The 228,559-nt window shown below is 61.0% G+C and carries 200 protein-coding genes, 3 tRNA genes, 1 other RNA gene and 2 pseudogenes (1 of these 206 cut by a window edge); 101 read left to right on the top strand and 105 right to left on the bottom strand.

Annotated elements, in window-relative coordinates; all coding sequences use genetic code 11:
• The first annotated feature begins 399 nt into the window (after positions 1-399).
• Positions 400-2,670, top strand: coding sequence for a bifunctional 23S rRNA (guanine(2069)-N(7))-methyltransferase RlmK/23S rRNA (guanine(2445)-N(2))-methyltransferase RlmL (rlmKL, locus tag J3P97_RS18145; protein ID WP_434672450.1), 2,271 nt, complete (start codon positions 400-402; stop codon positions 2,668-2,670).
• A 142-nt stretch (positions 2,671-2,812) separates the two neighbouring features.
• The gene (locus J3P97_RS18140) at positions 2,813-5,197 is read left to right on the top strand and encodes a sensor domain-containing diguanylate cyclase (protein ID WP_434672449.1); all 2,385 of its coding nucleotides are present in this window, start codon (positions 2,813-2,815) and stop codon (positions 5,195-5,197) included.
• 44 nt (positions 5,198-5,241) lie between these two features.
• Here the strand turns inward: J3P97_RS18140 and dacB are convergent, their stop codons facing one another.
• Positions 5,242-6,708 (bottom strand): D-alanyl-D-alanine carboxypeptidase/D-alanyl-D-alanine endopeptidase, encoded by a 1,467-nt coding sequence (gene dacB / locus J3P97_RS18135; RefSeq protein ID WP_434672448.1) that lies wholly within the window; start codon positions 6,706-6,708, stop codon positions 5,242-5,244.
• A gap of 234 nt (positions 6,709-6,942) precedes the next feature.
• On the opposite strand from dacB, the gene J3P97_RS18130 reads away from it, so the two are divergent.
• The gene (locus J3P97_RS18130; RefSeq protein ID WP_434572947.1) at positions 6,943-7,284 is read left to right on the top strand and encodes a YggL family protein; all 342 of its coding nucleotides are present in this window, start codon (positions 6,943-6,945) and stop codon (positions 7,282-7,284) included.
• Positions 7,285-7,449: 165 nt separating this feature from the next.
• Here the strand turns inward: J3P97_RS18130 and J3P97_RS18125 are convergent, their stop codons facing one another.
• Positions 7,450-8,640 carry a benzoate/H(+) symporter BenE family transporter gene (locus J3P97_RS18125; RefSeq protein ID WP_434572949.1) on the bottom strand — a complete coding sequence of 397 codons (1,191 nt, stop codon included), beginning with the start codon at positions 8,638-8,640 and terminating at the stop codon, positions 7,450-7,452.
• Between the two features lie 242 nt (positions 8,641-8,882).
• Here J3P97_RS18125 and J3P97_RS18120 point away from each other — a divergent pair, with 242 nt between their 5' ends.
• Positions 8,883-9,647 carry a GntR family transcriptional regulator gene (locus J3P97_RS18120; RefSeq protein ID WP_305499918.1) on the top strand — a complete coding sequence of 255 codons (765 nt, stop codon included), beginning with the start codon at positions 8,883-8,885 and terminating at the stop codon, positions 9,645-9,647.
• 184 nt (positions 9,648-9,831) lie between these two features.
• Here J3P97_RS18120 and guaD read toward each other — a convergent pair whose 3' ends face one another.
• The 4 genes from guaD to xdhA form a co-directional block, all read right to left on the bottom strand.
• Positions 9,832-11,136 carry a guanine deaminase gene (guaD, locus tag J3P97_RS18115; protein WP_434672447.1) on the bottom strand — a complete coding sequence of 435 codons (1,305 nt, stop codon included), beginning with the start codon at positions 11,134-11,136 and terminating at the stop codon, positions 9,832-9,834.
• A gap of 20 nt (positions 11,137-11,156) precedes the next feature.
• Positions 11,157-11,993 carry a xanthine dehydrogenase accessory protein XdhC gene (xdhC, locus tag J3P97_RS18110; RefSeq protein WP_434672446.1) on the bottom strand — a complete coding sequence of 279 codons (837 nt, stop codon included), beginning with the start codon at positions 11,991-11,993 and terminating at the stop codon, positions 11,157-11,159.
• A gap of 122 nt (positions 11,994-12,115) precedes the next feature.
• On the bottom strand, positions 12,116-14,515 hold the full coding sequence (gene xdhB / locus J3P97_RS18105) for a xanthine dehydrogenase molybdopterin binding subunit (protein WP_434672445.1): 2,400 nt from the start codon (positions 14,513-14,515) through the stop codon (positions 12,116-12,118).
• Positions 14,508-15,962: a xanthine dehydrogenase small subunit gene (gene xdhA / locus J3P97_RS18100; protein ID WP_434572957.1), complete on the bottom strand. Its 1,455-nt coding sequence runs from the start codon at positions 15,960-15,962 to the stop codon at positions 14,508-14,510. The genes xdhB and xdhA overlap by 8 nt, the downstream gene beginning before the upstream one ends.
• Positions 15,963-16,302: 340 nt before the next feature.
• Between xdhA and J3P97_RS18095 the strand changes: the two genes are divergently transcribed.
• From J3P97_RS18095 to ffs, 6 genes are all read left to right on the top strand, one after another.
• Positions 16,303-16,962, top strand: coding sequence for a GntR family transcriptional regulator (locus J3P97_RS18095; protein ID WP_305499923.1), 660 nt, complete (start codon positions 16,303-16,305; stop codon positions 16,960-16,962).
• Position 16,963: 1 nt separating this feature from the next.
• Complete coding sequence (smc, locus tag J3P97_RS18090; protein WP_434672444.1) at positions 16,964-20,452, top strand: chromosome segregation protein SMC; 3,489 nt, start codon at positions 16,964-16,966, stop codon at positions 20,450-20,452.
• A gap of 257 nt (positions 20,453-20,709) precedes the next feature.
• Complete coding sequence (zipA, locus tag J3P97_RS18085; protein WP_434572960.1) at positions 20,710-21,561, top strand: cell division protein ZipA; 852 nt, start codon at positions 20,710-20,712, stop codon at positions 21,559-21,561.
• Positions 21,562-21,710: 149 nt separating this feature from the next.
• Complete coding sequence (ligA, locus tag J3P97_RS18080; protein ID WP_434672443.1) at positions 21,711-24,068, top strand: NAD-dependent DNA ligase LigA; 2,358 nt, start codon at positions 21,711-21,713, stop codon at positions 24,066-24,068.
• Positions 24,069-24,295: 227 nt separating this feature from the next.
• A complete protein-coding gene (locus J3P97_RS18075; RefSeq protein ID WP_434672442.1) occupies positions 24,296-25,456 on the top strand; it encodes a zinc-binding metallopeptidase family protein in 1,161 nt (386 codons plus the stop codon).
• 268 nt (positions 25,457-25,724) lie between these two features.
• Positions 25,725-25,821, top strand: an RNA gene (ffs, locus tag J3P97_RS18070) — signal recognition particle sRNA small type.
• Between the two features lie 183 nt (positions 25,822-26,004).
• Here ffs and J3P97_RS18065 read toward each other — a convergent pair.
• Positions 26,005-26,319 carry a helix-turn-helix domain-containing protein gene (locus tag J3P97_RS18065; protein ID WP_434601337.1) on the bottom strand — a complete coding sequence of 105 codons (315 nt, stop codon included), beginning with the start codon at positions 26,317-26,319 and terminating at the stop codon, positions 26,005-26,007.
• Between the two features lie 337 nt (positions 26,320-26,656).
• Between J3P97_RS18065 and J3P97_RS18060 the strand changes: the two genes are divergently transcribed.
• Positions 26,657-28,393: a putative bifunctional diguanylate cyclase/phosphodiesterase gene (locus J3P97_RS18060; protein ID WP_434672441.1), complete on the top strand. Its 1,737-nt coding sequence runs from the start codon at positions 26,657-26,659 to the stop codon at positions 28,391-28,393.
• Here the strand turns inward: J3P97_RS18060 and J3P97_RS18055 are convergent.
• On the bottom strand, positions 28,351-29,112 hold the full coding sequence (locus J3P97_RS18055; RefSeq protein WP_434672440.1) for a substrate-binding periplasmic protein: 762 nt from the start codon (positions 29,110-29,112) through the stop codon (positions 28,351-28,353). The genes J3P97_RS18060 and J3P97_RS18055 overlap by 43 nt on opposite strands.
• A gap of 142 nt (positions 29,113-29,254) precedes the next feature.
• Here J3P97_RS18055 and dnaX point away from each other — a divergent pair, with 142 nt between their 5' ends.
• The 4 genes from dnaX to recR all read left to right on the top strand — a co-directional run bounded on the left by dnaX (position 29,255) and on the right by recR (position 33,707).
• The gene (gene dnaX / locus J3P97_RS18050) at positions 29,255-31,336 is read left to right on the top strand and encodes a DNA polymerase III subunit gamma/tau (protein WP_434672439.1); all 2,082 of its coding nucleotides are present in this window, start codon (positions 29,255-29,257) and stop codon (positions 31,334-31,336) included.
• A gap of 62 nt (positions 31,337-31,398) precedes the next feature.
• The gene (locus tag J3P97_RS18045) at positions 31,399-31,737 is read left to right on the top strand and encodes a YbaB/EbfC family nucleoid-associated protein (RefSeq protein ID WP_003183512.1); all 339 of its coding nucleotides are present in this window, start codon (positions 31,399-31,401) and stop codon (positions 31,735-31,737) included.
• 272 nt (positions 31,738-32,009) lie between these two features.
• On the top strand, positions 32,010-33,038 hold the full coding sequence (locus J3P97_RS18040) for an NADP-dependent oxidoreductase (protein WP_434572976.1): 1,029 nt from the start codon (positions 32,010-32,012) through the stop codon (positions 33,036-33,038).
• A 66-nt stretch (positions 33,039-33,104) separates the two neighbouring features.
• Positions 33,105-33,707, top strand: a complete 603-nt coding sequence (gene recR / locus J3P97_RS18035; protein ID WP_305499942.1) for a recombination mediator RecR — start codon at positions 33,105-33,107, stop codon at positions 33,705-33,707.
• 143 nt (positions 33,708-33,850) lie between these two features.
• Here recR and J3P97_RS18030 read toward each other — a convergent pair whose 3' ends face one another.
• The 18 genes from J3P97_RS18030 to ccoN (J3P97_RS17945) all read right to left on the bottom strand — a co-directional run bounded on the left by J3P97_RS18030 (position 33,851) and on the right by ccoN (J3P97_RS17945) (position 50,411).
• A complete protein-coding gene (locus J3P97_RS18030; RefSeq protein WP_434572978.1) occupies positions 33,851-34,399 on the bottom strand; it encodes an adenine phosphoribosyltransferase in 549 nt (182 codons plus the stop codon).
• A 76-nt stretch (positions 34,400-34,475) separates the two neighbouring features.
• Positions 34,476-35,210: a fumarate/nitrate reduction transcriptional regulator Fnr gene (gene fnr, locus J3P97_RS18025; protein ID WP_305499946.1), complete on the bottom strand. Its 735-nt coding sequence runs from the start codon at positions 35,208-35,210 to the stop codon at positions 34,476-34,478.
• A gap of 94 nt (positions 35,211-35,304) precedes the next feature.
• Positions 35,305-36,687: an oxygen-independent coproporphyrinogen III oxidase gene (gene hemN / locus J3P97_RS18020; RefSeq protein ID WP_434672438.1), complete on the bottom strand. Its 1,383-nt coding sequence runs from the start codon at positions 36,685-36,687 to the stop codon at positions 35,305-35,307.
• Between the two features lie 280 nt (positions 36,688-36,967).
• Positions 36,968-37,651 (bottom strand): sulfite exporter TauE/SafE family protein, encoded by a 684-nt coding sequence (locus J3P97_RS18015; RefSeq protein WP_434572982.1) that lies wholly within the window; start codon positions 37,649-37,651, stop codon positions 36,968-36,970.
• The gene (ccoS, locus tag J3P97_RS18010; RefSeq protein ID WP_434572984.1) at positions 37,644-37,862 is read right to left on the bottom strand and encodes a cbb3-type cytochrome oxidase assembly protein CcoS; all 219 of its coding nucleotides are present in this window, start codon (positions 37,860-37,862) and stop codon (positions 37,644-37,646) included. Before ccoS ends, J3P97_RS18015 begins: the two co-directional genes overlap by 8 nt.
• Before the next feature lie 24 nt (positions 37,863-37,886).
• Positions 37,887-40,337 (bottom strand): heavy metal translocating P-type ATPase, encoded by a 2,451-nt coding sequence (locus J3P97_RS18005; RefSeq protein ID WP_434672437.1) that lies wholly within the window; start codon positions 40,335-40,337, stop codon positions 37,887-37,889.
• Positions 40,338-40,498: 161 nt separating this feature from the next.
• The gene (locus J3P97_RS18000) at positions 40,499-41,038 is read right to left on the bottom strand and encodes a FixH family protein (protein WP_434672436.1); all 540 of its coding nucleotides are present in this window, start codon (positions 41,036-41,038) and stop codon (positions 40,499-40,501) included.
• A gap of 11 nt (positions 41,039-41,049) precedes the next feature.
• Entirely contained in the window at positions 41,050-42,465 is a 1,416-nt protein-coding gene (gene ccoG / locus J3P97_RS17995) for a cytochrome c oxidase accessory protein CcoG (RefSeq protein WP_434601329.1), read from the bottom strand.
• Positions 42,466-42,694: 229 nt separating this feature from the next.
• On the bottom strand, positions 42,695-43,105 hold the full coding sequence (locus J3P97_RS17990; RefSeq protein WP_434672435.1) for a type II toxin-antitoxin system VapC family toxin: 411 nt from the start codon (positions 43,103-43,105) through the stop codon (positions 42,695-42,697).
• Positions 43,106-43,375: a type II toxin-antitoxin system Phd/YefM family antitoxin gene (locus J3P97_RS17985; protein ID WP_434672434.1), complete on the bottom strand. Its 270-nt coding sequence runs from the start codon at positions 43,373-43,375 to the stop codon at positions 43,106-43,108.
• A gap of 133 nt (positions 43,376-43,508) precedes the next feature.
• Positions 43,509-44,492: a cytochrome-c oxidase, cbb3-type subunit III gene (gene ccoP, locus J3P97_RS17980; protein ID WP_434601327.1), complete on the bottom strand. Its 984-nt coding sequence runs from the start codon at positions 44,490-44,492 to the stop codon at positions 43,509-43,511.
• On the bottom strand, positions 44,489-44,674 hold the full coding sequence (locus J3P97_RS17975) for a CcoQ/FixQ family Cbb3-type cytochrome c oxidase assembly chaperone (RefSeq protein ID WP_003175465.1): 186 nt from the start codon (positions 44,672-44,674) through the stop codon (positions 44,489-44,491). Before J3P97_RS17975 ends, ccoP (J3P97_RS17980) begins: the two co-directional genes overlap by 4 nt.
• A 5-nt stretch (positions 44,675-44,679) precedes the next feature.
• Positions 44,680-45,288 (bottom strand): cytochrome-c oxidase, cbb3-type subunit II, encoded by a 609-nt coding sequence (gene ccoO, locus J3P97_RS17970; RefSeq protein ID WP_305499959.1) that lies wholly within the window; start codon positions 45,286-45,288, stop codon positions 44,680-44,682.
• The gene (gene ccoN / locus J3P97_RS17965; protein WP_186636610.1) at positions 45,288-46,730 is read right to left on the bottom strand and encodes a cytochrome-c oxidase, cbb3-type subunit I; all 1,443 of its coding nucleotides are present in this window, start codon (positions 46,728-46,730) and stop codon (positions 45,288-45,290) included. Before ccoN (J3P97_RS17965) ends, ccoO (J3P97_RS17970) begins: the two co-directional genes overlap by 1 nt.
• Positions 46,731-47,211: 481 nt before the next feature.
• Positions 47,212-48,165 (bottom strand): cytochrome-c oxidase, cbb3-type subunit III, encoded by a 954-nt coding sequence (ccoP, locus tag J3P97_RS17960; RefSeq protein WP_434672433.1) that lies wholly within the window; start codon positions 48,163-48,165, stop codon positions 47,212-47,214.
• On the bottom strand, positions 48,162-48,362 hold the full coding sequence (locus J3P97_RS17955; RefSeq protein ID WP_434672432.1) for a cbb3-type cytochrome oxidase subunit 3: 201 nt from the start codon (positions 48,360-48,362) through the stop codon (positions 48,162-48,164). The genes ccoP (J3P97_RS17960) and J3P97_RS17955 overlap by 4 nt, the downstream gene beginning before the upstream one ends.
• Before the next feature lie 5 nt (positions 48,363-48,367).
• On the bottom strand, positions 48,368-48,976 hold the full coding sequence (gene ccoO, locus J3P97_RS17950; protein WP_434656714.1) for a cytochrome-c oxidase, cbb3-type subunit II: 609 nt from the start codon (positions 48,974-48,976) through the stop codon (positions 48,368-48,370).
• 10 nt (positions 48,977-48,986) lie between these two features.
• Complete coding sequence (ccoN, locus tag J3P97_RS17945) at positions 48,987-50,411, bottom strand: cytochrome-c oxidase, cbb3-type subunit I (RefSeq protein ID WP_305499963.1); 1,425 nt, start codon at positions 50,409-50,411, stop codon at positions 48,987-48,989.
• A 94-nt stretch (positions 50,412-50,505) separates the two neighbouring features.
• On the opposite strand from ccoN (J3P97_RS17945), the gene J3P97_RS17940 reads away from it, so the two are divergent.
• Positions 50,506-51,198: an alpha/beta family hydrolase gene (locus J3P97_RS17940; protein ID WP_434672431.1), complete on the top strand. Its 693-nt coding sequence runs from the start codon at positions 50,506-50,508 to the stop codon at positions 51,196-51,198.
• A gap of 160 nt (positions 51,199-51,358) precedes the next feature.
• Here J3P97_RS17940 and J3P97_RS17935 read toward each other — a convergent pair whose 3' ends face one another.
• Together J3P97_RS17935 and J3P97_RS17930 are read right to left on the bottom strand one after the other, a co-directional pair.
• Positions 51,359-52,924: a methyl-accepting chemotaxis protein gene (locus J3P97_RS17935; protein ID WP_434573002.1), complete on the bottom strand. Its 1,566-nt coding sequence runs from the start codon at positions 52,922-52,924 to the stop codon at positions 51,359-51,361.
• Between the two features lie 76 nt (positions 52,925-53,000).
• Positions 53,001-53,789 carry a lysostaphin resistance A-like protein gene (locus J3P97_RS17930; RefSeq protein WP_434672430.1) on the bottom strand — a complete coding sequence of 263 codons (789 nt, stop codon included), beginning with the start codon at positions 53,787-53,789 and terminating at the stop codon, positions 53,001-53,003.
• A gap of 234 nt (positions 53,790-54,023) precedes the next feature.
• Between J3P97_RS17930 and J3P97_RS17925 the strand changes: the two genes are divergently transcribed.
• Positions 54,024-56,138, top strand: coding sequence for a fibronectin type III domain-containing protein (locus J3P97_RS17925; RefSeq protein ID WP_434672429.1), 2,115 nt, complete (start codon positions 54,024-54,026; stop codon positions 56,136-56,138).
• Between the two features lie 184 nt (positions 56,139-56,322).
• Here J3P97_RS17925 and acnA read toward each other — a convergent pair whose 3' ends face one another.
• Positions 56,323-59,064: an aconitate hydratase AcnA gene (acnA, locus tag J3P97_RS17920; protein WP_434672428.1), complete on the bottom strand. Its 2,742-nt coding sequence runs from the start codon at positions 59,062-59,064 to the stop codon at positions 56,323-56,325.
• Positions 59,065-59,236: 172 nt separating this feature from the next.
• Between acnA and rlmM the strand changes: the two genes are divergently transcribed.
• Positions 59,237-60,310: a 23S rRNA (cytidine(2498)-2'-O)-methyltransferase RlmM gene (rlmM, locus tag J3P97_RS17915; protein ID WP_434573009.1), complete on the top strand. Its 1,074-nt coding sequence runs from the start codon at positions 59,237-59,239 to the stop codon at positions 60,308-60,310.
• A gap of 198 nt (positions 60,311-60,508) precedes the next feature.
• Positions 60,509-60,760: a sulfurtransferase TusA gene (gene tusA, locus J3P97_RS17910; protein WP_305499973.1), complete on the top strand. Its 252-nt coding sequence runs from the start codon at positions 60,509-60,511 to the stop codon at positions 60,758-60,760.
• Here tusA and J3P97_RS17905 read toward each other — a convergent pair.
• Positions 60,757-62,160, bottom strand: coding sequence for an MATE family efflux transporter (locus tag J3P97_RS17905; RefSeq protein WP_434672427.1), 1,404 nt, complete (start codon positions 62,158-62,160; stop codon positions 60,757-60,759). The two genes, tusA and J3P97_RS17905, sit on opposite strands and share 4 nt — an antisense overlap.
• Positions 62,161-62,444: 284 nt before the next feature.
• On the opposite strand from J3P97_RS17905, the gene pdxB reads away from it, so the two are divergent.
• Positions 62,445-63,587 carry a 4-phosphoerythronate dehydrogenase PdxB gene (pdxB, locus tag J3P97_RS17900; protein WP_434672426.1) on the top strand — a complete coding sequence of 381 codons (1,143 nt, stop codon included), beginning with the start codon at positions 62,445-62,447 and terminating at the stop codon, positions 63,585-63,587.
• 165 nt (positions 63,588-63,752) lie between these two features.
• On the opposite strand, the gene J3P97_RS17895 is transcribed toward pdxB, so the two are convergent.
• Positions 63,753-63,932 (bottom strand): PA1571 family protein, encoded by a 180-nt coding sequence (locus J3P97_RS17895; RefSeq protein ID WP_123341965.1) that lies wholly within the window; start codon positions 63,930-63,932, stop codon positions 63,753-63,755.
• Between the two features lie 249 nt (positions 63,933-64,181).
• On the opposite strand from J3P97_RS17895, the gene J3P97_RS17890 reads away from it, so the two are divergent.
• Positions 64,182-65,957 carry an ABC transporter transmembrane domain-containing protein gene (locus tag J3P97_RS17890; RefSeq protein ID WP_434672425.1) on the top strand — a complete coding sequence of 592 codons (1,776 nt, stop codon included), beginning with the start codon at positions 64,182-64,184 and terminating at the stop codon, positions 65,955-65,957.
• Positions 65,958-66,022: 65 nt separating this feature from the next.
• Positions 66,023-67,039, top strand: a complete 1,017-nt coding sequence (locus J3P97_RS17885; RefSeq protein WP_434672424.1) for a Fic family protein — start codon at positions 66,023-66,025, stop codon at positions 67,037-67,039.
• A gap of 129 nt (positions 67,040-67,168) precedes the next feature.
• Here J3P97_RS17885 and J3P97_RS17880 read toward each other — a convergent pair whose 3' ends face one another.
• Entirely contained in the window at positions 67,169-69,097 is a 1,929-nt protein-coding gene (locus tag J3P97_RS17880) for a transglycosylase SLT domain-containing protein (protein WP_434573016.1), read from the bottom strand.
• A gap of 213 nt (positions 69,098-69,310) precedes the next feature.
• On the opposite strand from J3P97_RS17880, the gene J3P97_RS17875 reads away from it, so the two are divergent.
• A complete protein-coding gene (locus J3P97_RS17875; RefSeq protein WP_434672423.1) occupies positions 69,311-71,230 on the top strand; it encodes an ATP-binding cassette domain-containing protein in 1,920 nt (639 codons plus the stop codon).
• Positions 71,231-71,398: 168 nt separating this feature from the next.
• Here J3P97_RS17875 and J3P97_RS17870 read toward each other — a convergent pair whose 3' ends face one another.
• Positions 71,399-71,839, bottom strand: a complete 441-nt coding sequence (locus tag J3P97_RS17870) for a universal stress protein (RefSeq protein WP_305499988.1) — start codon at positions 71,837-71,839, stop codon at positions 71,399-71,401.
• Positions 71,840-71,941: 102 nt separating this feature from the next.
• Here J3P97_RS17870 and J3P97_RS17865 point away from each other — a divergent pair, with 102 nt between their 5' ends.
• The 7 genes from J3P97_RS17865 to J3P97_RS17835 all read left to right on the top strand — a co-directional run bounded on the left by J3P97_RS17865 (position 71,942) and on the right by J3P97_RS17835 (position 80,363).
• Entirely contained in the window at positions 71,942-72,379 is a 438-nt protein-coding gene (locus J3P97_RS17865; RefSeq protein WP_305499990.1) for a hypothetical protein, read from the top strand.
• A 484-nt stretch (positions 72,380-72,863) separates the two neighbouring features.
• Positions 72,864-75,011 (top strand): fatty acid oxidation complex subunit alpha FadB, encoded by a 2,148-nt coding sequence (gene fadB, locus J3P97_RS17860; RefSeq protein ID WP_434573018.1) that lies wholly within the window; start codon positions 72,864-72,866, stop codon positions 75,009-75,011.
• Positions 75,012-75,041: 30 nt separating this feature from the next.
• Entirely contained in the window at positions 75,042-76,217 is a 1,176-nt protein-coding gene (gene fadA / locus J3P97_RS17855; protein ID WP_305499994.1) for an acetyl-CoA C-acyltransferase FadA, read from the top strand.
• A gap of 109 nt (positions 76,218-76,326) precedes the next feature.
• Positions 76,327-76,563, top strand: a complete 237-nt coding sequence (locus J3P97_RS17850) for a DUF1653 domain-containing protein (protein WP_072389007.1) — start codon at positions 76,327-76,329, stop codon at positions 76,561-76,563.
• A gap of 115 nt (positions 76,564-76,678) precedes the next feature.
• On the top strand, positions 76,679-79,291 hold the full coding sequence (gene topA, locus J3P97_RS17845) for a type I DNA topoisomerase (RefSeq protein ID WP_434672422.1): 2,613 nt from the start codon (positions 76,679-76,681) through the stop codon (positions 79,289-79,291).
• A gap of 208 nt (positions 79,292-79,499) precedes the next feature.
• The gene (locus J3P97_RS17840) at positions 79,500-80,024 is read left to right on the top strand and encodes a DUF6586 family protein (protein WP_305499996.1); all 525 of its coding nucleotides are present in this window, start codon (positions 79,500-79,502) and stop codon (positions 80,022-80,024) included.
• A gap of 105 nt (positions 80,025-80,129) precedes the next feature.
• Positions 80,130-80,363, top strand: a complete 234-nt coding sequence (locus J3P97_RS17835; RefSeq protein WP_003183419.1) for a hypothetical protein — start codon at positions 80,130-80,132, stop codon at positions 80,361-80,363.
• 72 nt (positions 80,364-80,435) lie between these two features.
• On the opposite strand, the gene sulA is transcribed toward J3P97_RS17835, so the two are convergent.
• Positions 80,436-80,909, bottom strand: a complete 474-nt coding sequence (sulA, locus tag J3P97_RS17830; protein WP_434573025.1) for an SOS-induced cell division inhibitor SulA — start codon at positions 80,907-80,909, stop codon at positions 80,436-80,438.
• Between the two features lie 10 nt (positions 80,910-80,919).
• Positions 80,920-81,528 carry a transcriptional repressor LexA gene (lexA, locus tag J3P97_RS17825; RefSeq protein WP_434573027.1) on the bottom strand — a complete coding sequence of 203 codons (609 nt, stop codon included), beginning with the start codon at positions 81,526-81,528 and terminating at the stop codon, positions 80,920-80,922.
• Positions 81,529-81,769: 241 nt separating this feature from the next.
• Between lexA and J3P97_RS17820 the strand changes: the two genes are divergently transcribed.
• The 4 genes from J3P97_RS17820 (at position 81,770) to J3P97_RS17805 (ending at position 87,817) form a co-directional block, all read left to right on the top strand.
• Positions 81,770-82,477 (top strand): TetR/AcrR family transcriptional regulator, encoded by a 708-nt coding sequence (locus J3P97_RS17820; RefSeq protein WP_181286907.1) that lies wholly within the window; start codon positions 81,770-81,772, stop codon positions 82,475-82,477.
• Between the two features lie 171 nt (positions 82,478-82,648).
• The gene (nagZ, locus tag J3P97_RS17815; RefSeq protein ID WP_434672421.1) at positions 82,649-83,659 is read left to right on the top strand and encodes a beta-N-acetylhexosaminidase; all 1,011 of its coding nucleotides are present in this window, start codon (positions 82,649-82,651) and stop codon (positions 83,657-83,659) included.
• Positions 83,660-83,669: 10 nt separating this feature from the next.
• A complete protein-coding gene (locus J3P97_RS17810; protein ID WP_434672420.1) occupies positions 83,670-84,410 on the top strand; it encodes an S-methyl-5'-thioinosine phosphorylase in 741 nt (246 codons plus the stop codon).
• A gap of 113 nt (positions 84,411-84,523) precedes the next feature.
• Positions 84,524-87,817 carry an SNF2-related protein gene (locus tag J3P97_RS17805; RefSeq protein WP_434672419.1) on the top strand — a complete coding sequence of 1,098 codons (3,294 nt, stop codon included), beginning with the start codon at positions 84,524-84,526 and terminating at the stop codon, positions 87,815-87,817.
• A gap of 260 nt (positions 87,818-88,077) precedes the next feature.
• Here the strand turns inward: J3P97_RS17805 and J3P97_RS17800 are convergent, their stop codons facing one another.
• From J3P97_RS17800 to mfd, 3 genes are read right to left on the bottom strand one after another with little or no spacing between them, the layout of a single operon-like run.
• Complete coding sequence (locus J3P97_RS17800; protein WP_434672418.1) at positions 88,078-90,771, bottom strand: DEAD/DEAH box helicase; 2,694 nt, start codon at positions 90,769-90,771, stop codon at positions 88,078-88,080.
• 11 nt (positions 90,772-90,782) lie between these two features.
• A complete protein-coding gene (locus J3P97_RS17795) occupies positions 90,783-91,349 on the bottom strand; it encodes a CsiV family protein (RefSeq protein ID WP_434601303.1) in 567 nt (188 codons plus the stop codon).
• A 10-nt stretch (positions 91,350-91,359) separates the two neighbouring features.
• Positions 91,360-94,809, bottom strand: a complete 3,450-nt coding sequence (mfd, locus tag J3P97_RS17790; protein ID WP_434672417.1) for a transcription-repair coupling factor — start codon at positions 94,807-94,809, stop codon at positions 91,360-91,362.
• Positions 94,810-94,977: 168 nt separating this feature from the next.
• Here mfd and J3P97_RS17785 point away from each other — a divergent pair, with 168 nt between their 5' ends.
• A complete protein-coding gene (locus tag J3P97_RS17785; RefSeq protein WP_305500011.1) occupies positions 94,978-96,441 on the top strand; it encodes a glyceraldehyde-3-phosphate dehydrogenase in 1,464 nt (487 codons plus the stop codon).
• A 175-nt stretch (positions 96,442-96,616) separates the two neighbouring features.
• Here the strand turns inward: J3P97_RS17785 and J3P97_RS17780 are convergent, their stop codons facing one another.
• Positions 96,617-97,915 carry an MFS transporter gene (locus J3P97_RS17780; protein ID WP_434672416.1) on the bottom strand — a complete coding sequence of 433 codons (1,299 nt, stop codon included), beginning with the start codon at positions 97,913-97,915 and terminating at the stop codon, positions 96,617-96,619.
• 142 nt (positions 97,916-98,057) lie between these two features.
• On the opposite strand from J3P97_RS17780, the gene J3P97_RS17775 reads away from it, so the two are divergent.
• Entirely contained in the window at positions 98,058-99,044 is a 987-nt protein-coding gene (locus tag J3P97_RS17775; RefSeq protein WP_434672415.1) for an FAD:protein FMN transferase, read from the top strand.
• Between the two features lie 367 nt (positions 99,045-99,411).
• On the top strand, positions 99,412-100,806 hold the full coding sequence (gene sthA, locus J3P97_RS17770; RefSeq protein ID WP_245142796.1) for a Si-specific NAD(P)(+) transhydrogenase: 1,395 nt from the start codon (positions 99,412-99,414) through the stop codon (positions 100,804-100,806).
• Between the two features lie 42 nt (positions 100,807-100,848).
• Here sthA and J3P97_RS17765 read toward each other — a convergent pair whose 3' ends face one another.
• A complete protein-coding gene (locus tag J3P97_RS17765; RefSeq protein ID WP_003199672.1) occupies positions 100,849-101,571 on the bottom strand; it encodes a glycerophosphodiester phosphodiesterase in 723 nt (240 codons plus the stop codon).
• A gap of 2 nt (positions 101,572-101,573) precedes the next feature.
• Entirely contained in the window at positions 101,574-102,164 is a 591-nt protein-coding gene (locus J3P97_RS17760; RefSeq protein ID WP_305500019.1) for a PilZ domain-containing protein, read from the bottom strand.
• A gap of 94 nt (positions 102,165-102,258) precedes the next feature.
• Here J3P97_RS17760 and J3P97_RS17755 point away from each other — a divergent pair, with 94 nt between their 5' ends.
• The 3 genes from J3P97_RS17755 (at position 102,259) to J3P97_RS17745 (ending at position 105,507) form a co-directional block, all read left to right on the top strand.
• Positions 102,259-103,509 carry a lipoprotein-releasing ABC transporter permease subunit gene (locus tag J3P97_RS17755; protein WP_305500020.1) on the top strand — a complete coding sequence of 417 codons (1,251 nt, stop codon included), beginning with the start codon at positions 102,259-102,261 and terminating at the stop codon, positions 103,507-103,509.
• Positions 103,510-103,516: 7 nt separating this feature from the next.
• A complete protein-coding gene (gene lolD / locus J3P97_RS17750; protein ID WP_162843734.1) occupies positions 103,517-104,200 on the top strand; it encodes a lipoprotein-releasing ABC transporter ATP-binding protein LolD in 684 nt (227 codons plus the stop codon).
• Between the two features lie 62 nt (positions 104,201-104,262).
• A complete protein-coding gene (locus J3P97_RS17745; protein ID WP_434672414.1) occupies positions 104,263-105,507 on the top strand; it encodes a lipoprotein-releasing ABC transporter permease subunit in 1,245 nt (414 codons plus the stop codon).
• 160 nt (positions 105,508-105,667) lie between these two features.
• On the opposite strand, the gene J3P97_RS17740 is transcribed toward J3P97_RS17745, so the two are convergent.
• Both J3P97_RS17740 and J3P97_RS17735 read right to left on the bottom strand, forming a co-directional pair.
• Positions 105,668-107,020: a heavy metal sensor histidine kinase gene (locus J3P97_RS17740; RefSeq protein ID WP_434672413.1), complete on the bottom strand. Its 1,353-nt coding sequence runs from the start codon at positions 107,018-107,020 to the stop codon at positions 105,668-105,670.
• A complete protein-coding gene (locus J3P97_RS17735) occupies positions 107,017-107,697 on the bottom strand; it encodes a heavy metal response regulator transcription factor (RefSeq protein WP_434573049.1) in 681 nt (226 codons plus the stop codon). Before J3P97_RS17735 ends, J3P97_RS17740 begins: the two co-directional genes overlap by 4 nt.
• 168 nt (positions 107,698-107,865) lie before the next feature.
• On the opposite strand from J3P97_RS17735, the gene queF reads away from it, so the two are divergent.
• Positions 107,866-108,696, top strand: coding sequence for an NADPH-dependent 7-cyano-7-deazaguanine reductase QueF (queF, locus tag J3P97_RS17730; protein WP_434672412.1), 831 nt, complete (start codon positions 107,866-107,868; stop codon positions 108,694-108,696).
• A 213-nt stretch (positions 108,697-108,909) separates the two neighbouring features.
• Here the strand turns inward: queF and J3P97_RS17725 are convergent, their stop codons facing one another.
• Positions 108,910-109,176 carry a DUF4404 family protein gene (locus J3P97_RS17725; RefSeq protein ID WP_434573051.1) on the bottom strand — a complete coding sequence of 89 codons (267 nt, stop codon included), beginning with the start codon at positions 109,174-109,176 and terminating at the stop codon, positions 108,910-108,912.
• Positions 109,177-109,285: 109 nt separating this feature from the next.
• Positions 109,286-109,906, bottom strand: coding sequence for an HAD family phosphatase (locus J3P97_RS17720; RefSeq protein ID WP_434601294.1), 621 nt, complete (start codon positions 109,904-109,906; stop codon positions 109,286-109,288).
• Between the two features lie 201 nt (positions 109,907-110,107).
• Here J3P97_RS17720 and J3P97_RS17715 point away from each other — a divergent pair, with 201 nt between their 5' ends.
• The 3 genes from J3P97_RS17715 (at position 110,108) to rssC (ending at position 112,807) form a co-directional block, all read left to right on the top strand.
• Entirely contained in the window at positions 110,108-110,797 is a 690-nt protein-coding gene (locus J3P97_RS17715; RefSeq protein ID WP_434629786.1) for an MlaA family lipoprotein, read from the top strand.
• 346 nt (positions 110,798-111,143) lie between these two features.
• On the top strand, positions 111,144-112,325 hold the full coding sequence (gene rssB / locus J3P97_RS17710) for a two-component system response regulator RssB (protein ID WP_434573055.1): 1,182 nt from the start codon (positions 111,144-111,146) through the stop codon (positions 112,323-112,325).
• A complete protein-coding gene (gene rssC, locus J3P97_RS17705) occupies positions 112,325-112,807 on the top strand; it encodes an anti-sigma factor antagonist RssC (protein ID WP_305500035.1) in 483 nt (160 codons plus the stop codon). Before rssB ends, rssC begins: the two co-directional genes overlap by 1 nt.
• A 199-nt stretch (positions 112,808-113,006) precedes the next feature.
• On the opposite strand, the gene tal is transcribed toward rssC, so the two are convergent.
• Together tal and dusA are read right to left on the bottom strand one after the other, a co-directional pair.
• Positions 113,007-113,933, bottom strand: coding sequence for a transaldolase (gene tal / locus J3P97_RS17700; protein ID WP_305500037.1), 927 nt, complete (start codon positions 113,931-113,933; stop codon positions 113,007-113,009).
• 178 nt (positions 113,934-114,111) lie between these two features.
• Complete coding sequence (gene dusA / locus J3P97_RS17695) at positions 114,112-115,098, bottom strand: tRNA dihydrouridine(20/20a) synthase DusA (RefSeq protein ID WP_434672411.1); 987 nt, start codon at positions 115,096-115,098, stop codon at positions 114,112-114,114.
• A gap of 176 nt (positions 115,099-115,274) precedes the next feature.
• On the opposite strand from dusA, the gene J3P97_RS17690 reads away from it, so the two are divergent.
• Positions 115,275-115,550 (top strand): BrnT family toxin, encoded by a 276-nt coding sequence (locus J3P97_RS17690; RefSeq protein ID WP_434672410.1) that lies wholly within the window; start codon positions 115,275-115,277, stop codon positions 115,548-115,550.
• The gene (locus J3P97_RS17685; protein ID WP_434601291.1) at positions 115,528-115,836 is read left to right on the top strand and encodes a BrnA antitoxin family protein; all 309 of its coding nucleotides are present in this window, start codon (positions 115,528-115,530) and stop codon (positions 115,834-115,836) included. The genes J3P97_RS17690 and J3P97_RS17685 overlap by 23 nt, the downstream gene beginning before the upstream one ends.
• Before the next feature lie 1,056 nt (positions 115,837-116,892).
• On the opposite strand, the gene J3P97_RS17680 is transcribed toward J3P97_RS17685, so the two are convergent.
• The 3 genes from J3P97_RS17680 to J3P97_RS17670 all read right to left on the bottom strand — a co-directional run bounded on the left by J3P97_RS17680 (position 116,893) and on the right by J3P97_RS17670 (position 119,512).
• A complete protein-coding gene (locus J3P97_RS17680) occupies positions 116,893-117,942 on the bottom strand; it encodes an AAA family ATPase (protein WP_434672409.1) in 1,050 nt (349 codons plus the stop codon).
• Between the two features lie 800 nt (positions 117,943-118,742).
• Positions 118,743-119,342, bottom strand: coding sequence for a putative adenosine monophosphate-protein transferase Fic (locus tag J3P97_RS17675; protein WP_434672408.1), 600 nt, complete (start codon positions 119,340-119,342; stop codon positions 118,743-118,745).
• A complete protein-coding gene (locus J3P97_RS17670) occupies positions 119,342-119,512 on the bottom strand; it encodes a YhfG family protein (protein ID WP_434672407.1) in 171 nt (56 codons plus the stop codon). The genes J3P97_RS17675 and J3P97_RS17670 overlap by 1 nt, the downstream gene beginning before the upstream one ends.
• A 169-nt stretch (positions 119,513-119,681) precedes the next feature.
• Here J3P97_RS17670 and J3P97_RS17665 point away from each other — a divergent pair, with 169 nt between their 5' ends.
• Together J3P97_RS17665 and J3P97_RS17660 are read left to right on the top strand one after the other, a co-directional pair.
• Positions 119,682-120,902 (top strand): putative DNA modification/repair radical SAM protein, encoded by a 1,221-nt coding sequence (locus J3P97_RS17665; RefSeq protein WP_434573140.1) that lies wholly within the window; start codon positions 119,682-119,684, stop codon positions 120,900-120,902.
• On the top strand, positions 120,899-121,750 hold the full coding sequence (locus J3P97_RS17660; RefSeq protein WP_434672406.1) for a TIGR03915 family putative DNA repair protein: 852 nt from the start codon (positions 120,899-120,901) through the stop codon (positions 121,748-121,750). The genes J3P97_RS17665 and J3P97_RS17660 overlap by 4 nt, the downstream gene beginning before the upstream one ends.
• 38 nt (positions 121,751-121,788) lie before the next feature.
• Here the strand turns inward: J3P97_RS17660 and J3P97_RS17655 are convergent, their stop codons facing one another.
• The 3 genes from J3P97_RS17655 to J3P97_RS17645 all read right to left on the bottom strand — a co-directional run bounded on the left by J3P97_RS17655 (position 121,789) and on the right by J3P97_RS17645 (position 123,508).
• Entirely contained in the window at positions 121,789-122,154 is a 366-nt protein-coding gene (locus J3P97_RS17655; RefSeq protein WP_434672405.1) for a BrnA antitoxin family protein, read from the bottom strand.
• Positions 122,151-122,438 carry a BrnT family toxin gene (locus J3P97_RS17650; RefSeq protein ID WP_434674569.1) on the bottom strand — a complete coding sequence of 96 codons (288 nt, stop codon included), beginning with the start codon at positions 122,436-122,438 and terminating at the stop codon, positions 122,151-122,153. The genes J3P97_RS17655 and J3P97_RS17650 overlap by 4 nt, the downstream gene beginning before the upstream one ends.
• A gap of 158 nt (positions 122,439-122,596) precedes the next feature.
• Positions 122,597-123,508: an AraC family transcriptional regulator N-terminal domain-containing protein gene (locus J3P97_RS17645; RefSeq protein ID WP_434672404.1), complete on the bottom strand. Its 912-nt coding sequence runs from the start codon at positions 123,506-123,508 to the stop codon at positions 122,597-122,599.
• Positions 123,509-123,688: 180 nt separating this feature from the next.
• Here J3P97_RS17645 and J3P97_RS17640 point away from each other — a divergent pair, with 180 nt between their 5' ends.
• Entirely contained in the window at positions 123,689-124,738 is a 1,050-nt protein-coding gene (locus J3P97_RS17640) for an NAD(P)-dependent alcohol dehydrogenase (protein WP_434672403.1), read from the top strand.
• An 18-nt stretch (positions 124,739-124,756) separates the two neighbouring features.
• Here J3P97_RS17640 and J3P97_RS17635 read toward each other — a convergent pair whose 3' ends face one another.
• Positions 124,757-124,900, bottom strand: a complete 144-nt coding sequence (locus J3P97_RS17635) for a hypothetical protein (protein ID WP_434672402.1) — start codon at positions 124,898-124,900, stop codon at positions 124,757-124,759.
• Between J3P97_RS17635 and J3P97_RS17630 the strand changes: the two genes are divergently transcribed.
• Both J3P97_RS17630 and J3P97_RS17625 read left to right on the top strand, forming a co-directional pair.
• Complete coding sequence (locus J3P97_RS17630) at positions 124,899-126,131, top strand: MFS transporter (protein ID WP_434672401.1); 1,233 nt, start codon at positions 124,899-124,901, stop codon at positions 126,129-126,131. The two genes, J3P97_RS17635 and J3P97_RS17630, sit on opposite strands and share 2 nt — an antisense overlap.
• A 160-nt stretch (positions 126,132-126,291) precedes the next feature.
• Positions 126,292-126,567, top strand: a complete 276-nt coding sequence (locus J3P97_RS17625) for a hypothetical protein (protein WP_434601283.1) — start codon at positions 126,292-126,294, stop codon at positions 126,565-126,567.
• Between the two features lie 47 nt (positions 126,568-126,614).
• Here J3P97_RS17625 and J3P97_RS17620 read toward each other — a convergent pair whose 3' ends face one another.
• The 5 genes and pseudogenes from J3P97_RS17620 to chrA all read right to left on the bottom strand — a co-directional run bounded on the left by J3P97_RS17620 (position 126,615) and on the right by chrA (position 130,439).
• Positions 126,615-127,091 carry a hypothetical protein gene (locus J3P97_RS17620; RefSeq protein ID WP_434672400.1) on the bottom strand — a complete coding sequence of 159 codons (477 nt, stop codon included), beginning with the start codon at positions 127,089-127,091 and terminating at the stop codon, positions 126,615-126,617.
• A 149-nt stretch (positions 127,092-127,240) separates the two neighbouring features.
• Positions 127,241-127,528: a helix-turn-helix domain-containing protein gene (locus tag J3P97_RS17615; protein WP_434601281.1), complete on the bottom strand. Its 288-nt coding sequence runs from the start codon at positions 127,526-127,528 to the stop codon at positions 127,241-127,243.
• A 2-nt stretch (positions 127,529-127,530) separates the two neighbouring features.
• Positions 127,531-127,677, bottom strand: a pseudogene (locus tag J3P97_RS17610) (type II toxin-antitoxin system RelE/ParE family toxin); the annotation flags it as partial.
• Between the two features lie 96 nt (positions 127,678-127,773).
• Positions 127,774-128,925: a mechanosensitive ion channel family protein gene (locus tag J3P97_RS17605; protein WP_434672399.1), complete on the bottom strand. Its 1,152-nt coding sequence runs from the start codon at positions 128,923-128,925 to the stop codon at positions 127,774-127,776.
• Between the two features lie 155 nt (positions 128,926-129,080).
• Entirely contained in the window at positions 129,081-130,439 is a 1,359-nt protein-coding gene (chrA, locus tag J3P97_RS17600; RefSeq protein WP_434672398.1) for a chromate efflux transporter, read from the bottom strand.
• 262 nt (positions 130,440-130,701) lie between these two features.
• Here chrA and J3P97_RS17595 point away from each other — a divergent pair, with 262 nt between their 5' ends.
• The 5 genes from J3P97_RS17595 to J3P97_RS17575 all read left to right on the top strand — a co-directional run bounded on the left by J3P97_RS17595 (position 130,702) and on the right by J3P97_RS17575 (position 138,493).
• The gene (locus tag J3P97_RS17595; RefSeq protein ID WP_434672397.1) at positions 130,702-132,273 is read left to right on the top strand and encodes a diguanylate cyclase; all 1,572 of its coding nucleotides are present in this window, start codon (positions 130,702-130,704) and stop codon (positions 132,271-132,273) included.
• Between the two features lie 199 nt (positions 132,274-132,472).
• Entirely contained in the window at positions 132,473-135,049 is a 2,577-nt protein-coding gene (locus J3P97_RS17590) for a bifunctional diguanylate cyclase/phosphodiesterase (RefSeq protein ID WP_434672396.1), read from the top strand.
• 70 nt (positions 135,050-135,119) lie between these two features.
• Positions 135,120-135,914, top strand: coding sequence for an exodeoxyribonuclease III (xth, locus tag J3P97_RS17585; RefSeq protein WP_434601276.1), 795 nt, complete (start codon positions 135,120-135,122; stop codon positions 135,912-135,914).
• 99 nt (positions 135,915-136,013) lie between these two features.
• Positions 136,014-136,841 (top strand): arylamine N-acetyltransferase family protein, encoded by an 828-nt coding sequence (locus J3P97_RS17580; protein ID WP_434672395.1) that lies wholly within the window; start codon positions 136,014-136,016, stop codon positions 136,839-136,841.
• Between the two features lie 131 nt (positions 136,842-136,972).
• Positions 136,973-138,493: a nucleobase:cation symporter-2 family protein gene (locus tag J3P97_RS17575; protein ID WP_434672394.1), complete on the top strand. Its 1,521-nt coding sequence runs from the start codon at positions 136,973-136,975 to the stop codon at positions 138,491-138,493.
• Between the two features lie 76 nt (positions 138,494-138,569).
• Here the strand turns inward: J3P97_RS17575 and J3P97_RS17570 are convergent, their stop codons facing one another.
• On the bottom strand, positions 138,570-138,938 hold the full coding sequence (locus tag J3P97_RS17570; protein WP_434601273.1) for a hypothetical protein: 369 nt from the start codon (positions 138,936-138,938) through the stop codon (positions 138,570-138,572).
• A gap of 248 nt (positions 138,939-139,186) precedes the next feature.
• On the opposite strand from J3P97_RS17570, the gene J3P97_RS17565 reads away from it, so the two are divergent.
• Positions 139,187-140,005 carry a shikimate 5-dehydrogenase gene (locus J3P97_RS17565; RefSeq protein ID WP_434672393.1) on the top strand — a complete coding sequence of 273 codons (819 nt, stop codon included), beginning with the start codon at positions 139,187-139,189 and terminating at the stop codon, positions 140,003-140,005.
• On the opposite strand, the gene J3P97_RS17560 is transcribed toward J3P97_RS17565, so the two are convergent.
• Positions 140,006-140,656, bottom strand: a complete 651-nt coding sequence (locus J3P97_RS17560) for a YceH family protein (RefSeq protein ID WP_434573171.1) — start codon at positions 140,654-140,656, stop codon at positions 140,006-140,008.
• 130 nt (positions 140,657-140,786) lie between these two features.
• Here J3P97_RS17560 and J3P97_RS17555 point away from each other — a divergent pair, with 130 nt between their 5' ends.
• On the top strand, positions 140,787-141,296 hold the full coding sequence (locus J3P97_RS17555; protein WP_434573173.1) for a DUF1993 domain-containing protein: 510 nt from the start codon (positions 140,787-140,789) through the stop codon (positions 141,294-141,296).
• 176 nt (positions 141,297-141,472) lie between these two features.
• Here the strand turns inward: J3P97_RS17555 and sstT are convergent, their stop codons facing one another.
• Entirely contained in the window at positions 141,473-142,705 is a 1,233-nt protein-coding gene (gene sstT, locus J3P97_RS17550) for a serine/threonine transporter SstT (RefSeq protein WP_434601272.1), read from the bottom strand.
• Between sstT and J3P97_RS17545 the strand changes: the two genes are divergently transcribed.
• Together J3P97_RS17545 and J3P97_RS17540 are read left to right on the top strand one after the other, a co-directional pair.
• Positions 142,704-142,841 carry a hypothetical protein gene (locus tag J3P97_RS17545; RefSeq protein WP_434629941.1) on the top strand — a complete coding sequence of 46 codons (138 nt, stop codon included), beginning with the start codon at positions 142,704-142,706 and terminating at the stop codon, positions 142,839-142,841. The two genes, sstT and J3P97_RS17545, sit on opposite strands and share 2 nt — an antisense overlap.
• A gap of 144 nt (positions 142,842-142,985) precedes the next feature.
• Positions 142,986-144,146: an MFS transporter gene (locus J3P97_RS17540; protein WP_434672392.1), complete on the top strand. Its 1,161-nt coding sequence runs from the start codon at positions 142,986-142,988 to the stop codon at positions 144,144-144,146.
• Here the strand turns inward: J3P97_RS17540 and nhaR are convergent.
• Positions 144,143-145,039 (bottom strand): transcriptional activator NhaR, encoded by an 897-nt coding sequence (gene nhaR, locus J3P97_RS17535; RefSeq protein ID WP_434629942.1) that lies wholly within the window; start codon positions 145,037-145,039, stop codon positions 144,143-144,145. The genes J3P97_RS17540 and nhaR overlap by 4 nt on opposite strands.
• Before the next feature lie 136 nt (positions 145,040-145,175).
• Here nhaR and J3P97_RS17530 point away from each other — a divergent pair, with 136 nt between their 5' ends.
• The 4 genes from J3P97_RS17530 to J3P97_RS17515 all read left to right on the top strand — a co-directional run bounded on the left by J3P97_RS17530 (position 145,176) and on the right by J3P97_RS17515 (position 147,654).
• Positions 145,176-145,439, top strand: a complete 264-nt coding sequence (locus tag J3P97_RS17530; protein ID WP_305500071.1) for a hypothetical protein — start codon at positions 145,176-145,178, stop codon at positions 145,437-145,439.
• A 28-nt stretch (positions 145,440-145,467) separates the two neighbouring features.
• On the top strand, positions 145,468-146,217 hold the full coding sequence (locus J3P97_RS17525; protein WP_434573180.1) for a TerC family protein: 750 nt from the start codon (positions 145,468-145,470) through the stop codon (positions 146,215-146,217).
• Positions 146,218-146,672: 455 nt separating this feature from the next.
• Positions 146,673-147,350 carry a peptidase C39 family protein gene (locus J3P97_RS17520; protein ID WP_434672391.1) on the top strand — a complete coding sequence of 226 codons (678 nt, stop codon included), beginning with the start codon at positions 146,673-146,675 and terminating at the stop codon, positions 147,348-147,350.
• Positions 147,351-147,450: 100 nt separating this feature from the next.
• Entirely contained in the window at positions 147,451-147,654 is a 204-nt protein-coding gene (locus J3P97_RS17515) for a DUF6021 family protein (RefSeq protein ID WP_305500075.1), read from the top strand.
• A 48-nt stretch (positions 147,655-147,702) separates the two neighbouring features.
• Here J3P97_RS17515 and pbpG read toward each other — a convergent pair whose 3' ends face one another.
• Positions 147,703-148,641, bottom strand: coding sequence for a D-alanyl-D-alanine endopeptidase (gene pbpG / locus J3P97_RS17510; RefSeq protein ID WP_434573184.1), 939 nt, complete (start codon positions 148,639-148,641; stop codon positions 147,703-147,705).
• Between the two features lie 348 nt (positions 148,642-148,989).
• The gene (gene folD / locus J3P97_RS17505) at positions 148,990-149,844 is read right to left on the bottom strand and encodes a bifunctional methylenetetrahydrofolate dehydrogenase/methenyltetrahydrofolate cyclohydrolase FolD (RefSeq protein WP_039589132.1); all 855 of its coding nucleotides are present in this window, start codon (positions 149,842-149,844) and stop codon (positions 148,990-148,992) included.
• A 281-nt stretch (positions 149,845-150,125) separates the two neighbouring features.
• On the opposite strand from folD, the gene J3P97_RS17500 reads away from it, so the two are divergent.
• The 11 genes from J3P97_RS17500 (at position 150,126) to J3P97_RS17450 (ending at position 160,740) form a co-directional block, all read left to right on the top strand.
• A tRNA-Arg gene (locus J3P97_RS17500) sits at positions 150,126-150,202 on the top strand.
• A gap of 41 nt (positions 150,203-150,243) precedes the next feature.
• Positions 150,244-150,319, top strand: a tRNA-His gene (locus J3P97_RS17495).
• A 58-nt stretch (positions 150,320-150,377) separates the two neighbouring features.
• Positions 150,378-150,462, top strand: a tRNA-Leu gene (locus J3P97_RS17490).
• A gap of 418 nt (positions 150,463-150,880) precedes the next feature.
• Positions 150,881-152,191: a trigger factor gene (gene tig / locus J3P97_RS17485; RefSeq protein ID WP_420764630.1), complete on the top strand. Its 1,311-nt coding sequence runs from the start codon at positions 150,881-150,883 to the stop codon at positions 152,189-152,191.
• Between the two features lie 92 nt (positions 152,192-152,283).
• Positions 152,284-152,919 carry an ATP-dependent Clp endopeptidase proteolytic subunit ClpP gene (gene clpP / locus J3P97_RS17480; protein ID WP_030140021.1) on the top strand — a complete coding sequence of 212 codons (636 nt, stop codon included), beginning with the start codon at positions 152,284-152,286 and terminating at the stop codon, positions 152,917-152,919.
• Positions 152,920-153,031: 112 nt separating this feature from the next.
• The gene (clpX, locus tag J3P97_RS17475) at positions 153,032-154,315 is read left to right on the top strand and encodes an ATP-dependent Clp protease ATP-binding subunit ClpX (RefSeq protein ID WP_024778305.1); all 1,284 of its coding nucleotides are present in this window, start codon (positions 153,032-153,034) and stop codon (positions 154,313-154,315) included.
• Positions 154,316-154,476: 161 nt separating this feature from the next.
• Entirely contained in the window at positions 154,477-156,873 is a 2,397-nt protein-coding gene (gene lon / locus J3P97_RS17470; RefSeq protein WP_434672390.1) for an endopeptidase La, read from the top strand.
• Positions 156,874-157,021: 148 nt separating this feature from the next.
• Positions 157,022-157,294: an HU family DNA-binding protein gene (locus J3P97_RS17465; RefSeq protein WP_008077714.1), complete on the top strand. Its 273-nt coding sequence runs from the start codon at positions 157,022-157,024 to the stop codon at positions 157,292-157,294.
• A gap of 223 nt (positions 157,295-157,517) precedes the next feature.
• Positions 157,518-159,389 (top strand): SurA N-terminal domain-containing protein, encoded by a 1,872-nt coding sequence (locus J3P97_RS17460; RefSeq protein ID WP_434672389.1) that lies wholly within the window; start codon positions 157,518-157,520, stop codon positions 159,387-159,389.
• Positions 159,390-159,607: 218 nt separating this feature from the next.
• Entirely contained in the window at positions 159,608-160,483 is an 876-nt protein-coding gene (locus J3P97_RS17455) for a DUF2242 domain-containing protein (protein ID WP_434672388.1), read from the top strand.
• A gap of 113 nt (positions 160,484-160,596) precedes the next feature.
• Positions 160,597-160,740 (top strand): hypothetical protein, encoded by a 144-nt coding sequence (locus J3P97_RS17450; protein ID WP_434573193.1) that lies wholly within the window; start codon positions 160,597-160,599, stop codon positions 160,738-160,740.
• 37 nt (positions 160,741-160,777) lie between these two features.
• On the opposite strand, the gene J3P97_RS17445 is transcribed toward J3P97_RS17450, so the two are convergent.
• On the bottom strand, positions 160,778-161,812 hold the full coding sequence (locus tag J3P97_RS17445) for an AraC family transcriptional regulator (protein WP_434672387.1): 1,035 nt from the start codon (positions 161,810-161,812) through the stop codon (positions 160,778-160,780).
• Positions 161,813-161,814: 2 nt separating this feature from the next.
• Positions 161,815-162,945, bottom strand: coding sequence for a carbon-nitrogen hydrolase family protein (locus J3P97_RS17440; protein ID WP_434672386.1), 1,131 nt, complete (start codon positions 162,943-162,945; stop codon positions 161,815-161,817).
• A gap of 260 nt (positions 162,946-163,205) precedes the next feature.
• Here J3P97_RS17440 and J3P97_RS17435 point away from each other — a divergent pair, with 260 nt between their 5' ends.
• The 3 genes from J3P97_RS17435 (at position 163,206) to J3P97_RS17425 (ending at position 167,104) form a co-directional block, all read left to right on the top strand.
• Entirely contained in the window at positions 163,206-165,245 is a 2,040-nt protein-coding gene (locus tag J3P97_RS17435) for an FAD-dependent oxidoreductase (protein ID WP_434601262.1), read from the top strand.
• A gap of 135 nt (positions 165,246-165,380) precedes the next feature.
• A complete protein-coding gene (locus J3P97_RS17430; RefSeq protein ID WP_434573200.1) occupies positions 165,381-166,289 on the top strand; it encodes a 1-aminocyclopropane-1-carboxylate deaminase/D-cysteine desulfhydrase in 909 nt (302 codons plus the stop codon).
• A gap of 518 nt (positions 166,290-166,807) precedes the next feature.
• A complete protein-coding gene (locus J3P97_RS17425) occupies positions 166,808-167,104 on the top strand; it encodes a T-complex 10 C-terminal domain-containing protein (RefSeq protein ID WP_434601261.1) in 297 nt (98 codons plus the stop codon).
• A gap of 92 nt (positions 167,105-167,196) precedes the next feature.
• On the opposite strand, the gene J3P97_RS17420 is transcribed toward J3P97_RS17425, so the two are convergent.
• Positions 167,197-168,588: a type VI secretion system Vgr family protein gene (locus J3P97_RS17420; RefSeq protein ID WP_434672385.1), complete on the bottom strand. Its 1,392-nt coding sequence runs from the start codon at positions 168,586-168,588 to the stop codon at positions 167,197-167,199.
• A gap of 219 nt (positions 168,589-168,807) precedes the next feature.
• Here J3P97_RS17420 and J3P97_RS17415 point away from each other — a divergent pair, with 219 nt between their 5' ends.
• Positions 168,808-169,512, top strand: a complete 705-nt coding sequence (locus tag J3P97_RS17415) for a YebC/PmpR family DNA-binding transcriptional regulator (protein ID WP_305500095.1) — start codon at positions 168,808-168,810, stop codon at positions 169,510-169,512.
• A gap of 5 nt (positions 169,513-169,517) precedes the next feature.
• On the opposite strand, the gene J3P97_RS17410 is transcribed toward J3P97_RS17415, so the two are convergent.
• From J3P97_RS17410 to J3P97_RS17375, 8 genes are all read right to left on the bottom strand, one after another.
• Positions 169,518-170,861, bottom strand: a complete 1,344-nt coding sequence (locus J3P97_RS17410) for a leucine-rich repeat-containing protein kinase family protein (RefSeq protein WP_434672384.1) — start codon at positions 170,859-170,861, stop codon at positions 169,518-169,520.
• 258 nt (positions 170,862-171,119) lie between these two features.
• Positions 171,120-172,181, bottom strand: a complete 1,062-nt coding sequence (locus tag J3P97_RS17405; RefSeq protein ID WP_434672383.1) for an ABC transporter substrate-binding protein — start codon at positions 172,179-172,181, stop codon at positions 171,120-171,122.
• Positions 172,182-172,199: 18 nt separating this feature from the next.
• Entirely contained in the window at positions 172,200-173,315 is a 1,116-nt protein-coding gene (locus J3P97_RS17400) for an NAD(P)/FAD-dependent oxidoreductase (RefSeq protein ID WP_434672382.1), read from the bottom strand.
• Positions 173,312-174,667, bottom strand: coding sequence for an FAD-dependent oxidoreductase (locus J3P97_RS17395; protein ID WP_434672381.1), 1,356 nt, complete (start codon positions 174,665-174,667; stop codon positions 173,312-173,314). Before J3P97_RS17395 ends, J3P97_RS17400 begins: the two co-directional genes overlap by 4 nt.
• 148 nt (positions 174,668-174,815) lie before the next feature.
• A complete protein-coding gene (locus tag J3P97_RS17390) occupies positions 174,816-175,106 on the bottom strand; it encodes a (2Fe-2S)-binding protein (protein WP_434573212.1) in 291 nt (96 codons plus the stop codon).
• 7 nt (positions 175,107-175,113) lie between these two features.
• Positions 175,114-175,908 carry an ABC transporter permease gene (locus J3P97_RS17385; protein ID WP_434573214.1) on the bottom strand — a complete coding sequence of 265 codons (795 nt, stop codon included), beginning with the start codon at positions 175,906-175,908 and terminating at the stop codon, positions 175,114-175,116.
• Positions 175,909-175,914: 6 nt separating this feature from the next.
• Positions 175,915-176,784, bottom strand: coding sequence for an ABC transporter permease (locus J3P97_RS17380; protein ID WP_434672380.1), 870 nt, complete (start codon positions 176,782-176,784; stop codon positions 175,915-175,917).
• Positions 176,781-177,806 (bottom strand): ABC transporter ATP-binding protein, encoded by a 1,026-nt coding sequence (locus tag J3P97_RS17375; protein WP_434672379.1) that lies wholly within the window; start codon positions 177,804-177,806, stop codon positions 176,781-176,783. Before J3P97_RS17375 ends, J3P97_RS17380 begins: the two co-directional genes overlap by 4 nt.
• A gap of 245 nt (positions 177,807-178,051) precedes the next feature.
• Here J3P97_RS17375 and J3P97_RS17370 point away from each other — a divergent pair, with 245 nt between their 5' ends.
• The gene (locus J3P97_RS17370) at positions 178,052-178,888 is read left to right on the top strand and encodes an IclR family transcriptional regulator (protein ID WP_434672378.1); all 837 of its coding nucleotides are present in this window, start codon (positions 178,052-178,054) and stop codon (positions 178,886-178,888) included.
• Between the two features lie 152 nt (positions 178,889-179,040).
• On the opposite strand, the gene J3P97_RS17365 is transcribed toward J3P97_RS17370, so the two are convergent.
• Positions 179,041-179,793 carry an anti-sigma factor family protein gene (locus J3P97_RS17365; RefSeq protein WP_434672377.1) on the bottom strand — a complete coding sequence of 251 codons (753 nt, stop codon included), beginning with the start codon at positions 179,791-179,793 and terminating at the stop codon, positions 179,041-179,043.
• Positions 179,790-180,296, bottom strand: coding sequence for a sigma-70 family RNA polymerase sigma factor (locus tag J3P97_RS17360; protein ID WP_434573222.1), 507 nt, complete (start codon positions 180,294-180,296; stop codon positions 179,790-179,792). Before J3P97_RS17360 ends, J3P97_RS17365 begins: the two co-directional genes overlap by 4 nt.
• A 167-nt stretch (positions 180,297-180,463) precedes the next feature.
• On the opposite strand from J3P97_RS17360, the gene J3P97_RS17355 reads away from it, so the two are divergent.
• Positions 180,464-181,546: a catalase family peroxidase gene (locus tag J3P97_RS17355; RefSeq protein WP_434672376.1), complete on the top strand. Its 1,083-nt coding sequence runs from the start codon at positions 180,464-180,466 to the stop codon at positions 181,544-181,546.
• Positions 181,543-182,079, top strand: a complete 537-nt coding sequence (locus J3P97_RS17350; RefSeq protein ID WP_434672375.1) for a cytochrome b — start codon at positions 181,543-181,545, stop codon at positions 182,077-182,079. Before J3P97_RS17355 ends, J3P97_RS17350 begins: the two co-directional genes overlap by 4 nt.
• A 163-nt stretch (positions 182,080-182,242) precedes the next feature.
• On the opposite strand, the gene J3P97_RS17345 is transcribed toward J3P97_RS17350, so the two are convergent.
• Together J3P97_RS17345 and J3P97_RS17340 are read right to left on the bottom strand one after the other, a co-directional pair.
• A complete protein-coding gene (locus J3P97_RS17345) occupies positions 182,243-183,394 on the bottom strand; it encodes a M14 family metallopeptidase (protein WP_434672374.1) in 1,152 nt (383 codons plus the stop codon).
• A 487-nt stretch (positions 183,395-183,881) separates the two neighbouring features.
• Entirely contained in the window at positions 183,882-184,223 is a 342-nt protein-coding gene (locus tag J3P97_RS17340; RefSeq protein WP_434672373.1) for a DUF6124 family protein, read from the bottom strand.
• A 129-nt stretch (positions 184,224-184,352) separates the two neighbouring features.
• Between J3P97_RS17340 and J3P97_RS17335 the strand changes: the two genes are divergently transcribed.
• On the top strand, positions 184,353-185,000 hold the full coding sequence (locus tag J3P97_RS17335; protein ID WP_434672372.1) for a LexA family protein: 648 nt from the start codon (positions 184,353-184,355) through the stop codon (positions 184,998-185,000).
• Positions 185,001-185,030: 30 nt separating this feature from the next.
• On the opposite strand, the gene J3P97_RS17330 is transcribed toward J3P97_RS17335, so the two are convergent.
• The 4 genes from J3P97_RS17330 to J3P97_RS17315 are packed head-to-tail and all read right to left on the bottom strand — an operon-like array spanning position 185,031 to position 190,591.
• On the bottom strand, positions 185,031-186,980 hold the full coding sequence (locus tag J3P97_RS17330; RefSeq protein WP_434672371.1) for an acetyl/propionyl/methylcrotonyl-CoA carboxylase subunit alpha: 1,950 nt from the start codon (positions 186,978-186,980) through the stop codon (positions 185,031-185,033).
• Positions 186,977-187,795 (bottom strand): gamma-carboxygeranoyl-CoA hydratase, encoded by an 819-nt coding sequence (locus J3P97_RS17325; RefSeq protein WP_434672370.1) that lies wholly within the window; start codon positions 187,793-187,795, stop codon positions 186,977-186,979. The genes J3P97_RS17330 and J3P97_RS17325 overlap by 4 nt, the downstream gene beginning before the upstream one ends.
• Positions 187,796-187,808: 13 nt before the next feature.
• Positions 187,809-189,416, bottom strand: a complete 1,608-nt coding sequence (locus tag J3P97_RS17320) for a carboxyl transferase domain-containing protein (RefSeq protein ID WP_434672369.1) — start codon at positions 189,414-189,416, stop codon at positions 187,809-187,811.
• 11 nt (positions 189,417-189,427) lie between these two features.
• Positions 189,428-190,591, bottom strand: coding sequence for an isovaleryl-CoA dehydrogenase (locus tag J3P97_RS17315; protein WP_434573237.1), 1,164 nt, complete (start codon positions 190,589-190,591; stop codon positions 189,428-189,430).
• Between the two features lie 202 nt (positions 190,592-190,793).
• Between J3P97_RS17315 and J3P97_RS17310 the strand changes: the two genes are divergently transcribed.
• Positions 190,794-192,503, top strand: coding sequence for an AMP-binding protein (locus tag J3P97_RS17310; RefSeq protein ID WP_434672368.1), 1,710 nt, complete (start codon positions 190,794-190,796; stop codon positions 192,501-192,503).
• Between the two features lie 631 nt (positions 192,504-193,134).
• Here J3P97_RS17310 and J3P97_RS17305 read toward each other — a convergent pair.
• The 3 genes from J3P97_RS17305 to J3P97_RS17295 form a co-directional block, all read right to left on the bottom strand.
• Entirely contained in the window at positions 193,135-194,034 is a 900-nt protein-coding gene (locus tag J3P97_RS17305) for a hydroxymethylglutaryl-CoA lyase (protein WP_434672367.1), read from the bottom strand.
• A 154-nt stretch (positions 194,035-194,188) separates the two neighbouring features.
• Complete coding sequence (locus J3P97_RS17300) at positions 194,189-194,590, bottom strand: MerR family transcriptional regulator (RefSeq protein ID WP_434672366.1); 402 nt, start codon at positions 194,588-194,590, stop codon at positions 194,189-194,191.
• Between the two features lie 182 nt (positions 194,591-194,772).
• Positions 194,773-195,702: a LysR family transcriptional regulator gene (locus J3P97_RS17295; protein ID WP_434573242.1), complete on the bottom strand. Its 930-nt coding sequence runs from the start codon at positions 195,700-195,702 to the stop codon at positions 194,773-194,775.
• A gap of 178 nt (positions 195,703-195,880) precedes the next feature.
• Between J3P97_RS17295 and J3P97_RS17290 the strand changes: the two genes are divergently transcribed.
• Positions 195,881-197,110, top strand: a complete 1,230-nt coding sequence (locus tag J3P97_RS17290) for an acyl-CoA dehydrogenase (RefSeq protein ID WP_434601242.1) — start codon at positions 195,881-195,883, stop codon at positions 197,108-197,110.
• Positions 197,111-197,251: 141 nt separating this feature from the next.
• On the opposite strand, the gene J3P97_RS17285 is transcribed toward J3P97_RS17290, so the two are convergent.
• The 4 genes from J3P97_RS17285 to J3P97_RS17270 all read right to left on the bottom strand — a co-directional run bounded on the left by J3P97_RS17285 (position 197,252) and on the right by J3P97_RS17270 (position 201,244).
• Positions 197,252-198,121, bottom strand: a complete 870-nt coding sequence (locus tag J3P97_RS17285; RefSeq protein ID WP_434601241.1) for an isocitrate lyase/PEP mutase family protein — start codon at positions 198,119-198,121, stop codon at positions 197,252-197,254.
• A gap of 152 nt (positions 198,122-198,273) precedes the next feature.
• Positions 198,274-199,308, bottom strand: a complete 1,035-nt coding sequence (gene astA, locus J3P97_RS17280; RefSeq protein WP_434573247.1) for an arginine N-succinyltransferase — start codon at positions 199,306-199,308, stop codon at positions 198,274-198,276.
• 61 nt (positions 199,309-199,369) lie between these two features.
• Positions 199,370-200,386: an arginine N-succinyltransferase gene (locus tag J3P97_RS17275; protein ID WP_434672365.1), complete on the bottom strand. Its 1,017-nt coding sequence runs from the start codon at positions 200,384-200,386 to the stop codon at positions 199,370-199,372.
• Between the two features lie 105 nt (positions 200,387-200,491).
• The gene (locus tag J3P97_RS17270) at positions 200,492-201,244 is read right to left on the bottom strand and encodes an N-formylglutamate amidohydrolase (RefSeq protein WP_434672364.1); all 753 of its coding nucleotides are present in this window, start codon (positions 201,242-201,244) and stop codon (positions 200,492-200,494) included.
• A gap of 436 nt (positions 201,245-201,680) precedes the next feature.
• Here J3P97_RS17270 and J3P97_RS17265 point away from each other — a divergent pair, with 436 nt between their 5' ends.
• Both J3P97_RS17265 and cobF read left to right on the top strand, forming a co-directional pair.
• Complete coding sequence (locus J3P97_RS17265) at positions 201,681-202,259, top strand: histidine phosphatase family protein (RefSeq protein WP_434672363.1); 579 nt, start codon at positions 201,681-201,683, stop codon at positions 202,257-202,259.
• Entirely contained in the window at positions 202,256-203,011 is a 756-nt protein-coding gene (cobF, locus tag J3P97_RS17260; RefSeq protein ID WP_434672362.1) for a precorrin-6A synthase (deacetylating), read from the top strand. The genes J3P97_RS17265 and cobF overlap by 4 nt, the downstream gene beginning before the upstream one ends.
• 144 nt (positions 203,012-203,155) lie before the next feature.
• On the opposite strand, the gene ftrA is transcribed toward cobF, so the two are convergent.
• Positions 203,156-204,115, bottom strand: coding sequence for a transcriptional regulator FtrA (ftrA, locus tag J3P97_RS17255; RefSeq protein WP_434672361.1), 960 nt, complete (start codon positions 204,113-204,115; stop codon positions 203,156-203,158).
• Positions 204,116-204,217: 102 nt separating this feature from the next.
• Between ftrA and J3P97_RS17250 the strand changes: the two genes are divergently transcribed.
• The 4 genes from J3P97_RS17250 to J3P97_RS17235 all read left to right on the top strand — a co-directional run bounded on the left by J3P97_RS17250 (position 204,218) and on the right by J3P97_RS17235 (position 207,651).
• Complete coding sequence (locus J3P97_RS17250) at positions 204,218-204,652, top strand: rhodanese-like domain-containing protein (protein ID WP_434672360.1); 435 nt, start codon at positions 204,218-204,220, stop codon at positions 204,650-204,652.
• Positions 204,653-204,874: 222 nt separating this feature from the next.
• On the top strand, positions 204,875-205,654 hold the full coding sequence (locus tag J3P97_RS17245) for an ABC transporter substrate-binding protein (protein WP_434601234.1): 780 nt from the start codon (positions 204,875-204,877) through the stop codon (positions 205,652-205,654).
• A gap of 103 nt (positions 205,655-205,757) precedes the next feature.
• Complete coding sequence (locus J3P97_RS17240; protein WP_434672359.1) at positions 205,758-206,870, top strand: succinylglutamate desuccinylase/aspartoacylase family protein; 1,113 nt, start codon at positions 205,758-205,760, stop codon at positions 206,868-206,870.
• A 64-nt stretch (positions 206,871-206,934) separates the two neighbouring features.
• Positions 206,935-207,651, top strand: a complete 717-nt coding sequence (locus J3P97_RS17235) for an alpha/beta hydrolase (RefSeq protein ID WP_434672358.1) — start codon at positions 206,935-206,937, stop codon at positions 207,649-207,651.
• Between the two features lie 77 nt (positions 207,652-207,728).
• On the opposite strand, the gene J3P97_RS17230 is transcribed toward J3P97_RS17235, so the two are convergent.
• Entirely contained in the window at positions 207,729-208,319 is a 591-nt protein-coding gene (locus J3P97_RS17230; RefSeq protein ID WP_434672357.1) for a hypothetical protein, read from the bottom strand.
• Between the two features lie 56 nt (positions 208,320-208,375).
• Positions 208,376-209,320 (bottom strand): LysR family transcriptional regulator, encoded by a 945-nt coding sequence (locus J3P97_RS17225; protein WP_434672356.1) that lies wholly within the window; start codon positions 209,318-209,320, stop codon positions 208,376-208,378.
• 133 nt (positions 209,321-209,453) lie between these two features.
• Between J3P97_RS17225 and J3P97_RS17220 the strand changes: the two genes are divergently transcribed.
• The gene (locus tag J3P97_RS17220; RefSeq protein WP_434672355.1) at positions 209,454-210,056 is read left to right on the top strand and encodes an NADPH-dependent F420 reductase; all 603 of its coding nucleotides are present in this window, start codon (positions 209,454-209,456) and stop codon (positions 210,054-210,056) included.
• A gap of 12 nt (positions 210,057-210,068) precedes the next feature.
• Here the strand turns inward: J3P97_RS17220 and J3P97_RS17215 are convergent, their stop codons facing one another.
• The gene (locus J3P97_RS17215; protein ID WP_434672354.1) at positions 210,069-211,004 is read right to left on the bottom strand and encodes a LysR family transcriptional regulator; all 936 of its coding nucleotides are present in this window, start codon (positions 211,002-211,004) and stop codon (positions 210,069-210,071) included.
• 109 nt (positions 211,005-211,113) lie between these two features.
• Between J3P97_RS17215 and J3P97_RS17210 the strand changes: the two genes are divergently transcribed.
• Both J3P97_RS17210 and J3P97_RS17205 read left to right on the top strand, forming a co-directional pair.
• Entirely contained in the window at positions 211,114-211,611 is a 498-nt protein-coding gene (locus J3P97_RS17210) for a DMT family transporter (protein ID WP_434573269.1), read from the top strand.
• Between the two features lies 1 nt (position 211,612).
• Positions 211,613-212,065, top strand: coding sequence for a DMT family transporter (locus J3P97_RS17205; protein WP_434573271.1), 453 nt, complete (start codon positions 211,613-211,615; stop codon positions 212,063-212,065).
• Positions 212,066-212,070: 5 nt separating this feature from the next.
• Here the strand turns inward: J3P97_RS17205 and J3P97_RS17200 are convergent, their stop codons facing one another.
• A complete protein-coding gene (locus J3P97_RS17200; RefSeq protein ID WP_305500172.1) occupies positions 212,071-212,349 on the bottom strand; it encodes a hypothetical protein in 279 nt (92 codons plus the stop codon).
• 154 nt (positions 212,350-212,503) lie between these two features.
• Between J3P97_RS17200 and selD the strand changes: the two genes are divergently transcribed.
• A complete protein-coding gene (gene selD, locus J3P97_RS17195) occupies positions 212,504-213,538 on the top strand; it encodes a selenide, water dikinase SelD (RefSeq protein ID WP_434601229.1) in 1,035 nt (344 codons plus the stop codon).
• Positions 213,538-214,640: pseudogene (gene mnmH, locus J3P97_RS17190) on the top strand (tRNA 2-selenouridine(34) synthase MnmH). Before selD ends, mnmH begins: the two are co-directional and overlap by 1 nt.
• A 667-nt stretch (positions 214,641-215,307) precedes the next feature.
• On the opposite strand, the gene J3P97_RS17185 reads toward mnmH, so the two are convergent.
• Positions 215,308-215,979: a histidine phosphatase family protein gene (locus J3P97_RS17185; protein ID WP_434573276.1), complete on the bottom strand. Its 672-nt coding sequence runs from the start codon at positions 215,977-215,979 to the stop codon at positions 215,308-215,310.
• 342 nt (positions 215,980-216,321) lie between these two features.
• Between J3P97_RS17185 and J3P97_RS17180 the strand changes: the two genes are divergently transcribed.
• The 3 genes from J3P97_RS17180 (at position 216,322) to J3P97_RS17170 (ending at position 219,429) form a co-directional block, all read left to right on the top strand.
• The gene (locus tag J3P97_RS17180; protein WP_434672353.1) at positions 216,322-217,020 is read left to right on the top strand and encodes a glutathione binding-like protein; all 699 of its coding nucleotides are present in this window, start codon (positions 216,322-216,324) and stop codon (positions 217,018-217,020) included.
• Positions 217,021-217,172: 152 nt separating this feature from the next.
• Entirely contained in the window at positions 217,173-218,147 is a 975-nt protein-coding gene (gene hemB / locus J3P97_RS17175; protein ID WP_434601227.1) for a porphobilinogen synthase, read from the top strand.
• 187 nt (positions 218,148-218,334) lie between these two features.
• Complete coding sequence (locus J3P97_RS17170; RefSeq protein WP_434672352.1) at positions 218,335-219,429, top strand: DUF1615 domain-containing protein; 1,095 nt, start codon at positions 218,335-218,337, stop codon at positions 219,427-219,429.
• Positions 219,430-219,514: 85 nt separating this feature from the next.
• Here the strand turns inward: J3P97_RS17170 and J3P97_RS17165 are convergent, their stop codons facing one another.
• On the bottom strand, positions 219,515-219,949 hold the full coding sequence (locus tag J3P97_RS17165; RefSeq protein WP_434672351.1) for a phage infection protein: 435 nt from the start codon (positions 219,947-219,949) through the stop codon (positions 219,515-219,517).
• A gap of 195 nt (positions 219,950-220,144) precedes the next feature.
• Here J3P97_RS17165 and J3P97_RS17160 point away from each other — a divergent pair, with 195 nt between their 5' ends.
• The gene (locus J3P97_RS17160) at positions 220,145-220,774 is read left to right on the top strand and encodes a glutathione S-transferase family protein (RefSeq protein ID WP_434672350.1); all 630 of its coding nucleotides are present in this window, start codon (positions 220,145-220,147) and stop codon (positions 220,772-220,774) included.
• 1 nt (position 220,775) lies between these two features.
• Here the strand turns inward: J3P97_RS17160 and J3P97_RS17155 are convergent, their stop codons facing one another.
• From J3P97_RS17155 to J3P97_RS17135, 5 genes are all read right to left on the bottom strand, one after another.
• Positions 220,776-221,312 (bottom strand): PqiC family protein, encoded by a 537-nt coding sequence (locus J3P97_RS17155; RefSeq protein WP_434573287.1) that lies wholly within the window; start codon positions 221,310-221,312, stop codon positions 220,776-220,778.
• Positions 221,313-221,329: 17 nt separating this feature from the next.
• A complete protein-coding gene (locus J3P97_RS17150; RefSeq protein WP_305500189.1) occupies positions 221,330-222,985 on the bottom strand; it encodes an intermembrane transport protein PqiB in 1,656 nt (551 codons plus the stop codon).
• On the bottom strand, positions 222,966-223,625 hold the full coding sequence (locus J3P97_RS17145) for a paraquat-inducible protein A (protein ID WP_305500190.1): 660 nt from the start codon (positions 223,623-223,625) through the stop codon (positions 222,966-222,968). Before J3P97_RS17145 ends, J3P97_RS17150 begins: the two co-directional genes overlap by 20 nt.
• Positions 223,622-224,218, bottom strand: coding sequence for a paraquat-inducible protein A (locus J3P97_RS17140; protein ID WP_434573292.1), 597 nt, complete (start codon positions 224,216-224,218; stop codon positions 223,622-223,624). The genes J3P97_RS17145 and J3P97_RS17140 overlap by 4 nt, the downstream gene beginning before the upstream one ends.
• Positions 224,219-224,288: 70 nt before the next feature.
• On the bottom strand, positions 224,289-224,729 hold the full coding sequence (locus tag J3P97_RS17135; RefSeq protein WP_305500192.1) for a CBS domain-containing protein: 441 nt from the start codon (positions 224,727-224,729) through the stop codon (positions 224,289-224,291).
• A 228-nt stretch (positions 224,730-224,957) separates the two neighbouring features.
• Between J3P97_RS17135 and J3P97_RS17130 the strand changes: the two genes are divergently transcribed.
• Positions 224,958-227,321 carry a DNA polymerase II gene (locus J3P97_RS17130; protein WP_434672349.1) on the top strand — a complete coding sequence of 788 codons (2,364 nt, stop codon included), beginning with the start codon at positions 224,958-224,960 and terminating at the stop codon, positions 227,319-227,321.
• A 175-nt stretch (positions 227,322-227,496) separates the two neighbouring features.
• Here J3P97_RS17130 and J3P97_RS17125 read toward each other — a convergent pair whose 3' ends face one another.
• Entirely contained in the window at positions 227,497-228,318 is an 822-nt protein-coding gene (locus J3P97_RS17125; RefSeq protein WP_305500194.1) for an aldo/keto reductase, read from the bottom strand.
• 111 nt (positions 228,319-228,429) lie between these two features.
• Positions 228,430-228,559 carry the final stretch of an aldose epimerase family protein gene (locus tag J3P97_RS17120; RefSeq protein ID WP_434672348.1) on the bottom strand. The gene runs 1,019 nt beyond the window's last position, so only the last 130 of its 1,149 coding nucleotides appear in the window; the start codon falls outside the window, past its right edge; the stop codon is at positions 228,430-228,432.

Raw genomic sequence — 228,559 nt, 5'->3', positions numbered from 1 at the left:
CTGTGGTGAGTTCTAACCAAAGCGTCACATGGATGGAATGATCGTTTTGTCATAAGCACGTAACAAGAAAGATGTTAGTGCGATAAGTAACAGCATGTTCGGCGCCCGCTTTTGCGTCAGACCCCTGTATGATCAGCCCTGCGCCGAAGGGCGGTCGCCGATGTCGAATGAGAATGTCCCCCCGTTGCACTCGGGTACTATTCGACGAAAGGGACAACTTTTCACAATTTGTTGCACAGAATTTTCTATCTGTCCTCGCATCTAAGCTCTTTGAACCTGAGCGGCGAGTACGGAACGGCACACGTTCGTGCCACGCGGGTGCTCTTGAGAAAAGCACCTGATTGAACCCGGCCCGGCAATGCGTTGCCCGGCCCACTTAGCCAAAGGCTCTGGAATCCCATGTCCGATCGTTTCGAACTCTTCCTCACTTGCCCCAAGGGCCTCGAAGGCCTGCTTCTCGAGGAAGCCGTCGGGCTTGGCCTTGAAGAGGCGCGCGAGCACACCTCGGCCGTTCGCGGCATCGCCGACATGGAAACGGCTTATCGCCTGTGCCTGTGGTCGCGCCTGGCGAACCGCGTATTGCTGGTGCTCAAGCGCTTCGCGATGAAGGACGCTGAAGACCTGTACCACGGCGTGCTGGACGTCGACTGGCAAGACCACATGCTCGCCGATGGTACCTTGGCGGTCGAGTTCAGCGGTCACGGCTCGGGCATCGACAACACGCATTTCGGCGCCTTGAAGGTCAAGGATGCCATTGTCGACAAGCTGCGCACGCCGTCGGGCGAGCGGCCATCCATCGACAAGCTCAACCCGGACCTGCGCATCCACCTGCGCCTGGACCGTGGCGAAGCGATCCTGTCCCTCGACCTTTCGGGCCATAGCCTGCACCAACGTGGCTATCGCTTGCAGCAGGGCGCCGCCCCGCTGAAGGAAAACCTCGCCGCCGCCATCCTGATTCGCGCCGGTTGGCCACGCATTGCCGCCGAAGGCGGGGCACTGGCGGATCCGATGTGCGGCGTCGGCACGTTCCTGGTGGAAGCCGGAATGATCGCGGCCGACATGGCGCCGAACCTGCGTCGCCAGCAATGGGGCTTTACCGCCTGGCTCGGCCACGTGCCGGCGTTATGGAAAAAACTCCACGAAGAAGCCAGCGAGCGCGCCGCCGCCGGGCTGGCCAAGCCACCGTTGTGGATTCGCGGCTACGAAGCTGACCCACGGCTGATCCAGCCGGGCCGCAACAACGTCGAACGTGCGGGCCTGAGCGAGTGGATCAAGATCTATCAGGGCGAAGTCGCCACCTTCGAGCCGCGCCCGGACCAGAACCAGAAGGGCCTGGTGATCTGCAACCCGCCGTACGGCGAGCGTTTGGGCGACGAAGCCAGCCTGCTCTATCTGTATCAGAATCTCGGTGAACGCCTGCGCCAGGCCTGCCTGAACTGGGAGGCCGCGGTGTTCACTGGCGCGCCGGACCTGGGCAAGCGCATGGGTATTCGCAGCCACAAGCAGTATTCGTTCTGGAACGGCGCCTTGCCGTGCAAGTTGCTACTGATCAAGGTGCTTCCGGATCAGTTCGTCACTGGCGAGCGTCGCACCCCGGAACAACGTCAGGCCGAGCGTGAACAGGCTGTTTACGATCAAACCCCTGAAGTACCGCAAGAGCGCCAGTACAACAAGAACGGCAACCCGATCAAACCGGCCCCGGCGCCAGCCCCTGTGGTCGAGCAGGCGCGGTTGAGCGAAGGCGGGCAGATGTTCGCCAATCGCCTGCAGAAAAATCTCAAGCTGCTGAGCAAGTGGGCCAAGCGTGAAGGCGTCGACTGCTACCGGGTCTATGATGCCGACATGCCGGAATATTCCATGGCCATCGACCTGTACCACGATTGGGTGCACGTCCAGGAATACGTCGCGCCGAAGTCCATCGACCCGGAGAAGGCCTCGGCCCGGTTGTTCGATGCGCTGGCGGCCATTCCCCAAGCCTTGAATGTCGACAAGAGCCGCGTCGTCATCAAGCGCCGCGAGCGCCAGAGCGGCACCAAGCAGTACGAGCGCCAGAGCGCCCAGGGCAAGTTCACCGAGGTCAACGAGGGCGGCGTGAAGCTGCTGGTCAACCTCACCGACTACCTCGACACCGGGTTGTTCCTCGATCACCGGCCAATGCGCTTGCGGATCCAGAAAGAGGCCGCTGGCAAGCGTTTCCTCAACCTGTTCTGCTACACCGCGACCGCCAGCGTCCATGCCGCCAAGGGCGGGGCGCGCAGCACCACCAGCGTCGATTTGTCGAAAACCTATCTGGACTGGGCGCGGCGCAACCTGTCGCTCAATGGTTTTTCCGACAAGAACCGCTTGGAGCAGGGCGATGTCATGGCCTGGCTTGAAGCCAGTCGCGACGAGTACGACCTGATCTTCATCGATCCACCGACGTTCTCCAACTCCAAGCGCATGGAAGGCGTGTTCGACGTGCAGCGCGACCACGTCCAGCTGTTGGATCTGGCCATGGCGCGCCTGGCGCCGGGTGGCGTGCTGTATTTTTCCAACAACTTCCGCAAGTTCCAGCTCGAAGACAACTTGGGCGAGCGTTACGCCGTGGAGGAAATCACCGCCGGGACCATCGACCCGGATTTTGCCCGAAACAGCAAGATTCACCGCGCCTGGAAAATCATGGCGCGCTGACCGGCGGTCGATTGGATCCATGCAGGCCTTGAAATTCAAGGCTTGCAGGCGTTTTTGGGACTGGCAAAAGTAATGGCAAATAGCTATAACTTAGTGTGTGACCGGGGCTGGACCAATGCCTGGTCCTTTCTGAGTCATGTTTATGGCATTACATCAGGTGCGTCCCAGGATCCTGGGCTTTATCAGCGAAGATGTTTCAGCATGGCTAGTGGCTTGCGTCGTCCTGATGGCAGGCCTGCTGCTGACCGGTTTGTTGGCCTGGGGCACGTTGAAGCAGTTCAACCAGCAATTGCGCCAGCGCTTCGAATTGCTCGCCGAAGAACGCTATAGCCGCCTCGACGAGCGTTTCCAGGACCAGGAGCAACGTCTCGACAGTCTGAGGCGGTTCTTTGCCAACTCCGCGGGAGTGTCTGGCGCCGAATTCCATGGCTATACCGAAGCCCTCCTGCGGCGTACCCGGGCCTTTGCCTGGGCGCCACGGGTGCTGCGGGGTGAGCGCCAGGCATTCGAGCAACAGGCACGAGCCGAAGTATCCACTACCTTTACCGTTCGTGAACGAGACGAGGCCGGACTCCTGCGCCAGGCCCCTGAGCGGAATGAATACGCGCCGCTGCTGTATATCCAGAGCCAGCCATCCTATGGCGCGCCGCTGGGCCTGGATCTGCTTTCGCATCCACTGCGCCGTGCCACGCTGGAACGGGCGCGCCAGCGTAACGCCCTGGTAGTTTCCGAGCCCATTGATCTGATCGGGAGCGATCCGGCCTTTGCCCGAGGTGTCATGCTGGCGGCGCCCGTTCTCAAGCCTCTGGCCAGCGAGCCGTTCGGCTACGTGGTGGCGGCCATCAGCATGCGCCAGTTGGTCGCCGATGGGCTGCCGGAGGCGGAGGATGACAGTCTAACGATGCGTGTGATTGATTCCGCCCACGATACCCCTTGGGAAGTCCTGTTCGAAACATCCAACCGACCGGGTAAAAGCGAGCTGTCGGCGGTCCGGATGTTGCGCCTGGCCGATCATGACTTCCGCGTGGAGTTGCGGCCCAGTCTCGCGTTCCTGTCGAACAATCATTCCAGCGTCGTGAGTGTCACGGTGTTGGGCGGGCTGCTCAGCCTGATGCTCAGCGTCTTGCTGTATACGTTGGTCAGCCAGCGACAGCGGGCCTTGGCGCTGGTGGAGCAGCGCACCCTGGAACTGCACGCCCGGGAATCGGAACTGCGCGGCACCCACGGCCAATTGAAGGGCGTGCTCGACGCCGCGACGCAAGTCGCGATCATCGCCACCGACCTGCGCGGTGTCATCACCACCTTCAATGCCGGCGCCGAGCAGATGCTCGGCTACCGCAGTTGCGATGTCCTGCAGAGCATGACCCTGGAAAGTCTTCACGTTCCGCGTGAGCTGCAGCATCGGGCCGCACAGCTGGCCGTGCGTTTCGGCAAGCCAATCCCGACGTGCCATGCGATGCTGCTCGAAGGCGGCGAGCAGGGCGGCCAACAGGCTCGGGAGTGGACCCTGGTGCGCCGCGACGGCAGCCACCTGACGGTCAACATGCTGGCCACGCCCGTGCTCGACGACCAAGGGTTGTGGGTCGGGCACCTGGCAATCTGCATCGACGTCACCGAACGCAAGCGCGTCCACGAAGCCTTGGCCGCACGGGACCTGCTGTTGAAAAAACTCAGCGCCCATGTCCCCGGTGGCATCTACCAGTTCAAGATGGACTTTACCGGTGAGTTCAGCGTGATCTATGCCAGCGACGGCATCCGCGACATCTACGAACTGGAGCCTGACGTGCTGGTACGGCACGCCGAAGCGGTGTTTTCGCGCATCCATCCGCTGGACAGCGCGCGGGTGCGTGCTTCGATCCGCATCTCGGCGGATACATTGAGCCCGTGGCGCGAAGAGTACCGGGTGCAACTGCCGCAGCGCGGTCTGCGCTGGGTACGCGGAGAGGCCACGCCCGAGCAATTGCCTGGCGGCGGTGTGTTGTGGCACGGCTATGTCTCGGACATCTCCGACCTCAAGCGCGTGGAAGAAGAACTGCGGGCACTGTCGATCACCGACGCCTTGACCGGCATTCGCAACCGACGCTATTTCCAGGAGCGCCTGACTTCGGAGATGGCCCGGGTTGAACGGGGCTCTGGCGAGCTGGCGGTCATCATGCTCGACATCGATCACTTCAAGCGCATCAACGACCAGCATGGCCATGCGGTGGGTGATCGGGTGTTGCAGGCGGTCTGCCAGCGCATCACCCAACGGTTGCGCCGCACCGACGTATTCTGCCGGTTGGGCGGCGAAGAGTTCGTGGTGCTCTGCCCGGATACGGACAATGAAAGTGCCTACACCCTGGCGTTGGGGTTATGGGACGGCCTGCGGGGTTCGCCGATCGACGACATCGGCACCATCACCGCCAGTTTTGGCATCGCCAGCTGGCGCGTCGGCGAAGGTGCCGACGCGCTACTGTTGCGCGCCGACTCAGGTGTGTACGCGGCGAAGCAGGCCGGGCGGGATCGGGTCGAGGTGCAGTTGGGATAGCCAACTTCACCCCAAGACCCATCCGGCCTTGTGTTGGGGCTGGCTCAGAGCACCGACGCCGTCTGCGGCAGTTTCGGCTGGCGATACAAGTCCAGCAGCACCTGGTCCAGCACGGAGGAGGCGCCCCATGGCTTCGGATCGTTGAGGATCGCCACGACCGCCCAGGTATTGCCATTGATGTCCCGGCTGTAGCCGGCAATGGCGCGGACTGTGTTCAACGTACCAGTCTTGACGTGCGCTTCGCCGGCCATGGCGGTGGTCTTGAGGCGTTTGCGCATGGTGCCGTCCGTGCCGGCGATGGGCATCGAGCTGATGAACTCCGCCGCATACGGGCTGCGCCATGCCGCCTGCAGCATCGCCGCCATTTCCCGGGCGCTGACCCGTTCGGCGCGGGACAGGCCGGAGCCGTTTTCCATCACCAGGTGCGGCGCGGTGATGCCTTTCTTGGCCAGCCACTGGCGCACCACCCGCTGCGCAGCCTTGGCATCGTCGCCGTCGGCCTCGTTGCGAAACTCCGCGCCCAGGCTCAGGAACAGCTGCTGGGCCATGGTGTTGTTACTGTATTTGTTGATGTCGCGGATAATCTCCGCCAGGTCCGGCGAGAACGCCCGGGCCAGCAGTTTGGCGTTCTTCGGCGTCGCGGCCAGGCGGTCGTTGCCCTGGATGCTGCCGCCCAGCTCCTTCCAGATCGCTCGCACGGCGCCAGCGGTGTAGGTGGCATGGTCGAGCAGCGACAGGTAGGTCTGGGAGCTGCAACCCTCGCCGAGTTGGCCGCTGACGGTCACGGTCATGCTGCCGTCCGCCTGGGCCACCGGGTTGTAGCGCACGCCACCGGTGCATTGCTTGGAGTTGGCGGCCTTGACCACGTTCTCGATGCGGATGCTGGCGATGGGCGGTTCGACCGATATCAGCACCCGGCCAGCGTCATTGCGGGCCACGAAGCGCAGCGCCTTGAGGTTGACCAGCAGCGAATCGGGCTTGACCAGGAAGGGTTTGTTTTCGTCATTGCCGTCGTCGTTGAACTCGGGCAATTGCGGCTGGATGAAGAAGCTGCGGTCCAGCACCAGGTCGCCGGTAATCTGCTGCACGCCGTTGGCCCGCAGGTCACGCATCAGCAGCCAGAGCTTTTCCATGTTCAGCTTGGGATCGCCGCCGCCCTTGAGGTACAGGTTGCCGTTGAGAATGCCCCCGCTGAGGGTGCCGTCGGTGTAGAACTCGGTTTTCCACTGATGGTTCGGCCCGAGCATTTCCAGGGCTGCGTAGGTCGTTACCAGCTTCATGGTGGACGCCGGGTTCACCGAGACATCGGCGTTATACAGCGTCGGGGTGCCGGGGCCGTTGAGCGGTACCATCACCAGGGACAGGGCGTTGTCTTGCAGTTTGCTGTTTTTCAGGGCCTTTTGCACATTCGGCGACAGGGCGGTGTTGATGGTGGCGGCTTGGGTGGTGACAGGCAGGGCCAAAGGAAGAAGAAGGCTGGCCAGAAGCAATGGGCGCAAAGATTTGATCATGTGAAATAAAACCCTACAGGCGAGGGGGAAAAGAACGAGGACATGAAAATGAACGCCCTCAACGGTCATGAAAGTGTCGGCATTATGCCCCAAGGCGCAACGGCTTGTGCCGTGCCCAAGCCCAGCGAAGCGGTATTTTTTTACCGGCGGTAGGCGGACTTGCCCGATCAGTCGGGCAATCGACGCACCAAACTGGTAAAGTGCCGGCCGTTATTACTTATGAGGATTGTTCCAATGGCGACTAACCGTTCCCAGCGTCTGCGCAAAAAGCTGTGCGTGGATGAATTTCAAGAGCTGGGTTTCGAACTGAACCTGGATTTCAAAGAAGATCTGGCCGATGAGGCTATTGACGCTTTCCTCGACGCTTTCCTGAAAGAAGCCATGGAAGCCAATGGCCTGGGCTATGTCGGCGGTGACGACTATGGTCTGGTCTGCCTGCAGAAGCGTGGCTCGGTGACCGAAGAGCAGCGCGCTGCCGTTGAAGCCTGGCTCAAGGCCCGTCCTGAGCTGACCAGTGTTGAAGTCAGCCCGCTGATGGATGTCTGGTATCCGGAAAAGCCTATCAACAAGGCTTGATGGTCTGAAAAAACCGGCAACCCGTTTGGGTGCCGGTTTTTTTGTGCCTGTCGGTTGGGTAATTATTGTCCTTCAGGCCGCTTTCGCGAGCAGGCTCGCTCCCACCGGGGATGTGTGAACACCGACCCAATGTGGGAGCGAGCCTGCTCGCGAAGCTTTCAAGATTCAGGCACTCCGCCAGTTCAGGATGAGCAAAGTCACCACCCCCGCGACAATCCCCCAGAACGCCGAGCCGATGGAAAACAGCGTCAACCCCGACGCCGTGACCATGAAGGTAATCAACGCCGCTTCCCGTTCCTTCGCTTCGCTCATGGCGATGCTCAGGCCGTTGATGATCGAGCCGAACAGCGCCAATGCCGCAATGGACAGCACCAACTCCTTGGGCAGCGCAGCGAACAGCGCCGCCAGCGTTGCGCCGAAAACCCCGGCAAAGCCGTAGAAAATCCCGCACCAGACGGCCGCCGTGTAGCGCTTGTCGCGATCTTCATGGGCATGTGGCCCGGTGCAGATCGCCGCGCTGATGGCGGCGAGGTTGATACCATGGGAACCGAATGGGGCCAGCAACAGCGACGCAACGCCGGTGCTGGTGATCAATGGCGAGGCCGGTACGTTGTAGCCGTCGGCGCGCAGCACGGCGATGCCAGGCATGTTCTGCGAGGTCATCGCCACCACGAACAGCGGGATACCGATGCTGATGGTGGCCCCCAGGGAAAATTCTGGCGTGGTCCAGACCGGTGTCGCCACTTCCAGGGCGAAACTGGTGAAATCCAGAAGCCCGAGCAAGCCCGACAAGGCAGTGCCGACCAGCAGCGCGGCCAATACCGCATAACGCGGGGACAGACGCTTGACGATCAGGTAGGTGAAGAACATCCCCAGCACCAGGCCGGTGCGATGTTGCGCGGCGACAAATATTTCGCTGCCGATCTTGAACAGAATCCCCGCCAGCAGCGCGGCCGCCAGCGAAGCCGGAATGCGTTTGACCAGGCGCTCGAAGCTGCCGGTCAGGCCACAGATCGTCACCAGCACCGCACAGGTGATGTACGCGCCGATGGCTTCGCCATAACTCACGCCGCCCAGGCTGGTGATCAGCAAGGCTGCGCCGGGTGTTGACCAGGCGATGGTGATTGGCGTGCGGTAGCGCAGCGACAAGCCGATGGAGCACACCGCCATGCCGATGGAGATGGCCCAGATCCATGATGAAATCTGCCCGCTGGTCAGCCCCGCCGCCTGCCCGGCCTGGAACATCAGTACCAGTGAGCTGGTGTAGCCGGTCATCATGGCGATGAAACCGGCGACGATGGCCGAGGGCGAGGTATCGGCCAGGGGGCGAAGTGGCGCGGTGCTGATTTCGGTCATGGTGAGCGGTTGTCCTTGTTGTAGATTGGCTGGACTGGCGGAGCCACGGATTGCCGGATCAAGCCTAAACTCAACGCAGTTGTCGATTGCAATACAGCCATGCCCGCAAAGAGCCGTACAGTCGTGTTGCCATCAGAGGTTGTGTACAATCGCCGTGTTTATTACGCGATACTTGCCAGCGACCCGCTGTGCCGTATTACAGTCACGGTTAAATCGCCGCAGTTCTCCCGACTCGAGTGCCCATGAACGAACAGTTGCAACCCCTCAAGAAACAACCGCGAGCAGGCAAAGCCGGCCGCAGCGGAACCCAGGACGATATTGTCTACGCGCACATTTTCGAGGCCATCCTCGAACAGCGTCTGGCGCCTGGCACGAAGTTGAGCGAAGAGGCGCTTGGGGAGATTTTCGGGGTGAGTCGCACCATCATTCGTCGCGCGCTGTCGCGCCTGGCTCATGAAGGCGTGGTGCTGCTGCGCCCGAATCGCGGTGCGGTGGTCGCCAGCCCGAGTGTCGAAGAGGCACGCCAGGTATTCTTTGCCCGGCGCATGGTGGAGAAGGCAATCACTGAGCTGGCGGTACAGCACGCCAGCGCCGAACAGCTTGCCGAGCTGCGGCAAATGGTCAGCGACGAGCGCGACAGTTTTTCCCGGGGGGACCGTGGCGCCGGTATCCGGTTGTCGGGCGAGTTCCACCTCAAGCTGGCCGAGGCGGCAAAAAACGCGCCGCTGATCAGCTTCCAGCGCAGCCTGGTATCACAGACTTCGTTGATCATCGCCCAGTACGAAAGCGGTAACCGTTCCCACTGTTCCTATGACGAACACACCCAGCTGATCGACGCCATCGAGGCCCGTGACGCAGCCCTGGCGGTGAACCTGATGATGCATCACATGGATCACATCGACAGCAAGCTCAACCTCGACGAAGAAAGTGCTTCGGATGACTTGCATGCGGTGTTTTCGCATTTGTTGCAGAGCAAGAAGCCGGGGCGGTCGACAGCCAAGCTCTGATTGAGTTGAGTCAGCGATGCCGAGGCGCGCCCTTCGCGAGCAGGCTCGCTCCCACAGTGGATTTGTGTTGGTCACACTGATCCTGGACTGTCTCCAGAAAGTTGGACACCAATCTGGCTTCTGGGGTCAGGCAACCCTGTGGGAGCGAGCCTGCTCGCGAAAGCGGTCTGGCAGGCGCTGAAAGTTAGCGCTGGTGCACCAGCCGGCCTGCCGCATAAGTCTGCGCCACCGTCCGGTCATCCCCCAGGGTCATCAGTACGAACAACCGCTCGGCCATGTCCTTGGCCTGCTTCAGGCGATAGCTCAACAGCGGCGTGGCGTTGTAGTCCAGCACCAGGAAGTCCGCGTCCGTGCCCGGCTGCAACGTGCCGATCCGGTCTTCCAGGCGCAAGGCGCGGGCGCCGCCAAGGGTGGCCAGGTACAGCGATTTGAACGGGCTCAGTCGCGCACCTTGCAACTGCATGACCTTGTAGGCTTCGTTCAGGGTTTGCAGCAGCGAAAAACTGGTTCCACCGCCCACGTCGGTGCCAAGGCCCACATTGACTTTGTGCTTCTCGGCCATCGGCAGGTTGAACAGGCCGCTGCCCAGGAACAGGTTCGAGGTCGGGCAGAACGCGATGGCCGAACCGGTTTGTGCCAGGCGTGCGCATTCTTCGTCGCACAGATGCACGCCATGGGCGAACACCGAGCGCTCGCCGAGCAATTGGTAGTGGTCGTAGACGTCCAGGTAGCCTTTGCGCTCGGGGAACAGCTCCTTGACCCATTGCACTTCCTGCAGGTTCTCGCTGATGTGCGTCTGCATGTACAGGTCCGGGTATTCGCCGAGTAACTGGCCAGCCAGGGTCAGTTGCTCCGGCGTGCTGGTCGGCGCGAAGCGCGGGGTCACGGCGTAATGCAAGCGACCCTTGCCATGCCAGCGTTCGATCAGCGCCTTGCTCTCGGTGTAGCTGGATTCGGCTGTGTCGACCAGGTAGTCCGGCGCGTTGCGGTCCATCATGACCTTGCCGGCGATCATCCGCAGGTCGAGTTTCTCGGCTACCTCAAAAAATGCATTCACCGATTGCGGGTGCACACTGCCGAATACCAGGGCTGTGGTGGTGCCGTTGCGCAGCAGTTCCTTGACGAAAATGTCCGCCACCGCCTCGGCGTGGGCCGGGTCGGCGAACTGGCTTTCGCAGGGGAACGTGTAGGTATTGAGCCAATCCAGCAACTGCTCGCCATAGGCGCCCACCATGCCGGTCTGCGGCAGGTGAATATGGGTGTCGATGAAGCCGGGAGTGATCAAGGCGTCCTGGTAGTGCGTGATCTCGATATCCGCCGGAAGGGTCGGCAACAAATCGCTGGCGTGGCCGATAGCGCTGATCAGGCCATTTTCCACTACCAGCAGGCCATCCTCGAAATACTCATAGGACGCCTCGATACCGACTTCGGCCGGATCGGCGAGGCTGTGGAGCAGGGCGGCGCGGTAGGCTTTGCGTGTCAGGGGCATGGGAATTCTCGATAACAGGGTTAACGCTGGTTGCGGCGCGAAACCGGCAGCAACCTGGCGATGGGTTCGGCGCGGGAGGTGTGCTGGCCGAAATCCGCGTTATAGGTGGCGATGATTTCGCCGGCGATGGAGATGGCGATTTCAACGGGCAGCTTGCCTTTGACTTCGCCGATGCCCATCGGGCAGCGCATACGCTGCAGGGCGCCACTGTCGAAGCCGCGATCACGCAGGCGATGTTCGAACTTGACGCGTTTGGTCTTCGAGCCGATCAGGCCGAAGTAGGCAAAGTCGTTGCGCTTGAGGATCGCGGCGCTCAGTTCCAGATCGAGCTGGTGATTGTGAGTCATGACGATGCAGTAGCTGCCGGCGGGCAGCTCATCGACTTCGTCCAGCGGGTCTTCAGTCACGATTTTCTGTACGCCGTGGGGCAACTGCTCAGGAAATTCCGCTTCCCGCGAGTCGATCCAGCGCACCCGGCAAGGCAGGCTCGCCAGCAGCGGCACCAGGGCGCGGCCGACATGACCGGCACCGAACACGGCAATCTGCGCCTGGACCTGGCCCATGGGTTCGAACAGCAACACGGTAACGCCACCGCAGCACTGGCCCAGGCTGGCACCGAGACTGAAGCGCTCTAGATGGGTGTCCTGCTGGCCGCTGGCAAGCATCTGCCGGGCAATCTCCATCGCCTTGTATTCCAGATGACCGCCGCCAATGGTGTCGAATGTCTGGCGGGCGCTGATGACCATCTTCGAGCCGGCATTGCGTGGGGTGGAGCCGAGCTCCTCGATGATCGTCACCAGCACGCAGGGTTCGCCGCGGGTTTGCAGGTCGGCGAGGGCGCTGATCCAGTTGTACATATTCACCTCGACATCTGTGTTGTCTGTCAGGCCGCTTTCGCGAGCAGGCTCGCTCCCACAGGGGATTTGTGAACATCGACCCAATGTGGGAGCGAGCCTGCTCGCGAAGGCCGCGCCGCGGTCTAAAGCGGAGCCAGCTCAGCCTCGGCTGCCGCGGGCTTCACAGCCTTTGACTGGCGCATCTGCTCACATCCCCACAACACCCGCTCCGGCGTCGCCGGCGCGTCGATTTTCGGTTGCTGCCGATAATCCCCCAGGCTTGCCACGGCGTCCTTGATGGCGCACCACGCGGCGATGCCGAGCATGAACGGCGGCTCGCCCACGGCCTTGGAATGGAAGACCGTGTCTTCGGGGTTCTTGCGGTTTTCCACCAGTCGCACCCGCAGGTCCAACGGCATGTCGGCCACGGCCGGGATCTTGTAGCTGGCCGGGCCATTGGTCATCAGCTTGCCCTTGTCGTTCCACACCAGTTCTTCCATGGTCAGCCAGCCCATGCCCTGGATGAAACCGCCCTCGACCTGGCCGATGTCGATGGCCGGGTTCAGCGAGGCGCCAACGTCGTGGAGGATGTCGGTGCGCAGCATCTTGTATTCGCCGGTGAGGGTGTCGACGATCACCTCGGCACACGCGGCGCCGAAGGCGTAGTAATAGAACGGCCGGCCACGGGCCTGGCTGCGGTCGTAGTAGATTTTCGGGGTCTTGTAGAACCCGGTGCTCGACAGCGAGACCTGGGCGAAGTAGGCCTGTTGTACCAGCGCCTCGAAGGTCAGGATGTGATCGCGCACCCGCACGTGACCGTTATGGAATTCCACGTCTTCTTCGCTGACCTTGTATTGCCGCGCGGCGAATTCCACCAGGCGTTGCTTGATGATTTCGGCGGCATTCTGCGCGGCCTTGCCGTTCAGGTCGGCGCCGCTGGACGCGGCGGTGGGCGAGGTGTTCGGGACCTTGTCGGTATTGGTCGCGGTGATCTGCACGCGGTCCATTTCCACCTGGAACACCTCGGCCACCACTTGGGCGACTTTGGTATTGAGCCCCTGGCCCATTTCCGTGCCGCCGTGGTTCAGGTGGATGCTGCCGTCGGTGTAGACGTGGATCAGAGCCCCGGCCTGGTTGAGGAAACTGGCGGTGAAGGAAATGCCGAACTTCACCGGCGTCAGCGCCAGGCCCTTCTTGAGGATCGGGCTGCCTGCGTTGTAGCGGCGGATCGCTTCGCGGCGCTCGGCGTACTGGCTGCTTTCTTCCAGTTCAGCGGTCATTTCCTCGAGCATGTTGTGCTCGACGGTCTGGTAGTAGTGCGTGACGTTGCGCTCGGTCTTGCCGTAGTAGTTGGCCTTGCGCACCGCCAGCGGGTCGAGCCCCAGGTGCCGGGCGATGGCATCCATCACTTCTTCGATGGCGACCATGCCTTGGGGCCCGCCGAAACCACGGTAAGCGGTGTTCGACGCGGTGTTGGTCTTGCAGCGATGGCCGTTGATGGTCGCATCGCCCAGGTAGTAGGCATTGTCGGCGTGGAACATCGCCCGGTCGACAATCGAGGCCGACAGGTCCGGCGAGCAACCGCAGTTGCCGGCCAGTTCCAAGGCGATGCCATGCAGGCGCCCGGTGTCGTCGAAGCCAACGTCGTATTCGATATAGAAAGGATGGCGCTTGCCGGTCATCAGCATGTCCTCCACCCGGGGCAGGCGCATCTTGGTCGGCTGGCCGGTGAGGTGCGCGATGACGGCGCACAGGCAGGCCGGGCTGGCGGCCTGGGTTTCCTTGCCGCCAAAGCCGCCGCCCATGCGGCGCATGTCCACCACGACCTTGTTCATCGACACGCCCAACACTTCGGCCACCAACTTCTGCACTTCGGTGGGGTTCTGGGTCGAGCAGTAGACGATCATGCCGCCGTCTTCGGTGGGCATCACCGAGGAAATCTGGGTCTCCAGGTAAAAGTGTTCCTGGCCGCCGATGTGCAGCGAGCCTTGGATGCGATGTTCGGCGGTGGCCAGCGCCGTGGCCGAATCGCCGCGCTGGTGGGTGTGACTGTCGAGCACGAAGTGCCGCTTGCGCAGCGCCTCGACCACATCCAGCACCGGTTCGAGGTCTTCATATTCAATGATCGCGGCCATGGCTGCCTGGCGTGCGGTCTCCAGATCCCTGGCCGCCACGGCGAGTACCGGTTGGCCGACGAACTGTACGTCATCGATCGCCAGCAGCGGGTCGCCGGGCAACAACGGCCCAATGTCCTTCAGGCCGGGTATGTCCTGATGGGTAATGGCGATGCGCACCCCTTCGAAGGCGTAGCAGGGCGTGGTGTCGATACGCAGGATTCGCGCATGGGCGCGATCCGACAGCCGGGCATAGACGTGCAACTGGTTGGGAAATTCCAGCCGGTCATCGATGTACTGGGCTTCGCCGGACACGTGTTTTGCGGCGCTGTCGTGCTTGACGCTGCGGCCCACGCCCGTGGTCAGGTCACGAGCGAACAGCTCGGCCAGTTCGGCCTGGGTCTTCTCTACGGCGTGATGGTTAGACATAAGCGGTCACCCGAGTCTCGATGTGCGGCGTTTGCAGCTCGATGAAGTATTTGCGCAGCAGGTTGCGGGCGCTGAGCAGACGGTATTCCTTGCTGGCACGGAAGTCCGACAGCGGCGTGAAATCCTCGGCCAGGGCCGCGCAGGCGCGTTCGACGGTACTGTCGTTCCACGGCGCGCCGATCAGTGCGGCTTCACAGTGCCTGGCACGCTTGGGTGTTGCGGCCATGCCGCCGAAGGCGACACGCGCGTCCTCCACCAGACCGTTTTCAAGACGCAGGTTGAACGCCGCGCACACTGCGGAAATGTCATCGTCCAGGCGCTTGGAAACCTTGTAGGCGCGGAACGTCTTTTCGGCGCTGGCTCGGGGCACGATGATCTTTTCGATGAATTCGCTTTCCTGGCGGGCAGTTACCCGGTAGTCGATGAAATAGTCTTCCAGGGCCAGGGTGCGGCGGGTCTGGCCCTTGCACAGCACGATCTGCGCGCCGAGGGCGATCAGCAGGGGCGGGGAGTCGCCGATGGGCGAGGCGTTGCCGATGTTGCCGCCCAATGTGCCCTGGTTGCGGATTTGTAGCGAGGCGAAACGCTGCAGCAATTCGCCGAAGTCCGGGTATTCGGTTTTCAGTGCCTCGTAGCAATCGGAAAGCGCGGTGGCGGCGCCGATCTCCAAACGGTCCTCAAAACGCTCGATGCGCTTGAGTTCGGCGACGTTACCGACGTAGATCATCACTGGCAGGGTGCGGTGAAACTGCGTGACCTCCAGCGCCAAATCGGTGCCGCCAGCCAGTAGCCGCGCCTGCGGATAGGCGTCGTAGAGGTCGGCCAGATCGGCCACGGTCAGCGGCACCAGGCAACGCTTGTCACCGCTGTTGAGCTCGCCGGTTTCGGTCGGGGCGATGGCTTTCAGGCGGGCGATGGTCTGGGCTTCGCGGGCGTCGAACTGGTCCGGTTGTTTGCCGCAGCATGCCTGGTCGGCCGCCGCCAGGATCGGCCGGTAGCCGGTGCAGCGGCACAGGTTGCCGGCCAAGGCTTCGTGGGCCTTGTGGGCGTCGGGTTGTTCGCTGTTCTTTTGCAGGGCGAACAGTGACATGACGAAGCCCGGGGTGCAGAAACCGCATTGCGAGCCGTGGCAGTCGACCATCGCCTGCTGGACGCTGTGCAACTGGCCATTGTGCTTGAGGTCTTCGACGCTGATCAGTTGCTTGCCGTGCAGCGACGAGACGAAGGTCAGGCACGAATTGAGGCTGCGGTAGCGGATGCGCTCGCTACCGTTCGCGTCCGTTTCCAGTTCGCCCACCACCACGGTGCATGCGCCACAGTCGCCGCTGGCGCAGCCTTCCTTGGTGCCGGGTTTGCCAACATGCTCGCGCAGATAGTTGAGCACGGTCAGGTTCGGGTCCAGGGCGTGCTCGCTACGGAGTTCCTGGTTGAGTAAAAACTGGATCACGGAAGGCCTCGCAGATTCATTATTGTTGTATCGACGTGGGCTGAATTTAGCAGTTCTGACTTTTCGGTCAACGATTTTCTGACTTAAAGGTCAAGAAAAGCTGTTTTGTCGATACTCAACGTATTCAGTATGGTCCCTCTGTGGGAGCGAGCCTGCTCGCGAAGGCGCCGGTTCAGTTGAAGCATTCGCCGGCTGCTACGGCGCTTTCGCGAGCAGGCTCGCTCCTACAGGTTTTTTTTGCTTATATCGTGCCAAAAACCCGGTGCAGGCCCTGCGCCATGACGTATCGAGTGCGCTACACTGCGCCGCTTGTGCAGATCGAAGAGTTTGAAGGACAACCATGACGTTCAAGGCCCCGGACAGCCTCGCCGAGCAAATCGCCCATTACCTCGCCGAACGCATCATTCGCGGCGAAATGAAACCGGGAGAGCGCATCCAGGAGCAAAAGGTCACGCTGGCGCTCAATGTCAGTCGCGGCTCGGTCCGCGAGGCTTTGCTGATCCTCGAGCGGCGTCATCTGATCGCTATCCTGCCGCGCCGTGGCGCCCACGTCACCGAGCTTACCGAGCACAAGGTGCGCAGCCTGTGCGCCTTGATGAGCGAGCTCTACATCCTGCTGGGCAACGCGGTGGCTCATGGCTGGAAGGAACAGGCCGACATGGCCCCGTTCGTGGCGATCCAGCAACGCCTCCAGCAAGCTTACGAGCGCCAGGACATCCGCACTTTCGTCGATGAAAGCTTCAGCGTGATGCGCGCGGCCTATCCGTTTGCCGACAATCCGTATCTGCAAGAGACCGTCGAGAACCTGCAACCGGCGATGAGTCGCGCCTACTTCCTGGCACTTGAACAGCGCAAGGCTGAAATGAGCGAATTCCTCGACCTGTTCCAGCGCCTGCTTGTTGCGGTGCTGGCCCGCGATCTGCCGCAGATCCGCATCGTGCTGACGGCCTATGCCCAGCGCAGTTGCGATCTGGTGGTTTCGGCCCTGACGGCGGCCTGACGTGCGGCTCAAGTGCATCAAGCTGGCGGGGTTCAAATCCTTCGTCGACCCGACCACGGTGAACTTCCCCAGTAACATGGCGGCGGTGGTCGGGCCCAATGGCTGCGGCAAGTCGAACATCATCGACGCCGTGCGCTGGGTGATGGGCGAAAGCTCGGCCAAGAATCTGCGCGGCGAATCGATGACCGACGTCATCTTCAACGGCTCCACCAGTCGCAAGCCGGTGAGCCAGGCCAGTATCGAACTGGTGTTCGATAACTCCGACGGCACGTTGATCGGTGAATACGCGGCCTACGCGGAAATCTCCATTCGTCGCAAAGTGACCCGCGACAGCCAGAACAGCTATTTCCTCAACGGCACCAAATGCCGTCGCCGCGACATCACTGACATCTTCCTCGGCACCGGCCTGGGCCCGCGCAGCTACTCGATCATCGAGCAGGGCATGATCTCCAAGCTGATCGAGGCCAAGCCGGAAGACCTGCGTAATTTCATCGAGGAAGCCGCCGGCATCTCCAAGTACAAGGAGCGGCGCCGCGAAACCGAAAACCGCATCCGCCGTACCCACGAGAACCTTGCGCGCCTGACCGACCTGCGCGAGGAGCTCGAACGTCAGCTCGAACGACTGCATCGCCAGGCCGAGGCCGCCAAGAAGTATCAGGAATACAAGGGCGAGGAGCGCCAGCTCAAGGCCCAGCTTTCAGCGTTGCGCTGGCAGGCGTTGAACGAACAGGTCGGCCAGCGAGAGGCGATCATCGGCAACCAGGAAGTCAGTTTCGAAGCACTGGTGGCCGAGCAGCGCAATGCCGATGCCGCCATCGAGCGCCTGCGCGACGGGCACCACGAACTGTCCGAGCGCTTCAATCTGGTGCAGGGACGCTTCTATTCGGTGGGTGGCGACATTGCCCGGGTCGAACAGAGTATCCAGCACGGCCAGCAGCGTTTGCGCCAGTTGCAGGACGATTTGAAGGAAGCCGAGCGCGCGCGCCTGGAAACCGAATCCCACCTGGGCCACGACCGCACCTTGTTGCTGACCCTTGGTGAAGAGCTTGACCGTCTTGTGCCGGAACAGGAAATCACCAGCGCCGCCGCCGAAGAGGCCGCGGCAGCCCTGGAAGAAGCCGAGCTGACCATGCACGGCTGGCAGGAGCAGTGGGACAGTTTCAACCTGACTTCCGCCGAACCGCGGCGCCAGGCCGAGGTGCAGCAGTCGCGCATCCAGCAGCTCGAAACCAGCATGGAGCGTTTGGCTGAACGGCAACGGCGCCTGGCCGAAGAGCGGGCGTTGCTCGCTGCGGATCCCGAAGATGCTGCGATCCTCGACCTGAGCGAGCAGCTCGCCACCAGCGAAGCGACCCTGGAAGATTTGCAGGCCAGCGAAGACGCCCAGGTCGAGCGGCTGGAACAACTGCGCCAAGCCTTGCAACTGGCCTTGCAGAACCAGCAGCAGGCCCAGGGCGAACTGCAGCGCCTCAACGGTCGCCTGGCCTCGCTGGAAGCCTTGCAACAGGCCGCGCTGGACCCCGGCACCGGCACGGCCGAGTGGTTGCGCGACCAGCATCTGGCCGAACGCCCGCGTCTGGCCGAGGGGTTGAAAGTCGACGCGGGCTGGGAGCTGGCGGTGGAAACCGTGCTGGGCGCCGACCTGCAAGCGGTGCTGGTGGACGATTTCGCCGGCTTCGATCTCTCGGGGTTTGCCCAAGGCGATTTGCGCCTGCTCAGTCCGGCTGGCGATGGCGTGCGGATCCCTGGAAGCCTGCTGGACAAAGTCGAGGCCAAGGTTGACTTGTCGCCCTGGTTGGGTCAGGTCAAACCCGTGGATAGCCTGGAGCAGGCCCTGGCCTTGCGTGGTCAGTTGGCCGCCGGCGAGAGCCTGATCAGTCGTGACGGGTATTGGCTCGGCCGGCATTTCCTGCGGGTGCGCCGGGCCGGCGAGGCCGAAAGCGGCATGCTCGCCCGTGGCCAGGAAATCCAGCGTCTGGTCGCCGAGCGCGAAGAGCGCGAGGCCAGCGTCGAAGCCCTGGAAACCGAATTGCAGAACCTGCGGGCGCAACAGCGCCAGCAGGAAAACGGTCGCGAACACCTGCGCCGGTTGTTGCAGGACGAGGCGCGCCAGCAGGGCGAACTCAAGGCGCAGCTGTCCGCCGGCAAGGCCAAGGTTGAACAACTGGCCCTGCGGCGCACCCGTCTCGATGAAGAAATCGCCGAGTTGGGCGAGCAGCGAGCGCTGGAGTACGAACAGATCGGCGAGGCGCGCCTGCAACTGCAGGAAGCCCTCGACGCCATGGCGCTGGACACCGAACAACGCGAATTGCTCCTGGCCCAGCGCGACAGCCTGCGCGAACGCCTCGATCGGGTGCGCCAGGAAGCGCGCCAACACAAGGATCATGCCCATCAGTTGGCAGTGCGCCTGGGCTCGCTCCAGGCCCAGTACGATTCCACGCGCCAGGCGTTGGAACGTTTGGAAATGCAATCCGAACGCCTCACCGAAAAGCGCGAACAGCTGAGCCTCAACCTGGAGGAGGGCGAGGCGCCGCTGGAGGAGCTGCGGCTGAAACTCGAGGAATTGCTCGACAAACGCATGAGCGTCGACGAAGAACTCAAGACCGCGCAGATCGCGCTGGAGGACGCCGACCGCGAACTGCGCGACGCGGAGAAGCGCCGCAGCCAGGCCGAGCAGCAATCCCAGCTGATTCGCGGCCAGATGGAGCAGCAGCGCATGGAATGGCAGGCCCTGACGGTCCGCCGCAAAGCCTTGCAGGACCAGTTGCTGGAGGACGGCTACGACCTCAACGGAGTGCTCGCCACCCTCGTGGCAGGTGCCAACGAGAAAGAGGCCGAGGAAGAACTCGAACGCATTGCCGCGCGCATCCAGCGCTTGGGCGCGATCAACCTGGCCGCCATCGACGAGTATCAGCAGCAGTCCGAGCGCAAGCGCTACCTCGACGCCCAGAACGATGACCTGGTGGAGGCGCTGGAGACCTTGGAAAACGTCATTCGCAAGATCGACAAGGAAACCCGCAATCGCTTCAAGGATACCTTTGATCAGATCAACGGCGGTTTGCAGGCACTTTTCCCGAAAGTTTTCGGCGGCGGCAGTGCCTATTTGGAACTGACGGGCGAAGATCTACTCGATACTGGGGTGACAATCATGGCGCGTCCTCCCGGCAAGAAGAACAGCACCATTCATTTACTTTCCGGCGGCGAAAAGGCCCTGACCGCATTGGCCCTGGTTTTTGCCATTTTCAAGTTGAATCCGGCGCCGTTCTGCATGCTCGACGAAGTCGATGCGCCACTGGACGACGCCAACGTGGGCCGTTACGCACGTCTGGTAAAGGAAATGTCTGAAACGGTGCAGTTCATCTACATCACCCATAACAAAATCGCCATGGAAATGGCCGATCAGTTGATGGGCGTCACCATGCATGAGCCGGGTTGCTCGCGACTGGTGGCGGTGGATGTGGAAGAGGCCATGGCCATGGTTGATGCGTAAAGCATGTCTGTAGGCGCTTTGCGTAGGGCGTTGTAGGCCTTTTTACCCTTTTGGCTTGTCACTCAATTCACAGATTGGGCATAAGCCAATGCGACAGACGGTGTAAAGTTGTCTTTGGTCGTGCTAGTTTAATGTCAATTTTTCGTGTGCGTGGGCAAAACGCCATTCAGAACATAGAGTTGGCGCCACGTTTTAAAGCGGTTTGCAAATAGCTAAGCCCCTTATTTATCAGCATTTTTATAGAGGCACGGGATTACATGGAAATCGGTCTGCGCGAGTGGCTGATCGTCATCGGCATCATTGTCATTGCCGGTATTCTTTTCGACGGCTGGCGTCGCATGCGCGGCGGCAAGGGGAAACTCAAGTTTCGCCTGGATCGCAGCCTGTCGAACCTGCCGGATGAAGATGACAGTGCCGAACTGCTGGGCCCGCCCCGGGTGCTGGATACCCACAAGGAGCCGCAGCTGGACGAACACGACCTGCCGTCCATGAGCGCGCCGGCGCGCGAGCCACGTGAGTCGGGCTCCAAGCGCGGTAAGCGCAACAGCGAGCCGTCCCAGGGCGACCTGAACCTGAACCTGGATCTTGATGGCGGTCCAGGCTTCAGCAGCCGCGACGGTGATTTCCCGGACGAGAGCAAGGCCTCCGGTTCCAACGGTGACAAGGACCAGGCCCAGGCTGAAGAAGTGCTGGTGATCAGTGTGATCTGCCGCGATCCAGCCGGCTTCAAGGGCCCGGCGCTGCTGCAGAACATCCTCGAAAGTGGCCTGCGTTTCGGCGAAATGGATATTTTCCATCGCCACGAAAGCATGGCAGGCAATGGCGAGGTGCTGTTTTCCATGGCCAACGCTGTCAAGCCAGGCGTGTTCGATCTGGACGACATCGATCATTTCAGTACCCCGGCGGTGAGCTTCTTCCTCGGGCTGCCAGGCCCGCGCCATCCAAAACAGGCTTTTGATGTGATGGTGGCCGCGGCTCGCAAGCTGGCCCAGGAACTCAACGGTGAATTGAAGGATGACCAGCGCAGCGTACTGACCGCCCAGACCATCGAGCATTACCGCCAGCGCATCGTCGAGTTCGAGCGCCGGGCATTGACCCAGAAACGCTGAAGTCGCCAGAGTCTTTATGGCTAGGGCTTTTTGTGGCGAGGGAGCTTGCTGTGGCGAGGGAGCTTGCTCCCGCTGGAGGGCGAAGCCCTCCCAGAAAGTCTTGAAAAATGAGCAGCCCAGGCTGCTCTTTTGCTTTATGAGAGAACACCATGAACGCCGTCGAAACCCGCATCCTGGAGCTGCGCTCCGAGCTGGACCAGCATAACTATCGCTACCACGTCCTTGACGAACCCACCATCCCGGACGCCGAGTACGATCGCCTGTTCCACGAACTCAAGGCCCTGGAAGAGCAGCATCCGGAGCTGGTGACCAGCGACTCCCCGACCCAGCGGGTCGGCAGCGTGGCGCTGTCGGCGTTCAGCCAGGTGCGTCATGAAATCCCGATGCTCAGCCTGGGCAATGCCTTCGATGAAAACACCATGCGTGAGTTCGACCGCCGGGTGACGGAAGGTCTGGACTTGCCCACGGGCGATTTGCTCGGCGCTGGCGCGGCGGTGGAGTACAGCTGCGAACCGAAACTCGATGGTCTGGCCGTCAGCCTGCTGTATCAGGACGGCATGCTGGTGCGCGGCGCGACGCGCGGTGACGGAACCACGGGCGAGGACATCAGTGTCAACGTGCGCACCGTGCGCAATATTCCTCTCAAGCTGCAGGGCAGCGGCTGGCCACCGGTATTGGAGGTGCGTGGCGAGGTGTACATGTCCAAGGCCGGTTTCGAGCGGCTCAACGCTACGCAACTGGAGGCGGGCGGCAAGACTTTCGCCAACCCGCGCAACGCCGCGGCGGGCAGCTTGCGCCAGCTGGATTCGAGGATCACCGCCAACCGTCCCCTGGAGTTCTGCTGCTATGGTATCGGCCAGGTGACCTCGGACATCGCCGATACCCACATCGGCAACCTCAAGCAGCTCAAGGCCTGGGGCATGCCCGTCAGCCGCGAGCTGAAGCTGGCCCACGGCATCGACGAATGCCTGGACTACTATCGCGACATCGGTGAGCGGCGCAATTCGCTGCCCTACGAAATCGACGGCGTGGTGTTCAAGGTCAACAGCATCGCTTCGCAGCGCGAGCTGGGTTTCCGGGCACGGGAGCCGCGCTGGGCCATCGCGCATAAATTCCCCGCCAGCGAAGAACTCACCGAGTTGCTGGACGTGGAGTTCCAGGTCGGCCGCACCGGCGCCGTCACCCCCGTGGCGCGGCTCAAGCCGGTCAAGGTGGCTGGCGTGACCGTGGCCAACGCCACGCTGCACAACATGGACGAAGTGGCGCGGCTGGGCTTGATGATCGGCGATACGGTGATCATTCGCCGCGCCGGCGACGTCATTCCGCAGGTGGTGCAGGTCGTCACCGAGCGTCGTCCGGACAACGCCCGGGCGGTGCAGGTGCCTGAACAGTGTCCGGTCTGCGGTTCCCATGTCGAGCGCACGCAACTGATCAAACGCAGCAAGGGCCGCGAAACCGTCAGCGAAGGCGCGGTGTACCGCTGCGTCGGTCGGCTGGCCTGCGGCGCGCAACTCAAGCAGGCGATCATCCACTTTGTCTCGCGCCGGGCGATGGACATCGAAGGCCTGGGTGAAAAAAGCGTCGAGCAGTTGGTGGATGAAGGTCTGGTGGGCTCGCCAGCCGATCTCTACGCGCTGACGTTCGAGCAAGTGGTCGATCTGGAAGGTTTCGCCGAGTTGTCGAGCAGGAACCTGCTGGCGGCTATCGTCGACAGCAAGAAGCCGAGCCTGGCGCGCTTCATCTATGCCCTCGGCATTCCAGACGTGGGCGAGGAAACCGCCAAGGTCCTGGCCCGCTCCCTCGGTTCGCTGGAGCGCGTGCAGGCGGCCTTGCCCCAAGTGCTGACGTACTTGCCGGATGTCGGCTTGGAAGTCGCTCATGAGATCCACAGCTTTTTTGAGGATCCGCACAATCGCCAGGTGATCAAGGACCTGTTGCGCCATGGCCTGGAGATTCAGGACCAGGGCGAACTCGGCGCCGAGTTTTCCGCCAGCACCACCCTGGGCGGCTTCCTCGACAAGCTGCACATCCCTTCGGTCGGACCGGGCGGGGCGCAAAAACTGGCGGACAAATTCGGCTCCCTCGAAGCGGTCATGAATGCCGACTGGCTGGACATGCGCCAGGCATTGCCGGAAAAGCAGGCCAACGCCGTGCGGGAGTACTTCGCCAACGCCGCCAACCGCGAGCTGGCCGTGGCCGCAGAGCAGCAACTGCGGGATTTCGGCATGCACTGGCAGAGCGAGAAAAAAGTCGTCGAGGGTTTGCCTGAAGCGGGGCATACCTGGGTGCTGACCGGCTCGCTGGAATTGATGAGTCGCGACGTCGCCAAGGACAAGCTGGAAAGCCTCGGCGCCAAGGTGGCCGGTTCCGTGTCGGCAAAGACCCATTGCGTGGTGGCCGGGCCGGGCGCCGGTTCGAAGTTGGCCAAGGCCAATGAGCTGGGGCTCAAGGTTCTCGACGAACAAGCCTTCGTCGCTTTCTTGAAGGGGCATGGCATCACAGTGTGAGTGGGCAGCCCGCTCTTGTGGCGAGGGAGCTTGCTCCCGCTGGGTGGCGCAGCCGCCCCAACCGGAACGACGCACCCTCCAGGTGGAGCGCATCAGCCGGTTTACGACGGCTGCGCCGCCGAGCGGGAGCAAGCTCCCTCGCCACGGGTTGTGGTCCATGGCCAGAACGTGGGAACGATCATGCACGCAGGGTGATCTAGTCTTGCAGGCTCCAGGGAGAGATCGCCATGTACCGCTTCTTCGAACAACTGAGCTCACGCATCGCTGCGCCGTTCCTGGGCGACCGATCACGCAACAGCAAGATCTGGCCGTGTCGCTGCGGCCAGTCATTATTCTTTCGCAACAGCCAATGCCTGGCCTGCCTGGCGGCGCTGGGCTATCAGCCGGAGCAGAGCCGCCTGTCGTCCCTGCAACCCGGCACGCAACCGGATACCTGGACCCTGGATGTCGATCCGCAGGCGGGACTGTTTCGTCGCTGCGCCAATCTCGATACCCCGGCGTCGTGTAACTGGCTGCTGCCTGCCAACGCGCAAGACACGCTGTGCATCGCTTGCAGCCTGAACCGCACGATTCCCGACCTGTCGGTCCCGGAAAATCCCGAGCGCTGGCGCAAGGTCGAAACCGCCAAGCGTCGACTGGTAGCGCAACTGATCACCCTCGGTTTGCCGGTCCTTCCGAAGACCGTCGACGAGAATATTGGCCTGGCCTTCGATTTCATCGGCGTCGACCTCGACGGCAAGCCGCCTATGACCGGGCACGCCAGTGGGCTCATCACCCTCGATATCAAAGAGGCCGACGATGCTCACCGCGAACACGTGCGTCAGCAGATGCGCGAGCCATATCGCACCTTGCTCGGGCACTTTCGCCATGAGGTGGGTCATTACTACTGGGATCGCCTTATTGCCGACAGCCATTGGCTGGAACCTTTCCGCGAGCTGTTCGGCGACGAGCGCGCCAGTTATTCCGAAGCCCTGGAGCGGCACTACCAGCAAGGCGCGCCGGTGGATTGGCAGTCCCGTTACGTCAGCGCCTACGCCACCATGCATCCGTGGGAGGACTGGGCCGAAACCTGGGCTCATTACCTGCACATGATGGACGCGGTGGATACGGCGCTGGGCTTTGGCATGAGCGCGCGGGAAATGGATTTCGACTACCAGCCATTTCCCCCCGAAACCCTGTTCGACCCCGAGCACACCGGCGGCGCGGCGTTCCTGTCATTCGTCAACGCCTGGATCGAACTGGCCGGCATGCTCAACGAACTCTCGCGCAGCATGGGCCAGCCGGATTTCTACCCGTTCGTCGTGCCGGCGGCGGTGATCACCAAGCTGCATTTCATCCATCTGGTGATCCAGGAGGAGGGTGGCCGGGCGGATGAGGTGCTGTTGTAGTCTGTGGAAGGAGGCTGCCCCTATCTCGAATGTACCGACGCCTTCGCGAGCAGGCTCGCTCCCACCTTGGATACCTTATCTGTTCTGTGGGAGCGAGCCTGCTCGCGAAAGCGTCCGGCCCGCCTGCATCCGGGTTGATGTGTGCAGATCAGCCGAAGCAAGTGCTTGAGCTTAATCAGTTTTTAATCCCGCACGAACGGTTGTAACTTCTTGTCAGATAGGTACAATGGCGCGGCTCGCCGTCAGGCGGGCGTCGTTATGGTGACCCCATCGGTCCCCCCGCAACGATTACCCGTGAACCTGGTCAGATCCGGAAGGAAGCAGCCACAGCGGGAACATTGTGTGCCGGGGTGTGGCTGGTGGGGTTGCCTCCATAACGCCTCAGGCCTTCGTTCGCAAGGTTTGCCGAATACTACCTAGCCTTTTCTGTTGATCCATATAGATCGTCGCGGTCGGCTGTCCCACGCTTTGGTCTGCTCGACGATCGAATGAAAAAAGGAGCCAATCCGTCGAAAAACGACAGGTTGGGCTCCTTTTTCATATCCACCTCAAGACTTGCCCAGCGCCTGCTCAACCGCGGCAATCAGCTTCCCGAGATCCTTCGAAGTGGCTTTGTGAATGACATTGAACAGGTATGCCCGCTGTTCATCTTCCTCGCCCATGTCGGCAAAAAAAGCCTTGGGCTGTACGTCCAGCGCGTTGGCCAGCAGGAACAAGGCTTCGACGCTGGGCGTGTAGGTGCCGGTCTCGAAGCGGCTGATGGTTTTGGGGTCAAAACCGGTCTTTTCGCCAAGTTCAGCCTGAGTGAGCCCCGCTACTTTGCGGTAGCGTCTGATGGCCGAGCCCAGACTTGAAATTTGCATCGCTTAATTCCCATTCAGAATCAAGAACTTAACGATAGATTTTCGCATTAGGCAACCGCGCGTTCCATCACCTTGCTTTGCAAAATGTGATGCGTTTCGTAGAATCAGCCTTTGGCATGGGGATTTGGTGACCTGCTTCAGAAGCCGGGTGTGCGAAAAGACCGGGGCTCGCGCTTCTTTGCAGCGACACAAGGCGGGGCCTGGAGCATGCAGGTCGCACCGCCAGCGTCCGTGCTCCAGCTTTCTCAAGGTATTTGAGCCTAGTTGATTTTCGCCCGTCCGGGGGGCGGTGCAACCGCGCGCGACAAACGAGCCTGACTCATGGATGACTGCTTCGATGGATAAGAAGTACCGCAGGGCTGTTGACGCCGCCGCGATCTTTTCCGAAACCGATTTGAGCGGGCGCATCACCTACGTCAACGATCAATTCTGCGCCCTGTTTGGCTACCGGCGCGATGAGCTGCTGGGATCCAACCACCGGTTGCTCAACTCGGGGCAGCACCCCAGCGATTTTTTCACTGCGATGTGGCGCACCATCGCCCTGGGTAATGTCTGGAAAGGTGAAATCTGCAATCGGGCCAAGGACGGCACGCTGCATTGGGTTGATACCACCCTGGTACCGGTAGCCGACGAAACGAGCGGGCACATCGAGCGCTACCTGGCGATTCGCTTCGATGTCAGCGAAAAGCGCCGGTTGTTGCACTCGTTGCAATGGCGTGTCGGGCACGACGTGCTGACCGGGTTGCCCAATCGCACCTACCTGTCCGAGCTGCTGGACCAGGCCCTGGACTTTTCGCGGGGGGAAAGTCTGCCCCTGGCGGTGTGCATGCTCGATCTGGATGGCTTCAAGGCCGTCAACGACGGTTATGGCCATGCCAGCGGTGACCGATTGCTGGTGGAAGTGGCCCGGCGGCTGCGCAGCATTGTGCGCGGCGAGGATGTGGTGGCGCGACTGGCTGGCGACGAGTTCGTACTGGTGCTGCGTCATGTGCTTGGAATGGACGAGCTGCATGCCGCATTGAACCGGGTACTGATTGCGGTTTCCATGCCCTATGCGATCGACGGCAAGAGTATCAACGTCTTCGCCAGCATTGGTGTCACGTTGTCGCCATGGGATAACGAAGACGCCGATACGTTGCTGCGCCACGCCGATCAAGCGATGTATGTCGCCAAGCAGAGCGGCCGCAATCGTTTCCATCTGTTTGACGTATCCCGGGACAAGGAAGTGCGGGCCACTTACCAGATTGTCGATCGGGTGCGGCAGGCACTCGCCGGCGATGAGTTGCGGCTGCATTTCCAGCCCAAGGTCAATATGCGCAACGGCGCGGTAGTCGGTCTCGAAGCCTTGTTGCGCTGGAAGCATCCGCAACGAGGCCTGGTGCCGCCGCGCGAATTCCTGCCACTGGTAGAAGAGACCGACCTGATTGTCGAGATCGGCGAATGGGTCATGGGCCAGGTCCTGACGCTGCTTCAGCAATGGCAGCAGGCGGGGCAGGGCTGGCCGGTGAGCATCAATATTTCGGCGCGGCATTTCCAGCGGGCGGACTTCGTCGAGCGGCTGCAACGCATGCTGGAACAGCATCCGACGGTGCCGCCGCGGATGCTCGATCTGCAGATCGTCGAGTCGGTAGCCGTGGAAAATCTGGCCCATGTCAGTGCCTGCCTCCAAGCGTGCCAAGCCTTGGGCGTAGGGTTTTCACTGGGCGGTTTCGGTACGGGTTATTGCTCGCTCAATGACCTCAAGCACTTGCGCACGCAAACCATCAAGATCGACAAGACGTTCGTGCGCGACATCCTCGACGACCGGGACGACCTGGCATTGACCGAGGCAGTGATCGGCCTGGCCCGGGCGTTCGGCCGGCAAGTGGTCGCGGAAGGCCTGGACAGTCTCGAACATGGGCAATTGTTGCTACGCCTGGGCTGCGAAGTGGCCCAAGGTTACTTCATCGCCCGGCCCATGCCGGCCGACGAGATACCGGGCTGGGTAAGGGACTTCATCTCGCCACCACAGTGGCAGGCCCACCCGGGCAGTCAAGGGGAGGCGGCCTGCGACCCTTCGTTGCGGCCGGTATAAAGCTGGATGATCGCGTCGATTTCCCCGGACATCTTCATCTTCAGCAAGGTGCGCAGAATGCGTTGCGCCGGGATGTCCGGGTCATTGCGCACATAACAGCTCAGTTGCTGTTCCTGGAGGATGGCAACCTCATGCAGTTGCCGGTCGGCGCCATGCCGTTGATTGAACCAGTCCAGTGCCCATTGATTGCTGACCGCATAGCGGTAGCGGCCGGCCAGCAGTTTCGCCAGCACTTGCTCCTGGCTGCGCGCGTCGTCACGACGCAGATGGCCGCTGTCGAACAAGGGTTGCAGCGTCGGGTAGCGATAGCTGAGCACTGTGCCGATGGACTGCTGGGCGAGTGTTGCGGGGGTCACTCGGGCGGGGGCGCTGGCCGAGCCAACGAGCACATCGCGCTGAAAGAACAGCGGGACGCTCCAAAGGTAATCGCCCCCTTTATCCTTCACCCAGTCGGGCGAGACGTAACATCGCATGTCTATTTCGCCGTGTTCCATGGCGCTGTCCAATCGCGCGCGGGCAAGGACATGAAACTGTGCCGGTATGCCGACCTGAGTTGCCAGGCTGGTCATGACGTCCGGAAGAATGCCCTGGGTCGGACGGCCCCGTTCGATCTGTACCATGGGCATGGCCCAGCCATCGGTAATGGCGAAGCGCAAGGGCACTTCGGCGGCGAAACATCCTGTACCCAGCAACAGCAAAGCCCCCATGGCTGAGCGCATAAACTCTCCTGACTGTGCAAAACCGCGTCGACAACCGAGCCCCAACTCAAGCTTAGTCAGATTAGACGAGCACACCGGATGCAATTTCGGCCCTGCTCCGCTAGCATTAGCCGCTTATGTTCCTTCGTTGCGACGGTTTTCGATGAGTTATCAGGTTCTTGCACGTAAATGGCGTCCGCGCTCGTTCCGCGAAATGGTCGGCCAGACCCATGTGCTCAAGGCTCTGATCAACGCCTTGGACAGCCAGCGGCTGCACCATGCCTACCTGTTTACCGGCACCCGTGGCGTGGGCAAGACGACCATTGCGCGGATCATTGCCAAGTGCCTGAACTGTGAAACCGGTATCACCTCGACGCCCTGCGGCGAATGTTCGGTCTGCCGGGAAATCGACGAAGGTCGTTTCGTCGACCTGATCGAGATCGACGCCGCCAGCCGCACCAAGGTCGAAGACACCCGCGAGCTCCTCGACAACGTGCAATACGCCCCGAGCCGTGGGCGCTTCAAGGTCTACCTGATCGACGAAGTGCACATGCTTTCCAGCCATTCCTTCAATGCGCTGCTCAAGACCCTCGAAGAGCCGCCGCCCTACGTCAAGTTCATCCTGGCCACCACCGACCCGCAGAAACTTCCAGCAACGATTCTGTCGCGCTGCCTGCAGTTTTCTCTGAAGAACATGACGCCGGAACGGGTGGTCGAGCACCTGACGCACGTCCTGGGCGCCGAGAACGTACCCTTCGAGGACGACGCGCTCTGGCTGCTGGGCCGCGCTGCCGATGGTTCGATGCGCGACGCCATGAGCCTGACCGACCAGGCGATCGCCTTTGGTGAGGGCAAGGTCATGGCTGCCGATGTGCGCGCCATGCTCGGTACCCTCGATCACGGCCAGGTCTACGACGTCTTGCACGCGCTGATAGAAGGTGACGCAAAGGCGCTGCTTGAAGCGGTGCGTCACCTGGCCGAGCAGGGGCCGGACTGGAATGGCGTGCTTTCGGAAATTCTCAACGTACTGCACCGTGTCGCCATCGCCCAGGCCTTGCCCGAGGGTGTCGATAACGGTCACGGGGACCGCGATCGCGTACTGGCATTGGCCCAGGCGCTGCCGGCCGAAGACGTGCAGTTCTATTACCAGATGGGCCTGATCGGTCGACGCGACCTGCCTTTGGCCCCGGATCCGCGTGGCGGCTTCGAAATGGTCCTGCTGCGCATGCTCGCGTTCCGGCCGGCCGATACGCCGGACGCGCCGAGACAAGCGCTAAAGCCAGTGGGAATCAGCCAGGCCACAGCTGATTCCGCCAAGCCAGTGGCTGCCACGCCCGTTGTTGCGTCGGCAGCGGCTTCTGCCCCGGCAGCGGTGGCGGCCGTGGCCGAGCCGACAGCTGTCGTCGCTACACCCGAGCCTGTCGTCGAGTCGCAGCCTGAGCCGGCTGTCGAGGCGCCATCCGAGCCGGTCGCCGAAGCCATTGTCGACCTGCCCTGGAATGACCCGGTCGAGCCAGAAATCGTCCAGCAACCTGCCGTGGAACCGGTGCTGGAAACCGTCGCCGAGCAGCCTGAGCTGCCGCCGATGCCTATGCCCACGCCTGACAGCGTGGTGCCCGATGCACCCGAGTGGGTGGCCGCGCCGATGCCTGAGCCGACGGTGGCTGACGTTACTGTCGCCACGCCGGGCATCGACCTGGACGATGAGCCACCGTTGGATGAGGACTACATCGAGCCGGACATGGACTCGGCCTACAGCTACCTGGACGACCTGGCCAGCGAGCACGCCGCCGAGCCCGCGCCGGAGCCCGAACCGGAACCGGCGGCAATGCCGGCCACCGGGCTGGCGCTGCAATGGCTGGAGTTGTTCCCGAAGCTGCAGATCAGTGGCATGACCGGCAGCATCGCCGCCAACTGCACCTTGATTTCGGTGGACGGTGACCATTGGCTGCTGCACCTGGATCCGGCCCACAGCGCGCTGTTCAACGCGACCCAGCAACGTCGCCTGAACGATGCACTGAACCAATATCACCAGCGCACCCTGACGTTGACCATCGAGCTGATCAAGCCCGAGCAGGAAACCCCGGCCCAGGCCGCATCCCGCCGGCGTGCCGACCGCCAGCGCGAAGCCGAGGAGTCGATCCACAACGATCCGTTCATCCAGCAGATGATGCAACAGTTCGGCGCCGTGGTCCGTCACGATACTATCGAACCTGTCGAGGCCCCGGTTACCCAGGGCTCATAATTGAAAGCGCCGGCCTGAACGCCGGGCGCTGTGTTTATCCACGTACTTTCGAGGTGATTCCCATGATGAAAGGTGGCATGGCCGGCCTGATGAAGCAGGCGCAGCAGATGCAGGAAAAAATGGCCAAGATGCAGGAAGAGCTGGCCAACGCCGAAGTCACCGGCAAGTCCGGCGGCGACATGGTGACCGTGGTCATGACCGGTCGCCACGACATCAAGCGCGTCAGCATCGACCCGAGCGTGGTCGAGGGCTTGAGCGAAGACGACAAGGAAATGCTCGAGGCCCTGTTTGCCGCCGCCGTCAATGACGCGGTGCGCAAGATCGAAGCCAACAGCCAGGACAAGATGTCCGGCATGACCGCCGGCATGCAACTGCCGCCGGGCATGAAGCTGCCGTTCTGATTCGCCATCCCGCTCGGGATGGGCTACATACAATGCCAGGCATCGCGCCTGGCATTTTTTTTGTTTATGGGCCGGGTGCTTTGAGTGAATACCAGGCCGCCTTCGCGAGCAGGCTCGCTCCCACATGGATAGGTGGTTGCGATCAAAATGTGGGAGCGAGCCTGCTCGCGAAGGCCACACTGCGGACCAACTGAACAAACATCGAACGCCGCCCCCTCGGCAATGGTCTGCTCCCTATACGTGTCCACTCACCGAACAAGGAGACCGCCTCCATGTCACTGATTTCCAACCAGCGCATCGTCCTGGCCTCGCGCCCCCAAGGTGCGCCAACCCCGGAAAACTTTCGTCTTGAAGACGTGACGCTGCCGGACCTGGCAGACGGGCAGATCCTGCTAAAGACGCTGTACCTTTCGCTCGATCCCTACATGCGTGGCCGTATGAGTGACGCGCCTTCCTACGCCGCGCCGGTGCAAATCGACGAAGTGATGACCGGTGGCGCCGTCAGTCGTGTGGAGCGATCGATGCACCCGAAATTCCAGGAAGGTGATCTAGTGGTCGGCGCTACGGGCTGGCAGAGCCACTGCATCAGCGATGGCCGCAACGTTATCCCTATCCCGTCCGGACTCCCCAGCCCCTCGATGGCGCTCGGAGTACTGGGCATGCCGGGCATGACCGCCTACATGGGACTGATGGACATCGGCCAACCCAAGGCAGGCGAGACCCTGGTGGTCGCGGCGGCATCGGGCGCCGTGGGCTCGGTGGTCGGCCAGGTGGCGAAGATCAAGGGGCTGCGAGTGGTGGGCGTGGCCGGTGGCAGTGAAAAATGCAAATACGTGGTCGACGAGTTGGGATTTGACGCCTGCATCGATCACAAGGGTGCGAATTTCGCCGACGAACTGGCCCGGGCCTGCGACCAGGGCATCGACATCTATTACGAAAACGTCGGTGGCAAGGTCTTCGACGCGGTGGTGCCGCTGCTCAATGCCAAGGCACGCATCCCTCTTTGCGGCTTGATCGCGGCCTACAACGATCATCAGCCGCCAAGCGGTCCGGATCGCTTGCCGCAACTGCAACGCACGTTGCTGACCAAACGCGTGCGGATCCAGGGCTTCATCGTGTTCGACGACTACGGCGACCGCCAGCCGGAGTTTATCAGCGCGATGGCGCCGTGGGTGCGCGATGGCAAGGTCAAGTTCCGCGAAGATGTGGTGGATGGCCTGGAGAACGCGCCTCAGGCTTTCATCGGGCTGCTGGAAGGGCGCAACTTCGGCAAATTGGTGATACGCGTGTCGAAGGATTGAGTATTTGACGCTAAACGGAGGCGCGGGTATAAACCGCGTCTCGTTGTTATGTCGGACGTTTCCTCCATGAGCTTCAGCCCTTTGATCCGCCAACTGATCGATGCCCTGCGAACCTTGCCGGGTGTGGGTCAGAAAACCGCCCAGCGCATGGCGTTGCAATTGCTTGAGCGTGATCGCAGCGGCGGGTCGCGCCTGGCCCAGGCCTTGAGCCAGGCCATGGAAGGGGTAGGGCATTGCCGCTTATGCCGCACCCTCACCGAAGACGACCTCTGCCCGCAGTGTGCCGACCCGCGCCGGGACGACAGCCTGCTCTGCGTGGTGGAGGGGCCGATGGATGTCTACGCGGTGGAGCAGACCGGTTTCCGTGGCCGCTACTTTGTACTCAAGGGTCACTTGTCGCCGCTTGACGGCCTGGGACCGGAGGCCATCGGCATCCCACAACTGATGGCGCGCATCGAAGAGGCGGGCACGTTCACCGAAGTCATCCTCGCGACGAACCCGACGGTGGAAGGCGAAGCTACCGCCCATTACATCGCTCAGTTGCTGGGCAACAAGGGCCTGGTTGCCTCCCGCATCGCCCATGGCGTCCCATTGGGTGGCGAGCTGGAGCTGGTGGATGGCGGGACGCTGGCGCATTCGTTTGCCGGGCGCAAGCCGATCGCTCTGTAACCACCCTACAAAAGTCCTCCCTGTAGACTGTGGGAGCGAGCCTGCTCGCGAAAGCGGTGGATCAGTCAAAAAATCATGTACTGACACAGCGCCTTCGCGAGCAGGCTCGCTCCCACAAGGGATAGATGTTTTGTTGGCGGGGATTATTTTTCGCTAAGCGAAAACCGGGTCAGGCAGAACGTCGGTATTCCCATGTCCTCCAGCCGCCGGGAACCGAGCAATTCCGGCAAGTCGATGATCGCGGCGGCTTCATGGACCTTGGCGCCCATGCGGCGGATCAGGTTGGCGGCGGCGATCAGCGTGCCGCCGGTGGCGATCAGGTCATCGAACATCACCACCGAATCGCCCTCGCACAGGCTATCGGCGTGGACCTCCAGGAAAGCCTCGCCGTACTCGGTCTGGTAACCCTCGGCCAACACGTCGGCCGGCAATTTACCTTGCTTGCGGAACAGCACCAGCGGTTTGTTCAACTGATAGGCCAGGATCGAGCCGATCAGGAAGCCGCGCGCGTCCATCGCCCCGATGTGCGTGAAGCTGGCCTCGACGTAGCGATGGGCGAAGCTGTCCATGACCAGCCGCAGCGCGGTAGGGGACTGGAACAGTGGGGTGATGTCGCGAAAGATCACGCCTGGCTTGGGGAAGTCGATTACCGGGCGGATCAGGGATTTGATGTCGAAGGAGTCGAAGACCATCGTCGAGGTGTCCTGGCTGGCTGCAAACGCGGCAGTATAGCGCGGCGGCGGCAAAAGCCTCAGCCGCGCAGGCGCATCAGCCTTCGACCGAGCCGCCGGCCAGGGCGCAGAGCTGGATGGGGTCAAGGATATGGATTTCCTTGCCCTCGGCGGCGATCAGTTTGCTCTGTTGGAAACGGGTAAACACCCGGGACACGGTTTCCACCGCCAGGCCCAGGTAGTTGCCGATCTCGTTGCGCGACATGCTCAGGCGAAACTGATTGGCCGAAAAGCCACGGGCGCGGAAACGCGCCGAGAGGTTGACCAGGAAGGTCGCGATGCGCTCGTCGGCGGTTTTCTTCGAGAGCAGCAGCATCATCTGTTGGTCGTCGCGGATCTCCCGGCTCATCACGCGCATCAGTTGACGACGCAGTTGCGGCAGTTGCAAGGCCAGTTCGTCCAGGTGATCAAACGGAATTTCGCACACCGAGGTCGTTTCAAGCGCCTGGGCCGAGACCGGATGGGTCTCGGTGTCCATGCCCGACAGGCCGACCAGCTCGCTGGGCAAGTGGAAACCGGTGAGTTGCTCTTCGCCACCGTCGCTCAGGTTGAAGGTCTTCAAGGCGCCCGAGCGCACGGCGTAGACCGAATCGAAGGCATCGCCCTGGCGGAACAGGAACTCGCCTTTTTTCAACGGGCGGCCTCGTTTGACGATGTCGTCCAGCGCGTCCATGTCCTCCAGATTCAACGAAAGTGGCAGGCACAGAGGGGCCAGGCTGCAGTCCTTGCAATGGGCCTGGTTATGAGCGCGCGATTTGACTGGCTCGGACATTTCTTAAATCCTTGTGGGAAAACACACATAAGCCGTAAGGGTAACTCAGCACGCAAACACCGGCCAGTGTGGTATTGCCGTCAAATTGTCGCGCTCAGATGACGCGGGAGAAACGCTGCCGATTCTGCTGCTGCAGATACGCGTCGAATACCATGCAAACCGAACGCACCAACAGACGTCCGGCAGGGAGTACCTTGATGTGCGTAGCCGTCAGTTCAACCAGCCCGTCGTCGTCCATCGCCTGTAGTTGCGGCCATATAGAGCCGAAATACCCACGGAAATCGATATTGAAGGTGTGCTCGATCTCGGCGAATGCCAGGCTGAAATGGCAGATCAGTTGTTGGATCACCGCGCGTCGCAGCCTGTCGTCGGCATTGCACACAATGCCCCGGCTGGTTGCCAATTGCCCGTCGGCGAGGGCGTTCTGGTATTGGTTCAGGTCACTGCTGTTCTGGCAGTACAAGTCGCCGATCTGGCTGATGGCCGAGACCCCGAGGCCGATCAGGTCGCAATGGCCGTGGGTGGTGTAGCCCTGGAAGTTGCGCTGCAAGGTCGCTTCCTCCTGGGCGATCGCCAGTTCGTCATCGGGCAGGGCGAAGTGGTCCATGCCGATGTAGCGATAACCGGCGGCGGTCAGCTGTTCAATAGTGCCTTGTAACATGGCCAGTTTCTGCACAGGATTCGGCAGGTCCTGGCTGTTGATGCGCCGCTGCGGCATGAAGCGCTCCGGCAGGTGGGCGTAGTTGAACACCGAGAGACGGTCCGGTTGCAGGCTGATCACTTCCTCGACGGTGCGGGCGAAGTTTTCCGGGGTCTGCTTGGGCAAGCCATAGATCAGGTCGATGTTGATCGAGCGAAACTGCAGGGTCCGGGCGGCTTCGATCACCGCAAGGGTTTCGTCCAGGCTTTGCAGGCGGTTGACGGCACGCTGCACGGTAGGGTCAAGGTCCTGCAGGCCGATGCTGACCCGGTTGAAACCCAATTCCCGCAGCAGACCCATGGTCGACCAATCCGCCTCCCGCGGATCGATCTCGATGCCGTAGTCACCGCAGTCATCGTCCATCAGGTTGAAACTCTCGCGCAGCCTGGCCATCAACTGGCGCAGCTCGTCGTGACTGAGGAAGGTTGGCGTGCCACCGCCCAGGTGCAACTGTTCCACGCGCTGGGCCGGGTCCAGGTGGCAGCCGATCAGCTGGATTTCCTGCTCCAGGCGTTGCAGGTAGGCATGGGCGCGGCCGCGGTCCTTGGTGATGACCTTGTTGCAGGCGCAGTAGTAGCAAATGTTCGCGCAGAACGGCACGTGCACATAAAGCGACAAAGGCCTGCGGGCCTTGCGGCTGTCGCGCAGGGCATGGAGCAGGTCGAACGTGCCCACCTGGCCGGCGAACTGGGCCGCGGTCGGGTACGAGGTATAGCGCGGTCCCGCCAGGTCGTAGCGGCGGATCAGGTCTGAGTCCCAACGAATGGCGTCGAGCATGCGGGCGTTCCCCGGTTAGGCTGGCATGCTTGAAGTCTATGAGGCGAAGGGAAGGGGCGTGTTGATTTGCGTCAACGGGGCATGGGGTAGTCAGTGATCATGCCAGCCCAGGCAACTCAAAACCCGTGGCGAGGGAGCTTGCTCCCGCTCGGCTGCGCAGCAGACGCAATGTCAACTTATGAGCCCTGCCTGGGATCGTTGGGGCCTGCTTCGCAGGCCAGCGGGAGCAAGCTCCCTCGCCACAGGGTTGCCGGGCATTCCTCATTGTCTGTGAGCTTGTTCAATGCCCCATGAGCCAATGCTGATGCGGCCCCGGCAGTGTCCAGATGCCGAAGACAATCACCAGCAATCCGCCGGCCATGCGCACGCTGCGTTTGCGCAGCAGCGCCGTGACGCGCTCTGCCGCGAGGCCGGTGGCGAGCAGGACCGGCCAGGTGCCCAGGCCGAAGGCGAGCATCAGCAGTGCACTGTCCAGGGCGTTACCCTGGCTGGCGGACCACAGCAGGGTGCTGTAGACCAATCCGCAGGGCAGCCAGCCCCACAGCGCGCCGAGCAGCAGGGCCCGGGGCAGGCTCGACACCGGCAGCAGGCGGTTGGCGATGGGTTGGATACGCCGCCACAAACCACGGCCCAGGCTTTCGATACGGGTCAGGCCGCTCCACCAGCCTGCCAGGTAGAGTCCCATGACGATCATCAGTAAACCGGCCAGCACGCGCAGGATCATCGCCGCCGGGCTGTTCGCCACGGCCCAGCCGGCCAGGCCGATCAGCAGGCCGGCCGCGGCGTAGCTGACGATGCGTCCCAGGTTGTACGCGAGCAATAGTCGCAAGCGGCGGCTGCGTTGCTCCTTGGGAATCGCCAGGGTCAGGGCGCCCATCAGGCCACCGCACATGCCCAGGCAATGGCCGCCGCCGAGCAGGCCGAGGATGACGGCGGAAACCAGCATTGGCGCCAGGTCAAGCATGGGGCGGCGCCTTGTCGTCCGGTTTGTGGTCCGCGCTGCTGGCTTCCTCGACGGCCGCCTTGTGGTTCGGGTCCTGGTCGTCGAACAGGATGCTATGGGCCGGACCGTCGAGGTCATCGTATTGGCCGCTGTCCACGGCCCAGAAGAAAATGTAGACGGCGACGGCCACGATCAACAGTGCGGCCGGGATCATCACGTAGAGAGCTGGCATCTCGGAACTCCATGCCCGCGCGGCTCAGGCCGGCAGCGGACGGGTATCGGGCGTGGTTTCGCCAACCTGCGCTTGCGGTTGGCGGGTCAGCCGCAAGGCATTCAGCACCACGGTCAACGAACTGATGGACATGCCGACCGCGGCCCACACCGGCGTGATCCAGCCGAGGGCGGCGAACGGCAACATGAGGCCATTGTACAGCCCTGCCCAGAGCAGGTTCTCTATGATCACGCGGCGGGTACGCCGGGCCAGGCTGAATGCATGAATCAGGGCATCCAGGCGGTTGGACAGCAGCACTGCGTCGGCGCTGGTCTTGGCAAGGTCGGTGGCCGAACCCATGGCGACACTGATGTCCGCCGCCGCCAGCACCGGCACGTCATTCACGCCATCACCGAGCATCAGCACCTTGCGACCCTGCTGGTGCAACTGCTGGAGCACGGCCAGCTTGTCGTCCGGACGCAAGCCGCCGCGGGCCTCGTCGATGCCCAGCTCGGCGGCGACACTGGCCACCATCGGCGAGCTGTCGCCGGAGAGCAATAGCGTACGCCAGCCCCGCGCCTTGCAGGCGGCAAGCAGCGCCGGCGCATCAGCGCGCAGGCGGTCATCGAGGACGAACCAGGCCAGTGGCCCGATGTCGTCGCCCAGCAACAGCCATTGTCCGGGTTCGTCCGGCATCGGCGGTACGGCCGAGCCGCTCAGTTCGCAGACAAAACCGGGCTGGCCGATGCGCAGGCGTTGTTCGGCGACCAGGCCTTCGAGTCCCAGCCCTGGGCTGCTTTGTACCTGTTCGGCGGCCAACGGTGCGCGACCAAAAGCTCGGGCGATGGGGTGTTCCGAACGGTTTTCCAGGGCCGCGGCCAAGCCCAGGCACTGATCACCGTCGAGGGCGGCCAATGGCCGGATGGCGCGTAACGCCAGGCGACCTTCCGTGAGGGTGCCGGTCTTGTCGAAAATCACCGTGTCGATCTGGTTAAGGCCTTCCAGCACATGACCACGCGTCAGCAGCAGGCCGAGTTTATGCAGGGTTCCGGTGGCAGCTGTCAGGGCGGTTGGTGTCGCCAGGGACAGCGCGCAAGGACAGGTCGCGACCAGCATCGCCAGGACGATCCAGAACGCACGCGAAGCATCCAGCTGCCACCACAACAGGCCGATGGCCGCCGCTGCGACCAAGGAGAACAGCAGGAACCATTGGGCGGCGCGGTCGGCGATTTCCGCCAATCGTGGCTTTTCGGCCTGGGCCCGTTCGAGCAGGCGCACGATGGCCGATAACCGCGTGTCCTGTCCCAACGCCCGTACCTCGACCGTCAGGGCGCCTTCGACGTTGAGTGTGCCTGCCGTTACCGCGTCGCCTGCCTGGCGCGGTTGCGGCAGGTATTCGCCGGTCAGCAGCGATTCGTCGACGCTGGACTGGCCGTCGAGAATCGTTCCATCGGCGGGCAGGATCGCTCCGGGTTGGACCAGCACCCGGTCACCGGTGCGCAGTTCGCTGAGCAGGATGCGTTCGCTCTGGCCGCGCTCGTCCAGGCGCAGGCACGACGCTGGCAGCAGGTTGACCAGTTGGGCGGTGGCTGCAGCGGTGCGCTCCCGGGCCCGGCGTTCCAGGTAGCGGCCGGCGAGCAGGAACAGGGCGAACATGCCGACCGCATCGAAGTACAGCTCGCCCACTCCGGTGATGGAGGTCCAGATCCCGGCGATATAGGCGCTGCCGATGGCCAAGGACACCGAAACGTCCATAGTCAGGTGGCGGGTGCGCAAATCTCGCAGCGCACCTTTGAAGAAGGGCGCGCAACTGTAGAACACGATAGGCGTGGTGAGAAACAGTGCGACCCAGCGCAGGATGGTGTGCATCTCCGGGCTCAGGTCGATGTTGAATTCGGGCCAGGTGGCCATGGTCGCCATCATCGCCTGGAACCACAGCAGCCCGGCCACGCCCAACTGACGCAGGGCCAGGCGGTTTTGCGCGGCGAGCTGCTCGCTGGCCTGATCGGCCTGATACGGGTGCGCGGCATAACCGATCTGGCGCAGTTCGGCGAGCAGCGTGCTCAGCGGCAGTTGCGCGTCGGCCCAGCGTACGTGCAGGCGGTGGTTCGACAGGTTCAATCGCGCCTCGGCCACGGCCGGCAGGCTGCGCAGTTGCTTTTCGATCAGCCAGCCGCAGGCGGCGCAACTGATGCCTTCCATCAGCAGAGTGGTTTCGGCCAGCTCACCTTCATGGCGGACGAACGATTGCTGCACATCGGGGCGATCGTACAACGCCAGCTCGTCGGTCAATTGAACGGGCAAGGTTTGCGGGTTGGCCGACGCTTCGCTGCGGTGCTGGTAATAGTGCTCAAGACCGCCGGCAACGATCGCTTCGGCCACCGCTTGGCAACCGGGGCAACACAGCTCGCGGGTCTCACCGAGGACAACGGCGGTGAAGCGACTGCCGGGAGGTACGGGCAGGGCGCAGTGGTAGCAGGGCTGTGGAGTGGTCATGTTGTCGCGTGAAAACCTTTTGTGGCGAGGGAGCTTGCTCCCGCTCGGCTGCGAAGCAGTCGCAGTCTGAGTACAACAATACGCCTGAGGAATGCTGGATCAAAAACAGGGGCCGCTTTGGGGCCCAGCGGGAGCAAGCTCCCTCGCCACACAACAGCGGTTTACTTTTTCAGGTCTTCAGCGCCTTGCAGCGGCTCGTCGCCAAGCTGGATGTCCTGGCCGTGGCTGATCTGTTCTTCTTCGAACAAGCGCCAGGTCCGATCGTGTTCCACACCCAGCAATTCGACAAAACGCCGACCTTCGATCTTGTCCGCCAGTTGGCCGACGTAGCGTCCTGGTTCGCTGTCGTTGCGGGTCAACACGATTTTGCGGTCTTTCTCCGGCTGCGTTGGGGAGATCAGGCTCAGCTCCACGGTCTGGGGCCGGCTGTTGCCGTTCAGGCGCAGGCTCACTTCGCCGGTGAGGTCGTCCAGTTGCACGTTGGCATGTAGTTGCAGGGTCTGGGCCAGCAATTCGCGTTCCAGCGAGCGATTGATGCCCTTGCCGGCTTCGTAATAGTTGTCATTGACCAGGTTGTCCGGGTTCTTCACCGCGATGGTCACCATGGTCAGGCTCAGGGTCACCGAGCAAGCGAGGATCCCGATGATGATCCACGGCCAGAGGTGCTTGTACCAAGGGCTGGTGGCGGTTGCTGCAGGCATGTGCATTTCTCTCAACGAGTCTGTGGGCCGATGAACCGGCTCTTGGCTTCAACATGGACGCTGTCGTCATCGGCATCCTTGAGGATGAAGGTCACCTCATTGGTGCTGGACGGCAATTGTTCGGGTGCGCTGGACAGCTCTACCGGCTGGCTGTAGATATCACCGGCCGCGACCTTGATCTCCCGTTTACCCTGTAGCTTCAGATCCGGCAAACCGGTGGCTTCCAGCACGTAGGTATGGTCACGCTGGTCCTTGTTCATGATCTTCAGGCTGTAGACGTTCTCGATCCGGCCTTCGGCGTTCTCGCGGTACAGCACCCGGTCCTTGCTGACATCGAAGCCCACCAGCGAGCGCATGAAGAACGCGGTCACCAACAGGCTGATCATGGCCAGCAGCACCAGGGCATAACCGATCAGGCGCGGGCGCAGTTTATGGGTTTTCTGCCCCGAGAGGTTGTGTTCCGTGGTGTAGCTGATCAGGCCGCGGGGATAGTCCATCTTGTCCATGATGTTGTCGCAGGCATCGATGCAGGCTGCGCAGCCGATGCATTCGATCTGCAGGCCGTCGCGGATGTCGATCCCGGTAGGGCAGACCTGGACGCACATGGTGCAATCAATGCAGTCCCCCAGGCCCAGGGCCTTGTAGTCGATGCCTTTCTTGCGCGGGCCCCGGGCTTCGCCGCGACGCGGGTCGTAGGAGACGATCAGGGTGTCCTTGTCGAACATCACGCTCTGGAAGCGGGCGTACGGGCACATGTAGATGCACACTTGCTCACGCAGCCAGCCGGCGTTGCCATAGGTAGCGAGGGTGAAGAAACCGACCCAGAAATATGACCAGCCATCGGCCTGGCCGGTGAAGAACTCGAAGACCAGCTCACGGATCGGGGTGAAGTAGCCAACGAAGGTCATGCCCGTGACAAAACCGATCAGCAGCCACAGGCTGTGCTTGGCGAACTTGCGCAGGAATTTGTTGGCGCTCATGGGCGTTTTGTCGAGCTTGATGCGCTGGTTGCGGTCGCCTTCGGTGACCTTTTCGCACCACATGAAAATCCACGTCCATACGCTTTGTGGGCAGGTATAGCCGCACCAGACCCGACCGGCATAGACGGTAATGAAAAACAGGCCGAAGGCTGCGATGATCAGCAGCCCCGAGAGCAGGATGAAGTCCTGGGGCCAGAAGGTCGCGCCGAAAATAAAGAATTTGCGTTCCGGCAGGTTCCACCAGACGGCCTGATGACCGCCCCAGTTCAGCCAGACGGTACCGAAATACAGCAGGAACAGAACCGCCCCGCCGACCATGCGCAGGTTGCGAAACAGGCCAGTGAAGGCGCGGGTGTAGATTTTTTCCCGAGAGGCATAGAGGTCGACGCTTTTGTTGGCGTCCTTGGCAGGCGGGGTAACGTCATGTACCGGAATCTGGTTGCTCATCAATTGCATCCCACGGCAGTGGAAAAATGCCGAGGCCAGTACGTGCCGACCGCGGTCAGAAAGGGTGTTGCAATGGCGCAATGATACGCCTGTCGCTCTGGCTCAAGGCTGCGACCTTTGGTCGCGTTGGGCGTCGGCGCCGAATGGTGTAGCGGATGTAACAACTCATGACCCAGATCAATTGACTATAGCCATGTCATGGTTTCCGGCGCACGCATCTGTTACCTGGCTAGCTAACCCATGGGTTGATCAGCGCCACGCCGCTGCTTCTGAAATCCGCCACGTTGCGGGTCACCACGGTCAGCCCATGGACCAGCGCCGTGGCGGCGATCAGCGCATCGCACTTATTGCTGCGGTCCGGGACATGCAGGCGGGCGCAACGCAGGGCCACGGCGCGGTCGACCGCGAGGATCCTGCCGGCAAACGCGGGCATGACGTGGTTATCCAGCCATGCACGCAAACGGCTACCTTGCGCCGGGTCCTTGCGCTCAAAGCGCAAGATCCCGGTTTCCAGTTCCAATACGGTGATGGCCGAAACATACAGGCTGGGAGCGGGGACACTGCGCGCCCAGGCTTGTACGTTTTTATCGGCCTGAGGCTTGCGCAGCTCCGAGATGACGTTGGTATCGAGTAGGAACATTCAGGACAGGTCCACCGAGCGGGGCGTGATGACGGCGCGCTCGGGATCGAAGTCGATATCCGGCGCATCGGGCATGACCAGCAACTCGACGATGCTGGTGCCAGCGCCGGTCAGTTTCTGGTACTCCTCAATGCTTAGCAGCACATGGGCCGGCTTGCCACGGTCGGTGATGATGACCGGGCCTTCTCGGGTAGCTTTTTTGGCACCGCTTGTGTCGTGGTTGAACTCGCGGCTGGAAATGGTGGTGATGGACACGGCGGCGTCCCCCATTGAGTGTGAATGTAGGCACGTTACTACCGGCGCCGGATGCAAGCAAGGGTGAACAGGTGCAGCATGTTTCCCTGTGGACAAAAAAGGCCCCGCCAATGTGATTGGCGGGGCCTTCGTGTATCAGTTGCTTGCCTTACTGAGCGTCAGCAGCCGGAGCCTTTTCGCCGTGGGACAGGCTGTAGACATAGGCAGCCAACAGGTGGACCTTGTCGTTGCCCTGCAGATCGGCCTGGGCCGGCATCTGGCCTTGGCGACCGTAGCGGATGGTCTGCTGCAACTGAGCGAAGCTCGAACCGTAGATGAAACCGGCCGGGTGCGTCAGGTCGGGTGCGCCCATGGCGGGCGTGCCTTTGCCGGCGGGGCCGTGGCAGGCCACGCAGTTGGCGGCGAACAGCTTCTGGCCGTTGGCCGGATCGGCCTTGGCGCCTTCCGGCAGTTTGCGGCTGTGCAGGCCGGTTACCAGATAGGCAGCCACGTCGGCGACGCCTTGTTCGCCAACCACGGCAGCCCAGCCCGGCATGACGGCATGACGACCGCCCATGATGGTGGTCTTGATGGTCTCTGGCTCGCCACCCCAGCGCCAGTCGGCGTCGGTCAGGTTAGGGAAGCCGTAGGCGCCCTTGGCGTCGGAGCCGTGGCAGACCGAGCAGTTGGAGGCAAACAGGCGGCCACCCATCTTCAGGGCCTGCGGGTCCTTGGCGACTTCTTCAATCGGCATGGAGGCAAACTTGGCGAAGATCGGACCGAACCTGGCATCCGAGCGGGCCATTTCCTTTTCCCACTCGTGCACACCGGTCCAGCCGGTCTGGCCGTTGGCAAAGGGGGTCTGCTTTTCGGTGTCCAGGTAGTTATAGCCTGGCAGCAGGCCTTTCCAGTTGCCCAGGCCAGGGTAGAGCGCCAGGTAACCAAGGGCGAACACGATGGTGCCGATGAACAGCATGAACCACCATTTCGGCAGCGGATTGTCGTACTCCTCGATCCCGTCGAAGGAGTGGCCAACCGTTTCCTCGGTGGCTTCGCTGCGCTGGCCCTTGCGGGTCGACAGCAGCAGCCAGGTCAGGGCGAAGATCGTTCCCAGGCTGAGGACTGTGACGTACAGACTCCAGAACGTAGTCATTCTTTGTTACTCCTAGAAGCTTGCTCGACGTGCTTGATGGCTTCGGGATCATCCGCGAACGGCAGCAAGGTCGCGTCTTCGAACTCCGACTTGCGCTTGGGGCTGAACACCCACAGGGCCAGGCCGATAAAGGCCACCATCACAACGACGGTGCCCAGGCCACGAATCATCCCGATATCCATCCAGATCACCGTTTGCTTTTGATGATGGTGCCCAGGCCTTGCAGATAGGCCACCAGCGCGTCCATTTCAGTCTTGCCTTTCACGGCATCCCTTGCTCCGGCGATGTCTTCGTCGGTGTAGGGCACGCCGAGGGCACGCAGGACTTCCATTTTCTTGGCGGTGTCTTTGCCGTCGAGCTTGTTTTCTACGAGGAACGGGTAGGCCGGCATCTTCGATTCAGGCACTACGTTGCGCGGGTTGTACAAGTGCGCACGCTGCCAGTCATCGGAGTAGCGACCACCGACGCGGGCCAGGTCCGGACCGGTGCGCTTGGAGCCCCACAGGAACGGGTGGTCCCAGACGCTTTCACCAGCAACGGAATAGTGACCGTAGCGTTCGGTTTCAGCACGGAACGGACGGATCATCTGCGAGTGGCAGCCGACACAACCGTTGGCGATGTAGACGTCGCGGCCTTCCAGTTCAAGGGCGGTGCGCGGCTTCATGCCTTCGACCGGCTTGTTGGTGACATCCTGGAAAAACAGCGGAACGATCTGGGTCAGGCCGCCAATGCTGACGGCGATGACCATGAAGAAGGCCAGCAGGCCGATATTCTTCTCTACTGCTTCGTGCTTCATCAGTGAGCTCCAACTACGGCGATCTTGGCGGCGGCTTCTGCTTCAACCGGGTCAGAGGCACGAACGGTGCGGTACACGTTGTAGGCCATCAGCAGCATGCCGCTGGCGAAGAACGCGCCGCCCAGGGCACGGACGATGAAACCGGGGTGGCTGGCTTGCAGTGCTTCGACGAACGAATAGGTCAGGGTGCCGTCGTCGTTGATCGCGCGCCACATCAGGCCCTGGGTGATGCCGTTGACCCACATCGAGGCGATGTAGAGCACGGTACCGATGGTGGCGAGCCAGAAGTGCGCGTTGATCAGGCCGGTGCTGTGCATCTGCGCACGACCGAACAGTTTCGGGATCATGTGGTAGATGGCGCCGATGGAGATCATCGCGACCCAGCCGAGCGCACCGGCGTGTACGTGGCCGATGGTCCAGTCGGTGTAGTGGCTCAGGGAGTTGACGGTCTTGATCGCCATCATCGGACCTTCGAAGGTCGACATGCCGTAGAACGCCAGGGATACCACCAGGAAGCGCAGGATCGGGTCGGTGCGCAGCTTATGCCAGGCGCCCGAAAGGGTCATCATGCCGTTGATCATGCCGCCCCAGCTTGGCGCCAGCAGGATGATCGACATTGCCATGCCCAGGGATTGCGCCCAGTCCGGCAGCGCGGTGTAGTGCAGGTGGTGCGGACCGGCCCAGATGTACAGGGTGATCAGCGCCCAGAAGTGCACGATGGACAGGCGGTAGGAATAGATCGGACGCTCGGCCTGTTTCGGCACGAAGTAGTACATCATCCCCAGGAAGCCGGTGGTCAGGAAGAAGCCCACGGCGTTGTGGCCGTACCACCACTGGATCATCGCGTCGGTCGCGCCCGAGTAGGCCGAGTAGGACTTGAAGAAGCTGACCGGCAGCGACGCGTGGTTGACGATGTGCAGCATGGCGGTCACGACGATGAATGCACCGTAGAACCAGTTGCCGACGTAGATGTGCTTGGTCTTGCGCTTGACGATGGTGCCGAAGAACACCAGACCGTAGGTCACCCAGACAATGGCGAGCAGAATAGCCAGGGGCCATTCCAGTTCCGCGTATTCCTTGGTGGTGGTGAAACCCATTGGCAAGGTCACGATCGCGCCGACGATCACCGCTTGCCAACCCCAGAAGGTGAAGGCGGCGAGGCTGTCGGAAATCAGTCGCGTCTGGCAGGTTCGCTGCACGACGTAGTAGGAGGTGGCAAACAACGCACAACCACCGAAGGCGAAGATCACCAGGTTGGTGTGCAGCGGGCGCAGGCGTCCAAATGTCGTCCATGGCAGATCGAAGTTCAACTCCGGCCAGACCAGTTGCGAGGCGATGAAGACACCGAGCCCCATGCCAAGGATCCCCCAGACCACCGTCATGATGGCGAACTGGCGGACTACCTTATAGTTATAAGCAGTCGGACTGATTGCTGTGCTCATTCTAAGGTTCCACGGTTTGGGTATTTTATTAGGATAAAAATCGGCCGCAAGTATGGAGAAAGCGGGGGGTCATTGCAACGCGCCCTGACCTGCGTCAATGCTTTCCAACGCTGATTCTGCGGCCTTTCCATGCGCCGCGTAGGGACAAAAATCGCCCCCGACAAATTGTCGCGTCAAATGTACGAGGCGAGGGGCGCGGGTCGGTTGTAACGGGGTGTGTTCAAACGCTGCGTTCGGGGGGTGCCCAGGTGTGCTCGCAACCGTCGGTATCTACCTGACTTCGCGGGGTTTTTGTCGAACGAGCGGCAAACACATCGGGTCGGCTCGACCAGGTCCCGGCAGTCGCCCACATGCTTTGGGGCAAGCTTAGACGCGATTGCAGCGAACCGAAAGGAAGACCTTGGAAGGGTGCGACAATGCGTCGCGCAATGACATGGATCAGCCGCATCCGGATGAATGCGGCTGATCAAGTGGACAGGATTTATTCGTCTTCGCGTTCAGCTTGCAGGCGCTCGGTACCGGCGCCGTGGGAAAGGCTGTAGACGTAGGCGGCGAGCAGTTGCACCTTGTCGTTGCCGAGCAGTTCATTCTGCGCCGGCATATGGCCCTGACGGCCATGGCGGATGGTCTGCTGCAACTGGGCCAGGCTGGTGCCGTAGATGAAGCCGGCCGGTTGCGTCAGGTTCGGCGCGCCCATGGCTTCGGTGCCCTGGCCGTTGGCGCCGTGGCAAGCCACGCAAGTGGTGTTGAAGGCTTGCTGGCCGGCTTGCAGGTCGGCACCGCTGTCGGCCGGTAGAGGCAGGCCAGCCAGGTCGTGGCGCACATAGGCGGCGACGTTCCTGACCCCGGCGTCCCCGAGTACTTCCCCCCAGGCCGGCATCGCCGCCATGCGACCGCCCATGATGGTTGCCTTGATGGTCTCGGCATTACCGCCCCAGCGCCAGTTGCTGTCGGCCAGGTTCGGAAAGCCGAAGGCGCCCTTGGCATCCGAGCCATGGCAGACCGAGCAGTTGGAGGCGAACAGGCGGCCCCCCATCTTCAACGCTTGCGGGTCCTTGGCGACATCCTCCACCGGCATTGCGGCGAATTTGGCGAAGATCGGCCCGAACCTGGCGTCGGCCCTGGCCATTTCCCTTTCCCATTCGTGGGCGCCGGTCCAGCCATTCTCGTAGCCGGGCAGGATACCTTTCCAGTTGCCCAGGCCGGGATACAGGATCAGGTAGCCGACGGAGAACACCAGGGTGCCGGCAAACAGCAGGAACCACCATTGTGGCAAGGGGTTGTCGTACTCCTCGATGCCGTCGAAGCTGTGCCCCATGGTCTGGTCGACGCTGCCCTTGGTCTCGCCCTTGCGGGTGCCGATCAGCAACCAGGTCAGGCCGATGAGGCTGCCGAGGGTCAGTACGCAGATCCACGTACTCCAGAAAGTGCTCATGACCGGGTACTCCTTGGTGCGGGGTCTTGGGGGGTAGCGTCAGCGGGCGGCTCGTCGGCGAACGGCAGCAGGCGCGCCTGGGCGAATTCCGGGCCGCGCTTGCTGCTGAATACCCACAGGGTCAGGCCGATGAAGGCCACGAACACCACGACCGTGCCCAGGCCGCGAATCATTCCAGTGCTCATTTCAAAGAACATCGCGCTTACCTCTTGCTCTTGATGGCAGTGCCGAGCACTTGCAGGTAGGCCACCAGTGCGTCCATCTCGGTCTTGCCCTTGAGCGAGGCTGTCGCCCCCGCGATATCGTCATCGCTGTACGGCACGCCGAGGGTGCGCATGGCGCGCAGCTTGTCTTCGGTGTGGCTGCTGTCGACCGCCTGGGTCACCAACCATGGATAGGCCGGCATTTTCGACTCGGGGACGACGTTGCGCGGGTTGTACAGGTGGGCGCGATGCCAGTCATCGGAGTAACGCGCGCCGACCCGGGCCAGGTCCGGCCCGGTGCGCTTGGAGCCCCACAGGAACGGGTGGTCCCAGACGCTTTCGCCGGCGACGGAGTAGTGCCCGTAGCGTTCGGTTTCGGCGCGGAATGGACGGATCATCTGCGAGTGGCAGCCGACGCAGCCTTCGCGGATATAGATATCGCGGCCTTCGAGCTGCAGGGCGGTGTAGGGCTTCATGCCGTCCACCGGTTTGTTGGTCACGTCCTGGAAGAACAGCGGCACGATCTGGGTCAGGCCGCCGACACTCACGGCCAGGACCATCAGCAGCATCAGCAGGCCGACGTTTTTTTCGATTGTTTCGTGTTTCATGGCGGACTCCTCAAGCCATCTGCGCGGCAGCGGCGGCTTCGGCAGGCTGGTAGGCCCGCACGGTGCGCCAGGTGTTGTAGGCCATCAGCAGCATGCCGGCGAGGAAGATCGCCCCGCCCGCCAACCGCACGATGAAGCCGGGATGGCTGGCCACCAGGGTTTCGACGAAGGAGTAGGTAAGCGTGCCGTCCTCGTTCACCGCACGCCACATCAGGCCCTGGGCGATGCCGTTGACCCACATCGAGGCGATGTACAGCACGGTACCGATGGTCGCGAGCCAGAAGTGCGCGTTGATCAGGCCGATACTGTGCATCTGCGCCCGGCCGAAGACTTTCGGGATCATGTGGTACAGCGCACCGATGGAAATCATCGCCACCCAGCCGAGTGCACCGGCGTGTACGTGGCCGATGGTCCAGTCGGTGTAATGGGAGAGGGCGTTGACGGTCTTGATCGCCATCATCGGGCCTTCGAAAGTCGACATGCCGTAGAACGCGAGGGATACCACGAGAAAGCGCAGGATCGGGTCGCTGCGCAATTTATGCCAGGCCCCCGAGAGGGTCATCATGCCATTGATCATGCCGCCCCAGCTGGGCGCCAGTAGGATCAGCGACATCACCATGCCCAGCGACTGTGCCCAGTCCGGCAGCGCTGTGTAGTGCAGATGGTGCGGGCCGGCCCAGATGTACAGGGTAATCAGCGCCCAGAAGTGCACGATGGACAAACGATAGGAATACACCGGGCGCTCGGCCTGTTTCGGCACGAAGTAATACATCATCCCGAGGAAACCGGCGGTGAGGAAAAAGCCCACGGCGTTGTGCCCGTACCACCACTGCACCATCGCGTCCGTGGCGCCGGCATACACCGAGTAGGATTTGGTGAGGCTCACCGGCAGTTCCAGGTTGTTGACGATGTGCAGGAGCGCCACGGTCAGGATGAAACCGCCGAAAAACCAGTTGCCGACGTAGATGTGTTTGGTGTTGCGTTTGGCCACGGTGCCAAAGAACACGATGGCGTAGGCGACCCAGACAATGGTGATGAGGATGTCGATTGGCCACTCGAGCTCGGCATATTCCTTGGAACTGGTGTAGCCCAGTGGCAGGCTGATGGCCGCCAGAAGGATCACCAGCTGCCAGCCCCAGAAGCAGAACGCGGCGAGTTTCGGCGCAAACAGCTGGGTCTGGCAGGTGCGTTGCACCGAGTAGAACGAACTGGCGAACAGGGCGCAGCCGCCGAAGGCGAAAATCACCGCGTTGGTGTGCAGTGGGCGCAGGCGGCCGAAGCTGGTCCAGGGCAAATCGAAATTGAGCTGTGGCCAGACCAATTGGGCCGCGAGAAAAACCCCGAGGCCCATGCCGACGATGCCCCACACCACCGTCATAATGGCGAATTGGCGGACCACCTTGTAGTTGTAGGCGGTACTGATAGAAGTGTTCATGGTTCCCCATCCACGGTTCAGCCGAAGTGCGCCTGCGCAGGGCAGTGCAGCGATCTTCGCCTGGAGTTATAGGCAGACTGAAAGCGAGGCAAGCATGAACAAACAGCACAAGGCCAGTATTGACGGGGATCAATGGGCGGCATGTGTGACCGAGCGCGGCTGGTTGTGGACAGCCGCGAAACCCGGTGCTGGCGCCGAATTGCCGACGCTGATTTTGGCCCATGGTGCGGGTGCGCCGATGGACAGCGGCTTCATGAACGAAATGACCGCGCGCCTTGCCGCGCAAGGCGTCAATGTGTTGCGCTTCGAGTTTCCCTACATGGCCCAACGGCGCGTGGACGGGGGCAAACGTCCACCCAACCCGGCGCCTAAGCTGGTGGAATGCTGGCGTGAGGTGTACGCCACGGTGCGACCCTATGTCGCTGGGCGACTGGCGATTGGCGGCAAATCCATGGGCGGGCGCATGGCAAGCCTTGTGGCCGATGAGCTGGGTGCCGATGCGCTGGTGTGCCTCGGGTATCCCTTCTATGCCGTGGGCAAACCGGAGAAACCGCGGGTCGAACATTTGGCGGCGTTGAACACCCGGGCGCTGATTGTCCAGGGCGAGCGGGATCCGCTGGGTAATCGCGAGGCGGTCGAAGGTTATGCCTTGTCACCTGGCATCGAAGTGCTGTGGTTGGCGGCCGGGGATCATGATTTGAAGCCGCTGAGGGCTTCGGGATTCAGTCACGAGCAGCATCTGGAGGCGGCGGCGCAGAGAGTGGCTGGGTTTCTTTTTCAAGGCTGATGCTGATTGTTCCGGCCTCTTCGCGAGCAGGCTCGCTCCCACAGGGGGAGTGAACGCTGCAAATCCAGGGTGGGAGCGAGCCTGCTCGCGAAAGCGATCTTTCAGAGCGTAAAAAACCCGGAAGCTTTCGCTGTCCGGGTTTTCAGTCTTCCAATCTAAATCAGCGGTTGAACCGCTCCACCAACGAATACTGGGTATTGGCCGTTCGAGTCAGTTCTTCGCTGAGCAGCGCCGAGCTGTGGGCCTGTCCCGAGGTCTGGTCGGCCAGTTCCGAGATGTTGCTGATGTTGCGGCTGATCTCCTCGGCCACCGAGCTCTGCTCCTCGGTGGCAGCCGCGATCTGCGTGGTCATGTCGGTGATGTGGGCCACGGCTTCGCTGATCCCGACCAGCGCCTGGTCCGCTTCCATGACCCGCGCCACGCCTTCTTCGGCCTGGCGATGGCCAGCGTCCATGGTCTGTACGGCGTTGTTGGCGGTCTGTTGAAGCTTGGCGATCAGGGCATGGATCTGCCCGGTGGATTCGCTGGTGCGCTGGGCCAGTTGCCTTACTTCGTCGGCCACCACGGCAAAGCCGCGGCCCATTTCACCGGCACGGGCCGCTTCGATGGCGGCGTTGAGCGCCAGCAGGTTGGTCTGGTCGGCGATGCCCTTGATCACGTCGACCACACCACCGATTTCGTCGCTGTCCTTGGCCAGCTGGGTCACGGTCTGCCCGGTCTCGCCCACTACCACCGACAGGCGTTCGATGGCTTCACGGGTTTCTCCGGCAATGTCACGACCGCGACTGGTCAGGCGATTGGCCTCCTGGGTGGCATCGGCGGTGCGCTGCACGTGGCTGGCGACTTCCTGGGTGGTCGCGGCCATCTGATTGACGGCGGTGGCCACCTGTTCGGTTTCCACCCGCTGACGCTCCAGGCCAGTGGAACTGTCGTGGGCCAGGGAATTGGATTGCCGCGCTTGCGCGTTGAGATGTTCGGCGGTGTCCTGCAGGCGGGTCAGGCAGGTTTTAAGACGCGCTTCCTGGCTGAGAATCGACATCTCCAGGCGTGCCTGGACACCGCGGCTGTCGGTATACATCCGCGCGATCAACGGGTCGGAAGTGGTCTGTTCGGCCAGGCGCAGCAGGCGCTTGATCCCGCGTTGCTGCCATTGCAGGCCCATCAACCCCAACGGCACCGACAGCAGCGCAGCCAGGGCAAAACCCCAGGAAGAATTGAGGAACGCGCCGACGACGAAGCTCAACTGGCTGACCAGGATGAATGGCAGCCAGTCCTGCAGGATCGGCAGCCATTTGTCGCTGCCGGGTACCGCGGCCTTGCCCTGGTTGATGCGTTGATAGAGCGCTTCGGCCCGGGAGATCTGCTCGGCGCTGGGTTTGACCCGTACCGATTCGTAGCCGACCACCTGATTGCCTTCGAATACAGGCGTGACGTAGGCGTTGACCCAGTAATGGTCACCGTTCTGGCAGCGGTTCTTGACGATGCCCATCCATGGCAAGCCTTGTTTCAGCGTGTCCCACATGTGAGCAAACACGGCCGACGGAACGTCGGGATGGCGTACCAGGTTGTGCGGCGCATGGATCAGCTCTTCCTTCGAGAACCCACTGATTTCAACGAACGCGTCGTTGCAGTAGGTGATCACACCCTTGGTATTGGTGGTGGAAATCAATCTCTGCTGGGCCGGGAAGGTCCTTTCGCGTTGTGTAATAGGTTGGTTGTTACGCATGGTGGTGTAGTCCGCAAGGCTTTGAAAGGTTGTCGGCACCGTCAGCTTTTTGTTGAAAAAATTCTGCCCGGCGGCGTCACGCCAGCATCGGGTAAGTAAACAGGGCGAAATGCAGCAGGTTGAGGCCGAAATGTGTGGCAATCGCCGCGCCCAGGCCGCCAAACCGATAAGCCAGGCCGTAACCGATCCCGGCCAGCCCCGACAGCAATACCCACTGCCAGCCGGCACCGGCATGTACCAGGCCGAACAGCAGCGAGGCCAGCAGCAATGCGAGGTTGTCGCCATGGCGCAGATGTTCGAAGCGTCGGCTCAGGCCGCCCTGGATGTAGCCACGAAACAGTGCTTCCTCGACCAAGGTCACCAATAAAAGATTGTTGAGCACCCAGATCCAGGCCTGGTCCGGCCATTTCGGTGCCCAATGGATCATGCCCAGCAACATGGCCCCGCCCAAGGCCATTATCGCGCTTAGCGCAAGCCCCAGCGCCGTGCCGTAGACAGCGCCACGAAACGAGCGGCGGCCAACGATCCAGGGGCACGCCAGCAACAGCCAGAAACCGATCAGGGGCTTGTCCTGGTTCAGATACATCGCAAATCGCACGGCGTCATCGCTCAAACGTTGCGCCGCGATCGCCCGGCCGTTGAAGAAACCCGGCATCCAATGCAATGCCAACGCGACCGCCAGGACGATGAACAAGCAATGCCCGAGAAACTGCCCGACCGGCGTCTGCCGCTGGCGAACCGCGTACCCGGCGAACAGCAGCAGCGCGACCGAGATGATGGCAGTCCAGGCCAGATGGCCGTACGCGAGGGCCAGGCCATAACCGATCGAGAGAAGGGCCAGGTACGGCCAGGGTAGGGCGGGCATAAACGTCCTTGAGGGAAAATTCTGCAGTGAGAGGCTATCAGGGGCGGGAGTTTATAAGCAGATGAGTACAAAAACATCGACTTTGAAGTAATGGAATTTTCGTAGGGGGCGATTTCTCGCCCAAATGTTCGGAGGCCATGCCTGGCGCGCTTGATATCACAGTCTTGCCATATGGAGCTTCGTCGGCAGCATCCACAACTGTCAACTCTGACAGTTTCGATGCACGAGAAAAGCATGCTTACTTCAGCCAAGAGAGAAGCATGCCGGCGCGGTGTTGCCAGTCAAGCATCGCCTGGATTTCCGGCAATGTCAGCTGGGACGGCAATGGACGCTTTTGCGCAATGGAAACTCCAAGCTCAGCGGACATTAAATATGAACAGCACCGACGAAGCGGGTCCCTTTCTTCCACGCCACAGCGCTGAACGTGGGAGAGGCGTACCGAAGATTCAGGAAACCATTGCGACATTGGTTGCAGACCCGACACAACCTCGTAACCTTCATAACCCAGGGAAAACTTATTGCGAGGCATGGTTAACGTGGGATCCTCCTGTCGATTCATCGGATCTGCTTGGCTACGAAATTAGCTGCCCCGGTCGGGAACTGGTCAATACTACGTTATGTGAATACATTGATAGGGGCCTGACACCAGAGGTTGAATACGTTTATCAAGTCACGCCATACAGAGGTGACGGCAATCCACCAGGGACCCCGCAGTCCATTCTTGTGGTGACCCACGATAGAGTGCCTCCTACCAAGCCGAGGGCGTTCAAGGCTAGTGGAGTGACACACAATAGTGCAGAACTCAGTTGGGGGCCATCAGAGAGCCACAGCGGCGAAATTTTTTACTTGATTTATCTCAATGGCGTCCTCAGAGCAGAGACCAAACAGCTGACTTACACAATTTCTTGTCTCAAGGATCTTGCTGTCTACCACGTTCGAATAGGGGCGGTTATCAAGACTGGAACAAAGCGTGCTTCCAGGTTCGCCTCTTTGGAATTTAAGACGTTGTTGCGTCCACCTATACTGAAATTCAGCCAACGTAACGGAGTCGGCAGGCTGGCGTGGGCTCCATACTACTGGAATTTTCCGTCGCATGAGGGGACCATAAACGGCCACGCCTTTAGTACAGGTCCGGGTCGTTTGAGTTTCAAGTTCAAACTGGCGGACGTAACCTCAGGCCCCGTCCCGTTGCATTTAGAGTTTTCGGTTCGTGCCAAGCTGGGTGATAATTATTCCGAAGCGAGTAATTTGGAAGCAGTGGTCGACGACATTCTTCCCCCGAATCAGCCCGGGATCCCAGTGTTGAGTAATATAACGGACACTTCGGCGACGCTGGCGTGGGCACCGTCGAGCGATAATAAAGGTGTAACTGGTTACAAGATACGCTGCAATCTGGTAACTAAGAACGTATCGCTCACGACAACAACATTCACCCAACTGAAACGCGGTGTCTGGTACCTCGCCACCGTGCGTGCGGAGGATGAGGCTGGAAACGTCTCCGTTCCAAGTGAGGTTTGGTTCCAGACCACTGGGGTGGCGTCCAAGCCCCGCCCAACGCCGCCGATCGACATAGATGTCGTTCACACGTCGTCAACTTCAGTTGAAATCAACTGGTCATTCGAGCATGCAGGAACCGGGGCTCTGGGTGTGGTCATCAAAGTTGATGACGAATATCTGGATCCGGTTCTGGAGCCTCACTATCAAAAGCAACTGGAAAATTTAGTTCCGGGGACTGAGTATTCAATCACGCTGATTACTCTAAATTGGTTAAATGGCCAATTCTCCGAGCCCACTACTCTTACCTTTGAGCAGACGGACACTGCACCGCCGAGCGTTCCGGGCAGGTTACGGATTATTTCTTCAACCCCCGATTCAGCTACGCTGGCCTGGGATGAATCAACGGACGATATCGGTATGTATGGATATGTCATCTACAACAATCATGAATATGTCGACAGTACAACGCTTGGTCAGTACACCGCCGTCGATCTGGTACCCGGTTTCCATTTATTTGAAGTCGTGGCCGTGGATGCTTTTGGTAATACCTCCGAGCCAGCATTAGTTGGCAAAATCATTGGTGGTCCTGAAGACGTCACTCCGCCCAGTGTGCCGCGCAACTTTCGTGTAACTTTTTCAACGCCTGCATTGGCCGTCCTGACGTGGGAGGAATCAACAGACGACGTCTGCATGTGGGGTTATGCCGTCTACCTCGACAAGGTGCTCCTCAATACTCAGCGCGGTACTTACCGGCAATACGGTCCTTTATCTGGCGTTCACCTATTTGAGGTTCGCGCCTTGGATATTTTTGGGAACGCCTCTGAGCCGGCATCGGTGCAAACCCACACTTGAACTTGACTTCAAGTTACCCGGAAATTTTCAACCCGCGACTGAGCGAGCGAAAATTGTGCCAAAGGTAATCTGGCCTGTTCGGTGAAGTTATAGCAGCAGTTGGGGCGACGGATTCCGTCGGTCGGATTCCAAGGAAGGCAGCTTATTAAAACCTGGCTGCCTTCCGGATTTCGTCAGGAATCTTTCACGCTCCCAACATTTGCCTTAGGACAAAATGCAGGATCCCGCCAGCCTTGAAGTATTCCACTTCATTCAAGGTGTCGATCCGGCACAACACTTCAATCCGCTCCTGGCTGCCGTCCTCGCGGGTGATGACCACAGGCAGGTTCATGCGCGGCGTCAGCTCGGTATCGCTCAGCCCGAGGATATCAAGGGTCTCCCTGCCAGTGAGGTTCAGGCTCTTGCGATTCTGATCGAGCTTGAATTGCAGCGGCAGCACGCCCATGCCCACCAGGTTGGAGCGGTGGATGCGTTCGAAGCTTTCGGCAATCACGGCCTTTACGCCCAGCAGGTTGGTACCCTTGGCCGCCCAGTCCCGGCTCGAACCGGTGCCGTATTCCTGCCCGGCAATGACCACCAGGGGCGTGCCGGTGGCCTGGTACAACATGGCCGCATCGTAGATCGACATTCTTTCGCCGTTGGGGATATAGATCGTATTGCCGCCTTCTTCGCCGCCGAGCATCTCGTTGCGGATACGGATGTTGGCGAAGGTGCCGCGCATCATCACCTGGTGATTGCCCCGTCGCGAGCCGTAGGAGTTGAAGTCCCGCGGCTCCACGCCTTGTTCGCGCAGGTAACGGCCGGCAGGGCTGTCGGCCTTGATATTGCCGGCTGGCGAGATATGGTCGGTGGTCACCGAGTCCCCAAGCAGCGCGAGGACGCGTGCGCCCTCGACGTTCCTGATCACCGGTGGCGGCCCGCCGATGTCGTCGAAGAATGGCGGATGCTGGATGTAGGTCGAGTCGTCCTGCCAGACATAAGTAGCCGCCTGCGGCACTTCGATGGCTTGCCATTGTTCATCACCGGCGAACACGGCGGCGTATTCCTTGTGGAACATGCTGGTGTCGACCTGGGCCACGGCGTCGGCTACTTCCTTGCTGCTCGGCCAGATATCGCGCAGGTACACCGGATTGCCGTCTCGATCGTTGCCCAGCGGTTCGCTGCTGATATCGATGCGCACGGTGCCGGCCAAGGCGTAGGCGACCACCAATGGCGGCGAGGCCAGCCAGTTGGTTTTCACCAGCGGATGCACCCGGCCCTCGAAGTTGCGGTTACCCGACAGCACCGAAGCCACGGTCAGGTCGGCTTTCTGGATGGCTTTTTCGATGGGGTCGGGCAGAGGGCCGGAGTTGCCGATACAGGTCGTGCAGCCGTAGCCCACCAGGTCGAAGCCGAGTTTGTCGAGGTACTCGGTCAGCCCTGCGGCGTTGTAGTAGTCGGTCACCACCTTGGAGCCAGGCGCCAGGGAGCTCTTGACCCAGGGTTTGCGAGTCAGGCCTTTTTCCACGGCTTTTTTTGCCAACAGCCCGGCGGCCATCATCACGCTGGGGTTGGAGGTGTTGGTGCAAGAGGTGATGGCGGCAATCACCACCGCGCCGTTTTTCAGGCGATGGGTCTGGCCATCGAATTCGTACTCGGCTTCGCCGACCTGGTCGGCATTGCCTACCGCGACGCCTCCGCCGCCTTCGCTTTCCAGGCGGCCCTCGTCCTTGCTGGTGGGTTTGATCTGCAGGCCGAGGAAATCACTGAAGGCTTGGCCGACATTCGGCAGCGAGACCCGGTCCTGGGGACGCTTGGGGCCAGCGAGACTTGCCTCGACGCTGCCCATGTCCAGTTCCAGCGTGTCGGTGAACACCGGTTCCTGGCCAGGCAGGCGCCACAGGCCCTGGGCCTTGCAATAGGCTTCCACCAGTTTCACGGTTTCCGCGGGGCGCCCGGACAGGCGCAAGTAATCCAGCGTTACATCGTCCACCGGGAAGAAACCGCACGTGGCGCCGTATTCCGGGGCCATGTTGGCGATGGTGGCGCGGTCGGCCAGGGGCAGGTCGGCGAGACCGTCGCCATAAAACTCGACGAATTTGCCCACCACACCCTTCTTGCGCAGCATCTGCGTGACGGTCAGCACCAGGTCGGTCGCGGTGATACCTTCGCGCAGCTTGCCGGTGAGCTTGAAGCCGACAACCTCGGGGATCAGCATCGATACCGGTTGGCCGAGCATCGCCGCTTCCGCCTCGATCCCGCCGACGCCCCAGCCGAGCACGCCGAGGCCATTGATCATGGTGGTGTGAGAGTCAGTGCCGACCAGCGTGTCCGGGAAAGCGTAGGTGCGGCCGTCTTCCTCTTTGGTCCAGACCGTGCGACCGAGGTATTCCAGGTTCACCTGGTGGCAGATGCCGGTGCCCGGTGGCACCACGCTGAAGTTGTCGAAGGCACTCTGGCCCCAGCGCAGGAAGGCATAACGTTCGCCGTTGCGCTGCATTTCGATGTCGACGTTCTGCTCGAAGGCCTGGCGGCTGGCGAACTTGTCCACCATTACCGAGTGGTCGATCACCAGGTCGACCGGTGACAACGGGTTGATTCGCTGGGGATCGCCTCCGGCCTTTTCCACGGCGGCGCGCATGGCGGCCAGGTCGACCACGGCGGGCACGCCAGTAAAGTCCTGCATCAGCACCCGTGCCGGGCGATACTGGATTTCGCGGTCGGAGCGGCGCTCCTTGAGCCAACCGGCCAGGGCCTTGAGGTCGGCGCCGGTGACGGTTTTTTCATCTTCCCAGCGCAGCAGGTTTTCCAGCAGCACCTTGAGGGACATCGGTAGTTTATCCAGATCACCGAGGCTTCGCGCGGCGTCCGGCAAGCTGAAATAGTGATAAGTCCTGGCGTCGACTTGCAATGTTTTAAGGGTTTTCAGGCTATCGAGGGACGGCATTGAAATCACTCCTTTGAGTCCGCACGGCTACGGACTGACGGAACGGACAGAGCCTTTAACCTAGCCCTGTTTTGAGCGTATGACTAATCACTGGACTCTATGGACAGGTTCGCGGTTCCGAACTCCGCTATCATGCGGCGGTTTTCGTGACAGGCTTTGCTACGGAGTTTCAATGAACACGCTTTTTATGCACTGCCGACCGGGCTTCGAAGGCGAGGTCTGTTCCGAGATCGCCGAACATGCCGCGCGGCTGAACGTGGCCGGCTACGCCAAGGCCAAGCCGGCCAGCGCGTGCGCCGAATTCGTCTGCACTGAAGAAGACGGCGCCGAGCGGCTGATGCGTGGACAGCGCTTTGCCGAGCTGATTTTCCCGCGCCAGTGGGCGCGTGGCTCGTTCATCGAGTTACCGGAGACCGACCGCATCAGCGTCATCCTCGCCCACCTGGCGGCTTTCCCGACGTGCGGCAGCCTGTGGCTGGAAGTGGTCGATACCAACGACGGGAAGGAGCTGTCGAACTTCTGCAAGAAATTCGAAGGCCCGTTGCGCAAGGCCTTGAGTGGCGCCGGCAAGCTGGTGGACGATGCGCACAAGCCGCGCCTGCTGCTGACGTTCAAGAGCGGCCGCGAAGTGTTCCTTGGCCTGGCGGAAGCTGACAATTCGGCAATGTGGCCGATGGGTATTCCGCGGCTTAAATTCCCTCGGGAAGCGCCGAGCCGCTCGACCCTCAAGCTCGAAGAAGCCTGGCACCATTTCATTCCTCGTGACCAATGGGACGAGCGGCTGCACAGCGACATGACCGGCGTGGACCTCGGCGCCGCGCCGGGTGGCTGGACCTGGCAATTGGTCAACCGGGGCATGCTGGTGACGGCCATCGACAACGGTCCGATGGCTGAAAGCCTGATGGACACGGGCCTGGTGCAGCACTTGATGGCGGACGGCTTCACGTTCAAGCCCAAGCAGCCGGTGGACTGGATGGTCTGTGACATCGTCGAAAAACCCGCGCGCAATGCGGCGATGCTGGAAGAGTGGATTGGCGAGGGGCATTGCCGTGAGGCGGTGGTCAACTTGAAACTGCCGATGAAGCAGCGTTACGCCGAGGTGAAGCGTCTGCTCGAACGCATCGCCGAGGGTTTCAAGGCCCGGGGTATCAAGGTCGAGATTGGCTGCAAGCAGCTGTATCACGACCGTGAGGAAGTGACGTGCCATCTGCGGCGGCTGGATAGCAAGAAGCCGAAGTCTCGCTGAAAGTAAGAAGCGAGCTTTTGTGGCGAGGGAGCTTGCTCCCGCTGGGTTGCGAAGCAACCCCAATGTCCTGCTGGGCTCCTAAAAGCGACGACTGCTTCGCAGTCGAGCGGGAGCAAGCTCCCCCGCCACAGGGTTGATGTAGATCTGTTAAGAACGCCGGCATTGCGCGACAATAGCGGCCAGTTTCAGGAGTAGAGCATGAGTGAAATGAACGAAACGCCGGTCGACGGCACGCTGGACGCCACCGGCCTCAACTGTCCGGAGCCGGTGATGATGCTGCATCAGCATATCCGTGACCTGGCCCCCGGCGGACTGCTGAAAGTAATTGCCACCGACCCGTCGACGCGCCGTGATATCCCCAAGTTTTGCGTGTTTCTCGATCACGAACTGGTCAGCCAGGACGAAGTGGACGGCACCTACCGCTACTGGATCCGCAAGAAGCTCGCTTAACCCGTCGAGCGACTGAGGCGAATCTGCCCACGGGCACTGCGCGTCAGTCGGATCGACAGCATCAACGCCGCGCAGCTCAATCCCACGATCAAACCCTGCCACAATCCGCTTGGGCCGCTGGCGGTGCCGAGCCAGTCGGTCAGGCCCAGGGCGTAACCCACCGGCAAGCCGATGCCCCAGTAAGCGAAGAGCGTCAGGATCATCGTCACCTGGGTGTCCTGGTAACCGCGCAACGCGCCCGCCGCCGTGACCTGGATGGCATCGGAAAACTGGAACAGCGCCGCGTAGACGATCAGCATCGAGGCCACTTCGATCACCACGGGGTCGGCGGTATAGATCGCCGCGATAGGCCCGCGCAACGCGAACATCAGGCTCGCCGACAGGCAGGCGTACGCCAGGGCCGTGGCCATGCCGACACCCGCCGCAAAGCGCGCTTCCCGAGGCTGGCTACGCCCCAGCGCCTGGCCGACCCGTACGGTCACGGCCATGCCCAGGGAATAGGGGATCATGAACACCAGCGAGCTGAAATTCAGGGCGATCTGGTGTCCGGCCACCACCGTGGCGCCGAGGCTGCCGATCAGCAGGGCGATGACCGCGAAGATGCTCGATTCGGCAAACACCGCGATGCCGATCGGCAGGCCGATGCCGAGCAGGCGCTTGATGACCGACCATTGCGGCCAGTCGAAGCGGCTGAACAGCTGACTCGATTGATAGATCGGGCCCCAGCGTGTCCAGGCGGCCATGCCCGCCGCCATGAACCACATCACGATGGCCGTGGCCCAGCCGCAGCCGACACCGCCCATGGCGGGGACGCCCAGGTGTCCATAGATGAAGATGTAGTTGAGCGGGATGTTCAGGGCCAGCCCGCACAGCCCCAGCACCATCGCCGGTCGCGTACGCCCCAGGCCGTCGCTGAAGCAGCGCAGCACGTAATAGATTGCCACCGCCGGGAGGCCGCTGCCGATGCCGCGCAGGTATTCCATGCAAGGGCCGATCAGTTCGGGATCGACTTTCATGACATGCAGGATCGGTTCGGCGCTGAGCAGCGCCAACGTTGCGATCAGCCCCACCGCAAGTGCCAGCCACAATGCCTGACGCACCAATGGACCGATCTGTTCAAACGTACCGGCACCGAAACGCTGGGCCACCTTCGGCGTGGTAGCCAACAGCGTGCCGGTCATCAACAGGAATACCGGAACCCAGATCGAGTTGCCCAGCGCCACCGCCGCGAGATCCCGCGGCCCGACCCGGCCGGCCATCACCGCGTCGACAAAGCCCATGGCGGTGGTCGCCAATTGCGCCACCATGATCGGCAGGGCCAGGGCCAGCAACGTCTTGAGCTCCAGGCGCACCCGGGCCGGGCGGGAGAGAGTGGTGGGGGTGTCGATCACAGGATTCACAGGGCAAGCATCCGAAAAATATTAAGCGCAAGGCGGCGAATTCTACGCCTTGACGCATCGGTCAGGAAAAAACCTGTGTTGGGGATTTGTAATCGGGCAGTACGGCAGCTTTCGTGGCGAGGGAGCTTGCTCCCGTTCGGCTGCGCAGCAGTCGCTGGCATTTTGGGCCCGCTTCGCAGGCCAGCGGGAGCAAGCTCCCTCGCCACAATGGTACTGCTCGCTCCTGGTAATGCGCGAAGCAACCGGAACGCCTACACTGCCCATCCCGCCAAAGGAGCTTTGCCATGCTGATCGTTGCCGACGAAAACATTCCCCTGCTCGATGCGTTTTTTCAAGGTTTTGGTGAAATCCGCCGGGTGCCGGGGCGGGGCATCGACCGGGCGTTGGTCGAGCAGGCTGACGTGCTGCTGGTGCGTTCGGTCAGCCAGGTCAATCGGGCGCTGCTGGAAGGCAGCAAGGTGCGTTTTGTCGGCACCTGCACCATCGGCACCGATCACCTGGACCTGGAATATTTCGCCGAAGCCGGCATCCGCTGGGCCAGTGCCCCGGGTTGTAACGCCCGTGGTGTGGTGGACTATGTGCTGGGCTGTCTCATGACCCTGGCGGAAATCGAAGGTGCGGATCTTGCGCAGCGCACCTTTGGCGTCGTCGGCGCGGGGCAGGTGGGCGGGCGATTGATCAAGGTACTCAAAGACCTGGGCTGGGTCGTTAAAGTCTGTGATCCGCCGCGTCAGGCTGCCGAAGGCGGCGATTACCTGAGCCTGGAGCAGATTATCGAGCAGTGCGATGTGATCAGCCTGCACACGCCCCTGACCCGCGATGGCGAGCAACCGACCTGGCACCTTTTCGACGAGCAACGATTGAACAACCTCAAGCCGGGGACCTGGTTGATCAACGCCGCGCGCGGCCCGGTCATCGACAACATGGCGCTGCGCGAGGTGCTGCTGGAGCGTGAAGATCTGCAAGCGGTGCTGGATGTCTGGGAGCGGGAGCCGACAGTCGACGTCGATCTGGCCGACCTCTGCGTGATCGCCACGCCGCACATCGCCGGCTATAGCCTTGACGGTCGCCAGCGTGGCACGGCGCAGATTTATGAAGCCTTGTGCGGATTCCTGCAGCGGCCGGTGGAAGTCAGCCTGGCCGAGCTGTTGCCTCGGCCGTGGCTCGCCGGCCTCACGCTGGATGCCGCCACCGACCCGGCCTGGGCCCTGTCGGCGTTGTGCCGGAGCGTGTACGATCCGCGCCGTGACGATGCGGACTTTCGCCGCAGCCTGATCGGCACCGACAGCGAGCAACGTAGCGCTTTTGATGCCTTGCGCAAGCATTATCCGCCACGCCGGGAAATCGATAGCTTGAAGGTGCGGATCGAAGGGCAATCGCCGACGTTGGAAAATATCGTGGCAGCCCTGGGCGCCACCATCGCTTGAGCGTAGAGCGCCTTTGTGGCGAGGGAGCTTGCTCCCGCTCGGCTGCGAAGCAGTCGCCGACTGCAACTGTCCAGCCGGAGCAAGCTCCTTCACCCCGCAAGCCGGAAAATCAAAGGCATAAAAAACCCGACATCAAGGTCGGGTCCAGTTGAAGACGGGGCTGTATCACTTTTGTTCGGCAGGTTTGACCAGTCGTTTTTCCAGTTCGCTGCAGGCTTTCTGGATCATGTCTTCGGTGATCGGTACTTCGCGCCCTTGGGCATCGATGAACGAGCAGCCCAGGGACTGGTCCGGTTGCGTGCGGATAACTTGAATCTTGTCTTCGCTGCTGTGTTGCAAGGACATGGCCTGTCTCCTCATCAGGTTGCGTGCCTATAGTAATGTCGCCAGGTGACCGAGCCATGACACTCCTTGAAGGTTCACGGCGACAGCTCCACTCAACCAGAAACGCCGACGCATTTCCAGCCAGACTTTAGACCGATAACATCTAGGGGCTAATCTTGGCGGTCATATTTAACCTGACTCATTCTGATTCAAATTGGTTCCGCTGCGTTTCGGTGTCCCTGACCGACTCCTTTCCCGTTGCATTATCGGATGCTCTCGATGCTTTCTTCCCGACAACGCCGTGCCATACGCCTGGCCAGCGGCTTCATCGCTCCTTACCGCAAACAGGTCGTTGGCGCGTTGCTGGCCCTGATCGTCACCGCCGGCATTACCTTGTCCATGGGGCAGGGTATCCGGTTGCTGGTGGATCAGGGTTTCATGACGCGCTCGCCACATCTGCTCAATCAATCGATCGGGTTGTTCATGGTCCTGGTGGCGGGGTTGGCGGTCGGTACGTTTGCCCGTTTCTACCTGGTGTCGTGGATTGGCGAGCGGGTGGTGGCCGATATCCGCCGACAGGTTTTCAACCACCTGGTGTATCTGCATCCCGGGTTCTACGAAAACAACCGCAGTTCGGAAATCCAGTCACGCCTGACCGCCGACACCACGCTGCTGCAATCGGTGATCGGTTCGTCGTTGTCACTGTTTCTGCGCAACGCGCTGATGGTGGTCGGAGGCATCGTGCTGCTGTTCATCACCAATCCCAAGCTCACCAGCATCGTCGTGGTTGCGTTGCCGCTGGTGCTGGCGCCGATCCTGGTCTTTGGCCGGCGAGTGCGCAGCCTGTCCCGCGAAAGCCAGGACCGCATCGCCGATGTCGGCAGTTACGTTTCCGAAACCCTCGGCCAGATCAAGACGGTGCAGGCCTATAACCACCAGGTCCAGGACGAGCACCGTTTCGCTGCTACCGTGGAGCAGGCCTTGGACACTGCCCGCAAGCGCATCGCCCAGCGCGCCTGGTTGATTACCCTGGTGATCGTTCTGGTACTGGGTGCGGTGGGCGTAATGCTCTGGGTCGGTGGCATGGACGTGATCGCCGGGCGCATTTCCGGCGGTGAGCTGGCGGCATTCGTGTTCTACAGCCTGATTGTCGGGAGCGCTTTCGGTACGCTCAGCGAAGTGATCGGCGAGCTGCAGCGGGCGGCTGGCGCCGCTGAGCGAATTGCCGAGTTGCTGCGTTCGGAGAACATCATCCAGCCGCCGGCGACGGGCCTTGTCACGTTGCCGCAGCGGGTCAGCGGCGACCTGCGCCTTGAAGGTGTACGGTTTTCCTACCCGTCGCGGCCGGAAAGCTATGCGGTCGATGGCCTGGACCTGAGCGTCAACGCTGGCGAAACCGTCGCGCTGGTCGGTCCGTCCGGGGCGGGCAAAACCACCGTGTACGACCTGCTGCTGCGGTTCTACGATCCAGTGCAGGGGCAGATATTCCTCGATGGTGTGCCGCTGACCTTGCTTGACCCGTTGGACCTGCGTCGTCACTTCGCCCTGGTCTCGCAGAGCCCGGCACTGTTTTTCGGCACGGTGGAAGAAAATATTCGCTACGGCAATCCGCAAGCCACCGACGAACAGGTGCGCGAAGCGGCGCGGATCGCTCACGCCCATGACTTCATCGAGAAAATGCCCGATGGCTACCAGACCCATCTGGGTGATGGCGGCCTGGGTTTGTCCGGTGGCCAGCGCCAACGCCTGGCCATCGCCCGGGCACTGCTGATCGACGCGCCGATCCTGCTGTTGGACGAAGCCACCAGCGCGCTCGATGCACAAAGCGAACACCTCATCCAGCAAGCCCTGCCCAGCCTGATGAAAAACCGCACCACCCTGGTCATCGCCCACCGCCTGGCCACGGTGAAAAATGCCGACCGGATCGCGGTGATGGACCAGGGCAGGGTGGTCGCCGTGGGCACTCATCAGGAGTTGGTGGCGAGTAATGCGCTGTATGCGCGGTTGGCGGCGTTGCAGTTCAGTCAGCAGGGAGAGGATGTTTAATGAGTGCTGCTCACACCGAGGTGTTGGGGCATTATGTCGAACTGTGTGTCTGGCTTGGATAAGGTATGAGTCGTTACGCGCCACCGTTGACCCTGACGACTGGAATGCTGGGATTGATCGCGGATATCAGCGAGCAGATCGGCCAGCTTTCAGCTGTCGGCGAGAGCCAGCAGACACCGCAGCTGCGCCGGGGAAACCGGATCCGCACGATTCAAGCGACCCTGGCGATCGAAAACAATACCCTGACTGTCGAGCAGGTCACTGCGCTTCTGGCTGGGCAGCGGGTGTTGGGTCTGCCTCGTGAAATTCAGGAAGTGCGTAATGCTTTTGCTGCCTACGAAGCGATGTCGAATTGGCAGCCCGAAAGCCGGACCGACTTGCTCACCGCCCATGAATTACTGATGCACGGGTTGATTGATGATGCGGGACAGTTTCGCCGTGCGGGCGTGGGCATTTATCGAGGTGATCAACTGGTCCGAATGGCACCGCCGCCCAGTCGCGTAACACATTTGATTGACGATCTGCTGGAATGGGCCGGGTCGTGTGATTGGCACCCGTTGATCATCAGCTGCGTTTTTCATTACGAATTCGAATTCATCCATCCTTTTGCAGACGGAAACGGACGGATGGGGCGCCTGTGGCAACCATTGATACTCAGCCGGTGGCGACCTGTATTGGCTTACCTGCCGGTCGAAGCGGTGATTCGCGATCAACAGGATGCCTATTACGCTGCGCTATCGGCTTCGGACCGACTGGCCGAGGCGACCCCTTTTGTTGAGTTCATGCTGAGCTCACTTAATGTCGCGCTTGGAGAAGCACTTCATAGCGAACCTTTAACCGACCAAGTAACCGACCAAGTAGCCAGGTTGCTTCAAGCTTTACGTGGGGGTGGGACCTTCAAGGTCAATGAGCTGATGGAGCAGTTGGGGCTGGCGCATAAGGCCACATTTCGCAGCAACTACCTCAAGCCGGCGTTAGCTTGCGGTTTGATCGAAATGACCGATCCCGGATCACCCAGGAGCCCGGCGCAACGGTATCGGCTTACTCCATTGGGTAAGCAAAAACTGATGCGGTCTGGTTGAACCCCTGCAAAACGATGTGGGAGCGAGCCTGCTCGCGAAGGCGATAAGCCAGCAACATTGATGTTGACTGTCACGCCGCTTTCGCGAGCAGGCTCGCTCCCACAGGTTCTCTATCAGGGCTTTTGGTGATTACTGATCGTCAAAATAGCGCTCGTGCCAGTCCACCAACGGTTGTGGCGAGTTGAGTTTCTGGCCGTAGATCACCGAGTAGGACAGCACGTTCTGTACGTATTGGCGGGTTTCGTCGAAAGGGATGCTTTCGACCCAGACGTCGAAGCTCAGGTGGTCAGCGCCACGCAGCCATTGACGCACGCGGCCAGGGCCGGCGTTGTACGCGGCGGAGGCGAGGACCCGGTTGCCGTTGAACTGGCTGTGCACCTGGCTCAGGTAAGCCGCGCCGAGCTGGATGTTCTTGTCCGGGTTGAACACCTGCTGAGGCGATGCCAGGGGAATGTTGAACTTGCGGGCGGTTTCCTTGGCGGTGCCTGGCATCAACTGCATCAGGCCGCTGGCACCGACGCTGGAGCGGGCATCGTCCATGAATGCGCTTTCCTGGCGGGTGATAGCGAACGCCCAGCTTGGATGCAGGCCGCGGATTTTCGCTTCGCGTACCAGGGTGTCGCGGTGGGCCATCGGGAAGCGGATATCCAGGTCGTCCCAGTATTTGGCCTGGCTGATGGTGCGGATGGCCGGGAAGTACCATTTCAGGTCATAGGCCAGTTTCGCCTGGGCAACCATTTCGTCCCGGCTGAAATGACGGCTGACGTGATACCACTCGCGGCGGCCATCGACGATCTGTCCGCGCGCATGAAACTCCAGCGCGCGGCGCACTCCAGGGGTGTTGCGCACTTTGTTGATCAGCGCCTGGCTCATCACCAGCGGTTTGTTGTTGAGCGAATAGGGTGACTGGGACCGGTCGGCCGCGAGGAAGCCGTAGAAGTCACGCTCCCGGGCCAGTTGCTTATAGAGCGTCACCGCTTGCGGATTCTGCGGCTGCGCCAGTTCCAGGCTGCGGGCCTGCCAGTAACGCCAGCGGTTGGTGGTGGCGAGCGACTCGGGTAGGCGGCGGGTCAACTGATAGGCATCTTCCCAGCGGGCCAGGCGCAGCAGCAGGCGCAAACGCCATTCCGAGACAGTGTCATCGCGCAGCTCCGGGTCGTATTTGGTCATCACGTCGAGGGCGCGGCTGTCGAAGCGTTTGGCCAGGGTCAGACCGATTTCCCGGGCGATTGCCACTTTCTCGTCTCGAGAGAAATGCATGGTGCTGGCATACCCGTCCAGCAACGCCATGGCTTTTTCCGGGTCCTGGCGTGCCAGGCGTCGCAAGCCGAGGCTCACGACATCGGACATCGGTTCATCGGCGGGCGCGAAGCGCGAAGGCTGGTTGAGCAGTTCGGGCTTCTGCGCCACGTCGATCAACAGGCTGCCGCGAGGCGCCAGGGTGGTCAGGCCGCTCACCAGGCTGTTGGCCAGCGGATAGTTACGCGCCTGGGCGGCGAGCTTGGCGCGCTCCCAGCGTTTCTGTTCAGTCAGTTGGCCTTGGGCCGCCCACATGCCGAACAGCGCATCGCAGGCCGCCGGCTGGGATTTGCCGGTAAGCCAGAGTTTCTCGGCGTTGGCGTAGCCTTCGGCCTTGAGGCCATGGCTCAGTTGATATTGAGCATTGAGGCAATCGAGTTCGGTGAAGTTGAGCTTGGGGTCGTAATACTTGACGAAGGTCGCCCAGTCGCCACGCTCGGCCAGCCAGCGCAACCAGCGCAGCTTCATCCAGTTGGCCTGGGGCAGGTCGCCATGTTCGGCGAGGAATTTCTCGATCTCGGCATTGCTCGCGCTTTTCAGGCGAGCGGTCAACTCATCGTAGGCGAGGTAGGGCTCCAGCGGATAATCGCGCAGGGCCTGGCTGTAGCGCAAATAGGGGCCGGAATCACCTTTGGCCAGGGCGCGCTTGGCCTCATCGTAATACTGGCGCTGGGTGGAAATATCCACCGCCTGGGCGGTCTGAACGGCAGTGGCACACACAAACAAACAAGATAAGACACTGAAAAGGCGACTGCGCATGATACGTCCGGGCAGAAAAAACAAGACAAGCCCGGGGGGAAGCCCGGGGTAACTGTCTGTAGCTTAGCCTTTTGCCAGCAACCGGCGAAAGCTTTGCAGGGCCGTTCGCGCAAGTTCGCAACAATTGTTGTGCAGAGTGCTTCGGAGGCGAAATTGGCGGACCTTTGAGGCCTCTTCTCAGGTAGAATGCGCGCCCGGTTTTTGGAGAAGCTCATGACCCTGCTCAAATTCAGCGATGTGTCCCTTGCTTTCGGCGCGATGCCGTTGTTGGACAAGGTGTCCTGGCAGATCGCCCGTGGAGAGCGGGTGTGCATCATCGGCCGCAACGGCACTGGCAAGTCCAGCATGATGAAGCTGGTCAAGGGCGACCAGAAGCCCGACGACGGCTCGGTCTGGCGCGCGCCAGGCCTGAAGATCGGCGAATTGCCTCAGGAACTGCCGGTAGCCGACGAGCGGACGATATTCGATGTGGTCGCCGAAGGCCTGGACGGTGTCGGCGCGCTGTTGGCCGAATATCATCACCTGAGCCAGAACATCGTCACCGATGCCGACCTGGACAAGCTGATGCATGTCCAGCACGACCTCGAAGCCCGTGACGGTTGGCGCCTGCAGCAATTGGTCGACAGCACGCTGAGCCGCTTGCAACTGCCGGCCGACAAGACCCTGGCCGAGCTGTCCGGTGGCTGGCGTCGCCGCGTCCTGCTGGCCCAGGCCCTGGTGTCCGAACCCGACCTGCTGCTGCTCGACGAGCCGACCAACCACCTCGACATCGGCGCCATCGCCTGGCTTGAAGAGGCCCTCAAGGATTTCCAGGGCGCGGTGCTGTTCATCACTCACGACCGTTCCTTCCTGCAGAACCTGGCGACCCGCATCCTCGAACTGGATCGCGGCGGCCTGATCGACTGGAACGGCGACTACGCCAGTTTCCTGGTTCACAAGGAAGCAGTGCTGGCGGCGGAAGAAACCGCCAATGCGCTGTTCGACAAGCGCCTGGCCCAGGAAGAAGTCTGGATCCGCCAGGGCATCAAGGCCCGACGTACCCGTAACGAAGGGCGCGTACGCGCCCTCAAGGCCTTGCGCGTTGAGCGTAGCGAGCGACGCGAGCGCACCGGCAAGGCGAATATCCAGCTGGAAACCGCCGACAAGTCGGGCAAGCAGGTCATGGTGCTGGAGAACGTCAGCTTCGCCCACCCGGGTGGCCCGTTCCTGGTCAAGGACTTCTCCATGGTTCTGCAGCGCGGCGATCGGATCGGCCTGCTGGGCGCCAACGGTACCGGCAAGACGACCTTGCTCAAGCTGATGCTTGGCGGTCTGGTGCCGACCAGCGGCAAGGTGGAAGAGGGGACAAAAATCGATGTCGCCTATTTCGACCAGTTGCGCCACCAGTTGGATCTGGAAAAAACCGTGATCGACAACGTGGCCGAAGGTCGCGACTTCATCGATATCGACGGCCAGAGCCGCCACGTGTTGAGTTACCTCGGCGATTTCCTGTTCAGCCCGCAGCGCGCCCGTACCCCGGTGAAGGCGTTGTCGGGTGGCGAGCGCGCTCGTCTGTTGCTGGCCAAGCTGTTCAGCAAGCCGGCGAACCTGCTGGTGCTCGACGAGCCGACCAACGACCTGGACGTGGAAACCCTCGAACTGCTGGAAGAGGTGTTGCTGACCTTTAACGGCACCGTGCTGATGGTCAGCCACGACCGGGCCTTCCTCGACAACGTTGTCACCAGCACCCTGGTTTTCGAAGGCGAAGGGCTGGTTCGCGAGTACGTCGGAGGTTACCAGGACTGGCTGCGCCAGGGAGGCTCGCCACGTCTCCTGGGGGTGACCGAGAGCAAATCCGGCAAGGCCGACCTGAATTCGGCGGTCGTCAAGGCTGAGCCGGCTCCGGTTGCCGCCACTGCCGCGCCTGCCCCTGCGAAAAAGAAGCTCAGCTACAAACTGCAGCGTGAGCTGGAGGCATTGCCTGGCGATATCGAGGCGAAGGAGCAGCAGATTGCAGCGGTGGAGGCCGAGATGGCTGACGCCGGTTTCTACCAGCGACCCGCGGCCGAAACCGCCAAGGTGATTGCCCACCTGGAGCAGTTGCAGGCCGAGCTGGATGCGCTGGTCGAGCGCTGGGCTGAGCTGGACGCCTGATCCGTTGACGTAAAAAATCCCGGCACTCAGCGATGAGTACCGGGATTTTTGTTCGAAACGCTTGCCCTTGTGGGAGCGAGCCTGCTCGCGAAAGCGGTGTATCAGGCGACTTGAACGTCGGCTGTCATGGCGCTTTCGCGAGCAGGCTCGCTCCCTCCGGTTTGCCGTTTACGAGCGCTTGACCAGGTGCACCGCCAGCACGTCGCATGGCGCGCCATGCAATACGTCGTTGGCAGTGGAGCCCAGCAGCAGCGCCAGGCCGTGGCGGCCATGGCTGCCGACAACGATCAGGTCGCAGCCCTGCTCCTTGGCCAGGTGATGAATCTCCTGGCGCGGCTGGCCGTAGGTCAGGTGGCTGTTTTCCTTTTTTAATGCCGGGTATTTCACGATCAGTCGATCAAGGCGTTCCTTGGCCTGGTCAAATTGTTGCTGTTGCAACTGGGAAAGGTCCATTGGGACGTCGCCGCCGAAGGCCATGGCCATCGGCTCGACGATATGCACCAGCGACAGTTTGTTGTCCCGGCCTTCGCAGAGAGCGAGGGCTCGCTTGACGACAGGATCGCATTCTTCAGTAAGGTCGACGGCGACCAGGACGTGTTCGTAGTACATGAAAAGCACTCCAGAGAATGGCGATACGGTAAGTATGGCTGGTTTCAAGCGCATTGACGGCGATGCGGGTCAACGGGCTCATCAGAATTCGGGAGTACAGATATGACGGTCTGGATAGTGGTGTCAATCCTGTTGGTGGTATTGAGCCCCTTGGCATGGTTGCGGCCATCGCGTGTTCAGAGCGGTCGCATGGCCCTGCGCATGGAGGCGCGACGCCTCGGCCTGGCCATGCAACTGGCTTCCCAGGAGTGGCCCCACTGGCTCAGTCAGCCGCCGCCCAACCCTTGCGCTCAGTACCACCGGCCCCGACGTGGCAAGCAGCCGGCCCTCTGGAGCTACTGGCAGAGCGCCCCTGGCGTGTGGGTCAATCAGTGGCGCGAGCCCTGTCTGGACGAGTCGCTGCTGGCGCATTTCCACAAGCTGCCCGCCAACGTTTACAAAATCGAAGCCGACAAGCAGATGATCACCTTGTACTGGGGCGAAAAGGGCGAGGCGAGTGTTTTGCAGGATATATCCGCGGTGCTCAACGCATTGGCTTGAGGCGTAAAAAAGCCCGACAGATTCATCGGGCGGGTTGGCCAGGCAGGCCGGTAAACCATCTCCTCGGGGCGTTCATTCGAACGTCCTTTCTTCATTCGGCTCAAACGTCTTGTCACCAGCTTAGCCGGTTGAATACGGCGCGCTCGGAATTAGGGCGACTTTTCTAATTATTGATTCTATGAATGGCTGCCCATGCGGCGTCGTGTTGCGGATCCGCAGGGTACGGAAATGACCGTAAAGTCGCGTTCAAGCGCTTGTTTAGGGCGATTGACAATTGTCGGAAATTCCGTGAAGGTGACGTACCCAAATCAAACGGGCGTATGAATTGAGCGTTTGTATTTTCAGAACGTTCCTACAGAACCCGACGATCGCGTTGGCGGGTGTGCCTGGCGGATTGGCGTAGCATCGACGGTAATGTCCATGCCGAACCAGCGGTCAGCGTTCAACGTGTACTGTTCAGCTTCCATATCGTGGAGATCAGTTGATGATTTACGAAGGTAAAGCCATCACGGTTAAGGCTCTTGAAAGTGGCATTGTCGAACTGAAGTTCGATCTCAAGGGTGAGTCCGTCAACAAGTTCAACCGTCTAACCCTGAACGAACTGCGTCAGGCCGTGGACACTATCAAGGCAGATGCTTCGATCAAGGGTGTGATCGTCAGCAGCGGCAAGGACGTGTTCATCGTCGGCGCCGACATCACCGAATTCGTCGATAACTTCAAGCTGCCCGATGCCGAACTGATCGCAGGCAACCTCGAAGCGAACCGTATCTTTAGCGATTTCGAAGACCTTGGCGTGCCAACGGTTGCGGCCATCAACGGCATCGCCCTGGGTGGCGGCCTGGAAATGTGCCTGGCGGCCGATTACCGTGTCATGTCCACCTCCGCCAAGATCGGCCTGCCGGAAGTCAAGCTGGGCATCTACCCGGGCTTCGGCGGTACCGTGCGCCTGCCGCGCCTGATCGGTGCCGACAATGCCATCGAGTGGATTGCCGCTGGCAAGGAAAACCGTGCCGAAGACGCGCTGAAAGTCGGCGCCGTGGATGCCGTGGTCGAACCTGGCAAGCTCCAGGAAGCGGCCCTTGAGACGATCAAGCGCGCCATCAGTGGCGAGTTCGACTACAAGGCCAAGCGCCAGCCGAAGCTGGAAAAGCTCAAGCTCAACGCCATTGAACAAATGATGGCCTTCGAAACCGCCAAGGGCTTCGTCGCCGGTCAGGCTGGCCCGAACTACCCGGCGCCGGTCGAAGCCATCAAGACCATCCAGAAAGCCGCGAATTTCGGTCGCGACAAGGCCCTGGAAATCGAGGCCGCCGGTTTCGTCAAGCTGGCCAAGACCTCGGCTGCGCAAAGCCTGATCGGCCTGTTCCTCAACGATCAGGAGCTGAAGAAAAAGGCCAAGGCCTACGACGAAATCGCTCGCGACGTGAAGCAGGCGGCTGTGTTGGGTGCTGGCATCATGGGCGGTGGTATCGCCTACCAGTCGGCGTCCAAGGGCACGCCGATCCTGATGAAAGACATCAACGAACATGGCATCGAACAAGGCCTGGCCGAAGCTGCCAAGCTGCTGGTCGGCCGTGTCGACAAAGGTCGCATGACCGCCGCGAAGATGGCCGAAGTGCTCAACGGCATTCGCCCGACGCTGTCCTATGGCGATTTCGGCCATGTCGACCTGGTGGTCGAAGCCGTTGTCGAGAACCCGAAGGTCAAGCAGGCGGTACTGGCTGAAGTCGAAGACAAGGTCAAGGAAGATACGATCCTTGCCTCCAACACCTCGACCATTTCCATCTCGCTGCTGGCCAAGGCCCTCAAGCGTCCGGAAAACTTCGTCGGCATGCACTTCTTCAACCCGGTTCACATGATGCCGCTGGTGGAAGTCATCCGTGGCGAGAAGTCCAGTGAGCAGGCGATCGCCACCACCGTGGCCTACGCGAAAAAAATGGGCAAGAACCCGATCGTGGTCAACGACTGCCCGGGCTTTCTGGTCAACCGCGTGCTGTTCCCGTATTTCGGCGGTTTCGCCAAGCTGGTCAGCGCCGGCGTGGACTTCGTGCGCATCGACAAGATCATGGAAAAATTCGGCTGGCCGATGGGCCCGGCGTACCTGATGGACGTGGTTGGCATCGACACCGGCCACCACGGTCGCGATGTCATGGCCGAAGGCTTCCCGGATCGTATGAAAGACGATCGCCGTTCGGCTGTCGACGTGCTCTACGAAGCCAAGCGCCTTGGCCAGAAGAACGGCAAGGGCTTCTACGCCTACGAGACCGACAAACGCGGCAAGCAGAAGAAAGTCGCCGATTCGTCGGTGCTGGAAGTGCTCAAGCCGATCGTCTACGAGCAACGCGAAGTCACCGACGAGGACATCATCAACTGGATGATGATCCCGCTGTGCCTGGAAACCGTGCGTTGCCTGGAAGACGGCATTGTCGAAACCGCCGCCGAAGCCGACATGGGTCTGGTCTACGGTATCGGTTTCCCTCCATTCCGTGGCGGTGCGCTGCGCTACATCGATTCGATCGGTGTCGCCGAGTTCGTTGCCCTGGCTGACCAGTACGCTGATCTGGGCGCGCTGTACCACCCGACCGCGAAGCTGCGTGAAATGGCCAAGAACGGCCAGCGTTTCTTCGGTTAAGCGCCCAACGACTAGAGCGAGAGAACATTTATGAGCTTGAATCCTAGAGACGTCGTGATTGTCGACTTCGGTCGTACGCCGATGGGCCGCTCCAAGGGCGGCATGCACCGCAACACCCGTGCCGAGGACATGTCGGCGCACCTGATCAGCAAGCTGCTGGAGCGCAACGCCAAGGTCGACCCCAACGAGGTCGAGGACGTGATCTGGGGCTGTGTGAACCAGACCCTGGAGCAGGGCTGGAACATCGCCCGCATGGCTTCGCTGATGACCCAGATCCCTCACACCGCGGCCGGCCAGACCGTCAGCCGCCTGTGCGGTTCGTCCATGAGCGCGCTGCACACCGCCGCCCAGGCGATCATGACCGGCAACGGTGATGTATTCGTCGTCGGCGGTGTCGAGCACATGGGCCACGTGAGCATGATGCACGGCGTCGATCCGAATCCGCACATGTCGCTGTACGCGGCAAAAGCTTCGGGCATGATGGGCCTGACCGCGGAAATGCTCGGCAAGATGCACGGCATCACCCGCGAACAGCAGGACGCCTTTGGCGTGCGCTCCCACCAGCTCGCCCACAAGGCGACGGTGGAAGGCAAGTTCAAGGATGAAATCATCCCGATGCAGGGTTACGACGAGAACGGCTTCCTGAAACTGTTCGACTACGACGAGACCATTCGTCCGGAAACCACCCTGGAAAGCCTGGCGACGTTGAAGCCGGCCTTCAATCCAAAGGGCGGCACCGTGACAGCCGGTACCTCGTCGCAGATCACCGATGGTGCCTCGTGCATGATCGTGATGTCGGCCCAGCGTGCCCAGGATCTGGGCATCCAGCCGATGGCGGTGATTCGTTCGATGGCCGTCGCCGGTGTGGATCCCGCAATCATGGGCTATGGTCCAGTACCGGCCACGCAGAAAGCCTTGAAGCGCGCGGGCCTGAGCATCTCCGACATCGACTTCTTCGAGCTCAACGAAGCTTTCGCCGCACAGGCCCTGCCAGTGCTGAAAGATCTGAAAATACTCGACAAGATGAACGAGAAGGTTAACCTGCACGGCGGCGCCATCGCCCTGGGTCATCCGTTTGGCTGCTCCGGTGCGCGTATCTCCGGCACGCTGCTCAACGTCATGAAGCAGAACGGCGGCACTTTTGGAGTGTCCACCATGTGCATTGGCCTCGGCCAAGGCATCGCCACCGTCTTCGAGCGCATCTAAGCGTCACGTCGATGGAAGCCGGGGCCAAGTGCCCCGGTTTTTGTTTTTCTGGGTTTTCAACAAGAAAAATTTTGTTTTTATTTTGGAAAGATTCAGCGAGGGCCAAAGCATGCCGATACAACCTGGGCTCTACCAACATTACAAAGGCCCGCAGTACCGCGTATTCAGTATTGCGCGGCATTCCGAGACCGAGGAAGAAGTGGTCTTCTATCAAGCCCTGTATGGCGATTACGGCTTCTGGGTGCGTCCGTTGAGCATGTTCCAGGAGTCCGTCGAGGTTGACGGCGAACAGGTGCCACGCTTTGCTTTGGTGCAGGCCGAGGAGAGCATTTTTTCCAGGCCTTGAGGCCAACATGAGGGCGAGCCTGCCCTTGACCTCACCTTGCAGCCACTATATATAGCGGTGCCGCGTCAGGCGCCAACCGCCTTTCACTTTTTAGAATTCAGGAATTTTCTGATCCATGGGCAAATCGCTGGTCATTGTGGAATCCCCGGCTAAGGCCAAGACCATCAACAAGTATCTGGGTAACCAATACGTGGTGAAGTCGAGTATCGGCCATATCCGAGACCTGCCCACCAGCGGTTCGGCTAGCGCCAGCAAAGAGCCTGCTGCCAAGCGCGGCAAGGCTGCCGCCGGCGAAGCGCCAGCGTTGTCGCCGAAGGAAAAGGCGCGCAAGCAGTTGGTCTCGCGCATGGGGGTTGATCCGGAACACGGCTGGAAAGCCAAGTACGAGATCCTCCCGGGCAAGGAAAAGGTCATCGAAGAGCTGCGCCGGCTCGCCAAGGATGCCGACACCATCTATCTCGCGACGGACTTGGACCGCGAAGGGGAAGCCATCGCCTGGCACCTGCGCGAAGCCATCGGTGGTGATGACAGCCGCTACAAGCGTGTGGTGTTCAACGAAATCACCAAGAAGGCCATCCAGGAAGCCTTCTCCCAGCCGGGCGAGCTGGATATCGATCGGGTCAACGCCCAACAGGCGCGACGTTTCCTTGACCGCGTGGTGGGCTACATGGTCTCGCCATTGCTGTGGGCCAAGATCGCTCGCGGCCTATCCGCCGGACGTGTGCAATCGGTCGCGGTGAAGCTGGTAGTGGAGCGCGAGCGGGAAATCCGCGCGTTCATCCCTGAAGAATATTGGGAAGTCCACGCTGATCTGGGTACCGCCAAGGGCGCCACCGTGCGCTTCGAAGTGGCCCGCGAGAAAGGCGAGGCCTTCAAGCCGCTCAATGAAGCGCAGGCCATGGCTGCACTGGAGAAGCTCAAGGCTTCCAGCTACAGCATCGTCAAGCGCGAAGACAAGCCGACCAGCAGCAAGCCGTCGGCGCCGTTCATCACCTCCACGTTGCAGCAGGCCGCGAGCAATCGCCTGGGCTTTGGCGTGAAAAAAACCATGATGATGGCCCAACGTCTGTATGAAGCCGGCTACATCACCTATATGCGTACCGACTCGACCAACCTGTCGGCCGATGCCGTGACGATGGCGCGCACTTATATAGAAAGCGAGTTCGGCAAGAAGTACCTGCCGGAGACGCCGAACGTCTATAGCAGCAAGGAAGGCGCGCAGGAAGCTCACGAAGCGATTCGTCCGTCCGATGCCAATACCGAGCCAAGCAAGCTGTCGGGCATGGAGCGCGATGCCGAGCGTCTCTACGAGCTGATCTGGCGCCAGTTCCTGGCCTGCCAGATGCTGCCGGCGCAATACCTGTCGACCACGGTCAGCGTCGGTGCTGGCGACTTCGAGCTGCGCGCCAAGGGCCGCATCCTGAAGTTCGACGGTTACACCCGCGTCATGCCGCAAATCACCAAGCCTGGGGATGACGACGTCCTGCCGGACATGGCCCAGGGCGACGTGATGAAGCTGATCAAGCTTGATCCGACCCAGCACTTCACCAAGCCGCCGGCCCGTTACTCCGAAGCCAGCCTGGTCAAGGAAATGGAAAAGCGCGGCATCGGTCGTCCTTCGACCTACGCAGCCATCATTTCCACTATCCAGGATCGCGGCTATGTGGCGCTGCACAACCGTCGTTTCTATTCGGAAAAGATGGGTGACATCGTCACCGAGCGTCTGTCCGAGAGTTTCTCGAACCTGATGGACTACGGCTTCACCGCCGGTATGGAAGAGAACCTCGACGATGTGGCCCAGGGCGAGCGCGACTGGAAAAACGTCCTCGACGAGTTCTACGGCGACTTCAAGAAAAAACTCGAAGTGGCCGAAAGCCCTGACAGCGGCATGCGCGCCAACCAGCCGGTCATGACCGACATCCCATGCCTGACCTGCGGGCGTCCGATGCAAATCCGGACCGCTTCGACCGGCGTATTCCTCGGTTGCTCGGGCTACAGCCTGCCGCCCAAAGAACGCTGCAAAGCCACAGTCAACCTGGTGCCGGGCGACGAAATCGCCGCGGACGACGAGGGTGAATCGGAATCCCTGGTGCTGCGCGGCAAGCATCGCTGCCCGATCTGCAGCACGGCGATGGACGCCTACCTGCTGGATGAGAAGCGCAAGCTGCACATCTGCGGTAACAATCCGGACTGTGCCGGTTATGAGATCGAAGAGGGCACTTATCGAATCAAGGGCTACGAAGGCCCGAGCCTGGAGTGCGACAAGTGTGGCAGCGAGATGCAGCTCAAGACCGGTCGTTTCGGCAAGTTCTTCGGTTGCACCAACCCGACCTGCAAGAACACCCGCAAGCTACTCAAGAGTGGCGATGCGGCACCGCCAAAAATGGACCCGGTGAAGATGCCCGAGCTCAAGTGCGAGAAGGTCAATGACACCTACATCTTGCGCGATGGTGCATCCGGGCTGTTCCTGGCGGCGAGCCAGTTCCCGAAAAACCGTGAAACCCGTGCGCCGTTGGTAATGGAGATTGTCCCGCACAAGGACGAAATCGATCCTAAGTATCACTTCCTTTGCGATGCACCGCAGAAAGATCCGGACGGCCGCCCGGCGGTGATTCGCTACAGCCGTAAGACCAAAGAGCAATACGTGCAGACCGAGGTCGACGGCAAGCCTACCGGTTGGAAGGCGTTTTACGACGGCGGTAAGTGGACCGTCGAAGACAAGCGCTGATCGGCATGGCATGAGGGCCTTTGATGGCGAAGGAGCTTGCTCTCACTCGCCGACGTGGTCGTCGTCTTACACTTCAGGCAAAAAAAGGCCGCATGACAACCTATGGGTTTTCATGCGGCCTTGCTGTTTTTGGCTTGCAGTGGCCTCGGTTGATCCACGACACTGTCGCACCTGCGTGACGCTATTATTTCGTTGGGGAGATGCCGCCATGGCCCACGAACTCTATACCCGCACCAATCAGAAAATTTATTTCGCCGGCCTTTCGCTTGAAGCGCTAGCGCGGGCGGAGGATGGGCGTGCAATGAATTCCCCTGCGCTGATCCAGGCGGGACGCGAATCAGCGTTGTTTCATCTGTACGGTGCGTTGTTGGGCCTGTGCCACGAAATTGCCGGTTTTTATCGCTTGCCCCAGGCGAATGCGTCACGGGCCGAGCTGGTATTGACTCGTGAGGTGCTGGAAACCATCGCAATTCCGGAGCTGGCCGAAATGGTCGAGCTGGCGCAGAACCCGGAAACCTGGCTGGCCAGATTGCTGGCGGCCCACCAGGCGCTGTTCCAGCCACCACGGGCCCCGCGCAAGCCCAAGGGCGACGTGACCCAGCCGCTGATCGTGGCGGTCAATCTTGACGAAGAAGAGCCAGAGCAAGAGCTGAATCGGGAAGAGTTGGAGAGCTGGCGGCAGAATCTCAAGAACCTGGCCATTCGCTTTCGCGAAGGGTTGAACGAGTGCTGAGTTCAGTTCGTCCCGTAACGTTCGCTAACGACGCTTGGTCAAGATCCCGAGCGAAGCCTGGCCGATGACTATATAATCCCCGCCTTTCGTGGAGAACAGACTTTTATGCCTACGTCCTTTCTAGAAATTGTCGAGCTTCCTGATGGCCGCATCGAGCTGCGCCGGGCCGAAGACGAGGGGTCTTTGGTTACCCTGAACTTCTCTGAGGACGCCAAGGTATTCCTGCAAGGTCAACACGTTGAGGTCGCCAAGGCGATGCTGAGCGTGGGTGTCCAGATGGCCGGCCGCCTGGTTGAAGGCGAATTCAACAAGGAAGAGGGGCCACGGGTTCTTCATTGATCCTGTTCGGCGACTTTTGACGGTCCGGTAGCTGTTCCGGCTTCTCTGCCCTGGAGAAGCCCTGCATTTGTCTTAGCCCAATCGAATATTCAGGCTTTGTGCGTCCCCGGTGCGTGCGGCGCTGATCAACTGTTGGCGAGCTGTCGCGGTCAAGGGGTTGAGCCAGCTGACCACCGTATGACTGCGGCCCAGACGCAACGCTTCGCACGTCAATTGTTGGGCGCTCTGTGCGCCGCGCGGTTGCAATAGCAGGATCCGCTCACGATTAAGGCCGGCATCCCGCAACCAGGCCTGGGTAACGCTGGCGGGTGGCGCGATCAGCGTCAGCCAGCGAGCGTCCTGGTCCTGGCTCAGCTCTCGCAGAATCGGCGCAAGCAGGTTCAGGCAATTCCCGGCCGCACCACGCAACGACAATTCGCTGAAGGCCTCGGGTTCGACGCCCCAAGGCGATTCGATGACCTCTTTAAGCACTGGAACCAGCGGTTGGGCCATGAATGCCTCGAACAGCGGAAGCTGCGCGTGCTGTGGTGTGTGTGGGAATTGCATAAAGCCTCCTTTAGCGGCGAATGACGCCGACACTCAAGCCTTCGATGACCAGGTCCTGATCTTTCAGGTCCACTTCGATGGGGGCGAACTCAGGATTTTCGGCCATCAACCAGACCTTGCTGCCATCGCGCTTGAACCGCTTGACGGTGACTTCGTCGCCGATGCGCGCCACCACGACCTGACCGTTGCGAGCCTCACGGGTGGTGTGGACCGCCAGCAGATCGCCGTCGAAGATGCCGATATCCTTCATGCTCATGCCATGCACGCGAAGAAGGTAATCAGCCCGCGGGTGGAAGAACGAAGGGTTGATGTTGCAGGATTCCTCAACGTGCTGCTGGGCGAGGATCGGGGCACCAGCGGCTACACGACCGATGATCGGCAGGGTGGTTTCGTCAGCCTTGGCTTCGAAGCCCGGGATGCGAATGCCTCGCGAGGCACCGGGCGTCATCTCAATCGCGCCCTTGCGGGCCAATGCCTTGAGGTGTTCTTCCGCCGCGTTGGGCGACTTGAAGCCCAGTTCCTGAGCGATTTCCGCACGGGTCGGCGGGTAGCCATTGTCTTCGAGGCAACGTTTGATGAAGGCCAGAATCTCTGCTTGGCGTGGCGTCAGCTTTAGCATATCGATCGCTCTGTCTTTTTATACAGTGACTGGGATTATATACAGTGCGAGCCGCTTGGCAATGCCCCTTTTTTCGTGCGCCGCTCGACGGTCGTTTCGGCCGCTATGAAGGGCAGGGCTACAGCCCGGATGAAGGTGTGGTTAAATAGCTGACCGAGCGTTCGCAAAACGTCCCGGCAGGCTTGACAAGCCCAGGGCTGAAACGTATGTTTCAAACAAGTGTTTGTCAGGCGGAGTAGCCATGGCCCAGTCGGAAACCGTTGAACGCATTCTCGATGCTGCCGAGCAGTTGTTCGCGGAAAAAGGTTTTGCCGAAACCTCTTTGCGTCTGATCACCAGCAAGGCCGGGGTGAACCTGGCTGCGGTGAACTATCACTTCGGTTCCAAGAAGGCGCTGATCCAGGCGGTGTTCTCACGTTTCCTCGGGCCGTTCTGTATCAGCCTCGACCGGGAACTGGAACGTCGTCAGGCCAAGCCTGACGTCAAGCCTACCCTGGAAGAGCTGCTCGAGATCCTGGTCGAGCAGGCCCTCGTGGTCCAGCCACGCAGTGGCAATGATCTTTCCATCTTCATGCGCCTTTTGGGCCTGGCCTTCAGTCAAAGCCAGGGTCACCTGCGGCGCTACCTGGAAGACATGTACGGCAAAGTGTTCCGTCGCTACATGCTGCTGGTCAATGAAGCCGCGCCACGCATACCACCGATCGAACTGTTCTGGCGCGTGCACTTCATGCTTGGCGCCGCTGCGTTCAGCATGTCTGGGATCAAGGCGCTGCGGGCCATCGCGGAAACCGATTTCGGCGTGAACACATCCATCGAACAGGTCATGCGTCTGATGGTGCCATTCCTGGCCGCCGGCATGCGTGCCGAAAGCGGCGTCACCGATGAGGCAATGGCCGCAGCGCAACTGCGTCCTCGCAGCAAATCCGCCCCGGCGCTCGCCAAGGCGTAAGGCCACGGGTGGGCGCGGCTGCTTACATCCGCTAAGCTAGCCGCCCATGCCGATTCTCCCTTTGAGTTCGTATCAAATTTCATCGCCGATGCGCGACCTGCCAGGCCTGGAGCCTGGCGGCGTCATCGTGCATGCGTCGCCGTGCGCATCCATCGTTATTAAGGAATTGCTATGACTGCTGGCCTGCAAGGCTCGTTGATGGTGGACGTCGCCGGTACCTGGCTGACGGCCGAGGATCGCCATCTGTTGCGTCAGCCCGAAGTGGGCGGCTTGATCATCTTCGCTCGCAACATCGAGCATCCGCGCCAGGTGCGCGAGCTGAGTGCGGCGATCCGCGCCATTCGTCCCGACCTGTTGCTGGCGGTTGACCAGGAGGGCGGGCGTGTCCAGCGCCTGCGCCAAGGGTTCGTGCGTCTGCCGGCGATGCGGGCCGTTGCCGATAATCCGAATGCCGAATACCTGGCCGAACAATGCGGCTGGATCATGGCCACCGAGGTGCTGGCGGTCGGCCTCGATCTGAGTTTCGCCCCGGTGCTGGATCTCGATTATCAGCGCAGCGCCGTGGTTGGCAGCCGCTCATTCGAGGGCGATCCCGAACGCGCCGCATTGTTGGCCGGTGCTTTCATTCGGGGCATGAACGCCGCGGGCATGGCCGCCACGGGCAAGCATTTTCCTGGGCACGGCTGGGCCGAGGCGGATTCCCATGTGGCCATCCCCAATGATGAGCGCAGCCTGGAACAGATCCGCGCCAACGACCTGCTGCCGTTTGCCAGGCTGAGCAAGCAGCTTGCCGCCGTGATGCCGGCCCATGTGATCTATCCGCAGGTCGATGCCAGCCCGGCCGGGTTTTCCCGACGCTGGTTGCAGGACATCCTGCGGGGCGAGTTGCAGTTCGACGGGGTGATTTTCAGTGATGACCTGTCAATGGCCGGGGCCCATGTGGTGGGTGATGCCGCGAGTCGTATCGAGGCCGCATTGACGGCGGGTTGCGACATGGGCCTGGTGTGCAACGATCGCGCGGCCGCAGAGTTGGCATTGAGCGCCGCCCAACGCTTGAAGATCAAGCCATCAGCGCGGATCGCCCGCATGCGTGGCCAGGCCTTCGCCAGTACCGAGTATCGCCAGGATCCACGCTGGCTGACAGCGATCGGCGCATTAAAAGCCGCCCAACTGATCGATTAAGGACGTTTGTATGACCGTTTACGCAATTATCGGCGGCACAGGCCTGACCCAGCTGGAAGGCCTGACCATTCGCCAGTCCCTGGCGGTGGAAACGCCCTATGGCGCGCCATCGGCCGACGTGCAGATTGGCGAATATGCCGGGCGTGAGGTGCTGTTCCTGGCCCGTCATGGCCATCCTCATCGTTTTCCGCCGCACCAGGTCAACTATCGCGCCAATCTCTGGGCCCTGAAGCAGGCGGGTGCCGAGGCGATCCTGGCGGTCAACGCCGTGGGCGGGATCCACGCGGCGATGGGCACCGGACATTTCTGCGTGCCCCATCAGTTGATCGATTACACCAGTGGCCGCCAGCACACGTATTTTGCCGATGACCTGGAAGCGGTTACTCATATCGATTTCAGCTATCCCTACACGGAGTCGCTGCGCCAGAAGTTGATTGCCGCCCTGGCTGCCGAAGGCTGCGGCTACAGCAGCCACGGTGTCTATGCCTGCACGCAGGGGCCGCGCCTGGAAACGGTGGCCGAAATTGCCCGCCTGGAGCGTGATGGCTGCGACATCGTCGGCATGACCGGCATGCCGGAAGCAGCATTGGCTCGCGAGCTGGAGCTGGACTACGCGTGCCTGGCCCTGGTGGTTAATCCGGCGGCAGGCAAATCCACGGCGGTGATTACCATGGCCGAGATCGAGCAGGCGCTGCATGACGGGATGGGGAAGGTGAAGTCGACCCTGGCGCGGGTGTTGATGGCTGAATAGTGGAGCCGGCGAAAAAGCGGGGTAGAGGCGTCCCCCGATGGAAGCCCCGTTGATACACGGTTTCCGGATGGCTCCGACTCCCAGTTTCATTATCTTTCATAATGTCCTTGGCCATGATTGAATCGATTGCAGAACTTCTTGAGACTGAATGGGCGGATTCGTTCGGTCATCGTACGCTCGCTCGCGGGTTCGACTATGCCGAGGAAGAACGAGTCCGGATACTGCAGGTAGACAAACGAGCGGTTCACGCTGAGTGCGAAGGAGCCGGTACCAGTGTCTACCAGCAGATGATCGAGCTCGTTCGCCAGCGGGGTTATGACGATGTTCGTTACGAATGCTCATGCCCAGGCGGCGGCGACTGCAAACATTGTGTGGCGGTCATGTTCCACTTGATGTGGAATGAGCAATTGTTGCAGGCAGGCTCCGGCGGCGAGCGTCTGAGCCGCGATCTTGAAGCCTGGATCGAGCATATACCTGAGCAGGGACCTGATTCGGCGGCGATCGAAAAGAACACGGATATCCGGCTTCTCTACAAGCTCAAGAACACACACACCGGCCAATGGGTGCTGGAACTCTTCAAGGGGCGTCAGCTCAGTGATGGTTCCTTGCGAGATCTGAAAGCGTTTTACCAACTTGCGGACATGCTGATCAGTTTGCCGAACTACCTGTTCGACATTGACCAGCAAATCGGTCGCTTGTTGATCAGCACTCAACGTTTTCACGGGCAGATGAACAGCTATCCGCTGCGCGGGCGCAATGGCGCCGATGTGCTTGCGCTTGCCTTGCAGTCTTCCCGCCTGTTTCTCGAGCTGGAACCGCCGCAGCCGCTGCGGGCAGGGCCTCAGAAGTCGGTACAGTTTTCCTGGGCTGAGCAATCCAGCGGTAACTACCGGCCTGAGTGGCAAAGTGTCGATCAACTGCCGGGTAGGATTCTGGTGCTTGAGCCGCTTCATTATCTGGATGTGGCGCGCCAGGAGCTTGGCCGGCTCACCTATGAAATGGACGACAAGCTGGCCTGCCATTTAAGCCTTGCGCCAGAGGTGCCCGCTCACCAGGCAGCGCTTTTCAGCCATCGGATCAACGCTGCCGGCCTGGCAATCCCTCCCCCGAAAAAACTCACTGAACGCATCATCGACGATATCGAGCCACGGGCGGTGCTGACGTTGGGAAGTGCGCTCAATCTTCGGCACTGGAAATCGGTTCCAGAACATCGCGCGGCGTTGACCTTTATCTACGATGGTCATACTGCCGACGATAAAGCTTCCATCGATATCTCGATTCTGTCCGGGACCGAGACTCTGCGCATTCGACGCAAGCCGGATCTCGAACAGGCCTTACGCACCACTCTACGTAAGGCAGGATTCAAAAAGGCCAGCCGCAAAAGCCTCGCACTCGCAGGCAGCGTGGGTGAACTGTTCCAGATGCCGGATGACGCTGCCTGGTTGGCGTTCATGGATAGAGGCTTGTCCCAATTGCGAGCCGCCCATTGGCAAGTCGATATTGAAGATGGCTTTCACTTCGACCTGCAACCCGTAGAGCAGATGTACGCCGACATCGAGGAGTCTCCGGGGAGGGAGTGGTTTGATTTGCAGTTGGGCATTGTCGTGAATGGCAAGCGGCACAGTCTTCTGCCGATTTTGCTTTATCTGCTTCGCTCAAGTCCCGAGATGATGGAACCGGCCAATCTCGATCAGCGCAGTGATGAACAGTTGTTATTGCTTGAGCTCAACAGTGGAACGTTCATGGCAGGTCCCTCCGTGAGGGTCGCGTTGCCGTATGGGCGCGTCAAGCCGTTGATGGCTACCCTCGGTGAGTTGTACATGAGAGAACACCGGGGCGACTCGATACGTTTGAACGCCTTTGATGCGGCCAGGCTCAATGCGCTCGAAGGCGTGCCGTTGGTGTGGCAGGGCGGAGAAAGACTGCGCACATTTGCTAAAAGGTTGCATGAGGCGACCCATGTGCATGTCCCAGCGCCAGATGGGCTCAAGGCTGTGCTGCGACCCTACCAACTCGAAGGGCTTAACTGGATGCAAACCCTGCGCGAGCTGGAAGTGGGCGGCATTCTGGGTGATGACATGGGCTTGGGCAAAACTTTACAGGCCCTGGCTCATTTGCTGTGCGAGAAACAAGCAGGGCGCCTCGATGTCCCGGCGCTAGCGGTCATGCCCACGAGCCTGATTCCCAACTGGCTCGACGAAGCAGCACGCTTTACGCCTCAGCTCAGAGTGCTGGCACTTCATGGTGCGGCCCGGCAAAAAGACTTTGCCAGCCTTGGTCAGTACGATTTGATATTGACCACTTATGCCTTGTTGCCGCGGAATCTGGAAATATTGAAGCCTCAGGCCTGGAGTGTGCTGATTCTTGATGAGGCACAAAACATCAAGAATCCTGCCAGCAAGGCCGCCCAGGCTGCTCGCGACCTCGGCGCCCGGCAGCGTCTTTGCCTGTCCGGCACGCCGCTGGAAAATCACCTGGGCGAACTCTGGTCGTTGTTTCACTTTCTATTGCCCGGCTGGTTGGGAGATAGCAAAACCTTCAATCGTGACTACCGCACGCCCATCGAAAAACACGGCAATCAAGAGCGCATGCGGCATTTGATTGCCCGCATAAAACCCTTCTTGCTGCGCCGGAAAAAGGAACAGGTCGCGACCGAGCTGCCGCCCAAGACCGAAATCATCCATTGGGTCGATCTCAGCGACGGGCAGCGGGATGTCTATGAAACGGTGCGCGTGGCCATGGACAAGAAAGTCCGCGACGAAATTGCTCGCAGCGGCGTGGCTCGTAGCCAAATCATCATCCTTGATGCGTTACTCAAGCTGCGCCAGGTCTGTTGCGATCTGCGACTGCTCAATACTCCAAAGACCACCAAAACACCGCGCATTGGCAGCGGCAAGTTGGTCAGTTTGATGGAGATGCTCGAAGAGTTGCTCAGCGAAGGGCGCAAGATCCTGTTGTTTTCCCAGTTCACCTCAATGTTGGCATTGATCGAGGAGGAACTGCAAAAGCGCAGCCTTGCTTATTCGTTGTTGACCGGAAGTACAGTCGATCGCCGTACGCCGGTTAGGGATTTTCAGAGTGGCAAGGTGTCGCTTTTTCTGATCAGCCTCAAGGCAGGGGGGACGGGACTCAATCTGACGGCTGCCGATACCGTTATTCACTTCGATCCTTGGTGGAATCCGGCGGTGGAAAATCAGGCGACCGACCGGGCTTATCGGATCGGTCAAAACAAGCCTGTTTTTGTTTACAAGCTGATTGCCCGAGGTACGGTGGAGGAGAAGATACAGGCCCTTCAGGAGAATAAGGCTGCATTGACAAGCGGGGTTTTGGATGGCGGAACAACGGGCGGATGGAAGCTTGAGCAAAGTGACATCGAAGCGTTGTTTGCTCCGTTGCCCAAGGCCTGATCCACCGACACATTCACTGGTTATGTCACCTGATAGTCAGTCATCGCGAGCAGGCTCGCTCCCACATTGGAAGTGATGTGGGTTCTGGTTTTTGTGAGTGCTGCAAATCCCCTGTGGGAGCGAGCTTGCTCGCGATGACGGCTGCACAGTCAACATCTGCATCAACTGAACCACCCCTATCGCGAGCAAGCTCGCTCCCACAGTGGATCTGCGGTGAACACCAGGCTCATGGACACCCAACAAGATGAGTTGAGGGAGTGTCAGCGCTTCTCCAGCTTATCCGGCAGCGGTGCGAACAACGCCTCGATGTCTTCGTTCTGCAGTTTCCAGTCCCCGGCCACGCGCCCATCCAGCACGCCGGCCGCGAGGTCGGATTTTTCCTTCTGCAGCAGTTGAATCTTTTCTTCCACGGTTCCCCGGGCTATCAGCTTGTAGACGAACACCGGCTTTTCCTGGCCGATGCGATAAGCGCGGTCGGTCGCCTGGTTTTCGGTGGCCGGGTTCCACCACGGGTCGTAGTGAATCACCGTGTCCGCTTCCGTCAGGTTCAGACCCACGCCGCCGGCCTTCAGGCTGATCAGGAAGATCTGACGCTTGCCGCTCTGGAATTCCTTCACCGGAGTGCGGCGGTCCCGGGTTTGGCCGGTCAGGATGGCGTATTCCACACCGCGCTTTTTCAGTTCGTCTTCGATCAGCGCCAGCATGGACGTGAACTGGGAAAACAGCAGCACCCGCCGACCTTCTTCAAACAACTCCTCGAGCATCTCCATCAGGCTGTCGAGCTTGCCCGAAGCACTGCCTCGGGCTGGCAGGGCGGCGTCGCTGATCAGGCGCAGGTCGCAGCACACCTGGCGCAGCTTGAGCAGCGCCTCGAGGATGATGATCTGGCTGCGCGCCACGCCTTTGCGGGTGATTTCGTCACGCACCTTCTTGTCCATCGCCAGGCGCATGGTTTCATAGACATCCCGTTGGGCGTCGCTGAGTTCGACCCAATGGATGATCTCGGTCTTGGGCGGCAATTCGGTTGCGACCTGTTCCTTGGTCCTGCGCAGCAGAAACGGTTTTATCCGACCGTTAAGGTGCTGCAATCGTACGGCGCTCCCGCGTTTTTCGATCGGCACGCGGTAGTCGCGGTTGAAATCCTTGATGTCGCCGAGCCAGCCCGGCAACAGGAAATGAAACAGCGACCACAATTCACCCAGGTGATTTTCCAGCGGTGTCCCGGACAGGCACAACCGCTGTCGGGCATCGAGCTCACGGGCGGCCTGGGCGGCCTTGCTGGTGGGGTTCTTGATGTACTGGGCTTCATCCAGGATCAATACGTGCAGCGGTTGCGCTTTAAGGCGCTCGACATCCTTGGGCAGCAATGCATAGGTGGTCAGGATCAGGTCGTAATCGGCCAACCGCTCGAAATGTTTCTTGCGTCCGGCACCGTACAAGGCCAATACCTTGAGCTGCGGGGTGAAGTGGCTGGCTTCATCGAGCCAGTTGGGAATCAGGCTCGTCGGCATCACCACCATGCACGGCCTGTCGAGGCGGCCGGCGTTTTTTTCGCTGAGAATGTGCGCCAGGGTCTGTAGGGTTTTGCCCAGGCCCATGTCATCCGCGAGAATGCCGCCAACCTCCAGTTGTCGTAGCGATTGCATCCAGCTCAGGCCTTCGAGCTGATAGGGCCGCAGCGTTGCGTTCAAGCCTTCCGGTGCCGCCGCGGTGTAGTCCTTGATGTCGCGCAGCCGCTGGGCCAGGCCACGGATGTGTTCGCCCCCTTCCCAGCGCAGCGGCATGTCTTGCAGCGGGTTCAGGCGCAGGGCGTCCGCACTGTTCAGGCGCAGTTTGCTGGTGCCGGGTTCTTGCAGGTAAAACTCGCCGAGGGTCGCCAGCACCGGCTTCAGGCGTCCATAGGGCAGGGCGACTTGCTGCGGGCCGAATTCCGAATTGGGACGGTGCGGCAGGTTGACCAGGATGAGTTCGTCGTCGCGGCGCCGGGCCAGGCGTTCCGGATTGAACAGCTCGATGTGCGAGCGCATCAGGTTCAGCAGGATCGGCAGCAGGCTCAAGCGCTCGCCGTTGACGATGATCCCCAGTTCCAGATCAAACCAGTCTCGCTCCGGAGTTTCCTCGACGCTGGCGTACCACTCGTCCACAGCCGTCAGGTCGAAGCCGAAGTCTTCGTCGATCTGCAGCTCCCAGCCTTGGTTGCGCAGTTTTGGCAGGTCATTGAGGGTAAAGGTCAACCAGGCACTGTCGTTGACCATCTCATAAAGCTCGCCGGCGCTTTCCGGCAGCGCCTTGCTTTGCCGGGTGGCGACCTTGAAACCGAGGATTCGCAGTTGTTCGCGGTAGGACTGTTCCACGTCGGTCTGGCGTTTAATACGCAGCGTCTGGGTTTCCTGGCGAATCAGTACGTCAATGTTGCGCTGGCCGCTGACGTATTCGTCCAGATAGCTGAAGGACAGGGCAGCGCGGTGCTGGATGTAGCGCTGCATCTTGCCGTTGCGCGGCTCGAAGGCGCTGAACTCGATACTCGCCAGCCACAGGCGCGGCACCGGTTGCACGTTTTCCACGAGCACCTGCGGCGGGGCCTTGGGACTGCGGTTGTCGAGCACGGTCTGGAGTTTTTCCAGCAGATGCGCGTCTTTCTCGGCGGCTGGGTAGGCCAGGGTTTCCTGGACCTGCAACAAGACCGCCGCGCAATGTTTGCAGTTGATGCGCACCGGGCAGGAGCAGGCCGCTTCGAGCAGGATCAGCGTGCCCTTGGCTGACTCCTTGAGGCGAATGGTCTGACGATAGACGCTGCCGCCAGAGCCTTCGCAGCTGGCGATGATGGTGCTGTCTCCGGTCTCGACGATCCTGACGCGATTTTCCAGCGCGTATCGGCGTCCGCGCTCCAGGCTTTGTTCCTTGAATCGATTGACCCAGGAGGGTGCCAGGGGTTTGCTCAGGGGCGAGGGCATAGGCGCGCCGGTCAGTCCGGAATCGCTTCGGGCGCCTGCCGTGGCGCGGGCGCGGTCAGCGAGGTGATCTTGATCAGCAGGCCGAGGTGACCGTTATCGAGGAAATTCAGCTGGCCGTTCTTGGTGTGGCTCTGTTGCTTGAGGCGTTCGCTGGCGGTGACCAGGCCATTGGCGTCAATCTGGTTGACCCAGAAGTCGGCGTCGACGTCGGTAAAGCGGCCCAGTTTCAGCTCCAGGGTGCCCTCGATGGGGAACTGGCCGAACTGTTCGGTGCCGTCGCTGACGGCGACCTTGCTGCCCTGTTCGCCCAGGTTCTGTTGCCAGGCCTTGTGCATCAGTACGCTGTATTGGCCGCTGGCGTTGAGTTTCTCGACGATGTTGCCCAATGCTGGCGTGCGCTGGCTGTCCGGAGGCAGGCGTTGTGCGCCGGCGTCCCAGTCTTCCGGCGCGGCGCGACTGATAATGGCCGGTTCGGCATTCTGGCGAACCAGGATCATTTCCACCTGATACAGGTCGTCGGCGAAGGCCAGGGGGGCGACCAGGGTCATCAACAACGTCAAGGAGCGAAACAGGCGCATTGGGCGTCCTTCAAGCAGTGGTCGGAGTGAGGCGCTCGAACAGCGCCTCCACGGTATTAAAACGCTCTTCCGGGCGTTCCATGGGCACCATGAACTTGAACATCGTGGCGCCTTCGAACTTGTAGCGTTTGGGCTGGCCCTGGATCAGCTTGATCAATACCAGCGGATCGACCGGCGTCTGGGCTTCGAATTCGATGCGGCCGCCGTTGGGCCCACCGTCGACTTTCTTGATGCCCAGCTGCTCGGCCTTGAGCTTGAGCAGCGTGGTGCGCACCAGGTTCTTGGTCGGCTCCGGCAGCAGCCCGAAGCGGTCGATCATCTCCACCTGCAAGTCTTTCAGGCCTTCCTCGTCGGTGGCCGAGGCGATGCGTTTGTAGAGAATCAGCCGGGCATGGACGTCTGGCAGGTAGTCTTCCGGGATCAGCGCCGGCACCCGCAGGTTGATCTCCGGCCCGCCGCCCAGGGGCTGGTCGAGGTTCGGTTGCTCGCCCTTGCGGATCGACTTGACCGCGCGCTCGAGCATTTCCATGTACAGCGTGAAGCCGACGGCCTGGATCTGGCCGCTCTGGCCGTCGCCGAGCAATTCGCCGGCACCACGGATTTCCAGGTCATTGGTGGCCAGCACGAAGCCGGCGCCGAGGTCCTGGGTGTTGGCGATGGCCTCCAGGCGCTTTTCCGCGTCTGGGGTGATCTGCTGGCGCGGCGGCGTCAGCAGGTAGGCATAGGCCTGGTGGTGGCTGCGGCCGACCCGGCCGCGCAACTGGTGCAACTGGGCCAGGCCGAACTTGTCGGCGCGTTCGATGATGATGGTGTTGGCGCTTGGCACGTCGATGCCGGTCTCGATGATGGTCGAGGCGATCAGCACGTTGAAACGCTTGTGATAAAAGTCGCTCATCACCTGTTCGAGTTCGCGCTCGCGCATCTGTCCGTGGCCGATGCCGATACGGGCTTCCGGCACCAGCTCGGCGAGGTCGGCGGCACATTTCTCGATGGTCTTCACGTCGTTGTGCAGGTAATAGACCTGGCCGCCACGCAGCAGCTCCCGCAGTAGCGCTTCCTTGACCGTGCTTTTGTTCTGCTCCATCACGAACGTACGCACCGACAGGCGACGGGCCGGCGGCGTGGCGATGATCGACAGATCACGCATGCCCGACACTGCCATGTTCAGCGTACGCGGGATCGGCGTGGCGGTGAGGGTCAGGATGTCGACTTCGCTGCGCAGGGCCTTGAGCTGTTCTTTCTGGCGCACGCCGAAACGGTGCTCTTCGTCGATGATCACCAGCCCGAGGCTTTTGAATTTCACGTCGTCCTGGAGCAGTTTGTGCGTGCCGATGACGATGTCGATCTTGCCTTCGGCCAGGTCGGCCACGGCGGCATTCACTTCCTTGGTCGACTTGAAGCGGCTCATCACTTCCACGGTCACCGGCCAGTCGGCGAAGCGGTCGCGGAAACTGTTGTAGTGCTGCTGGGCGAGCAGGGTGGTCGGCACCAGTATCGCCACCTGCTTGCCGCCGTGCACGGCGATGAACGCGGCGCGCATCGCCACTTCGGTCTTGCCGAAGCCGACGTCGCCGCAGACCAATCGGTCCATCGGTTTGGGCGCGAGCATGTCGGCGCGCACGGCTTCGATGGTGGTCTGCTGGTCGACGGTTTCCTCGAACGGGAAGCCGGCGCTGAAGGTTTCGTAATCGGCTTTCGGGTCGGCGAACGCGTAGCCTTCGCGCGCGGCGCGACGGGCGTAGATGTCAAGCAATTCGGCGGCCACGTCGCGCACCTGTTCGGCGGCCTTGCGCTTGGCTTTCTGCCAGGTTTCCGAGCCCAGGCGATGCAGCGGCGCCAGCGCATCGTCGCTGCCGGTGTAGCGGGCGATCAGGTGCAGGTTCGCCACCGGCACGTAGAGTTTGGCGCCCTCGGCATATTCCAGGGTGAGGAATTCGGCGACCTGGTTTTCGATCTCCAGGGTCGCCAGGCCCAGGTAGCGGCCCACGCCATGGTCGATGTGCACCACCGGCGCGCCCTCGCGCAACTCGGTGAGGTTCTTGATGACCGCGTCGTTGGCAGCGTCTGCGCGCTTCTCGCGACGGCGACGCTGCATCACCCGCTGGCCGAACAACGGGCTCTCGGCGACCAGTGCCAGGGCGGGATCATCCAGGACCAGCCCGTCATTGAGCGGCGCGATGGTGATTGCCAGGCGCTCCTTGCCAGCGACGAAATCCGGCCAGCTGTCGACAGTCTTCGGTCGCAGCTTCAGGCGTTCGAGCAGCTCCAGCAACACTTCGCGACGGCCGGCGGACTCGGCGGTGAACAGCACGCGGCCAGGGAATTGGTCGAGGAAACCGGCCAGGGCCGCCAACGGTTGCGTGGCCTTGGCTTCGATCGCCAGGTCCGGCAGCGGTCTGGCGGGGAAGCGTTCGCGACCGACGCCGGTTTCCACGTCCTGTTGGCTCGCCACCACGCGCGGCCAGCTCTTGAGGCGGGCGAAGCAGTCTTCAACCGGCAGGAACAACTCGGCGGGCGGCAATAGAGGACGGGACGGGTCGACACGCCGCTCTTCGTAGCGGTTGCGCACGTCATTCCAGAAGTTTTCCGCCGCTTGCTCGATGCCGGGCAGGGAAAATACCTGGGTATCCTGGGGCAGGTAATCGAACAGGGTGGAGGTTTCTTCGAAGAACAGCGGCAGGTAATACTCGATACCGGCCGGGGTGATGCCGCTGCTGAGGTCCTGGAAGATCGGGCAGCGCCGGAAGTCCACGTCGAAGCGTTCGCGAAACCGCGCCTTGAAACGCGTCACCGCGTCTTTTTGCAGAGGGAATTCCTTGGCCGGCAACAGGCGGATCGACTGCACTTTGTCGATGGAACGCTGGTTTTCCGGATCAAAGGTGCGCAAGGTCTCGATCTCGTCATCGAACAGGTCGATGCGATAGGGCAGTTTGCTGCCCATCGGGAACAGGTCTATCAACGCGCCGCGGACCGTGAACTCGCCGTGCTCGTACACGGTATCGACGTAGCGGTAGCCGCTGGCCTCAAGCCGGGTGCGCATTTGCTCGACGTCGAGCTTCTGGCCGATGTCCAGCACCAGGCTGCTGCCTAGCAGGAATTGGGTCGGCGCCAGGCGATGTAGGGCTGTGGTAATCGGCACTACCAAAACGCCATGACTGAGCTCCGGCAGCCGGTAAAGGCTGGCGATGCGCTGGGAAATGATGTCCTGGTGCGGCGAAAAAAGGTCGTAGGGCAGGGTTTCCCAGTCCGGGAAATGCAGCACTGGCAAATCCGGGGCGAAGAAAGCCAGCTCCTGTTCCAGCCGTTCGGCGCTTTGGCTGTCGGCGGTCAGCAGCAGGGTAAAGCGCTTTGCAGCGCTGGCAGCCTCGGCGATGGCCAGGCTCAGGGCGGCACCGGGCAGGTTGCCCCAGTGCTGTTTACCTGCCGCGGCAGGGAGAAGCGGAAGACGCAGAACGGGCACGGAAGGTTGAGCTCCAGCGTTGCGACAAAGTCGACAATTGTAGCGGGGGAAGGGGGCTGCTGTCAGTCGCGGACTATGCTGCAGGAACGCAAAACCACGGCGCGACGGGCGCGCATTGCTCCGCCGATGACTCGGCGGCATAATGTAGCCCCTTTTTTCAGCCCCTACATGTGGAAGGTTACCGTGACTCAGAAGCCCGACCAGTGTCTTGGTGAATGGATTGATCGTGAAGCACTCGCAGAAGCGATGATCCCTCTCATCGGTCAGCTCTACCGCAATAACAACGTGGTGAGCTCGATCTATGGCCGCAGCCTGATCAACCAGTCTGTCATCGCGATCCTCAAGGCCCACCGCTTTGCTCGCCACCGTTCTTCCGACGACAGCGAACTCTCCGTCCACGAAACATTCCCCCTGCTCAAGGCGATGAGCGAGCTCAAGCTCGGCGCGGCCTCGGTGGACCTGGGCAAGCTGGCGTTCAAATTCCGTAACGAAGCCAATGGCCGTAGCGCCGAACAGTTCGTGCGCGAAGAAATGGCTGACGTGGTTGGTCAGCAGAACGCTTCGGCTCGTAAAGGTACCGACGTGGTCCTGTACGGCTTCGGTCGTATCGGCCGTCTGCTTGCGCGTATCCTGATCGAGAAAACCGGTGGTGGCGACGGCCTGCGCCTGCGCGCCATCGTCGTGCGCAAGGGCGCCGAGAACGACCTGACCAAGCGTGCCAGCCTGCTGCGCCGCGACTCGGTGCATGGTTCCTTCAACGGCACCATTACCATCGACGAAGAAAACAACACCATCACCGCCAACGGTAACCTGATCCAGGTGATCTACGCGAAGAACCCGACCGAGGTGGACTACACCCAGTACGGCATCAAGGACGCCCTGCTGGTGGATAACACCGGTGTATGGCGTGATGCCGATGGCCTTGGCCAGCACCTGGCCTGCCCGGGTATCGACCGCGTTGTCCTGACTGCACCTGGCAAGGGCAAGCTGAAGAACATCGTTCACGGTATCAACCACACCGAAATCACCGCTGACGACAAGATCATCTCCGCCGCTTCCTGCACCACCAACGCCATCGTGCCGGTGCTCAAAGCCGTGAATGACAAGTTCGGCATCATCAACGGTCACGTCGAAACCGTTCACTCGTACACCAACGACCAGAACCTGATCGACAACTTCCACAAGGGCGATCGCCGTGGCCGTAGCGCCGCGTTGAACATGGTCATCACCGAAACCGGTGCCGCCACTGCTGCCGCCAAGGCCTTGCCTGAGCTCGCTGGCAAGCTGACCGGCAACGCGATCCGTGTGCCGACGCCGAACGTGTCGATGGCCATTCTCAACCTGAACCTTGAGAAAGCCGCCACCCGTGAAGAGATGAACGAGTACCTGCGCTACATGGCGCTGCACTCCGACCTGCACAAGCAGATCGACTTCGTCAACTCGCAGGAAGTGGTGTCCACTGACTTCGTCGGTTCGCGCCACGCTGGCGTTGTCGACGCCGAAGCGACCATCGTCCAGGACAACCGTGTTGTCCTGTACGTCTGGTATGACAACGAGTTCGGCTACAGCTGCCAGGTAGTTCGCGTAATGGAAGACATGGCTGATGTGAATCCGCCTGCGTTCCCGCGCTAAGTAAGCTTTAGCTGCTGGTAAAAAACGCCCCGACTTGTCGGGGCTTTTTTTTACCTGGGGTTTTGTAGTGCCTGGGCTGGCCCCTTCGCGAGCAGGCTCGCTCCCACAGTTTACCGAGTTGTTGTTGATACATGCGGTCCAATGTGGGAGCGAGCCTGCTCGCGAAGGCAATCTGTCAGGCGCCACTCACAACGGAGGCCTGCGCCGTGCGCAGCTCATGCCGATTACCCTTGAACAGCACCAACGTCGCAATCAACCCCAACACCGCCGCACCACTGAGCCAGATTCCCGGTGCAGCCTTGTTATCCAGCACATGGATCAGATAGGTACAGGCCGCCGGCGTGAACCCGCCGAACGTTGCCGTCGCGAGGCTATAGGCCAGGGAAAAGCCAGTAGTACGCACCTCAACCGGCATGATTTCCGTCAGGGCGACCACCATGGCGCCGTTGTACGATCCATACAGGAACGACAACCACAGCTCGACGATCAGTAAATGGCTGAAGCTGGGGTTCGCCACCAGCCAGGACAGCGCCGGGTAGGCGGTCAGGATCGCCAGGATTGTCGCAGCCAGCAGCAGGGGTTTGCGCCCGATCTTGTCGGAAAGCGCGCCCATGACTGGCAGCCAGAAGAAATTCGACAAGCCGATACACACCGTGACCAGCAACGCATCCAGGTCAGACAGGTTGAGCTCAGCCTTGCCAAATGTCGGCGTGTAGGCCGTGATCAGGTAGAACGACACCGTAGTCATCACCACCAGTGCCATGCCGGCCAGGACAATGCCGAAGTTCTGGCCAATGGAGCGGACGATTTCCGCCAGGCTAGGGCGATGTTTTCTCGCCTGGAATTCCGGCGTTTCTTCCAGCGAGCGGCGAATTACAAAAATGACCGGTACGATCAGGCAACCGATCAGGAACGGCACGCGCCAGCCCCATTCGCCCATTTCCTGCGGGCTCAGCCAGTGATTGAGGCCAACCCCCAGCAGACCGGCGAAGACCACGGCGGCCTGTTGGCTGGCGGACTGCCAACTGACAAAAAAGCCCTTGCGCCCCGGCGTAGAGATTTCCGCCAGGTACACCGAGACCCCACCGAGTTCCACGCCTGCGGAAAAGCCCTGAAGCAATCGGCCCAGCAATACCAGCAGCGGCGCCGCCACGCCCAACGTGGCGTAACCCGGTACACAGGCGATCAGCACCGTGCCGGCGGCCATCATCGCGAGGGTGATGATCAGGCCTTTGCGCCGGCCGTGACGGTCGATGTAGGCGCCAAGGAAGATCGCGCCCAGCGGACGCATCAGGAACCCGGCGCCGAATGTCGCCAGGGACAGCATCAGCGAGGCGAAGGCACTGTCAGTCGGGAAGAACGTCTTGGCGATGGCCGTGGCGTAGAAGCCATAGACCATGAAGTCGAACATCTCCAGGAAGTTGCCGCTGACAACGCGAAAAATCGCCTTGCCGTTGCTCGTGTTGGAAGGCATGTGTAGGTACTCACTCTGGCAATCTTGTATGAAAGCACTGCAATCCCACAGGGTTTTTTTGCATGCGCTGTAGCCCATAATGGCCGGCGTGGTTTTGTGGGGAGATGAAGATTTGTTAACTGGACGATGGATTGGGCTTGTGATGCTGGCCGGCGTTGTGTCCGGCTGCGGCCGGGGCGATAACCTGGAACGCTTCGATGGCCCGACCATGGGCAGCCGTTATTCCGTCCAGTACGTCAGGCATGCCGCCACGCCCGGTCCGAACGTGGTGCAGGCCGAGGTAGGAAAAATTCTCGCTGAAGTGGATCGGCTGTTTTCCACCTATCGCAGCGATTCGGAAATCGAGCGCTTCAATGCCCTGCCTGGCGGCAGTTGCCTGACCATGCCGGGACCGGTGCTTGAACTTGTCCGGGTGGGTGAGCAGCTATCTTCGCAAAGCCATGGCGCGTTCGATCTGACGGTGGAGCCTTTGCTGAACCTGTGGGGCTTCGGCCCGCAATCCCGGCGAGAGGCGGTGCCCAGCGCCGAGGCCCTGGCCCTGGCGCGACGACAGGTTGGCCATGGCTACTTGCGGATCGAAGGCAATCGGTTATGCAAGGACGCCGCGGTGGAAGTCGATTTCAACAGCATCGCGGCGGGTTATGCCGTCGACCGCATCGCCGCGAAGCTCCAGGCTTTGGGCATCGACAGCTATCTGGCCGAGGCCACCGGTGAACTCAAGGCTGTCGGGCACAAGCCGGATGGATCGGCCTGGCGCATCGCCCTGGAAGAGCCTCGGAACGATCGGCAAATGGCTGAGCGTGTCATCGAGGTCAACGGCTACGGGGTTTCAACGTCGGGCGACTATCGTAAATATTTCGAGCAGGGCGGCAAGCGTTACTCCCACACCTTTGATGCGCGCACCGGGGCGCCGGTCCTACACAACCTGGCGTCAGTCACGGTAATTCATCCTTCAGCGATGTTGGCCGATGGACTATCGACGCTGTTGCTGATTCTCGGTCCTGAAGAGGGTTGGGACTATGCCCAGGAGCACGGCGTCGGAGTATTTTTTGTGCTGCGCGATGGGGAGCGTTTCGTCGTACGCACAAACGATGCGTTTGAACGGATGGTCGGCGGAAAAACCCAATGATGACGATGAGCTTGTTCAGCGCTGTGCTCGTGGCGAGGGAGCTTGCTCCCGCTTGAGTGCGAAGCGCTCACAAAAGGGGCCGCTGCGCAGCCCAGCGGGAGCAAGCTCCCTCGCCACGATGATTCAGTTGAACTTGAGATGATTGTCACGCAATGCTGACAGGGTTATGAAAGCCCACCTGTGGCGAAATAGCGCAGGCAAAACTAGCCTACGACGCGACCAAGGGGTAATGTGCGCGGCGTTGACGCTTCTATAGACTGTGGCCGGGCGCGTGAACCGGTCCCAAATTGTTCCTTCATGCCGCCGGCCGGCATGATTTAGCCGTCGGTGCCAACTGTGGCATCGCGGCCTGTTCTGAGGAGTACGCATGGCTGTCTACAACTACGACGTGGTGGTACTGGGTTCCGGCCCGGCGGGGGAAGGTGCGGCAATGAACGCCGCCAAGGCAGGGCGCAAGGTGGCGATGGTCGACAGCCGTCGGCAGGTCGGCGGCAACTGCACCCACTTGGGTACCATCCCGTCCAAGGCCTTGCGTCACTCGGTCCGGCAGATCATGCAGTTCAACACCAACCCGATGTTCCGGGCAATCGGCGAGCCGCGCTGGTTCTCCTTCCCGGACGTGCTCAAGAGCGCCGAGAAGGTAATTTCCAAGCAAGTGGCCTCGCGTACCGGCTACTACGCCCGCAACCGTGTGGACGTGTTTTTTGGCACGGGCAGCTTCGCCGACGAGCAAACGGTCGAAGTGGTCTGCGGCAATGGCGTAGTGGAGAAACTGGTGGCCAAGCACATCATCATCGCCACTGGCTCGCGTCCGTATCGCCCGGCAGACATCGATTTCAACCACGCACGTATCTACGATAGCGACACGATCCTGAGCCTGGGGCATACCCCGCGCAAACTTATCGTCTACGGTGCCGGCGTGATCGGTTGCGAATACGCCTCGATCTTCAGCGGCCTGGGCGTGCTGGTGGAACTGGTGGACAACCGTGGCCAATTGCTGAGCTTCCTGGACTCGGAAATTTCCCAGGCCCTGAGCTACCACTTCAGCAACAACAACATCACCGTGCGCCACAACGAAGATTACGAGCGCGTCGAAGGCGTGGACAACGGTGTGATCCTGCACCTCAAGTCCGGCAAGAAGATCAAGGCCGACGCCTTGCTCTGGTGCAACGGCCGCACCGGCAACACCGACACCCTGGGCCTGGAAAACATCGGCGTGAAGGTCAACAGTCGCGGCCAGATCGAAGTCGACGAGAACTACCGCACCTGCGTGCCGAACATTTATGGCGCCGGTGACGTGATCGGCTGGCCGAGCCTGGCCAGTGCCGCCCACGACCAGGGCCGCTCGGCCGCCGGCAGCATCGTCGACAACGGCAGTTGGCGCTTCGTCAACGACGTGCCGACCGGCATCTACACCATTCCGGAGATCAGCTCGATCGGCAAGAACGAGCAGGAGCTGACCCAGGCCAAGGTGCCGTACGAGGTGGGCAAGGCCTTCTTCAAGAGCATGGCGCGTGCGCAGATCGCCGGCGAGCCGCAAGGCATGCTGAAGATCCTGTTCCACCGCGAGACCCTGGAAGTGCTGGGTGTGCACTGCTTCGGCTACCAGGCCTCGGAAATCGTCCACATCGGCCAGGCGATCATGAACCAGCCGGGCGAGCTGAACACGTTGAAGTACTTCGTCAACACCACGTTCAACTACCCGACCATGGCCGAAGCCTATCGGGTAGCGGCCTACGACGGGCTCAACCGGCTTTTTTGAGCGGCTCCGGCCGGTGGCCTGAGCCGGCCGGGGAGACCGATTTCAGCAATTCTCGAGGGTGGCAGTGGCCAAACCGGGAAAGTCTGTAATCAGGCTGTCAGCGCCAAAGTCGGCGAGCCTGCGCATGAGCGCGGGCTCGTTGACGGTCCACACCGACACATGCAGCCCCTGGCGCTGCGCCTTGATCAGGCGTTCCGGCGTGCACAGGGTCCAGTTCAGCGCCAGAATCTCACAGCCATAGCTCTGGGCGACTTTCAACGGGTCGAGCCAGGCGTATTCGGCGACCAGCCCACGGGAAATGTCCGGAGTCAGGTCCAGCGCGGCCTTGAGCACTTCCCGGGAACTGGAAGTGATGGTGATCTTGTCCAGCAGGCCGAAGCGCTGGGCCATTTCCCGGATGCCCAGCACGGTGGCGGCGGCGCGGGTGCGTGAGGCGCTTTTCACCTCCAGTTGCCAGTGCTCGAAATCACACTTCTCGAACAACTCTTCCAGGCGTGGAATCGGGCACGGCTTGATCCAGCCCGGGCCGCCCTTGCGCGCGTCATAAGTCACCAGTTCAGCGGCGGTGTGTTCGACCACCTTGCCCCGGCGATCGGTGGTGCGCTTGAGGGTCGGGTCGTGGATGACCATTAACTCGCCGTCCATGGACAGGTGCAGGTCCAGCTCGCAACGGCGTACGCCGTGCTTGAGGCATTCCTGGAAACCGGTGAGGGTGTTTTCCGGTGCTTCGCCCTTGGCGCCGCGGTGGCCATAAATGAGGGTCACGGTTATTCCTTATCGATGCCAGATTCGTTCAGTTCCCGGGCCAGGCGCCGTTCCTGCGCCTGCTTCTGCAGGATGTAGCGGGCCAGCAATTGGCGCTGGGCGTCGGTCGGGTGCTCAAACTCGGTGCCTACGTCATAACCGTTGCCCTTGGGGTCGCAATGGGTGACGCGTGCGCGCAACAACAGCCCCAGGGCCTGGGGCATCAGCACCAGCTTGACCGAAAGGTGCGCGCCGACGGCAATGGCGCTGGGGTATTGGAAATCGATGCCGCCTTCGGAAATGATCACCGGCTGGGGATCGCCGATTTCGCCGAGCACCGTTACGGCGATGACCTGGCTGAGCAGGTCGATGCGTTTGTTCATAGCCTTGAGGTAGGCCGCGATGCTGCGCTCGCGCTCGCTGATCTGGCGCAACAGGTGTTGTGATTCGAACTCGCTCAGGTGCAGCTCGCTGAGCAGGTTGAACAGTGGGGACTCATCCTGCAACACTTCCTGGCTGGCTGCTTCAGGAATGGACAGGGGCCGAATTTCCAGTGCGATCGTGTCCTCGATACGGTAGTATTCGCGGCGATCTTCTTCATCTAATGTCGACATGGCGAACCCATGGTAGCGGCGGTGGTCTGAGTGTAAAGCTGGTTTGTGACCCCCGCCACAAGGACGTTCCTTTTCCCTCCGAACAAGCCCCGACATGTTCAGACCTCTCTTCGTATTCATCGGCACGCGTTATACCCGTGCAAAGCGTCGCAATCATTTCGTATCGTTCATTTCCCTGACGTCCATTATCGGCCTGGCCCTCGGCGTGGTCGTGATGATCGTCGTGCTGTCGGTCATGAACGGCTTCGACCATGAAATGCGCACCCGCGTGCTGGGCATGGTGCCCCACGCGACCCTCGAAACCGGCGAAGCCATCAGCGACTGGCCAAGCCTGGCCGCCAAGGTCAAGCAGAACCCGCAGGTGTTGGCCGTTGCGCCTTTCACTCAGATGCAGGGGTTGCTGACCAACGACGGCAAGGTCTCCAAGGTCTTGCTCAATGGCATCGATCCCGGGCTGGAGCGGCAGGTGTCGATCATCGACAACTTCATGCGGCAGGGCAAACTCGACGACCTCGCGCCGGGCAGCTTCGGTATCGTGATCGGCGACAAGGCGGCGACCAAGCTCGGCGTGGCCATCGGCGACAAGCTGACGTTTGTCGCGCCGGAAGTCACTGTCACTCCAGGCGGCATGTTCCCGCGCATGAAGCGCTTCACCGTGGTCGGCATCTTCCATGTCGGCGCCGGCGAGCTGGACGGTTACCTGGGGGTGACCAACCTTCAGGATCTCGCGCGTCTGCATCGCTGGAAGCCGGATCAGGTCCAGGGCCTGCGGTTGAAGTTCGATGATCTGTTCCAGGCGCCGCGCGTGGCGTGGAACATCGCCCAGCAGCTCGGCGAAGACCGTTATTACGCCCGCGACTGGACCCGCACCCACGGCAACCTGTATCAGGCGATCCGCATGGAAAAAGCCATGATCGGCTTGCTCCTGTTGCTGATCGTCGCCGTGGCGGCGTTCAACATCATTTCCACGCTGGTGATGGTGGTGAACGACAAGAAAGGCGACATCGCCATCCTGCGCACCCTCGGCGCCACGCCGGGGCAGATCATGCGGATCTTCATGGTCCAGGGCACCGTCATCGGCGTCATCGGCACGTTTGTAGGCGCCTTGGTCGGGATGTTCGCCGCACTGAATGTCAGCGCCGCGATTGCCGCCCTCGAAGGGCTGATCGGGCACAAGTTTCTCAACGCCGACGTGTACTTCATCGACTACCTGCCCTCGCAGTTGCAGGCCGATGACGTGTTGATGGTCTGCGGCGCCGCGTTGATCCTGAGTTTCCTCGCCACCCTGTACCCAGCCTGGCGTGCCGCGCGCACCCAGCCGGCGGAGGCGTTACGTTATGAGTGAGTCGGGCATGAGTGAAAAAGCAATCTTGAGCTGCCGCAACCTGGGCAAGTCCTACGAGGAAGGCCCGGAATCGGTGGTGGTGTTGTCGGGCCTGCAACTGGAGCTGCATCCCGGTGAGCGTGTGGCGATCGTCGGGACTTCCGGCTCCGGCAAAAGTACCTTGTTGAATTTGCTCGGTGGCCTCGATACGCCGACCGCCGGCAGCGTCTGGCTGGCGGGCGAAGAGCTTTCGGCGCTGAACGAAAAGGCCCGCGGCCTGTTGCGTAACCGCTCCCTGGGCTTCGTCTACCAGTTCCACCATCTGCTGCCCGAGTTCACCGCGCTGGAAAACGTCTGCATGCCGCTGTTGATCGGCCGCACCGCAATTCCCGAAGCCCGCCAGCGAGCTACGGCGTTGCTGGAGCGCGTGGGACTGGGCCATCGCCTGGAGCACAAGCCGGCCGAGCTGTCCGGCGGCGAGCGCCAGCGCGTGGCGATTGCCCGGGCCCTGGTCAACAAGCCTGGGCTGGTGATGCTCGACGAGCCGACCGGCAACCTCGACTCCCACACCGCGCAAGGCATCCAGGACTTGATGCTGGAACTCAGCACCTCGATGCGCACGGCGTTCCTGGTGGTGACCCACGACATGAACCTGGCTCGACAGATGGACCGCGTCCTGCATTTGCAGGAAGGTTGCCTGACGCCGATCTGACCGACCGAAACCCGGTAGCTGATACGGCGCCGGGTCTTTTATTTTCATACGGTGCCCAGCGAATGTTCAGACCGTTATCGATTTTCATCGGCACGCGCTATACCCGCGCCAAGCGCCGCAATCGTTTTGTCTCGTTCATTTCCATGACCTCGATGATCGGCCTCGCCCTTGGCGTGTTGGCGATGATTGTCGTGTTGTCGGTGATGAACGGCTTCCAGCGCGAAATGAGCTCGCGCATCCTCGGCATGGTTCCCCACGCCACTATCGTCGGCGTCAACCCGATCGACGATTGGCAACCGGTGGCCGCCGCGGCATTAAAAAATCCTGAAGTGACGGCTGCGGTGCCGTTCACCGAGATGGAAGGGATGCTGAGCCATAAAGGCTCGATGCAGCCGATCCAGATCAGCGGCGTCGATCCGGCCCAGGAAGGCAAGGTCTCGATCGTCGCCCAGCACATCGTCCAGGGGCGTCTCGATGCCTTGAAGCCTGGCGAATTCGGCGTGGTGATCGGTGAGATCACCGCACGGCGCTTTCGCTTGAATGTCGGCGACAAGGTCACCTTGATCGTGCCGGAAGTCAGCACCGCGCCGGGGGGCATCACCCCGCGGATGCAACGGCTGAATGTGGTGGGGGTGTTCAAGGTCGGCGCCGAGCTGGACGGATCCATGGCGCTGATTCACCTGGCCGACGCCGCGCAGATGCAGCATTGGCAACCGAACCAGGTACAGAGCGTGCGCCTGGCGGTGAAAGATCTGTACGCAGCGCCGAAAGTCTCCGGTGACATCGCCAGCGGGCTTGGCACGGCCTACAAGGCCGACGACTGGACCCACACCCAGGGCAGCCTGTTCAGCGCCATGAAAATGGAAAAAACCATGATCGGCCTGCTGCTGTTGATGATCGTCGCGGTGGCGGCTTTCAACATCATCGCCACGTTGATCATGGTGGTGAACGACAAGGGCGCGGACATCGCGATCCTGCGTACCATCGGCGCCACGCCGCGACAGATCATGGCAATCTTCATGGTCCAGGGCACGGTGATCGGCGTGGTGGGCACGTTGATCGGCGGCGTGCTGGGGGTGATTGCGGCATTGAATGTCAGTGCGTTGGTGGGCTGGCTGGAACGGGTCAGCGGCCAGCATATCTTCAGTTCCGACGTGTACTTCGTCAGCAACCTGCCGTCGGAACTGCAGCGTGGCGACGTGGTGCTGATCTGCTCCGCCGGGTTCATTCTCAGCTTCCTCGCCACCGTATACCCGGCCTGGCGCGCGGCGAAGATCGAACCTGCACAGGCGTTGCGGTATTCCTGATAACGCGGGAAGCCCCCATGGCGAGGGAGCTTGCTCCCGCTGGGCTGCGCAGCAGCCCCAAAAGCGGCGGGCTTATTATGGATGATGTGCAGACTTTCAGATTTTTTGGGAGCGCTTCGCACTCCAGCGGGAGCAAGCTCCCTCGCCACAGGGTTTTTTGTCAGGGCTGACCGGCCTTTGGCAACTCCACCACGAACCGCGTCCAGCCGTCGGCTGATTCGCAGCGGATTTCTCCGTCATGGGCGCGGATGATCGAGCGGGTAATGGCCAGCCCCAGCCCGGCGTGTTCACTGCTGCCTTCCTGGCGAGCCGGGTCGGCGCGGTAAAAACGGTCGAACAGGCGCGGCAGCAGCGCCGCCGGAATTTCCCCACCACTGTTTTCCACGTCGATGCGCACAGTCTGCGGCCCGTCGACAATCCGTATCCGCACCTCGCCACCACCGGGGCTGAAGCGCAGGGCGTTGTCCAGCAGATTGGACAGCGCGCGGCGCAGCATGCTGCGGTCGCCCTCGATACGTGCGTTCCCTTCGCGGCTCAGCTTTACCTCGGCGTCTTCGGCCAGTGGCGCGAAAAACTCCAGCAGCAGGTCCGTTTCCAGCGCCAGCTCCAGTGGTTCGCGCTGGACGGCCAGCAAGCCATGGTCGGCCTTGGCCAGGTAAAGCATGTCGTTGACCAGTTGTGCCATCCATTGCAGCTCTTCGAGATTGCTGTGCAGGGCTTCGCGATAGTCGCCCAACGAGCGTTCGCGGGTGAGCGTGACCTGGGTATGGGTCAGCAGATTCGACAGCGGCGTACGCAGTTCATGGGCGATGTCGGCGGAGAATGCGGAGAGGCGCTGGAAGGCATCGTCGAGGCGTCCAAGCATGTCGTTGATGCTGTGGGCCAGTTCCGCCAGTTCGGCGGGCATGTGTTGTTCTGGCAGTCGAGCATTGAGCGAACGTGCCGAGACGCTGCTGGCAATGGCGCCCATACGGCGCAGGGGGCGCAAGCCACGCCGGGCGGCCCAGGCGCCAAGCAGGGCGGTCGCCAGCGCCGAGAGGCCGACGGTCAGCCAGACCAGGCGCTGCATGCGTTGCAGGAAATGCTGGTGGTGGGTGATGTCCAGCAGCAGTGTCAGTTGGGGCGAATCCGCACGATTGGGATCCAGCGGCGCGTTTAATACGCGGTAGTCATTGTCGGTGTCGTTGAGGGTCGACAGGCCGGGCCGTTCAGGCACCTGGACCGGCAGGCGGATCGAGCTGTCATGCCAGCGCACGCCATCGCGGTCCTTGATGCGCAAGGCGAGGTCCGGCTGGCGGCTCAACTCGTCCGCCAGGCGCGCCTGGGGGTTGGGGCCATCTTGCAGGGCGCGGCGCACGCCGGTCAATTTGGCCTCGAGCAACTGCTGGTCCAGTTCGATGAAGTGCGCCTCGCTGCCGCGGCTGAACAGCACGCCGGCAAACAACGACACGATGGCGGTGCAGGCGGCGAAAAGCAGCGCCAACCGATTGCTCAGCGACCATCGGCGACTCACAGGTTGCGCTCTTCAAGGACATAGCCCATGCCGCGCACGGTGTGGATCAGCTTGTCGGGAAACTCGTCGTCAATCTTGATCCGCAGACGCCGGATCGCCACCTCGATGACATTGGTGTCACTGTCGAAATTCATGTCCCAGACTTGTGAGGCAATCAACGACTTTGGCAATACTTCGCCTTGGCGCCGCAGCAGCATCTCCAGCAGGGCAAATTCCTTGGCGGTCAGGTCGATGCGTTTGCCACCGCGCTCTACCCGGCGCCGGATCAAGTCCAGCCGCAGGTCCGCCAGTTGCAGGCTGGTTTCCTGGGCCGCCGAACTGCCTCGGCGCAGCAGGCTGCGCACCCGGGCCAGCAGTTCGGAAAAGGCGAAGGGCTTGACCAGGTAATCATCGGCACCCAGTTCCAGGCCATGCACACGATCCTCTACCGCATCCCGCGCGGTGAGAAACAGCACTGGCGTGTCCAGCCCGGCGCCGCGCACCGCTTGCAGAATCTGCCAGCCATCACGGCCGGGTAGCATCACGTCAAGAATCAACAGCGCGTATTCACCGCTCACGGCCAGTTGCTGGCCGGTGCTGCCATCAGCCACCAGATCGGCGTTGAACCCAGCTTCGCTCAAGCCTTGGCGCAGGTACTGGCCGGTTTTCAGTTGGTCTTCGACGATCAGCAGTTTCATGGTAGGGCTCAAGGCTGTGTTTGAACGTGGGCGTTATACCGTGGTGCATGGTGTCATGGGGCAAGCTGACAAAGTTGTAATGCAACTGTAAGCCAGTTGGCGGAGCAAGCGCTCAAGGAAACCGTAAAGGCTGGTAGAATCCGCTGATTCTTCAGTCAGGTTTCCGTTATGCATCCCGCAGCCGAACACTCGCCGCTGGGCAAATCCAGCGAATACATCGCCACGTACACGCCGTCACTGCTGTTTCCGATCCCGCGCACCGCGAAATGGGCGGAACTGGGCCTGACGGCCGAGACCTTGCCGTACAAGGGCGTGGATTTCTGGAACTGTTTCGAGCTGTCATGGCTGCTGCCGTCCGGCAAGCCGGTTGTCGCCATCGGTGAATTCGCGATCCCGGCGGATTCGCCAAATATCATCGAATCCAAATCCTTCAAGCTGTACCTGAACTCCTTGAACCAGACGGCATTCAACGACAGCGCGAGCCTGGAAGCCACGCTGCGCCAGGACCTTTCGGCCGCGGCGGGCAAGCCGGTAGGCGTGCGGATTCGCAACCTCAAGGATGTCGAGAGCGAAGGCATCGTTGAATTACCCGGTGTCTGCGTTGACGACCTGGACATCACTGTCGACTCCTACGAGCACCCGCGTCCGGAGCTGCTGCGTTGCGATGCATCGCGTATCGTCGAGGAAAGCCTGCACAGCCATCTGCTCAAGTCCAACTGCCCGGTAACCAGCCAGCCGGACTGGGGCAGCGTGGCGGTGGAGTATCGCGGCGCGGCGCTGGACCACGCCAGCCTGCTGGCTTACATCGTCAGCTTCCGCCAGCATTCGGACTTCCATGAGCAGTGCGTCGAGCGGATCTTCCTCGACCTGCAACGCTTGCTCAAGCCGGAGAAATTGACGGTGTATGCGCGGTATGTGCGCCGGGGTGGGTTGGATATCAATCCGTATCGCAGCACCGAGGATGTGCAACTGCCGAACCAGCGTCTGGTTCGGCAATAAAACTTCCTTGCTGATGAGTTCCTGTGAAAGAGCCCTTGTGGGAGAACTCTTGTGGGAGCGAGCCTGCTCGCGAAGACGGTCGTGCATTCAACACATGTGCTGACTTTCACACTGCTTTCGCGAGCAGGCTCGCTCCCACAGTGGATTGCATTTCGATTCGCAGATACTAAAAAGCCCTGTTGGCGATAGCAGGGCTTTTGGCGTCTGACGGGCTTAGATCCCCATGCTGCCCAAGGTATTCACGATATTGCGCAGTGTTCCGGCGATCGTTGGATGGTCCACTTCAAAACGTTCCACGGCCAGGTTCACGCCGTCGACCAGGTTGTTGTCCTGAAGTTGGTTTTCCAATTGGATCTCAGAGTCGATCTGCGCCATCAACTGGTGCAGGTTTTCGCGCTCTGACTCAGACAGCGGCGGGTTCTGTTCCAATTGCTCGCGCAGGGCATTCAGTTGTTCTTGCAATTCGCGGCGGGCAGGCATTGGCGTACTCCCTTTATTGATAGGCACTGCCATGGACCGCGACGCAGCGTCAAAAGTCCATGGCTTGCCTTAAGAGTAATCCACACTCAAGCGCCCTGCATGATCCTGGTCACGGCTTCTCGCCTTTGAGGCGACGCAGGCTGATATCGGCCAGGCAGGTATCGAGTTCGCCCAAGTGATCGATCACCGAATGCACGCCCAGGCCGAACAATTGCACGGTGGCCTTGGCCCGTTTGATTTCCCGTTCCTGCTGGCTCAAGGCTTGCCATTCGGCGGGCGTAAGGCCGCACAGCGAGCCGCAGGATGCCAGCCCGATGGTCCATAGACCGGCGTTTAGCCCCGACTGCAACAGCGTCGGTTCGCCGCTGACCAATACGCAGCCATCCAGTTGCCTGACATCCAGCGCCATAAGGGCTTGCCAACAGGCATGGGGCGCTGGCCACGGATTATTTGTTGCAGGAAGTTGCGGAGATTTCACCCATGCCGGCAGTGAGGCCGCCAACCCGTGGCTGATGGCGGGCGGCAATTCGTCAAGCCAGGCGCAGGGGATGTCGAGCTGCCGCAGGCGTTGCAGGCTTTCCAACGCCCCGGGTGTAAGTTGCGTGTGCTCGGCCGGCACAATCCCTGGCTGGCGAGCACGCGAGCCGAAATCAACCAGGCATCCGCTGAGGCCAAACAGGACGGCCGTCAGGCTGGGGGCGGGGAGGGGCTTGGCTTCGGCGCGGGGCATATGGACGTCCTTGAAATAACCCGCAGCCTAACGAGGCACGATGACAGTCCGGTTACAGTGAGATGAAGGCGGCCTGTATGGAAAATTCCTACGGAGAGCTTCCTTTTTCTGTGCTGCCTATCCACGCGTTCCGCCTTATACTAGCCACCTTACCGCCTGGGCTCGGCGCCCTTGCCTGAATAATCCAAGGAGTTTTTCCCTATGCGCTGGAGCCATCGTCTAGCTCAGCTGTGTCTATCTGCCAGCGTTCTGCTGGTGCCGTTCGCCGCTCACGCCGCCACGGAAGAAGATCCTTGGGAAAGCGTCAACCGTCCGATATTCACCTTCAACGACACCATCGACACCTACGCGCTGAAGCCGCTGGCCCAGGGTTACCAGTACGTGACGCCGCAGTTCCTCGAGGACGGCATCCACAACATGTTTCGCAACATCGGTGACGTCGGCAACCTCGCCAACGATGTGCTGCAAGCCAAGCCGGCTGCCGCCGGGGTCGATACTGCCCGGTTGATCTTCAACACGACGTTCGGCCTGCTGGGCTTCTTCGATGTCGGGACCCAGATGGGGCTGCAGCGCAACGACGAAGATTTCGGCCAGACCCTGGGATATTGGGGGCTGGGCAGCGGTCCCTACCTGATGCTGCCACTGCTCGGGCCGAGCACTCTGCGTGATGCGCCGGCCAAGCTGGTCGACAGCTACGCCACCCCATACCCCTACATCGACAACGTCTCGGTGCGTAATTCGATCTGGGGCCTGAACATCGTCGACACCCGCGCCAGCCTGCTGTCGGCCGAGAAAATGGTCAGTGGCGACAAGTATGTGTTCTTGCGCAACGCCTTTCTGCAGAACCGTGAATTCAAGGTCAAGGATGGCCAGGTCGAAGACGATTTCTGATTTCGGCCGGTTGAATGTGAAAGGCGGCCCGAAAGGCCGCCTTTCGTGCTTTGGCTTCTGTCCAGGGCCGGGATCAACCTTCCATTGAGTTACGCTTCGCTCGGTTCTTATAACTCTCTGTGCTTTGACAAATAAAGAGCTCGAGCGGGCTATCTGCATGAGCTTGAAACGCCCCGCGGATGGGAGTACCGTCTGCGCCTTAGAAGGGCACCTCTGATGTATATGCGTGTAGGGCAAAGGCCTGAAACCTGTACGACAGAGAGGCTAGAAAGCGAATCCAGTAGTGCGTGCCAGGCCCAGTTGCCCAGCCCCCTACGCCAACCTAATTCTGGCGCCGTTTGCCCACATGCCAAAAACCAGTGCCACGCTGCTGATAATCGATGATGACGAAGTGGTGCGAGCCAGCCTCGCCGCCTACTTGGAAGACAGTGGTTTCAGCGTCCTGCAGGCCAGCAACGGCCAGCAGGGTCTTCAGGTATTCGAGCAGGACAAGCCCGACCTGGTCATCTGCGACCTGCGCATGCCGCAGATGGGCGGACTCGAACTCATTCGCCAGGTCACCGAGCTGTCGTCACAGACTCCGGTGATCGTGGTGTCGGGCGCGGGGGTGATGAACGACGCGGTCGAGGCATTGCGCCTGGGCGCGGCGGATTACCTGATCAAGCCCCTCGAAGACCTTGCCGTGCTCGAGCATTCGGTGCGTCGAGCCCTGGACCGCTCGCGCCTGTTGGTCGAGAACCAGCGCTATCGCGAGAAGCTGGAAACGGCCAACCGTGAGCTGGAAGCCAGCCTGAACCTGTTGCAGGAAGACCAGAACGCCGGGCGTCAGGTGCAGATGAACATGCTGCCGGTCAGCCCCTGGACCGTCGACGGTTTCCGTTTTGCCCACCAGATCATCCCGTCGTTGTACCTGTCGGGGGATTTTGTCGATTATTTCCGGGTCGATGAGCGCCGAGTGGCTTTCTACCTGGCGGATGTTTCCGGACACGGTGCTTCGTCGGCATTCGTGACCGTACTGCTGAAGTTCATGACCACGCGCCTGCTGTTCGAATCCAAGCGCAATGGTACGTTGCCCGAATTCAAGCCTTCGGAGGTCCTTGGGCATATCAACCGAGGCCTGATCAGTTGTAAGCTGGGCAAACACGTCACGATGGTCGGTGGAGTCATCGACGAGGAGACTGGTTTGTTGACGTATAGCATCGGCGGTCACCTGCCGTTGCCCGTGTTGTACACACCTGACAGTGTTCGTTACCTGGAAGGGCGTGGCTTGCCGGTAGGCCTGTTCAACGAGGCCACCTATGAAGATCACGTGCTGGAACTGCCCCCGGCTTTCAGCTTGACGCTGATGTCTGATGGCATTCTGGACCTTTTGTCGGAACCTACACTCAAAGAGAAAGAAGCGGCCTTGCCTGAACGGGTAAGTGCGGCGGGCGGCAGCCTGGAAGGCCTGCGGCAAGTGTTTGGATTAGCCACGCTAGGGGAGATGCCGGATGATATCGCCCTGTTAGTGTTGAGCAGGAATCTTTGATGAGTACCGGTAGAATCCAGTTCGCCGAGCAGGACGGCACCTTCGTCCTGAAGTTTGTCGGTGAAGTGCGCCTGACCCTGTGTTCGGCGCTGGATGCGACAATCGAGAAGATCTTCACCGCGTTGAACTTCAACGCCATCGTGATCGACCTGACCGAAACCCGCAGCATCGACAGCACCACCCTGGGCCTGCTGGCCAAATTGTCGATCCTGTCGCGGCAAAAGGTTGGCCTGCTGCCGACCGTTGTCACCACCCACAACGACATTACCCGTTTGCTGCAGTCGATGGGCTTCGATCAGGTGTTCAATATCGTCGGCGATCCGGTGCCATGCCCGGAATGCCTGGATGATCTGCCTGATCAGGACCAGTCCGAAGAGGACGTGCGGATCAAGGTGCTTGAAGCGCACAAGATCCTCATGGGGCTGAACGACTCCAATCGTGAAGCGTTCCATGACTTGGTGAGTGCGTTGGAGCGGCCCTGATTCCTGGGTGTTGTAGACCGAGCTGAGGCCTTCGCGAGCAGGCTCGCTCCCACAGGGATCAAGGTTGGACTCGGTCAGAAACTGTGGGAGCGAGCTTGCTCGCGATGGTGTTTGTCGAACCGCCATATCTCTTGAGCCAAACAGAACAAAAAAGGGCGAACCCATCCAGGTTCGCCCTTTTTCATGCCGCCGGTTCAGCTCAAAGCTTGGCTTGCAGCAACGCTTCCAGCTTCTCCTGGTCCCGAGCGAACTGACGAATGCCTTCAGCCAGTTTCTCGGTTGCCATGGCATCCTCGTTGGACAACCAGCGGAACTGCGCCTCATTGAGGCTCAGGCGCGCTTCCCCGGCCTGGCCAGGCGCCAGTTTGCGTTCCAGCTTGCCCTCGTCGGCGGCCAGTTTTTCCAATAGTTCGGGGCTGACGGTCAAGCGGTCGCAGCCGGCCAGTTGCTCGATCTGGTTGAGATTACGGAAGCTGGCGCCCATGACCACGGTCTTGTAGTCATTGGCCTTGTAGTAGTTGTAGATGCGCGTCACCGACTGCACGCCGGGATCGTCGGCCCCGGTGTAGTCATTGCCATTGGCCTTTTTGTACCAGTCATAGATACGGCCCACGAATGGCGAAATCAGAAACACCCCGGCGTCGGCGCAGGCCGCGGCCTGGGCGAAGGAGAACAGCAGCGTCAGGTTGCACTGGATGCCTTCGCGCTCCAGTTGCTCGGCGGCGCGGATGCCTTCCCAGGTGGAGGCGATCTTGATCAGCACGCGATCCCGGCCCACACCGGCCTTTTCGTACAGGTCGACCAGGCGATGGGCGCGCTTCAACATGGCCTCGGTATCGAACGACAGGCGTGCATCCACTTCGGTGGAGATGCGCCCCGGGATCACCTTGAGGATTTCTTGCCCGACCGCTACACCAAAACGGTCGCTGGCCAGGCCCACGTCGCCCTTGCAGTCCGCCACGCAGGCGTTCAGCAGTTCGGCATAACCGTGAATGGCCGAAGCCTTGAGCAGCAGGGAAGGGTTGGTAGTGGCGTCCACCGGTTTGATGCGGGCGATCGCTTCGAAGTCGCCGGTATCGGCCACGACGGTAGTGAACTGCTTGAGTTGTTCCAGCTTGGAAGTCATGAGCGTGCTCTGTCCTATGGGTCCGTTGACATTACCCGAGGGCCGGCAGCCACTCAAGGGCGTGAAGAGGTATCGATGGCCCCAGCGGCAACAACCCGGAAACGGCTGTTTGAAAGGCCGGGGCAACTATCGGTAGATACGATGCCAAAACAGCGCTCAGGTTCAAAGCAAGTGATGGTTAGCGCCCTTCAAGCAACTGCCCGGCCTGATCCAGGAGCGCCAACGGATCCTTGGTCTTGTGAATGTCCACCGACAACAACTGCCGGAACCGCCGCGCCCCCGGAAACCCCGTGCCCAGCCCCAGCACATGCCGGGTGATGTGATGCATGGCGCCGCCAGCCGCCAAGTGGGCGGCGATATAAGGCCGCAATTGCGCCAGGGCCTCGGCGCGGCTGATGACCGGCGCAGTGCTGCCGAACAATTGCTGGTCCACTTCGGCCAGCAGATAAGGGTTGTGGTATGCCTCGCGTCCGAGCATCACCCCGTCGAACATCCGCAGGTGTTCATGACACGCCTCCAGCGTCTTGATGCCGCCGTTGAGGACGATTTCCAGCTCAGGGAAGTCAGCTTTCAGCTGCGCCACCACGTCATAACGTAGCGGTGGAATGTCGCGGTTCTCCTTGGGCGACAACCCCTCCAGAATCGCGATTCGCGCATGCACGGTAAAACTGCCGCACCCGGCCTCACGCACTGTCCCGACGAAATCGCACAATTGTTCGTAGCTGTCTCGACCATTTATTCCAATCCGGTGCTTCACCGTCACTGGAATCGACACCGCATCACGCATGGCCTTCACACAATCGGCCACCAGCCCGGGATGGCCCATCAGGCAGGCGCCAATCATGTTGTTCTGCACTCGGTCGCTGGGGCAGCCGACGTTCAGGTTGACTTCATCGTAGCCATGTTCCTCGGCCATTCGGGCGCAGGCGGCCAAGTCGGCGGGAACGCTGCCGCCCAATTGCAGGGCCAGCGGGTGCTCGGCTTCGTGGTGACGCAGGAAACGCTCGTGATCACCGTTGAGCAGGGCGCCGGTGGTGACCATCTCGGTGTAGAGCAGGGCATGTTTGGAGAGGATGCGCAGGAAGTACCGGCAATGGGGGTCAGTCCAATCCATCATCGGGGCAACAGAAAAGCGGCGGGAGAGTGGAGCAGGTTGTAGAGGCATTGGAGATCTGAGTCATCGGGGCGAATGGGTCGCAGTTTATCAGGGTTGCTTGTCGGGTACTTGGCGGGTTCTCCAGCCTCGCCACTCAATCTTCGGCGACATCAGACGGATTGCATGCTCGGTTAGGGTTCGACGCGCACCTTGTGTTGATGAATTATTGTGGATACGATAATTTCATGCAGATTACCTATGACCCAGCCAAAGACGCTCGCAACGTGGAAGAACGTGGACTCCCGTTTGCCCTCGTGCGGGGCTTTGAATGGTCTACCGCATTGATCCTGGAGGATGATCGATTCGACTACGGTGAGTGTCGTTATCGGGCGATGGGATACATAGGGGATCGGCTGCATGTCGTAGCGTTTACACCACGGAGTGACGCGGTCCACGTCATCAGCTTTCGTAAAGCCAACAAACGGGAGGTCAAAAATTATGACCAAGAAACCCAGTCCTGAGAAGGTCGACACGGCAAACCCTGAATGGTCGACCGAGGACTTTGCCAAGGCCAAACCCGCCAGCGAGGTGCTTGTGGGGTTGTTTGGTGGAGCTCAGGCAAAGGAAATGCTCAAGCCGAAGCGTGGCCGGCCAAAGTCGGCAGCCACCAAAGAGCACGTCAATGTTCGTTTCGATGCCGACGTGCTGGAGAGATTCAGAGCTTCAGGGCCGGGCTGGCAAACACGGATGAACGCCGCCTTGGCCGATTGGCTTAAGACGCATAAGCCAGAAGAACTGAAGGCTTAGGCGCTAAAATATGATTCCAAAATATTAGCCGCCGATGAGGCGGCTTTTTGGGGTCTGCTGATTGGATTTGTCTCGGTCGCCGTATAAATAGATCCGTCCCCTTTTTCTTGCTCGATTTCAAGGCCTGTAGGATTAGATGTTCCAATCCATCACCGATAAGGCCGTGGATTTTTTCCCTGACTGGCAACAATCGCCCAAAAGCTAACAGTCATAGTCGACAGAACCCCGCGTCAAGTCTTTATCCTTAGCTGGCTGCAGCGTCGAATTGATTGCATTCATCATAGAGAGCCTCTAACTCGAGGGCCGTTTTGGCGTTTAAACGGCACGCTAGCAAGCGAGAAGCATCAGCTAAGGAGATCGAACAGTCCTCCGACAAGCTTCGAGCTGCATCTACCATGCTGAAGTAAAATGTCTCCACCCCACTGGCCAGTGAGTCAACCTTCTTCCTTATCGAGTCGGCGTGTTTAGCTCGGGATTTTGCTCGAGCATAGAACTTGCGAGTCAGAACCTCGACGCGATCCAAGCCGCACTCATTGATGACCGCCTTACCTCCATCCGTTAACCCCGTGAAGGAAAAGTTTTCATCAATGCTGATGTGCGTGTCGTAACGTTCGTGGTGAGGATGGAACCAAATCAAACCTCTTGCTTGAGGGTAAGTAGGCAATGGTCTCGCTTGAGATCTATCAACTAAGCAGTCATGCATGCCCTTAAGGTTATTGCATTGCTTACAGCTGACAGCGAGGTTGAGTGGTTCGAACATGAATTCGGGATATCCAAGCGTTGCTCGCCTCTTGGAGGCGAGATTACTAGTGCCGCTCTTCTCCGTGCATCTTGAACTCTTCCCCTTTGGCAGAATGTGCTCAAGCTCCCTATAACCAATTTCCTCTGCTTCAATGGGGGCCTGGCAGTAAACGCAACGAAATTTCTGCAAGCTCAAGAGTCGATCACGAAGTCGGACAATCGGATTCAAACTCGTGGACCACTTGCCGACGCACGCTCTTACTTCGGCCAACAGATCGCTATCTGCCGCTGTGAACACGATCCTTGTGTATCGCGTCATTCACTGCCCTTTCTGCTGACAACGCGGGTTTGGGCCGATGTGCTGAGCCTTTGGATGATGCTTTCTAGAACATCCCGCATAGGATCTAACTGCGGCAGAGCCTTGCTATTTTCAGTGATTTGCTCGATCCATTGGTTTCGCTGATTGGGATTGATAGCCGCTCCAGCAGAAAGCTTTTTTAGTGCGGTGTTAGCGATCTCAAGAAAGTCAGGCGCTCTCGTCGACGACAGCCCAAATGGGCCATCGTAAACATCAGAGGCGCTCCAGCCGAACGCTGTAGGAACCTCCTCACTTCGGACGTATGCTCCTGCACGGCGAGGGCGGGTCAGAGTGCGAATGCTTCCCCACTCCTGTGACACCCCTGAGGCGATTAGTGGCGAGTGCGTCGCCACTACGACCTGGCAATTATCAAATCCAGAAACGATGGCGTGCAGCTCCCTGATGAACTCCTGCTGCCATCTTGGATGGAGGCTGTTCTCTGGCTCGTCAACCAAGATGAGGGAGTTATGTCGAATTTCAGCAACTAGAGATCCAAACGTTCCTAGCCATCCCCACTGGCCTGAACTAAGCATTTCACCAGAGATTGGTGCTTGGTTCTTGAGCTTATAGAACAGTGTGCTTGCCACTGCCACGCGCCCCATGCGTAGGAGGAGTTCCCACATCCCAATAGTGAACCCATACCTGCTATTGTAAATTCCGGTAGTAATGCCGAATTTTAGAGGTAAATTTTTCCTCCCGAACTTATTTAGAGTATTGAGGACTTCGGGGGCATTAGCCCTCATCTCCATGAGCGCTTTCCGCAGATCATCACGCCCAGAGTCACCCTTGGTCAAACCGACCTTTTCGAGTTCATACAGCGTCTCTTCCTCTTGAGAGCTAACACTTGGTTCCTTACCAGGAACCACCGCCAAGAAGACCTCTACGTAAGGATTAAGGTCGAGCAGTGAGAAGGCACGCTCAAGCAACTTCGCCCTTTCCTTAAGTAGGTGGCGATTCGTGATCAGCGATCCGACGAAGCTTCGCTCGCTTTGGGCCACACCAGCCATCCCGTTACTCGCGCGGGGGCCAAGGTAAACGAAGTCGTCGTTGTATCGACGACGCTTCGACTTTAGATCACGTGTTCCAGCCCGTGGAAAGCGATCTAAAGGGGTGCCAGATATGGCAATCACCCGATTAGGAAGCTCATTCGGAGGTAACAAAAGGATTGGCCTACCCCGTTCAGGCGTATAGCGGGACCTCCCCAGGGCCGCTTCTGTAAGGCACCTCAGCAAAAAGCTTTTTCGCCCCCCATTTTCAGCGAGAAAGATCGTGAACCAATTTTGGCCCTGTGAGCTTCGTGGGGCGATCGCAAGCTTACGCTCGAAACCGCCTCCACTCGATTCTAAATGAGTGAACATGGCTTTACGTTTGTGCGACTAAGCAGCCGTCACACGTTTTGCTCTCGACTATTTGTGTGCGGGCAGAGTACACCAGACAATTGCACCGAAGAAGTGGGCAAAAAAATAGGGCATGTATTGGTAGCTCAGAACACTGCTGAGCAGCTTCCACTTTCGTGGGCTCGTCAATTGACCCTTTCTGACAGTTACCTGACTGATGCCCAGCACGGGCTAGTCAGGAAAAAAGTGTGGGGCGAATGGAGTCGAATGGTACAGAAATGGTACGAGGTAACGATGAGTCAGCTATAGGCCTTTGTTTTAAAGGCGCTTTGGTTCAGTAGCTCCAATCCATCATGGGTGCAACAGAAAAGCGGCGGGACAGCGGAGCGGCGTGTAAAGACATTGGGAATTTGAATCAGAAGGGGCGGATGGGCGCAGTTTATCAGTGATGAAGTGCAACTGTCCGCGGCTCAGATCTGAATCATGTTCCCAATGCACTTCTCAAAAACCGCCTCCATGGGGCCCAGCACACAGTTATAAGCCGCGATATTGGCGTCGATCCATTCGTCTTTATCGATCCCCCACCAACTGATCTCGAATCCGGCATTCATGATGAGGTGTTCGAACAGGATGCGCTGGGCGCGGCCGTTGCCTTCGCGGAATGGGTGGATGATGTTGATATCGGAATAGGCATCTGCCACGGCGATGATCAGTTCAGTTCTGCTCAGTCCCTCGAACCAGTTCGACGCCGCCAGGTTGGCGAATATCTTGTTGGCTTCCTTTTCCATGTATTCAGGTTGGCAAAAACGCGTGGCTTGCTTGGCCATGCCAACGGTCCGCAGCGCTCCGGCCCATTCGAACAGGTCCGAGAACAGCGCTCGATGAATATTCTGCAAATAAGGCAGGCTGTAAGGAGGAGGGTTGAATTCGACATGGCTCGCAGCGATGGCCGAGAGCTGTTGTTCGGCTTCGCTCAGGGTCTGTTCATCGCGGATATCGAGTTTATTGCGCAGGACCGTAGAGCCCGGGTAACAATAGGCGTCTTCGCCGACGCCGTATTTGTCGGGCATCAGGCTCGGGTCTTGGTGAAGGTCTTCAAGACTTCCTCACGGGAAGGCAGCTTGTCTTCTCCGTCATGCGCAGACACCTTGAACCCTTCCAGACGCAGGCTGGCCGCGTAGTTGGACCGGCGAGTCCTGGCCGCGTAGGCCTTTTTTGTTTCCAGGCTGACAGTGCCCATCGGGGTGGACCTCGAATCGCGTTGGTTGGCGAATTATAGCCCATCGCCCCGGCGAGGCCTATGTCGCGGTCGGGATCAGTCTTCCATCGGCAAACGGATTGACCAACGGGGCTTGCATATCGGCGCATCTCCAAATACTGTTCATGCATCCAGTATTCGGGAATTCTCCATGCAGCTCATCGCCAAGCTCGGCATTCTTGCAGACGCCGCTAAATATGACGCGTCGTGTGCCAGCAGTGGGGCGCCCAAGCGCAGTTCGCGCGGTCGCGATGGGCTTGGGGCCACGGATGGCATGGGGATCTGCCACAGTTATACGCCGGATGGGCGCTGTGTCTCGCTGCTCAAGGTGTTGCTGACCAATTTCTGTCTATACGACTGCCAGTATTGCGTCAACCGTCGTTCCAGCAACGTGCCGAGGGCGCGCTTTACGCCGGAGGAAGTGGTGCGGTTGACGCTGGATTTCTATCGTCGCAATTGTATCAGCGGGCTGTTCCTGAGTTCCGGCATCATTCGCTCGGCCGATTACACCATGGAGCAACTGGTTCGCGTGGCGCGCTTGCTACGGGAGGAGCATCAATTCCGAGGCTACATTCACCTCAAGACCATTCCCGATGCCGATCCGCTATTGATCGAGGAGGCGGGTCGGCTGGCGGATCGCCTGAGCGTGAACATCGAACTGTCCTCCGAGGTGAGTCTCAAGCGCCTCGCGCCGGAAAAGCAATTGATCACGATTCGTCAGGCCATGGGCACCATCCATGACGGTCAGCAGGCGGTGGCTGGCGAGCCGCGGGCGCCGCGCTTTGCGCCGGCCGGGCAGAGCACCCAGGTGATCGTGGGAGCGGATGCCACCGACGACCATGCCATCCTGAGCAACGCCGAGTCGCTCTACCAGGGCTATGGTTTGCGGCGGGTCTACTATTCCGCCTTCAGTCCGATTCCCGACAGCCCCGCCAGTGTGCCGCTCGCCGCGCCGCCGTTACTGCGCGAGCATCGGCTGTATCAAGCCGACTTCCTGATGCGTGGCTACGGCTACAAGGCGGGCGAGCTGTTGAACACGTCCAGCAACCTGGACCTGGACATTGATCCGAAGCTGGCCTGGGCGCTGGCTAATCGCGATGTGTTTCCACTCGACCTCAACCGTGCCGAGCCGGCCCTGCTGGCGCGCATTCCCGGGATCGGCCTGCGTAGCGTGCAGCGCCTGGTGACGCTGCGCAGGGAGCGGCGGATTCGGTATGACGATCTGGTGCAGTTGCGCTGCGTGCTGGAAAAGGCCCGCCCGTTCATTGTGACCAGCGATTACCGGCCCGCTGACGCGCAAACGCGCAGCGGCTTGCTGCGGGCACGTTTGCGCGATCCGCAAAGGCCTGTACAAATGGGGCTGTGGGGATGATCGCGCTGGATTGCGATGACGATTTCGCCATCTGGCGCGACCAGGGCCGGACGTTGCTTGGTCATGGAATAGACCCCTGTGACGTGACTTGGGCCCAGGGCCCCATGGCCGATCTGTTGGCAATGCCGACGCCCTTGCCGCAAGGCCCGGGTCCGTTCCGCACTCGCGTCCCGGCAGCGTTGTTGAGCCAGTTGCAACAGGCCAGTCGTTATCACGGCGAACAGCGCTGGAACCTGTTGTACGAAGTGCTCTGGCGCGTAGCGCATGGCGACCGCACCGCCATGCTCGCGGGCGATCGCCTGGGCAGCGAGTTGCAACGGCGCATCAAGCAGGTCAGTCGCGAGGCTCATCACTTGCACGCCTTCGTGCGCTTCATTCCCTTGCCGCCAGCCGTGGCAGAACAATTGCAGTTGGACCTGGTGGCGTTCCACCAGCCGGCGCACGACATCCTTGAGAGCGCGAGCGGCCATTTTGCCGAGCGGCTTGGTCGGCAACGCTGGCTGATTGCAACGCCTCGCGACGGTATTCGTTTCGACGGCCAATCGCTGGATTACCAGCGCCACTGCCCCGCGCAATGGCAACAATGGGCCCGCCACGCCGAAGACCCCGGCGCCGAGTTGTGGCGTACCTATTACAGGCACATCTTCAACCCGGCGAGGCTCAACCCGACCGCGTTGCGCCAGCACATGCCCGGGCGGTTCTGGAAGCATTTGCCTGAAGGGGAATTGATTCCTCAACTGGTGGGGCAGGCGCGGCAGGGGAAGCAGAGGGATGGGCAGGCTTTGGAGGTGGGGGAGAAGATGGGGAAGCGGATTGTTGTAGGGGGCGTGGCAGAGGCACCGGGTTAAGGCGGCGCCTTGTTCCGAGTGAACCAGTGTTTCTCAGATCATACCGATGCCTTGGTCTTGCGGGGCTTAGGTGCATCCATCATCTTATGCAATTCATCAGTCATGGCGGCTAGCCTTTTCTCCAGATCCTTCACGTCGGATCGGGTGATACCGTTTGCATAGGGGTTGACTGTCCGCTCCCGCTTCCGAGCTGCTGCTGGTGCCAGGTTGTGGGCAGTTTCAGACACCAGGGCCTGACGCAGCAGATTGTTGATGAGGGTTTGATACCCAGTGCCAGCGCTTTCGGCGCACTCGCGAGCCGCTTCGATCACGTCGTCGTCAAGCATGATAGTGATGCGAGTCTTGCCTTTACTGCTCGCAACGGGCCCGCGCTTGGCGGTGCTGAAATCATATTCCTCTCTCATAGGTCACCCTCCAGGTACTGATGCAGTTCATTTTTGGACGCTATGCGAGCGCTGATCACGCGAACGAAATCCGGCTCGCGGTAGGTGTATGCAATGACGAGGACACGACCAGTTGCGTCTTGCCCCATGATAATCCACCGTTTTTCATCATGATCGCTGTCCTCCCGCTCAAGGGCCATATCGTCATAAAATACGGCTTCGGCGTCCGCCAGGCTTACTTTGTGTTTCCGTTTGTTCGCAACGTTTTTCGCCGGATCATACTGAACTCTGAATGTTTTCGTTATGCATATTCTATATGTATAAAAAAGACCCTGCGTCAGCTCTTTTGTCTGGTCAGCCAAGGCGATTGCCTCAACCATACGGCGAAGTGCGTGTCCTCGTTTCAGGGTTTTGAGATTCATCCATTTCAAGATCAGTCCATCGCTCGTCCGTAGCTATGCGACTATCTGCTCGATGTGATCGGCCTGCGCAACGCCGCAATGTCCCGCTTGGGCGGTGCACCGAACAGGCGGGCGTATTCGCGGCTGAACTGCGAGGGGCTTTCGTAACCCACTCGGTAGGCGGCGCTGGCCACGTCCAGGTGTTCGTTGAGCATCAGCCGTTTTGCTTCGTTTAGCCGCAGCCATTTCTGATATTGCAGGGGGCTCATCGCCGTGAGCTGGCGGAAGTGATGGTGAAAGGTCGGGGCGCTCATCTGCACCCGCGCCGCCAGGTCATCCACGCGGATTGGCGCGGCGTAGTTCAACTTCAGCCAGTCGATGGCCTTGGCGATCCGGTAGCCCTGGCTGTCGACGGACGCGATCTGGCGCAGCCGCGCCGCCTGGTCGCTCATCAGTAGCCGGTAATGGATCTCGCGCTGGATCAGCGGCGCCAGGATGGGGATCGCCTCGGGTTCATCCAGCAATGCCAGCAGGCGTACGAACGGCGCCAGGAAGTCCGCTGTGCTGGTGCCGATGCCCGCACCAATCCCGACCGGGCGCTCAAGACGCGGCGCCAGCCCGCCTTGGGCGACCAGATCGGCAACCATGCGCAAATCCAGCCTCAGGACCAGGCCCAGGCATGGCTGTTCCGGGCTCGCGACCATCACTTCGGAGTTCGCCGGCATATCCAGTGAAGTCATCAGGAATCGCCCGGTGTCGTAACCATACGCCTGGCCACCAATCCAGACCTGCTTCATCCCTTGGGCGACGAGGACGATGCTCGGTTCGATCATGCAGGTCGCGGGCGGGGCAGGGGCGTCGCGCCGGAAGAGGCAGAGGCCGGGCATCGACGTTTCGACGTCCCCCGATTCTGTGGTCCGGGGAGCGATGAGGTCCGCGAGCATCTTTTGCGGAGATTTGCCGTGGCTGGTCATGTCGATTGTCTGTCGGGGTGATAGTTATAGGCAGAACCTTAACTCGCCAAGCGAAGCGCTGCCTACGGCAAATAAGCAGGCTCACAGGATCGGGCAAGAACTTCAGCGAAATGTTCTACCGGCGAATGGCGCCGGTCCCTGAAACTGCCAGTCGAATTCAACTCAACAAGGAGTCATCTCATGCGTGTACAAGCCTACGGCGCCCACGCGGGCGACAAACCCCTTGAACCGATGCAAATCAATCGCCGCGCACCCGGCGCGCACGACGTGCAAATCGACATCGCCTTTTGTGGGATCTGCCACTCGGACCTGCACCAGGTGCGCGCCGAGTGGGCAGGCACTCAGTTCCCTTGCGTCCCTGGCCACGAAATCGTTGGCCGCGTGTCGGCGGTGGGCGCCCATGTTTCCGCGTTCAAGACCGGTGATCTGGTCGGCGTCGGCTGCGTTGTCGACAGCTGCAAGCACTGCGAGGACTGCGAAAGCGGCCTGGAAAACTACTGCGACGGCATGATCGGTACCTACAACTTCCCGACGCCGGATGAACCGGGCTGGACCCTGGGTGGCTACTCGCAGAACATCGTGGTGCATGAGCGTTATGTGCTGCGCATCCGTCACCCCGAAGAGCAATTGGCCGCCGTCGCGCCACTGCTTTGTGCAGGCATCACCACCTATTCGCCATTGCGTCACTGGAACGCCGGGCCGGGCAAGAAAGTCGGCGTGGTCGGTATCGGTGGCCTGGGGCACATGGGCATCAAGCTCGCTCACGCGATGGGCGCGCATGTCGTGGCGTTTACTACTTCGGAATCCAAGCGCGAGGCCGCCCGGCAGTTGGGCGCCGATGAAGTCATCGTGTCGCGTAATGCTGATGAAATGGCCGCCCACGCCAAGAGCTTCGACTTCATCCTCAACACCGTGGCGGCGCCCCACGACCTCGACGTTTTCCTGGTATTGCTCAAGCGCGACGGCGCGATGACCTTGGTGGGCGCTCCAGCGACGCCTCATTCGTCGCCCAACGTCTTCAACTTGATCCTGAAGCGTCGAACCATTGCCGGCTCGATGATCGGTGGGATTGCCGAGACTCAGGAAATGCTGGATTTCTGCGCTGAGCACGGCATCGTTGCCGACATCGAGCTGGTTCGTGCCGATCAGATCAACGCGTCCTATGAGCGGATGCTCAAGGGCGACGTCAAGTATCGCTTCGTGATCGACAACGCTACGTTGGCCGGTTGAATGTAAGCCTCAAAGCGTTCAGGCCCGATTGATGCGGGAGCGGGCCTGCTCGCGATCGCGGTGTTCCAGTCGCCTGTGCGTGGATTGTGCCGTCGTCATCGCGAGCGAGCTCGCTCGCCCAAGGGTTTCGAGCCCTTCCATAAATTTCAGGTTGTTATCCATGACCCATACTTTATCGCCCACCCCGCAGGGTAAGCCTGCGTGGGGCGCGGTGCTGGCCATGTCGTTGGCTGCCTTCGCGCTGGTCGCCTCGGAATTCATGCCGGTCAGCCTGCTGACACCGGTAGCGGCGGACCTTCATGTCAGCGAAGGGCAGGCCGGCCAAGGCATCGCCGTCTCCGGCGCCTTCGCCCTGGTCACCAGCCTGTTCGTCGCCTCGATTGCCGCCCGGGTCGATCGCAAATGGCTGCTCTCGGCATTGACACTGCTGATGATCGTTTCCGGCACAGTGGCTGCGCTGGCCCCCGACTACGTGACGTTCATGGTCGGCCGCGCCTTGATCGGCGTTGCGATTGGCGGCTTCTGGTCGCTGTCGGCGGCTACGGCCATGCGCCTGGTGCCGGCGGACAAGGTTCCCCGCGCATTGGCCATCGTCAACGGCGGCAATGCCTTGGCGACGGTAGTCGCTGCGCCATTGGGCAGCTTCCTGGGAGCAATCATCGGTTGGCGTGGCGCGTTCTTCTGCATCGTGCCTGTCGCCGCGCTCGCCCTGGCGTGGTTGCTGTTGAGCCTGCCCTCGCTGCCCTCGCGGGTGAAGCAGGACAGCGGCAATCCTTTCAGACTGATGACCCAGGCACCGGTTGCGTTGGGCATGCTGGCCGTCAGCACGTTCTTCATGGGCCAGTTCATGTTGTTCACCTATCTGCGTCCCTTCCTCGAAACGGTGACGCAGGTGAGCGTGCCGCTGTTGTCGTTCATTTTGCTGGTGATTGGCCTGGCCGGTTTGCTCGGAACCTTCCTGATCGGTTCGTTCTTGAGGAACGGCCTGTATCGGACCCTCATCGGCATCCCGTTGTTGATGGCTGCAATCGCTCTTGCGCTGGTTGCGTTCGGCGGGTCAGCGGTAATGACCGCGGTGCTGCTGGGTGTCTGGGGGCTGGTGGCAACGGCGGCGCCTGTTGGCTGGTGGACCTGGTTGGCCAGGACGTTGCCGGAAAATGCCGAGGCCGGCGGCGGATTGATGGTGGCGATCGTCCAGCTCGCCATTGCGTCTGGTGCCACGGTGGGTGGCGTCCTGTTCGACCTGAGCGGTTATCGGGCGACGTTTGAAACCAGCGCGGCCGTATTGGTCGTTGCGGCGGTGCTGACCATGCTGGCGGCCCGTGCCGCGGCTCGCAAGTCTTCGCAAGCGTCGAGCGACGCGACATATGGCGCGGTGCGAGAGTCAAACTGATCGAAACCAATGCAGGCTTCGTTGATCCATAAGCAGGGGAAAAAAATCCCTGATGTTATCGGGCAACCGAAGCTGGACGAGACCGTTGGGCGCCTACAGTTTGGTGGCATATTGATATCTTGGTAAGCTTCAGGCTCGTTACCTACCGAGTTGGTTAGTTGTGTCTACTGAAAGAATTTCCCAATTGGAGCAGGCGCTCCTGGCTGTCATTGCGGCCGCGGGCAAGATGGGCGTCAGTTGTGATGAACTTTGCGCGCAGGCTGTGGGCGGGCTGGTGTCCGAGCGCTACTGGGGCTGGGCGGAAGCCCAGCACGCTCAAGGCGCGGCTGACGAGATCGATAACGCCTTGGCGGTCCTGGTCGGCCGGCAAACGGCTACGCCTGGCAATCCCGTGCAAAGCGGGCCCGATGCAGCGTTTGAATCGGCTGCCGGCTGAACTTCCCGTCTACAGAAATGGGCGACTCAATAGGTCGCCCATTTGCTTTAAAGCCCCAACCCTTCCTCGATGATCAAGAGAAGAGCCCCTTCATCCAGCGCCAGGGGTTCGGTGTGTTGCCCGGCCGGCCGTAGCTGCCAAAGCGATTCGCCATGCTCGCCCACGGTGCGCAGGATGCAGTGCTTCACGCCTTGCATATGGATTTCGATGCATCCCTCTGCGCTAGTGGAGAAGCGGGCGATCGGATCGAGCGAGATGCGCCGGTGGTTGCCCTCGATCACCAATTGGTCAATGGCGTAGTTGTACGTCGAACCGCTGGAGTGGCGCTCGAAGACGTGGGTCGGATTGCGCCGGATAACCAGGCCCGCCTCACACACCGGCGCCAGCCAGGTTTCGATCTGACGGTACAAGTCGTAGACCTGGCCGGGCCAGTGTTCGATGGCCAGGTCGGCGCAGTTGTCGATGCCGGCTGGGGTTCGTTGGGCCTGCCTCAGCTTCGCCGCGAGTTCGTCTGCCTTGCTCATGTCGATTCCCTGTCGTGGTGATAGGTTGAGCGTAGCTGAAGGAGTGGGGGGCTCAGTTGCGCTGGGTCATGGCGCGGTTTCGTTTTGCGCAGCGAGCTGATTTCGGGTGTTTCGCAGCCATATGCGAGTAGCCTTTCGAATCTGGTGACCTATATGGCGAGGGCATTGATGACGTGTTCAGGGTCGTTATGAATAGCGCGCAACAGAGCTTTCGCGGGACCGGTTGGCTCGCGCCGCCCTTGCTCCCAATTGCGTAGCGTGCCCAACTGAACGTCGATCAATGCTGCAAACTTGGCTTGGGTCAGGCCGGTGGCTTTTCGTATCTCCTTCACCTGCAGCGCATCGACGATGAATTCCCGGGACGGCTGGCGCTCTCCTCGGACAATCTCATCCATCTGTTGCACGCTTTCCATCAGCTCATCGAAAAATCTGCTCATGGTTATCTCCATTGCTCGACGATCATTTTCAACGCCTTGCGTTGATCACCCGTCAAGTCTTGCTGTTCGTTTTTCGGATAGATCATCAGTAAGGCAATCTGTGAGGCCGAGTTGAAGTGATAGTAAATCACCCGAGCTCCGCCCCGTTTTGTACGCCATTGGCTTACCGGCGGACAATGCTATAGGACGCAGCTCCCCTATTCATCTGGTGAGTTGTAACGGCAATCTCCAACGTCTGCGTGGACTCAGTGTTGCGCCCGAAACGAGGGGGTGCTTTGCGTGGGGGTCCTCTCGTTGCCTCTGCTGGCCATCCGCTCAACCGCATCCGGCAACGAAGCCACATGCACCGCGCGTGACGGCATGGCGAAGCGCACGCCGATCCTGGCGAATTCTTCCATCATGCCCAGGTTGATCGCCTGCTGGATGTCCATGTAGACGTTGTAGCTGGGGTCCAGCACGATATAGACCGTTTCGAACTCCAGTGCGCTTTCGCCGAAACCACGAAAATGCGCGCGGTCGAAGCGGGTTTTTTCCTGGGCCTTGATGATCTTTTCGACGATGACGGGCACTTGCCGCAGTTGCTCTGTCGAGCATTCCTGGGGCAGGGCGAATTCGAAGACGATACGGCGCTCCTGCAGGCGTTTGTAGTTCTGGATGGTAGTGCTGATCATGCCGGCGTTCGCCATGACGATCTGCTCGCCACCCAGGCTGCGGATTCGCGTGGTCTTCAGGCCGACATGTTCCACGGTCCCGGCCAGGGAGCCGACGACGATGAAGTCGCCGACTTCGAAAGGTTTGTCCACGGCAATCGACAGCGAAGCGAACAGGTCCCCGAGGATATTCTGCACCGCGAGCGCCACGGCGATGCCGCCCACGCCGAGGCTGGCAACGAACGCCGTGATGTTCACGCCCAGGTTGGAAAGCATCGCCAGGAGCACCACCGCCCAGAGAAATACTTTCGCACCCCACAGGCTCAGGGTGGCCAAGGCGCTTTTCTGATGGATGTCGGAGTGGCTGTGGCGGGCGAAATAATGCATCAGCGCCAGGGCGATCGCTCGGTTTGCCCATAATCCCACTTGCAGGGCCGCCACCACGAACCAGAGGCTGCTGACTCGACTCAGCCAGCGTTCCGGCAAGTCCAGTACGCCAACGCCGATCAGGATCGAGGCCAGCAATAACAAAGTATTGCTGGTACTGGACAGTACTTCGACGGCGATGTGGCTGACATAAGCGTCGGGTTTTTGTGCCCGGGCACGCACGTTTTTCAACAGAAAACCGACGCCAGCCCTGGCGATGATGAAACTCACCGTCATCACGCTCAGTGCCAGCAGCCAATTGGCGATGGAAATGCCCAGTACCTGGGTGTCGGTAAAAATATCGAGGGAGCTTGAGTCCATGGATGGATCACCTGTGCCATTTCTGTTCAGGTTGTGCCCTGGCCGCACCGGCCGGGCCATGAACTTGGTTAGTTCGCAGGTGGCAGAGGCCCGTTCAATTTTCTTGCCGTCAGCGGCCCCGGGCATGGGCCGCTGATCCGACTCAAGCGCCTCTCTTAGCGCAGCAGGTGCACCGCCAGCCCGGCCAGGCCGCAGGCCAGCAGCACCTGGATGACGCCGCGTTTATAGCGGAACAGTGCAATGAACGCCGCGACTGCAAGAATTGCCGATGGCCAGTCCAGTGCTGCGTTGAAGCCCTTGGGCCAGAGCACGTGGTAACCAAAGAAGCAGGCCAGGTTGAGAATCACACCCACCACCGCCGCGGTGATCGCTGTGAGCGGCGCGGTGAATTTCAACTCGTCATGGGTCGATTCCACCAGCGGACCGCCGGCCAGGATGAACAGGAACGAGGGCAGGAAGGTGAACCAGGTCACCAGCGTGGCCGCAACCGCGCCCGCCAGAAACGCCTGTTCGGGGCCGAACACCTGAGTCACGTAACCCCCGACGAAACCGACGAACGCGACTACCATGATCAGCGGTCCCGGAGTGGTTTCGCCCAGGGCCAGGCCGTCAATCATCTGGGTCGGTGTCAGCCAGCCGAAATGTCCGACGGCGCCTTGATACACGTAGGGCAGAACCGCATAGGCGCCGCCGAAAGTCAGCAGTGCCGCCTTGGTAAAGAACCAGGCCATCTGCGTCAAGGTTCCTTCCCAACCAAACATCGCGGTCAACAGGCCTATCGGCAGAATCCACAGCAGCGCCCCGACGATCAACAGTCGGGCCAGGCGGGTGGCACTGAAACGAGCGTGTTCCGGGGTCGGTGTATCGTCATCGATCAGGGCAGGGCCGAACGACTTGTGCCTGGCATCGTGACCGCCCAGGCTGAACTTTGCCGGTGCCCAGCGACCACCGAAGTAACCGACGACCGCCGCCCCCAGTACGATTAGCGGGAAGGGTACGTTGAAGGCGAAGATCGCCGTAAACGACGCGGCGGCGATTGCCCACAGCCAGTTGTTCTTGAGCGCGCGCGAGCCTATCCGGTGCGCGGCATGCACGACGATCGCCGTCACGGCGGGCTTGATGCCATAAAAAATGCCGGCTACCACCGGCACTTCGCCAAAGGCGACGTATAGCCAGGATAATGTGATGAGAATGAACAGCGAAGGCAGGACGAACAACGCCCCGGCGATTATTCCGCCCCAGGTTCGATGCATCAGCCAGCCCAGGTACGTCGCCAGTTGCTGGGCCTCGGGGCCGGGCAGCAGCATGCAGTAGTTCAAGGCGTGGAGGAAGCGACGCTCGGAGATCCAGCGCCGACGCTCCACCAATTCCTGGTGCATGATCGAGATCTGGCCCGCCGGTCCGCCGAAGCTGATGAAACCCAGTTTCAGCCAGAACCAGAAGGCCTCTCGCAGGCTGACGGTCGACGGTCTGGCCTGTACCTGTTCTACAGTGCGCTGGTTCGGAGTGCTCATGGTCCGCGGGGCCTTGATATAAAGACCACCTACGTTATGGGGCGAGACACGTTTTAGATAGCCCCCGGTAAGGCTCGCGTGTAAAAAAAACGCGCCAAGGGGCGGCAGAATTGCCAAATGATGAGGGGGATTTTGGATCCACTGCGCCATCCATCGACTTCGCCCCACTGGCAAATTGCCGGCCTCCAAGCGGTACGCTAAGCTCACGAATATTGGGGGCTTTGAGCGTTTTGCTCATGCTTTGCCCTCTTCAGGAATTCGCTTGCCTATCCCCATCAACGATCCGCTCCATGCGCCCGGCGGCACCCTCAAGCGCCTGCCATTGCTCAAGGCTGCGGTGGCGTTTATTGCGGCGGTTTGCCTGTGCCTCTGCGGTTTGCTCTATCTGCAACTGGAGCAATCTCGTCGTCACGACCTGGAGTCGGCGCGGATTGCTTCGGCCAACCTTACCCGTGCCATGGCCCAGCAGGCCCAGGATACTTTCCTGCAGGCCGATCTCGTGCTCGGCAGCCTGGCAGACGGGATCCAGATCGATGGCTACGGCCCGGCCGTGCGTGCGCGCCTGCAGCAGACATTCGCCCGGCGCGTGCAATCTCTGGAACAACTGCATGGCCTGTTTCTGTTCGACAAGAGCGGCCAGTGGATCATCACCTCGTTTGAAAAGCTGCACCGGGGATCCGGTATCGCGGATCGCGAGTATTTCCAGTTTCACCAGGAGAATGCCTCGCTCGTCGCCCATATCGGCCCGGCGATCCGCAGCCGGCAGAACGGCGAATGGATCATCCCCGTTTCCCGTCGGCTGAATGACCGCAAAGGCAATTTCCAGGGCGTGCTGATGGCCGGGATCAAGATGTCGTATTTCGACCAGTTCCTGAAGAGTTTTAATCTCGATGACCAAGGCGAGATGGCCCTGGCGTTGTCCGATGGGACTTTGCTGGCGCGCCGGCCCTTCGACGAGGCGCTGATTGGTGCGTCCATGGCGCGGCATCATATTTTCCAGCACGATCCTGTGGTGGGGGCTTCCGGCGATGAGATGATCCGCTCCGACACCGATAATATCGTCAGGCTCTATGGCCATCGGCATCTGCAAGCCTACCCACTGGTGGTCGTTGCCGCGATGTCCGAGTCAGCGATCCTGGCGGGCTGGTATGACCGGGCGGTGCAATCGAGCCTGATCGTGGCCTTGGTGGTGCTGGGTATCTGTCTGTTTGGCTGGGTTTTCGTGCATCAGGTGCGTAACAGCGAGCGGATAGAAGCGGACCTGCGCAAGGCCCAGCAAGCGCTGGAACTGATCGCCACTCATGACAGCCTGACCGGGCTGGCGAACCGCCGGCTGTTCGAGCGGGCCCTGGGCATCGAGTTCGGCCGAGGCGCCCGCCAGCGCAGCCCCCTGAGCCTGATCATGCTCGACATCGATTTTTTCAAGCGCTACAACGATACCTACGGGCATGTCGCGGGTGATCATTGCCTGGCGGAGGTCGCGAAGGTGCTCAAGGACTGCTGTCACCGCAAGGCCGACCTGGCGGTGCGTTATGGCGGCGAAGAGTTTGCTGTCCTGCTGCCCGATACCAACCTGCACGGCGCCATGGCATTGGCCGAACAGATCCGCCGCCGCGTCATCGACAAGCAGATTACCCATTCGGCTGCCCCCTCCGGCTACCTGACGGTGAGCCTGGGTTGCCATGCCTTCGTGCCCAGCAGCCTGGACAATACGGAAGTCTTCATCCAGCGAGCCGATGCGGCGCTGTATCAGGCCAAACACAGCGGTCGCAACTGTGTCGCGGCGTTGTCCAGGGAAGACTCGTTCGATGCGCTGGAGCGTTCCGATCGCTGAGATTCGTCGGAATCATCGGCGGCGGATCGAGGTCCATTGTTCAACCCACAGGCGGCGCGTAGCCCTTTTCGTCAAACTCTGTAGGCTCGCCAACTGACGTGGCAGCGGCTGCTAAGGTTAAGAAAACCCAAGGGTCAAACGCAGTTCATGCAGTGAAGTTTGCACGGCGAAGCCAACGCCGAAGGACAGGAGCAGGTCAATGGACACCTCTGCCGATATCCCCCCTGACGTCACGCGTCATACGCCGATTACCCGTCGCCTGGTGGTGGCGGTCGGCGTGCTGTTCGTAATGGGTGTCCTGATGGCTGTCGCCGCGCTGTTCAACATTGCGCAAAAGCTGGACGCGGACGATGTGGGCAAGACCCACTTCTACATCGAGCGCGCGCTCGAGAATCGCATCACCGCGTCGAAAAACTACATGGCCAGTTACGCCTACTGGACCACCGGCTATGAGCGTCTTAACGGCGAGGTCGATGTGCAATGGGCCTATGCCGAGCAGAACATCGGCAAGACCCTGTTCACCAACGATGAATACGAAGGGGTGTTCGTCATCGACCGTGAACGCACCAAATATGCGGTGGTGCGGGGACAAAATGTCCAGGCAGAGGCGACGGCCTATATCGATACACCGCTGAGGGACCTTGTCGATCAGCTCCAGGCGCAACCGGACCTGACCCGGCCCATGATCCGCTCCACCTTGTTCGAAGGCTGGCCGGCCATCGTCACGGCTTCGGTGATCCTGCCCAACGACGAACGTCCTCAGGTCGAGGCCAAGGGGACGTCGGTGCTGCTTTTTGTCGACCAGCTAACGCCGGTCAAGCTTCGCAAGGTAGGCAAGAGCTACGGCCTGAACGAGTTGAACCTGGTGAAAGATACGGCGCTGGCGACCGGTCAGCCAGCCGTACCGCTGGATAGCACCGGTTACAGCCTGGTATCCCGGCTGGAGCGGCCAGGCCACCAATTGTTGTGGTCTCTGGTTCCGCCATTGGGCGGGGCGTTGCTGATCCTGGCGTTGCTCACCGCTTATTTTTTCCGCTATGCCATGCGCACCGCTCGACAGGTGGACGCCAGCTACGACAGCCTGGAAACCTCAAAGCAGGCGCTCCAGGCGAGCGAAGAGCGCTTCCGTGCCGTGGCGGAGGCGGCGTCGGACTGGATATGGGAAATCGACAGCCAGCGGCGCATCACCTATCTGTCGGGGCGTTTCAACACCGTTACCGGTTTTTCCGATCAGCAATGGCTGGGACAGGACATCGAACAGTTGCTGTATTGCGACACCACGCCGATTGCCTTGTGGCTGGGCAAACTGGTCGAAGAACAGAATGCCAGCAACCTGCGGTGTTCCTACCGCGACCATTCCGGACAGTTGCGATTTTGTCGGGTATCGGCGCGGCCGATCTACGACAAGGCCGTGGTAACGGGCTATCGCGGTACCGCCAGCGACATCACCGATGAAGTGGCCGCCCACGCCCAGGTCCAGCATCTGTCGATGCACGATGCGCTGACCGGCCTGCCGAATCGAAACAAGTTGGCCCGGCACCTGGACGATGCATTGCTTGCCAAGGAGCATTCCGTACCGCTGGCCTTGCTGATGGTGGATCTGGATAACTTCAAGCCGATCAACGATTCACTGGGCCACCCGGCCGGCGATGCGGTGCTGCTGGAAGTGGCACAGCGCCTGCGCGACTGCACCCGAGAGCACGATCTGGTGGCGCGCCTGGGTGGGGATGAGTTCGTGGTGGTACTCAGCGCAGTGGAGCACTCCACCGAAATCGACCGGTTTTGCGCACGGCTGATCGACAGCCTGCAGCAACCGATCCATTACGAGACCCATTCATTGCACATAGGCGCCAGCATCGGCATTGCCGTAAGCCGGCGCCAAGGTTATGTGCCGGGCGAGTTGATCCGTTGCGCCGACATCGCCCTGTACCAGGCCAAATCCGAGGGCAAGAAGACCTGGTGCTACTTCGCCTCGCACATGAACGACCAGATCCAGCATCGTCGCCAGCTGGAAAGCGACCTTCGCCAGGCATTGAAGAAAAATGAGTTTGTCCTGCATTTTCAGCCTCGCTATACCGTGGATGGCAAGACCATCGTCGCTGTCGAGGCGCTGGTCCGTTGGCAACATCCGACCCAAGGCTTGCTGGGCCCCGACGCGTTTATCCCGCTTGCCGAGCAAACCGACCTGATTGTCCCGCTTGGGCGTTGGGTGTTACGCGAGGCCTGCGAAACCGCGTTGACCTGGCCGGGCGAGCTGATGGTCTCGGTCAACCTCTCGCCTGCGCAATTCGAACGCAGCGATGTGGTCGAGGACGTGCGCCAGGTATTGATCGAAACCCACTTCCCGGCGAGTCGCCTGGAGCTGGAAATCACCGAGAACGTCATGCTGAACGATGTGGACGGTGCGCTCCAGGTCATGAATGCGCTCAAGGAACTGGGGGTGCGCCTGAACATGGACGATTTTGGTACCGGCTATTCGTCGCTCGGTTATTTGCGCACCTATCCGTTTGATGGCATCAAGATCGACAAGCGCTTCATCGCCTCCATGAGCAACAGCAGCAACGACCGCGCCGTGGTCCAGGCGATCATCAACCTGGGCAAGGCCATGGGCCTGACGGTCACCGCCGAAGGTGTCGAAACCCTGGCCCAACTGGGCACGCTGGGCTCGGATGAATGCCACGAAGTGCAAGGGTATTTTCTCAGCCGCCCCATCGACAAGCAGGCGTTCGCGCATCTGCTGGAAAGCGCTCCGCCCCTGTCGAAAACCGGCTCCTGAGCGGTTGTTGCAACCTCCGCGGCTTGTCATCGGTCACAGCTAGTACTTTGGTTTTTCGAGTTGCCTGCCCATGAAAAAGCTGCGAATCGCTACCTTCAATATCAACGGTATCCGGGCTCGGCTGCCCAACCTGCTGGAGTGGCTGGAGCGGGAGAAACCCGACATCGCCTGCTTGCAGGAGTTGAAGGCGGCGGACAAGGATTTTCCGGCGGCGGAGCTTGAGTCGGCCGGGTACGGGGCGATCTGGCACGGCCAGGCTTCCTGGAATGGCGTCGCGATCCTGGCCCGCGATGCGCAACCGCTGGAGAGTCGGCGCGGCCTGCCGGGCGGAGAGGAAGACAGCCACAGTCGGTATATCGAGGCGGCCGTGCATGGCGTCCTGGTAGGTTGCCTTTATCTGCCCAACGGCAATCCGCAGCCTGGTCCGAAGTTCGACTACAAGCTGGCCTGGTTCGAGCGGCTGATCGATTATGCCCAGGGGCTACAAGCCAGCGATCACCCGGTCGTGCTGGCGGGCGACTACAACGTCGTGCCCACTGACTTCGACATCTACAACCCACGCTCCTGGCTCAAGGATGCCCTGTTGCAGCCGGAAAGCCGCGAGCGGTACCAGCGCCTGCTGGATCAGGGCTGGACGGATGCGCTGCGACATCTCTACCCGCAAGAACGGATCTATACGTTCTGGGACTATTTCCGCCAGCACTGGCAAAAAAACTCCGGGCTACGTATCGACCACCTGTTGCTCAACCCTGCCGCCAGTGCCTACCTGAGCGAGGCGGGGGTGGATGCCTGGGTCAGAAACCAGCCACACCCCAGCGACCATGCCCCGACGTGGATTCGTCTGTCTTCGCGCAAGCGCCGTTGAAATCGCCAAATCATTGTCCACCCAGGGGAAATGCCTTATACCTGTGCCAACGGCGGGGTGCCTGCACAAGCCCTGCACCTGAACAGGAAAGGACACCCCATGAACCAACCTCGACTGAGTGATTGCGCTCGTTATCTGCGGCGCCTGGATTTCGACACGGCGCCACCCCCGACGCTCGATTCGTTGCGCCAGTTGCAGTGGCGTCATACGGCCGAGTTCCCCTTCGAAACCCTCGCGACGCTGCTGGGGCAGCCGGTGCCGATCGACCTTGAGTCGGTGGAACGAAAAATCTTCGAGCAAGGGCGCGGCGGTTATTGCTACGAGCTCAATCAGTTATTCCTGGCCCTTTTGCAGGACCTGGGCTTCGAGGCCCGCGGCATTACCGGGCGAGTAGTGATGAACGCACCTGAAGGCGCCTGGACCGCACGCACCCATCGCTTGAGCCTGGTGACGCTTGACGGCGTGCGCTATGTAACCGACGTCGGCTTCGGTGGCATGGTGCCGACCGCGCCACTGTTGCTGGACAGTCGCGAGGTCCAGGCGACTCCTCACGAGCCATACCGCATCGAGACCACTGAAGACGGCTACATGCTGAGCGCCAACGTAGGGGGCGAATGGCGGCCGATGTACCTGTTCGACCTGCAGCGCCAGGAAGAGATCGATTACATCGTCGGCAACTGGTACGTCTGCAGCCATCCGGATTCCCAGTTCAAGGACCGGTTGATGGTCGCCCGCACGGGTGACGGGTTGCGCAAGACCCTCAACGGCAACAGCTATGCCGTGCACCGGATCGGGCAGGAAAGTGAGCGACGCACAATCATGGACGCCGACGAGTTGATTGAGCTGCTGGAGACGGAGTTCGGGCTGCGGGTGCCGCCACGGGAACTGCTGCGGCCGGCGCTGGAAGGACTGATAACGCGAAGTTGAATGCAATCTGGTTCGGGATTTGCAACCTTGTCCGTGATCAATGCGCAACAAGTTGTATACAACTCTATAGACATTTGTCCTAAGTTTTGAATACAGTGTGCGCATAACAAAAAACAGGGAACCCCCGAACCATGAAAACGCCCCATGTTTCACTCCCACGGCCCGAGGACGAAAACCTTGGCGTCGGCGCGAATATGGCTTACGGCCTGCAACATGTGTTGACCATGTACGGCGGCATCGTCGCGGTGCCCTTGATCATCGGCCAGGCGGCCGGCTTGTCGCCGGCGGACATCGGTCTGCTGATCGCGGCGTCATTGTTCGCGGGAGGGCTGGCGACATTGCTGCAAACGCTTGGCCTGCCGTTCTTTGGCTGCCAGTTGCCGCTGGTGCAGGGCGTTTCGTTCTCCGGCGTCGCGACCATGGTGGCGATCGTTGGAACCGGCGGGGAAGGGGGCTTCCAGGCCATCCTTGGTGCGGTAATCGCGGCGTCCCTGATCGGCTTGTTGATCACTCCAGTATTCTCGCGCATCACCCGGTTCTTCCCGCCGCTGGTCACCGGCATCGTCATCACCACCATAGGCCTGACGCTGATGCCGGTGGCGGCGCGCTGGGCCATGGGCGGCAACAGCCACGCCGCGGATTTCGGCAGCATGGCGAACATCGGCCTGGCTGCGCTGACCCTGGTACTGGTGTTGGTACTGAGCAAAATGGGCAGTGCGACGATTTCCCGCCTGTCGATCCTGCTGGCGATGGTCATCGGCACCGTCATCGCGGTATTCCTCGGTATGGCGGACTTTTCGTCCGTCAGCGAAGGCCCGATGTTCGGGTTTCCGACGCCGTTCCACTTCGGCATGCCGACTTTCCACATCGCGGCGATCCTGTCGATGTGTATCGTGATCATGGTGACGCTGGTGGAGACCTCCGCTGACATCCTGGCGGTGGGGGAAATCATCGACACCAAGGTCGATTCCCGCCGTCTGGGCAATGGTCTGCGAGCCGATATGCTGTCGAGCATGATCGCCCCGATCTTCGGCTCCTTCACCCAGAGTGCCTTTGCCCAGAACGTCGGGCTGGTGGCGGTGACCGGCATCAAGAGCCGTTTTGTCGTGGCGACTGGCGGGATATTTCTGGTGGTGCTCGGACTGCTGCCATTCATGGGGCGGGTGATCGCCGCCGTGCCGACCTCGGTGCTCGGTGGTGCTGGTATCGTGCTGTTCGGTACGGTTGCCGCCAGTGGTATCCGAACCCTGTCGAAGGTCGACTATCGCAACAACGTCAACCTGATCATCGTCGCCACTTCCATTGGCTTCGGCATGATCCCGATCGCCGCACCGAACTTCTACGACCATTTTCCCAGCTGGTTCGCGACGATCTTCCATTCGGGGATCAGTTCTTCGGCAATCATGGCGATTATCCTGAACCTGGCGTTCAACCATTTCACTGCCGGCAACTCCGACCAGCAGTCAGTTTTTGCCGCCGGTACCGAGCGGGTGCTGCGCTACCAGGACCTGGCTGCACTGCGTGAAGGCGACTATTTCAGCGACGGAAAATTGCATGACTGCGACGGCAACGAGATTCCAGTAGTGGCGGAACTTGCCCACTCGCCGGAAGAGCACGGCCCGGTGCGGCTGAAGAGCAGCGAGCACGTCTGATCTGGCGATCGAAAGAGTAAAAAAAGCAGCCGGTGATCATCGATCACCGGCTGCTTTTTTATGACCCCTGAACGGACTACCAGCGACCGTAATGGCCGCGCGGCGGGCCATAGTAATAGCCCCGTGGTGGCCCGTAATACACCGGCGCCGGGCGATAGTAGACCGGGCGCTCGATGTATACCGGTTGCGGCGCGTAATAGACCGGTGGCGGTTGTTGCACATAGACAGGTTGTTGCACGTAGACCGGTTGTGGCTGGACATACACCGGTTGCTGGACATAAACCGGTCGGTCGCGGCTGATGAGTGCAGAGCCGACAATGGCCGAGCCGACGATCGCACCAAACACCGCGGGACCCTCCCAACCACCGCGACCATGGGCGGATGCCTGGCCGGTGACCGTGAGTGCCCCCACGAGCAGGGCGATAATGGGAAGTTTGCGTTTCATGGCGTTTCCTCGTTCCGGCCCCGGCGCCTGTGGCCTGCGACAGACCCGATAAGGGGCGCGGGGATACTTGCTCTGACAGCGATTTTCCCAGGATTTGCACCGCCGTTGGGTAAATATTGTGTAAGGTCTGTGGCTGATTTTTTTGCAGCGGATGGCGAGTCGCTGCGCTGCGCCCGAGGTCTGAGCATCGAACAGGACCGGTCGGTACGGCGATCGCGTTTTTCCGAAAGTGTTTCAAGGAGACGAGCATGCAGATGAACCCCAACAAAGACACCCAGCTGTGCATGTCACTATCGGGGCGCCCGGGCAATTTCGGCCTGCGCTTTCATAATCACCTCTACGAACAACTGGGCCTGAACTTCTACTACAAGGCGTTCAGCAGTCGCGACCTGCCGGGTGCGGTGCGTGGCATTCGCGCCCTGGGCATCCGCGGATGCGGCGTGTCGATGCCGTTCAAGGAGGCCTGCATCGCCTTGGTCGATGAGTTGGATCCTTCCGCGGCCGCGATCCAGTCGATCAATACCATCCTCAACACTGACGGCCATTTGAAGGCCTACAACACCGACTACATTGCCATCGCCCAGTTGCTGCAGACCCATGCGGTACCCAAGGATTCGACTTTCGCCCTGCGCGGCAGCGGCGGCATGGCCAAGGCGGTCGCCAGTGCCTTGCGCGATGGCGGCTATAAAAATGGCCTGATCGTCGCCCGCAACGAAACCACCGGCCGAGCCCTGGCCGACTCGCTGGGATACGAATGGCAAGCCGAGCTGGGCGATCGCCGGCCACAAATGCTGATCAACGTGACGCCGATCGGCATGGCCGGCGGTCCTGAAGCGGACCACCTGGCGTTCGAGCCCGATGCCCTCGAGGCAGCCGAGACGGTATTCGATGTGGTGGCGATTCCGTCGGAAACGCCCTTGATCGTCCGGGCCCGGGCAGAAGGCAAGCGAGTCATCACCGGGCTGGAGGTGATCGCGATCCAGGCCTTGGAGCAGTTTGTGCTGTACACGGGCGTGCGGCCCAACCTGGAGCAATTCGACAAGGCCGTGGCTTTCGCCCGGTCCTGATTACTCCAGGCGCGCCAGACGCTCCTCCAGCGCGGCGATCCGCGCTTCGAGCTCTTCAAGGCGTTCCAGTGACACGCCGCTGCCGGCGCCACCGCGTTCTACCGGGTGCTGGCGGGCGGCGAGGATGGCCTCGATGTCCGCGGGGTCGCCCATGGCGTGCACGTAGCGGTCTTCACGCTGGCCGGCCTGGCGTGGCACCAGCAGCGCCAGGCCTCGGGCGATCAGGCGCTCAAGCTGATGCACGACCTGCTCGGTGTCTTCGAAATCATGCATGCGGCCGCTGCGGGTCAGCAGTTCATTGACGGTCTGTGGGCCGCGCAGGAACAGCAATCCCATCAGGATCACCTGGGCCGGCACCAGCTCCAGCGCCTTGTCGACCCGATGCTCCCAGCGGTCGGCGCGGCTGCCCATGACCAGCCGGGTAAAACCGCGGCCTTCCAGGGCCCGCAAGCTCTGGCCGACCTGGCCCGGACTGAGATTCGTCACCGGTTCGCGACTGGTCTTCTGGTTGCAGGCCAGCACTAGCGCGTTGAGGGTGAGAGGGTAGGTCTCGGGGTTGGTGGCCTGTTTTTCGATCAGGGCGCCAAGGATGCGGATTTCCGTGCTGTTGAGCCGTGGTTCTTCGGCCTGGCTTTGTTCTTCGATGCTCATTGCGCGTTCCCTATGCGGTGGAAGCCGCCTAGCCTAATCCTTGCGTAATAAAAGACAAGGAGCGCAACAAGGCGTGGCTATAATCGTCCACGTTTGATTCGTTTCCTTCTATCACCCGCATGAGATCGCCATGACCATTTCCTTGTACGCCGCCTCCGTCCCGGTTTTCAAACAGATGCTCAACGCCCTGAGCGATGTGCTGAACAAGGCCGAAGCCCACGCCACCGCAAAAAACATCGATCCGAACGCTTTCCTGCAAGCACGCCTGTTCCCGGACATGTTCCCGCTGGTGCGTCAGGTGCAGATCGCCGTCGACTTCGCCAAGGGCGTGTCCGCGCGCCTGGCCGAGATCGAAGTGCCGAAATACGACGACAGCGAGACCACCTTCGCCGAGCTGCAAGCGCTGATCGCCAAGGTGCTGGCCTTCATCGACGGCATCAGCCCCGAGCAGATCGATGGCAAGGAAGGCATTGAAATTGTCACCCGTCCGGGCACCCCGAAGGAAAAACGCTTCAGCGGTCAAACCTACCTGCTGACCTACGGCCTGCCGCAGTTCTTCTTCCATGTCACCACCACTTATGCACTGCTGCGTCACAACGGCGTAGAAGTAGGCAAGCGCGATTACATGGGCGCGTTCTAAACCCGCGAGCATAAAAAAGCCCGGGACGGTGTGAGCCGTTCCGGGCTTTTTTGTGGCTGCCTGTCAGGTCATCAGCGCTTGTTGCGCCGCTTCGCGAGCAGGCTCGCTCCCACAGGAATCAATGATTGCGCAGGGACCTTGTGGGAGCGAGCCTGCTCGCGATGAAGACGCACGGTTTATGCAGTACGCCGCGCCCGCTCTTCTTCACCCAGGCAAGCCGCCGCCGTGAACAGCACATCCGTGGACGAATTCAGCGCGGTTTCAGCTGAATCCTGCAGCACGCCGATGATGAACCCGACCGCGACCACTTGCATGGCGATTTCGCTGGGGATGCCAAACAGGCTGCACGCCAGAGGAATCAACAATAGCGAACCGCCGGCGACCCCGGACGCGCCGCAGGCGCAGATGGCGGCGACGACACTGAGCAGCACGGCCGTGGGCACATCCACCACGATGCCCAGGGTATGTACGGCCGCCAGCGTCAACACGGTGATCGTAATGGCGGCCCCGGCCATGTTGATGGTGGCGCCCAGCGGGATCGAGACCGAGTAGGTGTCTTCGTGCAGGCCGAGGCGCTTGCTCAGCTCCAGGTTCACGGGAATGTTGGCCGCCGAGCTGCGCGTGAAGAACGCGGTGATGCCGCTTTCACGCAGGCAGGTGAACACCAGCGGGAAGGGGTTGCGACGCAGTTTCCAGAGCACGATGAGCGGGTTGACCACCAGTGCCACGAACAGCATGCAGCCGATCAGCACGGTCAACAGGTGCAGGTAACCGAGCAGCGCACCAAAGCCGGAGGTGGCCAGGGTCGAGGCTACCAGGCCGAAAATACCCAGCGGGGCGAAGCGGATGACCAGCCGAACAATCACGGTCACGCCATTGGACAAGTCTTCGAGTACGGTGCGCGTGGTTTCGCCGGCATGGCGAATGGCAATACCCATGCCGATGGCCCAGGCCAGGATGCCGATGAAATTACCGTCCATCAGCGCTCGAACGGGGTTGTCCACCACGCTGAGCAACAGGCTCTGCAGCACTTCACTGATCCCGCCGGGCGCGGTAACGGCAACGTCCTGGGCGCTCAACACCAGGCTCGAGGGAAAGAGGGTGCTGGCAATGACCGCGACCACGGCCGCAGCGAAAGTGCCCAGCAGATAAAGGAAGAGGATCGGGCGGATATGGGTTTCCTGGCCGTGCTTATGGTTGGCGATCGACGCCATGACCAGCACGAACACCAGGATCGGCGCCACGGCCTTGAGCGCCGACACAAAGACCTTGCCGATGAACGCCGTGGATTTCGCCACGTCAGGGGCGAGCCAAGCCAGGACAATGCCGGCGATCAGGCCGATGACAATTTGCGTCACCAGGCTGGTGCGTTTGAAGCGGTGCAGAAGGGAAGAGGACACAGCAGTCATGACGGTATCTCTGATTTTTTATGTGCAACGGTCCGTCAATCAGGGCAACAAGCGGGCAGGCCACATGATCGGGACCGAAAAGAGTGTGGAGCATTTGCAGGCCGCGGACTTTATCACAGCCCGGCGAAAAATCTGACGGACCTGTGACGATCCGTCACCTGGCTGTTTATCTGCGTTTTTCTGACGGCCCCAATCTGTTAGGCTTTGCAGCTCTCACCTCATTTGTTTTCCAGCGGGCCCTTGGGCTAACGCTGGTGTCGTCGTTTTGTTGGAGTTCTGCATGCTGTTGCCCATCTTCCTGTTGTCCGCCGCCGGCTTCACGGTGCTGACCACGGAATTCATCATTGTCGGCCTGTTGCCAGCCATCGCCCGGGACTTGCATGTCACCATCCCTCAGGCTGGACTGCTGGTGACTTTGTTCGCGTTTACTGTCGCGGCGTTCGGGCCGTTCCTGACCGCGTGGTTTGCCCGTGTCGAACGGCGTCGGCTGTTCATCAGCGTGCTGGTGATGTTCGGCCTGGCCAACACTTTGGCGGCGCTGGCGCCGAACATCTGGGTCATGGCCATTGCCCGGTTGGTCCCGGCTTTGGGTCTGCCGGTATTCTGGGCGTTGGCCAGTGAAACCGCAGTGGACATCGTCGGGCCGCAGTTTGCCGGGCGAGCCATCGCGCGGATCGGCTTCGGTATCGTCTGCGCCACGGTATTCGGCATTCCGGTCGGCACCCTGATCTCCGATGCATTCGGCTGGCGCAGCGCTTTTGCAATCCTGGCGGGCATCGCGTTCGCCAAGGCGCTGCTGCTGTTTATCTACCTGCCGAAAACCAATCTGCACCAGCATCAAGTGAGCTTTCGCTCGCAATTCAAGATCCTGCGCAGCCCCCTGATGCAGGGGCATGTGCTGCTGTCGATCCTGGTATTCAGCGGCATGTTTACCGCCTATACCTATCTGGCGGATATCCTCGAACGCCTGGCCGGGTTCGACGGTACGCTCGTGGGTTGGTGCCTGATGGGCTTCGGGGCCGTGGGCCTGCTCGGCAACTCCCTGGGTGGTCGCGCGGTAGACCGGCATCCGCTGATCGCCTCAATGGTGTTCTGCCTGTTCATGATCGGCGGCATGGTGGCGCTGGTGCCGAGCATTCATTCGACGCTGGGGTTGGCCGCCGCGATGGGTATCTGGGGCGTGACCCAGGCGGCGCTGTTCCTGGTTAGCCATGTGCGGCTGATGAAAGCGGCCCCTGAAGCGCCGGCGTTTGCTGCTTCGCTGAACATCGCCGGGGCCAACCTGGGCATTGGCCTGGGGGCGTTGGTGGGCGGTCGGGTCATCGATACCCTGGGCCTGGGCAGCGTCGGTTTTGCGGCGGCCGGATTCATCCTGGTATCGATCCTGCTGGCGCTGTTGCTGATGACGTTCAAGCCCCGCAATGCCTGCGCTGATTGCTAGGCGCTGAACAGCTCGCGGCGTGCCCCTTCGGCAATCGCGACGATGCCAGGGTGGCTGACCTTGCGTTCCACGGAAATGGCGTAGAACGACTCGCTCACTGCCTCGGTCTGGCCGATGACCTGCACCCCATATTGCCGCTTGACCTCTTCGGCAATCACGCTGGGACCGATAAAAATCCCGCTGCCTGACTGGCCGAATGCCTGCATCAACGCGCTGTCGTCGAACTCGCCGACAATCCGCGGCTGGATCTGCTGTTCGGCGAACCAGCGTTGCAGGCGGCTGCGTACGACGGTTTCCGGTCCCGGGATCAGCAGCGGGGCGTCATGCAGGCCATGGGGAAAATTCTGCCCATGACGATCGGCCAGCGCGGCGGTGGCAAAAAAGCTGATCCCGCATTCTCCAAGCTTCTGGCTGTAGCCCTTGATATCCAGGTGAGTCGGCATCGGGCTGTCGGAAATCACCAGGTCCAGGCGTTGGATTGCCAGGTCCGCCAGCAGCCGTTCGAGCTTGTCCTCGCGACAGGTGATACGCAGTGGCTCGCTCAGTTCCATGGTCGGGGCCAGCAGCCGATAGACGATGGACTTGGGCACGACATCCGCCACCCCGACCCGAAAAAGTGTCTGCTGCTCGTTGGGCTGGGCGCGCAGTATCAATTCCAATTCACCGCCGAGTTGGAACATGTGTTCGGCGTAAGGCAACGTCTGGCGACCGGCTTCTGTCAGCTCCAACTGGCGCCCGACGCGCTGGAACAGTTTGATGTTGTAGGTCTGTTCGAACAGGGAGATCTGCCCGCTGATGGTTTGCGGGGTCAGGTTCAATTGCTCACAGGCGCGCACGATGCTGCCGGTTTTTGCCACCACCCAGAAATAATGCAGCTGTCGATAATTGAGCATGGTTTTCGCCGATTCGTAAAAACCGAAGTATAGCCGCTGAAAATACGAATTTTCCTGAAGTATCAGCCTCTCTAGAATGCCGGGCCATCGGTGAGCCATCTTTGTGCTCCATCCATTTTTTGAAGAGGCACTGTCCATGACGTATAAATCCTTGGGTCTTGCAGCCTTCCTGTCGCTGTCATCGATAGCGCTCGTGGGTTGTGAACAAGCGGAAAAAAGCGCCCAGCAGTTGGCCCAGCAACTTAAGGAACAAGCAGTCGAAACGGCCAAGCAGGCAATCGACGATACTCACAAGGCTGCCGAACAGGCCATCAGCGAGGCTACCGGTGGGCTGATAAGCCCCAAAAAAGAGCCGGAGAAAGACGCTGAAGAATCCGAATCCTCCACCAAGACCATCTAACCCCGTCATATCGAGTCAGGACTGACCCATGGATTATCTGTTACAGCTTGCCGCCAGCCCCACCGCCTGGATTGCCTTGGCCACCCTGGTCGTCATGGAAATCGTGCTTGGCATCGACAACCTGATCTTCATTTCGATCTTGACCAACAAGCTGCCCGAACAGCATCGCGCCAAGGCGCGGCGGATCGGTATCGGCATGGCGCTGATCCTGCGCCTGGGCCTGCTGAGCACCATCGCGTTCATTGTGCAGTTGACGGAACCGGTGATCGAAATCCTTGGCCAGGCCTTTTCCTGGAAGGACATGATCCTCATCGCCGGTGGCCTGTTCCTGTTGTGGAAGGCGACCACCGAGATCCATCACAGCATGGACCCGGCGCCGAACGATCCCAAGTCGGCCACTTCTGGCGTGACCCTCGGGTTTGCTGCTGCGATCGGTCAGATCCTGATGCTCGACCTGGTGTTTTCCATCGACAGCATCATTACCGCGGTGGGTATGACCGAACACTTGCCGATCATGATCATCGCCGTGGTGGTTTCGGTGCTGGTGATGCTGCTGGCCGCCGAGCCGTTGGCGAAGTTCATCAATGACAACCCCACCGTGGTCATGTTGGCCCTGGGCTTCCTGATCATGATTGGCATGACCCTGATCGCCGAAGGTTTCGGTGCTCATGTGCCCAAGGGCTACATCTACGCGGCCATGGCCTTCTCGGCGGCGATCGAGGTGTTGAACATGCTGTCCCGACGCGCCAGGGAGAAAGCACTCGTCGACAAAGCCTGATACCAGGCAGACAAAAGCCGCCCGGGTCCAAGGCCCGGGCGGCTTTTTCATGCGCGGCGATAATCTCAGTGTGCGGTGGCGTGGCGCCTGGCGGGTTTGGAGGGCCGTTTCGCTTGAGGGGGAGGTACGTGATGATGGCGCCGGGCGATCCGCATTACGCCCCACAACATGGCCGTCGCTACGCTCAGCCAGCCAAATATCAGCATCAGAATAGTCGTCGTCAGGCTCATCTGTGCCTCCTTCAGCCCGGACTCGGGCAATGCACTCATTACAATGGACAGTCTAGCCGCTCGAGTGTTACGAGCAGTCGATCGCCGGCATTGGCGACGGATCGGTTCGTTCTATCGCGGTTGTGAAACTCTTGCTTGTGGCTATACCCAGGCGGGCGCGCACTTTATGATCGTCGGCCCAAGCCCGGCCCGGATGCCGGGTCTGCCTGAACAAGAGAGTCATTAATGGTGCCGGTAATTTCATCTTTTCGATCACTGGTAGTGGCGCTGACCTGTGCCGCTGTCCTGGTTGGGTGCGCGGGGGGCGTATCGCCGCAGATAAAGCGTCTGCCCGAGCGGGTCGAACTCAACAGCGTGCCGTTCTTTCGCGGCGAGATGTATCAGGGCGCGCCGCAATCATTGGCCGCCCTGTTGACCTTGCAAGGAACGGTCATCACGCCCGGGTTGCTGGAGAAACCGTTACACCTGCCCGGTGGCGAGGCGCGTTTGCAGCAGAGTCTGCAAACCCTGGCACGTGAATACGGACTGGTCGTCTATCCCCTCGACCAGGAGCTCGCGGCGTTGCTCGAACAGGTGGCGGCGGGTTATCCCGTGCTGTTGCGCTACACCGAGGGTTCGGCGTTCTGGTCCGGGCCACGCTACGCGATTCTGGCTGGTTACAACCGACAAAAACGTACCGTGCTGCTGCGGTCGGGGATGAACCGGCGGTCGTTGATGAGTTTCGATGCATTCGAATCGGCGTTCAAAGGCGCGGGCGGTTGGGCGGTGTTGATACAGCAACCCACGCAACTTCCGGCCAACGTTGACTCCCAGCGCTGGTTGAAGGCCGCTGACGAGTTGGCCGGGGCAGGGCAGGAGCAGGCCGCCGCGCGGGCCACCAAGGCGTTGGGCTCCGTACGCTGAGTCGCGTCCCCGTTCGTCAGCTTTCGGGCACGACCTCGCATGCCTCGGGTTCTTATCGTCAAGGCCTGGAATCTCCGGGCCATGATTCAAGGAGGCAACCATGGCACAGTCGAAAACACCTTCAGGGCCGCATTCTTCCGAGCATTCATCCGGTGATGATGACTTGGGGTTCGATCCGGACTCGCCGGATCTCGACGATCCGCAAGTGGACCCGGTAGGGCCGGCCAAGGCGCCCCGGGACGAGGAGGATGAGGAGCCACCTTCTTCGAGAGCCTATGACCCACTGGGTAACCTCAAGCCCTGACAAAAATAGCCCCGACGAGTCGGGGCTATCTGTTTGCGCCTGGCCGAATTATTTTGACGCTTCTACCACGCCACTCTGGCGGCTCTTGAGGTTCTTAGCGGCCTTGTATTGCAAGGCCACGGCCGGGACACTGGCGCTTTTGCCTGTCTCGACCCAGCTGCGAATACGGCTGGCATCGGCAAAATGAGTGTATTTGCCGAACGCGTCGAGAATCACCAGCGCCATCGGACGATTACCCATTTTTGTCACCAGCACCAGGCAATGACCGGCCTGGTTGGTGAAGCCGGTCTTGGTCAACTGAATGTCCCAGTTGGCCTTGTGGACCAGATGATCGGTGTTGCGAAAGCCCAGGCTGTAGGCCGGCTTGCGGAACGTCACGGTCTTTTCCTTGGTGGTACTCAATTCGCTCAGCAATGGATACTTGCGAGCGGCGATCAACAGCTTGGTCAGGTCCCTGGCGGTCGAGACGTTGTGAATGGACAGGCCGGTGGGCTCGACATAGTGGGTGCTGGACATGCCCAGCGCCTTGGCCTTGGCGTTCATCGCCGCAATGAACGCCGCGTAGCCGCCCGGATAATGATGGGCGAGGCTGGCGGCGGCGCGGTTCTCCGACGACATCAGGGCGATCAGCAGCGTGTCCCGGCGTGACAGTTCGCTGTTGAGCTTGACCCGGGAAAACACACCTTTCATTTCCGGCGTGTTGGCGATGGTCATGGAAATGTATTCGTCCAGGTTCTGCCTGGCGTCCAGGACGATCAGGCCGGTCATCAACTTGGTCACCGATGCGATCGGCACCACGACGTCCGGATTGCTCGAATAGACCACCTTGTCCGTCTGCAGGTCCAGCAGGATTGCACTGCCGGAGGCGACCTGCAGTTTTGAAGTGTCTCGTGGCGGGGCAATGGTTTCCTGCGCGCTGATGTTCTGCGTGATAAAGGTGCCCGTGAAAAGGAAAAACAGGCTGAGGATCGAAAGACGGATTTTCACGCGAGTAGACTCGATGGAGTTGAAGGTGCTGTCGAGCAGCGGCTTGTTAAAAAGCGCCGCATTTTAGGAGTATGGGCGACGTCAGCGCTATATGCCTGTGCCGTCGGGGCGCATCAATAAATAAAGTTTAATGAAGGCGATTCTGGCGAATCGAATCTGAAAAATTTGTAAATCGTCAGTCCGCCGAAGTGATCGATGCCAGGCGACCCAGTCCGGTCGCCAGAAAAACCTGTGGGAGCGAGCTTGCTCGCGATGGCGGTGTGTCAGTCAACTCGGATGTTGACCGGTCCACCGCTATCGCGAGCAGGCTCGCTCCCACAGGGTTTGTGGCTGAGTTGAAACGGCTAATCAGCTATGCAGCGTCTCGGCCGCATAAAGGGTGTTCTCCAGCAGGCAGGCCCGGGTCATCGGTCCTACGCCGCCGGGTACCGGCGTGATCCAGCCGGCGCGGGGCAGGGCGGTTTCATAGACCACATCGCCCACCAGCTTGCCGTCGTCCTGGCGGTTGATGCCGACGTCGATGACGATGGCGCCTTCCTTGATCCATTCGCCTTTGACCAGGCCCGGCTTGCCGGCGGCCACCACCACCAGGTCAGCCCGACCGACGTGGCCCGCCAGGTCCTTGGTGAAGCGATGGGTCACGGTGACGGTACAGCCAGCGAGCAGCAATTCCATGGCCATCGGCCGGCCAACGATGTTGGAGGCGCCCACGACCACGGCATCGAGCCCGTAAAGATCCACGCCAGTGCTTTCCAGCAAGGTCATGATGCCCTTGGGCGTGCAAGGGCGCAGCAATGGGATGCGTTGGGCGAGCCGACCGACGTTATAAGGATGGAAACCGTCGACGTCCTTGTCCGGGCGGATACGCTCCAGCAGTTTAGAGGCGTCAAGGTGTTCGGGCAGCGGTAGCTGGAGCAGCACGCCATCGATGTTCGGATCGTCATTGAGGCGGTCGATCAGATCGGCCAGCGCTTGCTGAGTGGTTTCGGAAGGCAGGTCGTAGGCCTGGGAAAGGAAGCCGACCTCTTCACAGTCTTTACGCTTGTGCGAGACATAAACCTGAGAGGCAGGATCGCTGCCGACCAGGATCACCGCAAGGCCGGGCGTGCGCAGGCCTTGCTGGCGGCGCTCGGTGACTCGTTGGGCGATCTGCTGGCGCAGGCTGGCGGCGATCGATTTGCCGTCGATAAGTTGTGCAGTCATTGCGCGTGGTTAACCATCGAGAGGGGAAAAAAAGAGAACGCATTCTCGCATGCCGAGGCGTGAGGGCAAAGGCGCTTGGTCTGCAAATTCCCCTAAGCCCTTTAATTAAATGAATTTTTTTTAAAAAAGAGTTGACGACCTATCGGGCCGTCTATAACATTCGTCGCACTTGTCGGGCACAGCCTAGCACTGGTTAAGAAGGTTGAGCGGAGTTGGTAGTTTAAACTCGGCAAAACTGAAAGCACTTAGTTTGTAATCGTCCAAGAATACAGATTAAAAAGGCGCCCGTAGCTCAGCTGGATAGAGCATCCGCCTTCTAAGCGGATGGTCGCAGGTTCGAGTCCTGCCGGGTGCGCCAATTAGGCAGCTTTGGCACAAGTAACGCTACAAGGCAATATGGTGGGCGTAGCTCAGTTGGTAGAGCACGGGATTGTGACTCCCGTTGTCGTGGGTTCGATCCCCATCGTCCACCCCATATTCTAGAAAGGCGCCAGATCTAACAATCTGGCGCCTTTGCTTTAAAAGCTTGATACGCGGATGTGGTGGAATTGGTAGACACACTGGATTTAGGTTCCAGCGCCGCAAGGTGTGAGAGTTCGAGTCTCTCCGTCCGCACCATACAAGTCGCTATTTAATTAGCAGAGAACGGCGCAGAACCTGAGAAGGGGCTGCGCCGTTTTTGTTTTCACCGGTTACGTGTCGGCGTCGGTCCTTGGGGCGGGCGCGCGGCGGGAGTGTTCGCGATTGTGTTTCGCGATGATACTCGGCATGCCCGTCGGTCTTTTTATAAAAGGCTGCATGCCAAGCGCGCGGTTGCGGTGCTTCTATATAGGAAGGTGCTGCGCAGAGCCTTGGCGGTGATCAACTGTATTAGCAAACCGGGCGGGGCATGAACCATGGCCCTGCTTATAAATTCGGCGTCTGTTTCCTGCGTGTTTTCAGTAGGGTGACTTCTTGAGTTTGACCTACTAGAATGCATGCCCTTGATTCTGGGGTCGGAAACGCCCGGCCAACGTCTGTGCAACGAGGAATATCCATGCAAGTTTCTGTTGAAAATACTTCTGCTCTTGAGCGCCGCATGAGCATCACCGTGCCAGCTGAGCGTATCGAGACTCAGGTCAACAAGCGTCTGCAGCAGACTGCCCAAAAGGCCAAAATCCCAGGTTTCCGCCCAGGCAAAGTGCCAATGAGCGTGATCCGTCAGCGTTACGAAGCTGATGCGCGCCAGGAAGCCGTGGGCGACGTGATCCAGTCTTCGTTCTACGAAGCGGTGGTCGAGCAGAAGCTGAACCCGGCTGGCGCTCCCTCCGTCGAGCCTAAAGTGCTGGAAAAAGGCAAGGACCTCGAGTTCGTTGCCACGTTCGAAGTGTTCCCCGAGTTCACCGTTGCCGGTTTCGAGTCCATTGCCGTCGAGCGCCTGAGCGCTGACGTTTCGGATGCCGACCTGGACAAGATGCTCGACATCCTGCGCAAGCAGAACACCCGTTTCGAAGCCACTGATCGTGCCGCCCAGAACGAAGACCAGCTGAACATCGATTTCGTCGGCAAGGTCGACGGTGAAGTGTTTGCTGGCGGTTCCGCCAAGGCTACCCAGCTGGTGCTGGGCTCCGGTCGCATGATCCCGGGCTTCGAAGACGGCCTGGTTGGCGCCAAGGCTGGCGAAGAGCGCGTTCTGAACGTGACCTTCCCAGAGGATTATCAGAACCTGGACCTGGCCGGCAAAGCCGCCGAGTTCACCGTGACCGTCAACAGCGTTTCCGAGCCTAAGCTGCCTGAGCTGAACGAAGAGTTCTTCGCCCAGTTCGGTATCAAGGAAACCGGTCTGGAAGGTTTCCGCGCCGAAGTTCGCAAGAACATGGAGCGCGAGCTGCGTCAGGCCATCAAGTCCAAGGTCAAGAACCAGGTCATGGACGGTCTGCTGGCCTCCAACCCGATCGAAGTGCCGAAGGCTCTGCTGGACAACGAAGTAAACCGTCTGCGCGTGCAGGCCGTTCAGCAGTTTGGTGGCAACATCAAGCCGGACCAACTGCCGGCCGAACTCTTCGAAGAGCAAGCCAAGCGCCGCGTCGTACTGGGCCTGATCGTCGCTGAAGTCGTCAAGCAGTTCGAACTCAAGCCTGACGAAGCCCGCGTTCGCGAGCTGATCCAGGAAATGGCCTCGGCTTACCAAGAGCCTGAGCAGGTAGTGTCCTGGTACTACAAGAACGAGCAGCAGCTGAACGAAGTCCGTTCGGTTGTGCTGGAAGAGCAAGTTGTGGATACTGTTCTGCAGAAAGCTAGCGTGACCGACAAAGCGGTCTCTTACGAAGAAGCGGTCAAGCCGGTGGAAGCTCCACAAGCCGATTGATGGTTCTGCGGTAAGAAATACACACCATAAGCCAGCCTTCGCGCTGGCTTATGCGTATTCAAGACATAACTATTTGGGAGTGACTGCGAGACATGTCCCGCAATTCTTTTTATCAGCAGAGCTCTGACATCCAGGCCGCAGGCGGCCTGGTCCCTATGGTTATCGAGCAGTCCGCCCGTGGCGAACGTGCCTATGACATCTATTCGCGTCTGCTCAAGGAGCGAGTGATCTTTTTGGTAGGTCCGGTAGAGGACTACATGGCCAACCTGATCTGTGCACAACTGCTGTTCCTTGAAGCCGAAAACCCGGACAAGGACATCCATCTCTATATCAACTCCCCGGGCGGTTCGGTGACGGCGGGAATGTCGATCTACGACACCATGCAGTTCATCAAGCCTAACGTTTCGACGACCTGCATCGGTCAGGCGTGCAGCATGGGTGCGTTTTTGCTGACCGCCGGTGCCCAAGGCAAGCGTTACTGCCTGCCGAATTCCCGCGTGATGATTCACCAGCCGCTGGGCGGTTTCCAAGGCCAGGCATCTGATATCGAAATCCATGCCAAGGAAATCCTCTTCATCCGCGAGCGCCTCAACACGTTGATGGCCAAGCACAGCGGGCGCACGCTTGAAGAAATCGAGCGCGATACCAATCGCGACAATTTCATGAGCGCTGAAGCCGCACGTGAATATGGTCTGATCGATGAAGTGATCAGCCAGCGCCCCGCTTAAAATAAGCAGCTCAAAATAAGGTTGATCGGCAGGTCCGATCATCTGCGGGCTTGAAAAAGCCCGCAATTGCCTTCATCTTGTGTTGCAAGCCTATCGGATTTGGATCGATCGAATGACTGACACCCGCAACGGCGAGGACAACGGCAAACTGCTCTATTGCTCCTTCTGTGGCAAAAGCCAGCATGAAGTACGCAAATTGATTGCCGGCCCCTCGGTCTTCATTTGCGACGAGTGCGTCGACCTGTGCAATGACATCATCCGCGAGGAGGTGCAGGAAGCCCAGGCCGAAAGCAGCGCGCATAAGTTGCCTTCGCCCAAAGAAATCAGCGGCATCCTTGACCAGTATGTAATCGGTCAGGAGCGCGCGAAAAAGGTACTGGCCGTAGCGGTGTACAACCACTACAAGCGTCTGAACCAGCGTGACAAGAAGAATGACGAAGTCGAACTCGGCAAGAGCAACATCCTGCTGATCGGCCCGACAGGCTCGGGTAAGACCCTGCTTGCCGAAACCCTGGCCCGTTTGCTGAACGTTCCGTTCACCATCGCCGACGCAACCACCCTCACCGAGGCGGGTTATGTGGGTGAGGACGTCGAGAACATCATTCAGAAACTGCTGCAGAAGTGCGACTACGACGTGGAAAAGGCCCAGATGGGCATTGTCTACATCGATGAAATCGACAAGATTTCCCGCAAGTCCGACAACCCGTCCATCACCCGGGATGTTTCCGGCGAGGGCGTGCAGCAGGCGTTGCTCAAGTTGATCGAAGGCACGGTCGCTTCCGTTCCGCCCCAAGGCGGTCGCAAGCACCCGCAGCAGGAATTCCTGCAGGTCGACACGCGTAACATCCTGTTCATCTGCGGTGGTGCGTTCTCCGGCCTGGAAAAGGTCATCCAGAACCGTTCCACCCGTGGCGGCATCGGCTTCAACGCCGAGGTTCGCAGCAAGGAAGAAGGCAAGAAGGTCGGTGAATCCCTGCGTGAAGTCGAGCCTGACGATCTGGTCAAGTTCGGCTTGATTCCGGAATTCGTCGGTCGTCTGCCGGTCCTGGCGACACTGGACGAGCTGGATGAAGCTGCGTTGATGCAGATTCTGACCGAGCCGAAAAACGCCCTGACCAAGCAATATGCCAAGCTGTTCGAAATGGAAGGCGTAGACCTCGAATTCCGTTCCGACGCGCTGAAATCCGTCGCCAAGCGTGCCCTGGAGCGTAAAACCGGTGCCCGTGGGTTGCGTTCGATTCTCGAAGGCGTATTGCTCGATACGATGTACGAAATCCCCTCGCAGTCCGAGGTGAGTAAAGTCGTCATCGACGAAAGCGTCATAGAAGGCAAGTCCAAGCCACTGTATATCTACGAAAACAGTGAGCCGGCTGCCAAGGCTGCGCCGGACGCATAAGTGTCCCGCTGTCGGAATAAAGGAGGGGCCTTCGGGCCCCTTTGCTATTAGCGCGTTTTAGACGTGTCTTAGCGCTTGTTTTTTTTGAAGGCTGCCCCCATCTTGGTTTCAAGCTTACTTCCATCTGTTCACGGCCTTACGGCCGCCGTAGAGGCGAAATCATGAAGACAACCATCGAATTGCCTCTCCTGCCATTGCGCGATGTCGTGGTATATCCGCACATGGTTATCCCGCTGTTCGTGGGGCGCGAGAAGTCCATCGAAGCCCTCGAGGCCGCGATGACGGGTGATAAGCAGATTCTTCTGATCGCTCAGAGAAACCCTGCCGACGATGATCCCGGTGAAGACGCACTTTATCGCGTAGGTACGATTGCAACGGTCCTGCAACTGCTCAAGCTTCCTGACGGCACCGTCAAGGTCCTGGTCGAGGGCGAACAGCGGGGGGCGGTCGAGCGTTTCAGCGAAGTGGACGGGCATTGCCGTGCCGAGGTGTCGCTGATCGACGAAGTCGAGGCGCCTGAGCGTGAGTCGGAGGTTTTTGTCCGCAGCCTGCTGTCGCAGTTCGAACAGTATGTGCAGTTGGGCAAGAAGGTGCCTGCTGAGGTCCTGTCGTCGCTCAACAGCATCGACGAGCCAGGACGCCTGGTCGATACGATGGCGGCCCACATGGCCCTCAAGATCGAGCAGAAGCAGGAAATCCTCGAGATTATCGAGCTGTCGGCGCGTGTCGAGCACGTACTGGCATTGCTCGACGGCGAAATCGACCTGCTGCAGGTTGAAAAACGCATTCGTGGTCGCGTCAAGAAACAGATGGAGCGCAGTCAGCGTGAGTACTATCTGAATGAGCAGATGAAGGCCATTCAGAAAGAGCTCGGCGATGGCGACGAAGGTCACAACGAAATCGAAGAGCTGAAAAAGCGCATCGATGCCGCTGGCCTGCCGAAGGACGCGCTCGCCAAGGCCCAGGCCGAGTTGAACAAGCTCAAGCAGATGTCGCCGATGTCTGCCGAAGCCACCGTGGTGCGTTCCTACATCGACTGGCTGGTCCAGGTGCCGTGGAAAGCCCAGAGCAAGGTCCGCCTGGACCTGGCGCGTGCCGAGGACATCCTCGATGCGGACCATTACGGCCTGGAAGAGGTCAAGGAACGCATCCTTGAATACCTCGCCGTGCAGAAACGCGTGAAGAAGATTCGTGGCCCGGTCCTGTGCCTGGTCGGTCCTCCGGGTGTCGGTAAGACTTCCCTGGCGGAATCGATCGCCCACGCCACCAACCGCAAATTTGTGCGAATGGCGCTTGGCGGCGTGCGTGACGAGGCGGAAATTCGTGGTCATCGCCGCACGTACATCGGTTCCATGCCAGGAAGATTGATTCAAAAGATGACGAAGGTGGGTGTGCGCAACCCGCTGTTCCTTTTGGATGAAATCGACAAGATGGGCAGCGATATGCGCGGTGATCCTGCGTCCGCGTTGCTTGAGGTGCTCGATCCCGAGCAGAATCACAATTTCAACGATCACTATCTGGAAGTCGACTACGACCTCTCCGACGTGATGTTCCTGTGCACCTCAAACTCAATGAATATCCCGCCAGCGTTGCTGGACCGGATGGAGGTGATTCGTCTGCCGGGCTACACCGAAGACGAGAAGATCAACATCGCCGTCAAGTACCTTTCGCCCAAGCAGATCCAGGCCAACGGCCTGAAAAAGGGTGAGCTGGAATTTGACGAGGAGGCGATTCGCGACATCATTCGTTACTACACCCGGGAAGCCGGTGTGCGTGGTCTCGAGCGGCAGATTGCCAAGGTCTGCCGCAAGGCGGTCAAGGAGCACGCGCTGGAAAAACGCTTCGCGGTCAAGGTGACATCCGACCTGCTGGAGCACTTCCTCGGTGTGCGCAAGTTCCGCTACGGGCTCGCCGAGCAACAGGACCAGATCGGTCAGGTGACCGGCCTCGCGTGGACGCAGGTCGGCGGCGAGTTGCTGACCATTGAGGCCGCCGTGGTTCCGGGCAAGGGCCAATTGATAAAGACCGGTTCCCTTGGCGATGTCATGGTGGAGTCGATCACCGCGGCGCTGACGGTGGTGCGCAGCCGCGCGCGCAGCCTGGGCATTCCCTTGGATTTCCATGAGAAGCGGGACACGCATATCCACATGCCGGAGGGGGCTACACCCAAGGATGGACCGAGCGCCGGCGTGGGCATGTGCACCGCCCTGGTTTCTGCATTGACTGGCATTCCGGTGCGTGCGGATGTCGCCATGACCGGTGAAATCACCCTGCGTGGCCAGGTCCTGGCGATTGGCGGCCTGAAAGAAAAACTTCTGGCAGCTCACCGTGGCGGGATCAAGATTGTGATCATTCCGGAAGAGAATGTCCGTGATCTCAAGGAAATTCCCGACAACATCAAGCAGGATCTTCAGATCAAACCGGTTAAATGGATTGACGAAGTCCTGCAAATTGCGCTGCAATACGCGCCGGAGCCCTTGCCGGATGTGGCTCCGGAGATTGTCGCAAAGGAAGAACAGCGAGAGTCTGACTCTAAGGAAAGAATTAGCACGCATTAATACGCATTTGCCTGGGGGGCTTCCTTGACAGTTTTTTAGAGCCCTTGTTATAAAGCGGCTCTTAAGTGTCTGCAGGCCATTCAGCACTCGTTTTTGCTTTCACCAAAAAAACTTAGAATCATCTCAAATAGATATAAGGGGACTTAGAGTGAACAAGTCGGAACTGATTGATGCTATCGCTGCATCCGCTGATATCCCGAAAGCTGCTGCTGGCCGTGCGCTGGACGCTGTAATCGAATCCGTCACTGGCGCTCTCAAGGCTGGCGACTCTGTTGTTCTGGTGGGTTTCGGTACTTTCTCCGTTACCGATCGTCCAGCTCGTGTTGGTCGCAACCCGCAGACTGGCAAGACGCTGCAAATCGCCGCTGCCAAAAAGCCAGGCTTCAAAGCTGGTAAAGCGCTGAAAGAAGCCGTCAACTAAGGTTTCATTGAGTTTATCCGGGTCGGGGTCATGCCTGGCTTGGCAGCGGAGCGGTAATGCAGCCGGCACAAACGGGCTGTCACGCCAGGGCTCGCGGGTTCGAGCCCGGTCCGCTCCGCCAGTTACGAGAAGGCGCATCCTCGGATGCGCCTTTCTTCTATCCGGATTCTACCCACGCTCCACGGTTGCCTAATTTTGAAGTTCAACCGTTTCTGGGGGACGCATGCTGCAGAATATCAGGGACAATTCACAAGGCTGGATTGCCAAGACCATCATCGGAATCATCGTCGCATTGATGGCGTTGACCGGTTTCGAAGCTATTTTTCAAGCCACCACCAACAGCAATGACGCGGCCAAGGTCAACGGCGAAAAAATCAGCCAGAACGAGCTGAGCCAGGCGGTCGATATGCAACGCCGTCAGCTCATGCAACAGCTGGGCAAGGATTTCGACGCCTCCCTGCTGGACGAGAAGATGCTGCGTGACTCGGCGCTCAAAGGGCTGATCGATCGCAAGCTGTTGCTGCAAGGCGCACACGATGCGAAATTCGCTTTCTCCGAAGCCGCGTTGGACCAGGTGATCCTGCAAACGCCGGAATTCCAGGTCGATGGTAAATTCAGTCCTGAGCGTTTCGACCAGGTGATTCGCCAGTTGGGTTATGGCCGACTGCAGTTCCGCGAGATGCTGGCGCAGGAAATGCTCATTGGTCAATTGCGTGCCGGTCTCGCTGGCAGCGGTTTTGTCACCGATGCCCAGGTGTTGGCATTCGCCCGCCTGGAAAAGCAGACCCGTGATTTCGCTACGCTCACCGTCAAGGCGGATCCGGCGGCCGTGAAGCTGACCGACGATGAGGTCAAGGCTTACTACGACCAGCACGCCAAGGAGTTCATGACGCCTGATCAGGTAGTCATCGACTATCTCGAGCTGAAGAAGGCTTCATTCTTCGATCAAGTCAGCGTCAAGGATGAAGATCTGCAGGCGGCTTACCAGAAAGAGATCGCTAATCTTTCCGAACAGCGTCGTGCTGCGCACATCCTGATTGAAGTGAACGACAAGGTCACCGAAGCCCAGGCCAAGGCCAAGATCGAGGAAATCCAGGCTCGACTGGCCAAAGGCGAGTCGTTTGAGGCGCTGGCGAAGGAATTCTCCCAGGATCCGGGCTCAGCCAACAACGGCGGCGATCTCGGTTATGCCGGTCCAGGTGTCTATGATCCGGAATTCGAAAAGGCGCTGTATGCGTTGAACAAGGATCAGGTCTCGGCACCGGTGCGAACCGATTTCGGCCTGCACCTGATCAAGCTGCTGGGTGTCGAAGCGCCTGAGGTTCCGAGTTTTGCGAGCCTGAAGGACAAGCTGACCCGCGATCTGAAGACCCAGCAAGTGGAGCAGCGATTCGTCGAGGCGACCAAGCAACTGGAAGACGCTTCGTTCGAGGCTTCCGACCTGGCCCAGCCAGCCCAGGACCTTAAGCTGACCGTCCATACGTCGGCACCGTTCGGTCGTGAAGGCGGCGAAGGGATCGCGGCCAACCGTGCCGTGATTACCGCAGCGTTCAGCCCGGAAGTGCTGGAGGAGGGGGCCAACAGTACCGCCATCGAGCTGGATCCGGAAACCGTCGTGGTGCTGCGTGCCAAGGAGCATCGCAAGCCTCAGCAGCTTCCGCTGGAAACCGTGACCGGTCCGATCCGCGCCCAGTTGGCCAAGGAACACGCCAGCGCTGCCGCCAAGACTCAGGCCGATGAGTTGATTGCCAGCCTGCGCGATGGCAAGACGGCGCTGGACAAGCCTGTCAACGGTCAAGGCTGGAAAGTCGTCGAGGCGGCGACCCGCAGCCAGGAAGGTATCGACCCTGCGGTGCTGCAGGCGCTGTTCCGCATGTCCAAGCCTGAGTCGAAGGACAAGCCGACATTCGCCAGCGTGACCCTGCCTGACGGCGGCGTGACGGTCCTGCGCTTGAACGGCGTCAACGAAGGTGCTGCTCCGACCGAGGAAGAAAAGGCCGAATACCGTCGGTACCTGGCGTCCCGGGTCGGCCAGCAGGACTTCGCGGCTTATCGCAAGCAATTGGAAAGCGAGGCAGACATCAAGCGCTTCTGACTTGATGCGTGACCCTGAAGACCCCGGCCGAAAGGTCGGGGTCTTTTTGTATCCGTGTATTGCCACGACGGCGATGTTCGTCGATTCATCAGGATTGCTTCTTTTTCCCGCTGGCATCCCCCCGTAGACTTGTAAGCCCTTTGAGACAAGATTACCCAAGCTGTCCGGCCGCATTCTGTTGCACAATACGCCCCGGACTGTTTTCCTCAGGATGTTCAATGTTCAGATCATTTCACATGCGCACCGTTGGGCTGGCATTGCTGCTGGTCGCCGCGACCGGTTGCTCTTCCAAGAAAGCGGCCATTTACGAGCACGAGAACTTCGATGATTCGGGCACGTTCTCGCGTACCTATCCGGTGACTGACGTGGCGACTTGTGAAGCAGGACGTCGTGCGCTGCTGAGCCAGGGGTACATCATCACCAGCAGCGATCCGAAGCTGGTCAGCGGCCACAAGAGTTTCCAGCAGACCGGCGACACGCACATGGAGATCAGTTTCAACCTGGTCTGTGCCGAAGATGGCGGTCCGGGCCACCGCGCCACGATCTTTGCCAACGCTCTACAGGACCGGTATGCCCTGAAGAAGACCAATAACTCCGCCAGCCTTGGCGTGGGTGTATTGGGGTCGGTGTCGATGCCGATTGGCTCGTCGGACGATTCGATGGTCAAGGTCGCCAGCGAAACGGTGTCCGCAGCCAAATTCTATGAGCGTTTCTTTGCGCTGGTGGAGGTGTTCCTGCCTCCCGAAGCGAAAAAAGCCGCTGGAAACGTCGACAAACCGAAAGCCGAACTGGGCATTCCAGAGCCGAAGGTGGAGCCGGCTGCCCTGGCTCCCGCCGCAACTCCAGCGCCCGCGACAATCCCGGCACCCGAGCCGACTCCTGCTCCCGTTGCGCCGGTCGAAGAGGCTGCTCCAGCACCTGTCGAAACCGCGCCGGCCGCTTCCGAGCCGGTCGCGCCACCTGCCGAGCCTGCGCCAATCGCTCCCAGCGAGCCGGAGTCCTACGCACCCCCGTCGACAGAGAGCATTACTCCGCCACCGCCCAGTTCCCTGCCGGCGCCAACCGAGCCGATCCAGCCGCTTCCTGCATCCTGAGCCTGTGGTCGGGCGGTAACGCCTTGCCACACCTGCGCTGATTAAATTCCCAATGCTGTGCTACGTTTAATTCATGAAGCCTTGGCTTCATGTTTTGTTCATCAAGCAGCTTTATGCTGATTCCAAGGCCATCAGGCATCGGTTTCAACGATTATTGGGAAGGACAGGCAATGGACGATTATCAGGAAGAGCTGCTCGAATATCAGGCTTATGAGCTGGACCCCCTGGAACCTGCCGAAGACGCCACGGAACTGTAGGTAGCAGACACTACAGTGCAGGCCGGGAGCCTGGTCTTCAAGTCGCTCTACGGCTACGCCGGAACTCTCCCGGCGTCTGGTTGTTCCAGCGCTTGAAAGCCCGTTGGAATGCCTCGGCCGAGGCGAACCCCAGCAGGTAAGCGATTTCGCCAAAGGCCAGCTCCGTGTCGCGGATGTACGTCATGGCAAGGTCTCGGCGAGTGTCGTTGAGGATCGCCCGGAACTGCGTACCTTCTTCCGCGAGCTTGCGGCGCAACGTCCAGGTCGGCAGCTTCAGGCGCATCGCCACTTCTTCCAGATTCGGCTCCCGTCCGCCATTGAGCAGCGGCCCCAGCAATTGAATGATTCGCTCGCGCAGGGTGCGGGTGCGAGTCAGCTGTTCCAGTTCTCGTTCACATAACTGAACCAGGTGACGCCAGGTGCTCGGGCAATGCTGTGGGTTGCGCAGGGCGAGGCTGTCCAGCCCCAGGCGCAATTGGTTCTGCTCGGCTGCGAACTGGATCGGGCCTTCGCCGAGGCTACGGTAGGCTTCGAGGTAAGTTGGCTCCTCGAATTCGATTTCGATACGTTCGGCCCGCAACACCACGTCGCAGACGCTGGACAGTTGCTGGAGCCAGCCGGCAATGATCGAGTCCACGACGAAGCGGTTGTAGGCGTTATACGGGCTGATGGAGTAGAACCGCAGCCACGCGCCCCGGGCGTCCTCGTGAAGACTCGATTGACCACGGTAATTGGAGCCGTACAGCGGCTCGAAGCGGATCATGCAGCGTGCGGCCTCGCGTACGGTGGGCGCCTGGGCCGCGGTGACGCCGGCCAGCCCGGCCTGGCTCAGGCGACTGAGCTGGCCCATGCGCAGGCCCAAGGCCGGATCCTGTGTCAGTTGGATGGCGGCATGGCCCAGGCGCATGTAGCGCGGGATCGACAGGCGCGCCCCGGGCTCAGCCAGGCGCGCGGCATCGAGGCCGTATTGTTCGAGCAATGGCTGTGGGTCATGGCCGTGACTGGCCACTGCGTCCGCCAGGCTATGGACGAAACCTACGGACAGGTCACCCAGGCGCATAGGCTTTTGCATATCTAAAGCCACAAGTTCAGCAGGCGTGCGCCACGGGCTTCACCATCGGTGAATTGCTCGCCGTTGTGGCTGATGAAGCTCTGGCCAGCGCTGCCTTTGTCCCAGAACTGCCCACGCAAGAATACGCTGACGCCGCCGCGGGCCTGGCTGATGGGCAACCGGCTGGTCAACGTCAGCCGACGCCAGGCCTGCCCCTCGCTCACCTCACCGGGCTTGAGGCTCACTTCGCTTGGCGTGGACAGGCCTTTGTAGCCGGCCCAAGGCTTGTTCCAGGCGTCGCGGCCGATGACAAAGGCGGGCACGGCGATCAGTTGGGCCCCTTGTTCGTCGAGTTGTCGATAATGAAGCGGATACCAACTGTCGCTGCCGATCAGCACGCCCAGGCGCCCGGCCGGCGTGTCAATGACGTGGGTGACGTCCGGCCGTTCGGCCCCAAGCACGTCCTGCTGGTCAAACACCGGATGTCGCTGGCGTTGTGGTTGGCCGATCGGCCGGCCGTCACGACCGAACACCAGGCTGCTGTTGTACAACGCGCCACCACCGATTTTCAGCTCGCCTTCGCTGACGCTGGGCTCGGGCAGTACGATGGAGCCGGCCACAAGCGTTACGCCGAACTCCCTGGCCAGTCCACCGAACAGTGCCTGGTAGTCATGGGCCATGCTGTCCGCCTTCATGCGCAGGTACGCATCGTCCAGCCGGCTGTCGCCCTCGGCCTCCGCCAATGCGCGGATAAAGGCCAGCGGATTGCTGATGGCGAGCCAGTTCATGGCCTGTTTGAGGGTAGTGGCCTGGTACACCTCGTCCTTTTCGCCGCTGACCATCAGCCAGGTGCCGATATGCTCGGGCAGGACCACGACGGTTTTTTCGTTGACGAACCCTTGGTCGCGGGCAGTCTGCAGGTACGCCGCTAGCTTGCGATGCAGGCGTTCGGGGCTCTGGTAGTCGGTGGGGAACAATTCCGGCTGGATGCCCAGCAGGTTGCCTCGATTGGCCGGCGTGCCCCGGTCGACCGCCAGGTTGATCCGCAGGTCTGACAGGTAATGGCCCGCCGGACGGTCTGCTGTCCACAGTGCATAAGTGATCAGGGCGGCTGTCAGGGCCAATGAGAACAGCAGGTACAGAAATTTGCGCATGGGGACAGTCGATGGCCGCGTACAGGTTCGTGATTTTCATCAGAAGTCACGCGGCAGGGTACGGTAAAACAACGGTTTAGCGAAAGGGCGCGTGCGTGCACTTCGGGAACCGTCTGCCGGCGCGGGCTCTGTGCATTTCGATCATCAAGTTGTCAGTTACGGCCATTGAGCGCTCGCATCCCGACTCTTACGCTGTCGGTCATGACTGATGGAAGCCGCAGAGCTTCCGCATTTTTCCGTGATCGCCCGTGGAGTTATCGATGACCGCCCCTCATTACCCGCATTTGCTGGCCCCGTTGGACCTGGGTTTCACCACGTTGCGCAACCGTACCCTGATGGGATCGATGCACACCGGCCTTGAAGAAAAGCCCGGCGGCTTCGAGCGCATGGCGGCGTACTTCGCCGAGCGGGCCCGGGGTGGGGTCGGCCTGATGGTCACCGGTGGAATCGGGCCGAACGATGAAGGTGGCGTGTACTCCGGCGCGGCCAAGCTGACCACCGAGGAAGAGGCCCTCAAGCATCAGGTCGTCACGCGGGCCGTGCACGAAGCGGGGGGCAAGATCTGCATGCAGATCCTCCACGCGGGACGTTATGCCTACAGCCCCAAGCAGGTGGCGCCAAGCGCGATCCAGGCGCCGATCAACCCGTTCAAGCCCAAGGAGCTGGACGAAGAGGGCATCGAGAAACAGATCCGCGATTTTGTCACCTGTTCGGTATTGGCTCAAAAGGCCGAGTACGACGGTGTCGAAATCATGGGCTCGGAAGGCTATTTCATCAACCAGTTCCTGGCTGCGCATACCAACCACCGTACCGACCGCTGGGGTGGGAGTTACGAAAACCGCATGCGTCTGCCGGTGGAAATCGTGCGCCGCGTACGCGAAGCGGTGGGGCCGAATTTCATCATTATCTTTCGCCTGTCCATGCTCGACCTGGTTGAGGGTGGCAGCACCTGGGATGAAATCGTCCAGTTGGCCAAGGCCATCGAACAGGCCGGCGCAACTATCATCAATACCGGTATCGGTTGGCATGAGGCGCGTATTCCCACTATCGCCACCAAGGTCCCGCGGGCGGCGTTCAGTAAAGTCACCGCCAAGCTGCGCGGCTCGGTGAGTATTCCGTTGATCACCACCAACCGCATCAACACCCCTGAGGTGGCCGAGCAGATCCTCGCCGAAGGCGACGCCGACATGGTGTCCATGGCGCGGCCGTTCCTTGCGGACCCGGAGTTCGTCAACAAGGCCGCCGCTGGCCGCGCAGACGAAATCAACACCTGCATCGGCTGCAACCAGGCCTGCCTCGACCATACGTTCGGGGGCAAGCTCACCAGTTGCCTGGTGAACCCGCGGGCTTGCCATGAAACCGAACTCAATTACCTGCCCGTAACCCAGGTGAAGAAAATCGCCGTGGTGGGCGCCGGTCCTGCCGGATTGTCCGCGGCCACCGTGGCGGCCGAACGCGGTCATCAAGTGACGCTGTTCGATTCGGCCAGCGAAATTGGCGGCCAGTTCAACGTCGCCAAGCGCGTTCCGGGCAAGGAGGAGTTCTTCGAAACCCTGCGTTATTTCAAACGCAAGCTGCAGACTACCCACGTCGAGTTGTGCCTCGATACCCGGGTCGATGTGGCGCAACTGGTGGCCGGCGGTTTTGACGAGATCATCCTGGCTACCGGCATCGCCCCGCGCGTACCGGCGATCCTGGGTGTCGAGCATCCCAAGGTGCTGAGCTACCTGGACGTGATCCTTGAACGCAAGCCGGTGGGCCGCAGTGTCGCGGTGATCGGGGCCGGCGGGATCGGTTTCGATGTGTCGGAGTTTCTCGTTCATCAGGGGGTTGCCACCAGCCAGGACCGTGAGGCGTTCTGGAAGGAGTGGGGCATCGACACCCAGTTGCAGGCTCGCGGCGGCGTGGCTGGAATCAAGCCCGAACCTCATGCACCGGCGCGGCAGGTGTTCCTGTTGCAGCGCAAGAAGTCCAAGGTCGGCGACGGGCTGGGCAAGACCACCGGCTGGATTCATCGCACCGGCCTGAAGAACAAACAGGTGCAGATGCTCAACAGCGTCGAATACCTGAAGATCGATGACCAAGGCCTGCACATTCGCATCGGCGAAGCGGGCGAGCCACAAGTGCTGGCCGTCGACAACGTGGTTATTTGCGCCGGCCAGGATCCGTTGCGCGAGTTGCAGGAAGGCCTGGAGGCGGCGGGGCAGACTGTCCACCTTATCGGCGGCGCGGATGTGGCGGCGGAGCTGGATGCCAAGCGCGCGATCAACCAGGGCTCGCGGTTGGCGGCGCAGTTGTAGCGCTCAACCTTCCGGGAAAGGTTTGCCCTTGTGGGAGCGAGCTTGCTCCCATAAGGGATGGTGTGTATCCGGATCCTCATACCGGCCGCCACCAAGCTGATAAGATCCCGGCACCTTCCCATCCGGTCTGCTGCAATGCTTTTGTCTGCCCTCGACTGGCATCCTCAACCGCGCCTCGAACTCCTTCACCTCGACTGGCTGGCGCGGGCCGGTATCGAGGTGGCGGTCTTGCGCCTGGACCGTATCGATCCGCTCATCAGCGGCAATAAATGGTTCAAGCTGCTTCATCATCTGCGTGCTGCCCATGCCAACGGCGCGGAGGGCGTGATGAGCCTCGGCGGCGCCTATTCCAATCATTTGCATGCGTTGGCTGCGGCGGGGCAGCGATTCGGTTTCCAGACGGTGGGATTATTGCGCGGCCATCCCCGGGAGACGCCTACGACGCTTGATCTACAGACGTTCGGCATGACCTTGCACTGGTTGGGTTACGGCGGGTATCGAGAGCGGCATGAGCCGGGGTTCTGGGCTCCCTGGCAGGCACAATACCCGCATTTATGGCCGATAGCTGAAGGGGGCTCGGGGTTGCCCGGCGCGCAAGGCTGCATGTCCTGGGTAACGGCCGCCCGCAGCCAATTGGCCACGTTAGGTTGGGAGGATTATCACGGTTGGTGGCTGGCCTGCGGCACCGGGACGTCGCTGGCGGGGCTGGTTCTGGCTGAAGCGGGCGAGCATCCGGTTCATGGTGTCCTGGCGGTGCCTGAAGACCATGGGGTGCTGCAACATGTTGAAAGCATTCTGGCAGAGGCGGGCATGGGCAATCCGCGTTATGAGTTGCTGGACGGCACTCGTGGCGGTTTTGCCCGGGTGGATACCGAGCTCCGCGAGTTCATCGAGACTACCAGCGCTATCGAGTTGGAGCCGCTTTATACCGGCAAGGCGCTGATGCTGCTCAAGGCCCGGATCGAGGCCGGGGTCTTTGGCGCCGGCACTCGCTTGATTTTTGTTCATACCGGTGGCTTGCAAGGTCGCCGCGGGTTTGAGTGATCGACCGCTGATTACATTTGGGCATCATCGGTAGCAAATGCTGTTGAGGAGTGCCGGGTTTGGCTGAAATAATATTTGTACGCTTTTTATAATTTGTAGGGGGCGGGGAATTTATTTATTGTTGTCCGCAAGTTCGCAGGATTGGCGAATTGACGATTCGGCTTGGCCGGGTCGTACTTGTTTCTAAAAGGAATTTAAAGATGAATAAGTCATGTGGTAGAGACGGCCGCAAAGGCATGGCAAGAAAGTTGATGGCAATAGGGCCGCCCTTGAGGCCGAGACCGAAACCAGCCCCCAAGCCGGTCGTTCCGCCGACGCCTAAACCAGTGCCCAAACCAACGCCTAAACCAGTGCCCAAACCAACGCCTAAACCAGTGCCCAAACCGGCCCCGAGGCCAGTGCCAAAACCCGCACCCAAGCCGGCCTCTCGGCCAATACCCAGGCCCAAGCCAAACGACGCACCACCAGCGCCTCCCCAGCCCAAGCCTAATCCAACGCCCCAGCCGACATCCGCACCAATGCCTTGGCCTGTTTTTAATGTCGCTGTTGATCCTCTCGCCATCTATAACCTCATCAAAGCGCCTGGAAGTGTCCAGAACAAAGACGGATCAACTTCTTTAGCCGATGACAGTGTGATTAATGCAGAAAACAATTCCGTGACGCGACCGGATGGAATTATTCAGTACGATGACGGAACAGTGAAATATCCTGACGGACGTATTGTTTTTGCCAACGGCCAAACTGAATATCCGGATGGCAGCGTGTTGTATCCCGATGGAGATTTACTGGATAAAGACGGCCATAAAATCAATTGACACCTTTATAACTTTTCGCGACCGAGCCGGGGCGGTACTGACGCATCGGGTGGGCATTATCGAAGGGGAGCCGCCGCCAGCAGCCCGGGCGTTCAAGGGGTAGGATCAGGAGGACTCAGCAGCCAATCCAGCAATAATCCAGTATCACGAGCGGGCGGTGTGGAAGGGCCGACGATTGGCCCGCCGACGTCGCCGGCGCCCGGAAGGCTGAATATTCCGGGGCATAGCACTGGCCTGTCGGGATCGCCGTCGAGAAAAGTCACCAGCACCTGGCTGCCAGCCGGCGGTACCTGGCAGTCATGCAAGGTCAACCGCGACAGAGGTAATGTGATGACTTCGCCCTCCCGGGTCCAAAGGCTGACGTTAACCTGGCCATGCCCATGCTGACCGTGCACATAGGCAAGATGACTGCCGGCGATGCGCGGCTTCGGGTGCTTGAGGGCCGGCCTGAACACCGTCGACCATGGGATCGCCAGGAACCGATTGCGATAGTGTCGGGACGCAGGAAGGAAGGAAGACGGGGCGTCGAGGACCGAAGGCTGCCGCCCGCGATGCGTGATCTCGGTAACCAACCATTGATCGTTGAACGTTGATATGGGATGGCCTTCGATCTGTACGATGACGGCGCTGCGCAGGGTTGGCTGGCGGCTCTGGCCGTGGATGTCGCTGTATGTGCAGCGCAGCCGCTCAAGGGTACGGCGACCCGCCTGCTGGGTATGTGCAACGTTGTGCCAGGCGGTTTCCAGCGCGGGGCCGATGAACGGGTGGTTAGCTGCCGAGGTTTCAAAAACCGCAACCGGCGCCCGATCCCTGGCGTTGGCCGGCAACGCCGGTGGCGTGAGGTGATGGCGCTGGTACAGTCGCGCTATTGTTGGCCGCTGGCCTTCCTCCTGATGCAGGTTCAACCCGACCGGCTGATCAGGGAAACTTGTCGCATCTTCGGCAAATACCACCACATGGCCGGTAGGGGCGTGCTCGAAGTGATAGTGGATGCCTTCTTCCTCACACAGCCGTTGCAACAGTTCGAGATCGCTTTCGTCGTATTGGACACAGAACGGCCGGCATGGGTAGTGCCCGTGTGGCAATTCAAACCGGTAACTGTGGGTGGGCAGTTGGTGTTCTTTTAGCAAGTGTTGCAGCACCTGGACTGCGCTGAGTCGGCCAAATACCCGGCGTCGCGGACTCTGCTCCAGCCTCTGCAGGTAAGGCACCAGTGTCAGGCGATAGCCTACGCATTGCCGGGAGTGGGAGGTCAGGCTGGCGCTGGCGATGATCCCATGCACGCCCGACTCGGCACCGAGGTGCAGGAACGCCTGTTGGCCGAGAATGATGTCGAGGTCGATCGGCGGCGTCAGGCCAAGCAAGTCGAGGTCGAACCGAAAAGGCTGGTTGAGGGCTTCTCGGCCGCCGAATCTCTGGACGTGAAGCTGCAGGTTGCTTTCGGTGAGTGTGAGGCTGAAGGAATAATCCGTGTCGTTGCGCATCGCAGCTCTTATTTACTGGGAGAGGGCGCTGAGGGTACGAAACCGCTGTGCACTAAGGTGTACCCGAACGGCACTTTCAGAAATCCCCTACATCAGATTGTGAAAATGTCGATCTGGCCAGCGCGATTTTTTGGTCGATCAGCCGGTTTAGGCCGTATAAACTTGGCGCCACAGCGCCGGCCGGCAGATGTCTCGGCGCGTCAGACAAGAGAGTGAGTAATGGGCGCACAGTGGAAGGTTAAACACAAAGAAGCGGCTGCCAACGCCAAAGGCAAGATTTTCGGCAAGCTGGTGAAGGAGATCACCATCGCGGCGCGTAACGGCGCCGATGTCGCTACCAATGCGCACCTGCGCCTGGTGGTTGAACAGGCGAAAAAGGCCTCGATGCCCCGCGAGACCCTGGAGCGCGCGATCAAGAAAGGCTCCGGCCAGCTCGGTGAAACCGTTCAGTATCATCGCGTGACCTACGAAGGGTTCGCGCCCCATCAGGTGCCGCTGATTGTTGAGTGTGTAACCGACAACATCAACCGTACCGTCGCCGAAATCCGTGTCGCGTTCCGTAAGGGCCAGTTGGGTGCTTCCGGTTCGGTCGCCTGGGATTTCAACCATGTCGGCATGATCGAAGCTGCGCCGGACAGCCCTGACGCCGATCCGGAAATGGCCGCCATCGAGGCCGGTGCCCAGGATTTCGAGCCGGGCGAAGACGGGGCGACGCTTTTCATCACCGAACCTGCCGACCTTGACGCCGTTCAGAAAGCGTTGCCGGAGCAGGGTTTCACCGTGCTGTCGGCCAAATTGGGCTATCAGCCGAAAAACCCGGTCAGCGGCCTGAGCGACGAGCAGATGGCCGAAGTCGAGGCGTTCCTGGAAGGCCTCGACAACCATGACGATGTGCAGGACATGTTTGTCGGCCTGGCCGGTTAAGCGACTTACCTTGTGGTGAGGGAGGCAGCTCCCTCGCCGCGGTCGCCGAACAAGCCAGCTATCTCGTCAAATCCCGGCCGCGCCAGTACGTCCGGCTGACAGCAGCGCGTCTCCAGCTGTCGCAACCGCTCAAGCGTCTCATCCGCGAGCGCCGGCTCGATCCGCGCCAGCAACTCCCCCAGCAGAATCCCGAACGCCCGCACCTCGATGCGTTGCAGGGCGCGCGTTTGCGGCGTGTCAGCCGTGGCATGGAAAGACGCCGCGCCGAAGTCGCCGAGCAGGCAATCGCCCTGGTCGTTGCAGAGGATATTGTGGCCGTACAGATCCCCATGGGTGATGCCCTGGCGATGCAGGTGCGCCGCCACCGACGCAACGCCTTGGGCGATGCGCAAGGCCGCCGCTGCGCTCAGCCGCAGCTCGTCGTCGTAGACGTCGCGGGTGCAGGACGCCAGGCTCGGCAGCCCGGCCAGGTTGCGGTAATCGGGTCCGATCAGGGCCATCACCAGCCCGACCTGCTGCTCGGGATGACCGCTGACCTGGCCCAATACTTCGATCAGGTTCGGATGCTTGCCGGCTGTGATGCAGGCATGCATTTCATGCAGTGGCGAGCCATCGCTGGTCATCTGGCCTTTGTACAGCTTGACCGCGACGTTTCGCGCGGGGCGGCCCGGTGCTTGCCACAGCGCTTGATGAATCACCCCCGAAGCACCTTCGCCGAGAGTGTGTTGCAATCTCAGTTGCAGCCAGTCGACAGGCGTGGCGGCATGCAGCGCGGCGGCCTCGGCCTGGGCTTCCAAGGGATTCCCGGCGTAGGCCAGCCAACTGAGGCTCGGCAGCTCCAACAACCAGGACGGCAATGCGGTCAGTTGATTGGCGGCGATGCGCAGCAATTCGAGGCGATGACACTGGGCGAGGCTCTCGGGCAGTTGCTGAAGACGATTGCCCGCCAGCATCAGCTTTTGCAGGTGCGGGCGATGGCCCAGTTCATCCGGCAACCGGCTGACGCGGTTATCGGTCAGGATCAGCCAGCGCAGCAGTGGCGGCAAAGCCTGAGCGGTCACACGCTCGATGCGGTTGGCCTTGAAGCCGATCATGGTCAACGCGCTGCAGCGTCCCAGGCATTCGGGCAATTCAGTGAAGCGGTTGTCGGAGCAGAACAGCACGCGCAGGCGCGGCAGCCGATACAGGTCGTCGGGCAGCGTATCGAGCTGGTTGCCGCTCAGGTCGAGAATTTCGAGGGAGTCCGCCAGGTTGAAAATTTCCCGGGGAAACTCCGTCAGGCCGCACGAGAGCTTCAGTCGGGTAATGCCTGACAGCTGGCCGGTGCGCAGTTGGGTGAGGGTGTGCATGGGCGGGTTCGCATAGAGGCCATGAGGAGAGCGCAAATATCGAAATCAGCACCGAACCCGTGGCGAGGGAGCTTGCTCCCGCTGGGCTGCAGCGCAGCCCCAAAAGCTGCAACTCCATCATCCTGACACACCGAGGTGCCAGGTTCGGGGTCTGCTTCGCAGCCCAGCGGGAGCAAGCTCCCTCGCCACAGGGTTCAAGCGCCGAGTTCGTTGGCGTTGTTGACCCGCATGATAAACAAAAAGACCGGCGCCTGTTGCCTAGCGCTCGATGCTGCGATTCCACCGCGCGTTCCAGGCCGGACGTTGCACATTGACCTGGTCCCAGTCCACCGCGATCGCGGTCTCCAGGTATTGCTTCATCGCTTCCACCTGGCCACGAGTCTTGTCGGTGGTCGGGGTGTTGGGGTTGGACGGGATCTGGTCGCCTTCCTCCAGGGCAACGGCCTGGGCTTCAGGCGTCAGCAGGAACGCGGCGAGTTTCTGCGCGAGTTCGGGTTCGCTGTTGTGGGCCACCGCGCATTCCGCGACGTTGAGCACCACTGCGCCTTCCTTCGGTTGTGCATACTCGACTGGCATGCCCTTGAGTTTCAAGGCGGTCACCTGGGTCGGCGTCAGCGGGAACAGCGCGGCTTCGTCGGTTTGCAGCATTTCGGAGATTTTCGCCGAGCTGGGAATGTACTCCAGCACGTTGCGTCCGATCGTGTTCGGCCAGGCCTTGAAACCTGGTTCGACGTCGGTTTCGCTGCCGCCCTGGATCCGGTTGAACATCAGGAAACCGTGCAGGCCGAAGGTCGACGACGCCATGGACTGGAACACCACCTTGTCCTTGAACCGCGGGTCGGCCAGGTCCATCCACGAGGTGGGCGTGCTCCAGCCTTTTTCCTTGAACAGCCGCGTGTTGTACGCGAGCCCGGTGACTCCGAGGCTGACAGCTACGGCCTGGTCCTTGATCCGGCCCTTGGCCGGAATCTGCGCCAGGGGCGGGCTGTCTTCAAGCTTGTCGCACAGCCCCATGGCGATGGCGCGGTACATGATGCCGTCGTCGAGGAACATCACGTGCATCTGCGGGTTGCCCTTGCTGGCCTGGACCTTGGCGAGGATGTCGGCCGAGGTGCCCGGCACGATCACTACCTTGACGTTGTTGGCTTTCTCGAAGGCCGGCAGGACCTTGTCGGCATACAGCCGCTCCATGGTGCCGCCGTTCATGCCCAGGTAAAGCGTCGGCTCGGCCAACGCCTGGGTGACCGGGAGCAGGGCGCCCAGGCAAGCGGAACCCAGCGAGCAGAAACCGAACAGTGCACTGCGTTTGACGTTATTCATTGGCGCGACCTTCCTCTATCAAGCAACGGAGATGGAGTGGAACCGGGTGATGGAAAACGCATCCAGCGGCGTCGTTGAGGCGCCGCAGCAGATGATCTCAGTGAGCGCCTGGCCCACCGCCGGGCCGATCTGGAAACCGGCGCCGGCAAAGCCGAACGCATGCAACAGACCGGATTGGGTACTGCTCGGGCCGATCACCGGTTGGCGATCGGGCAGGTAACCTTCGGTGCCGCTCCAGGTGCGAATCGCCTGGGCGCCCTCCAGGAACGGGTAGAGTTCGACGGCCTGGCGCAGGATCTCGATGACGGCGCTCTGGCCGGGGCGGGCGCGGGCGTCATCGAGGGCGAAACCCTGGCCGCCACCCAACACGCAATTGCCCCGGGCGACCTGGCGCGCATAAATGCCGCCGCCTTCCACGCCAGTGCTGGCGTCCATCACCACCGGCAGCGGCTCGGTGACCAGCATGGCCGGGTGCCCGGCGTGCATCGGTACGGCCTCGCCAAACTGCGCGGCGAACCGACTCGCCCAGGCCCCGGCGCAGTTCAGCAGCCATGGCGCGCGCAGTTCAAGGCCTGTCTCGGTGCGCACGACAAAGCGCTGGCCGTTGTGCGTCACCTGGTTGACCGGGCATTGTTCGTAAACCTTTGCGCCATGCCTGCGAGCCGCCTGGGCAAATGCCGGCGAGACCAGGCGCGGATTGGCGTGACCGTCGTCCGGGCACAGCGAAGCGCCGACCGCGACATCGCCGACCCAGGGAAACCGCCTGCGCAGTTCGTCGCGATCGAGCAATTGCAGATCCAGGCCGAAGCCATGACTGCTCGCGGCATAATCATGCAACGCACGCAGGTCATCGAGGCTGCGGGCCAGCTTCAGATGACCGCTACGCTGATACTCACCGTCGATGCCGATCAGTTGCGGCAATCGCGCCCAGAGCTCATGCGCGCGTTGCGACAACGGCAGTTGCGACAATGGCCGCCCCTGGCGCCGTACGCCGCCGTAATTCACGCCACTGGAATGCGAACCGCAGAAGTCCCGCTCCAGTAGCGCCACGCTCCGCCCGGCCTGGCTCAGGAACAACGCCGCCGAGGCGCCGACGATACCGCCGCCGATGACCAGCGCATCCACTTTGATCATGACTCGACCTCCAGGCCAAACGGGACCGGCTTGATCGGCGCCTGTGCCCGCAGACGGCCGATTTCCTGAACGTTGCGTCCACTTTCCCGAGCGATGATTTCCGCCGCCGCGGCACCGCACATCCGCCCCTGGCAGCGGCCCATGCCGACCCGGCAATGGGCCTTGACTCGGTTGATTTCCCAATGGCCTTCACCCACGATTTGCCGGATGTCACCGACGCTGACTTCTTCGCAGCGGCAAATCATCAGCCCATCAGCGGCGCGGTCCGCCCAGTCCTCGGGAAACGCAAAGGCGCGCTCCAAGCCTTGCCGGAAACGGCCGATGCGTTCGAGGGATTGTTCCAGCTGGGCGCAGCGTTGCGGGTCGACCTGGTAGCCGAGATCTTCGAGCAATGCCAGGGCTGCCCGTTCGCCGGCCATTTCGGCGGCATCGGCGCCCATGATCCCGGCGCCATCGCCGGCCAGGTAGACCCCTGGCGAGCTGCTGCGGCCGGCGCGGTCGCGCTGCGGCAACCAGGCTCGGTTGAGCGGGTTCCAGGCAAATTCACAACCGAGCAGATCGGCCAGCTGGGTTTCGCTGCGCAAGCCGTGGGCGAAGGCCACCGCATCGCAATCGAGCCGGTGCTGGCCTTTTCCGTTTTGCCATGACAACGACTGCACCCGGTGTTCGCCGTCGATGCGCGAAAGGCTGGCGCCTTGCTGCACGGCGATGCCCTTGGCCGTCAGCCAGGCACGGTAATAGAGGCCTTTGGCGAGGGTGGCCGGTTGTGCGAGCAGGCCGGGCAGGGCGCGGGCCTGGGCGCTCACGGGGGAGCTGTCGAGCACCGCGACGACATTGGCGCCGGCCTTGGCGTATTGGTACGCCACCAGATACAACAACGGCCCGCTGCCAGCGAACACCACTCGCTCGCCGATGGCGCAGCCCTGGAACTTCAAGGCGATCTGCGCCGCGCCCAGGCTGTATACGCCGGGCAGCGTCCAGCCAGGGACCGGCAGGATCCGGTCGGTGGCGCCCGTCGCGACGATCACGCTGGCATACGCCAGGCGCGCGGCGCGGCCTTCATGCAAGGTATCCAGCATCCCGCCCTCGGCGTTCCACACCAGCGTGCCGGGGCGATAGTCGATCTGCTCGCGCAATTCATCCACGGTCTGGTGGAGGGCGCTGGCCTTGTGCGCTTCGAAGCCATAGAGCTGGGCCGGCGTGCGCGTGAAGTTGGCCGGCTGGCGCCGGTAGATCTGACCGCCGCCGCGTGCCGCCTCGTCCAGCAGGACCGGGTACACGCCATGGGCAACCAGGGTTTGCGCAGCGCGGATGCCGGCGGGGCCGGCGCCGATGATGGCTATGGGGTTCATGGCCACCTCGTTGGCGATGCTTGGAGATCGGTGGAGTGGCTGATGCCGCCTTCGCGAGCAGGCTCGCTCCCACAATGGGGTTGTGATGATGCCGGCTCTTCTGTGGGAGCGAGCCTGCTCGCGAAGAGGCCGCGTCTGCCAAAGTCATTCATACCTTGCGCCCCGGTTCGCGGCTGATCTGCTGGCCGGCTTCGAGCAGCGTCGAGCAGGCGCGCACGCGGCGACCGTCGCCCAATCGGACCCAGCAGTCCTGGCAAGCGCCCATCAGGCAGAAACCGGCCCGGGGCTCGGCGCTGAAGTCGCTGCCGCGCAAGTGCTCAGCGCAGGTCAGCACGGCGGTCAGCACGGTATCGCCGAGCAGACCGCTGGCAGGCAAGCCGTCGAGCGTGAAGTCCAGGGCCGGGCGATCGCGCTCGGCCAGTCGTTTCAGCAGAGCCATGGCGCCCTCATTGTTTGCCCACCAGGACCCGATCCAGGCCGTAGACCCGATCGAGCAGAATCATCGTCAATGCAGTCAGCCCGATAACCAGCGCCGACACCGCCGCCATCATCGGGTCGATGGATTCGGTGGCGTACACATACATGCGCACCGGCAGGGTTTGCGTGGCCGGCGAGGTGACGAAGATCGACAGCGTGACTTCATCGAAGCTGTTGATGAACGCCAGCAACCAGCCTCCGGCCACGCCCGGCAGAATCATCGGCAAGGTGATCTGCCGGAACAGGGTGAAGCGCCCCGCGCCCAGCGATTGCGCAGCCTGTTCGGCGCTGCGGTCCAGGCCGATGGCCGACGCCAGCACCAGGCGCAGCACATAGGGCGTGATCACCAGCACGTGGGCGAAGATCAGCCAGGTAAAACTGCCGTTCACGCCCATCAGCGCAAACAGGCGCAGTAACGCGACGCCCAGCACCAGGTGCGGAATGATGATCGGCGACAGGAACAGGCCGTTGAAAAAATCCCGGCCAGGAAACTCCAGCCGGGTGATTGCCAGCGCCGCCGGCACCGCGATCAATGTCGCCAGCGACGCCGCGCAGAACGCCAGGACCAGGCTGTTGTAGAACGCATCGACAAAATCCGCGCGCTCGAACACGGCACGGAACCAGCGCAGGGAAAACTCCGTGGTGGGCAGGCTCAGGGTGTTTTCCGGGGTGAAAGCCACCAGGCAGACCACCACCAGTGGCGCCAGCATGAACACCACGACCAGGGCGTGAAACAACAGGGCGAAAGGACCGTTCCTGGACATGAAGAATTACCCCAATGATTTCTTGTAGCGGCCTTCGATCATGCGGTTCCACGAGAGCATGATCAGCAGGTTGAGCAGCAGCAGCGCGACGGCAATGGCCGCGCCCATGGGCCAGTTGAGTTCCGACAGGTACTGGTCGTAGATCAGCGTGGCGACCATCTTCAAGCGACGCCCGCCGAGCAGGCCGGGTATCGCGAAAGAACTGGCGGCGAGGCCGAACACAATGAGGGTGCCGGACAGCACGCCGGGCATGATCTGCGGCAACACGACCTTGCGGATCACCGTGAACTGGCTCGCGCCCAGGGACAGCGCGGCCTGTTCGGCGGCCGGGTCGAGTTTTTGCAACGAGGTCCACACCGGAATGATCATGAACGGCAACATCACATGGACCAGGGCGATGACCACGGCAAACGGCGTGTAGAGCAGCTTCATCGGCGAGCCGCCAAGGGCCTGCAACGTCTGGTTGACCAGGCCGTCGGCGCCGAGCAGCAGGCTCCAGCCGAAGGCCCGCACCACCACTGAGATCAACAGCGGCGTGAGGATCAGAATCAGGAAAATCGAGCGCCAGGGCGCGCCCATGCGGCTGAGAATGTAGGCCTCGGGCACGCCGATCAGCACGCAGAGCACGGTGGTCAGGGCGCTGATCCACAACGTGCGCAGGAAGATTTCATAAAAGTACGGATCGCCCAGCAGGCTGGTGTAATGCTCGAACGTGTAGGCCTCGCTGTTGATGCCCGAGCCGTAGTCGAAGACGTTGAACGACAACACCAGCGTCAACCCGAGGGGAATGACCAGCAGGCTCAGGTACAAGGCCAGGGCCGGGGCCGACATCAGGTAACCCTGGCGGCCGCGCTTGATGGCATCCATCAGCTTCATGCCGACACCTCGTCCACGCTCAGCACTCGCAGCAGCGCCGGATCCCAGTCCAGGCCGACGGCGGTGCCTTCGGTCAGGGGCGCCGAGCCGTCGTTGCGGCGCACCACGCTGAGCTCGCCCAGGTGGGTGCCGACGCCGTACAGCCATTGGCTGCCGAGGAAAAAACGGCTGGTGACAGTGCCTTGCAGCCGCCCCGCGCCGGCGGTGCACAGATCGATTTTCTCCGGGCGCAGGCTCAGGGTCAGCTCGCCTTGACCGGCGCCACAGACTTGCACGACGCCGGCGCTGTCCCGCTGGCCCGGGAGCAGGTTGGCTTTGCCAACAAAACCGGAAATGAACTCGGTGCGCGGATGTTCATAAAGCGTGTAGGGCGCGTCGATCTGGGTGATGCGCCCGGCCTGCATCACCACCACCCGGTCGCTGATCGACAGCGCCTCGGATTGGTCATGCGTCACCATCAACGTAGTGATGCCGACCTCGCGCTGGATGCGGCGGATCTCGAACTGCATCTCCTCGCGCAAGTTGGCGTCGAGGTTGGACAACGGTTCGTCGAGTAGCAGCACCGGCGGTTCGATCACCAGCGCCCGGGCCAAAGCCACACGCTGGCGCTGGCCGCCGGAGAGTTCCCGCGGGTAGCGCTCGGCGTGCTGGTCGAGGCGCACCAGCTTGAGTACCCGATCGACCCGTGTCTGCAATTCGGTGCTCGGCACTTTGCGCATACGCAAGCCGAAGGCAACGTTGTCCTTGACGGTCATGTGGGGAAACAGCGCGTAGCTCTGGAACACCACGCCCAGGCCCCGGCTGGCCGGCTTGGCGTGAGTGATGTCGCGACCGTCGAGGAGGATGCGCCCGCTGCTGGCTTCGACAAAGCCGGCGATCATTTGCAGGGTCGTGGTCTTGCCGCAACCTGAAGGCCCCAGCAGGGAGACGAACTCGCCTTTTTCCACCGAGAGGTTGGTGGCGACCACAGCGTCGAGGTCGCCGTAACGTTTGCTCAAGTTTTCAAGTTGCACGAAAGCCATGACTGCGCTCCACCTGAGATTGTTATGCGTCGCCGCGAGGCGCGCTTTTTTGTATGGGCAGATACGAAAGGATGTCGCGGGGTGCGTTGGCGCTCGAGATCAAGTCGGCTGCCGCTGTTGTTCGAATCGCCCCTGTATGGACGCAGAGTAGGACGAAGAATAGGATGGGCTCAATGGACTATTTCACTGAGACGACGACTATTTTCAGTTTCATCCGGTGAGTAAATTATCTGAAGAGAAATGACATGCATGATTCCACTGGGCGGAATATAGAAAAAGGTGAAGTTGGGGTCGGCTCGGTCTCTCGGCTGTTCGCGGTGCTGCGCAGCCTGGGCGAGACCGTTGAAGGCGGTGAGCGCGTGACGCAACTGGCCCAGCGCATCGGCCTGTCCCAGCCGACCACGCACCGCTTGTTGCGCAACCTGATGGACGAGGGCATGGTCGAGCAGGATGCGCGCAGCAAACGCTATCGACTCAGCCTGGACTTCTTTGCCCTGGCTGCCCGCGCTGGCAATACCGGTAACCTGCGTGAACTGGTCAGGCCCTCAATGTTGCGGCTGTCGGCGTCGCTGGGGGATTCGCTGTTTCTGCTGGCGCGCTGCGGTTTCGATGCCATCTGCCTGGATCGCAGCGAGGGGCCGTTTCCGATTCGCACGTTCACCGGCGACATCGGCGGTCGCGTGGCACTGGGCGTGGGACAGGGCAGCCTGGCGATCCTGGCATTCCTGCCAGAGGAAGAGCGCGACACGGTGATCCATTACAACCTGCCGCGGCTCAAGGATTTTCATTTGTACGATGAAGTCTTCCTGCGCACCGAGGTCGAGAACGTGCGGACACTGGGCTACGCCGGACGCAACACCGGTGTGTTGCAAGGCATGGCCGGGGTCGCGGTGCCCATTCTCGATCGTGAAGGCCGGGCCGTCGCAGCGCTGAGCGTGGCGACCATCAGCGACCGGCTCGGGCCGGATCGCCTGCCGACGGTGGTGGAGATGCTCAAGCGCGAAGCCGCGGCGATCGGTCCGCGCATCAACCCGTTCGACCCGCTGCTGCGCAGGCCTTCGCAGGTGTTCAGGCAGGGGTGAGCAGCGCTTGTTGGCCGTCGCTGATCTCTGTGGGAGCGAGCCTGCTCGCGAAAGCGGTGTGCCAGTCGACATCACCGGGGCAGATACGCCGTCTTCGCGAGCAGGCTCGCTCCCGCAGGGGGCCACAGGGGGCCCGCAGGCGGCAGCGGCGATCAGAAGTTCAAGGTTTGCTTGAGCTTCTGCGCCGCCGGCATATCACTCGGGATGACCATCGCATAGTTGTATCCCGGCCCGGACCAGTATTCGGCCTGCAATTCACCGTCGCGCCGGCTGCCACGGGGCAGCAGGTAGTTTTTCGGGCCAGGTGGGCGCACGTAGAAACTGATCTTCAGGCCGCTCGGGTCCTGATAGACCACCATCGCCGCGGCGCCTTGGTCAGTACTGAGCAATCGTCCGCTGACCGGCTTGAAGCCCGCCGCCGAGAGATCCGGCAGGCGGTCGGCCTGGGTGAAGTAGCGGTCGAGCCAGCCTTGCATGCTTTGCTCGTCGCCCGTCTGGTAGTCGGCGGGCAGGACGCCCTGCTGGGCAATCAAGCGGTAGGCCTGCAGCGCATCAGCCATGGGCGCTGCGGCGCTGAGCAGGGTCATCTGCCGTGCCTGCCATCCGCCAAATCCGCCGACCCCGACCGCCAGCACCAGCACCGCCGCACTGGCCAGCTGGCGTCGGGACCGATGCCTGAGGCGTTGCCGGATGATCGCCGGATCCAGGCCAGGGTTGTGTGATTGCTGCAGGGCCGCGCTCATGGCCGCGCGCAAATGCAGGGTGTCTTGCTGCCATCCGCGGACCCGCGCGGCGACATCGGGATGGCTGTCGAGGTAGATCTGCACCTGGCGTTGGTCGTCTTCGCTGAGCTGGCGATCGACATAGGCGTGCAGGTCGCTGTCGCTGGGGGGCATGCTGATCATTTGAGTATCCGCAGGGCAGGGCGGGCGATTTCGCCTTCGCTGAGTTGACGCAACGCTTGGCGCGCACGGGACAGACGCGACATCACGGTGCCCGTCGGCACGTCCAGGATGTCGGCCACTTGCTGGTAGCTCAAGCCTTCCACCGAGACCCATAACAGCAGCGCGCGTTGCTCGGTGGGCAGTTGATCGAAGGCCTGGAGTGACGATTGGGCGATGACACTGCGTTCGGCCGAAGGGTGCGCATCGTCGCGGCCGGTGAACAGTTCGAGCATCCGCGCATAACGTCGGGAGCGGCGATGGGCGTCGAGGAACTGCCGGTAGAGAATCGAAAACAGCCAGGCCCGCAGGTCGCCGTCCGGGCGCTTGTCGGTCCATTTCGACAAGGCCCGTTCCAGGCACGCCTGCACCAGGTCATCGGCATTACTGGGGTTGCGAGTCAGCGACACGGCAAAACGTCGTAGCCGTGGGATGAGCAGGCGCAACTGGTCGTCGAGTTCGTTCATGGGCGGGCAGCTTCGTTGGGCAATCGCTGAGTTGGGACTGGAAAGACGACCCGGGAACGAGATTATTCCAGCGCAGGAAAATTAAATACGCGACGTGGGAATAAACCCGTCGGGCTTTCGTCTGACAGGTCCTTTTCACAGATGGCCGTGTGCCCTGGAGTCTGCAAATGGTTGACCCTTCTTCTGAATCGAGTCGGCCGCCGTTGAGCGCTGCCAGCCTGGCGTTGCGCCTGACCGGCATCGCCGCGGTCGTCGCCGCGCTGGCCGGGGCATTCGCTTACGTGAACGGTACCCTGGACCCGCAACGGCTGACGCCCAAGGCCTTGGTCAACGTGCTGGAAACCAATAACGGGGTTCATCCGGGTTTTCGGCGCAATCACTCCAAAGGTGTCTGCGTTGCGGGCTATTTTGAGAACAGCGGCGAGGCGCGAGCCTACTCCAGCGCGCAGGTGTTCAGCGATGCGCGGACGCCGGTGGTGGGCCGTTTTGCACTGCCCAGCGGCAACCCCTACGCACCCGATGGCAGCGTGCCGATCCGCAGCCTGGCGTTGCGTTTTACCCAGTCCGATGGCCAGCAATGGCGCACGGGCATGAACAGCATGCCGGTTTTCCCGGTGGGGACGCCCGAGGCGTTCTTCCAGCTTCAACAGGCCCAGTCGCCGGATCCGGCCACGGGTAAACCGAACCCGGCGGCGGTGCCGGCATTTTTCGCCGCGCATCCCGAGGCGATGCCGTTCCTGCAATGGATCAAGACCGCAAAACCCTCGGCCAGCTATGCCACCGAAACTTATAACGGGATTAACGCGTTTTATCTGGTCAACCCCTCGGGGGAGCGCCAGGCGGTGCGCTGGGCGGTAGTACCAACGCGCCAGGACGCGGCTCAGACCACGCCGCCCCAAGGCGCTGACTTCCTTGAGCAGGACCTGACGAAACGCCTGGCTGCCGGGCCACTGCGCTGGCAGCTGAACATTACCCTGGCCAATCCCGGCGACCCGGTCAACGACGCCAGCAAGGCCTGGCCCGGCGACCGCAAGGCGCTCAACGCCGGTACCCTGGTACTGGAGCGCGCCCAGGCGCAGGACAACGGGGATTGCCGCGACATCAACTATGACCCGCTGATCCTGCCCAGTGGCATCGAAGGCTCGGATGATCCGCTGCTGGCCGCCCGCTCGGCAGCCTATGCCAGTTCCTATCTGCGGCGCACCAGCGAAGTCAGCCAATTGCCCGCTACCCAGGAGTCCCGTCAATGAAAGCCCCTCGACACTTCGCACCGCTGGCTCGGCTGCTGCATTGGCTGATGGCCCTGATGATCATCGCCATGCTGTTTATCGGCGCAGGCATGGTCGCCTCGGTGTCCGAGCGCCACGAATGGTTGCTCCAGCTGCACAAACCTCTGGGCATCGCGATTCTGTTGCTGGTGATCGTGCGCCTGGTGGTGCGCTTCACTCGCCGTACGCCGCCGCTGCCAGCCGATCTGCCGGGGTGGCAGGTATTGGCGGCCAAGGCCTCGCATGTCTTGCTGTACGCCTTGATGCTGATCCTGCCGCTGTTGGGCTGGAGCATGATTTCGGCAGCAGGCGACCCGGTGATGCTTAGCGAATCGCTGCGGTTGCCCTCCATCCTGCCAGCGGATGCCCAGACTTTTGCGTGGCTGCGCAAGGCCCATGGCTACCTGGCCTATCTGTTGTTCCTGACCGTGCTGGTGCATCTGGCGGCGGCGTTGTTCCATGGGTGGGTGCGCCGGGATGAGGTGTTGGGCAGCATGTTGCGCGGCAAGGACTGACGCATAACCCGTGGCGAGGGAGCTTGCTCCCGCTCGGCGGCGCAGCCGTCGTAAAACCGGCTGACGCGATATGTCTAAAAAACTGCATCGAGCCATTCGGGGTGGCTACGCCACCCAGCGGGAGCAAGCTCCCTCGCCACGGGGAGCGGGGCGCCGGGGAATCTCAGCGCAATTCGTCGATGATGTCCTCGACCGTGCTCAGCACGTCCTTGCCCAGTTGCATTGAGCGTTTGCCGGACCAGCCCGTGCGTGGGTTCGGGTGGTCGTCGTGGTCCTTGAACGGCATTTCCAGGGTCAGGGACAGGCAATCATATTTCTGGCCAACGGCGTTGCAGGCCAAGGTCATGTTGGCCTGGCCCGGTTCGTCGCGGGTGTAGCCATGGGCGGTCTGGAAGTCCTTGGTCTGGTGCTTGAGGTGGCTGCGAAAGCGCTCTTCGAGTTCGGCGATGCGTGGCGTATAACCAGGGTTGCCTTCGCAACCGGCGGTGAAGACGTGGGGTATCTCTTCGTCACCGTGGACATCGAGGAACAGATCGACACCGTACTTTTCCATCTGCTGCTGTACGAAATAGACCTCGGGGCTGATTTCCGTATTGGCGCTCTGCCAGGCCCGGTTGAGGTCCTGGCCCATCGCGTTGGTGCGCAGGTGCCCGTGGAACGCGCCATCCGGATTCATGTTCGGCACCAGGTACAGATCGGCCTTGGCGAGCAAACGGTTCAGCTGGGCGTCGTCCTGGTGCTGGAGACGTTCGATTACTCCCTCCATGAACCACTCGGCCATGTGCTCGCCGGGGTGCTGCTGCGCAATGATCCAGATCTTGCGTCGGCCCTCGGCACCGCTGCCTTTGCGCAGCAATTGAATATCACGGCCCTCGACGCTTTTGCCGGTCGCCAGCAGTTCGGTACCGGCCTTGTGCTGCGCCTGTTCGATCAGCCAGTCGTGACGGCCGCGGCTGTAGGGTTCGAAATAGGCAAACCAGGCGTGGGGCTGTTCGGCTTCCAGATGAAAGCGCAGGGCATCGCCCTCGAATTGCGTAGGAATACGGAACCAGTTGACGTGATCGTAGGACGCTACGGCTTGGTAGCCTGTCCACGCCTTGTTGTAGGACGATTGGCTGGCGTTGAGCAGGCGGAAGGAATATTCCTGGCCGACGTGCAGGCCACTGGCCTTGAAATGAAACCATTGGAAATGCGCGCTACGGGTGTCTGGCCTGATTTTCAGCAGCGACTGCAACGGGTTGCTGATGTCCACGACGTCAATATTGCCACTGTCGAAGTTGGCGCTGATATCAAAGGAAGATTTAGCCACGGTCACGGTTCCGGTAGAGGATCTTGTGGCCGTTACTTTACACGCAGGACGGGCGAACCGGGACGATTAGCGCCATGAAAAAAAGGGGGCGCCCTCCCTGGACGCAGAAGCAGATTAGACAGTCGCTGAATGATTCTCAAGTGCTGCCTGTCGTTCATTCATCTGTTGCAGCGCAGATGCTTTGGCGAGCGAAGTGCGTTTGCTATCATCGCCGTCATCGAATCAGCAGCATCCAAAGACTTCATTAGCCTGAAGCCATAAGCCGAAAAATCGGCAAAAAAAGACCCGGCAAAAAGCCGGGTCAAAAACCGTGATTAGCCTGATGAGGAGATATTCCAGAGGTCCGACCTAAGGTCCTCTGGGCTATCGACTGATCTCGCGACCAGCTGATGCAATAATAATCATTATCATTTGCAAGTCAAATGTTTTTATTGCCTCAATTGGAAATTATTTCTCGTGGCCCGCGTTCGCGGCGTCATTTCAAGCGTTGCGACTAGCGTGCCGGGTAGCCGTCCAGGGTCCGGTCGAGCATGACCTTGACCAGGTCGATCATATGCACCACCGAAAATGCCAGGTCACGGCTCGGGCCGTTCAATCGGCTGGCGGATTCGTGGGCGGTAGCGGCTGCACAACGTAGCAGGTCGCAAGCATGAACCAGGGCTTCCTCCCCACTGATGTTTCGGTTGACGTCGAAGAAGCGAAGTTCCGCCGGGTTGTCGGCAATATCCGGTTTCAGGTAGTGGTCCAGGGCGCGTTTGGCCGCCGGACAATCCTGAAGCGACGAAAATGGGTTGTTCGAGGGGGCTGCGGGCTCATCGTTGTTGGGCTTGTCCATGATGTCGAGTTTCTCCGTGCGGGTTTGGAAATCCTGATCCCAGCTTAGTACTCGGCGTAATTGTGACGATAATTTAAATACTACAACTTGTGTTTTGCTGGACGGCGTCAGCCACGTATCGTGCCGCTCATGGATAAATGGATAGAGTTGGTCAAGGCCAGGATGAAGGAGCAGCACATCACGCAAGTGGTGCTCGCAGAGCGTCTGGGGATGTCTCAGGGTGGGGTCGGCCATTGGCTGACCAAGCGCCGACAACCCAGTCTTGGAGACATGAACCGGGTGCTGCAGGAGCTGGGGCTGGAGTTCCTCGAGGTGGCTATGGTGATCCGCGAGCCGGACACTTCCACCGACGAGGGGATGGCCCTGGCGCAGAAGTACAACCCGTACTTTCGCTACCCGGTCAGTGACTGGCGCGACATCGGTCTCGTCCGCGAAGAGAATGTCGTGGACTACGGCCAGCCGCGCTATGAGCTGACGGATTACCATGCACGGGGCGACGCGTTCTGGCTGGTGGTGATGGGGGATGCGATGACGGCGCCAAGCGGCTTGAGCATTCCCGAGGGCATGTCGATCCTGGTGGATCCGGCGATCGAAGCGGTGCCCGGCAAACTGGTGATTGCCCGATTGCCAGGCAGCAGCGAAGCGACTTTCCGCAAGCTGATGGAAGAGAGCGGGCAGCGTTACCTGGTTCCGCTCAATCCGACTTATCCGAAAACCCTGTTTACCGACCAATGCCGCATCATCGGCGTGGTCGTACAGGCAACCATCAGATTCTGACTGGATCGGCCCGGAAACCGGGCCGAATGTCTATTCTTCCAGTTCCACCAGCGCGCTGCCCTCGCTGACCATCTCTCCCTCCTGGCAATACACCGCCTTGATCACGCCAGCCTTGGGCGCGCGGATGCTGTGCTCCATTTTCATCGCCTCCAGCACCACCAGTTGCGCGCCGGCTTCCACCGCCTGGCCAGCGCTCACCAGCACCCGAACGATGCTTCCATTCATGGGGGCGACCAGGCCGCCCTGCTGGCTGTGGCTGGCCTCGGCCGCCGCCAGCGGGTCGTAGGAGTCGACTCGATACAGATCGCCCTTCCATTGCAAGTAGAGACTGTCGCCGTGGCGAATGGCTCGATGTTCGCGGCGCACACCGTTGTGCTCGATGATCAAGTGCTCGCCCCTGAGCTCGGCGCCGCGACCAGCAACATCCAGCGTCACGGCGCGGTCCTGGCCATCGCAACTCAGGTGCAGGGTGATTTCCGCTGGCAGCCCCAGACGCAGCCCGGCGGTAGCGGCCCATGGCGAGTTGCTGTCATCGGCGCGGACACGTGGCGTCAGGCTCAAGGCGAAACCCTGGGCCGCAGCGCGCCAGAAATCGTCATCCAGTTCGCCCGGCTCCGGCAACAATTGCGCCTGGTAACGCGGGATGAAACCGGTGTCCAGTTCCGCCGCCGCGAAGGCGGGGTGAGCGATGATACGGCGTAGAAAACCGATGTTGGTTTTCAGCCCGCCGATGGCGAACTCATCGAGCATGGCCAACAACCGCAAACGTGCCTGTTCACGGTTTTCCCCCCAGGCAATCAACTTGCCGAGCATCGGGTCGTAGAAGGGCGAGATCTCATCGCCTTCGTCAACACCACTGTCTACCCGGCGACCTGGGCCTTCGGCCGACTCGCGATACAGCGACAAGCGCCCCGTGGCGGGAAGAAAATCATTGGCCGGATCTTCGGCGTACAGACGTACTTCGATGGCGTGACCCAGCAGCGGCACCTGCTCCTGGGTGATCGGCAATGGCTCGCCCTGGGCGACGCGGATTTGCCAGGCCACCAGGTCGAGCCCGGTAATCGCTTCGGTCACCGGATGCTCGACCTGCAGCCGGGTATTCATTTCCATGAAGAAGAATTCGCCTCGCGAATCCAGCAGAAACTCCACCGTACCCGCGCCGACATAGCCGATCGCCTTGGCCGCCCGTACGGCGGCTTCGCCCATCGCCCGGCGCAATTCCTGGCTCAGGCCCGGCGCCGGTGCCTCCTCCACGACCTTCTGATGGCGACGCTGGATCGAGCAGTCGCGTTCGTTGAGATACAGGCAGTTGCCGTGCCGGTCGGCGAACACCTGGATTTCCACGTGGCGTGGCTTGAGCAGGTATTTTTCCACCAGCATTCGCGCATCGCTGAACGACGACTGCGCCTCGCGCTGCGCGGAGGCCAATGCCTCGGCCAGTTGGCTGACCTCCTCGACGACCTTCATGCCCTTGCCGCCGCCGCCTGCCGTGGCCTTGAGCAGCACCGGATAACCGATGCGCTCGGCGGCGGCGCGGAACGTCTCCAGATCCTGGGCTTCACCGTGATAGCCGGGTACCAGCGGCACGCCGGCGGTTTCCATCAAGGCCTTGGCGGCGGACTTGCTGCCCATGGCTTCGATGGCCGAGGCGGGTGGGCCGAGAAAGATCAACCCGGCATTTTCGATGGCCCTGGCGAACCCGGCATTCTCGGAAAGAAAACCGTAGCCTGGGTGGATAGCCTGGGCGCCACTGGCTTGCGCCGCAGCGATCAGTTTGTCGATTTGCAAATAGCTGTCGGCGGCCTTGCTGCCGCCCAGATCGACACGCACGTCGGCTTCCCGGCTATGACGCGCGTCACGGTCGGTGGCGCTGTGCACCGCAACGGTGGTCAGGCCCATGGCCTTGGCCGTGCGCATGACGCGGCAGGCGATTTCGCCGCGGTTGGCGACCAGCAGGGTAGTGAGGGCAGGGGCGCTCATCGACGCGGCTCCTTGTTGTTGGACTCGGCTTGCCAGCTCGGCGGCCGTTTTTGCAGGAACGCCCGCAGGCCTTCCTGGCCTTCAGGGCTGACCCGTATCCGCGCGATGGCATTTTCGGTGTAGCGCCGCAACGCCGGGGTCAACGCACCGTTGCCGACTTCGCGCAGCAGTTCCTTGCTGGCGCGCATGGCCGCCGGACTGTTGAGCAGCAGGTTGTCGATCCACTTGCCGAGCTGATCATCCAGGGTCTCGGCCGGGTAACTGTCCGCCAGCAAACCGATTTCCTTCGCCCGTTGTCCACCGAAACGTTCAGCCGTCAGGGCATAACGCCGTGCCGCCCGTTCGCCGATGGCCTGCACCACGAATGGGCTGATCACGGCCGGCGCCAGGCCGATGCGTACTTCGGACAGGCAGAACTGCGCATCATCGGCACCGATGGCCATGTCACAGGCGCTGATCAAACCCAGCGCGCCGCCGAATGCCGCGCCCTGGACAACGGCGAGTGTCGGGATCTTCAGCTTGGCCAGGTTGTACATCAGCTCCGCCAGTTCCCGAGCGTCGTCGAGGTTGGTGTGGTAATCGAGTTCGGCCGATTGCTGCATCCAGGTCAGGTCGGCGCCGGCGCTGAAGTGTTTGCCACGACCACGGATCAGCAGGAAGCGCAGGGTCGGATCGCTGCCGACCTGGTCCAGGGCGAGGATCAGCTCGCGGATCATCTCGGCGTTGAACGCGTTGTTTTTCGACTCGCGGTCGAGCCACAAGGTGGCGAAGCCGCGCGGGTCCATCTGCAATTGGAGCGTGTTGTAATGATTCATGGGCGTTCCCCGGTTACATCCTGAACACGCCGAAGCGGCTCGGTTCGATGGGCGCGTTCAGCGACGCGGACAAGGCCAGGCCCAGCACATCGCGCGTCTGCGCCGGGTCAATGACGCCGTCATCCCACAGCCGCGCGCTGGAATAGTAGGGATGCCCCTGTTCTTCGTACTGGTCGAGGATCGGTTGCTTGATCTCGGCCTCCTGAACTGCGCTGAACGGCTGGCCGCTGCGTTCGGCCTGTTCGCGTTTGACCTGCACCAGCACGCCGGCCGCCTGTTCGGCGCCCATCACGCCGATCCGCGCATTCGGCCACATCCACAAAAAGCGCGGGTCATAGGCGCGGCCGCACATGCCGTAGTTACCGGCGCCGAAACTGCCGCCGATGATCACGGTGAATTTCGGCACTCGGGCGCAGGCCACCGCGGTCACCAGTTTTGCGCCGTGTTTGGCGATGCCGCCGGCTTCGTATTTCTGACCGACCATGAAGCCGGTGATGTTCTGCAGGAACAACAGCGGTATGCCGCGCTGGCAGGCCAGTTCGATGAAGTGCGCGCCTTTTTGTGCGGCCTCGGCGAACAGGATGCCGTTGTTGGCCAGGATGGCGACCGGGTAACCGTGCAAGTGGGCGAAACCGCACACCAGGGTCGTTCCGAACAGGGCTTTGAACTCGTCGAACACCGAGCCGTCCACCAGACGTGCGATCACTTCCCGCACGTCAAATGGCTGCTTCGCGTCGGCCGAAACCACGCCGTACAGCTCCTCACTCGAATACAGCGGGGCGATGGGCGCGCGTTGCTGCACATCACCGAGCTTGCGCCAGTTGAGGTTGGCCACGCTGCGACGGGCCAGCGCCAGGGCGTGTTCGTCGCTGTCGGCGTAATGGTCGGCGACACCGGAAATCTTGCAGTGCACGTCGGCGCCGCCCAGGTCCTCGGCACTGACCACCTCTCCAGTCGCCGCTTTTACCAACGGCGGGCCGGCGAGGAAAATCGTTGCCTGCTGGCGGACCATGATCGCCTCGTCCGCCATCGCCGGCACGTACGCGCCGCCAGCGGTGCAGGAACCCATGACCACGGCAATTTGCGGGATGCCCTGGGCACTCATGTTGGCCTGGTTGAAGAAGATCCGGCCAAAATGCTCACGGTCGGGGAACACCTCGTCCTGTCGCGGCAGGTTGGCACCGCCGGAATCCACCAGGTAGATGCAGGGCAGGCGGTTCTGTTGGGCGATGGTCTGGGCGCGCAGGTGTTTTTTCACCGTCAGCGGGTAATACGAACCACCTTTGACGGTCGCGTCGTTGGCGACAATCATGCATTCGACGCCTTCCACGCGGCCGATCCCGGCGATCACGCCGGCGGCCGGAACGTCTTCGCCGTACACCTCGTAAGCCGCCAGCGGACTGATCTCCAGGAACGGCGAACCCGGGTCGAGCAAGCGATTGATGCGTTCCCTGGGCAACAATTTGCCCCGTGAGGTATGCCGTTCCTGGGCCTTGGCTCCGCCGCCTTGCTGGACGTGGGCGAGCAAGGTACGCAGCGCCTCGACCTGGCCGAGCATTGCGTTGCGGTTGGCGCTGAATTCCGGTGAGCGTGGGTTGAGCTGAGTGTGCAGCGTGGCCATGGTCAGCTCCGTTAGCGGGTTTCGTTGAACAGTTCGCGGCCGATCAGCATCCGTCGGATCTCACTGGTGCCGGCGCCGATTTCATACAGCTTGGCGTCACGAAGCAGGCGCCCGGCCGGGAACTCATTGATATAGCCATTGCCGCCCAGGATCTGGATGGCATCGAGGGCCATTTGCGTCGCGCGTTCGGCGCTGTAGAGAATCACCCCGGCGGCGTCCTTGCGCGTGGTTTCGCCGCGCTCGCAGGCCTGGGCCACCGCATACAGGTAGGCGCGGCTGGCGTTGAGCTGGGTGTACATATCCGCAACCTTGCCCTGGATCAGCTGGAATTCGCCAATGCTCTGGCCGAACTGCTTGCGATCATGGATATAGGGCACGATCAGGTCCATGCAGGCCTGCATGATTCCGGTCGGGCCGCCGGACAAGACCACGCGTTCATAATCGAGGCCACTCATCAGGACCTTCACGCCACCATTGAGTACGCCGAGGATGTTTTCTTCCGGCACCTCGACGTCGTCGAAAAACAGCTCACAGGTGTTGGAGCCGCGCATGCCGAGCTTGTCGAACTTGTTGCTGCGGCTGAAGCCTTTCCAGTCGCGTTCGACGATGAACGCGGTAATGCCGTGGGCGCCTTTTTCCAGGTCGGTCTTGGCGTAGATCACATAGGTGTTGGCGTCAGGCCCGTTGGTGATCCAGGTCTTGCTGCCGTTGAGAACGTAGCGGTCGCCGCGTTTGTCTGCGCGCAGTTTCATCGAGACCACATCGGAGCCGGCGTTCGGTTCGCTCATGGCCAGGGCGCCGATGTGTTCGCCGCTGATCAGCTTGGGCAGGTATCTGGTTTTCTGCTCATGGTTGCCGTTGCGATTGATCTGGTTGACGCACAGGTTGGAGTGGGCGCCGTAGGAGAGGGCGACCGAGGCCGAGCCGCGGCTGATTTCTTCCATCGCCACCACATGGGCCAGATAACCCAGGCCAGCGCCGCCATATTCTTCCGGGACGGTGATGCCCAGCAGGCCCATGTCGCCGAACTTGCGCCACATATCGGCGGGGAACAGATTGTCGATGTCGATCTGCGCCGCCCGAGGCGCCAACTCTGCCTTGACGAAGGATTGCACCTGGTCGCGCAACATATCGATAGTTTCGCCGAGGGCAAAATTCAGGGATGGGTAGCTCATGGGACACCTTTTGGATTTTTTGTCGGGTGCGGGGAAGCGGCGGGAGCGCTCTCACCTTTACGTTAACGTAAGCGCGCGGCCCATGGCTGTCAATCGCTCTTTACGTTAACGTCAACTTGGGCCAGAGTTAGGCCGCTTGAACAGCTTTCGAAGTCGTGAGATTCCACCGATACACCCACTAATAAAGACAACAGGGGGCGTCATGGATCAACCCGGTTCGCATACGCAACTCAGCTATACCCGCGGTTCCCAGGCCAAGGCCTTGCTGGCCCAAACCATCGGCGAGGCGTTTGACCAGACGGTGACCGACTTTCCTGACGGCGAAGCGCTGGTGGTTCGCCACCAATCATTGCGCTACAGCTGGCGCGAATTGGCCGCGGCGGTCGATCTGCACGCCCGGGCCATGCTCGCGCTGGGTTTGGAAACCGGCGATCGGCTAGGCATATGGGCACCCAATTGCGCGCAGTGGTGCATTACCCAGTTTGCCAGCGCGAAGATCGGCGTGATCCTCGTCAACATCAACCCGGCCTATCGGGCCTCTGAACTGGAGTATGTGCTCAAGCAGTCCGGATGCCGCTGGCTGGTGTGTGCGGGGGCTTTCAAGACTTCGGATTACCACGCCATGTTGCAGGCATTGGCGCCGGAACTGGCAGAGCAATCGATCGGCCAACTGCGAAGCGAATGCTTGCCGGATCTGCGCGGCGTGATCAGCCTCGATTCCCAGCCGCCTTCAGGCTTCCTGCCCTGGTCGCAGCTGGCCGACCTCGGTGCAGCCATCTCGCCTGGGCAATTGGCCGAGCGCCAGGGCAGCCTGCATTTCGAGCAGCCGGTGAATATCCAGTACACCTCCGGCACCACCGGATTTCCCAAGGGCGCGACCCTCAGTCACCAGAACATTCTCAACAACGGTTACATGGTCGGTGAAAGCCTCGGCCTGACCGCCGGCGATCGTCTGGTGATCCCGGTGCCGTTGTATCACTGCTTCGGCATGGTCATGGGTAACCTGGGGTGCATGACCCACGGCAGTACCATGATCTACCCCAACGATGCCTTCGATCCGTTGCTGACGCTACGGACCGTGGCCGAAGAAAGAGCCACCGCGCTGTACGGCGTCCCCACCATGTTCATCGCCATGCTGGACCAGCCGCAGCGCGGGGATTTCGACCTGTCCAGCCTGCGCACCGGGATCATGGCCGGAGCCACCTGTCCGATCGAGGTGATGCGGCGGGTCATCAGCGAGATGCACATGGCCCAAGTGCAGATTGCCTACGGCATGACGGAAACCAGCCCGGTGTCGTTGCAGACCGGTCCCACGGATGAACTGGAGTTGCGCGTCACCACCGTTGGGCGTACCCAGCCGCAACTGGAGAGCAAGATCATCGACGGGAACGGCGAGGTTGTCCCTCGCGGCACCATCGGCGAATTGTGCACGCGCGGTTACAGCGTGATGGTCGGCTACTGGAACAACCCCAAGGGCACGGCCGAGGCGATCGATGCGCAGGGCTGGATGCACACCGGCGACCTGGCGAGCATGGATGAGCAGGGTTACGTCTGTATCGTCGGACGGAACAAGGACATGATCATCCGTGGCGGCGAGAATGTTTATCCCCGGGAGCTGGAGGAGTTCTTTTTCACCCATCCCGCAGTGGCAGATGTGCAGGTGATCGGCATTCCATGCCCGCGCTACGGTGAAGAGATCGTGGCCTGGATCAAACTCCATCCCGGCCACAGCGTCACCGAGGAGCAGTTGCAAGCGTGGTGCAAGGAACGCATCGCTCACTTCAAGACACCGCGTCATTTCAAATTTGTCGAGCAGTTCCCGATGACGGTTACCGGCAAGATCCAGAAATTTCGCATGCGCGAAATCAGTATCGAAGAGCTGCGCAATCACCAGGGCCAACCACAATCCTAGTGTGGGAGCGAGCCTGCTCGCGAAAGCGGTGTGTCATTCAAGCTGCCATGGTGTGACACATCGCCTTCTGAGCCCATGGAAGGAAACCAAACCCCAGACAGCACAAAGGGGAGCCGAAGCTCCCCTTTAATTTTGTCGTCGCGTGCTCTTTTTTTATTATTGAGGGGCGGCCTGTTGTTGTTTTTGGCAGCCGTGACCCTTTACCGCTGTTTTTGGCGATCCCCATCCGGGATCAAGAGCAAACGTATTTTTTTGAGCGCTGATCTGCTTTTTCGCCTTGCGATCCAACCGATTCGGGAGCTACCTGGAGGTAGTTTTATTATTCTCTGCCCGGTTGCGGGTTGCTCCTGGAAGCACCCTGAAAAGCACATCTTCTCCAAAAAAATCTGTTAGCTGCGTCTCTGCCGTGTTGTTTTTGTTATGTCAGAGTCGTTTCGTCTTGTTTTTATTGGGTTTGTCGCTTTTTTTTATTCTTGTTGTACTGGAGATATAGCAGGTGCCGTGCCAACTTTTAGAAATCCTTTTAAATCAATGGATTAGGTTATTTGGCTGAAAACTCGGCACGACGATTCCAGACAAATTGTTTCCGTGTTACTCGTTTCGCCCCCGTTACAAGCGGGGCGGTAACACCTCATCGCGCCAAGCGCGCCTTGGCCACGCGCGAACCGGTCGAGCGACCCAGCACGTCGCAGATCTGCCGGCCCGCGGCGATGAGTGCATCCAGATTAATGCCGGTCTCGATGCCGAGGCCGTTGAGCAGGTACAGCACGTCTTCCGTGGCGACGTTACCGCTGGCGCCCTTGGCATAAGGGCAGCCGCCCAGGCCGGCGATTGAGCTGTCGAACACGGCAATACCTTCCAGCAAGCTGGCGTAGACGTTGGCCATGGCCTGGCCATAGGTGTCATGGAAATGTCCCGCCAGTTTGTCCCGGGGCACGTCCGCGCCGACTACCTCGAACATCCTGCGCGTTGCACCGGCGGTGCCGGTGCCGATGGTGTCGCCGAGGGACACCTCGTAACAGCCCATGGCGTACAGCTCCCGTGCGACCCACGCGACCTGCTCGGGCTTGACCTCGCCCTCATAGGGGCAGCCCAGCACGCAGGACACATAGCCGCGCACGCTGACGCCGCTGTGCTTCGCCGCCTCCATGATCGGTGGGAAGCGTTCCAGGCTTTCCTTGATCGAACAATTGATGTTGCGCTGGGAAAACGCTTCGGACGCCGCGGCGAATACAGCGACTTCCTTGACCCCCGCCGCCAGTGCGTCCTCGAAACCCCGCAGGTTCGGTGCCAGGGCGCCATAGGTCACGCCGGGCTTGCGCTGGATCTGCGCAAATACCTCGGCCGAACCGGCCATCTGCGGCACCCACTTGGGCGAGACAAAACTGCCGACTTCGATATAACCCAGGCCCGCATCGCTCAGGGCGTCAACCAGACGCACCTTGTCCGCCACGCTGATGGGTTGGGATTCATTCTGCAGGCCGTCGCGGGGGCCGACTTCGATCAAACGTACAAAGGAGGGGAGGGACATGGGGATTGACCTGTGGTGAGTTGCCAACTTCCGGGACCAATGACAAACCCTTGTGGGAGCGAGCCTGCTCGCGATAGCGGTATGACAGTCAATTCGATGTTGCCGGTCATATCGCCATCGCGAGCAGGCTCGCTCCCACAGGGGACGTGTCGTATTACTGGGCGACTTCCTCGCCTTTGATCGTCTGCTCCAGCGCCTGGATGCAACGTTCTTCGGCGGTGTCGAGCTCCAGCTTCATCTGTTCGATATCCAGCAACTGCTGTTCGAGCTGTTCGCGCCGTTCGGCGATTTTCGCCAGCATGCTGTGCAGTTGTTTCTGATTGCCGCTGCTGGGGTCGTAGAGTTCGATCAACTCACGGCACTCGGCAAGAGAGAAACCGATGCGCTTGCCTCGCAGGATCAGTTTCAGGCTGACCTTGTCCCGCGGCGAGTAGATACGTTCCTGACCACGGCGCTCCGGGCGCAACAGACCCTGTTCTTCATAGAAGCGGATGGCGCGGGTGGTGATATCCAATTCGCGGGCGAGGTCGGAGATGCTATAGGTCTGGCTGCTCATGGAAGCGCTCGAAACGAAAGGGGTTGGCGCTAAGCTAATGGCAGGTTGACGTTCACGTCAAGCAATGAGCTGTCGACGAAACCTGTGGGAGCGAGCCTGCTCGCGAAAGCGGTAGTCCAGCCAATATGAATAGTGACTGATCCGACGCTATCGCGAGCAGGCTCGCTCCCACATTGGACGGGCTAAACCTTATCAAGCTTCTTCTCATGCGCCGTCACCTGCTGGCACAGCTCGATCATCTGCTCGCGCATCCAGCGGTTGGCCGGGTCCTGGTCGGTGCTTTCGTGCCAGTAGAGATGGGTTTCCACCGGCGGCACATCATTGACGGGCAACAGGAACGCATGCAGATCGTGGCGACGGGCGAAACGTTCGGGAACGGTCATGACCATGTCGGTCTGCTGGAGCACCTGGGAAGCCATCAGATAATGCTGCGAGCGCAGGGCGATCTTGCGCTGGATGCCCATCTTGCCCAATGCCAGGTCGACATAACCGAGGCCGTTGCGGCGGCTGGAGATATGTACATGGGTCTGCGCCAGGTAATCATCCAGGCTGAGTTTTTCCTTGCCCGCCAACGGGTGGCCCTTGCGCATGGCACACACGTAGCGATCTTCCATCAGCTTGACGTGGCGCACCTGCGGATCGGTATTGAGTGGAGCATCAACCGCGAAATCCAGGCGCCCGGCGGCCAGCTCCTTGGTGGTTTCCCGACGCTTGGACAGGAAACTCTCGATGGCCACGGTCGGCGCCAGGCGGCGCAGGCGCTGGAACAGCGGCGGCAGGATCACGCCCTCGGTGAGGTCGGTCATGCTGATGCGATAGGTCTTGACGGCTTGCAGCGGGTTGAAGATCCGGCTTTCCTGCACCGACACCCGGAGCAGCGACAGGGCGTTGCGCACTGGCCCGATAATATTCTGGGCCATCGGCGTGGGCACCATGCCTTGGGCAGTACGCACGAACAGCGGGTCGTTGAACGTCTCGCGCAAACGCGCCAGGGCATTGGACACCGCCGGTTGAGTGATGCCGACGATCTGCCCGGCCCGGGTCAGGTTGGCTTCGGTGTAGATCGCATCAAAGACAATGAAAAGGTTGAGGTCGACCTTGCTCAGATTCATGGCGCTGCACTCTTGTTCTTGGGCTTGTTGTGAGGTGCCGGAAGGCGATGCGAATCAGTGAACCATATATCGGTGATGAATGTTAATACACGCCGAGAATAGGTTAGGTAAATTTTCGTAGCTGAACTAGCATCGATTTCATGACCTAAAAACAACCTCTGCCAAGAAGGTGCTGCCCATGGATTTTGCCTACTCCCCCAAGGTTCAGGAACTGCGTGAGCGCGTCACGGCGTTCATGGATGCCTATGTCTACCCGGCCGAGGCCGTGTTCGAACGGCAAGTGGCTGAAGGCGACCGTTGGCAGCCGACTGCGATCATGGAGGAGCTCAAGGCCAAGGCCAAAGCCGAAGGGTTGTGGAATCTGTTCCTGCCCGAGTCCGAGTTGGGGGCCGGCCTGACCAACCTGGAATATGCACCGCTGGCGGAGATCATGGGGCGTTCGCTGCTGGGCCCGGAGCCGTTCAACTGTTCGGCGCCGGACACCGGTAACATGGAAGTGCTGGTGCGTTACGCCAACGAGGAACAAAAGCAGCGCTGGCTCGAACCGCTGCTGCGGGGCGAGATTCGTTCGGCCTTTGCCATGACCGAACCGGACGTTGCTTCGTCGGACGCCACCAACATGGCTGCCCGTGCCGAGCGTGACGGCGATCAATGGGTCATCAACGGCAAGAAATGGTGGACCTCAGGCGCCTGTGACCCACGCTGCAAGATCCTGATCTTCATGGGCCTGAGCAATCCCGACGCACCTCGTCACGCCCAGCACTCGATGATCCTGGTGCCGGTGGACACCCCCGGGGTAAAAATTGTCCGGCCGCTACCGGTGTTCGGCTATGACGATGCACCTCACGGCCACGCCGAAGTGCTGTTCGATAACGTGCGGGTGCCGTACGAAAACGTCTTGCTGGGCGAAGGACGCGGCTTTGAAATTGCCCAGGGTCGCCTCGGGCCGGGCCGGATTCACCACTGCATGCGCTCCATCGGCATGGCCGAGCGCGCATTGGAATTGATGTGCCAGCGCGCCATCAGTCGCACCGCGTTTGGCCAGCCGCTGGCGCGCCTGGGTGGCAACATCGACAAGATCGCCGACTCGCGAATGGAAATCGACATGGCGCGCCTGCTGACCTTGAAGGCGGCGTACATGATGGACACGGTCGGCAATAAAGTGGCCAAAAGCGAAATCGCCCAGATCAAGGTCGTCGCGCCGAACGTGGCCTTGAAAGTCATTGATAGGGCGATCCAGATCCACGGCGGGGCCGGGGTTTCCAACGATTTCCCGCTGGCCTACATGTATGCCATGCAGCGCACGCTGCGCCTGGCTGATGGTCCAGATGAGGTCCACCGGGCGGCTATCGGCAAGTTCGAGATCGGCAAGTATGTGCCGAAGGAGATGTTGCGTAGCGGGCGCTGAAGCTCGTTCACGCTGAGACTGCTATCGCGAGCAGGCTCGCTCCCACAGAGGTTCATCGGTGGACGCGTTATTTGCGCTCACCGCAAGCCCCTGTGGGAGCAAGCTTGCTCGCGATGGCGGCCTCCAGGTCAACGAATCAGCTCACTCCTTGACGCTCATATACTCCTCGGCCCAACGGATATATTCCTCGGGCTGGGTGTAGGTGTGGGTCAGTTCCGTGGCGCTGAGGTCTGACGCCTGGGTGAAGATCTGACGCTGTTCCCGCAGACTGTCGTAGGTAGCCTTGATCGCGGCGAAATACGCGCCGTGGCCGTCAATCGTGATCCTCACGCCCAGTTCAGCCAGGCGTTTATCGTCGCGCAGCAGCGGGTTGCCATAAGTCACGAGCATCAGCGGTACGTTCAGGTTCTCGCTGATTTGCTCCAGATGCTCGAAATCCTGCACGCCTACCATGCAAATGCCGTCCGCGCCGGCGCGCTCGTATTGCCGGGTGCGACTGATGATCTCCTGGACCGGCAGAATCCCCGCGTTCGTGCGGGCGACGATGGCCATTTCCGAGTCGACCCGCGCCTCCAGAGCCGCGCGAATCTTGCCGACGCCTTCGGCCACGCTGATCAGGTCGGTGGATTTGCGGCCAAATTGCGCCGGCAGCAAGGTGTCTTCAATCGTCAACGCCGCCACGCCGGCGCGTTCGAGCTCGATGATGGTACGCATCACGTTCAGTGCGTTGCCGTAGCCGTGGTCGGCGTCGGCGATCACCGGCAGTTGCGCGACACGTCCGATGCGGGTGGCCTGCTCGGCAAATTCGCTGAGGGTGATCAGGGCAAAATCCGGCGCGCCCAATACTTGCAGTGACGCCACCGAGCCTCCAAGGATGCCTACCTCGAAACCCAGGTCGGCGGCAATGCGCGCCGACATCGGATCGAACACTGAAGCTGTGTGGTAGCAATTTGTGGAAGCCAGCAATTGGCGGAAATTTCGACGCAAATCTTGATGGGAAAGCCTGGACATATGAGTTCCACCAATGGAATGGAAGGGCTTGAGCAAAAGTGTCAACGCCTAAGGATGGAAAGCTATCACGCGGGACGGCCAAGGATGATGACGAATTTACAGGGACAGGCTGGCCGAAGTCGATCCCGTGAGATATGGCAGGCGCCGCGCCGCTATGCCGCCACCGCCTGGCGATCCTGTTTGAACAGCAGCACGGCGCGCACCGTGTCACCCGGTTGTACTTGCAGGCGCTTGGCGGTCAGGCGATCGACCACCAGGCCCTGGCCGTGCAGGTGCCCCCGGGCGCTGGTGACGCGGCAGTTTTCCAGTCGCCTGTTATGAATCAGCCAGACCGGCGCCCGTTCGTCCGGGGTGCCTATGGTCAGCGTCAGCGACTGGCTGTCGCGGACGCTGCGGATGTTCGATACCGGCGCTTCGATCACCGGGCCGGCGTCGAAGATATCCACGTACCCTTTATGGGCAAAACCCTCATCGCCAAGGATCTTCAAGGCCGGCTCGGTGTTGGGGTGAGCCTTGCCGATCACGGCCTGGGCCTGTTCGGTGAGCAGGCAGGTGTACAGCGGTTGGCGGGGCATCAGCTCGGCGATGAAGGATTTGTTGCCCATGCTGGACAACTGGTCGGCGTGGCTGAAGTCCTTCTGGAAAAAGTGTCGTCCCAGGCTGTCCCAGAACGGCGAGCAACCTTGTTCATCGGCGTGGCCGCGTAATTCCGCGATCAGCTTATCGCCAAACAGCCCGGAAAACTCCGCCACGAACAGCAGGCGCGCCAGGGACAGCAGCCGCCCGTTATGGCCGCGACGGTGCTGGGGATGAAGAAACAACGAGCAGATTTCCGACTGCCCGGTCATCTCGTTACTGAGGAACAGCGTCGGAATATGCCGCTGGATGCCCAGCTCGGGCGCCGAGCTGACCGTGACCCCGAGCCGATAGTTGTACCAGGGCTCGCGCAGTCCGATTGCGCCAGTGAGAGCGCTGATACCCACTACCTGACGGTCGTCGTCTTCGAGCACGAACAGATAGTCGGCGTCCGCCCGTTCGACCTGTCCGGCGAAGGTGCGCTGGGCCCAGCGTACCCGGTGCGCCAGGCGCTCCTCGTTGGCCGGCAGGCTGGTGAACCCAGGGCCGGCGCAACGGGCGAGGTCCATCAATGCGGGCAAGTCGGTCAGGGCAACCGGGCGGACTACCACGAAGCGTCTCCTTCTACAAGCCGGGCGGGACGCTGCCGCACGATGCGCGATCGTATGCAGCTCATAAGCTGACCATCCGGATCCGGTCACCGTCGGCAACGTCTAGCGCTGCCAGCATGTCAGGGGACAGGCGCACGAAGCCTTCGGCGTCAAGGTCCAGGTCGGCGATGATGGCCCGGTAATTACCCAGGCCATCATTACTCACCAGGTAGCGCCCCGTGGCGTCAACCCGCTGGCTCGGACGCACGACGGCCGAGCGGCTATGAATGATCGAGCGGATGTTCGCGACCCGGGCATGCATCGTCGGCCCGCCGTCAAAGATGTCCACGTAATTATTGGTTTCGAAACCCTCGCGTTCGAGAATGTCGAAGGCTTCCTGGCCGTCGGGGTGGATCCGGCCGATACAAGCCTGGGCCTGGGGCGGCAACATAGGGACATAGATCGGGTATTGCGGCATCAGGTCAGCGAGAAAGGTCCGACTCTGCAGGCCGCACAGTCGTTCGGCTTCGGTGTAGGGCAGGTCGAAAAAGTGCTGGCCGATGGCATCCCAGAAGGGCGAATGGCCTTCCTCGCTGCTGTACCCGACGATCTCTGTGATCACCGAGTCGGCAAAGCGTTGGGGATGGGCGCCGATAAACATCAGCCGGGCGCGGGACAACAATTGCGATTGCGCCGTGTGCACGTGTGCGGCGTCGATATGAAAGCCGCGCAGCAGCGTCTGGCCATTCAGGTCCTGGCACAGCGACAGTGCCGGTACGCCATGCTGGATGTTCAATTCCCGGGACTCGCTGGAAAACGGCCGGTTGCGCAGGCTGTAGAACGGCCCGTCGCAACCGGTGGCCGCAACGATTTCCGAGCAGCCCAGCAGGCGGCCCGACCCCAGGTCCTGCAGGACAAAAAAGTAATTCTGGGCACCGGGGCGTTGCACGTCGGTTTCGAACGAGGCGCATGAGCTGAGGATCCTGTCCCGCAGGCGATCAGTGTCGTCGGGAAGCGAGGTGACGCCCACCAGGCTGTCGCGGGCCAGCTGCTGCAACTGCGGCAAATCGGTTAACTGAACTGGACGTAAAGCCAGCATGGATAACACTCCTGTTTCAAAGAGCCCGCCGAGAGGTGCCGGGCCTGACGATCACTGTCGATGTCCACGCGTTGAAGCTTGTAGCAGAGATTTGACACTGTCGCGTTACAGCAGCGGCGCGAGATAGGCACTCCAGGTCCGCACCGATTCGGGACTGCGCAACAGGTCGTTGCGTACTTCGATCAGCACCGAATCCAGGCCGCGGCCGTCGCCGTGGACTGGAACCGTCATGTCACTCAACGGGCTGACCTTATAGGGCTGATTGCCGGCGGCCCGCAGCGAATGGCGCGCCAACCCGTCGACGATGCGCTGGGCATATTCCCGGGCTTCGCCAAACAATACCCCGGTCTCAAGGGCCCGCGGCTGGCCGTAGAACACCGGGGTGAAACTGTGGATGCCGACCACTCGCACGCTCCGGTTGTCGGCCAGGCGTCGGTCGATCAGGGCGCGCAATTGATCATGGAATGGATGGAAGAGGTACCGTTGGCGATACGCGCGCGTAGCTTCATCCAAGGACTGGTTGCCAGGAATCTGGTAGATCTCGCTTTGCGCCGGAATGCTGTCGGCGACGTGAAGCGGACGGTTCAGGTCGATCAACAGCCTTGAATAGTTGGCCGACAGCAAGGTGGCGCCGAGGGTTTCGGACAGCCGCTCGGCCAGGGCCAGCGCACCGATGTCCCAGGCAATATGTTCCTGGGCGGCGGTTTCATCCAGGCCCAGGTCGTTCAGTGCATCAGGAATGTAGCGGCTGGCATGCTCGCAAACCAGCAACAATGGATGCTCGGAGTCTTCACGCAGCAACCGGAAAGCAGGCTTGGTATAGAGGCCCGATTCGGCACATTCAATGGATTCACGCATAGTGCTCACAAAGTTCGGCTGGTGACAGCGCCTGGGGCAAGGCGTCGGGCGGCGCCCGGCCATACAGGGCACATATGATCTTGTGTACCGAAAGCATCATAGCCAGGCATGGATCAGTGATCGGGTCTCTGAAGAGAGGCATCCGTGCTCCTTGCCGGGATGAGTGCTGGTTTCTTTTCTAGCGCCGAAAATAGTATTTGGGCAGCAGGTGCCGCGTGTCCAGAGGTTTTTACTTTCCGTTTAAAAAGCCTCAAGTCATGTAGAGGCCTTGTAGGGCAAGGGTTTGGTTGGAACGCCAATGTATGTCAGCTATCGCTCCCGTCTGTGTCAGACATACCGCCTTTTTGTCCGGGTTATTTGATTTCATATAAGGTGTTGTACAAGAAAATACGGGAGGGTTGCTGTGTTGAGCCGTCCGACAGCCTGAGTATCCAACGTGCAAGCCACTCGCCTGACCCTGATCTGCCATGCCCGCACCGCCGCCCAGAAAGATGCACGTTTCGGCTTGGACGAACCGCTGGACGCCGGCTGGCTGGCGACGCGTGCCGAGATCGGCCATGAATACCGGAACGTCCGCCGCCTGCTTTGCGGGCCAGAGCTGCGCACCCGCCAGACCGCGGCGCTGTTGGGCGACGATCCGCAGGTGGTCCAGGCGTTGGCCGATTGTGATTTCGGGCGTTGGCGCGGGATGTCTGTCGATGAGTTGCTCAAGACGGAGCCGGAATGCCTTCAAGCCTGGCGTGACGATCCGGACGCCGCGCCCCACGGCGGCGAGTCCGTCAGCGGGGTATGTCGCCGGGTCGACGACTGGCTGACGACGCTGCAACACACTCCGGGCCACTGGCTGGCCGTTACCCATCCGTTCGTGATTCGCGCTGCCCTGGTGAACGTACTGGGTTGCCCGCTGGGCATGTTCCACCGGATCGACATCGAATCGCTTTCCGTCACTGAGTTGCGTTTCAACGGGGTATGGCGATTTCGCACCCAGGGGCCTGGCCGGGAGCCGCAAGCATGAAGAGATTGTCGGTGATAGGCATCGGTGCCGGTGATCCCGATCACCTGACGATGCAAGCGGTGAAGGCCCTGAATCAGGTCGATGTGTTTTTCCTGATGGACAAAGGGCCCGGCAAGGACGCGCTGCTGGACCTGCGTCGCGACATCTGTCGCCGCTACATCACTGATCGCACCTACCGTTTTGTCGAAGCCGGCAGTCCCGAGCGCCAGCGCGAGGATCTGGACTACACGGCCAGTGTCGAGGCACTTAACCGGGCGAAGCAGGCAACGTTCGAAAGATTGATCAATGAGCAATTGTCTGACGGGCAGCGTGGCGGTTTCCTGGTGTGGGGCGACCCATCGCTGTACGACAGCACCCTGCGCATCCTGCAGGCGATCCTTGATTCGGGGCGCTGCGTCTTCGAGTTCGATGTCGTTCCGGGGATCACCAGCGTCCAGGCCCTCGCGGCGCGACACAAGGTGCCGTTGAACAGTATCGGCGGCTCGCTGGAGATCACCACGGGGCGCAGGCTGGCGGCGGGGCAGCTTGGCGATGCCGCGAGCACGGTGGTGATGCTTGATGCCGAGGATGCGTATCGCCAGGTCAGCGATCCTGATACGCAGATCTATTGGGGCGCCTACGTGGGAATGGCGGATGAATTGCTCATTGCCGGACGGCTGGGGGACGTGGCCGACGACATCGAACGCACCCGCAACGCGGCGCGACAGGCGAATGGGTGGATCATGGATACGTATTTGTTGCGCAAACCCTGATGGTGCGGATCAACCCGTGGCGAGGGAGCTTGCTTCCGCTCGACTGCGAAGCAGGCGCAAGACATTAGCCATCTTGTGCATCGGGGTTGCTGCGCAACCCAGCGGGAGCAAGCTCCCTCGCCACGGAGGACCTCGAAGACGTCGTCACCCTCGCCCAAACCGCTCCCGGTACACCGACGGCGCCAGCCCCACCACGTTGCGAAACGCTACCCGGAAACTCTCCACCGAACGATAGCCACACAGCTGGGCAATGTTGTCGGTGTTGTCTTGCGTGCTTTCCAGCAATTCCCGCGCCCGTGCCAGGCGCTCGTGTTGCAGCCAGGCCTTGGGCGACAGGCCGCAAGCCTGGGTGAAGCGACGCAGGAAGGTCCGTTCGCTCATGGCCGCGTGACTGGCCAGGTCGCGCACTCCCAGCGGCTCGTGGAGACGTTCCCGGGCCCATTGCATGACGCCGGACAAATCGCTGCGCGGCGTGCGGCTGACCGGCGAGGGAATGAACTGCGCCTGGCCACCGGTGCGCTGGGTCGGCATGACCAGCCGGCGCGCCACGGCATTGGCGACCTGGGCGCCGAAATCCCGCGCCACCAAGTGCAGGCAGGCATCGATGCCGGCCGCGCTGCCAGCCGACGTGATGATCTGGCCGGAGTCGACATAAAGTACGTCGGGATCGACTTCGATGGTCGGGTAGCTGTCGGCGAGTTCGTCGGTGTAGCGCCAATGCGTGGTGGCGCCCAAGCCGTCGAGCAGCCCGGTGGCCGCCAGGACAAAAGCCCCCGAGCAGATCGACAACAAGCGGGCGCCACGGGCATGGGCTCGTCGCAGGGCCTGGAGCAGGGCATCGGAGGGCGGTTCGCTGCGACTTCGCCAGCCCGGCACGATAATGGTTCGCGCGCTGTCGAGCAGCTCCATGCCGCCATCGGCCAATACCTGGAAGCCGCCCATGGCGCGCATCGGGCCGTCGTCGACAGCGACGATGCGGTGTTCATACCAGGGAAAATCAAACTCGGGCCGTGCCAGCCCGAATATCTCGACGGCGACGCCGAATTCGAACGTGCACAGCCCGTCGTAGGCGAGAATCGCGACGAGGCCAGGGGTAGGGTGCATTTGGCGGAAAATTCCCACAGAGTGTCTTGTACGCCACTGTAGCGGTTGGCGGCGGGTGGATAAAGTCTCTCCAAGCCCTTATCCGTCCCTGGAGTAAAACCGATGACCAGCCCTGTTCGCGAAGTGCCTGCCGCCCCGTCCGACATTGCCCTGCAGCATTTCAGTCGGCGCCTGATGTTCGAAACCGATTGTTCCGACGTACGTGCCAGCCAGGACGCCGCTGAGATCGATTTTGTCCTCGTTGATGTGCGCGGGCCGCAGGCCTACGCACGCGGGCACGTGCCGGGGGCGATCAACCTGCCGACCCGCACGCTGACCGCCGAGGCGCTTGCGGCCTATCCTAAGGCCACCCTGTTCGTGGTCTATTGCGCGGGGCCGCATTGCAACGGCGCCAACAAGGCTGCGGTGCGCCTGGCGACCCAGGGGTACCCGGTCAAGGAAATGATCGGTGGTGTCATGGGCTGGCTCGACGAAGGTTTCCGCCTGACCGGTTCCGTGGAGCGCGTGACGGAGCAGGCGGTCAGCTGCGATTGTTGAACGGTGCGTCCTCCTTGTGGTGAGAACAAGCTCCCTCGCCACAAGGGCTGATTGCTTTCGGTTTTGCAAATGCTTTCCATCTTTATAACTATTTGTCGCCTATACGCAATTCCGCTCCCGAGTGCCCCTCTAGACTCCCGCTCACTTCGGTTCTCGCTGACCGAACGCTGTTTCCGAATCTGCCCATAACGATCAAAAAAACCTGCGCACTCAGGAGCAAAAATGAAGAAGCTTGTCATGTTCGGTGCCCTGGCACTGTCCGTACTCTCCCTGTCGGCCGTGGCCGAAGACGCCAAGCCGATCCGCCTCGGGATCGAGGCCGGTTATCCACCTTTTTCGATGAAAACCCCTGATGGCAAGCTGACCGGCTTCGATGTGGATATCGGCGACGCGCTGTGCGCGCAGATGAAGGTCAAATGCACCTGGGTCGAGCAAGAGTTCGACGGGCTGATTCCGGCACTGAAGGTGAGGAAGATCGACGCGGTCCTGTCGTCGATGACCATCACTGATGACCGCAAGAAAAACGTCGACTTCACCATCAAGTACTACCACACCCCGGCGCGTTTCGTGATGAAGGAAGGTACGGACGTCAAGGACCCGCTGACCGAACTCAAGGGCAAGAAAGTCGGCGTGTTGCGCGCCAGTACCCATGACCGCTTCGCGACCGAAGTGCTGGTGCCGGCGGGAATCAACCTGGTGCGCTACAGCTCCCAGCAGGAAGCCAACCTGGACATGGTCGCCGGTCGCCTCGACGCCATGCTGGCCGACTCGGTCAACCTCGACGAAGGTTTCCTGAAAACCGCCGCCGGCAAAGGCTTTGCCTTCGTCGGGCCAACCTATGAAGACGCCAAGTATTTCGGCGGCGGCGCCGGCATCGCGGTGCGCAAGGGTGACAAGGCCCTGGCGGACCAGTTCAACGCCGCCATCAGCGAAATCCGCGCCAATGGCACCTACAAGAAAGTGCAGGACAAATATTTCGCTTTTGACGTCTATGGGCATTAATCGCTGAAGGAAACAGGTGGCCCGCCGCTGACCCGGCCGGCCACCTTTTTCATGGGCGATTGTTTTACCCTGAGCCTGTCGAGAACCGATATCTGGAGTGCCAATGCAACGCATCGACCATACCCTGCCGTGGAGCCACCTGGGCACGGAGCGCCGGCTCAGCGTGTTTCGTTTCGGCCATGGCCCGCGCAAGGCCTACATCCAGGCCAGCCTGCACGCCGATGAACTACCGGGCATGCGCACGGCATGGGAACTGAAACAGCGGCTCAGCGAACTTGAGTCCCGGGGCCTGCTCAAAGGCGTGATCGAACTGGTGCCGGTGGCCAATCCCATCGGCCTGGACCAGCATCTGCAGAGTGCCCACATGGGGCGTTTCGAGCTGGGCAGCGGGAAAAATTTCAACCGTTCCTTCGTCGAACTCAGTGCCCCGGTGGCGCAGCGCATCGGGGCTCGTCTGGGCGACGATCCGGCTGCCAACGTCACCTTGATCCGGCAAACCATGGCCGAGGTGCTCGACGAACTATCCGCGCCACCTTCGCAACTCGAAGCCATGCATCGGCTGTTGCTTCGCCATGCCTGCGACGCCGACGTCACTCTCGACCTGCACTGCGATTTCGAGGCCGCGATTCACTTGTACGCGTTGCCGCAACAATGGCCGCAGTGGCGCTCGCTGGCCGCGCGGCTGAGGGCCGGTGTGGCGTTGTTGTGCGAAGATTCCGGCGGCAGCTCGTTCGATGAGTCCTGTTCCACGCCCTGGTTGCGCCTGGCGAGGATCTTTCCGCAAGCGGCCATTCCGGCGGCCAACCTGGCGACGACGCTGGAACTGGGCAGCATGGGCGACACCCGGGTGGAGCAGGCCCGGGCCAATTGCGAGGCTATCCTTGGATTTCTCGCCGAACAGGGACTCATCGGCGGTGACTGGCCGGCCGCGCCGGCGCAATGCTGCGAGGGTTTTCCGTTCGAAGGCACCGAATACCTGTTTGCCCCGCACCATGGCGTGGTGAGCTTCCTGCGCGACGCTGGCGAGTGGGTGGAGCGGGGCGATGCTTTGTTCGAAGTGGTCGATCCGTTGAACGACCGAGTGACCACGGTCCGCGCCGGCACTAGCGGCGTATTGTTCGCCCTGGATCGCGGGCGCTATACCCAGCCGGGCATCTGGCAGGCGAAAGTCGCCGGGCGTGAGCCGATTCGGGCGGGGAAATTGATCAACGACTGATAAGTGCTGTCTACCTCACCGCACGGTCGTCACCGTGCGGTTATCCAATGCTGGAGGAAGACCGATGTTCAAAGCGTTCGCCCTGTTTCTGCTGCTGGTGTCTGCCGGAGCGCAGGCCCAACCGTCGCTGCATACCGACTTGCCACTCAACTACCTGGCCCGCGCCGATGAACAGGCCAGGAACCGGCCACTGGTGATTTTCCTGCACGGTTCGGGCAGCAACGAAGAAGACCTGCTGACGCTCGCCGACGAACTGCCCAAGCACTACAACTACCTTTCGGTGCGGGCACCCAAGTCGATGGAGCCGGGGCGCTACCAATGGTTTGCCAGGAAAGGCGAGGGCGCCTATGAAGGTGACACGTCAGACCTGAAGGCCAGCGGCCAGATGCTCCTGGAATTCATCGAGAAGGCTCGGGCCAAATACCCGACCGATGCGAGCAACGTCTATCTGGTGGGTTTCAGTCAAGGCGCGATGATGAGCTACGAGGTAGCCCTGAGACAACCCGAAGCCGTCGGCGGCATTGCCGCGATGGGCGGGCGAGTTCTTTCGGTGTTGCGCGCCGAACTGACGCCCGATGAATCGCGCCGGGATCTGGCGGTGTTCATAGGCCACGGCACGGTGGACCCGATCATTCCCTACCACGACGGCACCGACGCTGACACGTTCCTCAAGACCCTGGCCCTGGAACCGGAATTCCACGCGTATCCGGGGCTTGGTCACAACATCAGCGCGCAGGAGGTGAAGGACCTGCGGGCCTGGCTGGAGCGGCTCAACCCTTGATCCAGCCGGATCCCTGTGGGAGCGAGCCTGCTCGCGAATGCAGCAATGGGGTCCACCAGGCACACCGCACAGGCCCATCACTTCCCGCTGGCGATCTGCTTGACCAATGCCTCATGACCGGCCTGGTCGCTCGCCCTGGAGATGATCTGCACCACGGCCATGCGCGTGCCGGAAGCCCCTATCAGGGTAGTGTTCAACGTGGGCCCGCCACCTTGGGTGGCCCGGGTGTCGAGCTGGCGCAGGCCGAGGCCGGTGGCTTTCAGGGTCAGGCTCTTTTCCCCGAGGATCTTGGCATCCGGCAGGGCCTTGGTCTTCTGGACGGCGAAATCGGCGAAGGTCGTGTCCAGGAAGGCCGCGTCGTTATCGTTTACATTCGCCCCGTCGACCAGGGTGTTCTCCGCCGTGATCACCACCGTTTTGCGGGTGGCATTGCTGTACATCGTACCGCTCGCCCCGGCGGTTCCCTGCGCCACGTCCCCTGCGGACAAGGGCGTCGCCGTGAAGCCCGGGGGGAGGGTGAAGCTGAACTTGCCGCCCAGCAGCGAAACCTTCTGGGCCGGTGCTTGCGCCACGGGTTTCTTGGGCTGGGCGGCAAGGGCCGGGGATGCGACCAGGCTGGTGATCGCTGCCAGTAGCAGGGCGGCAGCTGGTTTACTCAGCAATGACATTAAAACGCTCCATGGGCTGGTTGGCTTGAAACTGGAACACGAGTCGTCCTTGTCGGTCATGGGTTCGATACGTTAACACCGACGGCACTGAAGCGCCGCGCCAGCGCCCGACGTTCGAAGTGCTCGGTAATGAAGTCGACAAAGACGCGGGTCTTGGCGGGCATCAGCGTACGACTCGGGTAATAGAGCGAGATCGCGCCAAGGTCGACATACCATTGCGGCAGCAGCCGCACCAGCTCGCCGCGCTCCAGCCAGGGCAAGACATCCGGCACCGTCAACAGCGCAACGCCCAGGCCCAGCAAGGCAGATTCACGCATCGCGACCGGATCGTTGAAGGTGATCGACTCCGGCAACGACACCGCGCACTCGAGCCCGGCGCTGTTGCGCATCATCGGTTGGCGCACACGGCCGGTCAGGCTTGAGCGCAGGACGATGTTAGCGTGATCGGCCAATTGCTCTGGATGCTGGGGCTGGGCATGAACGGCCAGGTACTGCGGGCTGGCGACGGCAATCAGGTGGGCTGGCGCCAAGGTCCGGGACACCACGCCGGGAGTCAATTTGAAACCGCCTCCAATCGCCGCGTCGAAACCCTCGGCAATCAAGTCGACCCGACGATTTTCGAAATGCCATTCCGGCCGGATCAGGGGATATCGACCGAGGAAAGCAGGCATTAACGGCAAGACGTGAGCCATGCCAAAGCTGGGGGAGAGGCTGACCCGCAACAGGCCGGCCGGCTCGCCACGTTCGGCGCTCACCGCGCCAATCGCAACCTGCAGGGCTTGAAGGTTGCCGCCGATGCTGGCGAGGAAATGTTCGCCGGTTTCGGTCAGGGAAAGCTTGCGGGTCGAACGCTGGAACAGGCGTACACCCAGGTTTCGCTCCAGCATCGCCACGTTGCGGCTGACGGCGGCGGGCGTCAGCGCCAGCAGCCTGGCGGCAGCGGAAAAACTGCCGGTCTCGGCACTGCGCACGAAACATTCGAGGTTGGCGAGGGTTTCCATTTGATGGGACCTGATAGTAATGCTTGAAGATAATTCAAGCCATTACCGACTAATCAGGGCGCAATGGCAAGCGCAATATGCACCTCAACGGCGGACATCACCGCACGGTTTTTCCAACCATTGAGGACATCACATGAACACCATCGGCATTATCGGCGCTGGCGCCATCGGCAGCGCATTCGCCCGGGCCCTGGCTCGCCAAGACATCAACGTGGTCATTTCCAACAGTCGCGGGCCGGAAAGCCTGACCGGGTTGGTCGCCGAACTGGGCCCGACCGTACGTGCCGGCACCGTGCAGGAAGCTGCCGCGCAACCCATGGTGCTGGTGGCCGTCAACTGGCAGAAGTTGCCGCAAGCCCTGGCAGGTTTGCCGGATTTCGCCGGGCGGATCGTGATCGACGCCAACAATGCCATCAAGGTGCCGGAATTCCAGGCCATCGATCTGCACGGGCGGACCTCCACCGAGGTGTTCAGCGAGTGGGTGCCCGGCGCACGGGTGGTCAAGGCATTCAACCACATGCTGGCGAAATTGCTCGAGGCTGATCCGGCGGCCGAGGGTGGCAAGCGTGTGCTGTTCCTGACCGGCGATGACCAACAGGCGCGTGTGGAAGTGGCCGGGTTGATCGAGCGGCTGGGATTCTTCGCCGTGGACCTCGGCCCGCTGAGCGCCGGAGCGCACCTGACGCAATTCCCTGGCGGCCCGTTGCCGGTGCTGAATCTGGTCAAGTTCGACTGAGCCCCACGCGGATCAAGGACGATCCCAGTAGGGCACTTCGCCGAAACACTCGAGGAAAAAATCGATCACCGTGCGCACTTTCACTGACAGGCGTCGGCTGCCGGGCCAGAGGATGGCGATTTGCTGGGGTTCGAGGCTGTTGGACGCTTCGTAATCGCCCAGGACCGGTACCAGCGTGCCGTTGCGCACGGCTTCGCCGATCAGCCATGACGGAAACATCACCAGGCCCAGGCCTTGTTCGGCGGCCTGGGTCAGGGTGTCGGCGTGGTTGCCGGTGATCGGCCCGCTCACGCTGTAGCGTATCCAGGCTTGACCTGGCTTGCGGAAAAACCAGCGCTGTTGCCCGGCTACGCCTTTGTAGGCCAGGCACTGATGGGCCGCCAGGTCTTCGGGTTTTTGTGGAGCGCCGTGGCGGGCCAGGTAGGCGGGGCTGGCCGCGATCTGGAAACGGTGTGGAGCGATGATCCGCGCCTGCATGCTCGAATCGTGCAACGAGCCGATGCGAAAGAGCAGATCGGCACCTTCCTGCAGCGGGTCGACGTAACTGTCGGTCTGCTGGAGATCCAACTGCAGCTTCGGGTAGCGCTCGCACAGTTGTCCCAGCCAGGGCGTCAGGTGGCGCTGTCCGAAGACTACCGGGGCGTTGATCCGCACGAGTCCGGCCGGTTCGCTGCGCTGTTCCTGCAAGGCTTGTTCGGCTTCCTCCAATTGCACCAGCAGCAAGCGTGCATGGTGCCCGAGCAGGCGGCCGGCTTCGGTGGGCGAAACGGCGCGGGTATGGCGATACAGCAACTGCTGGTTCAGCGCCTGCTCCATCAGTTGGATCTGCCGGGAAATCGATGAGGGCGCCAACCCCTCGCGCCGCGCGACTTCCGAGAAGCTGCCGTGATCGAGCACCGCGACGAACAATCGGAGTGCCTTGAAACCCAGTTCATCAAGACCGTGCATAGGAATCCGCTGTGCGTGTTACGCAAAAGAGTTGTCAGAATGCTCCCATTTATCGCACAACAGCGCCAGCCGATAATGCCCGTCGTTTCTTTTCAGGCAGGTTTATCTCATGCAATCAACATCCACCCCCTCCGCCGCAGCGGTAGCGGATGCCGCGCCACCCCGGACTTTCCTGCGCTGGCTCCTGCTACCCCTGGTGATCGTGGCGGGCATGGGGCTATCGGTGGAGGCCGGTCTGCTCGGGCCGCTCGGTCTCCAGGTCGGGCATCTGTGGGCAACGTTAAGCATCTTTGGCGTTGGCGCGGCGCTGTTGTTCCTGCTGTTGTTGCTCAGCGGTCCGCAACGAGGCCCGGCTCTGAATGAGTTGCCGCGCTGGCAATTGATCGGTGGCTTCCTGGGGCCGATCTACGTGGTGGTATTGACGCTCGCCACCCCGCACATCGGCATTGCCATGACCATGATCGCGATTCTCTCCGGACAGGTCGGCAAAAGCGTGCTGATCGACCATTTCGGCTGGTTCGGCGCGAGCCGCAAGCGTGTCAACCGCGAGCGCTGGCTGGCGTTGGCGTTGATTGTCGTGGCCCTTGTCCTGATTGCCCGAGGTTGATATGAGCGTAATCCTGTTATTGCTGGTGGTTGTCGCCGCCGGCGCGGTATTGAGCGTCCAGGCTGCCATCAACGGGCGTCTGGGCGAGACGGTTGGCGTACTGCGCAGCAGTCTGCTGACCTTTGCGGTAGGCACGGTGGTGACCGGTCTGTTGATCGTGTTTTTCGAGCCGGCCCATGCGGTAAGCCTGTTGGACGTGCCGAAATGGCAGCTCAGCGGCGCATTGTTTGGTGTGGTGTATATGATCGTGATGGTCGGCGCGGTGCCGAGAGTCGGCACAGCCGTGGCAACTGTCGCGGTCATCGTCGGGCAACTTGCCATGGGCATGCTGATCGACAACTTTGGCTGGCTGGGCAATCCACCTGTCGAACTGTCCGCCAGCCGCTTGTTGGCCATGGCCTGCCTGGCACTGGCGCTGGTGTTCATGTATCGCAGCAGTACGCGGCAGAGCTGAACGGCTCAGTCCGGTTCGACGTCCAGTTGCAGGCTGTCATCAGCCAGGCGCTCGGTACGTCGGACAATGCCGCTGATGCGCCGGCCTTCGACGCTGAACACCACGATCTGGGCTTTTGCCAGGTCTTCGGGCAGCGGTGGGCGTACATGCAGGGCGAACCATGGCGGCTCGCCGTCGTCGAGGCGCTTGACATCGAACTGGCAGTCGACGCTTTTGGTTTCGCGTCCGAACAGCGTGTCGAGGCCGTAATCAAGGTGGGTGTCCACGCGTGGGTTCAAGTCCATCGGCAATCTCCCGGATGAAGGCTCGGCTATTGAACAAGTGAGTCTGTTGGCAACAGAAAAATTCCGTCGGATGAGTGCCGACTGGTCGTGACCGGCAGTGAACGGCTGGCGTTGCTGCTAGAATCGGCCACCTTGACTTACGAGAGGTATGCCCATGAGCGAGCCGATTCGCCTGACCCAGTACAGCCACGGTGCCGGTTGCGGCTGCAAGATTTCGCCCCAGGTGCTGGAAGTGATCCTGGCCGGCAGCGGTGCGCAAAACCTTGATCCCAACCTGTGGGTCGGGAACGCTTCCCGGGACGATGCGGCGGTCTATGCCATCGACGAGGAGCGCGGCGTGGTCTCGACCACCGATTTCTTCATGCCGATCGTTGACGATCCGTTCGACTTCGGTCGCATCGCCGCGACCAATGCCATCAGTGATATCTATGCCATGGGCGGTGATCCGCTGATGGCGATTGCGATCCTCGGCTGGCCAGTCAACGTGCTGGCTCCGGAAATCGCGCGCGAGGTGATTCGCGGTGGCCGCTCGGTGTGCGACGAGGCAGGCATCCCCCTGGCGGGCGGGCACTCGATCGATGCGCCCGAGCCGATTTTCGGTCTGGCAGTGACGGGCCTTGTGCAAAAGCGCCACATGAAACGCAACGACACCGCCACCGCGGGCTGCCGGTTGTACCTGACCAAACCCCTGGGCATCGGCATCCTCACGACGGCGGAAAAGAAAGGCAAGCTGCGCGCCGCCGACGTGGGCCTGGCCCGAGACTGGATGTGCACGCTGAACAAGCCCGGCAGCCGTTTCGGCAAGCTCGATGGCGTGACGGCGATGACCGATGTCACCGGTTTCGGCTTGCTCGGGCACTTGGTAGAGATGGCCGATGGCAGCCAACTGACCGCGCGTATCCGCTACGACGCGGTGCCGCGCCTGCCAGGCGTCGAGTACTACCTCGATCAAGGCTGCGTACCGGGCGGCACATTGCGCAACTATGACAGCTACGCCAGCAAGGTCGGTCGCGTCCAGGAGTTGCACAAGCGGGTGCTGTGCGACCCGCAGACCAGTGGCGGCCTGCTGATTGCCGTCACACCCGAAGGGGAGAGCGAGTTCCTGCGGGTCGCCGTTGAACTGGGTCTGGCGCTGGAACCGATTGGTGAATTGGTCGAGCGACAGAACCACGCGGTCGAGGTGTCTTGATGCCCAACGACATCACCGATTACCGCGATATTTTCCTCAATGATCGCCCGATGATGGACACTCGCGCGCCGGTGGAATTTCTCAAGGGCGCGTTTCCCGGCGTGGTCAACCTGCCGTTGATGACTGACATCGAGCGGCAACGCGTCGGGACCTGCTACAAGCAGCAGGGGCAACAGGCCGCCATTTTCCTGGGGCATCAACTGGTCAGCGGCGAGACCAAGGCCCAACGCATCCAGGCCTGGGCCGAATTTGCCCAGGCCCATCCTGATGGCCTGCTGTACTGCTTTCGCGGTGGCTTGCGCTCACAGATCGTCCAGCAATGGCTCAAGGACGAGGCGGGCATCGAATATCCCCGAGTCGGCGGGGGCTACAAGGCGATGCGTACGTTCCTCTTCGGCACTATCGACCAGGCGGTCGCTCAGTGCGATCTGGTCCTGCTGGGCGGCATGACCGGCACCGGCAAGACCGAGGTGTTGGCGCAGCTCAATAACGGCCTGGACCTGGAAGGTTATGCCAATCATCGCGGTTCGAGCTTCGGCAAGCGGGCGACCGGGCAGCCTTCCAATATCGATTTCGAAAACCAGCTGGCGGTGGATGTGCTGAAAAAGCGTGCCGCCGGCATCGAGCAATTCGTGCTGGAGGATGAAAGCCGCATGGTCGGCAGTTGCGCCTTGCCGTTGCCGTTGTACCAGCGCATGCAGCAGGTGCCGATGGTCTGGCTGGAAGATCGCCTGGAGCGGCGGGTCGAGCGGATCCTCCGCGACTACGTGATCAACCTCTGCGCCGAGTTTGTCGAGGTCCATGGCGACGAAGGGTTTTCGCTGTTTGGCGAACGATTGCTGGCGAGCCTGGACAACATCCACAAACGCCTGGGTGGCGATCGCCATAGGCGATTGCTGGGCATCATGGAAGCCGCCCTGGCCGAACAGGCCGCCAGCGGCGCCGTCGACCTGCATCGCGCTTGGATCGAAGGCTTGCTGCGCGAGTACTACGACCCGATGTATGTATTCCAGCGGGAAAAGAAGGGCGGGCGCATCGAGTTGTCGGGGAGCAGGCGGCGGTATTGGAATATCTGCGTGAACGCGCCGCTCGGGAAGGATAAAACTCAAGTCTTGGCACACAACCTGTGGGAGCGAGCCTGCTCGCGAAGGCATCCGGTCAGTCACCCCCTCATTGGCTGACCCGCCGCTTTCGCGAGCAGGCTCGCTCCCACAAGGGCTCGCGGCTGCTCACAAGTTCTGCGTCCACCACCGATTTCCTGTGGGAGCGAGCTTGCTCGCGAAGAGGCCAGCACATTCAACATCTTCTTCGTCCGTGACGCCGCCATCGCGAGCAGGCTCGCTCCCACATGGATCTGCGGCTGCTCACAGATTCTGCGTCCACCACCGATTTCCTGTGGGAGCGAGCCTGCTCGCGAAAGCGCTGGGTCAGTTGGCGGGGATGTTGGATGTGCTGCCGTCTTCGCGAGCAGGCTCGCTCCCACATGGATCTGCGGCTGCTCACAGATTCTGCGTCCACCACCGATTTCCTGTGGGAGCGAGCCTGCTCGCGAAAGCGGTGGGTCAGTTGGCGAGAATGTTGGATGTGTTGCCGTCTTCGCGAGCAGGCTCGCTCCCACATGGATCTGCGGCTGCTCACAAATTCTGCGTCCACCACCGATTTCCTGTGGGAGCGAGCTTGCTCGCGAAAGCGGTGGGTCAGTTGGCGGGAATGTTGGATGTGCTGCCGCCATCGCGAGCAGGCTCGCTCCCACAGTAATCCTTGGCCGATTACGTCGGGCAGGTCTTCTGCCCGTTATCCAGGCCTTGCTTGTAGCTCTGGCTGGTGAGGCTGGCCTTGCCGTTGTGCCAGGTCAGGGTCAGTACGTACAGGGAGTCGAAATCGCTCGATGCCCAGTCGTCGGTGATGGTCTGCCGCTTGCCCACCGCTTCACCCGCGACCTTGTTGATCAGTTCAGGCAGGTAGCCGTGGGACCAGGCCGTGTAGATCGTGGAGTTGTGGTATTTGTCCTGCATCAATTCATCAGCCAGGTCACTGGTGTCGTTGGCTGAATACTCGATGTTTACCGGCAGGCCGAGCTTGATGGCGCTGGGGCTGATCGTCATCAAGGGGCGAATGTAGCTGTAGGAGTTATCCAGCTCACCCTCTTCAACGTTACGGGTCGGATTGGCCGCGAACACGTAGTCGGCTTCACCGAATCTTTCTGGCAGCAGGGTGGCCAGGTCGATGGCGCGGTTCAGCCCCTGGCAATTGAGTTGGCCGAGGCCACCGACCGGTTTTTCCGCGTGGCGCAGGAACACCAGCGTCTGCACGCCGTCGACGGGCTGGGCACTGCTGACGCTGGATTCCAGCGACAGCACCAGCCCACAGGTCACGAGCAGCGTCGGTAGCAGTAGCCACGGACGGCGTTTCAACTGGGCGAACTTCAGTGGGTTGATCATCGATATATGTCTTTGTCTTCTCGATTCAGGCTGACAAACCCCGGCACCGCAAAGCCTCTGGCTCCGGGTGTTCTCCCTGTCGTTATGGCCGCTTCGATTGCTCGGGGCATCTCTCAGAGTGCCCGCCGCTTCTTTGGTTCGATCCTGGGCGTTCAATCCTGATTGATGCCGGGCACTGTAGCGGCGTCCCGCCAAGGGACGCAGCGAATGTTAGCGACAGGATGTTGCGGAATTAAGAAAGAGGCCCTGTCCCTCAAGAGCCAAGGCTTGTGTTCAAAGGCCCCAAAGCCTGCTCAGCTGATTTATGCTTGGGCTTTCCGACTGATCCATGGAACCCATGCCATGCCCGACCTGACCCCTTTCCCCATCACCCAGAAATTGCCCGCCCAGTTCCCTGAATGGCTCCAGCTCTATTCCCTGCCGACCCCCAACGGCGTGAAGGTGTCGATCATGCTGGAGGAGATCGGTCTGCCCTACGAGGCGCACAAGGTGGACTTTGGCAACAATGACCAACTGTCCCCCGAGTTCCTCTCGCTCAACCCCAACAACAAGATCCCGGCGATCCTTGATCCCCACGGGCCGGGAGATCGGCCGTTGGCGTTGTTCGAATCGGGAGCAATCCTGATTTATCTGGCCGACAAGAGCGGCCAGCTGCTCGCGCAGGAATCGGCGGCGCGCTACGAGACGATCCAGTGGCTGATGTTCCAGATGGGCGGCATCGGTCCGATGTTCGGTCAGCTGGGTTTCTTCAACAAGTTCGCCGGCAAGGATTACGAGGACAAACGGCCGCGCGACCGATACGTCGAGGAAAGCAAACGCCTGCTCAAGGTACTCGATGGCCGTCTGGAAGGACGCGACTGGATCATGGGCGAGCGCTACACCATCGCCGATATCGCCACGTTCCCATGGGTGCGCAACCTGCTTGGTTTTTATGAGGCCGGTGATCTGGTAGGTATCCAGAACTTCCCGAACGTGACGCGGGTGCTGGAACGTTTCCTGGCGCGGCCGGCGGTGGCGCGCGGCTTGAAGATTCCGGAATGACCCGCTAATCGGGTGACGTGCAGCAACGGCTCGCTGACGTTGTGAGTGGATTATTGCCTGTCCGGTAACACTCTGTTCATGAGTCGGCGTTTGTGCCCTGCCTGGTCAGGGCATAAGCTTTATCTGGTGTCCCATTTCGCCTCCGGAGTCCCATGTCCAGTCAGTTCCCCGCAGCCCGTCCACGCCGTCTGCGTCGCAATGCAAGCCTGCGCAACCTGTTCCAGGAAACCGAATTGGCCTTGAATGATCTGGTACTGCCGATTTTCGTCGAAGAGGAAATCGACGATTTCGTGCCGATCAAGAGCATGCCCGGCGTGGTACGTATCCCGGAATCGAAGCTGGCCGGGGAAATCGAGCGGTATGCTCGTGCCGGTATCAAGGCGGTGATGACCTTTGGTGTGTCCCATCATCTGGACAGCGACGGCAGCGACACGTGGAGCGAGCGTGGCCTGGTTTCGCGCATGGCCGGAATCTGCAAGGACGCCGTGCCGGAAATGATCGTGATGTCCGATACCTGTTTTTGTGAGTACACCGATCATGGCCACTGCGGGGTGCTGCACGGTCACGAAGTCGATAACGACCGAACCCTGATCAACCTGGGCAAACAAGCGGTAGCGGCGGCACGCGCCGGCGCGGATGTCATCGCGCCGTCGGCGGCCATGGACGGGCAAGTCCAGGCCATTCGCAGGGCGCTCGATGATGCGGGCTTCAGCCAGACGGCGATCATGGCCTATTCTACCAAGTTCGCCTCCGCGCTCTACGGGCCGTTCCGCGAGGCCGGCGGCAGCGCGTTGAAAGGCGATCGCAAGAGCTACCAGATGAACCCGATGAATCGCCGCGAAGCCTTGCGCGAGTCGCTGCTCGACGAGCAGGAAGGCGCCGATGGGCTGATGGTCAAGCCGGCAGGGGCCTATCTCGACATCATCCGCGACATCCGCGAGGCCTCGAACCTGCCATTGTCGGCCTACCAGGTCAGCGGCGAGTACGCGATGATCAAGTTCGCCGCACAGGCCGGCGCCATCGACGAAGCCCGAGTCGTGCGAGAGAGCCTCGGCGCGATCAAGCGGGCAGGGGCGGACCTGATCTTCACGTACTTCGCGATGGATCTGGCGCTGAGCGGGATCTGAGCCAGCACTACTCCTGTGGGAGCGAGCCTGCTCGCGATAGCGGTCCATCATCGAGCATTTGGGGTGATTGACACACCGCCCTCGCGAGCAAGCTCGCTCCCACAAGGTTGTGCTCGCTTTGCATCAGTAGCCTCCACAGGCTTTTGATCGTATGGTTGCTCCCGAACAAGGGAACTGATGGAGCACCATGCATTTCACTCGATTGATGATCACTCTTGCCGCATTGCTGGCCCTGGCCGGCTGCGGCAGCCGTCAGGCCCAGGAGCCTGAGCGCCAGCCTGCCGAAGTCAAGGCGCAGATCGTGCGCTTATTGCCGGCCAAGACCGCCGATCGGGAAGGTTGGGCCACGGACATCTACGTGGCCTTTGCGGCGCAGCAGATCCCGCCAACGACCCAGAACATCTGTTCAGTGCTGGCGGTGACTGAGCAAGAGTCGACCTTCCAGGCCGATCCCGCCGTGCCGGGGCTGGGCAAGATCGCCCGGCAGGAAATCGATCGCCGGGCGGCGAAGCTACGCATCCCCGGGTTTCTGGTGAGCGGCGCCCTCCAGGTGCGCTCGTCCAATGGCAAAAGCTACAGCGACCGCCTCAACGCGGCGCGCAGCGAGAAGGAACTCAGCGCAATTTTTGATGATTTCATCGGCATGGTGCCGCTCGGCAAAACCCTGTTCGATGGGTTCAACCCGGTGCATACGGGCGGGCCGATGCAGGTCAGCATCGCCTTTGCCCAAGCCAATGCGCGCGATTATCCCTACACGGTGGATGGCTCGATTCGTCGGGAAGTGTTCAGTCGTCGCGGAGGGATGTATTTCGGCATCGCGCATTTGTTGGGGTATCCCGTCAGTTATACCGAGCCGCTGTACCGTTTCGCCGATTTTAATGCTGGCTGGTATGCCAGTCGCAACGCGGCCTTCCAGCATGCGGTGAGTCGCGCTTCGGGCATTACGCTGGCCCTGGACGGTGATTTGATCCTGCCTGATTCGATCATGCCCGGCAGCACGGAGCTGGCGGTGCGCACGTTGGGCAAGTCATTGGGCATGCGCAACCCGACCATCCGCGATCAGCTGGAACTGGGCGACAGCCTGGCGTTCGAGGACAGCAAGCTCTACAAGCGGGTGTTCGAACTAGCTGAGAAGGCCGAGGGCAAGCCGCTACCTCGGGCGGTGTTGCCGGGCATCGTGCTCAAGAGTCCGAAAATCACTCGCAAGCTGACCACTGCATGGTTTGCCAAGCGCGTGGACGAGCGGTATCAGCGGTGCATGACGCGGGCTTCGGGGCGCTGAATCTTCGGCCATGAAAAAGCCCGGCGGATGAGGCCGGGCTTCTACTGTGATGGCTTGAAGGATCTTGCAGCACGGTGGTAACAATTCATGCGCGGTTCTTGGCCAGATTATCGGAGCCACCTTCGGCAACGCGGCGTTCCAGCAGACGGTCGGCACCGCCTTCGGCAACACGGTTTTCGATCAGCTTGTCGGAGCCACCTTCGGCAACGCGGCGTTCCAGCAGACGGTCAGCACCGCCTTCGGCAACACGGTTTTCGAGCAGCTTGTCGGAGCCACCTTCGGCGACGCGGCGTTCCAGCAGACGGTCAGCACCGCCTTCGGCAACACGGTTTTCGATCAGCTTGTCGGAGCCACCTTCGGCAACGCGGCGTTCCAGCAGGCGATCGGCACCGCCTTCGGCAACACGGTTTTCGATCAGTCGGTCAGAGCCGCCTTCGGCAACGACGGGCTGGGAAGTGGCGGCGAATACGTTGGCTGCCAGAACGGAGAAAGCGAGGCTGAGGATGATTTGGCGTTTCATGATGGTGTGCTCCGGGGTGCGTTGGTTTGTGTGGGGCCATTGTTGCGCCGGGCACCGATCGTGAGAACTTCATTGACGTGATGGTGAACATCGATGGCGGTGATAGCTCGCCGGGTTGGTGTCGGCCAGGTTGATGGAACACTGGGGCACCGGTGCGCTCTACCGACCTGAATCCCTTTTGAAGGAGGCCAGTCCATGTATCAGTTATTCGGCCACAGCCAATCCGGTTCCTCTGCCGTGGAGGTCGCCTTGGATGTTTGCGGCGTGCCTTACCGGCGGGTAGATACCTATTCGACCGAGGAAAACGACGCGGCGAAGGAACTCGAAGCCCTGAATCCACAGAAGCAGGTCCCGACCCTGCAATTGCCGGACGGCTCGGTGCTCACCGAGGCGGCGGCGATCCTGATTCACCTGGGGCTGTCTTTTCCGGAATCGAAACTGCTGCCGGATGATCCGGCCCAACGTGCGCAGGTCATACGCGGCCTGGTGTATATCGCCGCCAATTGCTATACACCGATCGGCATCATCGATTTTCCGCAGCGCTGGCTGCCCGACGCCGACGACGCTGCTCGGGAGCGATTGGTGGCGGGCACCAAGCAACGTCTGTATCGCAACTGGGCGTTGTTTGCCGACCAGTTTCCTGCGAGCCCTTTCCTCGGCGGTGCCGAGCCCGGTGCATTGGATATCCTGGCGGCGGTGATTACCAAGTGGGTCGAAACCCGGGAAGCGATGCTCAGTGCCCGTCCTGAGTTCTACGCCCTGCTGGAGCGCATCGACCGCCATCCGCGAGTCGCGCCAGTGCTTTCATTGCACTGGCCCGAATGAATCAGGGACACGCATTGCGCGAGGCGGCCTGGCGGACGAGTTCTGCAAGCTGTCGAACGTTCTGCTGATGACCTTTCACCAGGTCGTCAATACTGCCGCCGGCCGGTGTCTGCAGGCTGCTGCGGCAGGTAAGGGCCTGAGCTTCGTTGCCATGGCTACGCAAGCGCCATTGCACGTCCATGCGCGCATAGCGGCCGGGGATTGAGTCGAAGCGTTGCACCTCCACCCGCAACAGCCGCCTGGGGGCCCCGGGGTTGCTCAATTGCTCGTCCAGGCTGCTGCGTAGTTCATCCGCCAGGCTTGAGCCCCACCATTCGGTTTCCAGGATCGCCAGACCGCTGTCGCCCTGACGAATCACCATCTGGGTGCGATCCACTTGCGGCGGGACGCTGAGTTGTTCGATCTGGATATCCACCCCTGCACGCGCCTGACCAGCCGGCTGGACCGGGCTCAGGGTGTGGTAGTGAATGGGATCGCTGCGGCAGGCACCGAGCAGCAGTGCCAGGGCGATCAACGAACATTTCAGCATCAGCGGCATCGGGCGTGCTCCTGTGATCATTCTTTCACCGGAAAGGTAAGGTTCTGCGCCGGAGCATCTTTCGGACGGCCACGAAGCAGCGACTCAGGGTGTCGGCTCAGGTAATCGGACAGCTCGCGCAGCGAACGCGACATTCGGCCCAGGTCATCCAGCGTCTGGGTCAATTGTTCGCGCTGCGGCGAATCTTCCGCCAGGGTCGAGTTCGCCGACTGCAAGGTCTTGCTTACGTCCTGCAAGGTGCTTTGCACGCCCGGGAGGGTCTTGCTGTTGAATTGCGACAGGCCCTTGCGCAGCTCCACGAGGTTACCGTCCAGGTTGCTGGCGATGCTTTCCAGCGGCAGCTTGTTGATGCGCTCGACTACCGTCTGCAATTGTTCCTGCAACTGCTGGAGGCTGCCCGGGATAGTCGGGATCCGCAGGGGGCGCGCGGCGAGGTCGAACGCGACTTTCTCGGCCTTGGGGTAGAAATCCAGGGAAATGTACAACTGCCCGGTCAGCAGGTTGCCGCTGCGGGCCTGGGCGCGCAGGCCGCGTTCGACGAAGCTGCCGACCAGGCGCGCGGCGGCGGCTTCGTCTTCCGGGTCATAGTTCAATGACTTGAGCAGTTTCTCGTGGGCCTTGCCGAGCAGTTGCGGGTAGATCACGATTCCTACGTTGACCGGGAACGTGCGCTGCTTTTCGTCGAAGTCCAGGTTCATGGAGACCACCCGGCCGATCTCGATCCCGAGGAATTCCACCGGGGCGCCGACGCGCAATCCGCGCAAGGCCTGGTCGAAGCGCAAGGCCAGGTACTGCGCCTTGCCACTGGGCGGGGCCAGGGCGCTTTGCTGGTCGGCGAACAGTTCGAAATCCTTGTCTTCGGCCGCGGGCGTGTCGTTGGGGCTGTATTCCGGGGCCCGGAATGCAATGCCGCCGACGAGCAGGGCGGACAGCGACTCGGTCTTGACCGCAAAACCGTTGGCGCCGACGTTCACGTCGACGCCGCTGACGTTCCAGAACCGGGTGTTCTCGGTGACGTAGGCGTCATTTGGCGCGTTGATGAACACCTCGATATTGACGCCTTTGCCATCGGCGTCCAATGCGTAGGACACCACCTGGCCCACCGGAATCTTGCGCAAATACACCGGCGAGCCGATGTCCAGCGAACCGAGGTCCTGGGAATGCAGGGTGAAGCGCTTGCCCGGTTCGCCGTAGGTGATCGGTGGCGGAGCCTCCAGGCCGGTGAAGGACTTGGCGCGCACTTTCGAATGACCGGCGTCGGCGCCGATGAAGTCTCCCGACAGCAAGGTGTCGATCCCGGAGATCCCGCCCGCGCCAATCCGCGGCCGGACCACCCAGAACACCGAATCTTCATGAGTGAAGGTGTCGGCGGTCTTGGCGAGCTTGACCGTGGCGGTCACGTTTTTCTGATCGTCGCTCAGTTGCACGTCGGTGACCTGGCCAATGACCACATTGCGGTATTTGACCGGGGTCTTGTTGGCGGTCAGGCCTTCGCCTGTCTTGAAGGTGATGGTGATGGTCGGGCCTTCCTGCAGCCAGTTGTTGACCACCAGGGACACGCCCACCAGCACCGCGATGATCGGCACGATCCACACCAGCGACACGGTCCAGCGGCGGGTGGAGACATGGGCACGGCCCGGTGCGGGTTGTCCGTCAGTGGCTTGTGACTTCATCCATGACCTCCTCGGATGGTTGGGTGTCCCAGATCAGCCGCGGGTCGAAACTCATGGCCGACAGCATGGTAAAGAGCACCACGAGGCCGAAGAACAGGATCCCCGGTCGCGGTTCGATGTCGCTCAAGGCCTGGAACTTGACCAGTGCCGCCACAAGGGCCACGACCAGCACGTCAAGCATCGACCAGTAGCCGATGACTTCAACCAGCCGATACAGCTTGGCGCGCTGCACCTGGGCCCAGGTACTGCGCCGTTGCACGGTCACCAGCAGCAACGTCAACACGACGAACTTGATCCCCGGCACCGCGATGCTGGCGATGAAGATGATCAGCGCGATGTCCCAGGCACCACTCTGCCAGAACTCGAGAACACCGCTGATGATGGTGCTGTCCGCACCGTCGCCGAGCATCTGCGTGTTCATGACCGGGAGCAGGTTGGCCGGGATGTAGAACACCAGTGCCGCCAGCATGTAGGCCCAGGTGCGAGTCAGGGTATCGGGTTTGCGCCGGTGCAGGGCGGCATCGCAGCGTGGGCAGGTGTCGGGTTCGTCGGTCATGTCGCAAGCCAGGCCGCAGCTGTGGCACAGGCACAGGTTCAGATCGCTGGCGCGGGGCGGATTGCCCGGCGTTGCGGCGTTCACAGGGTGTTCCACAGGTCGCGCACATCGCGACCGGCAATGCGGATCATCAACAGACTCAAGGCCGCCAGGGCGAACAGACCGATACCGGGAAGCACATCCAGCAACCCGGCAAGCTTGATGACAGCCACCAGGGCTCCCAGCAAGCACACCTCCAGCATGCTCCACGGGCGCAGGGTTTCCAGGCTGCGCATGCACAGGTTGAAGGCCGGGGCGCGTCGGTTGGAATGGGCGTAGCCCAGCACCCAGAGCAGCAGCGCCAACTGGAACGCCGGAGCGATGATGATCGCGACCGCGGCCACCAGGGCGATGAAGGTGATGGGTCCCTGGCTCAGGGCCACGACCGAATCCCACAGGGTCGCGCTGTTGCTCAGGCCCTGGAGGCGGATGCTCATCACCGGATAGACATTGGCGAAGGCCCACAGCACCGCTGCCGTGATGGTCAGGGCCAGGCGCTGTTCGATGGTCAGGCCGTTGTAGCGCTGGATCACTGCATGGCATTGCACGCACGAGGCTTTTTGATGCGGGGCGAGCGCAACCGGCTCGTACACTGCATCGCAATGTTCACAAATGATCAGTCGGTCGGTAACGGCCATGAGGATGCTCGGCGGGGGCAACTCCTTCAATATAGAAGTGAGTCGAGAATGAGCAACCCGCCCGAGCCAATCATTCGCCGCGAATGTATTGCTCCAGTTGTCTGATCAGGTCCGCCTGCTCGGCAATGGCTTCCTTGACCAGGTCACCGATGGACAACAGGCCGACCAGCTTGCCGTTTTCCACCACGGGCAAATGCCGCAGGTGTTTCTCGGTCATGATGCTCAGGCAGGTCTCGACGTTCTGGTGTGGATCGATCGTGATCACGGGCGAAACCATGATGTCGCTGACTTTCGTGCCCACCGAAGAGCGCCCGTGCAGGACCATTTTGCGCGCATAGTCGCGCTCGCTGATGATGCCCAGCACTTCATCGTTCTTGACCACCAGCAAGGCACCGACATTTTTCTCGGCCATGCGCATCAGGGCCTGCAAGACCATGTCGTCCGGGGAAATGGTGTGCACTTGCTGGTTTTTCTCGTCTTTTATCCGGAGCAACTGCGCGACGGTTTTCATGGGGAAGCCTCGGGTGTTGTTTGTGCGGGTGGTTCAAGAATCGTAGACCCAACGGCGCAGAGCAAGCGGTAAAGCGGCAGTCAGCCGTCCAAAACCGTCATGGATGGTGAAAAACCATTGATTTTATTGTGGCGCGCTGTCGTGGCTCGCCACGAAAGCAGATCCAAGGGCAGGTGAAGTCCCCAGGTCAGGTAGAATGCGTAACACGCAAAATTCGAGGTTTCAGCGGTGGATCTACAGCAGGGCTTCGTCCTGACCCGGCATTGGCGCGATACCCCGGCGGGCACCGAAGTCGAGTTCTGGCTGGCGACGGATGCCGGTCCCCGGCGCGTGCGCCTGCCGGTGCAGACGTCGGTGGCGTTCGTGCCGCAGATCCAGCGTGGCCAGGTCGAGGCGCTGTTGCAGGGCGAGAAGGATGTCGAGTTGCGGCCCCTGGACCTGCTGGATTTCGAGCACCGCCCGGTGCTCGGCCTGTATTGTCGGCAACATGCGCAACTGATGCGGCTGGACACGACATTGCGGCGGGCTGGCGTGGATGTATTCGAGGCCGACATCCGGCCGCCGGAACGCTACCTGATGGAGCGCTTCATTACCGCACCGGTCTGGTTCGGCGGCACGCCCTCAACCGATGGCTTGCTCCTGGATGCCCAGATGAAACCCGCGCCCGACTACCGGCCACCGCTGCGGCTGGTGTCCCTGGACATCGAAACCACCGCCCAGGGCGATTTGTATTCGATTGCCCTGGAGGGCTGCGGCGAGCGCCAGGTCTATATGCTCGGGCCGCCCAATGGCGATGATCGTGAGGTGGATTTCCAGCTGGAATACTGCGAGTCCCGCGCGGCGCTGTTGAAGAAACTCAACGAGTGGTTCGCCCGCTTCGATCCCGACGCGATCATCGGTTGGAACCTGGTGCAGTTCGATCTGCGCGTGTTGCATGAACACGCCCGCCGCCTGGCCGTGCCGCTGCGTCTTGGCCGTGGCGGGGAAGAAATGCAATGGCGCGAGCACGGCGCGCGCAACAACCATTTTTTTGCCTCGGCGGCTGGCCGGTTGATCATCGATGGGATCGAGTCCTTGCGCTCGGCGACCTGGAGTTTTCCTTCGTTCAGCCTGGAAAACGTCGCCCAGACCCTGTTGGGCGAGGGCAAGTCCATCGACAACCCGTACCAGCGCATGGACGAAATCAACCGCATGTTCGCCGAGGATAAACCGGCCCTGGCTCGCTACAACCTCAAGGATTGCGAGTTGGTCACGCGCATCTTCGCCAAGACCGAGCTGCTCAAGTTCTTGCTGGAACGGGCCAGCGTCACCGGCCTGCCGGCGGATCGCAGCGGCGGCTCGGTGGCGGCGTTCACGCATCTGTACATGCCGCTGATGCATCGCCAGGGTTTCGTCGCGCCGAACCTCGGCCAGCGTCCGCCGGAGGCCAGCCCTGGCGGGTTTGTGATGGATTCCCAGCCGGGGCTCTACGAATCGGTGTTGGTGCTGGACTACAAGAGTCTGTATCCATCGATCATCCGCACCTTTCTCATCGACCCGGTGGGCTTGATCGAAGGCCTGCGCCACCCGGACGACACCGAGTCGGTGCCAGGTTTTCGCGGGGCGCGGTTCTCGCGCACCGGGCACTGCCTGCCGGCCATCGTGGCGCGGGTTGCCGACGGCCGGGAAACCGCCAAGCGCGAACACAACGCGCCGCTGTCCCAGGCACTGAAAATCATCATGAACGCGTTCTACGGCGTGCTTGGCTCCAGTGGCTGTCGTTTCTTCGATTCGCGCCTGGCGTCGTCCATCACCTTGCGCGGCCACCAGATCATGCAGCGTACCCGGCAACTGATCGAAGCGCGGGGCCATGTGGTGATCTATGGCGATACCGATTCGACCTTCGTCTGGTTACGCCGCCCCCACGGCCAGGAAGAAGCCGCGGCGATCGGCCGGGAGCTGGTCGCTCACGTCAACCAATGGTGGCGTGATCACGTACGTGAAGAGTTCGAGCTGGAAAGCGCGCTGGAGCTGCAATTCGAAACCCACTTCAAGCGTTTCCTGATGCCGACCATCCGCGGCGCGGAGGAGGGCAGCAAGAAGCGCTACGCCGGTTTGGTGACCCGTGCCGACGGCAGCGACGAGATCATCTACAAGGGCCTGGAGACCGTGCGTACCGACTGGTCGCCCCTGGCCCGGCAGTTCCAGCAGGAACTGTATGGACGGATCTTCCATCGCCAGCCCTATCAGGATTACGTTCGCGATTATGTCCAGCAGACCCTGGCCGGCGCGTTCGACGAACGCCTGGTCTACCGCAAGCGCTTGCGTCGTCCGCTGGACGACTACGAGCGCAACGTGCCGCCACATGTGCGGGCCGCGCGGCTGGCCGACGAGTTCAACGAGCGCCAGGGCCGGCCACGGCAATACCAGAATGGCGGCTGGATCAGCTACGTCATCACCGTCGCCGGCCCCGAGCCGCTGGAAATCCGTAGCGCGCCGATTGACTATGACCACTACGTGACGAAGCAGCTGCAGCCGGTGGCGGATGCGATCCTGCCGTTTGTGGATGATGATTTTTCAACGTTGATCGGTGGGCAGATGGGGTTGTTCTGATCGACATTGTTGGCGGCAGGGATGCCCTTGTGGCGAGGGAGCTTGCTCCTGCTGGGCTGCGTAGCGGCCCTGAGTTTCTGGCGGTTGCTGCGCAACCGAGCGGGAGCAAGCTCCCTCGCCACAAGAGCGCGCCGCTGGAATAAGGGCGCGCTCATCACCACGGCGGTCGAGTGGACTAGACCATCGCCAACCGCTGCTTGCCCTGTGGCTGCGGGAACACCAGGTCCAATGCCGCCAGATCCTGAGGCTCAAGCTGCAGATTCGCCGCTTCGGCGTTCAGGCGCACGTGTTCAGCTTGCACAGCCTTGGGGATGGCGATGACGTTGTCCTGGCGCAGCAGCCAGGCGAGGGCGATCTGTGCCGGCGTCGCGCGGTGGCGTTCGGCGATCTGTTGCAGGGTGTGGTCCTTGAGCAAATGCCCGCCCTGGCCGACCGGACAATAGGCCATGATCGGCATACGCTGTTGCTGGCTCCAGGGCAGCAGGTCGAATTCGATGCCGCGTTCTTGCAGGTTGTACAACACTTGATTGGTAGCGCAGACCGGCGAGGCCAGCTCCTCCAGATCGTCGACGTCAAAGTTCGACACGCCCCAGCGGCCGATCTTGCCTTCTTCGCGCAGGCGCTCAAACGCTTCGACGGTTTCCTCCAGTGGGTACTGGCCGCGCCAGTGCAGCAAATAGAGGTCGATATAATCGGTGTCGAGGCGCCGCAAGCTGCGCTCGCAGGCCAACGGAATGCCTTTGCGGCTGGCATTGTGCGGGTAGACCTTGCTCACCAGGAACACCTGGTCGCGTAGCCCGGTGATCGCTTCGCCAACGACCTGCTCGGCGCCGCCCTCGGCATACATTTCGGCCGTGTCGATCAGGCTCATACCCAGTTCGATGCCCAGGCGCAGGGCAGCTACTTCTTTCTTGTGATGGGACGGTTCCTCACCCATCCGCCAGGTGCCCTGGCCGATTACCGGTACGGATACGCCGGCCAATTCCACAGTTCTCATGCACATCTCCTGTCGTGCTGGTCGATACAGCGTGTGGCAGCAGGATAGACCAGGCGTTCCAACCTTGATCGTTCCCGCGCAAAAGGCAGGAACGATCGGTTGGTGGCAGGATTACTCGGCCGAGAACTTCAGCACCATGGTCTGGGTGTAGGTCTGGCCCGGATCAAGTCGCGTGGTAGGGAAGGATGGCTGGTTTGGCGAATCGGGATAATGCTGGGTTTCCAGGGTAAACGCGCTCCAG

Source organism: Pseudomonas sp. R1-15, assembly GCF_051132085.1.
GTDB lineage: Bacteria > Pseudomonadota > Gammaproteobacteria > Pseudomonadales > Pseudomonadaceae > Aquipseudomonas.
Note: the sequence above shows the minus strand (reverse complement) of the source record. Positions and strands in the feature narration are given on the sequence as shown.

Coding starts and splice junctions, on each gene's coding strand:
- rlmKL (WP_434672450.1), top strand. CDS start 400: ATGTCCGATCGTTTCGAACTCTTCCTCACTTGCCCCAAGGGCCTCGAA.
- J3P97_RS18140 (WP_434672449.1), top strand. CDS start 2,813: ATGGCATTACATCAGGTGCGTCCCAGGATCCTGGGCTTTATCAGCGAA.
- dacB (WP_434672448.1), bottom strand. CDS start 6,708: ATGATCAAATCTTTGCGCCCATTGCTTCTGGCCAGCCTTCTTCTTCCT.
- J3P97_RS18130 (WP_434572947.1), top strand. CDS start 6,943: ATGGCGACTAACCGTTCCCAGCGTCTGCGCAAAAAGCTGTGCGTGGAT.
- J3P97_RS18125 (WP_434572949.1), bottom strand. CDS start 8,640: ATGACCGAAATCAGCACCGCGCCACTTCGCCCCCTGGCCGATACCTCG.
- J3P97_RS18120 (WP_305499918.1), top strand. CDS start 8,883: ATGAACGAACAGTTGCAACCCCTCAAGAAACAACCGCGAGCAGGCAAA.
- guaD (WP_434672447.1), bottom strand. CDS start 11,136: ATGCCCCTGACACGCAAAGCCTACCGCGCCGCCCTGCTCCACAGCCTC.
- xdhC (WP_434672446.1), bottom strand. CDS start 11,993: ATGTACAACTGGATCAGCGCCCTCGCCGACCTGCAAACCCGCGGCGAA.
- xdhB (WP_434672445.1), bottom strand. CDS start 14,515: ATGTCTAACCATCACGCCGTAGAGAAGACCCAGGCCGAACTGGCCGAG.
- J3P97_RS18095 (WP_305499923.1), top strand. CDS start 16,303: ATGACGTTCAAGGCCCCGGACAGCCTCGCCGAGCAAATCGCCCATTAC.
- zipA (WP_434572960.1), top strand. CDS start 20,710: ATGGAAATCGGTCTGCGCGAGTGGCTGATCGTCATCGGCATCATTGTC.
- ligA (WP_434672443.1), top strand. CDS start 21,711: ATGAACGCCGTCGAAACCCGCATCCTGGAGCTGCGCTCCGAGCTGGAC.
- J3P97_RS18075 (WP_434672442.1), top strand. CDS start 24,296: ATGTACCGCTTCTTCGAACAACTGAGCTCACGCATCGCTGCGCCGTTC.
- J3P97_RS18065 (WP_434601337.1), bottom strand. CDS start 26,319: ATGCAAATTTCAAGTCTGGGCTCGGCCATCAGACGCTACCGCAAAGTA.
- J3P97_RS18060 (WP_434672441.1), top strand. CDS start 26,657: ATGGATAAGAAGTACCGCAGGGCTGTTGACGCCGCCGCGATCTTTTCC.
- J3P97_RS18055 (WP_434672440.1), bottom strand. CDS start 29,112: ATGCGCTCAGCCATGGGGGCTTTGCTGTTGCTGGGTACAGGATGTTTC.
- dnaX (WP_434672439.1), top strand. CDS start 29,255: ATGAGTTATCAGGTTCTTGCACGTAAATGGCGTCCGCGCTCGTTCCGC.
- J3P97_RS18045 (WP_003183512.1), top strand. CDS start 31,399: ATGATGAAAGGTGGCATGGCCGGCCTGATGAAGCAGGCGCAGCAGATG.
- J3P97_RS18040 (WP_434572976.1), top strand. CDS start 32,010: ATGTCACTGATTTCCAACCAGCGCATCGTCCTGGCCTCGCGCCCCCAA.
- recR (WP_305499942.1), top strand. CDS start 33,105: ATGAGCTTCAGCCCTTTGATCCGCCAACTGATCGATGCCCTGCGAACC.
- J3P97_RS18030 (WP_434572978.1), bottom strand. CDS start 34,399: ATGGTCTTCGACTCCTTCGACATCAAATCCCTGATCCGCCCGGTAATC.
- fnr (WP_305499946.1), bottom strand. CDS start 35,210: ATGTCCGAGCCAGTCAAATCGCGCGCTCATAACCAGGCCCATTGCAAG.
- hemN (WP_434672438.1), bottom strand. CDS start 36,687: ATGCTCGACGCCATTCGTTGGGACTCAGACCTGATCCGCCGCTACGAC.
- J3P97_RS18015 (WP_434572982.1), bottom strand. CDS start 37,651: ATGCTTGACCTGGCGCCAATGCTGGTTTCCGCCGTCATCCTCGGCCTG.
- ccoS (WP_434572984.1), bottom strand. CDS start 37,862: ATGCCAGCTCTCTACGTGATGATCCCGGCCGCACTGTTGATCGTGGCC.
- J3P97_RS18005 (WP_434672437.1), bottom strand. CDS start 40,337: ATGACCACTCCACAGCCCTGCTACCACTGCGCCCTGCCCGTACCTCCC.
- J3P97_RS18000 (WP_434672436.1), bottom strand. CDS start 41,038: ATGCCTGCAGCAACCGCCACCAGCCCTTGGTACAAGCACCTCTGGCCG.
- ccoG (WP_434601329.1), bottom strand. CDS start 42,465: ATGAGCAACCAGATTCCGGTACATGACGTTACCCCGCCTGCCAAGGAC.
- J3P97_RS17990 (WP_434672435.1), bottom strand. CDS start 43,105: ATGTTCCTACTCGATACCAACGTCATCTCGGAGCTGCGCAAGCCTCAG.
- J3P97_RS17985 (WP_434672434.1), bottom strand. CDS start 43,375: ATGGGGGACGCCGCCGTGTCCATCACCACCATTTCCAGCCGCGAGTTC.
- ccoP (WP_434601327.1), bottom strand. CDS start 44,492: ATGACTACGTTCTGGAGTCTGTACGTCACAGTCCTCAGCCTGGGAACG.
- J3P97_RS17975 (WP_003175465.1), bottom strand. CDS start 44,674: ATGGATATCGGGATGATTCGTGGCCTGGGCACCGTCGTTGTGATGGTG.
- ccoO (WP_305499959.1), bottom strand. CDS start 45,288: ATGAAGCACGAAGCAGTAGAGAAGAATATCGGCCTGCTGGCCTTCTTC.
- ccoN (WP_186636610.1), bottom strand. CDS start 46,730: ATGAGCACAGCAATCAGTCCGACTGCTTATAACTATAAGGTAGTCCGC.
- ccoP (WP_434672433.1), bottom strand. CDS start 48,165: ATGAGCACTTTCTGGAGTACGTGGATCTGCGTACTGACCCTCGGCAGC.
- J3P97_RS17955 (WP_434672432.1), bottom strand. CDS start 48,362: ATGTTCTTTGAAATGAGCACTGGAATGATTCGCGGCCTGGGCACGGTC.
- ccoO (WP_434656714.1), bottom strand. CDS start 48,976: ATGAAACACGAAACAATCGAAAAAAACGTCGGCCTGCTGATGCTGCTG.
- ccoN (WP_305499963.1), bottom strand. CDS start 50,411: ATGAACACTTCTATCAGTACCGCCTACAACTACAAGGTGGTCCGCCAA.
- J3P97_RS17940 (WP_434672431.1), top strand. CDS start 50,506: ATGAACAAACAGCACAAGGCCAGTATTGACGGGGATCAATGGGCGGCA.
- J3P97_RS17935 (WP_434573002.1), bottom strand. CDS start 52,924: ATGCGTAACAACCAACCTATTACACAACGCGAAAGGACCTTCCCGGCC.
- J3P97_RS17930 (WP_434672430.1), bottom strand. CDS start 53,789: ATGCCCGCCCTACCCTGGCCGTACCTGGCCCTTCTCTCGATCGGTTAT.
- J3P97_RS17925 (WP_434672429.1), top strand. CDS start 54,024: ATGCTTACTTCAGCCAAGAGAGAAGCATGCCGGCGCGGTGTTGCCAGT.
- acnA (WP_434672428.1), bottom strand. CDS start 59,064: ATGCCGTCCCTCGATAGCCTGAAAACCCTTAAAACATTGCAAGTCGAC.
- rlmM (WP_434573009.1), top strand. CDS start 59,237: ATGAACACGCTTTTTATGCACTGCCGACCGGGCTTCGAAGGCGAGGTC.
- tusA (WP_305499973.1), top strand. CDS start 60,509: ATGAGTGAAATGAACGAAACGCCGGTCGACGGCACGCTGGACGCCACC.
- pdxB (WP_434672426.1), top strand. CDS start 62,445: ATGCTGATCGTTGCCGACGAAAACATTCCCCTGCTCGATGCGTTTTTT.
- J3P97_RS17895 (WP_123341965.1), bottom strand. CDS start 63,932: ATGTCCTTGCAACACAGCAGCGAAGACAAGATTCAAGTTATCCGCACG.
- J3P97_RS17890 (WP_434672425.1), top strand. CDS start 64,182: ATGCTCTCGATGCTTTCTTCCCGACAACGCCGTGCCATACGCCTGGCC.
- J3P97_RS17885 (WP_434672424.1), top strand. CDS start 66,023: ATGAGTCGTTACGCGCCACCGTTGACCCTGACGACTGGAATGCTGGGA.
- J3P97_RS17880 (WP_434573016.1), bottom strand. CDS start 69,097: ATGCGCAGTCGCCTTTTCAGTGTCTTATCTTGTTTGTTTGTGTGTGCC.
- J3P97_RS17875 (WP_434672423.1), top strand. CDS start 69,311: ATGACCCTGCTCAAATTCAGCGATGTGTCCCTTGCTTTCGGCGCGATG.
- J3P97_RS17870 (WP_305499988.1), bottom strand. CDS start 71,839: ATGTACTACGAACACGTCCTGGTCGCCGTCGACCTTACTGAAGAATGC.
- J3P97_RS17865 (WP_305499990.1), top strand. CDS start 71,942: ATGACGGTCTGGATAGTGGTGTCAATCCTGTTGGTGGTATTGAGCCCC.
- fadB (WP_434573018.1), top strand. CDS start 72,864: ATGATTTACGAAGGTAAAGCCATCACGGTTAAGGCTCTTGAAAGTGGC.
- fadA (WP_305499994.1), top strand. CDS start 75,042: ATGAGCTTGAATCCTAGAGACGTCGTGATTGTCGACTTCGGTCGTACG.
- J3P97_RS17850 (WP_072389007.1), top strand. CDS start 76,327: ATGCCGATACAACCTGGGCTCTACCAACATTACAAAGGCCCGCAGTAC.
- topA (WP_434672422.1), top strand. CDS start 76,679: ATGGGCAAATCGCTGGTCATTGTGGAATCCCCGGCTAAGGCCAAGACC.
- J3P97_RS17840 (WP_305499996.1), top strand. CDS start 79,500: ATGGCCCACGAACTCTATACCCGCACCAATCAGAAAATTTATTTCGCC.
- J3P97_RS17835 (WP_003183419.1), top strand. CDS start 80,130: ATGCCTACGTCCTTTCTAGAAATTGTCGAGCTTCCTGATGGCCGCATC.
- sulA (WP_434573025.1), bottom strand. CDS start 80,909: ATGCAATTCCCACACACACCACAGCACGCGCAGCTTCCGCTGTTCGAG.
- lexA (WP_434573027.1), bottom strand. CDS start 81,528: ATGCTAAAGCTGACGCCACGCCAAGCAGAGATTCTGGCCTTCATCAAA.
- J3P97_RS17820 (WP_181286907.1), top strand. CDS start 81,770: ATGGCCCAGTCGGAAACCGTTGAACGCATTCTCGATGCTGCCGAGCAG.
- nagZ (WP_434672421.1), top strand. CDS start 82,649: ATGACTGCTGGCCTGCAAGGCTCGTTGATGGTGGACGTCGCCGGTACC.
- J3P97_RS17810 (WP_434672420.1), top strand. CDS start 83,670: ATGACCGTTTACGCAATTATCGGCGGCACAGGCCTGACCCAGCTGGAA.
- J3P97_RS17805 (WP_434672419.1), top strand. CDS start 84,524: ATGATTGAATCGATTGCAGAACTTCTTGAGACTGAATGGGCGGATTCG.
- J3P97_RS17800 (WP_434672418.1), bottom strand. CDS start 90,771: ATGCCCTCGCCCCTGAGCAAACCCCTGGCACCCTCCTGGGTCAATCGA.
- J3P97_RS17795 (WP_434601303.1), bottom strand. CDS start 91,349: ATGCGCCTGTTTCGCTCCTTGACGTTGTTGATGACCCTGGTCGCCCCC.
- J3P97_RS17785 (WP_305500011.1), top strand. CDS start 94,978: ATGTGGAAGGTTACCGTGACTCAGAAGCCCGACCAGTGTCTTGGTGAA.
- J3P97_RS17780 (WP_434672416.1), bottom strand. CDS start 97,915: ATGCCTTCCAACACGAGCAACGGCAAGGCGATTTTTCGCGTTGTCAGC.
- J3P97_RS17775 (WP_434672415.1), top strand. CDS start 98,058: ATGCTGGCCGGCGTTGTGTCCGGCTGCGGCCGGGGCGATAACCTGGAA.
- sthA (WP_245142796.1), top strand. CDS start 99,412: ATGGCTGTCTACAACTACGACGTGGTGGTACTGGGTTCCGGCCCGGCG.
- J3P97_RS17760 (WP_305500019.1), bottom strand. CDS start 102,164: ATGTCGACATTAGATGAAGAAGATCGCCGCGAATACTACCGTATCGAG.
- J3P97_RS17755 (WP_305500020.1), top strand. CDS start 102,259: ATGTTCAGACCTCTCTTCGTATTCATCGGCACGCGTTATACCCGTGCA.
- lolD (WP_162843734.1), top strand. CDS start 103,517: ATGAGTGAAAAAGCAATCTTGAGCTGCCGCAACCTGGGCAAGTCCTAC.
- J3P97_RS17745 (WP_434672414.1), top strand. CDS start 104,263: ATGTTCAGACCGTTATCGATTTTCATCGGCACGCGCTATACCCGCGCC.
- J3P97_RS17735 (WP_434573049.1), bottom strand. CDS start 107,697: ATGAAACTGCTGATCGTCGAAGACCAACTGAAAACCGGCCAGTACCTG.
- queF (WP_434672412.1), top strand. CDS start 107,866: ATGCATCCCGCAGCCGAACACTCGCCGCTGGGCAAATCCAGCGAATAC.
- J3P97_RS17725 (WP_434573051.1), bottom strand. CDS start 109,176: ATGCCTGCCCGCCGCGAATTGCAAGAACAACTGAATGCCCTGCGCGAG.
- J3P97_RS17720 (WP_434601294.1), bottom strand. CDS start 109,906: ATGCCCCGCGCCGAAGCCAAGCCCCTCCCCGCCCCCAGCCTGACGGCC.
- J3P97_RS17715 (WP_434629786.1), top strand. CDS start 110,108: ATGCGCTGGAGCCATCGTCTAGCTCAGCTGTGTCTATCTGCCAGCGTT.
- rssB (WP_434573055.1), top strand. CDS start 111,144: ATGCCAAAAACCAGTGCCACGCTGCTGATAATCGATGATGACGAAGTG.
- rssC (WP_305500035.1), top strand. CDS start 112,325: ATGAGTACCGGTAGAATCCAGTTCGCCGAGCAGGACGGCACCTTCGTC.
- tal (WP_305500037.1), bottom strand. CDS start 113,933: ATGACTTCCAAGCTGGAACAACTCAAGCAGTTCACTACCGTCGTGGCC.
- dusA (WP_434672411.1), bottom strand. CDS start 115,098: ATGCCTCTACAACCTGCTCCACTCTCCCGCCGCTTTTCTGTTGCCCCG.
- J3P97_RS17690 (WP_434672410.1), top strand. CDS start 115,275: ATGCAGATTACCTATGACCCAGCCAAAGACGCTCGCAACGTGGAAGAA.
- J3P97_RS17685 (WP_434601291.1), top strand. CDS start 115,528: ATGACCAAGAAACCCAGTCCTGAGAAGGTCGACACGGCAAACCCTGAA.
- J3P97_RS17680 (WP_434672409.1), bottom strand. CDS start 117,942: ATGGCTGGTGTGGCCCAAAGCGAGCGAAGCTTCGTCGGATCGCTGATC.
- J3P97_RS17675 (WP_434672408.1), bottom strand. CDS start 119,342: ATGCCCGACAAATACGGCGTCGGCGAAGACGCCTATTGTTACCCGGGC.
- J3P97_RS17670 (WP_434672407.1), bottom strand. CDS start 119,512: ATGGGCACTGTCAGCCTGGAAACAAAAAAGGCCTACGCGGCCAGGACT.
- J3P97_RS17665 (WP_434573140.1), top strand. CDS start 119,682: ATGCAGCTCATCGCCAAGCTCGGCATTCTTGCAGACGCCGCTAAATAT.
- J3P97_RS17660 (WP_434672406.1), top strand. CDS start 120,899: ATGATCGCGCTGGATTGCGATGACGATTTCGCCATCTGGCGCGACCAG.
- J3P97_RS17655 (WP_434672405.1), bottom strand. CDS start 122,154: ATGAGAGAGGAATATGATTTCAGCACCGCCAAGCGCGGGCCCGTTGCG.
- J3P97_RS17645 (WP_434672404.1), bottom strand. CDS start 123,508: ATGACCAGCCACGGCAAATCTCCGCAAAAGATGCTCGCGGACCTCATC.
- J3P97_RS17640 (WP_434672403.1), top strand. CDS start 123,689: ATGCGTGTACAAGCCTACGGCGCCCACGCGGGCGACAAACCCCTTGAA.
- J3P97_RS17630 (WP_434672401.1), top strand. CDS start 124,899: ATGACCCATACTTTATCGCCCACCCCGCAGGGTAAGCCTGCGTGGGGC.
- J3P97_RS17635 (WP_434672402.1), bottom strand. CDS start 124,900: ATGGATAACAACCTGAAATTTATGGAAGGGCTCGAAACCCTTGGGCGA.
- J3P97_RS17620 (WP_434672400.1), bottom strand. CDS start 127,091: ATGAGCAAGGCAGACGAACTCGCGGCGAAGCTGAGGCAGGCCCAACGA.
- J3P97_RS17615 (WP_434601281.1), bottom strand. CDS start 127,528: ATGAGCAGATTTTTCGATGAGCTGATGGAAAGCGTGCAACAGATGGAT.
- J3P97_RS17605 (WP_434672399.1), bottom strand. CDS start 128,925: ATGGACTCAAGCTCCCTCGATATTTTTACCGACACCCAGGTACTGGGC.
- chrA (WP_434672398.1), bottom strand. CDS start 130,439: ATGAGCACTCCGAACCAGCGCACTGTAGAACAGGTACAGGCCAGACCG.
- J3P97_RS17590 (WP_434672396.1), top strand. CDS start 132,473: ATGGACACCTCTGCCGATATCCCCCCTGACGTCACGCGTCATACGCCG.
- xth (WP_434601276.1), top strand. CDS start 135,120: ATGAAAAAGCTGCGAATCGCTACCTTCAATATCAACGGTATCCGGGCT.
- J3P97_RS17580 (WP_434672395.1), top strand. CDS start 136,014: ATGAACCAACCTCGACTGAGTGATTGCGCTCGTTATCTGCGGCGCCTG.
- J3P97_RS17575 (WP_434672394.1), top strand. CDS start 136,973: ATGAAAACGCCCCATGTTTCACTCCCACGGCCCGAGGACGAAAACCTT.
- J3P97_RS17570 (WP_434601273.1), bottom strand. CDS start 138,938: ATGAAACGCAAACTTCCCATTATCGCCCTGCTCGTGGGGGCACTCACG.
- J3P97_RS17565 (WP_434672393.1), top strand. CDS start 139,187: ATGCAGATGAACCCCAACAAAGACACCCAGCTGTGCATGTCACTATCG.
- J3P97_RS17560 (WP_434573171.1), bottom strand. CDS start 140,656: ATGAGCATCGAAGAACAAAGCCAGGCCGAAGAACCACGGCTCAACAGC.
- J3P97_RS17555 (WP_434573173.1), top strand. CDS start 140,787: ATGACCATTTCCTTGTACGCCGCCTCCGTCCCGGTTTTCAAACAGATG.
- J3P97_RS17545 (WP_434629941.1), top strand. CDS start 142,704: ATGACGGTATCTCTGATTTTTTATGTGCAACGGTCCGTCAATCAGGGC.
- sstT (WP_434601272.1), bottom strand. CDS start 142,705: ATGACTGCTGTGTCCTCTTCCCTTCTGCACCGCTTCAAACGCACCAGC.
- J3P97_RS17540 (WP_434672392.1), top strand. CDS start 142,986: ATGCTGTTGCCCATCTTCCTGTTGTCCGCCGCCGGCTTCACGGTGCTG.
- nhaR (WP_434629942.1), bottom strand. CDS start 145,039: ATGCTCAATTATCGACAGCTGCATTATTTCTGGGTGGTGGCAAAAACC.
- J3P97_RS17530 (WP_305500071.1), top strand. CDS start 145,176: ATGACGTATAAATCCTTGGGTCTTGCAGCCTTCCTGTCGCTGTCATCG.
- J3P97_RS17525 (WP_434573180.1), top strand. CDS start 145,468: ATGGATTATCTGTTACAGCTTGCCGCCAGCCCCACCGCCTGGATTGCC.
- J3P97_RS17520 (WP_434672391.1), top strand. CDS start 146,673: ATGGTGCCGGTAATTTCATCTTTTCGATCACTGGTAGTGGCGCTGACC.
- J3P97_RS17515 (WP_305500075.1), top strand. CDS start 147,451: ATGGCACAGTCGAAAACACCTTCAGGGCCGCATTCTTCCGAGCATTCA.
- folD (WP_039589132.1), bottom strand. CDS start 149,844: ATGACTGCACAACTTATCGACGGCAAATCGATCGCCGCCAGCCTGCGC.
- tig (WP_420764630.1), top strand. CDS start 150,881: ATGCAAGTTTCTGTTGAAAATACTTCTGCTCTTGAGCGCCGCATGAGC.
- clpP (WP_030140021.1), top strand. CDS start 152,284: ATGTCCCGCAATTCTTTTTATCAGCAGAGCTCTGACATCCAGGCCGCA.
- clpX (WP_024778305.1), top strand. CDS start 153,032: ATGACTGACACCCGCAACGGCGAGGACAACGGCAAACTGCTCTATTGC.
- lon (WP_434672390.1), top strand. CDS start 154,477: ATGAAGACAACCATCGAATTGCCTCTCCTGCCATTGCGCGATGTCGTG.
- J3P97_RS17460 (WP_434672389.1), top strand. CDS start 157,518: ATGCTGCAGAATATCAGGGACAATTCACAAGGCTGGATTGCCAAGACC.
- J3P97_RS17455 (WP_434672388.1), top strand. CDS start 159,608: ATGTTCAGATCATTTCACATGCGCACCGTTGGGCTGGCATTGCTGCTG.
- J3P97_RS17450 (WP_434573193.1), top strand. CDS start 160,597: ATGCTGATTCCAAGGCCATCAGGCATCGGTTTCAACGATTATTGGGAA.
- J3P97_RS17445 (WP_434672387.1), bottom strand. CDS start 161,812: ATGCAAAAGCCTATGCGCCTGGGTGACCTGTCCGTAGGTTTCGTCCAT.
- J3P97_RS17440 (WP_434672386.1), bottom strand. CDS start 162,945: ATGCGCAAATTTCTGTACCTGCTGTTCTCATTGGCCCTGACAGCCGCC.
- J3P97_RS17435 (WP_434601262.1), top strand. CDS start 163,206: ATGACCGCCCCTCATTACCCGCATTTGCTGGCCCCGTTGGACCTGGGT.
- J3P97_RS17430 (WP_434573200.1), top strand. CDS start 165,381: ATGCTTTTGTCTGCCCTCGACTGGCATCCTCAACCGCGCCTCGAACTC.
- J3P97_RS17425 (WP_434601261.1), top strand. CDS start 166,808: ATGCCTTGGCCTGTTTTTAATGTCGCTGTTGATCCTCTCGCCATCTAT.
- J3P97_RS17420 (WP_434672385.1), bottom strand. CDS start 168,588: ATGCGCAACGACACGGATTATTCCTTCAGCCTCACACTCACCGAAAGC.
- J3P97_RS17415 (WP_305500095.1), top strand. CDS start 168,808: ATGGGCGCACAGTGGAAGGTTAAACACAAAGAAGCGGCTGCCAACGCC.
- J3P97_RS17410 (WP_434672384.1), bottom strand. CDS start 170,861: ATGCACACCCTCACCCAACTGCGCACCGGCCAGCTGTCAGGCATTACC.
- J3P97_RS17405 (WP_434672383.1), bottom strand. CDS start 172,181: ATGAATAACGTCAAACGCAGTGCACTGTTCGGTTTCTGCTCGCTGGGT.
- J3P97_RS17400 (WP_434672382.1), bottom strand. CDS start 173,315: ATGATCAAAGTGGATGCGCTGGTCATCGGCGGCGGTATCGTCGGCGCC.
- J3P97_RS17395 (WP_434672381.1), bottom strand. CDS start 174,667: ATGAACCCCATAGCCATCATCGGCGCCGGCCCCGCCGGCATCCGCGCT.
- J3P97_RS17390 (WP_434573212.1), bottom strand. CDS start 175,106: ATGGCTCTGCTGAAACGACTGGCCGAGCGCGATCGCCCGGCCCTGGAC.
- J3P97_RS17385 (WP_434573214.1), bottom strand. CDS start 175,908: ATGTCCAGGAACGGTCCTTTCGCCCTGTTGTTTCACGCCCTGGTCGTG.
- J3P97_RS17380 (WP_434672380.1), bottom strand. CDS start 176,784: ATGAAGCTGATGGATGCCATCAAGCGCGGCCGCCAGGGTTACCTGATG.
- J3P97_RS17375 (WP_434672379.1), bottom strand. CDS start 177,806: ATGGCTTTCGTGCAACTTGAAAACTTGAGCAAACGTTACGGCGACCTC.
- J3P97_RS17370 (WP_434672378.1), top strand. CDS start 178,052: ATGCATGATTCCACTGGGCGGAATATAGAAAAAGGTGAAGTTGGGGTC.
- J3P97_RS17365 (WP_434672377.1), bottom strand. CDS start 179,793: ATGATCAGCATGCCCCCCAGCGACAGCGACCTGCACGCCTATGTCGAT.
- J3P97_RS17360 (WP_434573222.1), bottom strand. CDS start 180,296: ATGAACGAACTCGACGACCAGTTGCGCCTGCTCATCCCACGGCTACGA.
- J3P97_RS17355 (WP_434672376.1), top strand. CDS start 180,464: ATGGTTGACCCTTCTTCTGAATCGAGTCGGCCGCCGTTGAGCGCTGCC.
- J3P97_RS17350 (WP_434672375.1), top strand. CDS start 181,543: ATGAAAGCCCCTCGACACTTCGCACCGCTGGCTCGGCTGCTGCATTGG.
- J3P97_RS17340 (WP_434672373.1), bottom strand. CDS start 184,223: ATGGACAAGCCCAACAACGATGAGCCCGCAGCCCCCTCGAACAACCCA.
- J3P97_RS17335 (WP_434672372.1), top strand. CDS start 184,353: ATGGATAAATGGATAGAGTTGGTCAAGGCCAGGATGAAGGAGCAGCAC.
- J3P97_RS17330 (WP_434672371.1), bottom strand. CDS start 186,980: ATGAGCGCCCCTGCCCTCACTACCCTGCTGGTCGCCAACCGCGGCGAA.
- J3P97_RS17325 (WP_434672370.1), bottom strand. CDS start 187,795: ATGAATCATTACAACACGCTCCAATTGCAGATGGACCCGCGCGGCTTC.
- J3P97_RS17320 (WP_434672369.1), bottom strand. CDS start 189,416: ATGGCCACGCTGCACACTCAGCTCAACCCACGCTCACCGGAATTCAGC.
- J3P97_RS17315 (WP_434573237.1), bottom strand. CDS start 190,591: ATGAGCTACCCATCCCTGAATTTTGCCCTCGGCGAAACTATCGATATG.
- J3P97_RS17310 (WP_434672368.1), top strand. CDS start 190,794: ATGGATCAACCCGGTTCGCATACGCAACTCAGCTATACCCGCGGTTCC.
- J3P97_RS17305 (WP_434672367.1), bottom strand. CDS start 194,034: ATGTCCCTCCCCTCCTTTGTACGTTTGATCGAAGTCGGCCCCCGCGAC.
- J3P97_RS17300 (WP_434672366.1), bottom strand. CDS start 194,590: ATGAGCAGCCAGACCTATAGCATCTCCGACCTCGCCCGCGAATTGGAT.
- J3P97_RS17295 (WP_434573242.1), bottom strand. CDS start 195,702: ATGAATCTGAGCAAGGTCGACCTCAACCTTTTCATTGTCTTTGATGCG.
- J3P97_RS17290 (WP_434601242.1), top strand. CDS start 195,881: ATGGATTTTGCCTACTCCCCCAAGGTTCAGGAACTGCGTGAGCGCGTC.
- J3P97_RS17285 (WP_434601241.1), bottom strand. CDS start 198,121: ATGTCCAGGCTTTCCCATCAAGATTTGCGTCGAAATTTCCGCCAATTG.
- J3P97_RS17275 (WP_434672365.1), bottom strand. CDS start 200,386: ATGCTGGCTTTACGTCCAGTTCAGTTAACCGATTTGCCGCAGTTGCAG.
- J3P97_RS17270 (WP_434672364.1), bottom strand. CDS start 201,244: ATGCGTGAATCCATTGAATGTGCCGAATCGGGCCTCTATACCAAGCCT.
- cobF (WP_434672362.1), top strand. CDS start 202,256: ATGAAGAGATTGTCGGTGATAGGCATCGGTGCCGGTGATCCCGATCAC.
- ftrA (WP_434672361.1), bottom strand. CDS start 204,115: ATGCACCCTACCCCTGGCCTCGTCGCGATTCTCGCCTACGACGGGCTG.
- J3P97_RS17250 (WP_434672360.1), top strand. CDS start 204,218: ATGACCAGCCCTGTTCGCGAAGTGCCTGCCGCCCCGTCCGACATTGCC.
- J3P97_RS17245 (WP_434601234.1), top strand. CDS start 204,875: ATGAAGAAGCTTGTCATGTTCGGTGCCCTGGCACTGTCCGTACTCTCC.
- J3P97_RS17240 (WP_434672359.1), top strand. CDS start 205,758: ATGCAACGCATCGACCATACCCTGCCGTGGAGCCACCTGGGCACGGAG.
- J3P97_RS17235 (WP_434672358.1), top strand. CDS start 206,935: ATGTTCAAAGCGTTCGCCCTGTTTCTGCTGCTGGTGTCTGCCGGAGCG.
- J3P97_RS17230 (WP_434672357.1), bottom strand. CDS start 208,319: ATGTCATTGCTGAGTAAACCAGCTGCCGCCCTGCTACTGGCAGCGATC.
- J3P97_RS17225 (WP_434672356.1), bottom strand. CDS start 209,320: ATGGAAACCCTCGCCAACCTCGAATGTTTCGTGCGCAGTGCCGAGACC.
- J3P97_RS17220 (WP_434672355.1), top strand. CDS start 209,454: ATGAACACCATCGGCATTATCGGCGCTGGCGCCATCGGCAGCGCATTC.
- J3P97_RS17215 (WP_434672354.1), bottom strand. CDS start 211,004: ATGCACGGTCTTGATGAACTGGGTTTCAAGGCACTCCGATTGTTCGTC.
- J3P97_RS17210 (WP_434573269.1), top strand. CDS start 211,114: ATGCAATCAACATCCACCCCCTCCGCCGCAGCGGTAGCGGATGCCGCG.
- J3P97_RS17205 (WP_434573271.1), top strand. CDS start 211,613: ATGAGCGTAATCCTGTTATTGCTGGTGGTTGTCGCCGCCGGCGCGGTA.
- J3P97_RS17200 (WP_305500172.1), bottom strand. CDS start 212,349: ATGGACTTGAACCCACGCGTGGACACCCACCTTGATTACGGCCTCGAC.
- selD (WP_434601229.1), top strand. CDS start 212,504: ATGAGCGAGCCGATTCGCCTGACCCAGTACAGCCACGGTGCCGGTTGC.
- J3P97_RS17185 (WP_434573276.1), bottom strand. CDS start 215,979: ATGATCAACCCACTGAAGTTCGCCCAGTTGAAACGCCGTCCGTGGCTA.
- J3P97_RS17180 (WP_434672353.1), top strand. CDS start 216,322: ATGCCCGACCTGACCCCTTTCCCCATCACCCAGAAATTGCCCGCCCAG.
- hemB (WP_434601227.1), top strand. CDS start 217,173: ATGTCCAGTCAGTTCCCCGCAGCCCGTCCACGCCGTCTGCGTCGCAAT.
- J3P97_RS17170 (WP_434672352.1), top strand. CDS start 218,335: ATGCATTTCACTCGATTGATGATCACTCTTGCCGCATTGCTGGCCCTG.
- J3P97_RS17165 (WP_434672351.1), bottom strand. CDS start 219,949: ATGAAACGCCAAATCATCCTCAGCCTCGCTTTCTCCGTTCTGGCAGCC.
- J3P97_RS17160 (WP_434672350.1), top strand. CDS start 220,145: ATGTATCAGTTATTCGGCCACAGCCAATCCGGTTCCTCTGCCGTGGAG.
- J3P97_RS17155 (WP_434573287.1), bottom strand. CDS start 221,312: ATGCCGCTGATGCTGAAATGTTCGTTGATCGCCCTGGCACTGCTGCTC.
- J3P97_RS17150 (WP_305500189.1), bottom strand. CDS start 222,985: ATGAAGTCACAAGCCACTGACGGACAACCCGCACCGGGCCGTGCCCAT.
- J3P97_RS17140 (WP_434573292.1), bottom strand. CDS start 224,218: ATGGCCGTTACCGACCGACTGATCATTTGTGAACATTGCGATGCAGTG.
- J3P97_RS17135 (WP_305500192.1), bottom strand. CDS start 224,729: ATGAAAACCGTCGCGCAGTTGCTCCGGATAAAAGACGAGAAAAACCAG.
- J3P97_RS17125 (WP_305500194.1), bottom strand. CDS start 228,318: ATGAGAACTGTGGAATTGGCCGGCGTATCCGTACCGGTAATCGGCCAG.